This is a genomic window from Paenibacillus sp. RU5M (assembly GCF_900221055.1).
Classification (GTDB): Bacteria; Bacillota; Bacilli; order Paenibacillales; family Paenibacillaceae; genus Paenibacillus; species Paenibacillus marchantiae.
The window spans coordinates 634,385-865,070 of the sequence record NZ_OBQM01000002.1; the positions used below are offsets into that span (position 1 = coordinate 634,385).

Annotated in this window: 241 protein-coding genes (2 of these 241 cut by a window edge); 23 read left to right on the forward strand and 218 right to left on the reverse strand. The window is 46.2% G+C overall.

Annotated elements, in window-relative coordinates; all coding sequences use genetic code 11:
• The 64 genes from CRO25_RS08640 to CRO25_RS08955 all read right to left on the reverse strand — a co-directional run.
• On the reverse strand, positions 1 to 880 hold the 5' portion of the coding sequence (locus CRO25_RS08640) for a bifunctional riboflavin kinase/FAD synthetase (RefSeq protein WP_079694929.1). It extends 59 nt beyond the left edge of the window; 880 of the gene's 939 nt are visible here — the first part of the coding sequence; it begins with the start codon at positions 878 to 880; the stop codon falls past the left edge of the window.
• A 66-nt stretch (positions 881 to 946) separates the two neighbouring features.
• The gene (gene truB, locus CRO25_RS08645; protein ID WP_063566374.1) at positions 947 to 1,870 is read right to left on the reverse strand and encodes a tRNA pseudouridine(55) synthase TruB; all 924 of its coding nucleotides are present in this window, start codon (positions 1,868 to 1,870) and stop codon (positions 947 to 949) included.
• Positions 1,864 to 2,841 (reverse strand): bifunctional oligoribonuclease/PAP phosphatase NrnA, encoded by a 978-nt coding sequence (locus CRO25_RS08650; protein ID WP_079694671.1) that lies wholly within the window; start codon positions 2,839 to 2,841, stop codon positions 1,864 to 1,866. The genes truB and CRO25_RS08650 overlap by 7 nt, the downstream gene beginning before the upstream one ends.
• Positions 2,842 to 2,860: 19 nt before the next feature.
• Positions 2,861 to 3,220 (reverse strand): 30S ribosome-binding factor RbfA, encoded by a 360-nt coding sequence (gene rbfA, locus CRO25_RS08655; protein WP_063566376.1) that lies wholly within the window; start codon positions 3,218 to 3,220, stop codon positions 2,861 to 2,863.
• 25 nt (positions 3,221 to 3,245) lie between these two features.
• Positions 3,246 to 5,828, reverse strand: coding sequence for a translation initiation factor IF-2 (gene infB, locus CRO25_RS08660; protein ID WP_079694672.1), 2,583 nt, complete (start codon positions 5,826 to 5,828; stop codon positions 3,246 to 3,248).
• Positions 5,821 to 6,150, reverse strand: coding sequence for a YlxQ family RNA-binding protein (locus CRO25_RS08665; protein ID WP_029880929.1), 330 nt, complete (start codon positions 6,148 to 6,150; stop codon positions 5,821 to 5,823). Before CRO25_RS08665 ends, infB begins: the two co-directional genes overlap by 8 nt.
• Positions 6,140 to 6,448 (reverse strand): RNase P modulator RnpM, encoded by a 309-nt coding sequence (gene rnpM, locus CRO25_RS08670; protein WP_053783828.1) that lies wholly within the window; start codon positions 6,446 to 6,448, stop codon positions 6,140 to 6,142. The genes CRO25_RS08665 and rnpM overlap by 11 nt, the downstream gene beginning before the upstream one ends.
• Positions 6,449 to 6,473: 25 nt before the next feature.
• Positions 6,474 to 7,571 (reverse strand): transcription termination factor NusA, encoded by a 1,098-nt coding sequence (nusA, locus tag CRO25_RS08675; RefSeq protein ID WP_063566378.1) that lies wholly within the window; start codon positions 7,569 to 7,571, stop codon positions 6,474 to 6,476.
• A 123-nt stretch (positions 7,572 to 7,694) separates the two neighbouring features.
• Positions 7,695 to 8,156, reverse strand: a complete 462-nt coding sequence (gene rimP / locus CRO25_RS08680) for a ribosome maturation factor RimP (protein WP_079694673.1) — start codon at positions 8,154 to 8,156, stop codon at positions 7,695 to 7,697.
• Between the two features lie 259 nt (positions 8,157 to 8,415).
• Positions 8,416 to 12,735 (reverse strand): PolC-type DNA polymerase III, encoded by a 4,320-nt coding sequence (locus CRO25_RS08685; protein ID WP_079694674.1) that lies wholly within the window; start codon positions 12,733 to 12,735, stop codon positions 8,416 to 8,418.
• Between the two features lie 382 nt (positions 12,736 to 13,117).
• Entirely contained in the window at positions 13,118 to 14,572 is a 1,455-nt protein-coding gene (proS, locus tag CRO25_RS08690; RefSeq protein ID WP_063566380.1) for a proline--tRNA ligase, read from the reverse strand.
• 62 nt (positions 14,573 to 14,634) lie between these two features.
• Entirely contained in the window at positions 14,635 to 15,906 is a 1,272-nt protein-coding gene (rseP, locus tag CRO25_RS08695) for an RIP metalloprotease RseP (RefSeq protein WP_063566381.1), read from the reverse strand.
• A gap of 113 nt (positions 15,907 to 16,019) precedes the next feature.
• Positions 16,020 to 17,159 carry a 1-deoxy-D-xylulose-5-phosphate reductoisomerase gene (locus CRO25_RS08700; RefSeq protein WP_079694675.1) on the reverse strand — a complete coding sequence of 380 codons (1,140 nt, stop codon included), beginning with the start codon at positions 17,157 to 17,159 and terminating at the stop codon, positions 16,020 to 16,022.
• A gap of 67 nt (positions 17,160 to 17,226) precedes the next feature.
• Complete coding sequence (locus tag CRO25_RS08705) at positions 17,227 to 18,021, reverse strand: phosphatidate cytidylyltransferase (RefSeq protein WP_063566383.1); 795 nt, start codon at positions 18,019 to 18,021, stop codon at positions 17,227 to 17,229.
• 16 nt (positions 18,022 to 18,037) lie between these two features.
• Positions 18,038 to 18,805, reverse strand: a complete 768-nt coding sequence (locus CRO25_RS08710; protein ID WP_063566384.1) for an isoprenyl transferase — start codon at positions 18,803 to 18,805, stop codon at positions 18,038 to 18,040.
• An 89-nt stretch (positions 18,806 to 18,894) separates the two neighbouring features.
• On the reverse strand, positions 18,895 to 19,449 hold the full coding sequence (gene frr / locus CRO25_RS08715; protein ID WP_063566385.1) for a ribosome recycling factor: 555 nt from the start codon (positions 19,447 to 19,449) through the stop codon (positions 18,895 to 18,897).
• Positions 19,449 to 20,177: a UMP kinase gene (gene pyrH / locus CRO25_RS08720; RefSeq protein WP_024630245.1), complete on the reverse strand. Its 729-nt coding sequence runs from the start codon at positions 20,175 to 20,177 to the stop codon at positions 19,449 to 19,451. The genes frr and pyrH overlap by 1 nt, the downstream gene beginning before the upstream one ends.
• A 232-nt stretch (positions 20,178 to 20,409) precedes the next feature.
• Positions 20,410 to 21,060, reverse strand: coding sequence for a translation elongation factor Ts (gene tsf, locus CRO25_RS08725; protein ID WP_017689154.1), 651 nt, complete (start codon positions 21,058 to 21,060; stop codon positions 20,410 to 20,412).
• Positions 21,061 to 21,175: 115 nt separating this feature from the next.
• A complete protein-coding gene (gene rpsB, locus CRO25_RS08730; RefSeq protein WP_017689155.1) occupies positions 21,176 to 21,874 on the reverse strand; it encodes a 30S ribosomal protein S2 in 699 nt (232 codons plus the stop codon).
• A gap of 241 nt (positions 21,875 to 22,115) precedes the next feature.
• Positions 22,116 to 22,748, reverse strand: a complete 633-nt coding sequence (locus CRO25_RS08735) for an endolytic transglycosylase MltG (protein ID WP_079694676.1) — start codon at positions 22,746 to 22,748, stop codon at positions 22,116 to 22,118.
• A gap of 3 nt (positions 22,749 to 22,751) precedes the next feature.
• Positions 22,752 to 23,324: a DUF6115 domain-containing protein gene (locus tag CRO25_RS08740; RefSeq protein ID WP_063566387.1), complete on the reverse strand. Its 573-nt coding sequence runs from the start codon at positions 23,322 to 23,324 to the stop codon at positions 22,752 to 22,754.
• Between the two features lie 66 nt (positions 23,325 to 23,390).
• Positions 23,391 to 23,705 (reverse strand): hypothetical protein, encoded by a 315-nt coding sequence (locus CRO25_RS08745; RefSeq protein WP_063566388.1) that lies wholly within the window; start codon positions 23,703 to 23,705, stop codon positions 23,391 to 23,393.
• A 52-nt stretch (positions 23,706 to 23,757) separates the two neighbouring features.
• Positions 23,758 to 25,167, reverse strand: a complete 1,410-nt coding sequence (locus tag CRO25_RS08750) for a DUF342 domain-containing protein (protein WP_079694677.1) — start codon at positions 25,165 to 25,167, stop codon at positions 23,758 to 23,760.
• 74 nt (positions 25,168 to 25,241) lie between these two features.
• A complete protein-coding gene (locus CRO25_RS08755) occupies positions 25,242 to 26,030 on the reverse strand; it encodes a FliA/WhiG family RNA polymerase sigma factor (protein ID WP_072732409.1) in 789 nt (262 codons plus the stop codon).
• A 15-nt stretch (positions 26,031 to 26,045) separates the two neighbouring features.
• Positions 26,046 to 26,489 carry a hypothetical protein gene (locus CRO25_RS08760; protein ID WP_079694678.1) on the reverse strand — a complete coding sequence of 148 codons (444 nt, stop codon included), beginning with the start codon at positions 26,487 to 26,489 and terminating at the stop codon, positions 26,046 to 26,048.
• Between the two features lie 3 nt (positions 26,490 to 26,492).
• Entirely contained in the window at positions 26,493 to 26,990 is a 498-nt protein-coding gene (locus CRO25_RS08765) for a chemotaxis protein CheD (protein ID WP_063566391.1), read from the reverse strand.
• Complete coding sequence (locus CRO25_RS08770) at positions 26,983 to 27,576, reverse strand: chemotaxis protein CheC (protein ID WP_090807429.1); 594 nt, start codon at positions 27,574 to 27,576, stop codon at positions 26,983 to 26,985. The genes CRO25_RS08765 and CRO25_RS08770 overlap by 8 nt, the downstream gene beginning before the upstream one ends.
• Positions 27,577 to 27,613: 37 nt before the next feature.
• Positions 27,614 to 28,075, reverse strand: a complete 462-nt coding sequence (locus CRO25_RS08775; protein ID WP_063566392.1) for a chemotaxis protein CheW — start codon at positions 28,073 to 28,075, stop codon at positions 27,614 to 27,616.
• Positions 28,076 to 28,117: 42 nt separating this feature from the next.
• Positions 28,118 to 30,193 carry a chemotaxis protein CheA gene (locus tag CRO25_RS08780; protein WP_079694679.1) on the reverse strand — a complete coding sequence of 692 codons (2,076 nt, stop codon included), beginning with the start codon at positions 30,191 to 30,193 and terminating at the stop codon, positions 28,118 to 28,120.
• 32 nt (positions 30,194 to 30,225) lie between these two features.
• Entirely contained in the window at positions 30,226 to 31,662 is a 1,437-nt protein-coding gene (locus CRO25_RS08785) for a chemotaxis response regulator protein-glutamate methylesterase (RefSeq protein WP_063566394.1), read from the reverse strand.
• Between the two features lie 33 nt (positions 31,663 to 31,695).
• Positions 31,696 to 32,583 carry a MinD/ParA family protein gene (locus CRO25_RS08790; protein WP_063566395.1) on the reverse strand — a complete coding sequence of 296 codons (888 nt, stop codon included), beginning with the start codon at positions 32,581 to 32,583 and terminating at the stop codon, positions 31,696 to 31,698.
• Entirely contained in the window at positions 32,580 to 33,935 is a 1,356-nt protein-coding gene (flhF, locus tag CRO25_RS08795) for a flagellar biosynthesis protein FlhF (RefSeq protein ID WP_079694680.1), read from the reverse strand. Before flhF ends, CRO25_RS08790 begins: the two co-directional genes overlap by 4 nt.
• Positions 33,932 to 35,965 carry a flagellar biosynthesis protein FlhA gene (gene flhA, locus CRO25_RS08800; RefSeq protein ID WP_079694681.1) on the reverse strand — a complete coding sequence of 678 codons (2,034 nt, stop codon included), beginning with the start codon at positions 35,963 to 35,965 and terminating at the stop codon, positions 33,932 to 33,934. Before flhA ends, flhF begins: the two co-directional genes overlap by 4 nt.
• Positions 35,966 to 35,990: 25 nt before the next feature.
• Positions 35,991 to 37,073: a flagellar biosynthesis protein FlhB gene (gene flhB / locus CRO25_RS08805; protein ID WP_179132114.1), complete on the reverse strand. Its 1,083-nt coding sequence runs from the start codon at positions 37,071 to 37,073 to the stop codon at positions 35,991 to 35,993.
• A 23-nt stretch (positions 37,074 to 37,096) separates the two neighbouring features.
• On the reverse strand, positions 37,097 to 37,885 hold the full coding sequence (gene fliR, locus CRO25_RS08810; protein WP_079694683.1) for a flagellar biosynthetic protein FliR: 789 nt from the start codon (positions 37,883 to 37,885) through the stop codon (positions 37,097 to 37,099).
• Positions 37,886 to 37,895: 10 nt separating this feature from the next.
• Positions 37,896 to 38,165, reverse strand: a complete 270-nt coding sequence (gene fliQ, locus CRO25_RS08815) for a flagellar biosynthesis protein FliQ (RefSeq protein WP_024630226.1) — start codon at positions 38,163 to 38,165, stop codon at positions 37,896 to 37,898.
• A gap of 25 nt (positions 38,166 to 38,190) precedes the next feature.
• Entirely contained in the window at positions 38,191 to 38,946 is a 756-nt protein-coding gene (fliP, locus tag CRO25_RS08820; protein WP_079694684.1) for a flagellar type III secretion system pore protein FliP, read from the reverse strand.
• Positions 38,943 to 39,482: a flagellar biosynthetic protein FliO gene (locus CRO25_RS08825; protein WP_372828764.1), complete on the reverse strand. Its 540-nt coding sequence runs from the start codon at positions 39,480 to 39,482 to the stop codon at positions 38,943 to 38,945. The genes fliP and CRO25_RS08825 overlap by 4 nt, the downstream gene beginning before the upstream one ends.
• A gap of 8 nt (positions 39,483 to 39,490) precedes the next feature.
• Positions 39,491 to 39,856 carry a response regulator gene (locus CRO25_RS08830; RefSeq protein ID WP_017689175.1) on the reverse strand — a complete coding sequence of 122 codons (366 nt, stop codon included), beginning with the start codon at positions 39,854 to 39,856 and terminating at the stop codon, positions 39,491 to 39,493.
• Between the two features lie 28 nt (positions 39,857 to 39,884).
• Positions 39,885 to 41,147, reverse strand: coding sequence for a flagellar motor switch phosphatase FliY (gene fliY / locus CRO25_RS08835; RefSeq protein ID WP_079694686.1), 1,263 nt, complete (start codon positions 41,145 to 41,147; stop codon positions 39,885 to 39,887).
• Positions 41,137 to 42,135 (reverse strand): flagellar motor switch protein FliM, encoded by a 999-nt coding sequence (fliM, locus tag CRO25_RS08840; RefSeq protein ID WP_024630222.1) that lies wholly within the window; start codon positions 42,133 to 42,135, stop codon positions 41,137 to 41,139. The genes fliY and fliM overlap by 11 nt, the downstream gene beginning before the upstream one ends.
• A 39-nt stretch (positions 42,136 to 42,174) precedes the next feature.
• Complete coding sequence (locus CRO25_RS08845) at positions 42,175 to 42,636, reverse strand: flagellar basal body-associated FliL family protein (RefSeq protein ID WP_079694687.1); 462 nt, start codon at positions 42,634 to 42,636, stop codon at positions 42,175 to 42,177.
• Positions 42,636 to 42,857, reverse strand: coding sequence for a flagellar FlbD family protein (locus tag CRO25_RS08850; RefSeq protein ID WP_024630220.1), 222 nt, complete (start codon positions 42,855 to 42,857; stop codon positions 42,636 to 42,638). The genes CRO25_RS08845 and CRO25_RS08850 overlap by 1 nt, the downstream gene beginning before the upstream one ends.
• A gap of 66 nt (positions 42,858 to 42,923) precedes the next feature.
• Entirely contained in the window at positions 42,924 to 43,739 is an 816-nt protein-coding gene (gene flgG, locus CRO25_RS08855) for a flagellar basal body rod protein FlgG (RefSeq protein ID WP_072732401.1), read from the reverse strand.
• Positions 43,740 to 43,820: 81 nt separating this feature from the next.
• The gene (locus tag CRO25_RS08860; RefSeq protein WP_063566405.1) at positions 43,821 to 44,204 is read right to left on the reverse strand and encodes a TIGR02530 family flagellar biosynthesis protein; all 384 of its coding nucleotides are present in this window, start codon (positions 44,202 to 44,204) and stop codon (positions 43,821 to 43,823) included.
• Positions 44,201 to 44,746: a flagellar hook capping FlgD N-terminal domain-containing protein gene (locus CRO25_RS08865; protein WP_079694688.1), complete on the reverse strand. Its 546-nt coding sequence runs from the start codon at positions 44,744 to 44,746 to the stop codon at positions 44,201 to 44,203. The genes CRO25_RS08860 and CRO25_RS08865 overlap by 4 nt, the downstream gene beginning before the upstream one ends.
• Before the next feature lie 19 nt (positions 44,747 to 44,765).
• Positions 44,766 to 46,145, reverse strand: a complete 1,380-nt coding sequence (locus CRO25_RS08870) for a flagellar hook-length control protein FliK (RefSeq protein WP_079694689.1) — start codon at positions 46,143 to 46,145, stop codon at positions 44,766 to 44,768.
• A 43-nt stretch (positions 46,146 to 46,188) separates the two neighbouring features.
• Positions 46,189 to 47,124 carry a MotE family protein gene (locus CRO25_RS08875; protein WP_079694690.1) on the reverse strand — a complete coding sequence of 312 codons (936 nt, stop codon included), beginning with the start codon at positions 47,122 to 47,124 and terminating at the stop codon, positions 46,189 to 46,191.
• Between the two features lie 42 nt (positions 47,125 to 47,166).
• On the reverse strand, positions 47,167 to 47,619 hold the full coding sequence (gene fliJ, locus CRO25_RS08880; protein WP_072732398.1) for a flagellar export protein FliJ: 453 nt from the start codon (positions 47,617 to 47,619) through the stop codon (positions 47,167 to 47,169).
• 11 nt (positions 47,620 to 47,630) lie between these two features.
• Positions 47,631 to 48,950, reverse strand: coding sequence for a flagellar protein export ATPase FliI (fliI, locus tag CRO25_RS08885; protein ID WP_072732397.1), 1,320 nt, complete (start codon positions 48,948 to 48,950; stop codon positions 47,631 to 47,633).
• On the reverse strand, positions 48,937 to 49,797 hold the full coding sequence (locus CRO25_RS08890; RefSeq protein ID WP_064639069.1) for a FliH/SctL family protein: 861 nt from the start codon (positions 49,795 to 49,797) through the stop codon (positions 48,937 to 48,939). The genes fliI and CRO25_RS08890 overlap by 14 nt, the downstream gene beginning before the upstream one ends.
• On the reverse strand, positions 49,790 to 50,815 hold the full coding sequence (gene fliG, locus CRO25_RS08895) for a flagellar motor switch protein FliG (protein ID WP_373560307.1): 1,026 nt from the start codon (positions 50,813 to 50,815) through the stop codon (positions 49,790 to 49,792). The genes CRO25_RS08890 and fliG overlap by 8 nt, the downstream gene beginning before the upstream one ends.
• Before the next feature lie 2 nt (positions 50,816 to 50,817).
• Positions 50,818 to 52,401, reverse strand: a complete 1,584-nt coding sequence (fliF, locus tag CRO25_RS08900; protein WP_064639070.1) for a flagellar basal-body MS-ring/collar protein FliF — start codon at positions 52,399 to 52,401, stop codon at positions 50,818 to 50,820.
• 137 nt (positions 52,402 to 52,538) lie between these two features.
• Positions 52,539 to 52,850, reverse strand: a complete 312-nt coding sequence (gene fliE / locus CRO25_RS08905) for a flagellar hook-basal body complex protein FliE (RefSeq protein WP_079694691.1) — start codon at positions 52,848 to 52,850, stop codon at positions 52,539 to 52,541.
• 64 nt (positions 52,851 to 52,914) lie between these two features.
• Positions 52,915 to 53,367, reverse strand: a complete 453-nt coding sequence (gene flgC / locus CRO25_RS08910) for a flagellar basal body rod protein FlgC (RefSeq protein ID WP_072732395.1) — start codon at positions 53,365 to 53,367, stop codon at positions 52,915 to 52,917.
• A 5-nt stretch (positions 53,368 to 53,372) separates the two neighbouring features.
• Positions 53,373 to 53,780 (reverse strand): flagellar basal body rod protein FlgB, encoded by a 408-nt coding sequence (flgB, locus tag CRO25_RS08915; RefSeq protein ID WP_053783790.1) that lies wholly within the window; start codon positions 53,778 to 53,780, stop codon positions 53,373 to 53,375.
• Positions 53,781 to 54,769: 989 nt separating this feature from the next.
• Entirely contained in the window at positions 54,770 to 56,170 is a 1,401-nt protein-coding gene (gene hslU, locus CRO25_RS08920; protein WP_063566415.1) for an ATP-dependent protease ATPase subunit HslU, read from the reverse strand.
• Positions 56,171 to 56,307: 137 nt separating this feature from the next.
• Complete coding sequence (gene hslV / locus CRO25_RS08925; protein WP_024630205.1) at positions 56,308 to 56,850, reverse strand: ATP-dependent protease subunit HslV; 543 nt, start codon at positions 56,848 to 56,850, stop codon at positions 56,308 to 56,310.
• 26 nt (positions 56,851 to 56,876) lie between these two features.
• The gene (gene trmFO, locus CRO25_RS08930) at positions 56,877 to 58,214 is read right to left on the reverse strand and encodes an FADH(2)-oxidizing methylenetetrahydrofolate--tRNA-(uracil(54)-C(5))-methyltransferase TrmFO (protein WP_079694692.1); all 1,338 of its coding nucleotides are present in this window, start codon (positions 58,212 to 58,214) and stop codon (positions 56,877 to 56,879) included.
• A 29-nt stretch (positions 58,215 to 58,243) separates the two neighbouring features.
• Entirely contained in the window at positions 58,244 to 60,334 is a 2,091-nt protein-coding gene (gene topA, locus CRO25_RS08935; RefSeq protein ID WP_064639074.1) for a type I DNA topoisomerase, read from the reverse strand.
• Positions 60,335 to 60,454: 120 nt separating this feature from the next.
• Positions 60,455 to 61,585 carry a DNA-processing protein DprA gene (dprA, locus tag CRO25_RS08940; RefSeq protein ID WP_079694693.1) on the reverse strand — a complete coding sequence of 377 codons (1,131 nt, stop codon included), beginning with the start codon at positions 61,583 to 61,585 and terminating at the stop codon, positions 60,455 to 60,457.
• 247 nt (positions 61,586 to 61,832) lie between these two features.
• Positions 61,833 to 62,762 (reverse strand): succinate--CoA ligase subunit alpha, encoded by a 930-nt coding sequence (gene sucD, locus CRO25_RS08945; RefSeq protein WP_063566419.1) that lies wholly within the window; start codon positions 62,760 to 62,762, stop codon positions 61,833 to 61,835.
• Between the two features lie 79 nt (positions 62,763 to 62,841).
• A complete protein-coding gene (gene sucC / locus CRO25_RS08950; protein ID WP_053783785.1) occupies positions 62,842 to 64,002 on the reverse strand; it encodes an ADP-forming succinate--CoA ligase subunit beta in 1,161 nt (386 codons plus the stop codon).
• 251 nt (positions 64,003 to 64,253) lie between these two features.
• On the reverse strand, positions 64,254 to 64,709 hold the full coding sequence (locus tag CRO25_RS08955; RefSeq protein WP_063566420.1) for a MarR family winged helix-turn-helix transcriptional regulator: 456 nt from the start codon (positions 64,707 to 64,709) through the stop codon (positions 64,254 to 64,256).
• A gap of 526 nt (positions 64,710 to 65,235) precedes the next feature.
• On the opposite strand from CRO25_RS08955, the gene CRO25_RS08960 reads away from it, so the two are divergent.
• Entirely contained in the window at positions 65,236 to 66,840 is a 1,605-nt protein-coding gene (locus CRO25_RS08960) for a YifB family Mg chelatase-like AAA ATPase (protein ID WP_063566421.1), read from the forward strand.
• Between the two features lie 225 nt (positions 66,841 to 67,065).
• Here CRO25_RS08960 and CRO25_RS08965 read toward each other — a convergent pair whose 3' ends face one another.
• The 10 genes from CRO25_RS08965 to rplS all read right to left on the reverse strand — a co-directional run bounded on the left by CRO25_RS08965 (position 67,066) and on the right by rplS (position 75,976).
• A complete protein-coding gene (locus CRO25_RS08965) occupies positions 67,066 to 67,617 on the reverse strand; it encodes a nitroreductase (protein ID WP_079694694.1) in 552 nt (183 codons plus the stop codon).
• Positions 67,618 to 67,886: 269 nt separating this feature from the next.
• Entirely contained in the window at positions 67,887 to 69,107 is a 1,221-nt protein-coding gene (locus tag CRO25_RS08970; RefSeq protein WP_079694695.1) for a carboxypeptidase-like regulatory domain-containing protein, read from the reverse strand.
• Positions 69,108 to 69,172: 65 nt separating this feature from the next.
• Positions 69,173 to 69,334, reverse strand: a complete 162-nt coding sequence (locus CRO25_RS33010; RefSeq protein ID WP_143806522.1) for a paeninodin family lasso peptide — start codon at positions 69,332 to 69,334, stop codon at positions 69,173 to 69,175.
• 495 nt (positions 69,335 to 69,829) lie between these two features.
• Entirely contained in the window at positions 69,830 to 70,228 is a 399-nt protein-coding gene (locus CRO25_RS08975) for a YraN family protein (protein ID WP_079694696.1), read from the reverse strand.
• Positions 70,222 to 70,530 (reverse strand): EscU/YscU/HrcU family type III secretion system export apparatus switch protein, encoded by a 309-nt coding sequence (locus CRO25_RS08980; RefSeq protein WP_063566425.1) that lies wholly within the window; start codon positions 70,528 to 70,530, stop codon positions 70,222 to 70,224. The genes CRO25_RS08975 and CRO25_RS08980 overlap by 7 nt, the downstream gene beginning before the upstream one ends.
• Positions 70,527 to 72,569 carry a hypothetical protein gene (locus tag CRO25_RS08985; RefSeq protein ID WP_079694697.1) on the reverse strand — a complete coding sequence of 681 codons (2,043 nt, stop codon included), beginning with the start codon at positions 72,567 to 72,569 and terminating at the stop codon, positions 70,527 to 70,529. The genes CRO25_RS08980 and CRO25_RS08985 overlap by 4 nt, the downstream gene beginning before the upstream one ends.
• Before the next feature lie 31 nt (positions 72,570 to 72,600).
• Positions 72,601 to 73,305, reverse strand: coding sequence for a ribonuclease HII (locus CRO25_RS08990; RefSeq protein ID WP_079694698.1), 705 nt, complete (start codon positions 73,303 to 73,305; stop codon positions 72,601 to 72,603).
• A 422-nt stretch (positions 73,306 to 73,727) separates the two neighbouring features.
• Positions 73,728 to 74,591, reverse strand: a complete 864-nt coding sequence (gene ylqF, locus CRO25_RS08995; RefSeq protein WP_063564655.1) for a ribosome biogenesis GTPase YlqF — start codon at positions 74,589 to 74,591, stop codon at positions 73,728 to 73,730.
• Positions 74,592 to 74,757: 166 nt separating this feature from the next.
• Entirely contained in the window at positions 74,758 to 75,378 is a 621-nt protein-coding gene (lepB, locus tag CRO25_RS09000) for a signal peptidase I (protein WP_063564656.1), read from the reverse strand.
• Positions 75,379 to 75,634: 256 nt separating this feature from the next.
• Entirely contained in the window at positions 75,635 to 75,976 is a 342-nt protein-coding gene (gene rplS, locus CRO25_RS09005) for a 50S ribosomal protein L19 (RefSeq protein ID WP_024630190.1), read from the reverse strand.
• A gap of 515 nt (positions 75,977 to 76,491) precedes the next feature.
• Here rplS and CRO25_RS09010 point away from each other — a divergent pair.
• Positions 76,492 to 77,457 carry a polysaccharide deacetylase family protein gene (locus CRO25_RS09010; RefSeq protein WP_079694699.1) on the forward strand — a complete coding sequence of 322 codons (966 nt, stop codon included), beginning with the start codon at positions 76,492 to 76,494 and terminating at the stop codon, positions 77,455 to 77,457.
• A gap of 1 nt (position 77,458) precedes the next feature.
• On the opposite strand, the gene CRO25_RS09015 is transcribed toward CRO25_RS09010, so the two are convergent.
• The 20 genes from CRO25_RS09015 to CRO25_RS09110 all read right to left on the reverse strand — a co-directional run bounded on the left by CRO25_RS09015 (position 77,459) and on the right by CRO25_RS09110 (position 96,724).
• Positions 77,459 to 78,715, reverse strand: coding sequence for a hypothetical protein (locus tag CRO25_RS09015; protein ID WP_079694700.1), 1,257 nt, complete (start codon positions 78,713 to 78,715; stop codon positions 77,459 to 77,461).
• A gap of 215 nt (positions 78,716 to 78,930) precedes the next feature.
• A complete protein-coding gene (trmD, locus tag CRO25_RS09020) occupies positions 78,931 to 79,698 on the reverse strand; it encodes a tRNA (guanosine(37)-N1)-methyltransferase TrmD (protein WP_072732389.1) in 768 nt (255 codons plus the stop codon).
• 1 nt (position 79,699) lies between these two features.
• On the reverse strand, positions 79,700 to 80,212 hold the full coding sequence (gene rimM, locus CRO25_RS09025) for a ribosome maturation factor RimM (RefSeq protein WP_063564660.1): 513 nt from the start codon (positions 80,210 to 80,212) through the stop codon (positions 79,700 to 79,702).
• 239 nt (positions 80,213 to 80,451) lie between these two features.
• Positions 80,452 to 80,682: a KH domain-containing protein gene (locus CRO25_RS09030; protein ID WP_024630185.1), complete on the reverse strand. Its 231-nt coding sequence runs from the start codon at positions 80,680 to 80,682 to the stop codon at positions 80,452 to 80,454.
• Between the two features lie 23 nt (positions 80,683 to 80,705).
• Positions 80,706 to 80,978, reverse strand: coding sequence for a 30S ribosomal protein S16 (rpsP, locus tag CRO25_RS09035; RefSeq protein ID WP_024630184.1), 273 nt, complete (start codon positions 80,976 to 80,978; stop codon positions 80,706 to 80,708).
• Between the two features lie 54 nt (positions 80,979 to 81,032).
• Complete coding sequence (gene ffh, locus CRO25_RS09040; protein ID WP_063564662.1) at positions 81,033 to 82,409, reverse strand: signal recognition particle protein; 1,377 nt, start codon at positions 82,407 to 82,409, stop codon at positions 81,033 to 81,035.
• 65 nt (positions 82,410 to 82,474) lie between these two features.
• On the reverse strand, positions 82,475 to 82,825 hold the full coding sequence (locus CRO25_RS09045; RefSeq protein WP_072732388.1) for a putative DNA-binding protein: 351 nt from the start codon (positions 82,823 to 82,825) through the stop codon (positions 82,475 to 82,477).
• Positions 82,826 to 83,091: 266 nt separating this feature from the next.
• Positions 83,092 to 83,739, reverse strand: coding sequence for a hemolysin III family protein (locus tag CRO25_RS09050; RefSeq protein ID WP_063564664.1), 648 nt, complete (start codon positions 83,737 to 83,739; stop codon positions 83,092 to 83,094).
• Positions 83,740 to 83,876: 137 nt separating this feature from the next.
• The gene (gene ftsY, locus CRO25_RS09055; protein ID WP_063564665.1) at positions 83,877 to 84,890 is read right to left on the reverse strand and encodes a signal recognition particle-docking protein FtsY; all 1,014 of its coding nucleotides are present in this window, start codon (positions 84,888 to 84,890) and stop codon (positions 83,877 to 83,879) included.
• A 75-nt stretch (positions 84,891 to 84,965) separates the two neighbouring features.
• On the reverse strand, positions 84,966 to 88,535 hold the full coding sequence (smc, locus tag CRO25_RS09060; RefSeq protein ID WP_079694701.1) for a chromosome segregation protein SMC: 3,570 nt from the start codon (positions 88,533 to 88,535) through the stop codon (positions 84,966 to 84,968).
• Between the two features lie 189 nt (positions 88,536 to 88,724).
• On the reverse strand, positions 88,725 to 89,423 hold the full coding sequence (rnc, locus tag CRO25_RS09065) for a ribonuclease III (RefSeq protein WP_024630178.1): 699 nt from the start codon (positions 89,421 to 89,423) through the stop codon (positions 88,725 to 88,727).
• Between the two features lie 13 nt (positions 89,424 to 89,436).
• Positions 89,437 to 90,675 (reverse strand): beta-ketoacyl-ACP synthase II, encoded by a 1,239-nt coding sequence (gene fabF / locus CRO25_RS09070; RefSeq protein WP_024630177.1) that lies wholly within the window; start codon positions 90,673 to 90,675, stop codon positions 89,437 to 89,439.
• A gap of 180 nt (positions 90,676 to 90,855) precedes the next feature.
• Positions 90,856 to 91,089, reverse strand: a complete 234-nt coding sequence (acpP, locus tag CRO25_RS09075; RefSeq protein WP_024630176.1) for an acyl carrier protein — start codon at positions 91,087 to 91,089, stop codon at positions 90,856 to 90,858.
• 151 nt (positions 91,090 to 91,240) lie between these two features.
• Positions 91,241 to 91,990, reverse strand: a complete 750-nt coding sequence (gene fabG, locus CRO25_RS09080; protein ID WP_064639092.1) for a 3-oxoacyl-[acyl-carrier-protein] reductase — start codon at positions 91,988 to 91,990, stop codon at positions 91,241 to 91,243.
• A 37-nt stretch (positions 91,991 to 92,027) separates the two neighbouring features.
• Positions 92,028 to 92,960, reverse strand: coding sequence for an ACP S-malonyltransferase (gene fabD / locus CRO25_RS09085; protein ID WP_079694702.1), 933 nt, complete (start codon positions 92,958 to 92,960; stop codon positions 92,028 to 92,030).
• Positions 92,961 to 92,987: 27 nt separating this feature from the next.
• Positions 92,988 to 93,977 (reverse strand): beta-ketoacyl-ACP synthase III, encoded by a 990-nt coding sequence (locus tag CRO25_RS09090; protein ID WP_063564927.1) that lies wholly within the window; start codon positions 93,975 to 93,977, stop codon positions 92,988 to 92,990.
• An 8-nt stretch (positions 93,978 to 93,985) separates the two neighbouring features.
• On the reverse strand, positions 93,986 to 94,981 hold the full coding sequence (gene plsX / locus CRO25_RS09095; RefSeq protein ID WP_079694703.1) for a phosphate acyltransferase PlsX: 996 nt from the start codon (positions 94,979 to 94,981) through the stop codon (positions 93,986 to 93,988).
• The gene (fapR, locus tag CRO25_RS09100; RefSeq protein WP_063564670.1) at positions 94,978 to 95,526 is read right to left on the reverse strand and encodes a transcription factor FapR; all 549 of its coding nucleotides are present in this window, start codon (positions 95,524 to 95,526) and stop codon (positions 94,978 to 94,980) included. The genes plsX and fapR overlap by 4 nt, the downstream gene beginning before the upstream one ends.
• 449 nt (positions 95,527 to 95,975) lie before the next feature.
• Positions 95,976 to 96,149 (reverse strand): 50S ribosomal protein L32, encoded by a 174-nt coding sequence (gene rpmF / locus CRO25_RS09105; protein WP_017689233.1) that lies wholly within the window; start codon positions 96,147 to 96,149, stop codon positions 95,976 to 95,978.
• Positions 96,150 to 96,217: 68 nt separating this feature from the next.
• Positions 96,218 to 96,724 carry a DUF177 domain-containing protein gene (locus CRO25_RS09110; protein ID WP_063564671.1) on the reverse strand — a complete coding sequence of 169 codons (507 nt, stop codon included), beginning with the start codon at positions 96,722 to 96,724 and terminating at the stop codon, positions 96,218 to 96,220.
• A gap of 484 nt (positions 96,725 to 97,208) precedes the next feature.
• Between CRO25_RS09110 and CRO25_RS09115 the strand changes: the two genes are divergently transcribed.
• Complete coding sequence (locus CRO25_RS09115; RefSeq protein ID WP_079694704.1) at positions 97,209 to 98,441, forward strand: nucleotidyltransferase; 1,233 nt, start codon at positions 97,209 to 97,211, stop codon at positions 98,439 to 98,441.
• Between the two features lie 286 nt (positions 98,442 to 98,727).
• On the opposite strand, the gene CRO25_RS09120 is transcribed toward CRO25_RS09115, so the two are convergent.
• Entirely contained in the window at positions 98,728 to 99,768 is a 1,041-nt protein-coding gene (locus CRO25_RS09120; protein ID WP_064639097.1) for a SepM family pheromone-processing serine protease, read from the reverse strand.
• 203 nt (positions 99,769 to 99,971) lie between these two features.
• On the opposite strand from CRO25_RS09120, the gene CRO25_RS09125 reads away from it, so the two are divergent.
• The gene (locus CRO25_RS09125; RefSeq protein WP_079694705.1) at positions 99,972 to 101,228 is read left to right on the forward strand and encodes a nucleoside recognition domain-containing protein; all 1,257 of its coding nucleotides are present in this window, start codon (positions 99,972 to 99,974) and stop codon (positions 101,226 to 101,228) included.
• Here the strand turns inward: CRO25_RS09125 and coaD are convergent.
• The 4 genes from coaD to CRO25_RS33275 all read right to left on the reverse strand — a co-directional run bounded on the left by coaD (position 101,206) and on the right by CRO25_RS33275 (position 102,849).
• Positions 101,206 to 101,712, reverse strand: a complete 507-nt coding sequence (gene coaD / locus CRO25_RS09130) for a pantetheine-phosphate adenylyltransferase (protein WP_090807427.1) — start codon at positions 101,710 to 101,712, stop codon at positions 101,206 to 101,208. The two genes, CRO25_RS09125 and coaD, sit on opposite strands and share 23 nt — an antisense overlap.
• 1 nt (position 101,713) lies before the next feature.
• Entirely contained in the window at positions 101,714 to 102,325 is a 612-nt protein-coding gene (gene rsmD, locus CRO25_RS09135; protein WP_079694706.1) for a 16S rRNA (guanine(966)-N(2))-methyltransferase RsmD, read from the reverse strand.
• Between the two features lie 42 nt (positions 102,326 to 102,367).
• Positions 102,368 to 102,571: a hypothetical protein gene (locus CRO25_RS09140; protein ID WP_079694707.1), complete on the reverse strand. Its 204-nt coding sequence runs from the start codon at positions 102,569 to 102,571 to the stop codon at positions 102,368 to 102,370.
• Between the two features lie 140 nt (positions 102,572 to 102,711).
• A complete protein-coding gene (locus CRO25_RS33275; protein ID WP_175381370.1) occupies positions 102,712 to 102,849 on the reverse strand; it encodes a hypothetical protein in 138 nt (45 codons plus the stop codon).
• Between the two features lie 105 nt (positions 102,850 to 102,954).
• On the opposite strand from CRO25_RS33275, the gene CRO25_RS09145 reads away from it, so the two are divergent.
• Entirely contained in the window at positions 102,955 to 103,170 is a 216-nt protein-coding gene (locus CRO25_RS09145) for a helix-turn-helix transcriptional regulator (protein WP_217504646.1), read from the forward strand.
• Between the two features lie 247 nt (positions 103,171 to 103,417).
• Here the strand turns inward: CRO25_RS09145 and CRO25_RS34265 are convergent, their stop codons facing one another.
• The 65 genes from CRO25_RS34265 to CRO25_RS09450 all read right to left on the reverse strand — a co-directional run bounded on the left by CRO25_RS34265 (position 103,418) and on the right by CRO25_RS09450 (position 139,684).
• Positions 103,418 to 103,837, reverse strand: coding sequence for a LytTR family transcriptional regulator DNA-binding domain-containing protein (locus CRO25_RS34265; RefSeq protein WP_079694708.1), 420 nt, complete (start codon positions 103,835 to 103,837; stop codon positions 103,418 to 103,420).
• A 21-nt stretch (positions 103,838 to 103,858) separates the two neighbouring features.
• Positions 103,859 to 103,984: an AgrD family cyclic lactone autoinducer peptide gene (locus CRO25_RS09155; protein WP_079694709.1), complete on the reverse strand. Its 126-nt coding sequence runs from the start codon at positions 103,982 to 103,984 to the stop codon at positions 103,859 to 103,861.
• Positions 103,981 to 104,505 (reverse strand): accessory gene regulator ArgB-like protein, encoded by a 525-nt coding sequence (locus tag CRO25_RS09160; protein WP_079694710.1) that lies wholly within the window; start codon positions 104,503 to 104,505, stop codon positions 103,981 to 103,983. The genes CRO25_RS09155 and CRO25_RS09160 overlap by 4 nt, the downstream gene beginning before the upstream one ends.
• Positions 104,502 to 105,125 carry a hypothetical protein gene (locus CRO25_RS09165; protein ID WP_097115751.1) on the reverse strand — a complete coding sequence of 208 codons (624 nt, stop codon included), beginning with the start codon at positions 105,123 to 105,125 and terminating at the stop codon, positions 104,502 to 104,504. Before CRO25_RS09165 ends, CRO25_RS09160 begins: the two co-directional genes overlap by 4 nt.
• 87 nt (positions 105,126 to 105,212) lie before the next feature.
• Positions 105,213 to 105,545: a YolD-like family protein gene (locus CRO25_RS09170; protein ID WP_079694712.1), complete on the reverse strand. Its 333-nt coding sequence runs from the start codon at positions 105,543 to 105,545 to the stop codon at positions 105,213 to 105,215.
• Between the two features lie 94 nt (positions 105,546 to 105,639).
• Positions 105,640 to 106,497 (reverse strand): peptidoglycan recognition family protein, encoded by an 858-nt coding sequence (locus tag CRO25_RS09175; RefSeq protein ID WP_079694713.1) that lies wholly within the window; start codon positions 106,495 to 106,497, stop codon positions 105,640 to 105,642.
• An 18-nt stretch (positions 106,498 to 106,515) separates the two neighbouring features.
• The gene (locus CRO25_RS09180) at positions 106,516 to 106,986 is read right to left on the reverse strand and encodes a holin family protein (RefSeq protein WP_079694714.1); all 471 of its coding nucleotides are present in this window, start codon (positions 106,984 to 106,986) and stop codon (positions 106,516 to 106,518) included.
• Positions 106,987 to 107,008: 22 nt separating this feature from the next.
• Positions 107,009 to 107,197, reverse strand: a complete 189-nt coding sequence (locus CRO25_RS09185) for a hypothetical protein (protein ID WP_079694715.1) — start codon at positions 107,195 to 107,197, stop codon at positions 107,009 to 107,011.
• Between the two features lie 31 nt (positions 107,198 to 107,228).
• Complete coding sequence (locus CRO25_RS33280; RefSeq protein WP_179132116.1) at positions 107,229 to 107,378, reverse strand: hypothetical protein; 150 nt, start codon at positions 107,376 to 107,378, stop codon at positions 107,229 to 107,231.
• Between the two features lie 277 nt (positions 107,379 to 107,655).
• Positions 107,656 to 108,216, reverse strand: a complete 561-nt coding sequence (locus tag CRO25_RS09190) for a stalk domain-containing protein (protein ID WP_079694716.1) — start codon at positions 108,214 to 108,216, stop codon at positions 107,656 to 107,658.
• Positions 108,217 to 108,300: 84 nt separating this feature from the next.
• Positions 108,301 to 110,442, reverse strand: coding sequence for a prophage endopeptidase tail family protein (locus tag CRO25_RS09195; RefSeq protein ID WP_101749455.1), 2,142 nt, complete (start codon positions 110,440 to 110,442; stop codon positions 108,301 to 108,303).
• A 10-nt stretch (positions 110,443 to 110,452) separates the two neighbouring features.
• Complete coding sequence (locus CRO25_RS09200) at positions 110,453 to 110,983, reverse strand: phage tail domain-containing protein (protein ID WP_256863619.1); 531 nt, start codon at positions 110,981 to 110,983, stop codon at positions 110,453 to 110,455.
• Positions 110,984 to 111,078: 95 nt separating this feature from the next.
• Positions 111,079 to 111,219 (reverse strand): hypothetical protein, encoded by a 141-nt coding sequence (locus tag CRO25_RS33285; protein WP_179132117.1) that lies wholly within the window; start codon positions 111,217 to 111,219, stop codon positions 111,079 to 111,081.
• 1 nt (position 111,220) lies between these two features.
• Positions 111,221 to 111,601 carry a hypothetical protein gene (locus tag CRO25_RS09205; RefSeq protein WP_079694718.1) on the reverse strand — a complete coding sequence of 127 codons (381 nt, stop codon included), beginning with the start codon at positions 111,599 to 111,601 and terminating at the stop codon, positions 111,221 to 111,223.
• 11 nt (positions 111,602 to 111,612) lie between these two features.
• The gene (locus tag CRO25_RS09210) at positions 111,613 to 112,758 is read right to left on the reverse strand and encodes a phage tail protein (RefSeq protein ID WP_079694719.1); all 1,146 of its coding nucleotides are present in this window, start codon (positions 112,756 to 112,758) and stop codon (positions 111,613 to 111,615) included.
• A gap of 13 nt (positions 112,759 to 112,771) precedes the next feature.
• Positions 112,772 to 113,209 carry a hypothetical protein gene (locus CRO25_RS09215; protein WP_079694720.1) on the reverse strand — a complete coding sequence of 146 codons (438 nt, stop codon included), beginning with the start codon at positions 113,207 to 113,209 and terminating at the stop codon, positions 112,772 to 112,774.
• 6 nt (positions 113,210 to 113,215) lie between these two features.
• Positions 113,216 to 113,770, reverse strand: a complete 555-nt coding sequence (locus CRO25_RS09220) for a distal tail protein Dit (RefSeq protein ID WP_079694721.1) — start codon at positions 113,768 to 113,770, stop codon at positions 113,216 to 113,218.
• 4 nt (positions 113,771 to 113,774) lie between these two features.
• A complete protein-coding gene (locus CRO25_RS09225; protein WP_079694722.1) occupies positions 113,775 to 118,127 on the reverse strand; it encodes a phage tail tape measure protein in 4,353 nt (1,450 codons plus the stop codon).
• On the reverse strand, positions 118,120 to 118,392 hold the full coding sequence (locus tag CRO25_RS09230; RefSeq protein ID WP_143806523.1) for a hypothetical protein: 273 nt from the start codon (positions 118,390 to 118,392) through the stop codon (positions 118,120 to 118,122). The genes CRO25_RS09225 and CRO25_RS09230 overlap by 8 nt, the downstream gene beginning before the upstream one ends.
• 32 nt (positions 118,393 to 118,424) lie before the next feature.
• The gene (locus CRO25_RS09235; protein WP_079694724.1) at positions 118,425 to 118,826 is read right to left on the reverse strand and encodes a hypothetical protein; all 402 of its coding nucleotides are present in this window, start codon (positions 118,824 to 118,826) and stop codon (positions 118,425 to 118,427) included.
• A 56-nt stretch (positions 118,827 to 118,882) separates the two neighbouring features.
• On the reverse strand, positions 118,883 to 119,416 hold the full coding sequence (locus CRO25_RS09240; protein WP_079694725.1) for a hypothetical protein: 534 nt from the start codon (positions 119,414 to 119,416) through the stop codon (positions 118,883 to 118,885).
• Complete coding sequence (locus tag CRO25_RS09245; protein ID WP_079694726.1) at positions 119,416 to 119,601, reverse strand: hypothetical protein; 186 nt, start codon at positions 119,599 to 119,601, stop codon at positions 119,416 to 119,418. The genes CRO25_RS09240 and CRO25_RS09245 overlap by 1 nt, the downstream gene beginning before the upstream one ends.
• Entirely contained in the window at positions 119,601 to 119,975 is a 375-nt protein-coding gene (locus CRO25_RS09250; RefSeq protein WP_079694727.1) for a minor capsid protein, read from the reverse strand. Before CRO25_RS09250 ends, CRO25_RS09245 begins: the two co-directional genes overlap by 1 nt.
• Positions 119,975 to 120,379 (reverse strand): HK97 gp10 family phage protein, encoded by a 405-nt coding sequence (locus CRO25_RS09255; protein ID WP_079694728.1) that lies wholly within the window; start codon positions 120,377 to 120,379, stop codon positions 119,975 to 119,977. The genes CRO25_RS09250 and CRO25_RS09255 overlap by 1 nt, the downstream gene beginning before the upstream one ends.
• Positions 120,376 to 120,687 carry a hypothetical protein gene (locus CRO25_RS09260; protein ID WP_079694729.1) on the reverse strand — a complete coding sequence of 104 codons (312 nt, stop codon included), beginning with the start codon at positions 120,685 to 120,687 and terminating at the stop codon, positions 120,376 to 120,378. Before CRO25_RS09260 ends, CRO25_RS09255 begins: the two co-directional genes overlap by 4 nt.
• The gene (locus CRO25_RS09265) at positions 120,687 to 121,250 is read right to left on the reverse strand and encodes a hypothetical protein (protein ID WP_079694730.1); all 564 of its coding nucleotides are present in this window, start codon (positions 121,248 to 121,250) and stop codon (positions 120,687 to 120,689) included. The genes CRO25_RS09260 and CRO25_RS09265 overlap by 1 nt, the downstream gene beginning before the upstream one ends.
• Before the next feature lie 2 nt (positions 121,251 to 121,252).
• Positions 121,253 to 121,552: a hypothetical protein gene (locus tag CRO25_RS09270; protein ID WP_079694731.1), complete on the reverse strand. Its 300-nt coding sequence runs from the start codon at positions 121,550 to 121,552 to the stop codon at positions 121,253 to 121,255.
• 11 nt (positions 121,553 to 121,563) lie between these two features.
• A complete protein-coding gene (locus tag CRO25_RS09275; protein WP_256863609.1) occupies positions 121,564 to 122,781 on the reverse strand; it encodes a phage major capsid protein in 1,218 nt (405 codons plus the stop codon).
• Between the two features lie 42 nt (positions 122,782 to 122,823).
• Positions 122,824 to 123,462 carry an HK97 family phage prohead protease gene (locus CRO25_RS09280; protein ID WP_306291802.1) on the reverse strand — a complete coding sequence of 213 codons (639 nt, stop codon included), beginning with the start codon at positions 123,460 to 123,462 and terminating at the stop codon, positions 122,824 to 122,826.
• Positions 123,425 to 124,687, reverse strand: a complete 1,263-nt coding sequence (locus CRO25_RS09285; protein WP_079694732.1) for a phage portal protein — start codon at positions 124,685 to 124,687, stop codon at positions 123,425 to 123,427. Before CRO25_RS09285 ends, CRO25_RS09280 begins: the two co-directional genes overlap by 38 nt.
• 9 nt (positions 124,688 to 124,696) lie before the next feature.
• The gene (locus CRO25_RS09290; protein WP_079694733.1) at positions 124,697 to 124,885 is read right to left on the reverse strand and encodes a hypothetical protein; all 189 of its coding nucleotides are present in this window, start codon (positions 124,883 to 124,885) and stop codon (positions 124,697 to 124,699) included.
• A 2-nt stretch (positions 124,886 to 124,887) separates the two neighbouring features.
• Positions 124,888 to 126,615, reverse strand: coding sequence for a terminase large subunit (locus CRO25_RS09295; protein ID WP_079694734.1), 1,728 nt, complete (start codon positions 126,613 to 126,615; stop codon positions 124,888 to 124,890).
• Positions 126,615 to 127,148, reverse strand: a complete 534-nt coding sequence (locus CRO25_RS09300) for a phage terminase small subunit P27 family (protein WP_079694735.1) — start codon at positions 127,146 to 127,148, stop codon at positions 126,615 to 126,617. Before CRO25_RS09300 ends, CRO25_RS09295 begins: the two co-directional genes overlap by 1 nt.
• 260 nt (positions 127,149 to 127,408) lie before the next feature.
• The gene (locus tag CRO25_RS09305) at positions 127,409 to 127,708 is read right to left on the reverse strand and encodes a hypothetical protein (protein ID WP_143813182.1); all 300 of its coding nucleotides are present in this window, start codon (positions 127,706 to 127,708) and stop codon (positions 127,409 to 127,411) included.
• A gap of 7 nt (positions 127,709 to 127,715) precedes the next feature.
• Positions 127,716 to 128,108 (reverse strand): HNH endonuclease, encoded by a 393-nt coding sequence (locus tag CRO25_RS09310; protein ID WP_257018544.1) that lies wholly within the window; start codon positions 128,106 to 128,108, stop codon positions 127,716 to 127,718.
• Complete coding sequence (locus CRO25_RS09315; protein WP_079694737.1) at positions 128,077 to 128,418, reverse strand: hypothetical protein; 342 nt, start codon at positions 128,416 to 128,418, stop codon at positions 128,077 to 128,079. The genes CRO25_RS09310 and CRO25_RS09315 overlap by 32 nt, the downstream gene beginning before the upstream one ends.
• Before the next feature lie 126 nt (positions 128,419 to 128,544).
• Positions 128,545 to 128,940, reverse strand: coding sequence for a hypothetical protein (locus tag CRO25_RS09320; RefSeq protein WP_079694738.1), 396 nt, complete (start codon positions 128,938 to 128,940; stop codon positions 128,545 to 128,547).
• Positions 128,941 to 129,082: 142 nt separating this feature from the next.
• Positions 129,083 to 129,625: a site-specific integrase gene (locus CRO25_RS09325; RefSeq protein WP_079694739.1), complete on the reverse strand. Its 543-nt coding sequence runs from the start codon at positions 129,623 to 129,625 to the stop codon at positions 129,083 to 129,085.
• Between the two features lie 408 nt (positions 129,626 to 130,033).
• Positions 130,034 to 130,399 carry a hypothetical protein gene (locus CRO25_RS09330; RefSeq protein ID WP_179132118.1) on the reverse strand — a complete coding sequence of 122 codons (366 nt, stop codon included), beginning with the start codon at positions 130,397 to 130,399 and terminating at the stop codon, positions 130,034 to 130,036.
• Between the two features lie 27 nt (positions 130,400 to 130,426).
• Positions 130,427 to 130,633 (reverse strand): hypothetical protein, encoded by a 207-nt coding sequence (locus CRO25_RS09335; RefSeq protein ID WP_079694741.1) that lies wholly within the window; start codon positions 130,631 to 130,633, stop codon positions 130,427 to 130,429.
• On the reverse strand, positions 130,630 to 130,863 hold the full coding sequence (locus CRO25_RS09340) for a hypothetical protein (RefSeq protein ID WP_079694742.1): 234 nt from the start codon (positions 130,861 to 130,863) through the stop codon (positions 130,630 to 130,632). The genes CRO25_RS09335 and CRO25_RS09340 overlap by 4 nt, the downstream gene beginning before the upstream one ends.
• A complete protein-coding gene (locus CRO25_RS09345) occupies positions 130,860 to 131,099 on the reverse strand; it encodes a hypothetical protein (protein ID WP_079694743.1) in 240 nt (79 codons plus the stop codon). The genes CRO25_RS09340 and CRO25_RS09345 overlap by 4 nt, the downstream gene beginning before the upstream one ends.
• Positions 131,096 to 131,407: a hypothetical protein gene (locus CRO25_RS09350; protein ID WP_079694744.1), complete on the reverse strand. Its 312-nt coding sequence runs from the start codon at positions 131,405 to 131,407 to the stop codon at positions 131,096 to 131,098. The genes CRO25_RS09345 and CRO25_RS09350 overlap by 4 nt, the downstream gene beginning before the upstream one ends.
• Positions 131,400 to 131,642, reverse strand: coding sequence for a hypothetical protein (locus tag CRO25_RS09355; protein WP_079694745.1), 243 nt, complete (start codon positions 131,640 to 131,642; stop codon positions 131,400 to 131,402). Before CRO25_RS09355 ends, CRO25_RS09350 begins: the two co-directional genes overlap by 8 nt.
• Positions 131,635 to 131,871 (reverse strand): hypothetical protein, encoded by a 237-nt coding sequence (locus CRO25_RS09360; protein ID WP_079694746.1) that lies wholly within the window; start codon positions 131,869 to 131,871, stop codon positions 131,635 to 131,637. The genes CRO25_RS09355 and CRO25_RS09360 overlap by 8 nt, the downstream gene beginning before the upstream one ends.
• Positions 131,858 to 132,283: a YopX family protein gene (locus tag CRO25_RS09365; protein ID WP_079694747.1), complete on the reverse strand. Its 426-nt coding sequence runs from the start codon at positions 132,281 to 132,283 to the stop codon at positions 131,858 to 131,860. Before CRO25_RS09365 ends, CRO25_RS09360 begins: the two co-directional genes overlap by 14 nt.
• Positions 132,284 to 132,346: 63 nt before the next feature.
• Positions 132,347 to 132,505, reverse strand: a complete 159-nt coding sequence (locus CRO25_RS33290; protein WP_179132119.1) for a hypothetical protein — start codon at positions 132,503 to 132,505, stop codon at positions 132,347 to 132,349.
• A 194-nt stretch (positions 132,506 to 132,699) separates the two neighbouring features.
• Positions 132,700 to 133,050 carry a hypothetical protein gene (locus tag CRO25_RS09375; RefSeq protein WP_079694749.1) on the reverse strand — a complete coding sequence of 117 codons (351 nt, stop codon included), beginning with the start codon at positions 133,048 to 133,050 and terminating at the stop codon, positions 132,700 to 132,702.
• A complete protein-coding gene (locus CRO25_RS09380) occupies positions 133,051 to 133,356 on the reverse strand; it encodes a hypothetical protein (protein ID WP_079694750.1) in 306 nt (101 codons plus the stop codon).
• Between the two features lie 12 nt (positions 133,357 to 133,368).
• Positions 133,369 to 133,518 carry a hypothetical protein gene (locus CRO25_RS33295; RefSeq protein WP_179132120.1) on the reverse strand — a complete coding sequence of 50 codons (150 nt, stop codon included), beginning with the start codon at positions 133,516 to 133,518 and terminating at the stop codon, positions 133,369 to 133,371.
• A gap of 45 nt (positions 133,519 to 133,563) precedes the next feature.
• Positions 133,564 to 133,839, reverse strand: coding sequence for a hypothetical protein (locus tag CRO25_RS09385; protein WP_079694751.1), 276 nt, complete (start codon positions 133,837 to 133,839; stop codon positions 133,564 to 133,566).
• A complete protein-coding gene (locus tag CRO25_RS09390) occupies positions 133,814 to 134,215 on the reverse strand; it encodes a hypothetical protein (RefSeq protein WP_079694752.1) in 402 nt (133 codons plus the stop codon). Before CRO25_RS09390 ends, CRO25_RS09385 begins: the two co-directional genes overlap by 26 nt.
• Positions 134,212 to 134,565: an ASCH domain-containing protein gene (locus tag CRO25_RS09395; protein WP_079694753.1), complete on the reverse strand. Its 354-nt coding sequence runs from the start codon at positions 134,563 to 134,565 to the stop codon at positions 134,212 to 134,214. Before CRO25_RS09395 ends, CRO25_RS09390 begins: the two co-directional genes overlap by 4 nt.
• A 39-nt stretch (positions 134,566 to 134,604) precedes the next feature.
• Entirely contained in the window at positions 134,605 to 134,805 is a 201-nt protein-coding gene (locus tag CRO25_RS09400; protein ID WP_079694754.1) for a hypothetical protein, read from the reverse strand.
• 25 nt (positions 134,806 to 134,830) lie between these two features.
• Positions 134,831 to 135,145, reverse strand: coding sequence for a hypothetical protein (locus CRO25_RS09405; RefSeq protein ID WP_256863610.1), 315 nt, complete (start codon positions 135,143 to 135,145; stop codon positions 134,831 to 134,833).
• A gap of 350 nt (positions 135,146 to 135,495) precedes the next feature.
• On the reverse strand, positions 135,496 to 135,681 hold the full coding sequence (locus CRO25_RS09410; protein ID WP_079694755.1) for a hypothetical protein: 186 nt from the start codon (positions 135,679 to 135,681) through the stop codon (positions 135,496 to 135,498).
• A 24-nt stretch (positions 135,682 to 135,705) separates the two neighbouring features.
• On the reverse strand, positions 135,706 to 136,179 hold the full coding sequence (locus tag CRO25_RS09415) for a hypothetical protein (RefSeq protein ID WP_079694756.1): 474 nt from the start codon (positions 136,177 to 136,179) through the stop codon (positions 135,706 to 135,708).
• Positions 136,176 to 136,592, reverse strand: coding sequence for a zinc-finger domain-containing protein (locus CRO25_RS09420; protein WP_079694757.1), 417 nt, complete (start codon positions 136,590 to 136,592; stop codon positions 136,176 to 136,178). Before CRO25_RS09420 ends, CRO25_RS09415 begins: the two co-directional genes overlap by 4 nt.
• The gene (locus CRO25_RS09425; RefSeq protein ID WP_143813181.1) at positions 136,589 to 136,948 is read right to left on the reverse strand and encodes a hypothetical protein; all 360 of its coding nucleotides are present in this window, start codon (positions 136,946 to 136,948) and stop codon (positions 136,589 to 136,591) included. Before CRO25_RS09425 ends, CRO25_RS09420 begins: the two co-directional genes overlap by 4 nt.
• 29 nt (positions 136,949 to 136,977) lie before the next feature.
• The gene (locus CRO25_RS09430; RefSeq protein ID WP_079694759.1) at positions 136,978 to 137,505 is read right to left on the reverse strand and encodes a Holliday junction resolvase RecU; all 528 of its coding nucleotides are present in this window, start codon (positions 137,503 to 137,505) and stop codon (positions 136,978 to 136,980) included.
• On the reverse strand, positions 137,502 to 138,497 hold the full coding sequence (locus CRO25_RS09435; RefSeq protein ID WP_079694760.1) for a helix-turn-helix domain-containing protein: 996 nt from the start codon (positions 138,495 to 138,497) through the stop codon (positions 137,502 to 137,504). The genes CRO25_RS09430 and CRO25_RS09435 overlap by 4 nt, the downstream gene beginning before the upstream one ends.
• A 24-nt stretch (positions 138,498 to 138,521) precedes the next feature.
• Positions 138,522 to 138,845 carry a hypothetical protein gene (locus CRO25_RS09440; RefSeq protein ID WP_079694761.1) on the reverse strand — a complete coding sequence of 108 codons (324 nt, stop codon included), beginning with the start codon at positions 138,843 to 138,845 and terminating at the stop codon, positions 138,522 to 138,524.
• Positions 138,835 to 139,281: a hypothetical protein gene (locus CRO25_RS09445; protein ID WP_079694762.1), complete on the reverse strand. Its 447-nt coding sequence runs from the start codon at positions 139,279 to 139,281 to the stop codon at positions 138,835 to 138,837. Before CRO25_RS09445 ends, CRO25_RS09440 begins: the two co-directional genes overlap by 11 nt.
• A complete protein-coding gene (locus CRO25_RS33300) occupies positions 139,278 to 139,436 on the reverse strand; it encodes a hypothetical protein (RefSeq protein ID WP_179132121.1) in 159 nt (52 codons plus the stop codon). Before CRO25_RS33300 ends, CRO25_RS09445 begins: the two co-directional genes overlap by 4 nt.
• Positions 139,433 to 139,684 (reverse strand): hypothetical protein, encoded by a 252-nt coding sequence (locus tag CRO25_RS09450; RefSeq protein ID WP_079694763.1) that lies wholly within the window; start codon positions 139,682 to 139,684, stop codon positions 139,433 to 139,435. The genes CRO25_RS33300 and CRO25_RS09450 overlap by 4 nt, the downstream gene beginning before the upstream one ends.
• Positions 139,685 to 139,748: 64 nt before the next feature.
• Here CRO25_RS09450 and CRO25_RS09455 point away from each other — a divergent pair, with 64 nt between their 5' ends.
• On the forward strand, positions 139,749 to 140,108 hold the full coding sequence (locus CRO25_RS09455; protein ID WP_079694764.1) for a hypothetical protein: 360 nt from the start codon (positions 139,749 to 139,751) through the stop codon (positions 140,106 to 140,108).
• Here the strand turns inward: CRO25_RS09455 and CRO25_RS09460 are convergent.
• From CRO25_RS09460 to CRO25_RS09475, 4 genes are read right to left on the reverse strand one after another with little or no spacing between them, the layout of a single operon-like run.
• Positions 140,087 to 140,347, reverse strand: a complete 261-nt coding sequence (locus CRO25_RS09460) for a hypothetical protein (protein ID WP_079694765.1) — start codon at positions 140,345 to 140,347, stop codon at positions 140,087 to 140,089. The two genes, CRO25_RS09455 and CRO25_RS09460, sit on opposite strands and share 22 nt — an antisense overlap.
• Before the next feature lie 14 nt (positions 140,348 to 140,361).
• Positions 140,362 to 141,078, reverse strand: a complete 717-nt coding sequence (locus CRO25_RS09465; protein WP_097115752.1) for an ORF6C domain-containing protein — start codon at positions 141,076 to 141,078, stop codon at positions 140,362 to 140,364.
• Complete coding sequence (locus CRO25_RS09470) at positions 141,071 to 141,388, reverse strand: helix-turn-helix domain-containing protein (RefSeq protein WP_079694767.1); 318 nt, start codon at positions 141,386 to 141,388, stop codon at positions 141,071 to 141,073. Before CRO25_RS09470 ends, CRO25_RS09465 begins: the two co-directional genes overlap by 8 nt.
• Before the next feature lie 16 nt (positions 141,389 to 141,404).
• Complete coding sequence (locus tag CRO25_RS09475) at positions 141,405 to 141,671, reverse strand: helix-turn-helix transcriptional regulator (RefSeq protein ID WP_079694768.1); 267 nt, start codon at positions 141,669 to 141,671, stop codon at positions 141,405 to 141,407.
• Positions 141,672 to 141,878: 207 nt separating this feature from the next.
• Here CRO25_RS09475 and CRO25_RS09480 point away from each other — a divergent pair, with 207 nt between their 5' ends.
• Positions 141,879 to 142,814, forward strand: coding sequence for a LexA family transcriptional regulator (locus CRO25_RS09480; protein ID WP_179132122.1), 936 nt, complete (start codon positions 141,879 to 141,881; stop codon positions 142,812 to 142,814).
• A 14-nt stretch (positions 142,815 to 142,828) separates the two neighbouring features.
• Positions 142,829 to 144,091 carry a site-specific integrase gene (locus CRO25_RS09485; RefSeq protein ID WP_079694770.1) on the forward strand — a complete coding sequence of 421 codons (1,263 nt, stop codon included), beginning with the start codon at positions 142,829 to 142,831 and terminating at the stop codon, positions 144,089 to 144,091.
• A 218-nt stretch (positions 144,092 to 144,309) separates the two neighbouring features.
• Here CRO25_RS09485 and CRO25_RS09490 read toward each other — a convergent pair whose 3' ends face one another.
• The 14 genes from CRO25_RS09490 to CRO25_RS09555 form a co-directional block, all read right to left on the reverse strand.
• The gene (locus CRO25_RS09490) at positions 144,310 to 144,735 is read right to left on the reverse strand and encodes a hypothetical protein (RefSeq protein WP_079694771.1); all 426 of its coding nucleotides are present in this window, start codon (positions 144,733 to 144,735) and stop codon (positions 144,310 to 144,312) included.
• A gap of 69 nt (positions 144,736 to 144,804) precedes the next feature.
• The gene (locus CRO25_RS09495) at positions 144,805 to 145,158 is read right to left on the reverse strand and encodes a hypothetical protein (protein WP_079694772.1); all 354 of its coding nucleotides are present in this window, start codon (positions 145,156 to 145,158) and stop codon (positions 144,805 to 144,807) included.
• Between the two features lie 38 nt (positions 145,159 to 145,196).
• Entirely contained in the window at positions 145,197 to 145,502 is a 306-nt protein-coding gene (locus CRO25_RS09500) for a hypothetical protein (protein WP_063564677.1), read from the reverse strand.
• Between the two features lie 142 nt (positions 145,503 to 145,644).
• Entirely contained in the window at positions 145,645 to 148,692 is a 3,048-nt protein-coding gene (locus tag CRO25_RS09505) for a glycoside hydrolase family 2 TIM barrel-domain containing protein (RefSeq protein ID WP_079694773.1), read from the reverse strand.
• Positions 148,693 to 148,866: 174 nt separating this feature from the next.
• Entirely contained in the window at positions 148,867 to 149,697 is an 831-nt protein-coding gene (locus CRO25_RS09510; protein WP_063564679.1) for a carbohydrate ABC transporter permease, read from the reverse strand.
• Positions 149,690 to 150,577, reverse strand: coding sequence for a carbohydrate ABC transporter permease (locus tag CRO25_RS09515; protein WP_053783937.1), 888 nt, complete (start codon positions 150,575 to 150,577; stop codon positions 149,690 to 149,692). Before CRO25_RS09515 ends, CRO25_RS09510 begins: the two co-directional genes overlap by 8 nt.
• A 152-nt stretch (positions 150,578 to 150,729) precedes the next feature.
• Entirely contained in the window at positions 150,730 to 152,022 is a 1,293-nt protein-coding gene (locus CRO25_RS09520) for an ABC transporter substrate-binding protein (RefSeq protein ID WP_079694937.1), read from the reverse strand.
• A 365-nt stretch (positions 152,023 to 152,387) separates the two neighbouring features.
• Entirely contained in the window at positions 152,388 to 154,154 is a 1,767-nt protein-coding gene (locus CRO25_RS09525) for a sensor histidine kinase (RefSeq protein ID WP_064639102.1), read from the reverse strand.
• A gap of 19 nt (positions 154,155 to 154,173) precedes the next feature.
• Positions 154,174 to 155,721: a response regulator transcription factor gene (locus CRO25_RS09530; RefSeq protein ID WP_079694774.1), complete on the reverse strand. Its 1,548-nt coding sequence runs from the start codon at positions 155,719 to 155,721 to the stop codon at positions 154,174 to 154,176.
• A 407-nt stretch (positions 155,722 to 156,128) separates the two neighbouring features.
• Complete coding sequence (locus tag CRO25_RS09535; protein ID WP_079694775.1) at positions 156,129 to 159,212, reverse strand: X2-like carbohydrate binding domain-containing protein; 3,084 nt, start codon at positions 159,210 to 159,212, stop codon at positions 156,129 to 156,131.
• A 364-nt stretch (positions 159,213 to 159,576) separates the two neighbouring features.
• Positions 159,577 to 160,473, reverse strand: coding sequence for an SMP-30/gluconolactonase/LRE family protein (locus CRO25_RS09540; RefSeq protein ID WP_063564683.1), 897 nt, complete (start codon positions 160,471 to 160,473; stop codon positions 159,577 to 159,579).
• A gap of 15 nt (positions 160,474 to 160,488) precedes the next feature.
• Entirely contained in the window at positions 160,489 to 161,151 is a 663-nt protein-coding gene (locus CRO25_RS09545) for an SGNH/GDSL hydrolase family protein (RefSeq protein WP_064639106.1), read from the reverse strand.
• A 93-nt stretch (positions 161,152 to 161,244) separates the two neighbouring features.
• Positions 161,245 to 162,033: an alpha/beta hydrolase gene (locus tag CRO25_RS09550; RefSeq protein WP_079694776.1), complete on the reverse strand. Its 789-nt coding sequence runs from the start codon at positions 162,031 to 162,033 to the stop codon at positions 161,245 to 161,247.
• Between the two features lie 200 nt (positions 162,034 to 162,233).
• Positions 162,234 to 163,067 carry an AraC family transcriptional regulator gene (locus CRO25_RS09555; RefSeq protein WP_079694777.1) on the reverse strand — a complete coding sequence of 278 codons (834 nt, stop codon included), beginning with the start codon at positions 163,065 to 163,067 and terminating at the stop codon, positions 162,234 to 162,236.
• Positions 163,068 to 163,200: 133 nt separating this feature from the next.
• Between CRO25_RS09555 and CRO25_RS09560 the strand changes: the two genes are divergently transcribed.
• The 3 genes from CRO25_RS09560 (at position 163,201) to CRO25_RS09570 (ending at position 167,319) form a co-directional block, all read left to right on the forward strand.
• Entirely contained in the window at positions 163,201 to 165,228 is a 2,028-nt protein-coding gene (locus tag CRO25_RS09560) for a beta-galactosidase (protein WP_079694778.1), read from the forward strand.
• 413 nt (positions 165,229 to 165,641) lie between these two features.
• Positions 165,642 to 166,613, forward strand: coding sequence for a YafY family protein (locus tag CRO25_RS09565; RefSeq protein ID WP_079694779.1), 972 nt, complete (start codon positions 165,642 to 165,644; stop codon positions 166,611 to 166,613).
• Positions 166,614 to 166,632: 19 nt separating this feature from the next.
• Positions 166,633 to 167,319 (forward strand): hypothetical protein, encoded by a 687-nt coding sequence (locus CRO25_RS09570; protein ID WP_256863611.1) that lies wholly within the window; start codon positions 166,633 to 166,635, stop codon positions 167,317 to 167,319.
• Positions 167,320 to 167,428: 109 nt separating this feature from the next.
• Here the strand turns inward: CRO25_RS09570 and CRO25_RS09575 are convergent, their stop codons facing one another.
• Positions 167,429 to 168,943, reverse strand: coding sequence for a UxaA family hydrolase (locus tag CRO25_RS09575; RefSeq protein ID WP_079694780.1), 1,515 nt, complete (start codon positions 168,941 to 168,943; stop codon positions 167,429 to 167,431).
• Positions 168,943 to 170,457: a tagaturonate reductase gene (locus CRO25_RS09580; RefSeq protein ID WP_079694781.1), complete on the reverse strand. Its 1,515-nt coding sequence runs from the start codon at positions 170,455 to 170,457 to the stop codon at positions 168,943 to 168,945. Before CRO25_RS09580 ends, CRO25_RS09575 begins: the two co-directional genes overlap by 1 nt.
• Before the next feature lie 203 nt (positions 170,458 to 170,660).
• On the opposite strand from CRO25_RS09580, the gene CRO25_RS09585 reads away from it, so the two are divergent.
• The 3 genes from CRO25_RS09585 to CRO25_RS09595 all read left to right on the forward strand — a co-directional run bounded on the left by CRO25_RS09585 (position 170,661) and on the right by CRO25_RS09595 (position 174,359).
• Entirely contained in the window at positions 170,661 to 171,542 is an 882-nt protein-coding gene (locus CRO25_RS09585; RefSeq protein WP_079694782.1) for an AraC family transcriptional regulator, read from the forward strand.
• A 136-nt stretch (positions 171,543 to 171,678) separates the two neighbouring features.
• Positions 171,679 to 173,664, forward strand: a complete 1,986-nt coding sequence (locus tag CRO25_RS09590) for a translation factor GTPase family protein (protein ID WP_079694783.1) — start codon at positions 171,679 to 171,681, stop codon at positions 173,662 to 173,664.
• A 17-nt stretch (positions 173,665 to 173,681) separates the two neighbouring features.
• Positions 173,682 to 174,359 carry a tetratricopeptide repeat protein gene (locus CRO25_RS09595; protein ID WP_063564693.1) on the forward strand — a complete coding sequence of 226 codons (678 nt, stop codon included), beginning with the start codon at positions 173,682 to 173,684 and terminating at the stop codon, positions 174,357 to 174,359.
• A 169-nt stretch (positions 174,360 to 174,528) separates the two neighbouring features.
• On the opposite strand, the gene CRO25_RS09600 is transcribed toward CRO25_RS09595, so the two are convergent.
• The 13 genes from CRO25_RS09600 to rpiA form a co-directional block, all read right to left on the reverse strand.
• Complete coding sequence (locus tag CRO25_RS09600) at positions 174,529 to 175,584, reverse strand: phosphotransferase (RefSeq protein ID WP_079694784.1); 1,056 nt, start codon at positions 175,582 to 175,584, stop codon at positions 174,529 to 174,531.
• Between the two features lie 121 nt (positions 175,585 to 175,705).
• A complete protein-coding gene (locus CRO25_RS09605; RefSeq protein WP_063564694.1) occupies positions 175,706 to 176,332 on the reverse strand; it encodes a GDSL-type esterase/lipase family protein in 627 nt (208 codons plus the stop codon).
• A gap of 194 nt (positions 176,333 to 176,526) precedes the next feature.
• Complete coding sequence (locus tag CRO25_RS09610) at positions 176,527 to 179,694, reverse strand: MMPL family transporter (protein WP_079694785.1); 3,168 nt, start codon at positions 179,692 to 179,694, stop codon at positions 176,527 to 176,529.
• Positions 179,691 to 180,149: a MarR family winged helix-turn-helix transcriptional regulator gene (locus CRO25_RS09615; RefSeq protein ID WP_079694786.1), complete on the reverse strand. Its 459-nt coding sequence runs from the start codon at positions 180,147 to 180,149 to the stop codon at positions 179,691 to 179,693. The genes CRO25_RS09610 and CRO25_RS09615 overlap by 4 nt, the downstream gene beginning before the upstream one ends.
• A 212-nt stretch (positions 180,150 to 180,361) precedes the next feature.
• Entirely contained in the window at positions 180,362 to 180,799 is a 438-nt protein-coding gene (locus CRO25_RS09620) for a GNAT family N-acetyltransferase (protein ID WP_063564697.1), read from the reverse strand.
• A gap of 63 nt (positions 180,800 to 180,862) precedes the next feature.
• Positions 180,863 to 181,849, reverse strand: a complete 987-nt coding sequence (locus CRO25_RS09625; protein WP_079694787.1) for an N-acetylglucosamine kinase — start codon at positions 181,847 to 181,849, stop codon at positions 180,863 to 180,865.
• A gap of 121 nt (positions 181,850 to 181,970) precedes the next feature.
• Complete coding sequence (locus CRO25_RS09630; protein ID WP_079694788.1) at positions 181,971 to 182,684, reverse strand: class I SAM-dependent methyltransferase; 714 nt, start codon at positions 182,682 to 182,684, stop codon at positions 181,971 to 181,973.
• Positions 182,685 to 182,701: 17 nt separating this feature from the next.
• Positions 182,702 to 183,052, reverse strand: a complete 351-nt coding sequence (locus tag CRO25_RS09635; RefSeq protein WP_063564700.1) for a hypothetical protein — start codon at positions 183,050 to 183,052, stop codon at positions 182,702 to 182,704.
• A gap of 46 nt (positions 183,053 to 183,098) precedes the next feature.
• Positions 183,099 to 184,061, reverse strand: coding sequence for an alpha/beta hydrolase (locus tag CRO25_RS09640; protein ID WP_079694789.1), 963 nt, complete (start codon positions 184,059 to 184,061; stop codon positions 183,099 to 183,101).
• 55 nt (positions 184,062 to 184,116) lie between these two features.
• A complete protein-coding gene (locus tag CRO25_RS09645) occupies positions 184,117 to 184,629 on the reverse strand; it encodes a response regulator (RefSeq protein ID WP_079694790.1) in 513 nt (170 codons plus the stop codon).
• A 179-nt stretch (positions 184,630 to 184,808) separates the two neighbouring features.
• Positions 184,809 to 185,267 (reverse strand): MarR family winged helix-turn-helix transcriptional regulator, encoded by a 459-nt coding sequence (locus tag CRO25_RS09650; RefSeq protein ID WP_024630132.1) that lies wholly within the window; start codon positions 185,265 to 185,267, stop codon positions 184,809 to 184,811.
• A gap of 14 nt (positions 185,268 to 185,281) precedes the next feature.
• Entirely contained in the window at positions 185,282 to 185,881 is a 600-nt protein-coding gene (locus tag CRO25_RS09655; protein WP_064639124.1) for a GNAT family N-acetyltransferase, read from the reverse strand.
• Positions 185,882 to 185,905: 24 nt separating this feature from the next.
• Complete coding sequence (gene rpiA / locus CRO25_RS09660) at positions 185,906 to 186,577, reverse strand: ribose-5-phosphate isomerase RpiA (RefSeq protein WP_064639125.1); 672 nt, start codon at positions 186,575 to 186,577, stop codon at positions 185,906 to 185,908.
• A gap of 631 nt (positions 186,578 to 187,208) precedes the next feature.
• Between rpiA and CRO25_RS09665 the strand changes: the two genes are divergently transcribed.
• Both CRO25_RS09665 and CRO25_RS09670 read left to right on the forward strand, forming a co-directional pair.
• Positions 187,209 to 188,951: a methyl-accepting chemotaxis protein gene (locus CRO25_RS09665; protein WP_063564933.1), complete on the forward strand. Its 1,743-nt coding sequence runs from the start codon at positions 187,209 to 187,211 to the stop codon at positions 188,949 to 188,951.
• Positions 188,952 to 188,997: 46 nt separating this feature from the next.
• Entirely contained in the window at positions 188,998 to 192,705 is a 3,708-nt protein-coding gene (locus CRO25_RS09670; protein ID WP_079694791.1) for a non-ribosomal peptide synthetase, read from the forward strand.
• 106 nt (positions 192,706 to 192,811) lie between these two features.
• Here the strand turns inward: CRO25_RS09670 and CRO25_RS09675 are convergent, their stop codons facing one another.
• Positions 192,812 to 193,432, reverse strand: a complete 621-nt coding sequence (locus tag CRO25_RS09675; RefSeq protein ID WP_240321372.1) for a TraX family protein — start codon at positions 193,430 to 193,432, stop codon at positions 192,812 to 192,814.
• A 53-nt stretch (positions 193,433 to 193,485) separates the two neighbouring features.
• Positions 193,486 to 193,983 carry a GNAT family N-acetyltransferase gene (locus tag CRO25_RS09680; RefSeq protein ID WP_079694792.1) on the reverse strand — a complete coding sequence of 166 codons (498 nt, stop codon included), beginning with the start codon at positions 193,981 to 193,983 and terminating at the stop codon, positions 193,486 to 193,488.
• Positions 193,984 to 194,191: 208 nt separating this feature from the next.
• Here CRO25_RS09680 and CRO25_RS09685 point away from each other — a divergent pair, with 208 nt between their 5' ends.
• Genes CRO25_RS09685 through CRO25_RS09700 form a run of 4 tightly spaced genes read left to right on the forward strand, consistent with a single transcriptional unit; the run spans position 194,192 to position 198,168 of the window.
• Entirely contained in the window at positions 194,192 to 195,637 is a 1,446-nt protein-coding gene (locus tag CRO25_RS09685) for a spore germination protein (protein WP_063564706.1), read from the forward strand.
• Positions 195,634 to 196,785 (forward strand): Ger(x)C family spore germination protein, encoded by a 1,152-nt coding sequence (locus CRO25_RS09690; protein ID WP_079694793.1) that lies wholly within the window; start codon positions 195,634 to 195,636, stop codon positions 196,783 to 196,785. Before CRO25_RS09685 ends, CRO25_RS09690 begins: the two co-directional genes overlap by 4 nt.
• 43 nt (positions 196,786 to 196,828) lie before the next feature.
• Positions 196,829 to 197,035, forward strand: coding sequence for a hypothetical protein (locus CRO25_RS09695; RefSeq protein WP_063564708.1), 207 nt, complete (start codon positions 196,829 to 196,831; stop codon positions 197,033 to 197,035).
• A 14-nt stretch (positions 197,036 to 197,049) separates the two neighbouring features.
• Positions 197,050 to 198,168 carry a GerAB/ArcD/ProY family transporter gene (locus CRO25_RS09700; protein WP_079694794.1) on the forward strand — a complete coding sequence of 373 codons (1,119 nt, stop codon included), beginning with the start codon at positions 197,050 to 197,052 and terminating at the stop codon, positions 198,166 to 198,168.
• Between the two features lie 8 nt (positions 198,169 to 198,176).
• On the opposite strand, the gene CRO25_RS09705 is transcribed toward CRO25_RS09700, so the two are convergent.
• Complete coding sequence (locus tag CRO25_RS09705) at positions 198,177 to 198,650, reverse strand: RbsD/FucU family protein (RefSeq protein WP_063564710.1); 474 nt, start codon at positions 198,648 to 198,650, stop codon at positions 198,177 to 198,179.
• A 298-nt stretch (positions 198,651 to 198,948) separates the two neighbouring features.
• Here CRO25_RS09705 and CRO25_RS09710 point away from each other — a divergent pair, with 298 nt between their 5' ends.
• Positions 198,949 to 199,377, forward strand: a complete 429-nt coding sequence (locus CRO25_RS09710) for a MarR family winged helix-turn-helix transcriptional regulator (protein ID WP_079694795.1) — start codon at positions 198,949 to 198,951, stop codon at positions 199,375 to 199,377.
• Positions 199,378 to 199,408: 31 nt separating this feature from the next.
• Positions 199,409 to 200,731, forward strand: coding sequence for an MFS transporter (locus CRO25_RS09715; RefSeq protein WP_079694796.1), 1,323 nt, complete (start codon positions 199,409 to 199,411; stop codon positions 200,729 to 200,731).
• Positions 200,732 to 200,825: 94 nt separating this feature from the next.
• Here the strand turns inward: CRO25_RS09715 and CRO25_RS09720 are convergent, their stop codons facing one another.
• From CRO25_RS09720 to yicI, 4 genes are all read right to left on the reverse strand, one after another.
• A complete protein-coding gene (locus tag CRO25_RS09720) occupies positions 200,826 to 202,127 on the reverse strand; it encodes an MFS transporter (protein ID WP_079694797.1) in 1,302 nt (433 codons plus the stop codon).
• Between the two features lie 177 nt (positions 202,128 to 202,304).
• Positions 202,305 to 205,217, reverse strand: a complete 2,913-nt coding sequence (locus CRO25_RS09725) for a glycoside hydrolase family 3 C-terminal domain-containing protein (protein WP_079694798.1) — start codon at positions 205,215 to 205,217, stop codon at positions 202,305 to 202,307.
• 15 nt (positions 205,218 to 205,232) lie between these two features.
• Positions 205,233 to 206,240: a phosphotransferase family protein gene (locus CRO25_RS09730; protein WP_079694799.1), complete on the reverse strand. Its 1,008-nt coding sequence runs from the start codon at positions 206,238 to 206,240 to the stop codon at positions 205,233 to 205,235.
• 148 nt (positions 206,241 to 206,388) lie between these two features.
• The gene (gene yicI / locus CRO25_RS09735) at positions 206,389 to 208,707 is read right to left on the reverse strand and encodes an alpha-xylosidase (RefSeq protein ID WP_079694800.1); all 2,319 of its coding nucleotides are present in this window, start codon (positions 208,705 to 208,707) and stop codon (positions 206,389 to 206,391) included.
• Between the two features lie 172 nt (positions 208,708 to 208,879).
• Between yicI and CRO25_RS09740 the strand changes: the two genes are divergently transcribed.
• Positions 208,880 to 209,794, forward strand: a complete 915-nt coding sequence (locus CRO25_RS09740) for an AraC family transcriptional regulator (RefSeq protein WP_072732347.1) — start codon at positions 208,880 to 208,882, stop codon at positions 209,792 to 209,794.
• 154 nt (positions 209,795 to 209,948) lie between these two features.
• Here CRO25_RS09740 and CRO25_RS09745 read toward each other — a convergent pair whose 3' ends face one another.
• The 14 genes from CRO25_RS09745 to CRO25_RS09810 form a co-directional block, all read right to left on the reverse strand.
• Positions 209,949 to 210,869, reverse strand: coding sequence for a hypothetical protein (locus CRO25_RS09745; protein ID WP_063564718.1), 921 nt, complete (start codon positions 210,867 to 210,869; stop codon positions 209,949 to 209,951).
• A 390-nt stretch (positions 210,870 to 211,259) separates the two neighbouring features.
• Positions 211,260 to 213,116 (reverse strand): adenine deaminase, encoded by a 1,857-nt coding sequence (locus tag CRO25_RS09750; protein WP_079694801.1) that lies wholly within the window; start codon positions 213,114 to 213,116, stop codon positions 211,260 to 211,262.
• Between the two features lie 332 nt (positions 213,117 to 213,448).
• Positions 213,449 to 215,824, reverse strand: a complete 2,376-nt coding sequence (gene helD, locus CRO25_RS09755; protein WP_079694802.1) for an RNA polymerase recycling motor HelD — start codon at positions 215,822 to 215,824, stop codon at positions 213,449 to 213,451.
• Between the two features lie 240 nt (positions 215,825 to 216,064).
• Entirely contained in the window at positions 216,065 to 216,526 is a 462-nt protein-coding gene (locus CRO25_RS09760) for a hypothetical protein (protein WP_072732343.1), read from the reverse strand.
• A gap of 141 nt (positions 216,527 to 216,667) precedes the next feature.
• Positions 216,668 to 217,735, reverse strand: a complete 1,068-nt coding sequence (locus CRO25_RS09765; protein WP_063564722.1) for an aromatic acid exporter family protein — start codon at positions 217,733 to 217,735, stop codon at positions 216,668 to 216,670.
• Between the two features lie 256 nt (positions 217,736 to 217,991).
• Complete coding sequence (locus CRO25_RS09770) at positions 217,992 to 218,717, reverse strand: HD domain-containing protein (protein ID WP_072732342.1); 726 nt, start codon at positions 218,715 to 218,717, stop codon at positions 217,992 to 217,994.
• A gap of 1 nt (position 218,718) precedes the next feature.
• Entirely contained in the window at positions 218,719 to 220,158 is a 1,440-nt protein-coding gene (locus tag CRO25_RS09775) for an NAD-dependent malic enzyme (RefSeq protein WP_063564724.1), read from the reverse strand.
• A 281-nt stretch (positions 220,159 to 220,439) separates the two neighbouring features.
• Positions 220,440 to 222,512, reverse strand: coding sequence for a beta-galactosidase (locus CRO25_RS09780; protein WP_079694803.1), 2,073 nt, complete (start codon positions 222,510 to 222,512; stop codon positions 220,440 to 220,442).
• Between the two features lie 34 nt (positions 222,513 to 222,546).
• Positions 222,547 to 223,656 (reverse strand): arabinogalactan endo-1,4-beta-galactosidase, encoded by a 1,110-nt coding sequence (locus CRO25_RS09785; RefSeq protein ID WP_079694804.1) that lies wholly within the window; start codon positions 223,654 to 223,656, stop codon positions 222,547 to 222,549.
• Between the two features lie 32 nt (positions 223,657 to 223,688).
• Positions 223,689 to 224,567 carry a carbohydrate ABC transporter permease gene (locus CRO25_RS09790; protein ID WP_064639146.1) on the reverse strand — a complete coding sequence of 293 codons (879 nt, stop codon included), beginning with the start codon at positions 224,565 to 224,567 and terminating at the stop codon, positions 223,689 to 223,691.
• Positions 224,568 to 224,596: 29 nt separating this feature from the next.
• The gene (locus CRO25_RS09795; RefSeq protein ID WP_079694805.1) at positions 224,597 to 225,487 is read right to left on the reverse strand and encodes a sugar ABC transporter permease; all 891 of its coding nucleotides are present in this window, start codon (positions 225,485 to 225,487) and stop codon (positions 224,597 to 224,599) included.
• Positions 225,488 to 225,734: 247 nt separating this feature from the next.
• Positions 225,735 to 227,420, reverse strand: a complete 1,686-nt coding sequence (locus tag CRO25_RS09800) for an extracellular solute-binding protein (protein WP_063564727.1) — start codon at positions 227,418 to 227,420, stop codon at positions 225,735 to 225,737.
• 124 nt (positions 227,421 to 227,544) lie between these two features.
• A complete protein-coding gene (locus CRO25_RS09805) occupies positions 227,545 to 229,167 on the reverse strand; it encodes a response regulator (RefSeq protein WP_072732340.1) in 1,623 nt (540 codons plus the stop codon).
• A gap of 89 nt (positions 229,168 to 229,256) precedes the next feature.
• On the reverse strand, positions 229,257 to 230,686 hold the 3' portion of the coding sequence (locus tag CRO25_RS09810; protein WP_072732339.1) for a sensor histidine kinase. 316 nt of this gene lie beyond the right edge of the window; the window shows 1,430 of its 1,746 coding nt (coding positions 317–1,746); its start codon lies off the right edge, out of view; its stop codon occupies positions 229,257 to 229,259.

Here is a 230,686-nt window from a genome sequence, read left to right on the forward strand (position 1 = left end):
CAATCGAGTCAAATTTTCGCTCTGCACGAATGTAGTGAACGAGATCAACCTTTAATTCCTGGTCATATATCTGCCCATCAAAATCAAGCAAGTGCACCTCAAACGTAGGTTTCATCCCGTTTTCGTGAAAGGTAGGTTTCACACCAAGGTTCATGACGCCACGCAGTTCCTGCTCCCCATACTGCACACGAACAGCGTAAACACCTTTCGCTGGCGTAACATAATGATCCGTAAGTTCAAGGTTAGCGGTAGGGAAACCAATGGTCCGCCCACGCTTCTCTCCATGAATTACGATTCCCCTGATGCTGTAAGGTCGTCCGAGCCATTGACTGGCTTCGTCCATTTCTCCACGCTTCAACAGGCCACGAATGAGAGAACTGCTTACCTTCTCACCATTTAACAGGAATGGAGGCACAGTCTCGACTGTCATTTCGCCTTCTCCCAATGTGCGAAGAAGCTGCTCATCCCCTGCTCCCTTGTGACCGAAGCGGAAGTCAAAACCAACTACCGCTGTTCGAGTCTGAAGCGGAAGCAGCAGATTATGTGCGAATTGCTGCGGCGTCAACCTTGAGAACTCCTCATTGAATTCGACCACGTAGAGCACGTCTACACCCATCCCTGCCAGGATGTCTTCTTTATCTCTCAAGGGAGTTAGATAACCCTCGTAATCCCCTTTGCGCATAACTTCCTTCGGATGAGGATGAAAGGTCATCACCGCTGCCTGCATGCCCGTTTCGCGTGCAATGCGGACAGCTGACAAAATGACACTTGCATGTCCGAGATGCAGCCCGTCAAATTGACCGATCGCGAGCACTTGGGGATGTGTGCCCTGAACAGCCGATTGTAACGTCTGCGGATAGGTTAGCATTACGGTTTTCACAATCATTCACCTGCATTTCACTTGATAGGCCAGGCTTGAGTACCACCACTCAAACCAGGAACCTCTTTATTCCGGCAAAAAGACTTTAACAGCTCTCACCGTTGCTTTCAATTCATCCCGCTCAAATATCCCCAGAAACGTCCCATCCTGATCATATAACCGCAGTAGACCAGGTTGTTCTGCAGGCGGTTCGAGCAAACGCGCCGATAATTTCTGGCCCTGAAGTGCTCCCTTGGTCTGATCCGCACCCACCGTATGAGCCGGAATGGAAGAGATGGCTTCATCAACCGGAATCAACACCTCGGCTAACGTTCCATCGATCATGCGTTGTTCCACTTCTTCAAAATGAAGGCAATGATCAGCAGAAATCCCAGCCGATATCGTACGCTCCAGGTGTAGCATGGTGGACGGATATCCCAATTTTTTGCCAATATCCACGCATAACGTTCGAATGTATGTCCCTTTGGAACATAAAGCACGGAACGATATATCCGTAGTGTCGCCTTGATTCTCAATTCCTGTCAATTCCAGCTCATAGATCGTAACTTCCCGACTCTTGCGCTCTACCGTTTTTCCTTCACGAGCTAACTCGTAAAGACGTTTCCCATCCACTTTGACTGCAGAATACATAGGTGGAACCTGTGAGATGGTGCCCAGGAATTGCTCCAGCACCTGCTCAACCTGCTCCTGTGTCACCTTAACAGCCGTCTCCGACCGCTCAATAACTTCACCTGTCATATCCTCCGTGTCAGTAGACAGACCCAGTCGTAGCGTTGCCAGGTATTCCTTGGGAAGCTCCTGCATGTACTCCACCACACGTGTTGCACGTCCTAGGCAAAGCGGTAGTACGCCAGTAACTTGCGGGTCCAATGTGCCTGTATGACCAATACGTTTCATTTTGAGAATGCGACGCATTTTGGCCACAACATCATGAGAAGTAAATCCCGCTGGTTTATACACCGGAAGTACACCTTCAAATGGTTTTACCATTGAGCATTCACCTGCTTCAGCACTAGTTCCACGATATCTTTCAACTTGCCCTCTACGCGACATCCAGCTGCGAGTACATGTCCGCCTCCACCAAAGTTCTGTGCTAGCGAGGCAACATCAACCTTGCCAGCTGACCGGAGAGATACTTTCACCGCATTGTCATTGATCACTTTAAAAAAGATGCCTACTTCCACACCTTGAATGTTACGCGGGTAATTGACTACCCCTTCAAGATCTTCGTTGGCTGCACCACAAGCGATCATGTCTTCTGGTGTAATAACCACCCAAGCAATCTTACCATCGTCAGTCATTTGCAGACTTGAGAGAGCCTGATTCAATATACGGACTTGGGGTAGCGTAACCTGCTCAAGCAAAATCTGTGCGAGATAAGGTCCATCTACACCATGTTCAAGCAATTTGGAGGCGGTCGTCATCACATTAGGACTCGTATTGGCATAGCGGAATCCACCTGTGTCTGTTAGCAATCCTGTATAGACTGCTGTAGCCACATCTTTATTCCAATTCACTGGGAAAAGGTTGAGGAAATCAAACAAAATTTCAGCCGTTGCTGCAGCGTCTGGCTTAATGATGTTTACTGTGCCATAAGCGTCATTGGTCGGATGATGATCAATATTTAAAATGAGAGCATCTTCTTCGAAATAATGACGAGTCAGGCCTACTCTGGAAAAGTCTGCACAATCCACACAGATTATCGCTTTATATTTCCGCGCCGGTGGTTGTTCGGTCATGTTCACGATCTTGCCAGCTTCCCACAGAAAATTCATGCGTTGTGGAATTTCACCTTCATTAATCATCGTGAATGTCTTGCCCAGACATGACAGCAGCCAGCCCACCGTTACCGTCGAGCTGACTGCGTCACCGTCCGGCTGTACATGCGACACGACCAGGTAATCATCATGCTCCAGCAGAAATTGCTTTCCGTCCTGAAGCACCTGTTCATAAGTGTGCATTGCCGTCTCCTTTATTCTGTTACTGGGATTCGTTCTTGTCGGTACCGATATCACCAAGCAGCTTCTCAATTCGGCTGCCATATGCAATAGATTCGTCAATCTTGAATATCAACTCGGGAACATGTCGAAAACGGATACGCTTGCCCAGTTCTGAACGCAAAAATCCATTTGCTTTTGCCAGCGCTTTAAGCGAGTTATCCTTTTGTTCCTGTTCACCGAAGACACTCAGATAAACCTTGGCTTGCGACAAGTCGCCTGTCACTTCGACTCCCGTTACGGTAATAAAGCCGATACGAGGATCTTTCAGTTCAGACTGGATGAGCAGACTTAATTCTTTCTTGATCTGCTCGCCCACTCTACCTGTACGAATCTTAGCCATTGTTGTTCACCTCATGCTTCCTTGCTTATCGTTGTACTGTCTCCATAATGAAGGCTTCGATAATGTCGCCTTCTTTGAGATCATTGTATTTATCCAGCGTGATACCACATTCGTAACCTTGGGCTACTTCTTTGGCATCATCTTTGTAACGTTTCAGGGAATCCAGCTTGCCTTCGTAAAGGACGATGCCATCACGAATCAGACGTGCTTCCGCGGAACGCGTAATTTTACCGGAGGTAACCATACATCCAGCAATGGTACCGACTTTACTAATGGAGAACGTGCTACGAACTTCAGCATGACCGATTACTTTTTCTTTGTAAATCGGATCAAGCATACCTTTCATCGCTTGTTCAATTTCTTCGATAACGCTGTAGATAACGCGATGCAGACGAACGTCTACTTGCTCTTGATCCGCAGTCGCTTTCGCCTGATTATCAGGACGAACGTTGAAACCAATGACGATGGCATTGGATGCTGCAGCCAAAATGATGTCGGACTCTGTGATTGCACCAGCGCCGCTATGAATGATTTTCACGCGTACACCTTCAACTTCGATCTTCGCAAGGGAACCTTTCAATGCTTCAACCGAACCTTGTACGTCACCTTTGATGATTACGTTCAGATCTTTGATTTCACCATCTTTGATGTGTTGGAACAGATCATCCAATGTCACACGTGTGTTTGTACCCAGATCGGATTCACGTTGTGTAATGGCACGTTTGTCGGCGATAGAACGCGCTTTACGCTCGTCTTCAAACACCATGAACGGATCTCCCGCACCTGGAACTTCAGTCAGACCAGTAATTTCTACAGGTGTTGAAGGTCCAGCTTCTTTTAAACGGCGACCTTTGTCATTCACCATCGCACGTACACGACCGAAGCAGTTACCTGCAACAAAAGCATCTCCGACTTTCAATGTACCGTGCTGTACGAGAATACGGGCAACTGGGCCACGTCCTTTATCCAGCTCGGCTTCGATCACTGTACCACGGGCACGTTTGTCCGGGTTCGCTTTGTACTCGTTCACTTCTGCAACGAGCAGAATCATTTCAAGCAGACCTTCTAGACCGATTCTTTGTTTCGCCGAAACGTTAACAAAGATGGTGTCGCCGCCCCACTCTTCCGGAACGAGTTCATAGTTGGTCAATTCTTGTTTTACTTTATCCGCATCTGCACCCGGCTTGTCAATTTTGTTGACAGCTACGATAATTGGAAGCCCAGCAGCTTTGGCATGGTTGATCGCCTCAACGGTTTGTGGCATAACACCGTCATCTGCAGCTACAACAATAATGGTAATATCCGTAACCTGTGCTCCACGTGCACGCATAGCAGTAAACGCTTCGTGACCTGGTGTATCCAGGAACGTAATTTTTTTGTTGTTAATTTCAACTTGATAAGCACCGATATGCTGCGTGATGCCGCCTGCTTCTCCGCCCGTTACATTCGTTGAACGAATCGCATCAAGCAATGTTGTTTTACCATGGTCAACGTGACCCATAATCGTAACTACCGGTGGACGAGACTGCAAGTCAGCAGGATCATCATTCTCTTCCAGTGTTTCGAAACGGTCATCTTCAAGGACAATTTTCACTTCAACCTCAACACCGAACTCTCCAGCAAGCAGCAGAATTGTTTCGATATCAAGCTCTTGGTTAATCGTTGCCATTACACCCATTGCAATGAGTTTTTTGATAACTTCGGAAGCATCTTTATGGAGCAACTTCGCTGTTTCACCAACAGTCATGTCACCACGTACGATGATTTTCTTAGGTGTGTTATCAATTTTCTCACGTTGTTGGTACTGTTGTTGATTTCTGTTGCGATTGTTCTTGCCGCCACGATTACCGCGGAAGTTGCCGCCACGGTTGTCATCATAACGACGTCCACCGCCACCGCTGTTCGAACGGTTGCCGCTATTGTTGTTGTTGCTGGAATTACCTTGGCCGCCTCTGCGTTGGCCTTGTGCTGAGCTCTGTCCTTGGCCACCGGTACGGTTGCCGCCAGTGCCAGTGTTGCCACCGCTGTTCGGTCCAGCAGTTCTTGTTTGCCCGCCACCGGTGTTCGATGGACGTTGACCCGTACTTTGCGGACGGGATGCTGTGCTGCTTTGTCCACCTTGAGCTGGTCTTGGACGGTTAGTTGATTGTCCTCCTTGGCTTGAGCCTTGGGAAGAGTTCGTTCTGTTGCGGCTGTCTTGGCCGCTAGGTCTTTGGGAGCCATTGTTATTGTTGGAGTTTGGTCTATTGTTCATACCTACCTGCTTTTCCTGTTGTATTTTTGTTTGTACGGGACTACCGGATGGGTTGCTGCTGTTCGGCGTGTTCACTCCGCCGGCCGGCTTGTTGCTGTCCACTGTTTTGTCACTGCGCACTGACGAAGTAGCAACGGATTTTGCTTCGCTGCTTTGTTTGGAAGCGGCAGTGGATTTTATGTCTTTAAAAAATTGTTCCACCTTACCGACTGAACCATTCTCCATGACACTCATATGATTGTTTACGGGAATATCCAGCTTTTTAAGAATGGTTATAATTTCTTTACTACTCATATTAAGGGACTTCGCATATTCATAAACTCGCAATTTATCCTTGTTTTCCTGTTTACTCAATATACTCCACCTCCGACATTATACCGACTTGCTTGGAGATCATTTTTGCAAACCCTCGATCCGTTACTGCAAGAACAACCCGCGTTTCTTTACCGATACTTGAACCCAGACTATCCCGGTCAAATCCGATCACCAGTGGAACTTTATATGTCCCGCATTTGTCGCGAAATTTCTTTTGTGTATTGGCCGAGGCGTCACCCGCAACAATAACCATTTTAGCTTCGGAAGAACGGATCGCTTTAAGTACAATTTCTTCACCTGTCACAAGTTTGCCTGCGCGCATGGAGAGTCCCAGATAAGACAATGTTTTATTATTCATCATGTTCACGCTCCTGTGCTGCTATGAATTCGTCTTCTACCGCAACGAAATCAGCTGCCAATTGCTCATAAATTTCCGGTGAGACTTTGCCCTTTAGCGCCCGATCCAAAGACCGGTTTTTGAGTGCAAGCTTAAAACAGGACTCTTTGCCGCATAAATAAGCACCACGTCCGGACTTTTTGCCAGTCAAATCGATCAGCACTTCATCCTCTGGCGTTTTAACGATACGGATCAGCTGCTTTTTGGGCATCATTTCCTGACACGCCACACATTTGCGCAGCGGCACTTTTTTAGTTTTCATACGTTAGCGCCCCCCGTGCTTTACTTTAATCGACGGAGACGGAATCTTGGTGCATTTCCGAAGAAGAATCTTTCTCTCTGCCGAATTCCTGTTCCGCCTGGCTCTCGCTCTTAATGTCGATTTTCCAACCGGTCAGTTTGGCTGCCAATCGGGCATTTTGGCCTTTGATCCCAATGGCGAGGGACAGTTGATAGTCAGGAACAATAACCCGAGCCATCTTTTCTTCCTCGAATACTTGAACTTCCAATACTTTGGAAGGACTAAGTGCATTAGCCACATATTCGTCTACCTGATCGGAGAAACGAACGATGTCAATTTTTTCACCGCGCAGCTCACCCACAATGGTCTGCACGCGGATTCCCTTAGGACCTACACATGATCCAACCGGATCAACTTCCTCATTGCGGGAATGAACAGCAATCTTGGAGCGGAAGCCCGCTTCACGTGCGACGGAGCGAATCTCGACTACACCGTCAAAAATTTCAGGTACTTCCAGTTCAAAGAGACGTTTCAGCAAGCCCGGATGTGTACGGGACAAAATGATTTGCGGCCCTTTGGTCGTATTCTCGACCTTGGTGATGTACGCTTTGATACGGTCACCATGAACAAACTTCTCGTTCGGCATCAATTCGGTCAGCGGCAATGCCGCTTCGATTTTGCCCAGATCGATGTAGATATTGCGCAAATCCTGACGCTGCACCACTCCCGTAACGATATCTTCTTCCTTATCAACGAAAGCGTTGTAGATCAGGCCGCGTTCGGCTTCACGAATCCGCTGGGTCACTACCTGTTTGGCAGTCTGTGCGGCGATACGTCCGAAATCACGCGGCGTAACTTCAATCTCCGCAATATCTTCCAGCTGGAAGTGTGGGTTGATCTCTCGTGCAGCAGGCAATGAAATTTCGGTACGTGAATCCAGGACTTCTTCCACGATCAATTTGCGGGCGTATACCCGGATAACACCCGTATTGCGGTTCATGTCAACACGCACATTCTGGGCGGTGTTGAAATTACGCTTGTAGCTGGAGATGAGTGCTGCCTCAATCGCTTCAAACAGCACATCCTTGCTGATCCCTTTTTCCCGCTCCAATTCATTCATTGCTTCAATAAAATCCATACTCATGAATGTTGATCCCCCTTTCAAACATGGCATCTCATACGTAAAACGGCGAAAGGCTCTAGACTCATGAGCACCTTGCCGTTATCGTGAGATGTGTCTTTTTTCATAAATAAGTGAACAAGGCACTTAAAACAGAATGGCCAGGCGCGCAGTCGCAACCTTGTCATAAAGAATGGCATGCTGTTTCTTGCCTGCTTCGATCACAAGTTCCCCGTTATCAAAGGAAAGCAGCTTGCCTTCAAATTCCTTTATACCATTTACCGGCTCGTAGGTTGTAACAAATACATTTTTGCCTACGGATTTGGCAACGTCCTCCGGTTTCTTCAGTGGACGCTCCGCACCGGGAGAAGACACTTCAAGGAAATAGATGGTCGGAATCGGATCGTTCTCATCCAGCTTGGCGCTTAGCTTTTCGCTGATCAAGACACAATCGTCGATGTCGATGCCACCCTCTTTGTCGACATACACCCGTAAAAACCAGTTGCTGCCTTCTTTGACGTATTCGATGTCAACCAGCTCGAAGCCTTGTTCGTTCAAGTAGGGTTGGATCATTTCTTCCACGGTAGATTTAATGTTCGTTGTGCTCAAAACCGATAACCTCCAACTTAGGTTACACCAGCAAATATGGACTGGCAATTTCTTCATTACCCAAGATTCTTGTATACCAAAGACTAAAGAGTGGGTTTCCCCACTCTTTAGAAATTCGTACTATCTCGTTCACTTCAAAAATTATAACATAGTCTGGTAATAGTGACAAGTAAGCGATCACTCAGCCATTTTAACTACTAATGAAGAAAAATTTACGTCATCACATGACAGACCATAATTAGATACGCAAAATGCCATTTTAGAACAAGGATAATTGATTGCTTTCCGGCAAACCACGGAAGCAACCCATACTCGTCAGCAGCTCAACAATTGTTTTACTTGCTTTGGATTTCTGCTGGAAATCTTCAATCGACAAAAATTCTCCATGCTCTCTTGCCGCAGCGATATTGCGTGCTGCATTATCCCCGATTCCTCCCAGTGCCGAGAACGGAGGAATAAGTGAATTTCCGTCAACGATAAACTTCGTCGCTTCCGAACGATACAGATCAATCGGCTTAAGCGAGAATCCACGTGCTGCCATTTCCAATGCCATCTCAAGGACAGGCAGCATATTTTTTTCTTTTGGCGGCGCCTGGAAACCTAATTGTTCAATCTCTACGATCTTCCGATAGATGGGCTCATAGCCCTGACATACCAGCTCAATGTCAAACTCATCCGCACGAACTGTGAAATATGTCGCGTAGTATTCAATGGGGTGATACAGCTTAAAGAAAGCTGTACGCACTGCCGAAATAACGTAAGCGGCCGCGTGGGCCTTTGGAAACATGTACTGGATTTTAAGACAGGAGTCAATGTACCATTGCGGCACCTTGCATTTTTTCATCTCATCAATCCATTCTTGCGGCAAACCACGTCCCTTACGCACACTCTCTGTAATTTTAAAGGCAAGACTGGCGTCCATGCCCGCCTTATAAATCAGGAACAACATGATATCATCCCGGCAACCAATTACCGTTTTGATGTTACATGTTCCATTTTTGATTAGATCTTGTGCGTTACCGAGCCATACCCCCGTACCATGAGACAATCCGGAGATCTGGAGTAGATCGGCAAAAGAGGAAGGCTGGGATTCGACAAGCATCTGACGTACAAATTTCGTCCCCATCTCCGGTACACCAAAAGTGGCAACTGGTGAACGAATCTGCTCTGGAGTAACACCCAGCGCCTCCGTTGAGTTAAACATGCTCATGACCTTAGGATCATTCATCGGAATGGTCGTTGGATCGATACCCGTCAAATCCTGCAGCATCCGCATCATGGTTGGATCATCGTGCCCCAGGATATCGAGTTTAAGCAAGTTCTCTTCGAAGGCGTGATAGTCAAAATGTGTTGTTTTCCACTCCGCATTAACGTCATCTGCCGGGAATTGAACAGGCGTTACATCTTCCACTTCAATATAATCCGGTACAACGACAATACCACCAGGATGCTGTCCTGTGCTACGTTTAACCCCGGTACAACCGGAAGCCAAACGGTTCAGCTCAGCCCCGCGCCATTTCTTATGATGCTCTTCCTCATATTTCTTGGCAAAACCAAACGCTGTTTTCTCAGCGACTGTACCAATTGTGCCCGCACGGAACACACTCTTTTCGCTGAAAAGCACCTTCGTATAGTTATGGGCATGCGGTTGATAATCACCCGAGAAGTTCAAGTCGATATCGGGAACCTTGTCCCCTTTAAAGCCAAGGAAGGTCTCAAACGGAATATCCTGCCCTTCGCCTTTTAACCGGCCTCCACAATCAGGGCATTCTTTCTCAGGAAGGTCAAATCCACTCGGCACACTGCCGTCGAGGAACCACTCACTGTGCTTACACTCCGGATTCACACAAATATAGTGTGCTGGCAACGGATTAACCTCGGAAATGCCCAGGAAAGTAGCAACTACAGACGAACCAACCGATCCCCGGGAGCCGACTAGGTAGCCGTCCTGATTCGATTTTTTAACCAAACGTTCCGAGATCAGATAGTTGGCAGAGAAACCGTATTTGATGATTGGATTCAATTCTTTCTCCAGTCGTGCCACAATGACTTCCGGTAGCTCCTCACCATAAATCGACTTGGCGGTATTATAACAGGTATTACGGATTTCATCGTCTGCACCTTCCAGAATCGGGGTGAACAGCTTGTCCGGGAACAGCTTGATTTCCTCGAACCGATCCGCCAATTCAACCGTATTCGTAACGACGACTTCGTAGGCTTTATCTTGGCCCAGGTACTGGAACTCTTCCAACATTTCATCCGTCGTTCTTAGGTGAGCATCCGGTTTACGTTGGTCTTTGAGCGGACTGAAGCCGGTAATTCCGTGAATTGTGATATCCCGATATAGCTTGTCACGTGGCTCCAAATAATGCACGTTACCTGTGGCGATTACCGGTTTCCCCAATTTTTGACCAATGTCAACCACTTTACGAACCGCGAGCTTCAATTCCTCTGGTGTAGCCACCAGTCCTTTGTCCACCAAATGCATATACATCGTCAGAGGCTGGATCTCCAGAATGTCATAGAAATGCGCGATCTCTTCCGCCTCTTCAAGCGATTTGTTCAGCACAGCCTCGAAAAACTCACCTTTTTCACAACCGGATAAAATAATGAGACCTTCACGCAAATTGATCAGCTTTGATTTCGGAATACAAGGCACCCGTTTGAAATGCTCCGTATGGGAAAGGGATACCAGTTTATATAGATTCTTTTTGCCGACATCATTCAAAGCATAGATTCCACAATGGAATGGACGCGTATTCGAGAGATCAACTCCGACATAATCGTTAAGCCGGTCAAGCATGGTCAAGCCTTTCATTTGGGCAGCATCATTAAGCAATCCATTCAGTATTCCTGCGAGCGCAATCGTATCATCAATCGCCCGGTGATGACTTTCCAGTGCTACTTTATATTTATCCGCCAGCGTATTCAGACGGTGGTTCTTCATTTTTGGATATAACAACCGTGCCAATTCCAACGTATCGAGGACAGGGTTCAGAAGCTCAGGCATACCAAGCTGTTTCAGCGAAGCCTGAATAAAGCCCATATCGAATCGCGCATTATGCGCAACCAATACGCCATCTCCGGCAAACTTCACAAAATCACGGATAACCGGTTCTAGCTCAGGTGCATCCTTCACCATTTCATCGTTAATGTTAGTCAACTGCTGAATGTTATATGGGATGCGCTCATGCGGATTTACAAACGTAGCAAAGCGGTCAATTTCTTTACCGTCCTCTACCTTCACAGCCGCAATTTCGATAATCTTGTTCTGGGTTACAGACAGACCTGTGGTCTCAATATCAAAGACGATATATGTCGCTGATTTGAGTTCCAATGGCTGTGGTGCCAGTACAACAGCAACTGAATCGTTCACCACATTGGCCTCAAGGCCGTAGATCATTTTAATTCCGTTTTTCTTGGCCGCTTTGGATGCCTCCGGATACACCTGCACACCGCCATGATCACTTACGGCGATAGCCTTGTGTCCCCATTCCGCTGCAGTTTTTACGTATTTGTCGATCGAAGTTACGGCATCCATTGTACTCATTGTGGAGTGCAAATGGAACTCAACCCGTTTCTCAGCTGCATTATCCTTACGGGATGGTGGTGCCTTTACTTCTACCAAGTCTGAAGGAATCATGGCAAGTTCCGGAATTTGCATAAACCGGTCGTATTCTACACGGCCACGCACTTTCACCCATTTTCCATTGGCTAGTAGGCTCAGGATTTTGACATCCTCTTTTGTTTTGGCAAACATCTTCATTTGCATGGAATCTGTGAAATCCGTCAGATAAAAAGTAAACAAGGTATTCCCGTTCCGCAATTCCTTGCGATCCAGACCGAAGACCGTTCCCTGCAACGTAACCTTTTTCTCTTCATCTTGAATTTCCTGCATAGGTACAGGTGGTTCCTTGATCTCATATCCCATCTGTAAGCGAACATCGCCCTGTTCTTCCTCTTCAGGCATTTCGGAGTCCACTTCACTCATCATCTGTTCGATAACTTGAAGCTCTTCTTCCCGCTTCTTGAGCTGGAATTGTTCCATTGCCTCTTTGTTGCTTTCAACCTCACCAACCAGCAATTTGACCCGCAAGGGAAGTTGAAAATACTTATCGTAAAAAGTAGTTATAGCCTGATCGATCTGCTTCTTCTTCGCGAGCTCCATCGACATGGCATCACTCATAGTCAATTGCAGCAGATCCGCTTCACATTCGAACTTGGTACGATTCATCCAACCATTAACAGATGGAATCTCCCGTGTAACCCACTCAAGGAACAAGTTCCAATACTCACTGACAATATCACCAATCTCGACCTGCTCACTATATTTGAAACCAAACGTAATCTTGGAAATATGATTCATTTTCTCCTGAATGTGCAGGCAAAATGTTCGATAGATTGGAGCAGGAACCAAGGTATCCTTTGCAATCACAATAGTCCAGTCGCGGTTGCTACGGCTTGTCTCCACCCGTTCAATCCATCCATCCAAAAAGTAGGGCTCTATTAGGCCAGCTGGAAGCTCCGTCTGTTTCATCAACAACTCAAATCGTTTTCTCTTCTCCTCGAATCCACTCATCGTGTTCCTCCTTGTACCCCCTTAAAACAGGAAAAGCCTCTGCATTCAAAAATGTCCCCGATCCGAACCCGCACCGACTCATTTTATCCGACAGAAGCTCTCCATTCCTTACTCTTACAGTCCGTATGTGCCGTTATATAAATTGAACAAAAAGATATTTACACTTACCACTCCGATAACAGAACAACCTTCCGATCGCTGTTATCCCCAGATTTTTTGATTCCCTTTTACAAAGGGGAAAATCCGGGGATAAAGGCGCAGCGTATGCTTCCGATGTAGCTTTCTTTCAGAAAGCTTTTAGCTCCGCTTCTTCAGGTTATTTCTGTTCTCTACGTTCTCATGTAAATGTTTAGTTCAATCTATATAGTCAGGTTATCCTGACTTAATACGCTCTTGCAAACACTACCGTGTGTTTCGCTTGTTCACCACAAGCCAGACACGTATGCTTTTCTTCCGCAGGCTGGAACGGAATGTTCCGGCTTGTTGCACCTGTTACTTCTCTTACTTTATCTTCGCAAGCTTCTGAACCGCACCATCCAGCCAGTGTGAAACCGCGCTTGTTTTCCATCAATTCCTTCATCTCATCAAGCGTATCTACAGAGTAGAAGTTGTCCGACATAAACGTTCGAGCACGTTGCAGCATATCGGCTTGCACTTGAGTCAGCATAGTCTGGATTTCTTCCACCAGATTTGCTTGTTCAACGACTTTCTTCTCTCCCGTAATCCGGGAAACGAGAACACACACACCGTTCTCCATATCACGTGGACCAATTTCGAGACGAATCGGAACACCACGCATCTCATATTCGTTGAATTTCCAGCCTGGACGAACATCACTGCGATCATCCATTTTCACACGAATTCCCGCTTGTTTCAGTTCAGCGAACAACTCGTCCGCACGGCCTACAACGGCATCACGTGTTTTTGGCGGTCCAATTGGAATCATAACCACTTGTGTTGGTGCAACTTTAGGAGGAAGAACCAGACCACGGTCATCCCCGTGAACCATAATTAACGCACCGATCAGACGTGTGCTTGTTCCCCATGAAGTGGTGTGAGCCAGTTCCAACACATTGTTGCGGCTAAGATACTGGATCTCAAATGCTTTTGCAAAATTCGTACCCATATAATGAGAAGTTCCGGCTTGTACCGCACGTCCATCCTTCATCATCGCTTCGATGGAGAAGGTGTCTACAGCACCTGCAAACTTCTCGGATTTTGTTTTCTGACCTGTAATGACGGGAATCGCCAGATATTCTTCCACAACTTCGCGGTAGATTTCAAGCATTTTCATCGTCTCTTCACGTGCTTCTTCTTCTGTCTCATGCGCCGTATGGCCCTCTTGCCACAAGAACTCGGTTGTGCGAAGGAAAGGCAGTGTTCTCTTCTCCCAGCGAACCACGTTCGCCCATTGGTTGATCAGCACCGGCAAGTCACGATACGACTTAATCCACTTGGAGTACATGTGACCAATGATGGTTTCCGAGGTTGGGCGGATCGCCAGACGCTCTTCCAGCTTTTCTCCGCCGGCTTCCGTTACCCAAGGCAATTCGGGATTGAAGCCTTCAACATGTTCTTTTTCTTTTTGGAAAAAGCTCTCGGGAATGAACATCGGGAAGTAGGCATTACGATGACCCGTTTCACGGAAACGACGGTCCATCTCATCCTTGATATGCTCCCAGATTTCGAAACCGTCTGGTTTGAAAACAATACAACCGCGTACGGGTGAATAGTCCATGAGATCAGCTTTTTTAATAACATCAATGTACCAGCGTGAGAAATCCTCGCCCTGAGGTGTAATTTCAGTCACGAACTGTTTATCATTTTCCTTTGACATAAGACTCCAGCGTCCTCCCATAACGACTATCTCTGAATAGTCAGAGCGTAGTCAAACCATAATTATCCGTTAATTAATCGTAATATATCATTGTATGTTACTGCTAGCATCAGTACAAACAACATCGCGAAGCCGACAAAATGAACCATGCCTTCCCGGTTGGGGTCAACAGGTCTGCCTCGCAGACCTTCAATTCCGAGGAATACAAGACGGCTTCCGTCTAGCGCAGGAATCGGCAACAGGTTGAAAATACCGAGGTACAGACTCAGAATAGCTGCCCATCTCGTCAACTGTTCAATACCCTGCTTCGCAATTTGGCCTGTTACTTCAAAAGTACGCACAGGACCACCAATATCATCCATGTTAAACTGATTGATCAAATGTTTGAAGCCTTCAAAGATTACTCTGGTTGTATCGACCATCGCTATCCCTGACACTTTAAAGGTTTCTACAAATCCAACAGATCGGGTTGGCAGTGTTGGCACAATTCCGACCTTACCGCCTTCTTGACCTTCTACTGCACGAGGTGTGATCGTTATATTAAACGTTTCATTCCCCCGACGCAGTGTCCATTCCATCGGTTTGTCTTTGGAATCGGCAATCATCGTCACCATTTTTTGCGAATCCGTACCAATAGCAGTACCATTGATCGTCTCAATGATATCTCCCTTTTGCAAATTCGCCTGGTAGGCAGCTCCACCTTCAAGCACTTCACCAATTTCCAGATTTTTCGGATTCTCAACTGGAACCCCAGCCATTTGTGCATAGACTGCAAATAAAACAAATGCCAGGATGAAATTCATGAGTGGTCCGGCAAAAATCGCCATTGCCCGCTGACCCACCGTTTTACTGCCAAATTGGCGATCTTTCGGTGCAATCTGGGTTTGTTTTCCACGACTAACCAACATCGCTTGCGGATGTATCCGGTACTGCTGAATTTCACCATCCACATCGAGTTGCAATTTCAATGCATTCTCCATATCAATAGAGATCACTTCACCACGAATTACATTTTTGCGATTATCCAATTGATCGAGGTAGATCATTTTGACTTGGTCATCAGCCGACCTTACTGCAATGGTCTGACCTTCTTGAATTTCTACCAGTTCCGGGTCTTCCCCAGCCATACGTGCATATCCGCCAAAAGGCAACAAACGCAGTGTGAACTGGGTCTCGTTTCTTTTATATGAGAACAATTTGGGACCAAAACCGATCGCAAATTCCCGTACAAGAATACCGGCGCGTTTGGCAAAATAATAATGTCCCCATTCATGAACCGTCACGATGACAAAGAACATGAGCACCGTTAGAAATACCACTTGTATGGTTTCCAATCCCTATCCATCCTCCTTCACGGCACGAACCGCAGTCTGTCCCTTTAGATTATCATTATTCTCTGATGCCGCACAAGAGAATCACTTCTTCCATTTTATCTTGAAAAAAGAGATTACAGACTGAACGCAAGTTGACGGCTCTCCTGATCACATCTTGCGATTTCCTCTAGATCAGGCCCGTCCACATTGCGGTGTGCTTCCAGCACAGAAGCAATAATATCCTCTATTTTAAGGAACGAAATCTCTTTACGCAAGAAACGCGCTACGGCAACCTCGTTGGCTGCATTAAACGCCGTTGTTGCGGTTCCCCCCATTTTACCACACTCGTATGCCATTCTTAAACAAGGGAACCGTTCCATATCCATCTCCCGGAAATGCAGCTTGCCCACTTGCGTTAGGGAGAGACGTTGTGAAGGCGATGGTAAGCGGTCTGGATAGGTCAGTGCATACTGAATGGGAACGCGCATGTCCGGATTGCCAAGCTGCGCAATAATGCTCGTATCATTAAACTCCACGTAGGAATGAATGATGCTCTCCGGGTGAAGCAATACATCAATCTGATCATAACTTAGTCCAAAAAGCCAATGCGCTTCAATAACTTCCAGACCTTTATTCACCATCGTTGCTGAGTCTATCGTGATCTTCGATCCCATGGACCAATTCGGATGTTTGAGTGCATCTTCTACAGTAACTTCCTTTAGCTGTTCACGAGTCAAATCACGGAATGATCCTCCAGAGGCCGTAAGTGTAATTCCCATCACACGTTCACGAGGTTCACCATTCAAGCATTGGAAGATAGCCGAGTGCTCACTATCCACAGGCAGAATCGGTACCCCTTTCGCAGCCGCTCTGGCAGTAACAATATGTCCTGCTGTAATTAGCGTCTCTTTGTTAGCCAGTCCGATCTGTTTGCCTGCATCAATAGCAGCCAGGGTCGACTCAAGCCCAACACTCCCCATTACAGCAGTAACAACCGTATCTGCATCCGTTCCGGCAGCAACTTCAACCAGTCCTTCTTTGCCATAAAAAAGCTGTGTTTCGACAGGTAAGTGCGGTGCCACAGTCTCTGCTAACTCTTTTGAGCCAACTGATACCTTTTGGGGTCGATAACGCTTTGCTTGCTCAATCAGCAGCTCTATATTGCTCCCAGCAGCCAGTCCCTCTACTTGAAAGCGTTCGGGATGCATATCGACTACATCCAGTGTCTGAGTTCCAATGGAACCGGTTGACCCGAGAATCGCAATTTTTTTCATGCTGCACCTCATCTTTATTTATCCAATGCCTATGACGAATAGTTCGTCATATGGCTTGTGCTCATTTTTAATAGGGCAGAAGCATTAGTATATGTACGAATGGAAAAACGACAATCCAGCTGTCGCATCGATCCAGAATACCGCCATGCCCCGGGAGCAAAGTGCCGGAATCTTTGATGTTATACACACGTTTGTAAGCAGACTGAATCAGATCTCCCATTTGTCCTACAACCGCGCATGCAATTCCAATCCATACCGCTCTTTGCCAAGACAACAAGCCGTCTGACACCAATGCAAAAACAACAGAAGTGACTACCGCGATCACTACACCACCCAGTGCACCTTCCACCGTTTTGTTAGGACTGATCGACGGCCAAAGTTTGTTCTTCCCGATAAGTTTCCCTACAAAATATGCACCTGCATCACTTGCCCATATGGAGCCCAGAAGCAGAAACGTCCAGAACAACCCATGATGCAAATGTCTCGATTCCGCGATGTAATAAAAACCGATCCCAATATACATTACTCCAAGAAAGAGCATGGCAACAGTGTTTACAGGAATCTTGTTTTTAGTTACCACAGAGGCCGTCATTAATACAAGCATCACAAGCCATCCGATCTGGAATAACGTTAGTGGTCTGGCTTCCCAAACCATTTCCCAAGGAAACACAATCGCAAAGATACCTGCATAACCGATTAGGGCTACACCTGAAAAAGGCTGTACCCCGGTCATTTTTACAAATTCATAATAACCGATGAGAGCCATAAGCAGTACCAAGCCATGGTACCAGGGTCCGCCCAGCATGCAAAAACCCAAAAACAATACACCTGCTATGATTCCTGTCGTTAATCGCTGTTTCAACGGCTTCATCCTCCATCTATTTCAAACCGCCGTAACGCCTTGTTCTGCGCTGATATTCGGCTACTGCTTCAAGCAAATGCTTTTTGCCAAATTCGGGCCAGTATATATCCGTAAACCATAATTCGCTATATGCAAGCTGCCAAAGCATGAAATTGCTTAATCTCAACTCTCCGCTCGTCCGGATCAGCAAATCCGGATCAGGCATATCTCCAGTGAGCATATGTCTGTCAATGAGTTCAGGCGTAATGTCGTCTGCCGATAGTTCCCCCGACTTTACCTGCAGAGCGATCTGTTTGACACAGTCCGTCATTTCGCGACGACTTCCGTAGTTCATTGCAAAATTCAAAACAAGCCCTGTGTTATGTTCCGTAAGACGAATAGCTTCACGCAAAGCATTAATAGTATGGGAAGGCAAGTGCTCCTCCTGGCCCATCATACGGATGCGTACATTTTTTTCTATAAGCTCATCCAGTTCTATCGCCAAAAATTCTTGCGGAAGCCGCATCAGAAAATCCACTTCTTCTTTTGGACGCGTCCAGTTTTCTGTCGAAAAAGCGTACATCGTCAGATATTTGATGCCCAGTTCATCCGCCGCGATGGTCGCACGTTTGACCGCCTTCATCCCATTCTGGTGGCCAGCTATTCGTGGGAGACCCAAACGTTTCGCCCATCGTCCATTGCCGTCCATAATGATGGCGACGTGCTGCGGGATATTATCCTCGGATATAGTCAGCGTTTCCTGCTTGTCAGCCCCATTCCACCACGACCGAACCCGTTTGATCATTCCTGTTCCTCCAAAATCCCTGAAGTTTCTTCACCTGAAGCTTGGAAAAAGAGACAAAACCCCACCGTATTGGAGGGGCTGCGCTTGTCTTACACTTCCATGATTTCTTTTTCTTTGGCAGCGAGTACCTTATCGACTTCAGCAATAAACTTGTCGGTCGATTTTTGGATATCGTCCTGATGTCTCCGGGATTCATCCTCGGAAATGTCTGACTTCTCCATTTTCTTAATGTCATCATTCGCATCACGGCGAATGTTACGAATCGCTACTTTACCTTCTTCACCGAACTTCTTCGTCAGCTTCACAAGTTCCGCTCTGCGTTCTTCCGTCAATGCCGGAATAGACAAACGGATCATGCTACCATCATTGGCTGGAGTAAGACCCAGATCCGATTTCATGATGGCACGCTCGATATCACCCATGGAAGATTTGTCCCAAGGTTGAATCATCAGTGTACGGGAATCCGGAGTACTGATATTAGCGAGTTGATTCAATGGCGTCATAGCCCCATAATACTCTACCTGAACTCGGTCCAGAAGAGCTGGAGTTGCACGGCCTGCACGCAAAGTAGCCAGGTCACGACGCAATGCTTGAATTGCTTTTTCCATACGCTCTTCGGCATGTTGTTTAACCGCTTGTGGCATTAATCTACACTCCCTTTAACGATTGTTCCGATACGTTCACCCAGAACAACACGCTTGATGTTACCTTGTTCCGTAATGGCAAATACGATCAACGGGATGTTGTTGTCCTTACAAAGCGAGGATGCCGTCGAATCCATTACACCAAGGTCTTTGTTAAGAATATCCATGTAAGTCAACTGATCAAATTTCACAGCTGTACTGTCCTTAAACGGATCTGCTGAGTATACACCATCGACTTTATTTTTGGCCATCAAGATAACTTCTGCTTCAATCTCCGCTGCGCGCAGTGCTGCTGTTGTATCCGTGGAAAAGAACGGGTTACCTGTACCTGCTGCAAAAATAACAACCCGGCCTTTCTCCAGATGACGAATAGCTCTACGACGAATATAAGGCTCTGCAATTTGTTGCATGGCAATCGATGTCTGTACGCGTGTAGGCACTTCAATCTGTTCCAGTGCATCTTGCAGGGCGAGCGAGTTCATAACCGTCGCCAGCATCCCCATATAATCGGCAGTTGCTCTATCGATGCCGTTTTCGCTACCGGCAATTCCGCGCCAGATGTTTCCGCCGCCGCATACGATAGCAACCTGTACACCTAGTTCAACTACTTCTTTTACTTGCTGGGCAATCGACGAGATCGTCTCTGCATCAATACCGTAGCCATTTTGACCGGAAAGAGACTCTCCGCTGACCTTTAAGACAACACGTTTAAATACTGGCTGTTCCAATTATTCACCCTCCACTTTGAATTGAACACCCTCGATGTTCAACCAACAAAACTCCTCGCGCATGGCCTCCTGCTTAAAAAGAAAGGAACACAGTTGTGTTCCGCTCTTTTAGGAAAAACGTTTAACCGGTAAGGCACTGTTTTCCTGAGATATAAGGGAGTTTACGCTTCGAAGTTTCATCATTCTTATATCTTCGAAAATCAATCCTGCTTGCCGGTTTAGTAAAACCGTCTTATTTGTTTACTTGGGACATTACTTCTTCTACGAAGTTGTCTACTTTTTTCTCAAGACCTTCACCCAGTTCGTAACGAACGAAACGACGGATGGAGATATTTTCACCAATTTGGCTGATTTTTTCGTTCAGCAATTGGGAGATCGTTTTGTCTGGATCTTTAACGAAAGTTTGTTCCATCAGGCAGTACTCTTCGTAGTATTTACCGATACGGCCTTCAACCATTTTTTCAATGATTTTCTCTGGTTTGCCTTCATTAAGAGCTTGAGCTTTCAGGATTTCTTTTTCTTTTTCCAGCTCATCTGTAGGAACTTCTTCGCGTTTAACGAATTTAGGATTAGCTGCAGCGATTTGCATAGCTACATCTTTAACGAAATCCTTAAATTGATCCGTTTTACCAACGAAGTCAGTTTCACAGTTAACTTCAACCAAGACACCAATGCGTCCACCAGCGTGGATGTAAGATTCTACAACGCCTTCAGTTGCTGCACGGCCTGCTTTGCTTGCTGCTGCAGAAAGACCTTTCTCACGCAACAATTCAGCTGCTTTTGTTACATCACCGTTTGCTTCTTCCAGTGCTTTTTTACAATCGAGCATACCAGCGCCCGTTCTTTCGCGAAGTTCTTTTACTGCACTCGCATTAACTGCCATTATAAATTCCCTCCAACATTAAGTATTGTACGTACACTCTAAAAAAAGGGCAGTGAGAGGTTATCCACCTGCCAACCACCCTTTTCATTTAGTTTATAACATATGTTCGAATCTATTAAGCGGAAGTTTCTTCGCCTTGGTTAGCTTCGATTACTGCGTCAGCCATTTTACCTGTCAGCAATTTAACAGCGCGGATCGCGTCGTCATTACCTGGGATAACATAATCGATCTCGTCCGGATCGCAGTTAGTATCAACGATACCTACAATTGGGATACCCAATTTGCGAGCTTCCGCAACAGCGATACGCTCTTTGCGTGGATCGATGATGAACAGGGCGCTTGGCAGGCCTTTCATATTTTTAATACCGCCCAAGAATTTCTCCAGACGATCTTTTTCTTTGCGAAGCAAGATTACTTCTTTTTTAGGCAATACAGCGAATGTACCGTCTTCTTCCCAAGCTTCCAACTGTTTCAAACGATCAATACGTTTTTGAATAGTTTGGAAGTTAGTCAGGGTACCGCCGAGCCAGCGTTGGTTAATGTAGAATTGACCAGCACGTTCAGCTTCTTCTTTAACGGAATCTTGAGCTTGTTTCTTAGTACCCACGAAAAGAATTTTACCATTCTCTCCTGCGATTCCTTTAACGAAATTGTAAGCCTCTTCGACTTTTTTCACCGTTTTTTGCAAATCGATGATGTAAATTCCGTTTCTTTCAGTGAAGATATAACGATCCATTTTTGGGTTCCAACGACGAGTTTGGTGACCGAAGTGTACCCCAGCTTCGAGAAGCTGCTTCATGGAGATTACTGCCATCTTCACACACCTCCTAATATGGTTTTTATTGTGTCCTCCGCCGGCATCATTTTTCGCCAAGACTCTCCATCAGGAAAGCACCCTCAACAAAATTAGCACATGCGTGTGTTTTAACACCGTTATCTAATATAGCATAACTGATTGCCTGATGCAACAGTCTTTCAAAGCAAATTTCCGTTCCTTCATGGCGACACAAAACTTGTCATTATTTATACAAAAAAACCGCCCTTCCTGAGCGCACTCAGTTTGACGGTTCTTTTGTAATCTTGGCAATAATAGATTTGAAACTTTCGCCTTTTTCCAAGTCATAGGTCCCGACTTGTATTTTGGTATTAATTCGCTCTGCTCTGCCAGCCTTAATAAAAGCTTGTGCACTATCTACAATACCGGCTTTCTCCAAATTCCCCGCCACAATGGCCAGACTGTTTCCTGAACGTACTTTGAAAGATACGGTAGCCGCAACTTCGGGACTGTTAGGAGTTGACGGCTCGATCGTCTCTGGCTGAGTGACTTCGTTCTGTTTGTCGCTTTCATTGTTGACAGGTTGCTTTGGATTGTCGGGTTGCTCCGGTTTCACAGCAGAATCTGTGGCTTCAGGTGCCGTTGCCGTTTTTCCCTGTAGTTCACTGCTTTCCTGTTTCTTCTTATTTACCCACTCAGCCTCTGTATACAGCTCATCATCAGAAGCTACAAGCTTCATATCCATGCTCTTGGCGGCCGCTTCCAGCTGTTCCTTCGTCAGGTTGGCTGTAGCCAGCTCGGGGTCGAGACTACTCTCAGACAATGCGTTTTGTCCAACCGTTGCCAGCTGCAGCAATACCGCACCAACAATCATACCACTTCCAAGTCCAATCCATAAGGAGCGCTTGTCCATCTGTTAGCTCTCCTCCCGTTCTGCCAGCTGCAAAATCAGCTGTACTTCTCCACGTTGTATGCCCGTCTGCTTGGCAATAGCATCCACTGACTTTCCTTCGGCATATAAATTAAACAACTCTGCATATCGGTCCTTAATGGATTCACGTAGAGGCGTAGATTCTTGTTCAGAGGTCTGCTCTTCTGCTTCTGACACCTGTTGGGCCGAATCTGCTCGCACACTGTCTACAAGCGCTTGAGCTTGCAATCCGCTTGTGCTATGTACCGGAATTATATTGGAGGATGCGTCTGCTTCTGTCGTTTTACTTTCTTCCAGTTGATCCAGCCTCCGCTGTAATTCCTGAAGCTGTGATTGCATACGCTGATCTGCCGCCGTCGCCTCACCCTTCATTTCAGCAACACGCTGAATGAGAGCATCATTGTCGTTTTCTATCTCAGCCATATAATGTTCAAGCGTAGATTCCATCTCTTGCACCAGGTGATGCCCAGGCTCCTGCACTTTGTTTTTCTTGGGCATGATAAGCGCGTATGCAATTGCGCAGGCTCCTAATATGACAATAATGATCCATGGTGACAAATTGGGTTCTCTCCTTTTAATGCAGCCATCGGTGCTCAAGACTACATGTGAGTCACATGTCATCCATTACAACGACAGGTCAATATGTTTTCCTTTGTATGGATGCTCGGCAGGTTTGACAGTTTCCAGCGCTGAAGTAGCTTCAGGTTCGTTGGAGCCGCTCTGCTGCTCTTTGTTTCTAGATTGACCATCGCGTACATCTGTGTGCGCTGTTTCATCCAGCGCCTCGCTTCGTTGCCTTGCTTCATTTGCTTCTTTGGCCGTTTGTTCCGCTAGCAGGGTCTGGTCAATGACCGGTCTCTGCTGGGCTTCATTCTGATAACGCCCCGCCTCACTTGTTCTAGGTACGGCAATCTGCAACTCAACCGCTTTGAAACTCATACGCTCACCTCTCGGTATCGAATGGATTTCTTCATGTGCTTGAATGCTGTACTTAAACGAATGGAACCATTGTTATATCCCCATCATGATAATAAAAAGATATTCGACTTACCGGATCTTTAATAAATTTGGTGTATCTGCCGATAACTATTCTAGAGCCTCCATAAATCATCTTATGAATATCAACGCGAGCCCTGCTTGTATCTTCAAGAACCTTCTCAATTTCAAAGATACGTGTTTTGGTTTCCTCGCTAAGACGAAGGGCAGATTTTTGTGTAGCACTCAGTTTGATTCGCATGGACATTCTATCCGGGCTCAGTTGGCCTGCAGCAGCTAACTGATCCAATAATGTCAAAGCTTTTTTCGTTTTATCCAAAGCATCCATCTGCTCTCTGACTTCCTTACGCAAGTCACTCAACTCATTACGGAGCTTAGGCAATACCCCTACTTCAATGGAAGTCACAGTAGACATACTGTTGCCAACGACGCGTGCTGAGACGTTTTCTCCAGCCTGGATCGACCCGCCAACGATAAGCCCTTTGGTGCCTTCACAGATTACCGCATGACCTGCACGAATCGTGGAATGCATAATACTTTGGGATACCAGGACATTTTCAGCCGCATCGACGTTGCCTTCTTGAATAAAGGTACATTTCACATTATGTCCTGCTTGTATAAGCCCTTTGTTATAACCAATAATACCGCCGGTAATTTCGACAGAGCCACCTGCTTCCAGCTCCGCTCCCTCGACACCTCCGACGACACGTATATCCCCTGCCGCTTTTACTTTAAATCCGGTAAGCACATTGCCGCGAATGACAACTGTACCCACAAAATCGATGTTACCGGTGTTATAATCCACATCGCCATTGACCTCGTATACCGGAAACACATTCAATTTGTTGCCGTCTGTTTTGGTAACCAATCCATCCAGAGCGGCATACATCGCAGATCCATCAGGGTTAACGACAACATTTTTCCCCACTTTGAAGCGTGCTTCTTTCCCTGGACGAAATGGTATTTCTTCACCTGTTACAGCCCTTCCCACCGTGCCGTCCACAGGAGGAATTCGTTCGGCAATGATTTGACCTGTTCGAACATTGTTTAAGCGAGTGACTTCTTTGTAATCGACTGTTCCGTTCTCTGCTTCCAAAGGTCGCCGTTCATTGGAATCGTCCATGCCCACTAGCACTTTAATAAAGCCATTCGTTCCCGGTACTGGTTTAATACCTTCGGCAATCTTGTATCGATCCTTCACATAAGTCTCAGGATGACTCACAAAAACAAGCAGCGCTTCGCGCAGCACACCATACTTAATACCCTGACTCGCTATAAATTTTTCGAGTTCATCCGGTGTACAGGTAAAACCTTCTTCCTGTTTGGAAAATTCAAGGTAGGCCGTACTTTTATCATCTGATAAAACAATGCTCAAACACTGTTCCAAAACAGTCTGCTGTGTCAATGCATTTCTTCCCCCTTTAGACTTTCCACTCCCCAATATCCAATGTTAAAGCTCTCTATTCATATATTACTATATTAATCTTTACGCATAAGCAAGTCTTTTTGTTTATCCAGCGTTCCACGTAACCGTAAGATGGCCTTTGAGTGCAGCTGCGAGATACGTGACGGAGAAAGAGACATAACCTCAGCAATCTCACTAAGAGAAAGATCTTCATAATATAAAAGTGAAACAACCGTTCTCTCTTTGACCGTCAATTTTTCAAGCCCTTGCACTAAAGCTTCTTTTAAGTAGAATTCATTTACTTTATAATCCGGGTTTTTGGCTTTTTCATCGACCATTAATGAAAGTCGAGTCTCAGACTCTTCTTCACGAATCGGGTCTTCCAGAGAGCAAAGCGACATAACAGCCACTTCCTGAAGCATATGTTGAAAGTCTTTCGTAGACACGTCGAGATATTGACTCATTTCTTCGTCACTAACAGAGCGCAAATATGTCTGCTCTAGTTGCTGGTAAGCATCTTCAATCCGCTTCGCTTTCTCCCGCACGGAACGAGGAACCCAATCTCCCTGACGCAAACCATCAAGAATTGCACCGCGCACCCGCCAGGATGCGTACGTCTCAAATTGAAGACCACGTTCATAGTCAAATTTCTCCAACGCATCAATCAATCCCATAACTCCATTGCTCTCCAGATCATCTTTCGGGACATTTTTGGGCAGACCAACAGCCAAACGCCCGGATACGTAGTTTACAATATGAAGATATTTTTCGATCAAACTTTTCTTGGCTTCAAGATCGCCTTGTTCTTTCCACTTTTCCCACAAGTCAGCATGGTTCAAATGTGAAGCTTTACGCTCGTTCAATTGCTTTCACCCTCCTTATTTGTCTGTCAGGTGACGAACGGCCTGCGCCAACTCCTCCGGATCTTTGGTCCGGACAAGTTTAGGCGGATCCAAAGGGGCAAATCCCGTTGGAGCTTTCGTCTCAGATGGTGGAAGGTTCTCCCCAGAGGACGCGTTCTGTCCATGTTTGAGCAATTCGTTCAGCTCTTGTCCATCGTCTTCGAGTTTAATGTCCACCTGTGAACCTCTTAGTTCTTGAGCGCCCGGTGAATCATAACCATACCCATTCCCCTCTGATGAAGGGTTCAGCAGCAATCCCAGTCCCCAGCGTAAACCATAAGCAAGGACAAACCAGGCTACAAAGCCGATTAACCCGCGAATTAAACTGGTCATCAACACATTGCTGCTGTATGCTACAAAAAAAGTCAGAATAAATCCGACTATGCCTGCTCCAAGATTAATGCGGTAGTTTCCTATCATGTCTTATAGTTCCTTTACACCCATTTGGACACTTCGAATAGTCAAAAGTCCAGTTTCACAGTCCATTTCAATCGTTCGTCCGTAATTCCCACCGGTATCTTCGGCAAGAAGTGGAATCCCAAGCTTTTCTAACCATTCCCGACAAGAATCCGCATTCCTCGGTCCGATACGCATTGTATCTCCTGCCCCCGCGAAGGCAAACATCTGAGACCCTCCAGCCATTTTGGACACAATACGTGAACGAGATGCACCGAGTTGTATCATTCTTTGTAACAATTCCGGCAATGCCGTATCCGCATATTTGGCTTTGTTCAACGTTCCTTCACGAGCTATCTCTGAAGTGGGGAGCATGACATGCGCCATTCCGGCAAGCTTCAAATGCGGATCATACATCGTTAATCCCACACAAGAGCCCAAGCCAGTCGTACGGATTACGCCGGGTAGATGAGCAATATTCAAATCCGCCATACCGACTTTAACGACGCTTTTGTCTTCAATCATGATCCAGTGGCACCCCTAGAGATTCAAATATCTTAGCAAATGAAGGCGGATCCGGAATCAGGAAAAATTGACCCTCTACCTGATCTTCACCTTCAAAGAAAGATGTGTCAATCAATAATGCATCGTCGCCCATTTCACCAAACTGCAACAGACCATAACTCAAAATGGCACCTGCCATATCAATAGCAAGTCCAGGAACGGTCGGATACATAGATAGTTTCGTGAAATCTGCCAAAGAAGAAAGGTATGAACCGGCCAATATATTCCCGATTTCGGATAGAGCCGACTGTTCCATTTCCGTGAATGCAAGACCTTCCTTCAAATCAAAACCAGCAAGCCGGTTCAGCAGCATTTTGGCAGCCTCAGGTGCCATCATAAAGAACAGATTGCCTGGTGCTTCGCCTTCAACACGAAGAAATACAGTAACAACTATACGTTCATCTCCGCCCACTTTTTCAGCAACTTCTTCAAAAGGAAGCATCTGTACTGTAGGCACACCCATGTCAATCGGTCTATTGAGAAGCTGAGACAACGCCGTTGCGGCGTTGCCTGCTCCAATGTTACCGACCTCTTTGAGCACATCCATTTGGAATCCCTCAAATCGGTTGAACAGTTCCACGGTGTTAGCCCTCAATACTTTCCAGCTGTACAACCTCGCTTTTATTTAATACTTCGTTTAGGTTAAGCATAATCAACAAGCGCGCATCCTCCAGCTTGGCTACACCGCGCAGGTATCTTGCTTTAACTCCACCAACCACTTCAGGCGGACTATCAATAGCGTCACGCTTGATGTCAATAACATCATTGGCAGAGTCAACGATAAAGCCAACTTGCATATCGTCCACACCTACAATGACAATACGAGTTTGATCGGTGTATTCTGTTTCTGGCAAAGAGAATCGACCACGTAGATCAATGACGGGAATAACAACACCACGTAAGTTAATAACTCCTTTTACAAAAGAGAAGGTCTTAGGTACACGGGTAATAGGCATCATACGCTCAATCGTCTGAACCTTGTCTACTTCAATACCGTACTCTTCGGAACCTAATTTAAAGACAATGACTTTCAACTCTTCTTCCATGGAAAAAACCTCCCTATTAAATGTAAGACTTATCTTGTGTGCTTATTTAATAAATGCATTAGGGTCAAGAATCAGGGCTACTTGTCCATCTCCCAGAATCGTTGCACCAGAGATCCCTTCAATGGAAGGAAGATAAGTACCCATCGATTTAAGAACAATCTCACTCTGCCCAATAAATTCTTCAACGGCTACAGCTGCAAGACGTTCACCTTTGCGAATGACCACGATCTCAGTTTCTTGTTCGTTCGCATCATTGAAATCAGGCACTCCGAAAACTTCGCTCAATGACAGGTACGGAATTAGAGACTCACGGAACGTAATCATTTTATTGCCATGAATATTACGAACCTGTTCGCGTTGTACAATGGCTGTCTCTACAATGGAAGACAAAGGAACGGCGTATTTCTCGGATCCAAGTCGAACAAGCATCGCAGCGATAATGGACAGGGTCAATGGTAACTGAACAGAGAAGTTGGTGCCTTTACCCGGTGTCGAATGAATGGTTACATTACCACCAAGAGAAGTGATTTTGGATTTCACAACATCCAATCCTACTCCACGGCCGGAGATATCCGAGATTTTATCAGCGGTACTGAAGCCTGGTGCAAACAACAGCTGGTTCACTTCATCATCGCTCATCTTGGCACCTTGTTCTTCGGTAACAACCCCACGTTTGACCGCTGTTCTCAAAAGGTTATCGCGGTAAATGCCTTTACCATCATCTTCGATTTCAATAAATACATGATTTCCGCTGTGGAAAGCCCGAAGATTAACTGTTCCCAATTCAGGTTTACCAGCTGCCACACGCTCTGCGATCGATTCAACACCATGGTCAACTGCATTACGCAGCAAATGCACCAGCGGATCGCCGATCTCATCAATTACCGTCCGATCAAGTTCCGTTTCGGCACCCGTAATGACCAGATCAATCTTTTTGTCGAGTGTTTTAGCCAGGTCACGAATCATACGCGGGAAACGGTTGAATACCGTATCCACAGGAACCATCCGCAATTTCAGTACAATATTTTGCAAATCTGTACTGACTCTGCTCAGATGAGCTACCGTATCCGATAAATCATTATTACCCGTCTCGCTGGCCAACTGCTCCAGTCGTGAACGATCGATCAGTAACTCGCTGAACAAGTTCATCAGTACATCCAGACGTTCTATATCCACACGGATGGTACGTGAAGGTGTAGCAGCTTGTTTTGGTGCAACTGTTTTGGTGGCTACTGGTTTCTTTGGTTCTTCTTTCGATGAAGAACTCGGTTCCGATGATGCTTCTACTGGAGCAGGAACAGGTGCAGCTTCCACTTCAGCTGTTGCCGCTGCCTGATTGGTCATCTGCTGAAGAGTCTCTTGATCCAGCTGAATGACTTTGGCACTCTCAATTTCTGAGATGCTCATAATGCCTTTTTCAAGTTCCTGCGCCTCTTTGGTCGTTATGTAATACAACGAGAAACTGCGCTCAAACTTCTCTTGCTCAATATCCTGAACTGTTGGGAACGATTTAACAACCTCACCCGAGCGTTCTAATAGATCAAAGACCATATAAGCACGTACGCCCTTCAGCTGGCTCTGCTCGCTGACAAGAACTTCAACATAGAGCACACGGTGGCCTTCGGCTATGGACTGATCCAATACGGAGTACTGGAATTCGTCCAGTTCAACCGCACTTGGTGTTGCTGTACTTGGTGATCGGTTTACTGCGGCTACGGGAGCAGTACCTCCCGTCCATTCACCACTCTCAATGGCTTGGAGAGAAGCTACGATGGAGGAAACATCCGCTTTACCCTCTCCGCCTTCGGTAATATCCTGAACCATTGTTTCCAAAGCATCCAAACTCTTGAACAGGGTATCAAAAATGAAATCCTGCATTTTCAACTTTTCGTTGCGCACCAGATCCAGCACATTTTCCATTTTGTGCGTCAATGATGCCAAATCCTCAAAACCCATTGTAGCAGCCATACCCTTCAACGTATGAGCAGAGCGGAATATGACCTGAACAATTCCCAGATCCTCCGGACTGCCTTCGAGTTGAAGCATATTTTCGTTAAGGGACTGCAGATGATCATTAGACTCATCAATAAACATAGATAAATATTGATTCATGTCCATTGTGAGGCACCTCCTCCATGAGTTAACTCCGTTTATTTCACAGCTTGAACAAGTTTAGGCGCAATCTCCTGCAATGGCAGAAGATGACGCACGCATTGCAGCTCTACAGCAGAACGCGGCATACCATACACAACACAAGTTTCTTCATTCTCTGCAAAGGTTGAAGTGACACCCGCTTCATACAATTTTTTCATCATACGAGCGCCATCACTGCCCATCCCTGTCAGTAAAACCAGATGTCTTTGCAATGACGTGTACGGCAGCAGCGACTCAAACATTGTATCGACTGAAGGCCTGTGTCCATTGACTGGTTCTTCCTCTGTCAGCTTTATGGTGAACCTTCCATCTGCAGTTTTGTTGACTTTGACATGAAAGCCGCCAGGAGCAATATAGGCCGTTCCTTTTCGTAGAACCATGCCTTCCTCAGCTTCAACCACATGCAGTTCACTGAACGTATTCAATCGCTGGGCAAGGGATCGGGTAAAGTTGGGCGGCATATGCTGAACAATAATGACTGGAGCAGGTAAATCACCTGGCAGTTGTTCCAGCAAAGTTTTGAGGGCTCTCGGTCCCCCAGTTGAACAACCAATAGCCACAAGTTTGTTAAATGATCCTTCCGGTCCTCCTGCTCCCTTATGAGACGGAATTACCTTGGCAATATCTTTGGATGGTTCAGCTGAAGCTGCAGCTGTCTCCTGTTCTGCCAATCGAGAAGACAAACGGTTTTCCTTGGGAGATTGCGTTGGCTTGTTTGCCTTAGCTATTCTGTCAGTACTGGCATTCGAAGCTCGATTTGAATCTCGCAAAGGCTCCAACTTTTTGTCCAGATGTCCCGTATTCTGCTTCGTCAGTGGAACAGTAGGTTGCTTCGGTTTTGCTCGTAAGGAATCAGTTTGTCCACTGCCAAATCGTGCTCCTGGCTGGGCAGGTTCTATTTTTTTCTTCAAAGCACCTTTTCGGTCTTGTAAAGGAGGTGGATCAACCTGAACTCGCTGGGACTGTTGCAGCAGTTTGCTCTGTGCTTCATCCCGTTTCTTCATCGATGCTTCACGATCGGCTTTTCGCTTGATTTCATCCATAGCTGCTCGCATCCGCTCAACCAATGCTTTACCTACTTGGGCAATATCCTGATCATGCACAATCGATGGCTTACGAATGAAGTCAAACGCACCGGCCTCGAGCGCCATGATGGTCTCTTTCATGCCTTGTTCATTGATACCCGAGAGCATAATCACCGGGACGAAAGATTGCTTCATGATCGATTTTAATGCGTCCAATCCATTCATTTCAGGCATCTCAACGTCCATTGTGATGACATCGGGCTTCAAATCTATTGCTTTTTGAATAGCTTCCTTACCATTTGATGCTGTTGCCGTAACCTTAAACTCCGAATCTGTTTCAATTAAATCCGAAACAATTTTACGCATAAAAGCGGAATCATCGACAACCAATACTTGATACACCGCCATGTTGTTTCCACCCCTGTTTCCTTTATTCAGAAATCATGTTGTCCGCTTTAGCCACTTTTTCATAAATCCTCTGATTCCTGTCAAGGTTTCGGATCCCGGAGCAGCAGGTACAGCCAAATAGTGATGTGCGAGTTTCTCTATATCCCTGGAAGCTTTTGCATTCGGATATGCCAGACTGTATGGCACTTGCCTTTTAACTGCCTTTACAACCTGAGCATCTTCGGAAATATATCCAAGCAGCGGGATATCGATCTGTAAAAATCTCTTTGCCACTCCAGCTATTTTATCCGCCACCCGTTCCGCCTCTTGCTGGTCTTCAGCCCGGTTAACGATCATCCGAAAGGGTGTGGCATTTTCCTGGCCATGCATAACTTTAACTAAAGCATAAGCATCGGTTATTGAAGTCGGTTCAGGTGTGGTGATAATCAGGCATTCATCGGCTGCACCGATAAATTTCATATTTTCTCTGGAAAGTCCTGCTCCTGTATCAAAAATGACATAGTCCATCTCCTGTGCAATCTCTTCAACTTGTCCAGCAAAAAACTCCAGATCTCGATCTGACAATGAGAACAATTCTTTCATCCCCGAACCTCCGGCGATATAAGGCAACCCGCTTGCACCAAGCTGTATGATTTCCTGTATGGATTTCTGTCGGTATAACAGATGGTACAGATTATAAGGAGAAGAGGTTCCCATTAGGACATCGATATTAGCCATCCCTATATCTGCATCAAACACCAATACCTTTTGCCCCATAGCCTGTAAGCTCAGTGCAAAGTTAAGTGTGAAGTTAGATTTACCAACGCCTCCCTTTCCACTGGCAACGGTTATGATTTTGGAGGAGCGTGAGTCACGTCCTCTTCCCTCCACTCCGTTAGGCATGGAGACCATACTTCTGAGTGAGGCTGCCTGGTCCTTCATCGTACAAGCTCTCCTAACAATTGTTTGGTCAGCGAATCCGCATCAGGCTTGAGTAAATCATCCGGCACATTTTGTCCGTTAGCCACGTAAGCAAGTTTAAGTGGAAAACGATGCAGCAGGTTAAACATCGGGCCGCAGCTTCCGGTCTCATCCATCTTCGTAAAAATGACCTTATCCAGCCCATATTTGCTGAAATGCTCCGTTATTTGAACCATATCGGCACTTTTGGAAGTCATGCTCAAAACCAAAAAAGTTTCACTATTTTCCACAGGCGCGAGTAGGCTTTGCAGTTCTGAAACAAGCAACTCATTTCTGTAGTTTCTTCCGGCTGTATCCATGAAGATTAGATCACATTCCTCAAGACGGGAGATTGCACGTTGTGTATCACCTGGGGACTGTACGACCTCTAGCGGGACATTTAAAATGGATGCGTACGTTCTAAGTTGTTCTACCGCTGAGATACGATAAGTATCCGAAGTGATGAACCCTACCTTTCGCTGATAGTTGAACATCTGTTCAGCAGCCAGTTTGGCAATGGTCGTTGTTTTACCAACGCCCGTTGGCCCAGCTACATATACAATGCGTGTAGTTGGCAAAATACCCACGTCGATACGTTTCTCCACAAAATGTGATATTTCTAATTGAACTGCTTGAACGGCTTCTGCTTCATCTAATTCTTTTTCAGAGAGCTTCGTCTGAACAACGTCAAACCAAGATTCCCATACTTCTGGCCAAATGTCTTGCTCCATCAACCTTTCTCGAAGAGCGTGGAACTCCTCTGGTAACGGATCTGCCGTTGCTCCTTGCTTAGACAACTTGGTCATCATCAGTTTGAGCTCCTGCAATTCAGACATCAGTTGGCCCTGCTGCGGATCGTTCGCCTGCTCCTGCTGCCCACTGGCAGATGTTAAACCCGAAAAATCCGCCCCTTGCGGTCGCGGTTTATGCTCGATACTCAAAGAAGATCTGCCGTTGCTCATGTCTGAACCGAGTTTACTCGATTCAGACACAGCTGTGGCATCCGTAGTTTTCTCTTGCACATTTTTTTCAGCGATACTCGCAGCCGATTCGTCAGAAGCAACGACAAACGAACGAGCCGTTTGTCGATATGCTTCAGGTACAAATGCGCGAGGTACGGGTGTAAATTGGTTTTGCACTTGCTTTGTTGCCTGTTTTTTTTCTTCCTTATCCACTGCTGCTACAACTTCGATCCTTTTCTTACGGAACATCCCCAGCACACCGCCCACCTTGATTTCCTTGGTGGACAGAATGACGGCATCACTTCCCAGGTCTTTGCGAATTTGAAGCATAGCTTCGGGCATGGTCTCAACGACGTATTGTTTTACTCTCATAAGTTCACCACCCCGACACTTTGGATTTCAACATTCGGCTCCAACTCACTATAGGAAAGAACTGGTATATCCTGCATGGTGCGTTCAATCACCTGACGCAGATACATACGAATGGTTGGAGAAGTTAATACAACAGGCTGCTGGCCCGACTGGATCAATCGATTAACTTGTTCAGTCAACTTTTGATATACACTTTGTGTTGAAGCTGGATCTAATGCAAGGTAACTGCCTTGATCCGATTGCTGTACACTCTCAGCAATTTTCTTCTCTAGACCAGGTCCAACAGTTATTACTCTGAGCGTCTCCCCTTTTTGGGAGAATTGCTGGGTAATCTGACGAGATAGGGATTGTCTCACGTATTCCGTCAGTACATCCGGGTCTTTGGTATACGTTCCGTAGTCCGCCAGTGTCTCGAAGATTGTAACCATATCACGAATGGAAACTTTCTCACGCAACAACTTGGCGAGTACTTTCTGTACATCTCCGATGGACAGGACGGATGGGATGAGTTCATCCACCAGCGCAGCATAATTCTCTCTGAGATTATCCACAAGTGCTTTCGTTTCTTGTCTGCCAAGTAACTCATGCGCATGCTTCTTAATCAATTCAGTCAGATGTGTGGCTACTACTGAAGGAGGATCTACAACTGTATATCCTGCAAGTTCAGCTCTGTCTTTGGTTACTTCATCTATCCATAAGGCTGGAAGGCCAAAAGCTGGCTCTGTCGTTTCGATCCCTGTAACAGATTCTTCTTCATAACCCGGACTCATGGCCAGATAATGATTCAACAACAGTTCTCCGCCGCCAACAACATTACCCTTAATCTTGATGACATATTCATTCGGTCTTAATTGGATATTATCCCGAATCCGGATGACGGGAACGACTAACCCCAGTTCAAGAGCACACTGCCTACGAATCATAATGATCCGATCTAATAAGTCCCCGCCCTGCTGATTGTCAGCCAGAGGGATCAAACCGTAACCAAATTCAAACTCGATAGGGTCCACCTGAAGAAGATTAATTACGCTCTCCGGACTTCTAACTTCTTCAATCTGCTGCTCCTCTTCCATTTGCTCCTCTGCCTCTTGCTTCTGATTCAGATTGTTCTGCATCCTCCATCCGGCAAAAGCCAACAAACCTGCAAGGGGCAACGTTGTAATAATATGAATTGGTGTGAAAAAACCGAGCATTGCTATTACAAAAGCTACAATATAAAGGAGCGTCGGGTATGTAAACAATTGTCCCGTAATGTCATCGGCCAAATTCCCTTCCGATGATGCTCTAGTTACAATAAGACCTGCTGCTGTAGATATCAGGAGTGCAGGAATCTGGCTTACCAGTCCATCCCCGATCGTTAACACAGAGTAGGTGGATAACGCATCAGCAAAAGCGAGACCATGTACCGTCATCCCGATGATAAAACCACCAATAAGATTGATCAGGAGAATAATGATACTTGCAATAGCGTCTCCTTTTACAAATTTACTGGCTCCATCCATGGCTCCGTAGAAATCAGCCTCACGTTCAATTTTGGAACGACGTTCACGTGCTTGCTGCTCGTTGATCAGGCCTGCATTCAAATCTGCGTCGATACTCATCTGTTTACCAGGCATCGCATCGAGGGTGAATCGCGCGGCAACTTCAGCTACTCGCTCCGATCCCTTCGTGATAACGATAAACTGAACAACGACGAGAATCAGAAACACTATAAATCCGATGGCTATCTGTCCGCCAGCTATCCAGCTACCAAAGGTAGCGACTACCGATCCTGCGTTTCCTTGACCCAAAATCAGTTTTGTTGTTGATATATTGAGTGCTAACCGAAACAACGTCGTGATCAGCAGCAATGCAGGAAAGATGGAAAATTGCAGTGCCTCTTTGCTGTTCATCGCAACAAGCAATATCATCAATGCCAGTGAAATATTGATGACAAGCAGTATGTCCAACAACCAGGTTGGGATCGGGAGAATCATCATCAACACGATGCCGATGATACCCGCAAGGACAGCTATATCTTTAATTTTCAATGGATGTACGGCCTCCGATCCCTTTTTATTTCGTTCTGCCCTTTAATTTATATACATAAGCCAGCACTTCGGCTACCGCTTGAAACAAATCAGCCGGTATGGCGTCACCAATCTCGGCTCTCTGGAACAATGCCCGTGCCAGCGGCTTGTTTTCCATTGTAATGACACCGTGCTCTTTGGCTATTTCCTTAATGCGCAAGGCGACGTAATCCTGACCTTTGGCTATTATCTGCGGCGCTTCCATCTCCGAGCCCTCATACTTAAGCGCAACGGCAAAGTGGGTCGGGTTGGTGATAATTACGTCCGCTTTGGGAACTTCTTGCATCATGCGCTGAACAGCCATACGACGTTGACGCTCCCTGATTTTCCCCTTGATCAGTGGGTCACCTTCCATTTTTTTGTATTCGTCCTTGATGTCTTGCTTGGACATCCGAATGTTTTTCTCGTAATCATACTTCTGGTACATATAGTCGAGTACAGCAAGTACTAACAGGGCTACTGCAATCTTGATTCCCAAGTTTAAGGTGATTGAAGCAGCAAAATGCAGAATCGCATCCAATGAAAAATGAGACAGTGAAGCAATATCTGACTGATAACCTGTGATGGTACTGTAAACCAGAAAACCGATAATCGACATTTTCATAATGGATTTAGCAAACTCCACCAATGAACGAAGAGAAAAAATGTTTTTGAATCCTTTAATCGGATTCAACTTTTCCAGTTTCGGCTTTAAACCCTCTCCTACAAGCAGGAAACCTACCTGCATATAATTGACGATTAACGCAACAAGTACCGCACCGAGCAAAACAGGAGCAAGCAATAACATCACCTCGATGCCATAACGCATCATTAAGGCTACGACGTTCTCCCCGGTGACTTCCATACTCAGCCGATTAATGAAGATGTCTGTAAACAGTCGAACCATACGTTCTTTGTAAAAGTTACTGAACATCATCATGATCAAAAAGGTGAATAGAAGAATGGATGCGCCGGACAGCTCCATACTTTTGACAACCTGTCCTTTTTTTCGCGTATCCTGCCTCTTTTTCGGGGTAGCCTTCTCTGTTTTTTCCCCTGCGAACATCTGGAGGTCGAGTTGATATTTCATTCGAATCTTGTCCTCCGTTTCACTCAGCCTGGCCTTTGTCCAATAGTCCCAAGCAAGTTTTCCATGGCTGTGAACATTACTTCGAACAATTGACTAAACACAAAGGCAAAACTGGGAACCAGCAAAAGCAAAATAGCAAGCCCAACGAGTACCTTAAGCGGCATTCCGACGGCAAAAACATTAAATTGAGGAGCCGTCTTGGCCAAGAATCCCAATCCTACATCTGTCAAAAACAGAGCAACTACAATCGGCGCAGACATCTGAAAAGCCAACATAAATGATTGGCCTAATGTACGCACCAAAAATTCAGCAATACTTCCATCTGCCAATCGTAGAAAGAATACATTCGACAACGGAATCCAGCGATAACTGTAAACAATGGCATCGAGCAGATAATGATGTCCGTTCATTGTCAGAAAGAGCAATACCGCAAAAGCATATTTGAAGTTACCTGTAAGTGGTGCAGATGCACCAGTCATTGGATCATATACGTTGGCCATACCAAAACCGATCTGAAGATCAATAAAGGTTCCTGCTGTCTGTACAGCCGTCATTAACAGATAAGCAACAAAGCCTAAGAGCAAGCCAATCAGTATCTCTCGGATAACCAGCAGGATATAACTCAGATCTGTAGGTACAACCTGGTCTATGCCGTATACCATATAAACTGTAAAGGTTACAAATGCCGATAAACCAATTTTAAGAGAATTCGGCACATTCCGAGCCGAGAAGACCGGCGCAGTTACAAAAAATGATGCTATTCGACAAAACATAAGCAGAGCGACAGGAAAACTTTGCAACAATGTCTCCATCTGCAACAGCCTACCCTATGTATCTGTATAAATTATCGAGAATGTTATACGTGAAATCGACCAGTATATTCAATATCCAAGGACCAAACAATAGTACTGCCAGAAGTACAGCAATGATTTTAGGCACAAAGGCCAGGGTTTGCTCCTGAATTTGAGTGGTTGCCTGAAACACACTGATAATGAGTCCTACAACCAGAGCTAGAATAAGCATGGGTGCGCTGGCCAGCAGTGAAGTATAGACCGCTTTCCCGGCCAGACCGATAATAAACTCCGAAGTCATGACCGTCCTCCTTTAATATGCCGGCTCAAGTGTTAAAACTCAGCAACAGTGACTTCACGACCAGATACCAGCCATCGACAAGTACAAATAGCAGTATTTTGAACGGTAATGAGATCATGACAGGTGGAAGCATCATCATCCCCATAGCCATGAGTGTACTCGCAACTACAATGTCTATAACCAAGAATGGAATAAAGATCATGAATCCCATCTGGAATGCTGTCTTCAACTCACTGATTGCATATGCCGGTACCATCACAGTAATCGGAATATCCTGGTATGTGCTTGGCTTTTCCGTTTGATTGTACTTCATAAACAGCAATAGGTCTTTCTCCCTAGTGTGGGAGAACATAAACTTCTTCATGGGGTCCGCAGCTTTTTCCAACGCTTCGGTTTGTGTGATGTCACCCTTGAGATAGGGCTGAAGCGCTACCTGATTGATGGATGACAACGTCGGTGACATGATGAACAGTGTTAGAAAAAGTGCCAAACCGACCAGCACCTGATTGGGTGGCATTTGCTGCGTACCCAAGGATGTCCGCACAAAACCGAGAACGATAACAATCCGGGTAAAACTGGTCATCAGTACCAGCAAGGCTGGTGCGATACTAAGTACCGTGATCAACAGGATAATGGACAGTGAACTCGTACTTGGTGTGCTCCCATCCCCGTTTCCAATTTGAATATCAATATTCGGAATCGGTTCGGCAAAGGCAGCAGTGACGGAGGCCAGACTGATGAGTCCTATGAAAAAACACGCTAACCAAATCTTTTTCTTCATGAATCCCTCGACCGATCTGTAGTATTGTCTTCTTCCAGGACCTTCTCCATCTTCTCTTTACGGTTAGGCATCTGCCGAAGTTTAGATTCAAACAGTTCGTGAAAAGAGGTTGTATCCTCGAGTTCTATCTCTCGCGGCGGTTCATCTTTGCGCAAGCGGGCAACCAGCTTTGCAATAAGAGGCGAAAGGCTCCCCTGTTGTGCTGAAGCATCCCGTTCAAATGAATCAATGATTCGTTTTGCCTCTTCAAGATCCGAAACCTTATCCACCAGCTGTATGTCATCACCCACACCGAGTAGATAAACGCTACCGCCAATTTCTATAATTTGCAGCGACTTGTTTGGTCCCAGTCCGACCCCACCCAAAATACGAATTGTGCCGTTCCGGAACCATCGCTGATTCCGTTTGTTTAGAAAACGAATCAGATAGACAATAAGAACCAGAATGACGGCCAGGACAACAATCACCCATACAAGCTGAAAATAATAATTGACTCCCGTGCCCACATCATCTGGAATCTTATCCTGAGCCATCATCATGTCTCTTAAACGCCCAGCGTTTTGCTGATTGCTTCGATAACCCGGTCAGATTGGAACGGCTTCACGATGAAATCTTTAGCTCCAGCCTGGATTGCATCAATAACCATCGCTTGTTGACCCATAGCAGAGCACATAATCACTTTTGCGTTAGCATCAATTTTTTTGATTTCTTTCAAAGCTGCAATACCATCCATCTCAGGCATGGTAATATCCATTGTGATCAGATCAGGACGAAGCTCCTTAAACTTTTCAATTGCTTGTGATCCATCCTGTGCTTCGCCAACGACCTCATATCCGTTTTTGGACAAAATGTCCCGGATCATCATTCTCATAAATGCAGCGTCGTCCACGACTAAAATTCGGTTTGCCATCTTGATTCAAGTCCTCCCTAAATTGTGCTTATTGTAATTTCTGAATTCGGTCCCATTGGCTTACGATATCTATAACACGAACACCAAAGTTTTCGTCGATTACGACAACCTCACCTTTGGCAATCAACTTGTTATTCACCAAAATATCGACAGGTTCACCGGCCAGCTTGTCCAGCTCGACAATTGAACCTTGTGACAGTTCTAAAATATCCTTAATTTGCTTCTGGGTCCTTCCTAATTCTACGGTGACTTTAAGGGGAATGTCCATCAATAAATTCAAATTGTTTTCGTCTACCTGGCCGAACGCCCCATTTTGCAAATTGGCGAATTGAACCGGTTGTACGTTTACATTCCTATTCGGCACACCGCCGTAATGCTGCGGTACACCATAAGGTTGCTGCGGAGGCATGCCATACGGCTGCTGTGGCGGCATTCCTTGCGGCATCCCCATTGGAGTCTGTCCATAGCCATTATAATCTTGAACAGGCGGCTGTTGTGCCTGTGGCGGTGCCTGTTGCTGAACCGGAGGTTGCTCAGGGGCAACCGGTACTGCTGCCGGTACTGGCTCTGGAGTAGACGCAACTGGTGCACTAGCAGTAGACTCTTGAGCCCCTCCAATCAACATCTCTACCATTTCTTTGGCAAAATGCACTGGAAGCAGCTGCATAAGATTGGAGTCAATCAGGTCACCAATCAACAGACGGAATGATACCTGGATCAACGTCTCATCTTCTGGAAGATTGCTGACTCCCTCACCACTTTCCATATTGAGAATATCAATTCCCGGAGGAGAAATATTCACGAAACGGTTAAAGATTGTGGACATGGAAGTAGCAGACGAACCCATCATCTGATTCATCGCTTCCTGTACTGCACTGATATGGATTTCATTTAGTTCTTCATCAACCGGATTTCCTTCGCCGCCAAGCATCAGATCAGCTATGACTTGAGCATCCCGTTTTTTGATGACTAGCGAGTTGATCCCTTCAAATCCATCCACATAATTCACATGTACTGCAACGTGAGGTTTAGGAAAGGCTTCATCAAACTGTGTCCGACTGATGATGGACACCTTAGGTGTTGTAATATCTACCTTTAGGCCCAATAGCGTGGACAAAGCTGTCGCCGCACTACCAAAAGTAATGTTACCAATTTCCCCCAAGGCATCCTGTTCCAGCTCGGTCAAAAAATCATCAACTGTTTTCTCAGCCGGTTCCGAACTGTTCATCGATTCCGATTGTCTGAGCAAAGCATCGATTTCTTCTTGGGATAAATAATCCTTACTCGTCAAATTCTTCAACTCCTTCGGTGACAATCTTGTCTATTTGCACAGCCACACGATCCTTGATCGTTCCCGGGCTACCCATATACTTCAGCCTGTCTCCAACTTTAATGGACAGTCCCTCATCAACGGGTTTGTTCAACGTTATGACATCGCCAACAGACAGACCCAAAAATTCAGCAATCGAAATCCTGGATTCTCCCAACTCCGCAACGACGGGCAATTTGGCTTTGTTCACACGCTCTTTGAGAGCATCATATTCTTCCGGAGCTCTCGTCTTTTTCTCCGAAACAAACCACTGATGAGTCGACAACCGAGACATAATAGGTTCAAGAACGACATGCGGGATACACAAATTGATCATGCCTGTGGTGTCACCGATTTTGGTACTCAGTGAGATCAAAGCGATGGTTTCATTGGGGGAAACAATCTGCATAAATTGCGGATTGGTCTCCAGTGCTTCCATCCTTGGAGAAATATCCAACACCGTCTTCCATGCTTCCTGCAAACTCTCAAACGCACGGCTGAAAATCCGCTCCATAATCGTCGTCTCAATTTCCGTCATCGATGCGATCTTTGTCGGTGCATTTCCTGTTCCGCCAAGCAGACGATCCAGCATTGCATAACCCACGTTGGGATGAACCTCCATCACCATCCGTCCCTGTAATGGCTCCGCCTCAAATATGTTCAATATCGTCATCTTCGGAATAGAACGGATAAACTCGTCATAAGGCAACTGTTCAACCTGAACGACATTGATCTGAACGAACGTCCGCAGTTGGGCTGAAAAATAAGTGGTGAGAAAGCGTGCAAAATTTTCGTGAATACGGGTCAAGCTTCGAATATGATCTTTGGAAAAACGAACCGCCCGCTTAAAATCGTACGATCTAATTTTCTTTTGAGTTTCTTCCTTTTTCAATTCCTCAGCATCCATCTCACCAGAGGAAAGGGCAGCTAATAGGGCGTCAATCTCATTTTGTGATAATACATCCACCATGTTCTCACCCCCTTACAGATTTACAGCGTGTCCTGTTCATTACATTGGCGCCATCACAAAAGCAGAAAAACTAGTGCTGGCCAGCTTACCTTCTGGCAAAGCTTCATTAATAAGGTCGGTCAATTTTTTATTAAATTGAATGCGACCTTTTGCTGTAGCCAGCTCATCCGACTTGGTATCCGCAAAAGTCTGGATGATGATAGGCTTCACCGTGATTTCCTTGATTTTCTCAAAATCTTCTTTAGCCTTTTTGTCGGACAATTTGAAAGAAAAACTTACAACTACAATATGGTCTATATCAGCCAAATTGGTTTTAATTTCTCCAAGCTCTGAGGAAACTGCAACAATTTCATCCGCAGTCATCTTCTTCTCTGCAGCAGCGGCTGCCGTATGTGTATCATTCTTATTTCCGTTCTGTCCTGTCATAAATACAAACACAACCACCACAATCAGTGTTATAGCTAGCAAGCTTGTTGCAAGCCATGGCAACATCTTTTTCATCAGGACTCCTCCGTTTGCTGCACTTTAATAGTGGCTGCCTGAACCCCGATTTCACGGTTGTAATCTTTAATTTTGGAAATAACCTCATCGGCCTTCTCAAGCACAATAAGTCTCTTTCCGGTTACCAGAGTAATATACGTGTCTGGTGTCTCTTCGACAATTTCAACCATCAGCGCATTTAACCACATGGGAGAACCATTTAACCGCGTAACCGAAATCATGCTAAGCCCCCTCGATCAGAGTGGAGGAGCAAGCTCCCCCACGCATTAAAAATTGCTAATCAGTTATTAACGTTTCAGGTTAACAACTTCCTGAAGTACTTCATCGGACGTTGTAATAATACGTGAGTTCGCCTGGAATCCACGTTGAGCCACGATCATCTCTGTGAATTCACCTGTTAGATCCACGTTGGACATTTCAAGTTGTCCTGCAATAACGGAGCCTGTACCAAATTCAGTACTATTGGCAGTGACAATTTCGAATTCCCCGTCAGCATTGGCATTTGCAGTAATACGATACAAGTTACCACCGATTTTTTCTAGACCTTCTGGATTTGTTACTTTCCCTATGCCCAGTTGTGCTCCAGCTTCAGTTGTTCCATCATCCATCGTCTGGTTGATAATTCCATCTTGACCAATAGTGAAAGAAACTACTGCTTCATCCAAAGTGATAGGTTCTCCACCACTATCAACAACGAACAGACCATCGGATGTCACGAGGTTACGGTTAGCATCCACATGGAAATCTCCTGCACGGGTCAAAAAAGGAACTTCTTGTTCCCCGCCTAGGGTCACGAGGAAGAAACCATCACCATTTAGACGCAGGTCAGTTGGATTATTAGTTGTCATTGGGCTGCCCGCAAGATGCAGCGTATCAATCGATCCTACCGATACACCCAAACCAATCTGCTTTGCATTTACACCACCGTTATCATCTCCAGGCGCTGTTACCCCCGCCGTTGTTTGGCTCATAATATCTTTGAACATGACACGGCTACCTTTAAAACCAACCGTATTCACGTTCGCAATATTATTACCGATAACATCAAGTTTCGTTTGAAAACCCCGCATCCCGGAAACGCCTGAGTACATTGATTTCAACATTTTTAAAAATCCTCCCAGCCTTAATTTGGTTACCGCGTCAGTCGGTCAGCGGCATTCCGGCTCCCGAGAAGGGCCAGCCGGTCAAGAAATGATTACAGCACTGTCAATCTGGGTGAATACATTATCCTTCATGCTTTCACTATCCATGGCTGTAACGACAGTACGATTTTTGACATTAACGATAAAAGCCATATCTTTCATCAAAATCAAGGATTCCTTGGCTCCTTTGGCAGCAGCCTTATCCAGTGCAGTTCCAATCTGCTGCATCTGCTCAGTCTTGAGTTCAATACCGCGCTGTTCCAACCTTTTGGCAGCATGATTACTCAATTTCAGGAGGTTGTCTTCCAATACCTGTGCAAAAGGGCGTTCAGGTACATTAGACGTTTCTCCTGCTTTGGAGCGATTATGCAAATTCGGTGTAATTGGACCTGTATACAGTTGGCCTACGGTTATCCGATCACTCATAACGTGTTTCCGTTATCTTCAGGCTGTGCTGATGGTTCTTGTTCATTGGTTTCGTTCGTTTCAGCTGAATCTTCAACGTTCTGAACAGGATTTTCATTTTCCTCAGCCTGTGTTGGATTGGTTACCTGAATAATTTCATCCAGCTTAATTTCGTCTTTGCCCACTTTTGCGTACTGAACACCATCTCGTACGATAATAGAATCCACAATACCTTTACGGAGGGTTCCGTTATCCTCTTTATTAGAAGAAAGCCAACTGATCTCGCGGCCAATCATGCCAGACACTGTCCCAAGAGACTGATTCAAAGTCTTGAGCTGAGACGAAATATTCACCAGTTGTTCTACCGAACTGAACTGAGCCATCTGAGCGATAAATTCCTTATCTTCCATTGGCTGCATCGGATCCTGATTTTGTAGCTGAGTGATCAATATTTTAAGAAACTGATCCTTTCCCAGCTCTGTTGTTGCAGCGCTTGTTGTAGCTTTATTCGCTGCCGAATAGTTAGGCCAGGTATTATTGGTAGAAATCGCTTCATTAGCCATATTTTCACCTCATTTCTATTTAAGCTTCTGCTGTAAACGTGTCTCTCCGCAGGTCGTTTCCTTCCTCATGCTCACTGCGCCAGTTGCGCAATTCTTCCTGGAGAGTTGCTGTAGTTACAGCATCATCTGACTGTTCTTCACGTTCCCGTGAGCGACGTTGCTGCTGAGAATTGCTTCCTGGCTGCCGTCCACCATCCTGGTACATTTGTGAACCAAGTGAGCTGTTCTGAGTCACCTCAAGTCGTTCCACTTGAATACCTTGTGCTTGAAGCGAGCTACGCAGTTGAACCATTTGCTGTTCCAGCATGTCTTTCGCCATCGTATGCTCGGTCATAAAACGTGCAACCAGTTGTCCGTTTTGCAAAGTAATCTGCACATCCAGCTTACCCAAATGTTCAGGACGTAGTGAGATAGTCGCTTCCGAAAATCCCTTTTGTTGCACAATATCCAACTTATTCACAACAAACTGTGTCATCTCTTTTGCAAACTGGGATGCTTGCATGACAGGTTCAGCCGGTTTACCTGCTGATGTTCCTGATGAACGTAAGGACAACTCTCCTGCCGTAATGATACTTGAATGGTCCACTTCTCCGAATTCATTTGCAGTAGGTGTTGAATCCGTTTCAACTGAAACTTTAGTTCCAGTATTTGAAGCGGCTGCAACAAGAACTTGTGGTACCACTGAGTCTTGCTTGGATGTTTGAACGGGATGCGTTGGAGCCACTTGCACAGCCTGGTCCTTAGTCACCGCTAATGTATCCAGAATGGATTTAAGTTCAGTCCACCCTTTGTTAAGACTGGTGTCACTGCCAGCATCTTGCAACTGATTTTGAAGAGATTGAAGCAGGTGCTTGAATTCGGGAGCGTTTTTGACAACAGTACTATCCGGCTCATTCATGCCCGCAATTAACTGTGTAAGCACATCCTGTAATACAAAGCGCACTGCTGCTGGATGTTCCGCCAGATCAATTGCTGATGCTGGATTTCCCGCTTCACTTGTAGGCTCATCAGAACCTTCGGCTTGAATACCAGGATTAGCATCTAATTGAGCATACATCTGCTGAATCAGACTTTGTAAATCCCCTAGTAGTGACGGATCATTTTCCAAAGCTTCATCTAGCGAATCCAAATCTGCGAATAACGAACTCAAGATATCGGTGATAGATGTTTGTTCTCCATCTTCACTAGCTGCAAAGGTAAACATAAGCGGATTAGCTGTTAAGCTCCCTGCTGCAGCCGAGCTGTTCTCCCCCGTTGCACCACCATTCAATGATTGGGCAAGAGTTTGTAGAAAATCACCGCTACCAGCAGTTGCACCTTTGGAACCAGTTCCAGCTGTCTGAGCTGCCCCTGTTGTCTTGGCGGATGATGTGGATGTCATTTGATATACAATCGACATTTATTTTCACCTCCTCTCCTTAATAAAACAGACGCTACTAATCTTACTTGTTTCCCATTAATTTATTTAATATTTTTGCAGTTTCAACTGAATTTTCAGTCGACATATTTTCAAGCAATTGAGACCGTGTAGCATCATCTACAGAATTCAAAATGGTCAAGGTTTTGTCCGGACTCAGCTTATAAGTTTCGAGTAACAGCTTGGCTCCGCTAGAGGCCGACATGGAAGCAAACGTTTGACTAAGCTGATTTTTATCCAAATTTTTGGAGTTAGTCGTAGATGCCGTAGATGTAGTTGCAGTCTCTTTCTTTAAGCGGGATTGCAGTGCGTCCAGGGCCAGATCACCGGATGGTTTCGCATCCTTCATCATCATCGTGACATCAGCCGCTGTTTTTGGGTCCATCTTTTCCAGCACCTTAGTTCGTGCAGCCGATTGCATCGCACTCAGAAGCAGCACCATCTCTTCGTTCGTCATATTTTGCAAAATCGGTGCGGCCTTACTAGGACTCATGTCCGCATACATCTTAGCCAAATCTTTAATTTGTTTCTGATAATCAGACTCGGTCTCTGGATTCTGCACAGCGGTTTCAGCAGCTTTTTCCGCATCATCCAATTTCTTTTGCAAATCACTTGCTTTTTTCGCCTCTGTGGTCGTGGCATCCTTCGCTGCTTTAAGCTCTGTTTCTTTCTCGCTTACTTGTGCCTTCAGCTTATCTATTGTCGCTTCTGCACTCTCGACCTGCTGCTCGCTCTTCTCCAGTTTCTTTTTCTCCGGATCTAGCACAGGATCAGGCACCCAGTCCTTTACGATAGGAATTTTGTTAGCTACTCCAAGCAGGTTGTTGCGAATATCTACATTAAATAGAGTGAGCAAAACACCCAACAAAACCACAGTGAACACAATTGGGATTGAAATCATCAGAAACTTTTCCCAACCGCCGCTCGACTCTTTTTCCATATCTGTGTCTTTAACAGCCATTGTTCTTTCCTCCTTCACGAGACAACTTCGCGTCCGGCCACATCAATTCGCGCGTCCGGCTTTGGCAGCGAAGCGTACAGTAGCCATCTCGTCCAGATCGTTCTGTTCCCGGAGGAGCATCTCCTGCTGAAATTTGATTTTGGCCTTGTCTCTCGCCCCAAGCCATACTTTTTCGTCCATCATTTTGCCATTCAGAAACGTTTGATTCCGTTGCACATTGACCTCAGCATGTCTGACATCACTACTTTTGCGTGAAATGCACTCGTCAAGGTGATGGACATACCGCTGCATCTCCTGCAAGCTGGATACGGAAGCCGTACTTTCCGTAGCAGATTGAATGACATCAATCAATTCCTTTTTATCATTCAATAGTTGTAAAAGATGCTCTTCCTCAGTCTGAAGTTTCCCGATCGCTGTGGATAACATCCACTCCGCTTGCGTTTTTTCATTGCTTTTCAGGTCAACAACCTTCTGGAAATGATATCGAAATTTCATCGTTTACCCATTCATCTCCTTGCAAATTCAAGAATCAAACGTTCCTGCACTTCACTCAGCGTTACTTTTTCATCGACTTTCTGCCTTGTAAAATTCCAGATGCTATCAATCTGGTCTATCGATTCATCAATGGCAGCATTTGAACCTCTTTGATAAGCCCCAATGTTAATTAAATCCTCTGATTCCTTGTACACAGCCATCAGTCTCTTCATATTATTAACGGCTTCCAGCTGCTCTTCAGGAGCAATATCCTTCATAACCCGACTAATGCTCGCAAGCACATCAATGGCAGGGAAATGACCTTTGTTTGCGATGGACCGATTCAGTACAATATGACCATCCAAAATACCTCTTACCGCATCTGCAATCGGTTCGTTCATATCATCCCCGTCGACAAGGACGGTGTAAAAAGCAGTAATCGAACCTGTGGGTCCAGTCCCCGCTCGCTCAAGCAACTTGGGTAAACTCGCAAAAACAGAAGGAGTGTATCCTCTCATTGCAGGAGGTTCTCCCACGGCAAGTCCCACTTCCCTCTGTGCCATGGCATAACGTGTAACGGAGTCCATCATCAACATGACATTCATGCCTCTGTCTCTGAAATACTCCGCAATCGTAGTTGCGATGACCGCGCCCTTGATTCGAATCAGAGCAGGTTGATCAGAGGTAGCGACAATAACGACAGATCGTTCCAGTCCTTCCGGACCCAGATCCCGTTCAATAAAGTCACGAACCTCACGGCCCCGCTCGCCTACCAAAGCAATTACATTGACGTCTGCTGCTGTATTGCGGGCGATCATACCCATAAGCGTACTTTTACCAACACCTGATCCGGCAAAAATACCGACCCTTTGTCCTTTGCCAACCGTCAACAGACCGTCAATGGCTCTCACACCTACACTCATCGTTTCGAGTACCCGTGGTCGGTCCATCGGATTCACTGGCCTATTGGATGTGGAGTACATCGGCATTCTGGAGGGTAACAAGGAACCGTCCAAAGGTTGTCCCAATCCATCTAACACTTTACCAAGCAATTCTGATCCAACCTGTACCCCAAGTGGTTTACCCGTTCCGACCACATCACACCCAGGACCAATGGATTGAAGTTCACCAAGTGGCATGAGCAAAACTTTGTTATCCCGAAACCCGACAACCTCTGCCTGAAGTGGCTTGGCAGATTTTCCAGGGTAGATGTAACATACATCACCAATGCTGGCATCCGGACCTTCCGACTCAACCATAAGACCAATGACCTGAGTGACCTTACCGTTAATGCGAACGGGATCAAATTGCTTAAGATGTTCCATGTATCGCTGTGAGCTAAGAATCTTCATGTTGATTTTTTCGCCCCTCATCCTCAAGTGCTATGCGGATCAGTTCTTTTTTAATTTCAGCGAGCTGGGTATCAATTCTGGCATCTACGCTTCCAAACGACGACCGTATAACACATCCCTTATCTTTTACCGTAGCATCAGGCAAAATCTGCAATTCTGCCTGAGAGTCAATTGCCATAGCCAACTCTTCACGTGCAGCCTGCACAAAAGCAAATTGATCAGGTGCCACACATAAGGTGATCATCCCCTGTTCACGTTTGCGAGACAAACTCTGACGAATTAGTTCAAGCGTGTGTTCTGGTTCAACCGAAAGTTGTTTGTCAATCACCTTCTCAGCGATACCACAGGCGAGATCCACAAGGAAAGGCTCTGCTTCCTGAATAATCTGATCTTTGGCAACGTAAGCTTCTTCAAGCACCCCGCGTGCTTCCTTCATCATCTCTTCGATCTTCACCTGGAGATCCAGTTCAGCCTGTACTTTGCCTTCTTCAAAACCCTGCTGGAAACCTTGTGAACGAAGAGCTTCAGTCAGATGTTCATCCTGCTGACGCTGCTCCTGCCACCAGCTATCTATCTGTTCACGGGCTTCTTGAAGCAATCGCTCCGCTTCCTCCGAAGCATCACGTACCTGCTTTTCTGCAAACTCCTTGGCATCCTCCAGCATCTCCGCGGTAAGACGTTGTGTTTCTTCGTCCACGCGTGCCTGAAGCATCTCAGCTTCAGAACCTTCAGCTCGTTCACCATCTAACTCCGCATCAGACTCCGGTCCACCATAATGATGATGATTTTCGAGTCGTTTGCGGTCATCAACCGGTACATACTGGAAAGATTTAATCAAATTAGACAATGATATCATCTCCTCCACCGCGAGCGATAATGATCTCACCAGCTTCTTCCAATCTACGGATCGTTCCTACGATACGGGTCTGAGCTTCCTCAACATCACGCAACCGAACGGGTCCCATGAATTCCATTTCTTCCTTGAATGTCTCGGACATCCGTTTCGACATATTTCGGAATATAGCATCCCGTACTTCTTCGCTCGCCACTTTGAGTGCCAACTGCAAATCTGCGTTGTCGATATCCCGGATAATACGCTGGATCGAACGATCGTCCACATTGACGATATCTTCGAATACAAACATGCGTTTTTTGATTTCTTCTGCAAGTTCCGGATCTTGAATTTCCAACGAGTCGAGAATAGTACGCTCCGTACCACGGTCGACGCCGTTCAAGATCTGAACGATGGATTCGATACCACCCGCATTTGTATAATCCTGCGTAACAGTAGAAGATAATTTCTGCTCGAGCACCCGTTCCACTTGAGAAATGACTTCTGGAGACGTACTGTCCATAACAGCAACTCTGCGTGCTACATCGGCCTGCTTCTCTTGTGGTAACGAGGACAAGATTGCTGCTGCCTGCTCAAATTGCAGATACGATAATACCAGAGCAATCGTTTGCGGGCTTTCGTTCTGAATGAAGTTCAATATTTGATTCGGATCCGCCTTACGCGCAAAGTCAAAGGGTCTAACCTGCAGCGTAGCTGTCAAACGGTTAATAACTTCAAGTGCTTTTTGCGACCCGAGTGCTTTCTCCAGAATTTCTCTCGCGTACGTAATACCGCCCTGAGAGATATATTCCTGTGCCAAACAGATCTGGTGAAACTCAGACATAATCATATCTTTTTCAGAAGCATCCACTTTGCGAACATTGGCAATTTCCAACGTCAGTTGTTCGATTTCCTCGTCCCGCAAATGTTTGAAGATTTGAGCGGATACTTCCGGACCTAATGTAATCAACAAAATTGCTGCTTTTTGTCTTCCAGTCAGACCTTGACTGCTTGCCTTCGCCAATGCGTTCACCTCTATTCGTCAGCCAGCCACGTACGCAGCAGATTGACGAATTCGTCTGGCTTTTTCTTGGCCAAACTCTCCAATTGTTTGCGCACTTGACTTTCGTTCGTTACACTGTCCAACGTAATGGACGGAAACTCTGTTGCTACTGGAAGAGGAATGTCCTCTTCTTCTATTTCGTTTTGTTTGCGACGACGGCGCACTAACAAAATAACAACCGTTGCAATCAATGCTGCCACCAGTGCTCCTATGCCCCACATCATTCCGGTGGAAAGCTTGAAGCCTGTATTTGTTGCCGCAGCAGTCTGGAAACCTTGAGACATTACCGAAACTTTTTTGGCCAAGTCTGCGTCACTTATTACAGTGCCTGAGTCCGCCAATGATGCACGAACAATGTTAACCAAAATATTTTCAATTGCATCCTGAACCGGAGCTTGTAATTCTGTTTGTCCTGCCGGTGGTTCAACCGCAACGTTAATGGTTAAATCTTTTACAGTGTATGGACTAGAAACGATATCTTTAACAATTCGGTTGACATCGTAGTTTTTGGTGCTGGATGTTTCCTCCGAGGTTGAGTTGCCTGATGCATCCGATGATGGATAACCCGGAACTTCCTCTTGACCTGTGCCAGCAACACCGCCTGTCGGATTGCTTGCCCCAGTGTAACTCTTTTGAATCTCTTGCACACTAATCTCGATGCCTTTCATATTATCTACATCGACCGGTGTGACCAGGTTTTCTTTCCGCGTTTCCTTGTCAAAATTAAGCTTGGAAGCAACCAGAACATTGACGTTCTCGTCACCCACAATCTGCGAAAGAAATTGTTTCACATTATTGCGAACATCATTTTCGAATTTCTTCTGTAACGCCATGTTTTCTTGGACTTCAGAAGATAATCCCCCGCTACCACCTCGGGCCGTAGGAATCAGTTCCGCTTCATCCGTGTTCGTAATCGTTATGTTTTCAATAGGTAGATTGGGAATGGCTGTTTTGACCAAATTAAAATATCCATCTACCGCAGCCTGATTGGGGTGATAACCCGGTTTAAACTGCAGGGCCACTGATGCTGATGCTTTATCCTGCTCTTCTAGGCCAGCAAAGATATTATCTTTTGGCATATTGACCAGTACTTTAGCATCCTGTATGCCTTGCATCCGTTGAAGCAACTGCTCCACTTCTCCGTTCAATGCGTTGTTATACTTCACATCGAACTCTTTATCCGTCATCCCAATTGGAGATGATGACTCCTCAAAAGACTTATATCCTAATGAACCATTCTGAATAATTCCTTGTGATCCGATATTTACTTTTGCAATAGCAACATCCGTGCTCGGTACAGATATGGTCTTACCGTCTGCACTTAATTTGTATGGAATACTGGAGGAATCAAGATAACTAATGACGCCTGCAGAGTCACTTGCATTCAAATCCGTGAAAGCAACTTCATATTCCGTCTTTGACAATTGCATGGTTAGTACAACTGCAGCCAAAATTAAAAACAGGAATGTGGAAATAAATAATACTTTTTGCTTTTTGCTAAAACTATTCCAATACTGGGATGCCTTATCCCTGTATTGGGCAATTCTCTCATTCACTCTGTCACCCCATCCGAAACTTTGCTTGGTCTGTCCCTCCGCAATCTCTATAGGTTCTAAAGTTTAACGGTCAGGAGCAGCATCGCAGCTGCTTGTTGTAGTAATCAGCGCTGTTGTCGAAGCGCATTTAAGTCAATTTACAATTGCGTACGCATAATCTCCTGATATGCTTCGACTACTTTGTTTCGGACTTGAGTCGTAAGTTGAAGACTCAACAGGGCCTGTTCAGAAGCGATCATCACCTGATCAACGTTCACTTTTCCAACCAGGAATTGGTTTGACATTTCATGTGCTTGGGTCTCCTGTGCAGCTACAGACCCTAGCGCATCCTGTAGGTATGTACCGAAGCTCTGAATGGTTTCGGCTGGTGTAGATGGTTTACTTTGTGCCGTACTTTGCATCTGAAGCGGTTGAATCCCCTGTGTGCTAAAAATGTTGTTCTGAATCATTAATGTCCCTCCCTTTCATTTCTGTTCTTTGGTTTTATGGATATTTCCACCTTTAAGCCGTTAACTAGGCTCTTCCAATCTCCAATGCTTTGGATATCATTGCTTTGGTTGAGTTCAAAGCTGTGACGTTTGCTTCATATGAGCGTGAAGCCGAAATCATGTCCACCATTTCTTTCGCGATATCCACATTAGGCATATACACATACCCCTCAGCGTTGGCATCCGGATGTGTAGGGTCGTAGACCGGTTTCAGAGGGGACTGATCTTCACGAATCTCCGACACTCTAACTCCCTCTCCAGACCCCCCGCTTTTCATCTGATTTTGAAGCAAGCTGTTGAAAGAAGTTTTGTTAGGTTCAAGCACAACCATCTTGCGCTTGTAAGGAACTGCCTCGCCGTTGGTTACACTCGCGCGCGTCGTCTCCGCGTTGGCAATGTTGGAAGATATAACGTCCATCCGCAAACGCTGAGCCGTTAGAGCCGATGCACTAATACTGAAACTGTTACTGATGTTCACCTAAGTTATCTCCCTTCGACTCCAACACGCATCATTTTGATCTGTTCATTCACTTGCTGAATATAAGCGTTGTAACGCAGCTGGTTCTCCGCCAGAAGACTCATTTCTTTGTCTACATCGACGTTGTTCTGGTTGTTATTCATGGATGTTGACTGGTCCATATTAACTACTGGTGTAGGTATGGAAGAGGAAGGACCTATGACAAAATGCCTTGAATCCGTTACTTTTCCTTTAAGAACAGGCATGTCTCCATTCATTTGTTCCTGCAGCATTTCTTCAAAAGCAACGTCCGAACGCTTGAAATACGGGGTGTCCGCATTCGCAATATTGTCAGCAATCGTTCGTTGTCTAATGTTGGAGGCATCGAGTGCACCTTGTAACCTTTGAAAACTAATATCATTCAAAAGATTCATAATCGCCCTCCTCTCTTTAGAAATTATGGAAATAGATTCAATCTTTTTCCGTCAGGATGCTTATGTTTTTTCGACAAAAAATATTCGCTTTTACACGGTTTTCTAGGACTTAAGTAGAATTAACTCTGATGTTGTCGTATAACATAAGTTTCTTCGAGATTGGGATATATTACAATAAGAAAAAAGCCCTATCTTTTCTGAAAGACAGAGCTTTTTGTGTATTTTCTGCAAATTATGAATTTTTTCGTAAATGTTGGGGCCCAAAACAAAAATAAGCTTAAGTGCTCAATATGAGCTCTTAAACATTCTTAAAATTTATACTATGCTTCTATACGATTCAGTACATCATAATAATACAAACAAGGAATCCAACGAAAAGCTTCAAACGATTTCCTGTTAGAAATATTTACCGATATAATAAGCTTTCTTATAATTTTCCTTGGAAACTTTTCTATTCTATGAAAATGCTAATTGACAAAATATCCATTTCGATTTAATTGTTTCAGCTTAATATCTAAAACACTTTTTTAACATTTAAACAGAGCAAGCTTATTTAAATTTCACAAGAATATTTTGTCACATCCGTAATACCATCTCATTCACTTTTTGCGTATTTATGCAAATCTTTCTCAAGCTTCTGATTAAACCGATAACCAGACTTGGAAAAACAAAATCCTTTTATTGGAATTTATAGAATTATCAAATATGAGTTGTCAGCACGTCTTTAGGGTTTAATTACATTATCTCTGCGGCACAAGTCCTAGATTATCTTTCATCTTATACAACTCCATCTCTTTTATCGGTTGCAATACGGCATTATATTAGGCTAAAACAAAAATAAACGGCATACATCTGGATCGAATAAAGTCTTCTACAGTCAGAACCAGGACCAAATATCCTATTTCCGTGTAGTTGTTTGATCTTTATTCATCCATTGTATACCGTCATCCAACCTACAATCACACCATGAACAGAGCTCTACACCTGTGTTACAAGATATATTGACTTAAATCACGATCAAGTGCAATGTCATTCAATTTCTCACGTACATATTCCGGAGTGATTACCATACGCTCCAGCGTAAGTTCTGGCGCTTCAAAAGACAGATCCTCAAGAAGTTTCTCCAGAATAGTATGCAAACGCCGTGCACCGATATTTTCCGTGTTCTGATTCACGTTCTCAGCCAGCTTGGCAATCTCACGAATGGCATCATCCGAGAATTCAATCTCAATATTCTCTGTACGCAGCAAATCCACATACTGCTTGGTTAAAGCATTTTTAGGTTCCGTAAGGATTGATACAAATTCATCAAGCGTCAGGCTGTTCAGTTCCACCCGGATCGGGAAACGCCCCTGGAGCTCTGGAATAAGATCCGAGGGTTTGGCTACGTGAAAAGCACCAGCTGCCATAAACAGGATATAATCCGTTTTGACAGGGCCATACTTCGTCATTACCGTAGATCCTTCCACGATTGGCAGAATGTCACGCTGTACACCTTCACGGGATACATCAGGGCCGCTACCGCGTCCCTGACTGGCAACTTTATCAATTTCGTCAATGAATATGATACCTGTCTGTTCCGCCCGGCGAATGGACTCCTGAGTAACATCATCCATATCAATCAACTTGCCCGCTTCTTCCTGAATCAATACTTTACGAGCTTCCTTAATCGCCAGTTTACGTTTTTTGGTACGACGTGGCAATAAACTACCAAACATCTCCTGCATGTTCATCCCCATCTGATCATTTCCTTGACCAGCGAACATGTCCATCATGTTTGGCGTGGTATCTTCCACATCAATCTCGATAACGTCATCTTCCAGCTTGCCAGATAACAAATCAAATTTGATTTTACGTCGCCGTTCAGCTACTCCCGTATCCGGTTCCTGCTCATCGGTTTCTGGCGTGTTGTTGCCATTATTGCCAAAAATCATTTCGAACGGATTCCGCTGATTTTTGGATTTGGATTGTGAAGGGGCCAAAATATGTACGATCCGCTCATTGGCAGCCTCTTCCGCTTTGTCCTTAACCTTTTCTGTGCGTTCCAGCTTGACCATCCGCAGCGATGTTTCAATCAGATCACGAATCATAGATTCCACATCACGGCCAACATAGCCCACTTCCGTGAACTTCGTAGCTTCCACCTTTACGAATGGAGCTCCTACCAACTTAGCCAGTCGGCGTGCAATCTCTGTTTTACCAACACCAGTAGGTCCAATCATCAGAATATTTTTAGGTACAATATCATCTTGGGTATTTTCGGGCAAAAGGCTACGGCGATAACGATTGCGAAGGGCGACCGCTACCGATTTTTTAGCCTGTTTTTGACCTACAATGTACTTATCAAGCTCTGCAACGATTTGTCTTGGCGTTAACGCTTGAGTATCCATATAGCTTCCCTCCTACCAGTATGTGAACCTTGTTTATGAGATAGAACGTTATAAACTTACCTACAAGAACAAAGAATCTCCACGAAGTAACTGGAGCCGATTTAATCATCATGCCCCATAACGGGAGATTGGTTTTCTTACAACTCTTCAACAATTATATTATTGTTGGTATATACGCATAACTCTGAAGCAATCTGGAGTGATTCACGAGCAATGTCTTTTGCTTCCAGATCCACTGCATGACGTTTTAACGCACGTGCAGCAGATAACGCGAAGTTTCCTCCCGAGCCAATAGCGATAACATCATCATCCGGCTCGATTATTTCGCCACCACCAGAAATCAGCAGCATACCTGTCTTATCCATAACAATAAGGAGTGCTTCCAGTTTGCGCAAAATCCGATCCTGGCGCCAATCCTTGGCAAGTTCTACCGCTGCACGCTGCAGATTACCATGATGTTCCTCCAGCTTGCCTTCGAATTTCTCAAACAAGGTAATGGCATCCGCCACGGAACCGGCAAAACCGGCGACAACCTGTCCACGATACAAACGTCTAACCTTTTTGGCTGTATTTTTCATCACAACACTTTGCCCCATGGTCACCTGACCATCACCGGCAATGGCTGCTTTGCCATTATGACGAACTGCACAGATCGTTGTAGCATGAAATGACATATCCATGATATCAGCCTCCTCCCACGATTAATTTACACGCGTTCCGGAACGGTTAGACCTTCTGCTGCTGCAAAACGGGCAATGCCGTCCAGTGCACGCTGCGCAAGTGCTTCATTCTTTTCCTTTTTGTTGCGTATTTTAGTTTCCAGCTTCGGCAGCAATCCGAAGTTTGCGTTCATTGGCTGGAAGTGTTTGAAATCAGCTGTTGTAATATATTGTGCCATACTGCCCAGCGTGGTCTCCACCGGCAATACCACCAGTTCCTGTCCAAGCGCTGCTTTGGCTGCATTCATACCCGCGATCAAACCGGATGCCGCAGATTCTACATAACCTTCTACTCCCGTCATTTGACCTGCAAAGAACAGGTTCGGACGCTCTTTGAACTGATACGTTGGACGAAGCAGTTTGGGAGAATTGATAAATGTATTACGATGCATAACGCCATAACGGACGAATTCCGCATTTTCAAGTCCAGGGATCAAAGAAAAGACACGCTTTTGTTCTCCCCACTTCAGATGCGTCTGGAATCCGACCAGATTGTACAGCGTTCCTGCTGCATTGTCCTGTCTAAGCTGAACAACAGCATGAGGCAGTTCTCCAGTATGCGGATTGACGAGTCCTACAGGTTTCATCGGACCAAACAAAGCCGTTTGTTTACCACGTTTCATCATGACTTCAATTGGCATACAGCCTTCGAAGTAAATTTCTTTCTCAAACTCTTTCAGTTGAGCAACTTCCGCTGTGATTAACGCTTCATAGAATACATCGAATTCCTCTTCTGTCATCGGACAGTTCAAGTACGCTGCTTCGCCTTTATCATAACGTGAAGCCAGATAAACTTTATTCATATCAATGGAATCTTTTTCGATAATTGGCGCAGCCGCATCATAGAAGTAGAAGTATTCTTCACCCATAAGAGCCTTGATTTGCTCTGACAATGCTGGTGAAGTCAAAGGCCCCGTTGCAACAACAACGATTCCGTCTTCCGGCAAAGAAGTCAGCTCTTCATTAACTACTTCGATGAGTGGATGCTGATGAAGTGTAGATGTGATCTCGCCTGAGAATCCGTCCCGGTCCACAGCAAGTGCTCCACCTGCTGGAACAGCATGACGGTCTGCTGCACCCAATACCAGAGAATTAAGCATTCTCATTTCTTCCTTCAATACACCAACTGCGTTAGTCAACCCATTCGCACGAAGCGAGTTGCTGCATACCAGTTCTGCAAATTTATCTGTATGGTGAGCCGGTGTTTTCACAACCGGTCTCATCTCGTATAGTTTTACGCGCACACCGCGACTTGCGATCTGCCAAGCTGCTTCTGTTCCTGCCAACCCGGCACCGATAACGGTTACTTGTTTTTCATTCGTCAAAATCATTTACCCCCATTATGCTAATCCGCTCAATCTTCTTCAGGTTCCTCTACCGGCTCTTGATGATCACATGAAGTACACTGTAATCGTGTTCCCTGTTTGTTCCGTTTCTCAATCATTAGTGATCCACAACTTGGACATGGTTTCGCTGACGGTCTATCCCATGATACAAAATCACATTCAGGATATTTGTCGCAACCATAAAAAATACGTCCCTTTTTACTGCGGCGTTCAACAACATGCCCTTCCTTACACTTCGGACAGGTTACACCGATATCCTTGATGATTGGTTTGGTATTCCGGCAATCCGGAAATCCGGAACATGCGAGAAACTTGCCGAAACGACCCAGCTTATAAACGAGCGGTTTGCCGCACTTCTCACATATTTCATCCGATACTTCATCTTCAATCTCGATTTCTTTCATTTCTTCTTCTGCAAACTCAAGCCGTTTCTCAAAAGATTCGTAGAATTCTGCGAGTACTTTGACCCAATCCTCCGACCCTTCTTCCACATGGTCAAGATCACCTTCCATGTTGGCGGTAAACTCCACATTCAGGATCTCCGGGAAGAACTCCTCCATCTGTTCGATGACCAGTTCGCCCAGTTCCGTTGGCATGAATTTCTTCTCTTCAATAGCAACATATCCGCGCTTCTGAATGGTCTCCAGCGTTGGCGCATATGTACTCGGACGCCCTATGCCCAGCTCCTCAAGTGTTTTAACCAACCTTGCTTCCGTATAACGTGGTGGCGGCTGTGTAAAGTGCTGTTTCGGCTCGATCTCCCGATTCTCCAGCACATCTCCATTTTTCAGCGGAGGCAGCAGACGATCTTCTTCCGTTGTACCGTCATCGTTACCTTCTACATACACCTTCATGAATCCCTGGAAACGAACTTTCGAACCCGCTGCCCGGAAAATCGTATCTCCTGCAGCAATGTCCACGGAGAGTGTATCCAGAACGGCAGATGACATCTGGCTCGCTATAAAACGTTCCCAAACCAATTTGTACAACCGGAATTGATCACGACTCATAAACGATTTAATGGAATCCGGATCACGCAAAATCGACGTTGGACGAATCGCTTCATGCGCGTCTTGAGCATTGGCTGCTTTTTTGGAATAGTTTCTAGGCGTCTCTGGTGCAAATGGCTCACCGTACTTGCCAATAATGTATTCCTTGGCTTCTTCCTGAGCCGATGCTGCAATTCGGGTAGAGTCCGTACGCATATACGTAATGAGACCGACTGTGCCTTCTTTTCCGAGGTCTACGCCTTCATACAGCTGTTGGGCGACAGACATCGTTTTGGAAGCTCTAAAATTCAATTTACGTGCGGCTTCCTGCTGCAAGGAACTCGTTGTAAACGGAGCAGAAGGGTTACGGCTGCGTTCCTTCTCTTTAACTTCTTTGACTGTAAAAGAAGCGCCCTCGATCTGTTTTAAAATGGCCTGCACTTCTGCCTCACTACCAAGTTCGGTTTTGGTACCGTTCAACTGATGGAACTTGGCTTCAAACGGATTTCCGTCCGCAGTCAGTTTGGCAGTAATGCTCCAGTACTCTTCCGGTTCAAAATCATTGATTTCATTTTCACGATCCAAAATGATTTTGACGGCCACGGACTGAACGCGGCCAGCGGACAATCCTTTTTTGACTTTCTTCCATAATAACGGACTAATTTTATATCCTACAAGCCGATCCAGAATACGTCTGGCCTGCTGCGCGTTAACCAGATCCATATTGATCTTACGCGGCGTTTTGAACGCATCTTTGACAGCCTGTTTCGTAATTTCATTAAATACTACTCGGCAATCCGCAGTTTCATCCAGTTCAAGTGCATGGGCCAAATGCCAAGCAATAGCCTCACCTTCGCGATCCGGGTCAGCTGCGAGATACACTTTTTTCACTTTCTTTCGTGCATCCTTCAGTTCTTTTAAAATTGAACCTTTACCGCGGATCGTAATATATTTCGGATTAAAATCATTCTCTACCTCAACGCCGATCTGACTCTTTGGCAAATCGCGTACATGCCCCATCGAAGCTTTGACGATGAACTTGCTGCCTAAATATTTGCCGATCGTCTTCGCCTTTGAGGGCGACTCCACGATTACGAGTGCATCCGCCATAGGTCCATCCTCCTCTCAGTCATGAAACTGCTGCTTGTTTTTATGATTCATACTTCATTAGCAGCAGGACTAACTTCCGCTAATAATCTATTTTCACATGCTGCCTTGATCGCAGCATCGTCATACCCTCGCGTATTTGGTTCCAGGTAATTGGCTAATCTGCTTTTTTATGATTAAAGATAACAGAACTGAATGCAAATGTCCAAAATCCCAGTTGAGCTGTTCCACAAGTTGATCCAGTGATTGCTCTTCCTGCTCTAGCAGATAAATAACACGTTGTTCATCTGAAGATAGTTTTACGACAGGGAATATTCCTTGATTGGAAGTTTCACTGCTTTCCGCCGAACGTCCTCTATTGTAAGGAAGTTGCTCGGCTTTTGGCAAGTCCAATCGAAACTCTTCCAATAAATCTGTGGCACAGGTCACCAATTTTGCCCCCTGACGAATCAGATTGTGCGAGCCTCGGCTTTTGGGAGATGTAATGGGACCTGGGACTGCAAACACGTCTCTTCCCGCTTCGAGTGCAGCATCTGCTGTAATGAGTGATCCACTTCGGATATCAGCCTCAACGACTAGCGTACCGAGAGTTAACCCTGCAATGATCCGATTACGTTCCGGGAATAATCCCTGACGCGCACGTGTACCCGGAGGATATTCTGATAAAAGCAGCCCTGTTTCTGCAATTCGTTCGGCAAGACTTGTATTTTCCGGTGGATAGATGTTATCAATTCCTGTCCCAAATACCGCAATAGTTTTGCCGTTTGCACGAAGAGTTGCATCGTGGCACACACTATCTATTCCTCTGGCAAGCCCGCTTACAATGGTCAGCCCTGCCTTGCTTAGTTGCTCTGCCAGTTTCTCACCAATTTTACGTCCGTATACAGTAGGCATACGTGTTCCTACCATTGCAATGGATTGAGCGTGCAACAGATTCATATCTCCTCGACCGTACATTACCCAGGGTGGCTGAACGGTTTCCTTCATTAATATGGGGTAGTCCTGATCCAAATAGGTAACGACTTCAATTCCCTGTTTATAAACACTCTCTTGTCTCTGCTCAATCCAGTCGATATTGAATTGCTTGGTTAGACGCACAGCCTGATCCTTGCGTAAACCCGCGGCAATCCAATCCCCTTCTTTATAATCCAGATAATCCGTCATTTGATGTTGTCCTGATAGCAGTTTCGAGATTGTTTTCTTACCAATACCATCCGTTTCATGCAGTCCAACCAAAATCCATCTCTCTTCCATAATCAGAAACCTCCCATAGCGGGAAGAAAATCTTCCCTCATATTGTGTGTTAAGTGACAACGGATTGCAAGCGTTTACTCTTACAGGCAGACAACAGCTCCCTTTTATACCCCGTAAAAAAACGCAAAAAAGCAACCCTTCGCCCTGTTCAGGACAAAAGGTTGCTTACCTTTTCCGCATTATCAATAGTCGGCTCACCAGAAAAATAAATTTCCTTCACCGTTTCTTCTATTATAACGAAAAAGAATTAATGTGTCGTGCACAAATCCAGAATTCCGCGTTCTTCAAGTACGCTCACAAGAGTCGAGCCCATTTCAGCTGGCGTCGGAGCAACTTTGATTCCGCAAGATTCCAGTTTTGCAATTTTTTCTTTGGCTGTACCTTTACCGCCAGAGATAATAGCACCCGCATGACCCATACGTTTGCCTGGAGGCGCCGTAACACCACCGATGAAGCCAACTACCGGTTTTGTCATGTTATCGCGTACCCACTCCGCAGCATCTTCTTCAGCCGTACCACCGATTTCACCAATCATGATAACAGCACGTGTCTGAGGATCTTCATTGAACCGTTTCAGGATATCAATGAACTCGGAGCCTTTAACCGGGTCACCACCGATTCCCACAGCAGAAGATTGTCCAATTCCACGCGCAGACAATTGATGAACGGCTTCATAGGTGAGTGTTCCACTACGGGAAACCACGCCAACGTGACCAGGCATATGAATATAACCTGGCATGATGCCGATTTTGCATTCACCTGGTGTAATAACACCCGGACAGTTTGGTCCGATCAGAACGGTATCTTTTCCTTCCATGAAGCGGTCAACCTTGACCATATCAAGTACCGGGATACCTTCTGTAATACAGATCACGAGATCCAGCTCTGCGTCAACAGCTTCCATGATGGAATCCGCTGCAAATGCCGGAGGAACGTAGATGACGCTCGCTGTTGCGCCAGTAGCTTCCTTCGCTTCCTGTACTGTATTAAACACCGGCAGACTGACTACTTTGCCATCTTCCAGCGTGATATCAACATTGGTTCCGCCTTTACCCGGTGTAACGCCACCTACCATCTGGGTTCCGTAGTCCAATGCGCCCTTCGTGTGGAACATTCCCGTTGAACCCGTAATGCCTTGCGTAATGACTTTTGTATTTTTATCAATCAAAATACTCACGTTGCTTCACATCCTTACGGTTATTTTTCAAGTGCCGGACAGCTCCGGAACTAAGGCAGCAATTTGCCCAGGAATGAACTTATTTTACGAGGGCAACAATTTTCTGTGCACCATCGGCCATGGAATCAGCAGGAACGATATTCAGGCCGGATTCACCCAAAATACGTTTACCAAGCTCCACGTTAGTTCCTTCAAGACGAACAACCAGCGGTTTAGTCAGGCCAAGCTGCTTCGCGGCTTCAACAACACCATTGGCAATGACATCACAACGCATAATGCCGCCAAAAATGTTAACGAAAATACCCGCCACTTTGGCGTCAGACAAAATGATTTTGAAAGCTTCGGTCACTTTCTCTGTTGTAGCACCGCCCCCAACATCGAGGAAGTTAGCCGGGTCGCCGCCATAGTATTTGATGATATCCATCGTCGCCATCGCAAGTCCCGCACCATTGACCATACAGCCGATGTTGCCATCAAGTGCTATGTAGCTCAGGTCGTATTTGGAAGCTTCGATTTCTTTTTCGTCTTCTTCATCCAGGTCACGCAGTTCCAGAATGTCTTTGTGACGGAACAAGGCGTTGGAATCAAAATTCAATTTTGCATCCAGCGCGATAACGTTTCCATCTCCGGTAACAACAAGTGGATTGATCTCAGCGATGGAGCAATCTTTTTCGACAAATGCTTTGTACAACGCAAGCATAAACTTAACTGCTTTGTTCACCAATTCATTCGGAATACGAATGCTGTAGGCCAGTTTACGTGCCTGGAACACTTGCAATCCAATTGCAGGGTCAATAATTTCTTTGAAAATTTTCTCAGGTGTAGCTTCAGCTACTTCTTCGATCTCTGTACCGCCTTCTTCGGAAGCCATCATTACGACGCGGCCTGTGGCACGGTCCACAACAACACCCACATAATACTCTTTGCGGATATCGCATCCTTCTTCAATCAGAAGACGCTTCACTTCTTTACCTTCAGGTCCAGTCTGGTGTGTTACCAATACTTTCCCCAAAATTTCGGATGCGTAAGCACGAACTTCGTCGATACTTTTCGCTACTTTCACACCGCCGGCTTTCCCCCGGCCACCTGCATGAATTTGCGCTTTGACCACAGTCACTGGACTGCCCAGTGCCTCTGCGGCCGCAACCGCTTCATCGACTGTATAAGCAACCTTTCCGTTTGGAACGGTGACTCCATACTGTTTCAGTACTTCTTTTCCTTGATATTCATGGATATTCATTCTCGAATCCTCCTATCAACATGACTGCAACAAGGCGGGTTGGTAGACTAACAAAAGACAAATGTTGACTATTTTCACTTAAACCCAATTCATTGTAACATGTTTTTAAAACGCTTTCCTTAAAAAAGTAATGGTTAATAGACAGTATTTTGATATGGGTATGATCCCATATTGTGAATGCTTGGATATTAATGGAAAAAACCTCAGCTAATAAGCCAAGGTTTTTTTAATAGTATTACTAATGATGCATTTTATTTTCTGGCTACTTTGGTATTGGTCTGATGGACTTTCTCCAGAAGGCCTTTGAACTGTCCCAGTAGAGATTCAAACTCTGAACTGTTCAGACATGCGTCTTCCTGAATCGCTTCAGGTATAGACAAGGCTTTATGGCGAAGTTCCCGCCCAGCGTCTGTAAGGGTAATCAATACTTTCCGTTCGTCCTGAGCTGAACGTTCACGATGAATAAGTCCTGCTGACTGCAAACGTTTCAGAAGAGGCGTCAAAGTCCCTGAATCGAGGTAAAGTGCCTCTCCGATTTCCTTAACCGTACATTCTTCACGTTCCCACAATACCATCAAGACCAAGTATTGAGAATAAGTTACACCAAGCACCTCAAGGTAGGGCTGGTACATCTTCGTAATTTCACGTGAACAAGCGTATATGGCAAAGCATAATTGGTTATCCAGCTTCAAACTTTCATTCTGCATATAACTGTCTCACCTACCTATTGTGCATTCTATATACCTTAATAATAGAGGCTTACAACTGTTATATCCGCTATAATTCGGCGAATTATAAGGAGCCCTTCATCTATCTTATCATAAATTAGAAGAAAAACAGAATAATTGAGCACAAATGATTTTACTTTTCAATTTAATAGTGTTAAATTGAATTGTATAAAATATAATTTGAGGCATATACGATCGAAATCATATGACAACGTAACAAAAAACTCTTGATATGTTGAAACAACTAAACCAGCGTCTACATCCTTTTTTCCTAACAGTGCGACATTGATTCAGAACTGAACATTCTATACTTCTGCTAGAAACTTCATGCGGTAACTGCAAAAAATTTAGGAGTCAGGGATAGATATCAGCAGCTATGACAATGACGGGTTGACGCCCTGATTTCTTTTATATAAAATGCTTGTTAGAAGCTGAGGAAGCACCTTAATTCGTAGACTGGCCTGTATTATGCGCGCCAAGGACGAAGTGAGGTGTTTCTTTTATTATGTACGGAAAACTGCATAGTGCCTGTTTATATGGAATTGACGGCGTTTTAATTGAAGTGGAAACAGATTTGTCGAATGGGCTACCCCAGACGTCTATTATCGGATTGCCGGATTCGGCTATTCGTGAAGCGGTTGAACGTGTTCGTGCCGCTATAAAAAACTGTGGTTACCAGTATCCGTTGCAGCGGATTACGATTAATCTGGCCCCCGCTGATCTGCGCAAGGAAGGATCTTCTTTTGATCTTGCCATTGCTATTGGTTTACTTACGACAAGTGGTCAGCTAGTACTTCCTGCACAGGAACGGACATTGGTGGTGGGTGAGTTGGCATTGGACGGTTCAGTGAGATCTGTGCCTGGCATTTTGTCCATGGTAGATTTGGCGAAACGGCTAGGCTTTACCTCCGTTCTTCTGCCCGCCGATAATCTGGAAGAGGCTTCGCTAATTCGGGGTATCCAGATATATGGTATTCGTCACTTGCAAGATATCGTACCTGAACAGGAAACGAATTCAAAGAACAAGGAAGGACTGCTGCAGAATACCGGGCCTGTTGTTTTAAAAGATTACGCCCATCTGTCTGCTCTGCATCCCAATGTCGGTGATATGGAGCGCCATGAGCGTCCAATGCGATCTCCATCGTTGGACGATGATTATAGTGATGTTCTGGGACAACATCACGTAAAGCGTGCACTCATGATTGCCGCAGCAGGCATGCACAATATTCTGCTCGTCGGACCACCAGGAACAGGGAAAACGATGTTAATTAAACGACTGCCTACGATTCTCCCACCATTGTCCGAAGACGAAGCGCTGGAAGTAACTAAAGTGCTAAGTGCCGCAGGCAAGCTTAAAGATACCTCGAATGGTCTCATCGCAGACAGACCCTTTCGCTCTCCACATCATACGATCTCCACTTCAGGTCTAATTGGAGGCGGCGGCATCCCCAAACCGGGTGAAGTAAGTCTTGCCCACCGGGGTATATTGTTTCTGGATGAGCTGCCTGAGTTTCAGCGGCAAGTCCTAGAAGTGTTAAGACAACCATTGGAGGATCGTAAAGTCACCATTAGTCGGGCGAGAGCTGCTTTCACATTTCCAGCACAATTTATGCTCGCCTGTTCTATGAATCCTTGTCCTTGCGGTTATCTCTCTGCCCAATCGGAGGATCAAAGATGTATATGCAGTCCTGCACGCGTGGCTGCGTACCGTGCCAAAATCTCGGGACCACTACTAGATCGCATCGACCTTCAGGTCGAAGTTCCTCCCCCTGGGGAGTGGCGTAAGGCTGGCGCGTCTCCTTCATCTGCGGAAATGCAGGCCAAAGTCATTCATGCTCATCATATTCAGGCCGCACGATATGCGAATAGTTCTGTTCGCTGGAACAGCCAGCTATCAGGAACCCTTCTGCGTCGAACGATCCGTCTGCCTGAAGAAGCAGACCAACTGCTCCAGCAAACACTGCAAGCACTGAACCTGAGCATGCGTGCACATGATCGAATTATTAAGATGGCCCAGACGATCGCAGACTTGGACCATGAAGGCGTCATTTTGACAGCTCATGTGGCTGAGGCGATACAGTATCGTCAACTGGATTTGAATTTATTTTGAGTGAGGGTCATTCAGGTAATAAATGAAGCTTTAAGGAAAAATATATTGCCCTCATTATCTTGCATCATGATACGTTCAAGCCAGACATCTATAGATTTCAAACTTAAGGTTATATAAATTAACAAGTCAAATACCCCTGCATAAATTTCCTCTGTATAGGAGGGATATGTGCAGGGGTTTTTCATAGAACATCTTCTTTTGAATAAGTAGCGAACAAGATATCAATTATTCAAATATAGTCAGCTTGTCCTTGGCTGGTGTACGTTCTTTGGCAGAAGGAATAACATCTGGGTACCCCATGTAAACCATGCCGATAATTTTTTCCCCAGCCTGAACGCCAAGGGACTTACGGAATTTTGGTCCGTACAAGAAAGGCTTGGTTACCCAGAACGTTCCAATGTCTTCACTCCATGCCGCGAGTAGGAAGTTCTGTACCAATGCACTCACTGCTGCAAAATCTTCATCCCAGATATTCTGGCGCGGATCTTCTTCCATAACGACAAGCATGACGGCAGGGACCTGCTTGATATTGGCAGAGAACTTGTTATCCTCTCCCATCTCGGCATCAATCGCGTCTGCCAGCTTATTCAGTCCATTTCCGCTAAACAATAAAAACCGCCACGGCTCACGCAATTTATGATTGGGTGCCCATACGGCTGTGTCCAACAAATCAATAATTTGCTGTGTGGGAACAGCTTCTTTTTTAAACTTTTTGACTGTACGACGATTTTGAATGGCTTCTCTTACGGCGTTACCCGTTTGGGTAGATTTACTCATGACCATGCCTCCCAGATTATAAAAAATTATCCGTGACCGCAGTTCAAGCCTGCGATATGAATCGACTCATTTATGAAAAATCAAACGGTGCAGCAAAACTGGATTACCCTCTTGATTATACACTGATCTGTTCATTGGATTCAAAGGAATGCGGATAACATTATCTCGTTCTGGTTATTTCGGATGCAAAAGGCGACTTCGACTCTTCCCTCCGCCGAGGGAAACTTTAGAGTCAACGTCGCCTTTCTTCATTATAAATAGCTATTTAATCAATAAGGGTATGATCCTGCTCCTTCATATTTCCCATTCACAAAATCCATTTTGTTTATTTTTTCTTGGTTGCCGGCGATATCCGTGCTGAAATACTCCACTGATTTGACATCAGGAGCATAGATTTTTATTGGTACGGTAAACGTGATCCATTCACCCCCATTGATTCTGTACTGGGTCATTTTCAAGCCAGATCCGTTAACTTCGTCCGTTGCCTTCAACTTAAAATTAAATCCATTAATATATTGTTTTCCGTTGGATACCTCTGTCAGAGGAACTAAATTATATTTGGTTACAGGCGGGGTTTTGTCCACATTACTTTTAAGGAAAAAATCAAATGTATTGTTAGGTCCTTTGACCAAAGTTACCCTAATCGTTTGATTGATATAACCATCCGCTTCAACAGAGATTATGCTTATTCCCGGAGACAGTCGATCCATTGAATACTTGCCTTGTTTGTCTGTTATCATCTTAAGATTATTAATAGATACCGTGGCCCCAGCCACTGGCCTCCCCTGTTCATCTTGCACCAAGCCACTCACCTTGGCGGCCTCTTGAAGTGTTATGTTCAACTTCTCTGTAACACCGGTATATAGAAAAAGATATTTTGTGTAAGGAACATACCCATCTGCATCAACCGAAACCACAATATCAGGGGCGGAATAAGGATTAATACCTGTAATTGCGTAGTTTCCATCCTTGTCCGTCTTCACAGACTGGCTGACAGTTGTTGCTTTAATGACAGCACCCACAACTGGTTTTCCTGATTGATCAGTAACTTTGCCTACAACTGTTGCTGGTTCATAGAGGGAAAAATTAAATGCCCTTGTTTCTCCCGGAATCAAATAATAGCTAATATAATTTTTGTCGGTGTCCAAGTACCCCTTGGCAACCAGACTAATCTTGATGCGTATGCCTTCACTTAACGTTGTTTCAAAATTGTACTCTCCCTTGGAATTGGTTTTAATTGTTTTGGTTGCTATTTCGCTGTTTTCGAATGTGTACATCTTAATATTTACATTTACATCTTTCACTGGAAAACCATCCATATCAGTAATTTTTCCATAAATTTTTGAAGTTTGAGCAAGATTATTAACTTGCCCCTCCGTAGAAGCATTTTTGGATGCAGCATATGTCGTTCCAGAATACAGCAGACCACACACCCCGAAAAATATTAAAAACACACTTAAACGAATCATCCATTTCCATTGAATACTCATGACAATCGTTCACCTCATCCAAATATAGTAGTAAGTCCGGTGCCATATGAACTCGTTTTATCTATCTAACTGACCAACATTTCGAGCTTCCAAAATTCCCCGCCCCATACATATTGCCAAATTCCTTCACCACCGTTCATGGTTTCGCTAATATCCAGCACTTCCAATTGCGGTGTCACCCAATCCAGTTTCATTTTCTTTGCCGCAGCAGATTGAATTTCTTTCATAGTTCACACCTCTTTTTCATATTTGCTTTTCTCATTTTATTATAAATGATACATTTTGTATCTATTTATTTTAAGTGCTCCAGTCTTTTTGTCGACTAGCAACAGTGTTAGAAAACACAGCAAGGCTTCATTGTTTATGGAATAGAAAGAACTTGTAAAAGGGCATACATGATAAGGAGAAAGAGTGCACATTATAACAGGCAACTCATTTTCGTATATTGAATTCAAACATATCGTTTGAGCTCTTATTTAGAGAATTATTAATTAGATGTAGTCCATTAACGATCGGAAAAAGGAAATATTAACTCCAAATATAATTTTAATTACCTGCACTTATAGATACGGATTGTATCATTTTTACTGCATGTGAAGTAGCTATTTCCTTAATTTCTTTCTATCCTATAACCTGCCAAAAAAATAACCCACAAGAGAGTCACTTTTTCAAGTGTCTTTCTTGTGGGTTAACACATCAGAAGAATCGCGTATAGTAGGAACTCAAAATGCATTAATGATATGATCGACCGAAACGGCTTCGCCTGCTTTATCCAACATGACTGCGATCACATCAAAACGGATTTGATGATTTGTCTCTCCCGTCATTTGCAAATATACAGATGCAGTTGCACGTACCTGCTGCATTTTACGAATATCTACCGACTCCTGGGGTGTTCCATACAGTCCAGTTCCACTTCTACTGCGGACTTCAATAAAAATAATCATGCCTTCATGGGAAGCAACGATATCAATCTCTCCGCTTCGGCAGCGCCAATTTCGCTTCAAAATGCGATAATCATGCTCACGAAGCCAGTCGCAAGCAGCTTCTTCACCCAATCGCCCTTTTTGCTGACGTGTCAGTTTTGAAGCTGGACCCTGTTCTGATCTGTGCTCTACCATGATTCCTCTTCCTCTCGTCCAGAAGCCAGACGGTCAGCACGATAAATGTAGGTCAACACTTCGGCCACCAGTTGATACAGTTCCGACGGGATCTGTTCATCCAAATCCAGTTTGGAAAGCACTTCGACAAGTGCAGCATCCTCCTGAACAGGCACACCATTTTCCTTGGCTTTATCCAGAATGGCTTCTGCCACTTTGCCACGGCCTTTGGCTACGACCACTGGTGCTTCGCTCTCACCAGGTACATATTTTAAAGCAACGGCCTTTTTGGACATCAGGTCCGGTTGCGAATCCTCTTTCATACCCGCATGTCCACCCCTTTGTATCGTTCAGGACTGTAGTCCGAGGCAGTCATTTTCCGTTCGGCACCCGGTTCCTGGCCAACAGGCCAGGGTTCCGCCTTGAAAGTCAGCAACTGATAACCCAGCTTGTCCAGCGCCTTATGGATCTCTTCGCGCCCACTTTCCAAGAGCGGTCCCATTCCTTCGCCGTCATTAAGTACACGCAGACTGACGATATTATTAACAACATGCACATCCACCAGCGTTGGACCAAGACTTTTCATGTCCAGATCAAACCAAAGGCGGCAGTTGGATGCATCCAATTCACCGCGTTGCCCACGGCGTGATTGAATCTGAACGGAAGCCGTCTCTTCTCCGTCAGGTCCGGTAATGGGGATAAACCAGTGCATCTGGGCAAAGGTAGCACTGCGATCTGTTGTTAGCAATAACTGCTGACCTGTTAGAAATTGCACAGCCTGTCCTGCGGCATCTTTGAGCGCCGCAGGTGCACCCTCGCTGCTGGCAAGCTGCAGCAGCAAGCCCTTGAGCGTGTCCGCGGTTCCCGGGCTCGCCACTTCCCCCACGCGCGCCTGCGCAGCCGCGCCGTGCACTGCCTGCTGCTCGTGCTCCGCACCGAGCAGCTTCAACACGCGCCCCACCCACGGGTCCCCCTCGTGGGTGACAGGCGCCGCCGCAGCTCCCGCAGGTGCTGCGGCACTACCGCCAGCCGGCAGCGCATCCGCGCCGGCTGGCAAAGGCTGCGGCACGCCTCCGGCAGCCGCAGCCACCGAGCCGCCCTGCGATGCAGGGGCGGCCTGCGTCGCCGCACCCGGCTGTGCCGGTGCGGCTGTGGACGCGCTGCGCAGCGCGTCCAGCAGCGCCAGCAGCTTGGGCGCCAGCTGCGCTGCCGATGGAGCTGCTGGCGCCCAAGCTGCTGCGGAAGCGGTAGGCCCCGCAGCAGCAGGCGTTTCAGCGCGGCCGTCCGTTCGCCCGGCCGCGCCCCCTTCAGGCTGGCCTGCTATCACTAGCCCAGCAGCAACATCTACAGCCGCCCCCGGCATGCCCGGGCGGCTCCCAGCAACGCCCGCGTCAGCTGCACGCGGGCTCTCACCAGGTATTCCAGTTCCTGCCGGAATACCTGTACCCACCATGCCAGCAGTTCCAACATGGCTGGCCCCTGCTTTAAGCCCAGCATTCTCTGCATTTCCTGCACCAGTCTGTCCATTGCCTTTAACCGCGCCACCAGCAGTATCCACAGATCCATCTGCCATTTGAGCATCACCAGCGACTGCACCAGGCACGAGTTGCGCGGACAATCCGGTTGCCCCTCCTACCTGACGGTTACTGCCTGACGCAGCTACCGTTTCTCCCGCCTGCTCTCCGTTTAACGGTACAGGCACTCCAGCCATAATGTTATTCTTAACCGTAGCTGCCTGTTCACCAGTCGGCAGCGTTTTACCCGCGGTTTGTGTCAGCATGGACTCCAGCTGTTCAGCCAAGCCCTTCAACAACTGATGTAGTGGCGGGCCAAAAACAGCTTGATGTAGACCCTTTACCGTTTCCGCTGTAACCGGAAGACCACGCTGAAAAGCAATACCTGTTGCCTGCACCCATTCTTCAACAGGCACCTGTGCAGGTTTGGTTGTCATCATATTTTGAACCATGGCTACATTATCCTTGGTTAAAGGTAATCCGCTTCGCTGCATAGCTAACAGCAGTTCCCGATTCCCCTTGGTATCCGGCAAACCTACCTCCTGAAGCAAATTGTTCAAAGATGCCTGTGGCAGTTCTGCCAATGTACCCGTCAGCGGTTTCATTACCGTTACGCCATTTTCACCTGGAGGCTGGACCTGAAGCAGTGTTGTTTCACCTGGCCGAAGCGGAGTTTCTAATTTTGCACGCACCTGTACACCCTGAATCTGAAGAACCGCATCTGCTCCATCATCGGATACACTAACCACAGAACCCCTTACAACCTGACCTTCCTTTAACTCCAGTGGCTTGGCATTTCCCGGTTTACTATCTCCCAGCAGCCCACGAATCACGGAACTTATATTCATACCCTTACCCCTCCCTCCGTGAATGGTTTAATTAAAATAAAGTGTGCTGTTCTCCGAGCAGATTGCCGAGAAAACTGCGACGATGCATGGGTGTAGCACCACGAGCCATAATTTGTTCACGATGAAATTTCGTTGCATATCCCTTATGTATCGATAAACCATATTCCGGATATAACGTATCCCAATCCTCCTTGCAAAGCCTATCCCGGGTAACCTTCGCAATAATGGATGCTGCCGCAATGGATTGACTGTTTGCATCGCCTTTTATAATGGACAACTGCGGTATATTCACATCTACCTTTTCGGCATCTACCAACAGGTAGTCAGGCACGCCCTCAAGTGCTTCTACCGCACGTTTCATGGCAAGCCTTGCAGCCTGTTTAATATTCAATTGATCAATCGTTTCCGCATCTGCATAACCGATTCCCACTGACAACGCCTTTTCCATTATAATGTCATATAATGCATCGCGCTTTTTCTCCGTTAATTTCTTGGAATCATTAACCCCTTCCAGAATCAGATCACGAGGTAAAATAACGGCTGCCGCTACTACATCTCCAAATAAACAACCGCGTCCCACTTCATCAATTCCGGCAATACGTTCAAATCCACTTTCCCAATATTCACGCTCATAAATCAGCAGATCTTTGGACTCCACCATTTCTTTTTTCTTCTTTTTCGGTTCAACCAGGGCATCCAGTTGCGTCAATTCAATTAACTCATTCATTTCATTCATTACGGTGTCATCTCCTCTGCCCACTCTTGCTTCAACACATCACTTTTATATCATTTTATTATATAGACGTAGATTCCCGATTTTTGTTGTATCAGATCCTATTAAATAAGAAATAAGATTCTGTAAAGCGAAATAAGATTCTGTAAAGCATATATGATAATACGATGATGAGATATTATTTTATCGGTATCTGATCGCTTAAATTGAAGATATTCAGCATTGAGCAGGCTAAATCTTCATCACTCATCATAGCATGATTTAAGAGACCCAGATATACGTTCAATACAATCCCATAAAGTGCAATTTTCTAGAATCACCTTCCAGATCAATCAAAGTTCCTTTATTTTAAATTCCAGTATGGCAAAAAGCGACCGCTCCCGGTAATCCGGTAACGGCCGCTTCTTTCGGCAGTTGTCTCTTATTTAATAAGGAGCTTCCATAGAGAAACGTCCCATTTTGCCCGCACGCAATTCACGCAGAAATGCTCGCGATGCCTTTTCCAAATCGATACGCCCACCACTTACCACACAACCACGTATACGACCAACCTGTTCCATAATCGCAACAACGCTGTCCGAATCATCCGCATCCTTGGAAAACTCCTGAAGTCCATAGCGTTCTTCAAGAGAATCCCAGTAATAACGCATTAGATAACTGATGCCAAAAAAGGCGATGTCTTCTGCATTCAGAATCTCTTCCTTAATTGCACCTGTTACCGCAAGACGATAACCCACGTTTTGATCTTCAAATTTCGGCCAAAGAATACCCGGGGTATCCAGCAGTTCCATTTCTTTACCAACTTTGATCCACTGTTGTCCCTTCGTCACACCAGGACGATCTCCCGTTGCCGCAATGTTCCGTCCAGCTAGTCGGTTAATTAGCGTGGATTTACCCACGTTTGGAATACCAACAATCAGTCCACGAACCGCTCTCGGGTTAATCCCTTTAGCTATTTGACGATCAATTTTTTCTTTAAGGAGAAGCTTCGCTTGCGTTGGGATGTCTTTCACGTTGGTACCTGTTGAAGCATCTACAGGGAAAGCAGTGATTCCCTCTTTTTTGAAATATTCAATCCATTCTTGCGTCACTTTCGCATCCGCCAAGTCGGACTTATTCAACAAAATCATCCGGGGTTTGCCCTGTAAAATCTCGTCAATCATCGGGTTGCGGCTGGAGACAGGCAGACGGGCATCCAGCAGTTCGATGACCACGTCAATCAGCTTTAACTTATCCTGAATCTGGCGTCTGGCTCGGGTCATATGACCTGGAAACCATTGAATCGTCACCTTGTCTTCACCTCATTATTTGTTGATATACAAGCTTTTTCTACGACATGCACACCGCATCATTTCGCTGGCAAAACAATCTTAGATTTCTATTATCCCCAGATTAGTTCTGCCCTCTACGTTTTGGTGTACACTTTATATTTTGCTTATATATCCTGCATTCATATTAATGGTTAATCCATTTGATATCGCCGATCGGCCAGAAAATCACATCTGCACGACCTACAATATCCGTCAGTGACACATAACCGATCATACGGCTATCTGTACTGTTCGGACGGTTGTCCCCCATTACAAAAACATGACCTTCAGGTACTTTCCCATCCGGGAATTGCTCATTAGGGAAGTCCTTCACGTTATAGGTTCCACCGTTCGCTTCAGCAGCATCAATTGCTCCCTGAATGTAAGTCTCATCGACTTTTTTACCATTGACGAGAACTGTATCGTCCTGAACCTCAACGGTATCACCAGCGACAGCAATGACACGTTTAATGAAATCACGGCCTTCGGTTGGAACGTGGAATACGATTACTTCTCCGCGCTGTGGTTCTCTGATATCATATAAAATTTCATTGACGATCACACGTTCACCTGTATGAAAATTCGGCTGCATGGAAGGCCCGTCCACAACAAACGGTTTGAACAGTAACCACCGAATCAAAATGACAAGTACTAGTGCGATCACGATGGCTTTGAGCCATTCGAAAATTTCATTTTTGGCTTTTTTGGATCGACTGCCTTTCTCTTCGGCAGTATTGCCCTGGTCCTGTTGAACTTCCTGTTCCATTAATGATCTTCCTCTCTTCACAGTACATGTTATAGCAGTTTTTACACATCATCAGTTATGTAATCTTACACGCAAGCATTACCAGTACATTTAATCCACAATTCAAATGTCCCTCAATAACTGATTTCACAAGCCTCCCGGACTATTCGCGCGTGTGCCGCCATACCATTTTACTCGGAAGTGCACCTCCGGTTCAACTTTTCCCGGACAAAAACGAAAAGGGCTTGTCTCCAAGCCCTCCCCGGTATCCGTTATATTAACGAATTTCTTTAATTCTCGCTGCTTTACCGCGTAGTTCACGAAGATAATAAAGCTTCGCACGACGCACTTTACCACGGCGAGCCACTTCGATTCTATCGATTTTAGGGGAATGAAGCGGGAAAGCTCTTTCCACACCTACACCGTAAGAAATTTTACGAACTGTAAAAGTCTCACTGATTCCACCACCACGGCGTTTAATCACAACACCTTCGAACAATTGGATACGCTCACGAGTTCCCTCGATTACCTTAACGTGCACTTTCAAAGTGTCACCAGGACGAAAACTCGGAATATCCTTACGAAGTTGTTCTTGTGTAATCGCTTGAACGATATTCATCTATGACTCCCTCCTTCCGTACAGGCGTTCATACTTCTTCCAGAGAACACCTTGTCTCCTTCATTATCCATAGAGGACCGCCGTATTCCACATAACAGACTTATTGTATCACGCACCATAACAAAACACAAGGAAAAATAAACAAATTGCTGACAGAACTCTTTAGTTCTTCAATGCCCTTTAATCCTCATTATTTTCCTTTACTCCAATTAGACGTTATCCGCTATACGTTCATCTTAAATACGTCCTGAATTTTATTATAGTGTCATTACAATTCCATTAAAATACACCTGTCCATGCGCTTTTCTACACAATTCCTTTATGCACATAAAAGCTTCAGCCCCTTGGATTGTCATAATTAGTATTCTTGAATAAGTCAAGCATTAGACGGAAAAAATACTGTAACTTTCTGTCAAGAAAGATCGTCTATGATATAGCTTGTTGGATTACGTGCTGATGCATCTAAATGTAATTCCACGCAGAAATGAAATGGCAAAAGGAGAACCAAACGAATTATGAAATACTTCAAAAAAATTGCTCTTGCTGCACTCGCATTACTCACTTGTACCATTACAATGTATGCGTATGCGGTAACTCATCCTACCAATGCAATGTCTCACAAAGCATGCACGTCCTGGGATATGGTCAAACGTAAGGCATTTCTAATGTCTCACTCCGATTATTCCAGCAAACCTGCACTTGATCTGGCTACCTTTCACATCGCACAAGGTTCAGCTACTGAAGTACCTGTACTGATGTATCATTACATACAGCCCAAAATTAATAATCATGAAACAAACAACAAATCGATCATTAATCTGGAAGACTTCGAAGAAAACATGAAATATTTGCATGAAGAAGGCTACAACACAATTACACTGGAGCAGCTTGAACAATACGTGAATGGACAGATCTCCCTGCCCCAAAAATCTATTGTCATCACCTTTGATGATGGGTATCAGAACAATTATACTTTAGCCTACCCTGTGCTCAAAAAATATAATTTCCATGCTTCCCTGTTTGTAATCGGCAGCAAAATTCAGGATCAGCCTTCGGCTTTTGATCCAGCCAAAAAAACGTTTATCTCCAAACAGGAGATGCAGGCCGCTAAAGACGTCTTTGAGTTCAACAGCCATACCTATAATCTGCATCACAAGGGATATATGCGTTGCGGCGACAACGTGCCCGTCGGACTCGACACAAAACTGCTGAATAATGACGTCAAGCTAATGAAAGAAACTGGTATTGATACGCCGTATCTTGCCTACCCTTTCGGTTATACCAGCACGCAGATGATCTATCAACTGCAGCAAAACGGCTATCGTATGGCCTTTTCCGTACGTTCAGGCTTTGTTCGACCTGGGGATAATCCTATGAAGCTCCCACGATTAACGGTTACGACAGGAACCAATTTGGCTGCATTGCTCCATCCTGAATCAGACCAACAGGAAATCCTTCCTGTCGTAGAGATCAGTCATTAAGCTAGCTTAATACTTCCCCGCCTGGATAAAGAGTCGAGCTATACAGCCTTTTTGGCTGAAGCTGGGCTCTTTTTATGTCCAAAGAGGTTGGAGTGATTACATCCATCACTGAGCTGGAATAGATTACGGCTTCATGTGCATCATAGATGATGACCTGCTCCCTTCCGCTCTGACACAAGTCGGCATGTACGGCATAGCAATCTTTTCCGAACGTTGCAACCGTTTGCATATTACCATTGATCAAAGATGGCAGGACACCCCCACCTCGGCGATAAGCCATGATATAGTCAAGCTCGCTGTCATCCCAGTTGCGTACAGGCTCAATAATGGTTAACCAGCCGCGAGTTTTACGATCTTCTTTCCACAGTTCTTTTCCGTCGCTATCCAGCATAAACATTCCATCCTTGCCATTCTCATCTCCACGAATAATCCGATCCAAGCCTGCAATCTGTAATCCTTGTCTTTCTCTATAAAATTTCCCCAATGCAATATGCTGTGATTCAATCGAATCCTCATAACGCCATTTTTCATTTCCGTACCGATCCATCATCACCGTGACACTGCCACCGATAACAATTTCAACCTCTCCATCCTCGTCCACATCACCAAACCATATACAGTCTGCGTGATCATCAAGATTCTGACAGGACCATAATAATGTTCCATCATGATCCAGCATGTCATACCCGGCCATCACTTCATCCTTGCCATCCCCATCGATATCGTAGACCCACGGAAAATGACCTATATTACCTTCATGCTTCCATAGCAAATTGAAATCGTGATCTAATGCCCATAACGTCTTATACCGATCCTTCAGCAGGATATCCATCGTGTGTTGGTCACCAGTCAGGTTTGCAAGAATAATACAATCATGCGCTTGCTCTCCAGGCAAATCATGACGTTTCTTTATCTCTCCGGTTCTTCCGTCTAGAATAAGCAATTGCTTGTTCATTACACACAGCACTTCATTATTTCCGTCCCCATCCCAATCTACAATCTGAGCGGGATAGTCTGATCCTGGACCACCTGCATCCGGGTCCGGTGTTCCGACCTGCCACATTAATGTTCCATCCAGATCATATGCCGACAGACAGCATACCTGATGCGGAACGTAACGGTCGTCTATGCCCCCATCTGCCTGCACCAACAGCATCTCAAGCCTGCCATCTCCATTTAGATCTCCCAGAAGCATCTTGCAACGCTCTCCAGCTTCGCTAATATCCACTCTGCCAACTTCATAAGGCTGATGATTCATAATCTTCCTCCTCAGCATGTCGTCTTCATACGCTTCTAGCTGAGATCACCATAAAGAAATTTTTCAGTTTATACAACCCTATTTCGGAACATGCAAAAATGTTCAAAGCGGCAAAAGTGTTCAATACAGAAAAAGACCAACCTTCATATCACAAGGTTGGTCTTTCAAGATTTCGAATGAGATTATTTTACGAGCTCAAACGAGATAATATCAAATTACTCTGCATTCTTTTCACGATCGGAACGAAGCTTGTTTAACCAAACTCGTTCTTTGTCCGTCAAGTCCGCCGTCTCCAACATATCCGGTCTGCGTTCCAGCGTACGAAGCAAGGATTGCTCCCTGCGCCATGCCTCAATATTCAGATGATGTCCAGATAACAACATATCGGGCACCTTCATACCTCTAAATTCCGGAGGACGTGTGTAGTGCGGGTATTCGAGCAATCCGGTACTGAATGAATCCGTTACAGCACTTGTCTCATTACCCAGTACACCCGGAATAAGGCGCACAATACTATCAATCGCCACCATCGCAGGCAGCTCGCCACCCGTCAGCACGTAATCACCAATCGACAATTCATCCGTCACGAGAAACTCACGGATACGCTCATCATAGCCTTCATAATGTCCGCAAATAAAAATCAGATGATCTTCTTGTACAAGTTCCTCTGCTTTTTTCTGTGTGAACGTCTCACCTTGCGGACACATCAGAATAATACGTGGCGGTTTCATCGTTGCCGCAGCTTCGCCCCGTTGTTCTAATACATCCTCAACAGCAGCAAAGATCGGATCTGGCTTTAATACCATACCTCCACCACCGCCGTAAGGTGCATCGTCAACTGTATTATGTTTATTGGTCGCAAAATTCCGAAAGTTTGTTGCTCCCAGAGATACAAGCCCTTTGGTTTGGGCTTTGCCCAGAATGCTGGTTCCGAATACACCGTCAAACATTTCCGGGAATAGGGTTAATACATCCACTTTCATGTTATAGCAGCCCTTCCATCAGGTGAACCTTGACTTGCTTCTCTGTAACATCCACATCAAGAACAACATCATCAATAACCGGAAGCAGAATTTCTTTACCTGCAGGCGTTTTGACAACCCATACATCATTCGCTCCAGGAGTCAAAATCTCAGAGATGGTTCCAAGTGTTTCGCCCTCTTCGGTGATGACAGAACACCCAACGATTTGATGGAAGTAGTATTCACCTTCCTCCAGCTCTGCCAGATTCTCTTTTAACACTTTGGCCATGCCGCCTTTAAACTTCTCTACTTCATTAATGTTGCCATACTCTTTCAGACGAAGAATATACATATTCTTATGCAAACGTGCAGATTCCACGTTAACCATAACTGGATGATTATCTGGTGTAAAGAAAAACAACTCTGCATTTTTCGCAAAACGCACTTCCGGAAAATCAGTTAAAGGCATGATTCTCACCTCGCCACGAATTCCATGCGTATTGACGATTTTACCTACATTCATAAACTCTGCCATACTTTCCTCCTACAATCCATTCATATTGGTACGTATATGTGATGATCTCCCGCAGCCGTTCTGGTTACGGATCGTTCTTCGTATCGCTGTTATCCTAACGCTTCTTCAGAATCGATTCCGTACCCTTCACTACTTCCGCAGATAATCATACTTGACGAGCTTTTTCAATCCTATTATTTAAGTTTCAGCATGCACGAAAAGGGGCTAGGACATGCATCCTAACCCCCTTTCGTATATCTTTAAGATATGATATCAACGGTTACCCGTTTATCCATCTTAACTGCTGCTGATGTGACGACTGTACGAAGAGACTTTGCGATTCGCCCCTGTTTACCAATCACTTTCCCAACATCGTCAGGATGAACGGTTAACTCATAAACGACAAGCCGGTCTTTCTCAACCGTCCGAACCGCCACATCTTCCGGATGATCGACCAAAGCCTTAGCAATTATGCTTACTAATTCTTCCATAGAGGACCCTCCGAATCAGCACCTTATTTAGTCAATTTAGACTCGTGGAACTTCTTCATCACGCCCGCTTTGCTCAGCAAGTTGCGGACAGTGTCAGATGCTTGTGCACCGTTTTGAAGCCATTGCAATGCTTTATCTTCATCGATCTTAACAACAGCCGGTTGTTCAACCGGGTTGTAGTAACCGATCTCCTCGATAAAACGACCGTCACGTGGGGAACGGGAATCCGATACCACTACGCGGTAGAAAGGAGCTTTGTGAGCACCCATACGTTTCAGACGAATACGAACTGCCATTTGAAAATTCACCTCCTTCAATGAAATCTGTATATCGTTCAGCTGCTCCCAGAATCAACGGAAAGGAAACTTCATTCCTTTGCCCAAACCTTTGAGCTGCTTCATCGCTTTGTTCTTGCCGCCTTTAGGTCCCATCATATCCGAGAACTGTTTCATCATGCGGCGCATCTCATCAAACTGCTTGATCAGACGGTTTACTTCGGCCAGGGATGTTCCACTACCTGTAGCAATCCGCTTCCGGCGGCTATGGTTGATCATATCAGGGTTACGTTTCTCCTCGGTCGTCATGGAGTACACGATCGCTTCGATCCGGCCCATCTGTTTATCATCAACCTTCAGGTCCTTGGCTTGTTTCATCTTGCCCATACCAGGAATCATATCCATGATCTGATCGATTGGCCCCAGCTTTTTCACTTGATCCATTTGCTCCAGGAAATCTTCAAACGTGAATTCTGCATTACGCATCTTCCGTTCCATTTCCTTGGCTTTATCGGTATCAATGTTGGACTGTGCTTTCTCAATCAGAGAGAGCATATCACCCATACCAAGAATACGTGAAGCCATGCGCTCCGGATGGAAAGGTTCCAGTGCATCAAGTTTCTCACCAAGGGAAGCAAACTTGATTGGGCAACCGGTGACTGCTTTAACGGAAAGCGCGGCACCACCACGAGTATCTCCGTCAAGCTTTGTCAGAACGACACCCGTCAGATTAAGCTGCTGGTTAAAGTGTTCTGCCACATTAACTGCATCCTGACCTGTCATGCTGTCTACGACAAGCAATACTTCATCGGGATTTACTACGCTGTGAATCTGACGAAGCTCTTCCATCAGTTCTTCATCGACATGCAGGCGTCCAGCTGTATCGATAATGACATAGTCATTGCCGTTGTCCTTGGCATGCTGCAGACCCTGACGTGCAATTTCTACAGGGCTTGTCTGATCTCCCAGGGTAAATACTGGCGCTTTGATCTGCTCGCCGAGCACTTGCAACTGCTTGATCGCTGCTGGACGATAAATATCTCCTGCAACAAGCAACGGTCTACTATTCTGCTTTTGCAGCATTTTAGCCAGTTTACCGGATGTGGTCGTTTTACCTGCACCCTGCAAACCAACCATCATCAGTACCGTAGGCGGTTTGTTCGCTTTAGCCAGCTTCGACTGGCTTCCACCCATCAAATCCGTCAGTTCCTTGTTTACGATGTCGATAATGACCATTCCTGGCGTGAAGCTCTCCATCACTTCTTTGCCAACAGCCTTCTCTTTCACCTTGGCGATGAATTCCTTGACCACTTTGAAGTTTACATCCGCTTCGAGCAATGCCAGACGTACCTCGCGCATAGCTTCGGCAACATCTTCATCAGACACCTTGCCTTTGCCACGCAGCTTGCTGAACACATTCTGCAATCGGGTCGTTAATCCTTCAAATGCCATGATCCCACCTCCTTAAGCTGTAATACTGTTTTCAGGACCGATACGTTTCATTCAACTCTTACGAACTACTCTCTGAGTTGATGAATAATATCGTTTATTTGTTTGTTGTTATCAATGGAAACGCCTGCGCGCTCCAATGCATTTTGCAAATCTTCAAGATTACGGTTGCGCCGTTCGTGCTTCTCCAGCAAGCCAAGCTTGCTTTCGTAATTTTCCAGCACTTGTTCGGCACGCTTGATATGCTCGTATACCGCCTGGCGGCTGATCTCGAACTCGGCTGCAATCTCGCCCAGCGAGAAATCATCATGAAAGTAATACTTTAGAAAAGTCTGCTGTTTCTCGGTAAGCAACCGTTCATAGAAAGCAAACAGCAAGTTAATCCGGTTTGTCTTCTCAAGCCGGTTTTCTTGACTCATAACGGGGCACTCCCTTCGTCAAGGAAAAACACTTTACACTCTTGCAACGTTCCTAATAATACCTAAAACAAATCAGGTTGTCAAGCAAAAATACTTGTCACAATAAAAACGTTCATTTTACACTCATTTTTCGTGCCTACAAGGTTGATCTTAGCCATTCATCTACAGTAGAATTCAGCCTGCTGTGTCATTTATATAGAACAAAAAAAACGAATGGGTCTCCACAGATGGAGCCGATTCGTTTTACGCTATCTACCGTGCGTGGCCTACCGAAGTGGTGTCAGGTACAGAAGTACCATAAAGAAATGAAGAATACTGCCTGCGAGCACAAAGAGATGCCAAATCGCATGGTGGTACGGAAATCCACGCCAAACATAAAAAAGCGTCCCCAGTGTATACATCAGACCTCCAGCAACCAGCAGCACAATTCCGCCTGTAGGGATGGCAGTCATAAGCGGTTGCCAGGCAATAACGATGAGCCAGCCCATCGCAATATAGAAAATCGTGGACATGAACAGAAATCTTTTCGTAAAAAACGCCTTAAAGATTACGCCGAATAATGCGACTCCCCAGATTATACCGAACAGGGTCCATCCAAGTGTGCCGCGAACAGCAATAAACAAAAGTGGAGTGTACGATCCCGCAATAAACAAATATATGGAAGAATGGTCGAAAATCTCAAATAAGTCTTTCACTTTTCCATCTTTCCATGCATGCACGAGTGTAGAGCTCGTATATAGCAGCAGCATGGTGATCCCGTAGATCGTGAAACTGACCACATGCCAAGCCGTGCCTTTCATACTTGCAAATACAATCAATATCACCAGTGCAGCTACACTGAGTGCAGCGCCGATTCCATGTGTCACCGCATTGGCGACTTCTTCACGGCGAGAATAGGTATGAGTATTGGCCATTTTCAACCGTCCTTTCTAACCCTTTAGCATTGCCTGCTTTATTCCCATTATACACGTATTGCCAGTGACATTACACGTGACACTTATCACGTATATCACTGGCAATACGGTTAACGCTATCCTATTTATTAATGATTCTAGGAATTAGCTTCCTCTTCTTCAGCACTTTCAGCTGGCTGTTCTTGAATCAATCCGGCAAACAACGCATGTACGAATTGCTCCGAGTCGAATGGCTGCAGATCATCAATTTTCTCACCCAGTCCGACCAGCTTCACAGGCAGATCCAACTCCTGACGAATTGCAACAACAATACCACCTTTGGCGGTACCATCCAGCTTCGTCAGTACAAGTCCAGTTACCCCGCTCTTCTCTCCAAAGAGTTTGGCCTGATTCAGTGCATTCTGACCTGTAGTTGCATCCAGCACCATTAATACTTCATGAGGTGCTTCCGGAATTTCACGTTGAATGACACGATAGATTTTGTTGAGTTCGTCCATCAGATTGGATTTATTTTGCAGACGGCCTGCTGTATCACAGAGCAATACATCAGCACCCCGCTGCTTCGCAGCCTGTACAGCATCATACATTACAGCTGCAGGGTCAGAACCTGATTGTTGCTTGATGACTTCCACACCAGCACGTTGTCCCCATACTTCGAGTTGTTCGATCGCTCCGGCACGGAACGTATCACCTGCTGCCATAATGACCTTTTTACCCTGCTGTTTGAAGCGATGGGCCAGCTTACCAATCGTTGTTGTTTTACCAACACCATTAACACCAACAAACAAAATGACCGTAATGCCATCCGGATTCATTTTCAGTTCATTATTCTGCTCGCCACGAAGCAAACCCGTCAGTTTTTCGGACAATACAGGCTGTAGTTCAGCCGCATCCTCAATTTTACGTTTTTTGACCTCATCACGCAGATCTTCAATCAGTTTCATGACCGTATTGACACCTACGTCGGCTCCAATCAGAATCTCTTCCAATTCTTCATAGAATTCCTCGTCGATTTTTTTGCGACGGATAACGAGATCCGATACTTTCTCTACAAGGCCTTTACGCGTCTTTTCCAACCCGTCCTTGAACTGTTTGGTAACCGACTCCGTTTTGCTTGCAATGCTGTCTCTCAGCTTTTTAAAAAAACTCATAAAGCCCCTCCATCGTGTACATTTCTTAGTTTAAATGATATTAGATGAGTTCATGCGTGACAACCAACTCAAAGATTAGGCAATGACAGCTTCCTCATCTTCCAGTTTAACCGAAACGAGCTTGGATACTCCGCCCTCTTCCATCGTGACACCATACAGCACATCCGCTTCTTCCATTGTGCCTTTGCGATGTGTAACAACGATGAATTGTGTTTGTTCCGAGAACTCACGCAAATACTGGGCAAAACGCACCACGTTGGCTTCATCCAGTGCCGCTTCCACTTCATCCAGTACGCAGAACGGTACCGGCTTAACATGCAGAATAGCGAATAAGAGAGCCATCGCGGTCAACGCTCGTTCCCCACCGGATAATAGCTGCAGGTTTTGCAGCTTTTTGCCTGGTGGCTGTGCGACGATATCAATGCCCGTATCGAGCAAACGCTCAGGGTCCATCAATACAAGATCCGCGCGACCTCCGCCAAACAGCTTGGTGAAGACAGCCCCAAACTCCCGGCGAATCGCATCAAATGTTGCCTTGAATCGTTTGGCCATCTCGTCTTCCATTTCTCGAATAACCTGATACAACGTTGTTTTGGCTTCAACCAGGTCATTCTTCTGCGTGCTGAGGAACTCATACCGTTCGTTAACCCGCTGGAATTCCTCGATGGCTCCCAGATTGACGTCGCCAAGAGCTGCAATGCTGCGCTTCAGTTTCTGAACCTCAGTTTGTGTGCTCTCCACATCTTCTGGTACTGGATAACGCTCTTTGGCGAGTTCATAACCGAGCTCATACTCATCCATCAGTTTGCGCAGAATATTTTCCAACTCAACATCAAGTCTGTTCACGGAAATTTCCGTTTGTCGCATCTGTTCCTCCACAGCTTTCAGCTGTGTGCGCTGTTCCTTCGTTTCACTCTCGGCAAGCTCAAGCTTCTTCGACAGCTCGCTTCGGGCAGCACGCTTGAAGTCCAGCTCCTGTGCAGATTCCGCTTTTTTCAGCTTGTATTGGTTAAGATCTTCAATCTGTTTAACACTCTCAGTCTCTGTTTTCTTCAGATCGGCTTCCATGGAGGCCAGCAACGTACGATTTTGACGAAGATCCTTCACCAGTGAATCCACTTCGCGCTCCAGACGACGCAATTGCTCCTCGTTGGAGAATCGTTCCTGATCCAGTTTCCCCTCTCGGACTTTCAGATCAGTGAGTTGGGTCTGCAATTCCTCCTTCGCCGATTCATTCGCTTTACGCGCAAATTCTGCGGCATGAATGGCCCTATGGGTCGCCTTCTCTTCTTCCTCAAGCTGCTCCAGCTTCTTCACGGCAACATCGCGAGCTGTATCCATCTCTTTGATTTCTTCGGTAAAGCCACTCTTCTCCTGCCCAGCTACGGCAACCTGTTCCAGCACGTGACGCAGCTCATGCTCAACCTGCTTCATTTCCATTGAAGCCTGCTGTTCTGCATTCCGGGTGTCGTCTCCAGACTGACGCAGCTCGTCCAGCTTGTCCTGGCACTGCTCCAGTTGAGTTTTTACATCATCCACACTGCGATGAAGTTTTACGATCTGATTTTCGGTATCCAAAATATCCTGGTCCAGCTGGTCCAGCTGCCGTTTGCGACTGAGCAGACTTACATTTTTCTTGTGCTGGCTACCACCAGTCATCGAACCACCCGCGTTAACCACATCGCCTTCCAGGGTTACGACCCGGAAACGATATTGGCAGCGAGCCGCGATCTTATTGGCATCCTCCAACTTCTCCGCAATAATGACATTTCCGAGTAAGCTTCCAATGATCGCAGCATAACGTTCTTCGTATTGTACGAGATCCGCACCAATTCCCACAAAACCATCCATGCCTTCGATCATCGAACGTTCACCCGCACCAATGGTACGTGCACGAATAACATCCAGCGGGAGGAACGTAGCTCTGCCCAATTGACGTTGTTTCAGAAAAGCGATCGCCTGTCTGGAAACCGATTCATTCTCCATGACGACATGCTGCAGGGAAGCGCCCATCGCTGTCTCTACCGCAAGTTCGATCTTTTCAGGCACTTTAACGAGCTCTGCAACGGCTCCATGAACCCCGTTCAGTGTACCTTTGCGTGATGCCTTAAGAACTTCTTTGACACCCAACATGAAACCGTCAAAATCATCCTGCATCTCTTTCATTGTATCGCGACGGGAGACCTGGGCTTCACGCTTCTGCTCCCATTTACGGACAGTTCCCCGACTTTCTTCGAGCAGCTTCTGCAACGATTGGAGACGTTCACTTTCCGTAATGTAACCACCGCGCAGATCACTGATTTCCTTGCCCAAGCGAACAACTTTTTTCTCAATCTCCGATTTGCGGGCTTCCAGCGTTTCCTTCTGGCCTTCCCACTTGCCGGATTCCTCTGTCGCGCGATTCATTCGCCGTTCCAGCGTTTCTATCTGTTGGTCCGCGTAACGAATTTCATTTCGTGTCTGAGCCATCTGATTCATCAGTTCCAGCAAGTTGCCCTTAAGGCTTTCCTCCTGCTGTTGGCTAATGCCGCCAGTAACACCGACAAGTTTGGCCTCTTCTTCGGATAGGCGGTTTCTTACATCATTCAATTCCAGTTCAAGCTTGGCAAACTTTTCGCGTAATGCAAGTAACTCGGCTTCACGCTCCCGATGTCTCTCTTCACTCGCTGCAAGCGTCACTTTAAGCTGTTCCTGGTTCGTCTGCAGATGACGCGAACGCTCCTTGAGCAGTTCTCCTAGCCCTTCGCTCTTCTCCGTTGCTTCACTGAATTGCAATAAGGCCGATTGCAGCTGTTCCGTCTCCGTCTCCAGCGTACGCAGTGCATTTCGGTCACTTTCCAGCTTGGCATCATGAGTGGAGACGATAGCCGCCAATCCGACTTCTTCCTGTTTCAACGATTCAAGTCGTTGGTTTGCTTTGCTCCAGGAAGCGTGAATTTGTTCAATCTGATACACATACATAGAGATTTCCTGCGATTTCAGCTGTCCACGTAATTCCTTATAATGGATTGCTTTCTCCGATTGTTCCTTTAACGGACCAATCTGGTCTTCCAACTCGGTGACAAGGTCATGAATACGCAATAAATTCTGTTCCGTCTCATCCAGTTTGCGAGTAGCATCCCGTTTGCGAGATTTATATTTAACAATACCTGATGCCTCTTCAAAGATCCCCCTGCGATCCTCTGAACGGGTACTCAGAATCTCTTCGATTCGCCCCTGTCCAATAATCGAGTAAGCTTCCTTTCCGATCCCGGTATCCATAAACAATTCGGTAATATCCTTCAACCGACACGACTGCTTGTTGATAAAATATTCACTGTCTCCGCTGCGATGTACACGACGCGTTACCGTTACTTCACCAAAATCCAAAGCAAGCGCATGATCTTCGTTATCCAGCGTTAACGAAACTTCACCAAAATTAACAGCCTTCCGTGCATCACTGCCGGCAAAAATGATATCTTCCATCTTGCCACCACGCAGTGATTTGGCGCTTTGTTCCCCAAGAACCCAGCGTATGCCGTCTGAAATGTTACTTTTGCCACTTCCGTTCGGGCCCACAACAGCGGTTATGCCACGAACGAATTCCATTTCCGTTTTGTCGGCGAATGACTTGAATCCACCCAGTTCAATCCGTTTCAAAAACATAGGGTTTCCCGTCACCTCCTCTTGCAAATTTCAAATGTTGCATTCAGCGCCTAGTTATCGAACAGGAAAAGAAAATCCTGATCCTCCTTACAAAAAAAAGAGCAAAAAGCAGTCCGGCCGATAAATTCCGCCAGGCGGACCCGCGGGCTGCTCTTTGCTCTTCGTTTGTCTATGCGCTTACGGTAAAGCTCAGGCTTCCGGAAGCTTCAGTCGATCCAGTGCTGCGGATGCAGCCTGTTGTTCGGCTTCCTTTTTGGAACGTCCTGTACCTCTGCCAAGCCGTTCTTGACCCATATGGACCTCGGAGACAAACTCCCGTTCATGGGCAGGGCCCCGTTCCTCAACAATACGGTATTCCAGAGCTCCCATATTGTGATGCTGAGTGAGTTCCTGCAATTCCGTTTTGTAATCGCTCATTTGCAATTTGCTGCCCAGAACGATCAACGGAAATACATGCTGATCCAGAAATGTCCGGACAGGCGCCAATCCCTGATCCAGATATAATGCACCGATGAAAGATTCAAACACATCCGCTAACAAAGCCGGTCTAGTTCGTCCTCCCGTCAGTTCCTCACCTTTACCAAGAAGTACATACTGCCCAAAACCCAACGCTTCAGCAAATTTGACGAGGGAAGGCTCGCAGACAATGGATGCCCGCAGCTTAGTTAATTCACCTTCCGGCCGGTTAGGAAACAAGTGATACAAGTATTCCGACACAGTCAGTTCCAGTACCGCATCGCCCAGAAACTCCAGACGCTCGTTATCCTGATGCTGACTGAACCGGTGTTCGTTTACATAAGAAGCATGGGTAAACGCTTGTTTTAAAAGCTGCCTGTTGTCAAATTTGATTTGAAGTTTGTGTTGTAACTGCTTCAGATCTTCACTCAAACGAACTAGCCCCTTATGCTTCAAATTTTTTGAGAATAATGGTGGCATTGTGACCGCCGAACCCAAATGAATTGGACATGGCAATGTTGACTTTAGTTTGACGTGGAACGTTTGGAACATAATCCAGATCACATTCCGGGTCCTGATTTTCCAGGTTGATTGTTGGAGCAAGCGTCTGATGTGTCAGCGACAATCCGCAGATTACAGCTTCTACGCCACCAGCAGCACCAAGCATATGACCTGTCATCGATTTGGTTGAACTCACAGCAAGCTTGTACGCATGATCGCCAAACGCTTTTTTGATCGCAAGCGTTTCGGATCTGTCACCTACAGGTGTTGATGTACCATGTGCATTGATATAGTCCACTTCTTCTGGTTCGATACCCGCATTACGAAGAGCCATCTTCATGCAACGAGCTGCTCCGTCCGGATCAGGCTCCGTCATGTGATGTGCATCGCCAGTGAGACCGTAACCAATTACTTCGCCATAAATACGAGCACCACGTTTTTGAGCATGTTCAAGGGATTCAAGGATCAGAACTCCCGCGCCCTCACCCATAACAAACCCGTCACGTTCTGTATCAAAAGGACGGCTCGACTTAGCCGGATCATCATTACGTGTAGACATGGCACGCATTGCACAGAACCCAGCCAGACCAGTTGGTCTAATGGTTGCTTCCGCACCGCCACAAATCATTGCATCCGCATCACCGTTTGCAATCAGCTTGAAGGAATCTCCAATGGAGTGTGTTCCTGTAGCACATGCCGTTACCACGTTGATGTTAGGACCTTTCGCCCCGAGAGAAATCGACATCTGGCCAGAAGCCATGTTGGAGATCATCATCGGAATGAAAAATGGGCTTACGCGTTTAGGACCTTTTTGCAGCAATGCATTATGTTGGTCCTCCCAAGTACCCAATCCACCGATACCCGATCCGATCGACACACCAAAACGCTCTGCATCAATGTTCTCGTCAATTTTCAGACCACTGTCTTCAACGGCTTTGAAACCAGCTGCTACAGCGAACTGAACAAAACGGTCCATTTTACGTGCATCTTTGCGATCCATGTATTCTTCCGGGTTGAAATCCTTGATCTCGGCTGCAATTTGAGTGGTATATTCACTTACATCAAACGCCTCAATCTGAGAGATTCCGGACTTACCTGCCATTAAACTGCCCCAGAACGTTTCCAAATCTTTTCCGAGCGATGTCATTACGCCCATTCCGGTAATTACAACTCTTTGTTTCAAACCGACTCACCTCTATATCGACTGCATTACGCAATTATTTTGTGGGAATATCCGCAAGCAGACGTCTAGCCAAGCAGGACCCGGAGATCCGTTTGACCAGCGCCGCTTGCGGAATGAGAAAAACCAATGAATGATGAGAAGTCCCGCCTGTTCGAAAACAGGTGCGGGACTGAATTGACTTTAGGTATGAGATTGTATGTAGTTTACAACTTCACCTACGGTCGTGATTTTTTCTGCATCTTCATCAGAGATTTCCAAATCGAATTCATCTTCCAATTCCATGACCAATTCCACTACATCCAAAGAATCAGCACCCAAATCTTCTTTGAAAGATGCTTCAAGTGTAACTTCAGCTTCGTCTGCGCCCAAGCGGTCGACGACGATGCGTTTTACACGCTCCAATACATCGGACATCCGGTTCACCTCCTCCTTGGTATTATACGAGAATCGCAGGCAAAATGCCATAGAAGACATATGCGGCTCCCGGCCGGGGAACCCGGCCTTTTTCCGGCATTTCGGATCGTCCAGCGCCTGTTCCCCGACTATTGTTCAAGTCCGGGAAGAATTACATGTACATGCCACCATCAACATGCAGTGTCTGCCCTGTCATATAAGATGAAGCTTCTGAAGCCAGGAACGTGACAACACCGGCGATTTCATCCGGTTGGCCCAGACGGGACAACGGAATACCGTTCAACATGTTGTCCACGATCTCCTGGGACAATTCCTTCGTCATATCGGTCTCAATAAATCCTGGTGCAACGCAGTTAACTGTGATGCCGCGGGAGGCAAGCTCACGAGCAGACGCCTTCGTCAAACCGATGACCCCTGCCTTGGCAGCAACATAGTTTGCTTGTCCAGCATTTCCGAGCACACCCACAACAGAGGAGATATTGATAATTCTACCAGACCGTTGCTTCATCATTGGACGTGTAACCGCCTTAAGGCAGTTAAACACCCCTTTGAGGTTGGTTTCGATCACCTGATCAAATTCCTCTTCCTTCATACGCATGATCAGATTATCACGGGTAATTCCAGCATTGTTGACAAGAATATCAACGTTGCCCCATGCCTCAATGGTAGCTTTGACCATTTGTTCGGCTTCGTCCATCTGGCCCACATTCGCTTGAATCGTAATTGCCTGGACACCTTTGGCACGAATCGCTTCCGCTACTTCCTCAGCTGCCGCTTGACTGCCCGCATAATTCACGGCCACGTTGGCGCCAGCCTCGGCCAAAGCGAGTGCAATACTGCGCCCAATACCACGGGATGCACCGGTAACAAGCGCATTTTTGCCGTGTAATGGTTTAGACATAATCATTCCTCCTTTCCCCAAATCTAATCATGGTTAATCAAATTAGTGCAGCTGCAGTTGCTTCAAGCGTCTCAAGACTGTTTACATTGTACAGTTTAACGGTTTTATCTGTTTTTTTAATCAAACCTGTTAACACACTGCCAGAACCAATCTCGATAAAGGTATCTACACCTTGCTCAATAAGCCATGTCACACTGTCTTCCCATAAAACCGGAGAATAGACCTGAGCTGTCAATAAATCCTGAACCTTACCGTCTTCCACAGGTCTTGCAGTCACATTTGCAACTACAGGGATATCCCCAGGTGAGAACGAAACAGTTTTCAGTTTCTCAGCCAGCTTCTCTGCTGCATCCTTCATTAAGGAAGAATGGAACGGACCGCTTACTTCAAGTGTGATGGCACGTTTGCCGCCCGCTTCTTTGACCCGTTCAGCGACAGCAGATACCCCTTCCTTCACACCGGAAATCACGATTTGTCCCGGACAGTTGATGTTGGCAAGTTCAACCGCATGACCACTTTCGGATACGTCCCGGCAAAGCACCCCCAGCGCTTCCCGATCCGCACCCAATACCGCAGCCATTGCACCCTGTCCACCAGGAACAGCCTGTTCCATATATTGACCGCGTGCCCGCACAATGCTTACCGCGTCCGCGAACGAAAGAACGCCCGCCGCGACCAGTGCACTGTATTCACCCAGACTGTGTCCGGCCGTATAATCAGGCTGAATTCCTTTTTCTTTAAAAGCCTCAAGCAATGCAATACTTGCTGTCAACAGAGCCGGTTGTGTATTCGATGTCTGTTTCAACTCGGTCTCTGGTCCCTCAAAAACAAGATTGCTCAGCGCGAAACCTAGCGTTTCATCGGCTGTGCGAAAAATCTCTGTTGCCGCAGGCACAGACTCATACGCGTCCTTGGCCATGCCCACAGCCTGCGATCCCTGTCCGGGAAATACAAATGCTATTTTACCCATCCAATTCATCTCTCCCAGCTGTCTAGTTTACCAAACGAGTACTGATGCGCCCCACGTCAATCCGCCACCGAAACCAACCATAAGCACAGTATCTCCGGCTTTCATGCGGCCTTCTTCAGCAGCTTCTACCAGAGCAAGCGGAATGGAGGCTGCAGATGTGTTGGCGTATTTATCCACGTTGACTACAACTTTCTCTTCAGGAAGCTCAAGTCGCTGCATTGCAGATTGGATAATCCGGATATTGGCTTGGTGAGGAACAAACAGATCCACGTCCGTACGTTCCAGGCCAGCCTTGCGCAGAACTTCAATCGTCGCTGTACCCATCACCCGTACTGCAAATTTAAACACTTCACGGCCATTCATGTAAATATAATGTTTTTTGTTCTCAACCGTTTCTACGGATGCAGGCAGACGGGAACCTCCGCCCTCCATTTGAAGCAGGCTTCCGCCCGCACCTTCAGCTCCGAGATCGAATGATTTAAATCCACGGCCTTCCGGCACTTCACCAACGATAACCGCACCGGCGCCATCGCCAAACAGCACACAGGTATTACGGTCGGTATAGTCAGTAATGCGAGACAAGCAATCTGCACCAATAACAAGTGCATTGTTGTACATGCCGCTTTGGATAAAGCTCGTTGCTGTTGCCAGACCGTATACAAATCCGGAGCAGGCAGCAGACAAGTCAAATGCCGCAGCGCCCTTGGCACCAAGCTTATCTTGCAAAATACAAGCAGTAGAAGGGAATGAAGAATCCGGTGTAATAGTTGCCACAATAATCAGATCAAGATCGCTGCCAGTCATGCCAGCAGACTCAAGTGCTTTGATCGCTGCCTCGTATGCCAGATCTGAAGTCGCCTGATCCGGTGCAGCGATGTGACGCTCCTTGATTCCTGTACGACTGACGATCCACTCATCATTCGTATCTACCATTTTCTCCAAATCGCTGTTTGTCAAAATTTTCTCAGGTACATATTTACCAGTACCGATAACCCCTACCGGGCGCAAATTATTCATGTCTTCACTCACTTCCCGCTAATTTCCTTAGATATGCTCTCCACCAGCTGGTTCTGTACTGCAATCCGTGCTTGGCGCACAGCATTTTTGATGGCATTGCCATCAGCCGATCCATGACTTTTCACCACAAGTCTGCTCAAACCGAGGAGTGGTGCACCACCATGCTCGGTATAATCCAGTTTCCGTTTCAAACTGCGCAGCTCAGGCATGAGCACAGCAGCAGCCAGTTTGCTTTTGAGCGATGATGAGAATTGTTCCTTAAGCAGAGCGAAAATGGCACCTGCTGTGCCTTCGAGCGATTTCAGCAATATATTTCCGGCAAATCCATCACATACAAGCACATCACACGCACCTGTAAGCACATCACGGGCCTCTACGTTACCAACAAAACGAATCGGAAGTTGCTCCAGCAACGGATAGGCATGTTTGGTCAACTCATTCCCCTTACCGGGCTCCGTTCCCACATTGAGCAGGCCCACTCTTGGTGACGCAATTCCCTGCACTTTTTGCCGATACAAGCTTCCCATCAGACCATACTGTGCGAGGTGTTCCGGTTTGGCATCCATATTCGCACCAAGATCAAGTGCAAGTACACCCACATCATCGATCGTTGGAATCATGGGTGCAAGCGCCGGGCGCTCAATACCTTCCATACGACCTACTACAAGCAAGCCGGCTGTCATCAGTGCTCCGGTATTGCCCGCAGAGATCATGGCGTCTGCTTCGCCTTCCTTAAGCATACGACCTGCAACCACCATGGAGGCATCCTTCTTGCGACGGACTGCCTTTACCGGTTCATCATCCGAACCGATCACTTCGGAAGCATGCCGAATAGTCAGATTAGCAGGTTTGGCGCCTGACTGACTCAGAAGAGGTTCCAGCTTGGCTTCATCGCCGACCAGGACGATCTGTGTATCCGCCCATTCCGTAGCCGCGGCGATCGCACCTTCTACTGTTGCCGCAGGTGCGTTATCGCCTCCCATGGCATCAATGACGATTTTCATCCCAAATGACCTCCTTCTACGCTGTCTTCTCCACCTGAATGGTAGATTACAAAGTTGCCTTGAAACACCATTTCTTCACCCACATAAGTGAACACTTCTACTTTGGCTTTGCCCTTTTGACCCGGAATCGATCTCACATAGGCCTTCGCAATACATTTCTCGGCCAAATGAACCGAACGAACAAAACGAATGTCTGCGGACGCCGTCAGTGCAATCTCGTCATTAATAACGGCTACAGCCAACGAGTTGGCCTGTGCAAAAACATAGTGTCCCCGAGCAATGCCCGTTCTCGAAAATACGTGTTCTTCCTTAATCTCAAACAAGGAAATCCCGCTCTTGTCCAGTTGCAAGTCCACAATATCACCGATAATCTCATGCAGGGGCAACGAGCGCACCTGATCATAGGAACGCTCCGCCATCAGTTTCATCCGCTCCCGAAGCTCGGGAATCCCAAGCTCCAGTCTGTCGAGACGAATCGTCTGAATACTCACCTTCAATTGGCGTGTAAGTTCCTGATCCGTCACAAACGGGTTGTCTTCGATCATTTTGGTTAACTGCTGCTGCCTCTGTCTCTTCGGTACACGTTCGATGCCTGACACCCCCCGCTGTATCGTTTAAGGAACCGCCCAATCCGGTCAGTTCAATACTCTTTCACGTTGCTTCTATAGTTGCATCCCTGTTCAGCAGGGTCGTTCTCACACGAATCATGGTTCATGTTTATGTAACGTCAAATCTTAGAACCTGGTACTAAACTATAGTATATCTCATCCCGTGTCAAAAAGAAAGGCTGGGTGAACAAAAACAATCCTGCCTTGCGGAGCCTGGCTTCACAGCCCCGAACACAACCAGTAACGAGCCTTACTAAAATATCAAAAACGTATATTGAACTATATTCACGAAGATAGAATACAGGTAAAGGTAGTTATTTTTGCGATGCTATAGTCTAAAAAAAGTAGCACCTCATCGAAATGAAGTGCTACTTGATGTCTAGCTATTATTGAGAGATGATCTCTCTTGCTTTGTACGTTCCGCACACTTTGCATACGTGGTGACTAAGCTTCAGCTCGCCACATTGTTCACATTTCACCATACCCGGTACTGCCAATTTAAAGTGAGTGCGACGTTTGTCGCGACGCGTCTTGGATGTTCTCCGTTGAGGTACTGCCATTATTCCCACCTCCTTATCAAAATAAACCTTTGCAGGTAGTTGTTACAATGTTCGATTTTCAATCATGCTCATTTAAAAAAATCCTTGAGCCCTGCAAGCCGCGGATCGATAACTTGGTTATCACAACCGCAGTCACCTTCGTTCAGCTCATGGCCACACTTGGGGCATAACCCTTTGCATGTATCGCTACACAGCGGTATAAACGGAAGATTCAGCAGAAAAGCTTCCTCAGCATAACCCTTCAGATCAACGCTATCTCCATCCACATAGAAAGTATCGTCGTCTTCGTGCAATTCCTCTGGCTGCTTTCCCTTCTTGAATTGCTCATGAAAATCAATATGAAAATGTTCATTAATCGGCTTAAGACACCGGGAGCACAACATGTCCACTCCTACTGTCAGCTTGCCATGAACATCCACAACGTCTCCCTCTCTGAACTCTGCAGATAAATCTGCAGTCAGCGGGGTAACGGCTGTGATATCTTGTCGGTTAGAAACCAGTTCCTTGATATCCCACTGTTCATTAAACTGCAGGGGACCATCACTGGTAGCCACTTTGCGAAATGGCATTAACATTTCCCATCACTCCAAACGAAACCAATCTCATAATTAAAGTTAAACGCCTAACGACAGTTATACAGGTCAAACCTGACTCTTGCAACACATCAAATTCCTGACTGTATGTAATCTGACGATTCATCGTTAAAAGTATTATGAAATTGACTTAACAAACAAAAATCATTATACCGATTTTTCAAGACGTTTGTCAACACTTTTAACTTTACACCCTTTTTGAAATTGACGATCCTAATCCGCATTCGATCTCTGATACATTATAGGCTTACTGTAAGTTAAACTACAAGTCATGCATTTTGAAGGCGGGTTCGGGCTATATCGATCTGAAGGATTCTTTTCTTTTTCGTTGTACACACTGCGATATGATTTGAACAAAGGTATATCCATGTCCTATTATGGAACAAGATGAGCTCACATATTATCGGGCTAGGAAGAGAAAGATTGATCCCCATTTGAATATTTACCGAAAGGAGCGCGTTCTCATATGAAAGCCGTTGGCGTCATTGTTGAATATAACCCTTTACATAACGGACATGTCTACCATCTGAGTGAAGCAAGGCGGCTCAGTGGAGCAGACGTTGTTGTGGCTGTGATGAGCGGCCCTTTCCTCCAGCGCGGCGAACCCGCCATCGTGGGCAAAAGGGCACGCACTGAGATGGCGCTGCATGCTGGCGCCGATCTGGTGCTTGAACTGCCGGTTGCCTATGCTGTACAACCGGCCGAGTGGTTCGCCTTTGGTGCGGTGTCACTTCTGCACCGCACAGGCGTGGTGGACTCGCTCTGCTTTGGCAGCGAGTCCGGCGACCTGGACAGCCTGCAGCGCATTGCGCGCGTGCTGGCTGTGGAGCCCGCAGGGCTGCGCGAGGATATCGTGCGCCGCCTGCGGGAAGGCGCCAGCTATCCCGCCGCATACGCAGGTGCGGCGGCGGCACTGGCGCCTGGCGGCGTCGATGCGGAAGACGCCGCTGCACTGCTGGGGCAGCCCAACAATTCGCTTGGGCTGCATTACCTGATCGCGCTGCAGCGGCTGGGCAGCGCGATCAAGCCCTTTACGGCGGCGCGTACCGGTGCCGCGTATCATGAGGCGACGCCCGGACCGGGGGCGATCGCCAGTGCAACTGCCGTCCGCCGCCTGCTGATGACGGACGGGCCCGAAGCCGCCGCGCCATACGTGCCGGCGGCAACCCTAGCCATTCTGCGGCGCGAATGGCAGGAAGGGCGCGCTCCCGTGCACTGGGAGCGCTTTGCACAGCCGCTGCTGCACATCGCGGCCACACGCCGTGCCTCCGAGCTGGAGCAGATCGCCGAGGTCACGGAAGGACTCGAACACAGGCTGAGCCGTTCACTTGCTCAGCTCCCGGAGCCTTCAGTCGAGGCGTTGCTGAACGCACTTAAAACGAAACGGTACACACGCACAAAGCTACAGCGCATGCTGACCCATATCCTGCTGAATCATACCAAGGTCGAATGTTCGCCCGAGAAGCTGGCTGAAGGGCCAGCGTATCTTCGAGTGCTCGGGTTTAATGCACAAGGGCAGGGCCTTTTGAAACAGATGAAAAAGACGGCTTCTCTGCCTGTTCTGCTGAAACCATCAACCTTTGTCCATAACCAGTTGGAACTGGATGTACAAGCTCAGGCAGCATATGCACTCGCCTGTGAACACATCGATACACGCATGATGTACAGCGACTACTATGAACCACCTGTGAGACTTTAACTCTACGTTCAGTCATATCCATAGCTGGTTCAACATAAACGATTTCGAAGCCCCAAGTTCAATGGATCGACTCACAAGTTTTTGCGGGAGCCAACGCTTACGCATAGATTGATGCAATCCTGATCTACGGGTATAAGATTAATCAAACTCTGTTGATGATGCGTTGTTTAATATCGACTACTCAAACAAAATCCCCCTATCGCACACCGATTCGGCATCGTTGCAATAGGGGGATTTCACATCATTCTCATATTGGTTCAAGCATTATTCGTTGCGAATAATTGTTTTAGGATTTGACAGACAAGGTTTTCAGATAAGCCAGCGCATCATCCACTGTGCTAACAGGAATGAGTTTCATTTTGGTGCCAATTTGTTCAGCCTTAGTTTCAGCTTCTTTATAATTATCCTTCGGCACAAAGAAAAACTCCGCTTCTTTCCGGTCTGCCGCAACAATTTTGTGCACAACGCCACCAATTGCGCCAACCACACCCTCTTTGTTAATAGTTCCAGTGCCAGCAATCCGGTGACCTTTCGTCAAATCTCCAGGGGTCAACTGATTGTAAATCTCCAGGGTGAACATCAGTCCGGCAGATGGACCACCTACCTGAGTATCCGTGAAGGAAATCTGTTTATCCGGATCTTCTGCTTTCACTTTCTGAACCGCTCCGATCATGACACCCAGTGCCGGGCGAACTTCACCGGTTTTGCTATCTTTCACTTCAATCAGTTGAACGTCGCGGCTGATGGTCTCTCCGCCTCGCTCTAATTGCATCTCAACCGTTTCTCCGACCTTTTTGTTTTTTAACTGTTCAGACAGCACTGTATTGTCCGGAGTTGCCGTTCCGTTTACACCCAAAATAATATCTCCGGGCTCAATATCTCCCTTAGGTTTTGGATCTTCGGACAGCCCAAATACAAAAATATGCTCAGGAACAATGGAGTATTTCACTCCTGCCTGCTCATAAGCCGCCTCCATTGCCGAGGATTGTGAATCACTCATGAACCAGACCTGTTCGGCAGAATATTCCGCTTCGCTTTTGCCGCGCAGCCGATCTTCTTTTTTATCCACTTGTGCATTTCGGTTAAACAAGGAGGTTCCTAGCAAAAACACATTGGCGTATGTTGCCGACACTGTCGTCATCATAAACACACCACGTTCTTCCTTATCTCCCTCTTTCACGGTAACCATGGGTTTTACTTCGTCGGCACTACCAGGCATATAAATGATATATGGCGTTGGCATATATACCGCAACATAGACGACCAGAGCCACCACGATCACAAAGATCGAAGCTCTGAATCCGCCAGATTTCCGAATCCGATTCATTGCATGAGCCCCCGTTCTTTGCGTATCTTTCAATAATTATAAGTCTAACACTCTCATGCTTTTGCATACAATGGTACAGGCCGGATAGGCCGCTGTTTACAGTAGCTTATCCGGTCAAGGCCGAAGCGTCCACGGACGTCATTCGGCCGTCCACAACTAATCCTGGCCGAGTGTATGCGGCACGATCCATATGAGGTGAAACAATGACAATGCAGAGCGAAGTTACGGGCTCTGGACCGTTACGAACGGTACTTATGAGTACAGGCGCTTTATTGCTGGTAATTGCAGTAGTTGTATCTCCGAAAGATGCATTCGATGCCTCTATTCAAGGTTTAGACATTTGGTGGAAAATCATCTTTCCTGCCATGCTTCCATTTCTGATGTTATCCCAAATGCTGACTGCATTCGGCTTTACCCACGCACTTGGCGTCTTATTAGGGCCATTAATGCAGCGCTGGTTCCGTCTGCCGGGCAAAGCCGGACTGGCCATTGTTGTCGGCATGTGTGGCGGCTTTCCGGCAGGAGCAGATACCGCCTCCCGCCTAGTGCAGGATCAACAAATTACCGCCAAACAGGCGGGTATTGTCGCATCAGCATCTCATTTTGCCAATCCATTGATGATTATACTTGTCATCGGTGCAGCTTTTCTTCATCAGCCTGCTGCTGGATATTTCCTTCTGATCGTTCACTGGGTTAGTGGATGGATTGCAGCCATGATCGGAGTACGACTCCTACCCAAGGAATCAAAAGAGGAAGAATTCCCAACTGCAAACCCTTCTTCGTATAAACGACGGAGCCTATGGTCACAAATGATGCTTGCAGCCCGCGAAGCCCAGAAACGTGACGGACGCGGGTTCGGCAAATTGCTTGGAGACACGGTCTCCCAAGCTGTACAAACTTTAATGATGACCGGAGGATATATGATTGTGTTTGCCGTGTTTGTTCGGCTGCTCACTCTCTATATCACCCCCGGTACTTCAGTTGCTTTTTGGCCCTCACTGCTGGAACTGCATCTCGGAACTTATCACCTGAGTCAGAGCCCACTGACACCCGTTCTGCTAATGTCTTTGCTTGCAGCTGTTCTCGGCTGGGGTGGTCTGTGCTCTCATCTGCAAGTCTCCGCCGTGCTGAAAGCTGCGGGACTTGCCACAACGTCCATGTTGTATTTTGCCGGAATCCGCCTGCTTCATGCATTGGTTGCATTTTTAATCAGCTTGCTGCTGTGGCTGCCATTCAGCCGTTACAGCTCCGAAGTCTGGGCTACGTTTCAGAACAATCCGGGCAATGGTTTGACACCTTTCCTAACCAAGCAGTCCCTGGTAGGCATGAATACCTCCGACATCATCGATGCCGTCTGGATTGGTTTCCCTGCTGCCTGTATCGGTCTGGCATTGCTGCTCACCATCATGATCTGCCTATCCGGGCTGACCTTTTGGTTTAACCGCCGGTTTTCTCGCTAATTTTCTGACGCAACGCAGCTTCCACTTCAGGTGAGACCAGATCGGTGACATCTCCATGGTAGTGGGCAATTTCCTTGACGATGCTGGAGCTCAGATAAGAATATTTCGGATTGGTCATCATAAAAATGGTTTCCGCATCCGGATTTAACTTGCTGTTCGTCGAAGCCAGCTGAAGCTCATATTCAAAATCCGTCACCGAGCGGATACCGCGGACAATGACCTGAGCATCTTTTTGCCGTACATAATTTGCCGTCAGATCACGGAAGCTGTCCACCTCCACATTAGGCAGATGACTCGTGACTTCCGTAATAAGACTCTTGCGTTCTTCCACCGTAAATAATGGATTTTTGCTCATATTATTCAACACAGCCACGATGACGCGATCGAACTGCTTCGACGCCCGGGCAATAATGTCCAGATGCCCCATAGTTACGGGATCAAAACTGCCTGGATATACGGCAATTCGTTCCTGACGATGTATCATTTCACTCATGAGGAGCCTCCTCTTCTGCTGCGCTAGGTTCTCCATCTTCTGTTGTTGCAGCAGGTGCATAATAATAGATGGATACAGCTGTCTCCCCATACAATGCCTTGCGCGTTTGTTCAAACGGGCCGAATTGCTCAGGGTAACTATATTTGGATTCATATTCAAGCACAATGGTCGCTTCCGGTTCAAGCAGATCCAGTTCGTGCATCGTAAGCATTAACTCGTCCCCATTTTTCATACGGTAGGGTGGATCCAGAAATACGAGATCAAATTGTGTGTTTCGCTTGGCGAGCGCCTTCAATGCACGACTGGCATCATTCCGGTATATGGCCGCCTGATCTTCCAGCTTGGTTGCTTTCAGATTTGCACGGATCACTTCAATACTTTTCGATTCCAAGTCAACAAAAACAGCCTTGTCCATGCCGCGGCTCAGCGCCTCAATACCGAGACCTCCACTGCCTGCAAACAGATCCAATGCTGTACCGCCCTCAAAATAAGGGCCAATCATACTAAACAACGCTTCCTTCACCTTGTCGGTGGTCGGCCGCGTCCCTGTGCCAGGAACAGCCTTCAGCGGTCTGCCTTTCGCACTCCCAGATACCACTCTCACTGATGAGTCACCTTTTCTCTCTATGTAAGTTTATTGATAAAGCTATCGTACCACAATCAGGTTCAGTTTGAAAAATAGTGCGTCTGCTTTCTCTCTAGAAAATTGTTGACGCAATTGTTGACGGATATGTATAAAAAGGAAACTTTCCGGCCATCCTGTAATTATCGACATCACAAGTGTCGTAGACAACCGCGGAGAAGACTTACGTTTCCCCATAAGCTCTTCGTCCGGTTTCTCCTCTCCCATGAAAGGGGCTCTCGAAAGAGGGCCCCGAATTTGTTTTCATAATCCCTTATGTACCAAGGGTTTTCCCTTTGTATTAAATTATATCAAACCTTAATTCCACTTAGTTGTTGACGGATTGTTGACGGACTCACGAAATGAGTCTATTTTTTGATTTTTACAGTCAATTTCTTATCACTTAAGTACGTGATCTCTCTATACATTTTATCTGCTTCTTTTCGAGGCAGTGAAGCCTTCAATATATCTACGATGGCTGTGTGATCTTCCGATGTTTTATCCATGCCTTGCATCTCCTCGCTGATTGGTCAGGTGTTTACCTAAATTTTCCGGCATGATATAATGTGCCGAATCTTATTTTTCTCTTGCTTAAGAAGGAGCTCTCTATCATGGAAGCAATCCGTGGGAGATGCTTACTTCAATATTGGCTTGACCACCGCAAAATGACTCAAGCCGAATTCGCACGCCGAACAGGTTGGTCCAAAAGGATGGTCTCGTTTATCGCAACGGGCCGGAGTCCGATGAATGCAGAAGCGATGTATGTGGCTTCTTTGATCTTGGATATACGAATGGAACAACTGTACGAGTGGGAAATTAAGAAGTAAGTCGCGGTTTTGCCGCGCTCCCCCGGGGTATTTGAGTACTATAATAGTACCTAACCTTACATCAAGTCCTCTCACCTTCCTTTCTTTCCTTATCTAACTCCTCCTAGTTTAATTAAATAACATATTCCATAAGTTGTAAAAGGTTTTTCCCCGGGCGAATTTTGGCGTTTCGACAACAAATTTCGACAGACATAAGCATCATTTTATGCTTATATTATAATCGTAAAAAAAATAGCCGCCGTGGCGACTATCTCCCAAATCCAAAAAGTCTCTTTTTACTAGTAATCCGAGAACTACATCTATTTTCAAGCTGCGTAAACTCCTTTAGAATTCGCGCGAACTTATCTTTCCCCAGAGTACACTTCTTCGATTTCTTGGTTGGTTCATCTTCAAAATAAGCCAACATCAGGTCCATGTCCACACACGCGATACTATCTACATTTATTAAACAACCTCTATCCGCCATACGGAATCTGTAGCCACTTGAATTCAAGAAGTCTTCCAAAAACGTTAATGTAGCCACATAAAAGTAAATATTGTCTTCTGTATGGACAACAACTCTGTAGTCGTCATTCTCCAAATGAGTGATCTCCCTGATTGGCACATTAGTTCCGCCAGTCTTACCGTTTCGATCTTTAGAAACCGATAAAGAAACTAACTCATACACAAAATCACCTCATAACATCCACTATTTTTCCAACAATTCTTTAGGTGTGTCGCCTTGATATATAAAAAGCACGCTCGCAGGTGTAACGATAAGCGCAGCGAGTGAAGCTAGTCCAGTAGCAAGTCCGTATAGGTACCCTTTTTTCATCTTTTCACCTCCTTCAACTTAATAAGTGTTATACACTGTACGAAAAATGTTACTGCTAATATAGACGACATGAACAAAAAGTTTGTTGCTATTAATATTATCGACAGGAATTTTAATTTTGGATAGTGTTTCTGGTCTATCTTAGATTGTTTTTCTATCCTGGAAGGTGCAAATAAGTATGCAAGTAATATGCTCAGGGAGTTAAGTGAGAAAACAGCCCAGTCCGACATGTCGATTAACGAAATTGCAGTAAACAATGCCGTTGTTACAACAACACATTTATCGCCTGACTTTAAATGAATACCTCCTGATACAACGCGCAGTAAGGCAAATGAAACAAGAATAACGCATACTTCTTTGAAGCGCCCCGTCCATAGACCAATTGAAATCGTTAGAAGAATAATAGCAACTGTATTTATCAAAACAGCGATTGTGAAACGGAAAACAGCAATTGATGCTGGGTGATCCGGAACACGTTTTTTTAAACCGACGGCCAAACGTTGGGATATATTCTCAATCATTCAAAGCTCCTATCCTTCATAACTGAAAAGTAAAGCAGATATCCGAGCGTCACTGCGAATAACAGGACCAACAACATTAGATTATTTACGTAAAGAACAAATGAAATAATACATAAAAACAAGACCATCAGAATACTTGTGATAATTTCTTCAAGTTTAAATTTCATCTTTTCAAATGGTACAGATATGCCGTACCCGAGCTTATACGGTACTACTCCCACTATAAACACGACAATAGCTGTTGCAGTTTGAAGCGCATAGCCGTTGGATACAGTAGATTGCGCGGCCTCTATAGAACCAAAAAGGATAAAAGTTAGCGCGGCCTGGATTAATCCAAACCCCGCAAAGCCTGCGAGAGTGACGATAAGCGATCCGATCAGCGGAATTTTAACAACGACAGCATAATAGAAGACAAAGATTAGAATATTTATTAAAGGAACGTAGTTGGCTAGTGATAATTCATTCCGCAAAATGAAACTATCAAGGTTCATTAAGAAAATCACGATTAGCGCCGACCCAGCATATTTGAAAGGTTTGTACCTAAAAATATACATACTGAGTAGGAACCAAGAGAACGCTTCTAGTGTAGAAAAAAACATAAATCCAAACGCTTCCTGCATTATTGCTACACCGCCCCAAGAGATAATAACTTATATAGTCATTATATAGGAGCATGTGGCAATTCCATAGCCAAATTCATACAATTTTCAGGTGTTAGCTGAAATTATTTCTGCGATTGAAATTTCCCTTTCATCATCTTCTAACAACAGGTTGACCTTATTCATTCTTTGGTTGATCCCCACAACAACTCCACTAACTGGTTCATCATAAAACGGGTTAAACACAACCAGATCCACTTTCAATTTTTGGTTGTAAGAATCCGCCAACGCGCGAACAATTTCTTCGATGGCCTGTTCGTCCAGAACTGGTTTTCCTCTGCGCTGTTGTTCCCTCTCTTGCTGAAGCATGGCTTCGAGATGTTCAGGCATAATAAACCTCGACCCTTCATAATAGCCATTCTCTCCTAGTCTTTGTACCATAGGTTATTCCTCCAATTGATAAGAACATACGTTTGTTTGTATTATATGCGAACGTACGTTCTTTATCAATAGGATTTACGGAAATAGCACGCACTTATACTTGTTGAACTTTAATACCGTTTTCCTTGCGGTAATCAATTACGAGCTTCCGCCAGAAGTCGTAACTGCCCGTGCTGTCGGAGATGTACGGCTTGTAAAACTCATATGCCGACTTCGCCCAGCTCGGACAAGTCATATTAGCTTTTGCTTTTTCCGCCTCAATCCACTTGCTCTGAGCGTCTACTGTAGCTTTAAGGTCATCCATTTGTTTCTTTTCTGCTGTTGTCATTGCTTCCCCATCTCCATTCTTGATTCGTTGCACTTCTGCCTGAATACCAGGAATAAACCCGCGAGATGCAGCCAAGCGAGTATTCCCGTGTCCGAAAAAGTTTGTACCTGGGCATGTCTTACTGGATCGTCCTTGGATATAGTCACCCAACCAATCGCCAGCAGGCGTATACCAGGCGTGGTAAACGATATGATTTGTGTCTACCGGGATGTTCAGCTTGATTGCCAAGCAAGCGTACAAGTGCAGCACAGCCTGTCTCTGTAAATCAGTCATGGTATCTCCGCCGATATCAAAATTACCGATGATCTCCACACACAAAGCTCCTGTATTTGCTCCTTTGATGCCAGCGGGAATCGTGTTTAGGTTTCGATCCAAACTGATTGCTATTTTCCCATCCTCGAAAATTGTGATATTCTGCCCGGTGCCGTTCCAACCGTTTGCTAGATGAGTGTTGCGAATACCTTCCAAACACTTGAAATGGTCTTGGTTCTTGCGTGTGGCGTAATTAGGTAACCACGTATGATGGACCTGGAGTTTAGTTATAGTCCTGCTGATTTTCTGCTGTTGAAGCCACCCGAAGAATTCGGATGACTCCAACAACAAGAAATTCCCTTTAGTAATCATGATTGATCAGTTCCCTTCTTAAACCGCTGGCTTTTGATTCGTTGTATCATCTTGCGGTGGATCTGATAGGTTTGGATTAGTAGGCACTTCGCTTTTCGATTCAAAGATTTTAACTGCATTACGAAGGACATCAGGCATCGGAACACCCATACGTCCTAAGTTTTCCGTTATAGACAAAAGCTCGTTTGCTAAATAGAAGAAGATAACAGCATCTTGAATGAGCCCTGTTCCTCCGGTCACGATAATATCAACAAAATGTGAAATGGTGATCACCAGAAAAATAGCTGCTTTCCGAGCAATCCCTTCAAAGCCTACTCGGCTACGCAGCTCATGTTTGATCCAGGCCGCTGCCCAACCAGTCACCCAATCTACAACAACAAATATCAGTAGTATATTAATCAAAATTCCCCAGCCTCCAAAGAGGTATCCCGCGCCAGCCCCCATAGCCGCAGATACCATTTTAATGACATTAGACATCCCCTCTTGCATAGCGAACCCCCACTTTCTCTCTCTATTTATCTGAATCTTTATCTGAAACCAATCCCGCTAAAGCATCGCCTACCAACTGATCTACAGCCTGCAAAAGCTCTTCCTGCTTTTCTGCTGGAACCATTCCAAGAAACAATGAAATTATTTCGGCAATCTCTTCAACTGGCCGGGAAATATCAGCCGTTATCACTACTTGATGTGTCGCCTTCAATGTCTCACCTCCTTCCAGGCCTAAAACCTATTTAATCTCTTACAAGGACCCTCAAAGTTAACTCCGCTGGTTCCGTGGAACTTTTTTTCAGCTCATATTCCGTAACGCCTTTTAACTCGATTCCATCAAGCAACAGTTGTCCATTTTTTATTTCTAATTTAGAAAGAATTTCTTTATCCATAATGATTCTCGCCCTCCCATTAATGAAGTCGATAGTCTTTCAATCTGAATCGCCGTGAAGATTGCTGAACAACGGTACCGGTTAATATTTTTCTTCGTTTATCACTGTCGGCCACTTCTATATCCCAAAGTCTGGGCTGGTCAGAAGGCTTTACAAAAACCGTGATGCCTTTTCCAAATATCCACCTAATCAGTATTCTTTTTATCACAATCACACTTCCTTTCATGGCACAAAAAAAGAGCCCGTGGGTAACGGACTCTTTAGTGTGGGTAATATGTTATTTGTTCGCTGCCAAGGCAGCATCAATTTTCGCAAGATCGGACTTCGCTTTCTCTATGTCCTTTTCGTATTGTGCTAACTCTTGTCTCCATTGGGATGCGCCTGCTTCATCCCCTTTTTCTTCGGATTCTTGAAGCCATTTAGTTACGTCTTCCTTGGCTTGCTGAGTGCGATTAAGAATCTTATCTGTTATTATTTGTTTTGTTGACTCAAGATCAGCTTTACTTCGCCCTATAAACTCATTCTCATTTGAATCTGGAACGATTACACTTGCTGCATCCTGTTCATCTGAAGTAATTGTTATCGTTTTACCTGACACTTTTACATCAGCCCCCAATGCTTCAGACAAGGCGCGAGCTGGAACGTTAGCTTTGGAATCAATCACAGCTCCCTTATCCGAAAGTTTCTTTCCATCTACAACGATTGTGTATTCTCCGGTCACCTTTTTCCCGACCATACTCTTAACCGTATCAGCAAACGCCCCTGTGGTTGTCGAAAAAACAATACCTATGATAATCCCGCCAGCAATATACGCAACTCTGTGCGCAAACTTTTTCATGACTGTACCTCCGTAATTGGTTCAATTTACCTAATATGATACATTACGGAGTTCGTATTGGGAAGGTTGCGCTTTGCTCAGCATTTAAGAAATGTTAACGGTGGCTATTGCCGATCCACTTTGATTAAATAATTTGAGATTTTTAGTGGATGGGTCATACGTCATATTAACTGCGTATTGGGTATGAGTGTGGTTGGACGCTGCTTTTCCATTAACCGCTGTCCAAATTGAGTTTAATTCCGCTAACAATCCACTTACATTGGATATTGCTAATCCTGTTATATTCGAGTTCACGAAAGAAACATTGCTTCTGAATTCAGCAGGACCAGCAACGATCGGCGCGCCCTGCAATCTTATTGGGTTACCTGTATTATTCGATCCGATAATAAGATCGTTACTGATGATTGATAAGCCCCCACTGTTTTGATAGGAGTTAATCTCCCCCGCAAAGGCGCCACCTGAACCGTACCATGAGATTGCAGCAATTTCATCGTTAGAACCAGTAGTAATCCGTATCCGATTTCTGTTATTCCCATCGTATGTTCGAAAACCGTTGATGTCCTGTTCAATTCTCCGCCCATTGGCTGCCGTTCGGATTAACGACCCTGTGATTGTGCCTCCCTCAATCTCATTACCTACGATCCGGGACGCCTGTATCAAGGAACTAAGCATGGTAGAGTTGTCGATCTGTCCCGTGAGCTTAATGGACCTGGCTACAACGTTCCCGGCCATGTCTACCCGGAACGGCGCTTGGTTGTAATCGCTGTGCCCTGAGCTGATTCCTTGTGTATTGATTTTGGTAACCAGGTTGCCGCTTCCGATGATCATAGAAACAAAGTCACCAAGCACACCCCGAATAGCTTCCGCCAGAACACCCTGACCTGTGATAGCCACCCTTGGAGTCTTGCCCCCGTCTGTTGTCAGCACAATTCCATCTGATGTCAGAATGACCTGGTTTCGCACATCGATCTTGCTTTGGAGCAAAATGCCACGCTCATCATATATAATCTGCGTTTTGGAGTTATTAATATCTATTACAGCCTGCTTGGCAAATGTCTCAAAGACGTCTGTACGTATCTTACCGCCAGACAACAAGTCATTCATGATCCGTTTGGATCGTTCCAGGTCGGCAATGATATCGTCATAGTCCTGAACCTTGAAGTTGGCCAGAACGACTTGAGTGTGCTTGTCCATCGAAAATGGATACTCCGTCATTTCCATGACCCGCATTTCAATATTAGGCATTTCCATTTCCGGGTCAAATGCATAGACGATATCACCCATATCAGGCGGCGACTCGATCCGGTCTATCTTATGGATGTCCACAGCGTTAATGGATATCTCGATTTCCGGAATCTCTTTCTTGCGTAATTCCTCCCGGGTCGCTTTCAGCAATTTTTCCGGGTCCTCGATATCCTGATCGATCATTTCCCCATCATAGAAAACGTTAGTTGTGTTGGTCCAGTACTGTGCATAAGGCGATACCAGATAGTTCACGGCCAGCTTTCCGTTTTGGATTGCGCCTGGAACACCTTGCAGCAGGCTTAATTCCTCCGCTGTCAGATAGGTTGTGGACATGCCAATAAACGTCCGGCCATCCTTCATCTGCGAATACATCCGGGTAACCAGATTTGAACCCTCGTCTTTGAATTGGTCCTGAATGATATCTTTTCCTATCCGATACTGCTTGCCTTCATCCTTGCCCACTTTCTTGCGTAAATGGATTGTGAAGTTATCCGCCCACACCTCAGCCCCATAGGACTTTACAATGTGGTTGAAGGCTTCCAGTGCTGTAGTGCGACCCCAATCTTTAATATCTTGCAGTTCGAATATGTCATCGACCTTGAATGTATATTTGTTGTTCATGATCGGTGAGAGCCGGGAAATCATTTGGCTGATATGGACCCCGTATGCCTCTTCAAGATACTGATCATATGGAACCTTGAATTCATTCATCTTGAACATAACATGCGTTGCTACGATGCGTGCAGTCAGCTTTTTGCCATCCCGGACCCGTTCCCGCGTCTGGATCACATAATACTGGCCGTTCTCGTCCATCACATGGCCCTTGATCTTGATTTTTTCCCGGTAGTCATCCGATGTCATGGAAACAAAAAAAGACAGCTCATAATCTGAATTGACCCGTCTGCGCCGTTCTACTTCATATGCATGGGTTAAGTAACCTTCTGGTTTTAAATTCTTGTCCAGTACCTTCAGGTATTTCATGGACATCCTCCTAATACAAGAACCGGTCCCGGTGTGTGATTCTCAGCAGCACCTGGCGGTTTGTTTCTGGATCTGTATATGTGATTCGGTTCTCGCCTACATTGAGATTGAAAAAATCGCCTTCCATGAGGCCAGCCGCATTAATGCCGTTTTGAGTAATCCGGTATGTCTTGGCGTCAATTTCGATCTTGTCGCCTGGTTTAAACGGTCCTGTGAATTCAAGGAATTCCACATGGTACCGACTCCCTTTGGCAACTGCTCCAAAACCAACATTCATAATCGCCCGTTTGGTAATCTCTCGAATGAAATCCGCCTTTGTGCCAGCAGCTACATCCATAACAGCCGCAAATGAGATTTCACGGATAAAATCCCCTGCCGCTCCCACATTGACATCCATAACCGCCGAACCCGTCATTTCCATCGTTGCAGCAGCTACAGCAGATCCTGATATATCAGCAACTGCCCGGCCAAAGACGAATACGGATATTTGGCGGTTAAAGGCCATGCGGTTAAAAGCCCCTCTGTTAAACATGGCCTTCACCCCTTTCAAAAGGAAAAGCCCCCTGACCACCCAGAGGGCATAATAAAAGCGCACCACTTGGGTACGCTGGTTAAGCTACTGTTCCGTTGGCGACTTTATTCTGCCTGGATTAGATTCTCATGGCCTTTGAGTGTGAGATAGTCGTCTACTTCTTCCTTACCGTTCGGATAGCGAGTCAACACTGCGTCATACTGCAACGCACCGTCAATGATCCGTTGTGCCAAGTATCGGAACATATTACATGCCTCCCATCAGGAGTGCGTCCAATGCATCCTGCATGATGTCTTGGCGTTCCTTTACCTCTTTAATTTCCTCACTCAACGGTTTCTGTGGGTCAGTTGGAACCTCGGGTTGAGATGGGTCTGGGTACGTAAATAGAGGTTTTAATGTTTCCAAATTGATTCGACTTACAATCCCTCCCTCAGTAAAATCAGAAGAATATTCACCATATTCCAGTTGAATCACGCCTACCGAATCACGAGAACGGTCCAATAAAGCTGTATACGTAGAGAAGTCTTGATCGATCGTCGTCTCAACCACGTTCCCTGAACGTTCTCCTGTATTTAGTAACACCTCTCCAGTTGATTTATCGTAATAAATTCGTCTCCCAATATTCATGACAGACCTCCTTATTCATATGCGTAATAAGAATATTCACCGCTAGCTGATACTGGAAGCAACGCAACAACATCGTTAATGTAACCATCTATTGAACGAGTGCCTGACGCCGACAATTCGTAAATTCTTGGTACGTCACCGTTATTCATTACACCGTATTCCTCAGAATTGCCTATTGGCGCCAATTGTAAGTACGCACCATCGACAACGTTTGAAAGGATACCTAAACGAAGAATAATCGTTTTGGGTCGGAATCCGAGGCCTGATATCTCAACAAACCTACGTGTTGATGTACTGTTATTACGCTGAGTGAATGCCCTGGTAGTTGTACTCGCGGTTATTGTACCGGATGCAAATTTTTTCCCTGTGCTAATGCTTTGAATCTTGCTAGCCAATGACGTCCAACTATCAGATGTGGATGCACTTCCTCCCATAGCGTTAACGGCATCCACAATGCCTTTTTTTGCATCAACGCCAGATTGAAAAACCTCATTTATGGCAGCAACAGCACTTCCTTTAGCAATTGTTTGTAAATCCGCCAGTGTGCCGACCTGTCCGGTTACCGTATCCAACCTTGCTATATCTGCCGCGGCGCTTGGAGTAGCAATTTGAGCTCTGCCAGAAGCGTCTCGAATAATCAGGCGATTAGCTGTCGCTGCACTAACAGCTCCATGAACTGAAGTGCCGGATGTATGTGTGGCAAGAGAGTCATTCACCGTCTTAATTGCTTTCGGTGTAGCCGCTTGGTCCTCGCTATCCAATCCTGTAGCACTGGAGAGCTGCGTAATCCCCTTTTGAGTTAGGGATGCATCCTGTGGCGCAGGGATGTTGTCCAAACGATTATCCAAGTCCTCAATGTTGGACTTAAATGTGTTGAAGTCATGTGCCGTGAAAAATCGGGCAATCTTCGTGCCTGCCACCCATGATTGTGCCACTCCTTCAAACCCTCGGGTTACACCCGTGAGTGTATTGCCCGTCTTGCCTGTGTAAAGTATTGTTTCCGCATTTTCGTTAGCTGGATCAATAACTAGCTCATTCGGTGCATCCGGCAAAATCGATCCGTCCAGCACGGTTATGCTTGTTTGTGTGTCATCTATTGCAGCAGCCAATTCGGTTTGCCTGCTATTGGCCGTAGCTGGGTACATTGTTTCAAGCATCGTTCACGCCTCCTTAGTTCAACCGGATCTCGACTTGGTTTGTCAAGAATTTGAAAATATCATTGGTCAGAATGCTTCGTGGTGATTCCAAGGTTCCGAAGTAATATAAATTCCCTCCGGTTACTGCATCACGTAATCCAAAATGTGTCACCGTGCCCCAATCAGCGGAAGCAACTGCAAAAGCAACGTCAGCAGCTGACTTTATTACCATCTTCTGAACATCACTTAACGCGCCCGTCACTGGATGGTATTCGCGAACCGTAGCTTGTGCAGGCTCGGAAAAGGTCATCGCTTGTCGGGCATACCCTCCGCCTGAAACCTCTTGTCCGGTATCGTTCCATGTTGGATTAGATGTATATAGAGCAATGTAAAGTTTATCGGGAAAGGTGAACTTCTCTCCACGTGCCGATACATTCAATTGTTTGGTCGCTAGAAATTTACTAATATTCAATTTCGATCACCCCTCTAATAAATATTCGTTTGTCAGTCGAAGGCTACGTATCGTTGTAGAACCTACATTAGTCAGTACCATTCGCGGTGGAGCAGGGATATCTCCGGCTGACTTAATGTTTATTGTCTCTGTGGCGTTGCTCAGCGTTATTTCAAAAACGAAGTCCTCGCTCGATTCCGGGAAAGGATCGTACATCTTCAATGGCACATTTACTTGGTGATTAACAGAAGACTGATCATAATCCATAGTCCCGCGATATTGAGCCATGTAACGTCTTTCTGGCCGATCCGAAAATATCAGTTCCAAATCTCCACGCTGTGCATGAAATATGTTCGCCAGGCGATTGATGGTTGGGTGGTAATCAGATAGATCACCCATGACATAGAAACTCAATTCCAGCGGACGGGTGTTGTATGTTGATCCGAAGTCCAATTCTCCATCCCGTCCTGTCAGCTTGACTGTATTTTCTTCAGCTTCAGGCAATGGCGGCAGGGTGCGTCCAACAAGGATTGCACCAACAGTAGACACCCACACCCCGTTAACCTTCACATCATAATCCATCGTTTCACCCCTTTACGCCCTTAGTCTGTAAATTCCGAGCCAGGCGCTCCTTGCGATTGTTGAATAGATCAATATCCGCCCCATCCTCTAAAACTACGGTTCCTGTAGACATGTCAAAGTGTTGCGTGACCTCTTGGACAACCGGAGCCGCTTGTTCAGGTTTTAGATTGAGCTTAGGCACTTCCAGTAAACGGAATAGGTTGTTCAGTTGATGACGATTGAAAATAGCTTCCTCACCGTGAACCACCGCTTCCATCGGAGCGCCAGGAGGACCCGGAACCACACCACCAACATCGAAGCTGCTTATCTTGCCTGTATCCTTATCAATTCCGTACTGGTCCCGAATGGCTTGATTTCGCTGTGACAAGCGTTGCATCTCGTCCTTGTTTCCTGCCGCTTTGGCTGCATTGTAGGCATCCTTGTTGGCGTTGTACTCTTGCAAATCAAGCGCCTGCTGGGATGTCCCACTGAGACTGGACGCGGTATTCATCTTGGATTGGTACTGGTCCAAGAAGGTATCCAAATCTTTCAGAATCTTTTCATTGGCTTCCTTGCTGGCACTGACTCGGAAATCCTGTACTGCACTCTCGATTAGTTTGACGTTATCCCCGTAATCCTCAAAAGCCTGTGCTAATGCATCGTAACGGGCCTCAGTCGCCGTTTTCTCGTCCTCGAATGCCTGTTCCTGTTCTGATTTCTCGTCCTGAAGCTTGTCCTTCTGATCTTCCAAATCCCTCTTGCGCAGTTCGCGCGAATGTTCAAGCTGCATCCGTTCAATCTCGGCAATCAGGTCGTTTCGTTCTTTGATTCCTTCCGGACTGACCGCTGTACTGAGCAGATCCACCCGCGCCCGTTTTTTCGCAAGCTCCGTTTCGTAATCAACGTCCTCGTTTGCCTCTTGTTCCTTCTTGATCAGATCATCAATGGCCTTAATCTTTTCATTCTGAGCATCGACGAACGCCTTTTTACGCGCATCAATGGCCGCTAGTTCTGCCTTTTTGGCATCGTTAACAGCGGTCTTCTGCTTTTTAAGCAATGTTTCTGTATCCTTTTGGGTTTGTTGGAGCAGCGATTTCTTCGCTTGATATACTTGTTCATCAGCTTGCTTGTACAAATCCGAGTCTTTTTTGTATCGATCCCGAAGCTCCGTCCACATCTTCAACTTCATCTGCCCGATTTCAAGCTCTGATTTACCCGACTCCTCCATACGGCGTTCTTCTTTGGTAATGTTCTCGCTGTATGTCTGATATTGCTTCTTCTGTTCCGTTTCAAGCTGCCGCGTCAATTCCTTTTTCGCTTGATATACCTGCTCATCAGCCTTCTTGTATTCATCGGAATCTTTCTTGTAACGATCCCGGACCCGTGTCCAGGCGTTGAGCTTGGCCGTAGCCATTTCCACTTCTGATTTCCCGGACTCTTCCATCCGGCGCTGATCTTTATCGATCCACTCAGAAGAGAAGTCATAACGGGCTTTGACACTATCTTCTTGAAGTCGTTTGATTTGGAGATTCATGGTCCGCTGATCGTCAACCGTTTCTTTCAAATGCTGTTTGTGTTTCGCAGCAACCTTGTTGTACGCCTTGATTTGTTCCTCGGCAGACCAATCATACATATCAGCCTGGTACCGGACCGCGGCAATGTCAGCATCATAGGCTTTTTTCCGAGCTTCTGCAGCAAGTTCCGCAGCAGATTTGCCCGACTTTTCCTTTTTGGATTTAGCTGCCTTAGCTGCTTTGGTCTTCTTCTCTTTTTCCGGTTTGGACAAATCAATCCCGCCGCCTGAAACGGGCTTGAATGCCTCTCCAGAAGTCAGCGAATCTTTCGCCCGTTGAACCTCCAGCAGATTCTGAGCGGCAATATTCTGTTTGTCGTAGAGTGCTGTTAATTGCTTATCTACGCCGCCATTCGCGAAGTTTTCAAACGTCTTATTGACGCTGACTCCGCCCACTGCTGTAACATTCTTCGCCATCATTGGATTGGCAGATCCACTTACTGCGCTCATGGCTTTCGCCAAAGCTTCAAAGTTTTTTATCTGAGCTTCAACGGATGCTTTATTGGCTTTCGCCATCGCTTCCAGGTGAGTAAGATAGGCATTGGCCGCTTTGGCTGACATGTCGATGAAACTACGCTCAGCGCTGATATGGTCATCAATGATTCCGATATTCTTGATCGTGATCCGGCCGGATTCATCCTGGAGTGCATTCAGGTCTGGATACTGTTTCCTCAGCTGATCGGTGACATTAATCAGTTCCTGCTTTTGGGATGCATCCAGATTTTGAGCCGAGGCCAGTTCTTTATATCGCGCAGATAGCTTTGCCATCGCTTCGACCTTTTGGTTTTTTGCCGCCAAGTCGGTTATTTCAGCCTCTCTCATCTTTAACAGCGCCGGAACAGACTCTTCAATGGCATCGTTCATTTGTTCCAGTTTGATTTGTGCCTGCTCTACACCGTCATAGCCCATACCTCGAAGCTTTTCATCCATCTCAGCTAACTGATCATTGATTTCAAACATTTCGTTCAGTAGCTGCGGCGTGCCTAACTGATCAGCTTGCAACGCCTCGATTTCATTCAAGCGCTCTTGAAGTGCCGCCCGTGCCTGTAAAACTGAATTAAGCTGTTCGGTCCGTTCCTGCAAATCCTGGACGTCCTGAACCGTTCGATTCAACGGAGATTTGCCAAGCGCTTGGTTCACTTCTTCCTGAGCTTGAGCAAATTGTTCCGCTGAGGCTGTCGCATCGTCAGCTTTCCCTTTGAAATAAGCAAAACCAGCAGCAATACCACCGATAATCGCAGATATAGCAAGCAATGGTGGGAACGATGCCTGCAATGCAATTAATGCTGTGCGAAGCGCGTACACAGCCAGTGTGATTCCAGTTACAGCAGCAGTGACGGCAACAAAGGTAATGATTGCGTTTTGCGTTCCTGCATCCAAGCTTGTGAATGACAAGATCAATCCAGCAATCATATCCGTGATGGTCCGTACCGTAGGCGCGAATTTGTCGCCAATGGCAATGGCTGCTGCCTCCATGGCTGACTTGAATTCTTCAATGGACCCTTTCAGTGTATCCATCTGCGTACTTGCCAGCTTATCCGCTGCCCCGGCTGAATTCTCCAACTCAGAGGTGAAGCTTTCCAACTGGGATTGACCCGTACTAATCAACGTCAAAAAGCCCGAGGCGGCTTCGGTTCCAGCAATGGACGCAGCTACTTGGGCTTGTTGGGATTGATTCAATTTTTTAAACGCCTGTTCGAACTGTCCGATAATGTTGGCAAATGGAAGGATATTCCCGGCTGCGTCCTTGGTCGTCACACCGAGCTTGTCCATATAGAACTGAGCTTCCTTGGTTGGTGAAGCTAACCGCAGGAGCATGGCCCTGAGCTGTGTACCAGCCATCTCGCCCTGAATACCCGCATTGGATAGTTCACCAACCGATGCCGCAGCCTCTTCGATTGACATACCGAGTGATGCGGCGATAGGTGCCACATATTTCATGGCGTATCCTAATTGCTCAATGTTTGTATTGCTGGATGTCATAGCCTTAGCCAGCACGTCCACAACGCCCGTGGTTTGATCCGCAGACAAGCGGAATCCCGTTAGGATGTTGGAAGCAATGTCGGCCGTGCGGGCAATCTCCATCTGTCCCGCAGCCGCAAGCGACAGCACGCCCGGCATGGCTTCCATGATTTCCTTGGTTTTGAAACCCGCCATAGCCAGAAAGGATTGTGCTTCAGCTGCTTGCGTTGAACTGAATACAGTGGTTGCACCTAAATCAATAGCCTGTTGCCGCAGCTTATCAAACTCTTGCCCGGTTGCTCCGCTGATCGCCTTGACCTTAGCCATGGCCTGTTCAAATTGAGCCGATATGTCTACCGCTTTGGCTAGTGCCGCCGCAACTGCCGCGGCATAAGCAGCATACGCTACCCCAGCCGTTTTAATCTCCTTACTTAAATTGCTTGCTGACTTGGCATTTTCATCGAATTCCGCTTTCATCCGGGTGAGCTTACCGCTTGTTGATTCTAAAGCCGTGCCCTGTTCCTGAATCTGCACTTTCACTTTGCTGATCTGCGAACTGCTTGCCCCGATTGCACGAAGCTGGGATTCCACGTTCTTTAGCTGTTTTTCAAACAACTCCGGCTTAGATGCCAGCATTTCGGTTTTGATCTTTCGAATTTCTTTGGAATCTACACCTACGTCACGCAAAGACTTTGAAACGGTCTTGAAATCCTGGTTGAATTTTTTGGATTCGTCCGTCATTTTCTTCATGTCCTGCTTGGCTTCTTCAATACCCTTTTTAAATCCGTCAGCGTCTAACCCGAGTTTGGCCTCTATGCCACCAATGTTTTCATTCTCAGCCATCCTTCCTCCCTTCTAGCCTAGCGCGTAAGGACCGGAGCCCAACGGCGTCAAACTCTTCTTTTTGCTCCTGCTTTTCGTCCTGCAACGGCCAGCCGAGCATGTCCACTAATCCTTTAAAACTGTCCTCGGTCATGTTCGGACCCATTGCTATGTGAAGCTGTGCCAATCGGTCTTCCGCAATCTTTTGTGTTTGCCGGAACAGCAACATAGGCAAATCCGTAATGTAGTAATCATTACGCAGCACCTGTGGCGTAACCCCGAGCAATAGCGAAGCTTCGAGAACCCAATTGTGTAACGTTAGTTCGGATTCTTCGCGGCTTGCAGCCTTCCCAGCACGGACTGGATTGCGGCGCGGTACTTTTTTGCAGCTTCGTCCAGGTTGTTGCGTTCGATGGTTGATTTCAGGAAGTCGTGCAACTGGATCAGATCCGCTTCTTTTACTTCATCTTCAGACACGTCTGCCAAGACAGAAACGAGTGTGACCACCTCTTCAGATGCCATTAATACGCCCACCACGGCACTAGGCCAAAACATTTCCGTGTCTCTTGCAGCAATGATATTCGCCACGGTCTGTGGTAGGATCTCAATTTTCTCCATCAAAGACATCCATTTGCCTACACTCAGGCGCGGTATATCAACTCGCTTTTCGCCAAACTGCACATGATCAACAGACTGGCTTGATTTTTTAAATGGGAACATGGGTCCTCCTTAATGACAAAAGCGGAGCCAATGGCCCCGCCTCGTCTTATGTGGTATTAGGCTACGTCTGGATCACCAAATTCAATTAGGTCGCCATCTGCATTTGGAAATCCTTTGAATGTTACATTGGTAATCAACTCGTTGTCATAATCGTATGTGTAGTTCAGATTTGCGCGTGGCGCTGCCATAGGCAAAGTAATGTAATCGTCTGGCGTTGTTCCTTCCGCTAAAGGGATCAGGGTCACTGGCTTCGCATATTTCAGCAAGTCAATGACCTTAGTTGCATTGACTACAACCTTTTTCTTTGTTGGGTCTGTTCCATCTACAATCAATCGGGAACCCGGGAGAATTGCTTGTAATTTCTCCAAGTCATATTCACCAAAAGGGACTGCAATACTTACATTGCTTCCTGTTCTGATTTCTTTCTGCGGTGTCGTTCCCGTCTGATCCATCGTCACTTCTCGGGATGTTTCCTCAAGAGTTAGGACAACTCCACCTTTTGTTGTTCCGAATTCGATTGCATCTACCCCGGTTCCGAATACAACCTTGCACGGTCCCAATTTGATTTTCTCCGCATTTACTTGTGCCATTAGGATTGACCTTCTTTCACGTTAGATTTCGTTTCTTTGAATTCCTTGCCATACCCTGCATCAATCATCTTTGCAGCCGATTCGTTTGTCAGTTCGACAACATCGCCAGCACCTTTATAATCCGGGCTTTCTTTCGTGCCCATATTGACCTGGATGTCTCGTTTCGTCAGTTCAACTTTCTTCATCACATCACCACCAATGTAAAATTTAGAGAATATAAAAGCCGACCATTTTCGTCCCTGCCCACAAAGAGCGGATTCGATTGATCGGCTGTGCATTCTCGTATTAAGCTATCGCCTGCGTAAAACTCCCGGCGTTGATGCATGTGGTCGTACAGTTCATAGGCGTGTTGTTCAATTCGCACCGCCTCTTTTTCCGGTCCGCGCACAAGTATCTGCATGGATGGCTGTCTGCGTGGCGACCAATCGGACGGAGGATATCCACCAGTCAGCCGAACCCATGCGGCAGCATCTGGCGCACCAGTTGGAAATTCATTGGCGTAATACCTGAAAGGCTTCTCCGCTTGCAGCATGTCCGCGAGCTGCTTAGGCTTGAGCATTACAAATGCAACTCCTTTTTCACTTCATCAGCAATGGTCTTTATGAAACGCCTGGATTTTGCCTTTAACGGACGTTCCAAGAATTTCGGGCCGGTTCCTGGTGTAGTTGGATCAAAATCAGCGACTTCATGAAGGAACAGGGCATAGTTGAACGGATAACCAGATTTCATGGGACGTACGGCTGAGTAGGACACGGTAGCCGTAATCCTTAATCCGGTTTTAGTTTCTACCTCAACCCGCCGCGATTGCCGCAGCTTCCCCTTTTTCTTTGGCGCCAATTTGTCCGCTTCTTCTCCCAATTCCTCAGCCGCCTTGTTCACGCCACGTTCAGCAGCCGCAACAGCACGTTCACTTAATAAATCCAACTGCTTCAGGAAAGCCCCTGCGCTAATTTCCATACTCATAGATGCACCACCGTCATCATGATCTGTCCTTCCAGGTTGCGTGGCACCTTGTAGGATATGATTTTCTTTGTCTTCTCCGTGCCACTCGGCTCCGTGAAGGTCACTTCATCACCGTACCCCACCGGGACTATTCCGGGCATACGAATATGGACAGAACTGGTTACCTCCTGCCCGTTCTCGCCTATAACACGTTGTGTGGCGAATGTAACCCGCGCCCGGAACACTTCCGGTTGATCTCCTACCGAATTGCCTGCCCACGGGTCGCTATCGTCCGCCTGACGCATGATTTTGACAACATCCCGGTACATCATCCCAACCTCCAGACATGACGGTCACACAGCGCCTGAATAGCTGGAGGTAGGTCTGCCTCCCGCTCCGCCTTATCAAACGTTGCCGTGTATTCACCGTCAATCCGTTCTGACAATTTGCCCCATTGCCCTGTATGCATCATCTTGGCGAGCATCAGACAGGCCATTTCCAGCGTGTTTGGTAGTGTGGATGGGTTAGAGTCTGGATCATCACTTGGAAGCTCGTAGCCGCCAACGTAGGAGGCCAGAAGCTTATATTCACCTCTAGGCCAACCCTCCTGGCGGAACAATATCCCGTCATCCAATTCCATGTAACCCACCACCGGGCCATGTGGACCTGTTATTTCTGTGATTTCATGGATCGGGAAATTCCGCAGGGACAGATATTTGGAATCCGTGCCGCTGCGGCGCTCTGTATATGTGTTTTTCTTGAATTTCCGGTTACAGTGCCCTTCGATGGCATCAGACGCAGCCGCCAGGGCAAATGTTAATTCGTCGTCCTGGCTGTTATCTGCGTCTGGAATGTATAGCATCTTTTTCAGCCTACCAACAGTAGCCAGCATAATTAACCACCAGAGGAAGCAGCAGCAATTTGACGCGCAATCTCGGCATGAATGTCCTTAGCCGTGAAAGTGCGCTGAACGGTGTCTGTTCCAGCTTGTAACTGTGCCGCCGTTCCCGCAGAAGCGGCCGGGCCTGCTGCGCCTGTGTCGCCCTTGTCGCCTTTATCCCCTTTTGGGCCCTGCCCGCCTGCTCCAATCGGTTCGCCATTTTGGAGCAAGCGCCCCCCCTCAAGAATATTCAGGTCACCGCGTATGTTCCAAGTATCTCCGCCGTTTGTTTTATAATTTTTGGTTGTTCTCATGTGGAACCTCCTTATTCAGCGCCTACTTTAACGCCGGATACTACTACTGCTGCCGTCTTGTCCACAACTTTACCGTCAAATCTTTCGATTCCACGGAAGTACATTTGGTCTGTTAGGAACGCGTCTCCGCCGACATCAGTTGACTTGATTTCGAATTTTTTGCGGTCAAACATGAAATAACCTCGTTTGAAGTCGCCGAACAAAATATGTGTTGTTTGGTCCTCTTCTGTTTTGATTTCGTCATACACAAGTACCGGGCGACCGAACAAATTGAAACGATCTTCTTCACGTGGATCAGGTGCGAGAATATCCCGGCCATTACCGTCTTTGATGTTGGCGATTTCTTCAAACGCCTGTGTGTTCATGACCCAAACACCATTACGGCGGTAACCTGCGATGACACTGTTTTTGATCTTACGTAAAAACTTGATATCAATCCCTGTAGCCGGAGCTGTCAGAGCATTAAACTTTTTGCTTGAAATGATACCTTCAACGCCATTTTCTCCCCCGGTCCCATAAAGGATTTCCTCATTTTCGGTAACCAGAGACGATTCGGAAAGCCAATCGATAATCTCTTGTTTGAAATTAATAAACGAATCATCAAGCAACTCATTTGGCGCAGGCATGAATCCGGCAAACTTCTTAACGTTGTAGCTGATCTGTTCAAATTCCATGTTCTTCAGCTCTTTAATTTGCTCTTTTTCGGCTGTATTGTAGAGCTTTCCTGCAACGCCTGTTCTGACAGTGTATTTTCCGCTTGGAGCCGTTTTTGGAACTACGCGGACCAAGTTGCGAATTGTGTTTAATTCCATCAAGGCTTTAAGAATCTCACGTGAAATATCTTCCGGAACGGTATACCCACCGTCTTTATCGCTACCAGAAGAAAGCGAACGGTTTTCAATAATAACCTTTCTCATCATTGAACGCTGTTCATCTTCCAATTCATCTTCGCGCCCAGTAAGGACTTTGAACCAAGCGTCTCGGTATTCTACTGTTCCTGTAATGTCCCGTTTTTCCGGTTTGTCGTCGTTGTTCAAAGGATTACCCTCGCGTTTTTCGTCAAGTTCTTCTTCCTCCAACGCACGTTGCACATCAATTTCCTTCTGCAGTTCCCGAATCTCTTGGGATTTTTCATGTGCCTCATCCATTTTATCGGCGTTCACAAGGGAACGAGTTTCCGTTTTCAATTTATCCATTCGGTCAAGCAAAGCGCGAAGTTCTTTCGTCAATTCAATCACCTCATCATTTTTTTGGAAAGCAAAAAGAGCCGATCAGTATAGATCAAGCTCCAGCAATAATTTTTCTTTTTGGTATTCGACTGAACTACGAAGTTCAGTAGTTTTAAATTCCTCCAGAGACCTCACGGAAACCTCATTCTCTGGATAAGCGGCGAATGGTGTCATTGAAATTTCGGGCAAAGTAGCATTTAAAATTGTTCTTTGGTAGAGCTTCTTTCCATCGCGCTCTATCTTAGACCAACGGTCACCGTTCGTCTGGACGTTGAATCCAAAGGAAACACCGTCTACGTCACCGCGGTCAATACTCTCATGCGCATCGTTCCCCCACGAACTATTAGGCAAATCCAATTCGAACCTCAGTTCAGTTGGTCCATCAAAAATACGAAGTGTGCCCGACTTGGTATTGCCTAAAATCTGGTCAGTGCGATGGCACCAAAGAGATATCGTGTTGTGATCTCGCATGTATTCCGCAAAAGCTCCTGGCGCGATAATCTCAACGAATTCGTCCCCATACCAATCCTGCATGATATGGGATTCCGAATTATACTTTATCGACCCGTTAATTGTACGCGTCTCTTTATCATCACCAGTTTGACGAATTTCATAGGTAATTGGTAACGCTCGTTTTTCTCTTTCATTTTTCGGTTTTTTCTCCTTTTCCAGTTCCTCCACCCCCTTTCTTGTACTGATTTCCTGCTTCCTCAAGCGGAATTACATTGCCGTTGACGTACAACCTATCTCCACCAGGCAAAGGAGCCTTATTTTCGTAAGCTCTACCTTCATTCGGTGTATAAATCCCGCCTTTGACCGCCTTATCCAAAGCGTCCATCCGTGTTTTAAAATCAGCACGCAAGATTGCGTCGGCATTGAACCTGACGAAATATCCATCCTGTAGTTCACGACTCAAGAACAGTTTCCGTGTAAACTCTTGCTCGTAGCTTGTCAAAATCGGCAACATGGTGTCCGTGTAAAACTGTTGTTGTTGTTGCTCATTGTTGCTATGTGTAGCTCGATCAAGATCATTTAGTTGATGCATCTTTATACCGAAGGCTGCGGCCAGCTGACGGATGGTCAGTTCAGTGTTTTCAAGAAATTGAGCATCTGTCATGCTAATACTGATTGGTGTGAACTGATATCCGAACGGCATCATTGAAATTCGATGACTATTCTTTAATCCAGATGACATCTTTTCGAATTGTTCACGGAAAATTTTCTTTTCCGCCTCTTCCATCTTGCCTGTGTACTGGATCAATCCCTTTGTCTGTAATCCGTTTTTGTAGAAGTTATTAATAAAGCTCCCCGCAGAAGCCGCATTTTCTACGGCACTATGCAAGTAGTCCAATGTTGGGACGCCAACAAGTCCATTCAAAGTCACACTGCCTTTAACGTGAAGCATCTCATGCTCAGGTATCTTGACCAACTTCCCGCCTACATTGACCTGATACCAAAGCTTTGTTCTTGTATTCAAAAGGTTGATATCATCGACAATAACAGTTACGCTATCCGAATCAATCGGCCACAAAGCAACCGCCCGTCCGGACCTCTTGTCAAATTCGATGTTGGCGTATGCATTTCCCATGGCTCGGTTTGATTCCAATGCCTTGAAAAAGTCTATAGCAGACATTAACGGGTTGGGCTGCAATTTCAAAAGCGGGTATAAATAATGATTCGTCCCTTTGGTAATGTCATCATCGTCTGACTGGTAAATCTTTAAGGGCAGCTTTGCCACGGTTTCAGACAATATTTTTATGCAGGTATACACCGTTTCTACTTTCAAAGCTCCTCTGCCTCGGACGTTACCTCTTGCTGAATCAATTCCTAACCATTCAAGTAGCCTTCTATCTTGCTGGGTTACGTTTTCTGTACTACGTTGCTCAAACGCACGTTTAAGAAACATTTATCTTTGTCACCTCCCCTTTGGCGGCAACCTTGATACACGCATAACCAAGACAGCTAGAATGATGCTGCTTAATCCAGTGCAATACAATCCTGCCGTAACATTGATTCGATAAGTTGCCAAATTAATAATCAGAACGCCCAGAAACAGCAAATAATCCTCCGCATAGTCGCGCAGGAACTTCAAAAGCCTATTCAATTTCAATCACCCCAAAGCTGGCTTAATAGTTCGTTAGTGGCGAACTCAGACACGTCCATTTTCGGCTCCCCGAAAACAGCCCTCACATGTGCGTCAATTGTCGCCGCAACTGGATCGATCCTATTTGTTGATTTCGTTTTATCCAGAAGAACATTTTCTTTCTGATCAACCTTTAAAACTGCGTTGCCCATTGCCCAAGTCAATAAGTGATCATGCTCATGAACAATCTTCTTCTGCAAAACTAACTCACGGAATCCTTTAATTGGCTCAGACAGAGTTTGAATCCCTTGACGGATCTCCACGATCTCATATCCTCTTTCGGACATTTTAATTGCGAATTGCGTAGCTTGATATGGGTCATAGCAAATTTCCTTAACGATACATCCCCATTCCTCCGACTTTTCCACGATCCAATTCTCAATATACGTCTGATCAACTACAGGACCAGGTATTACCTCAAGCCAACCCTTTTCAACCCATAAATCATATGGCACCTTATCCGTTTTTTTCTTTTGCTCCAATGTATCGGCGGGTATAAATGATCGATGTCTGAGGAAGTATCGCCCATCAGGTAATACAAATTCGAACACCGCTGAGGACAAGTCGGTTTTCATTGACATGTCGACACCTACAAAAGCTTCAACGCCGCGCACATCAGGTGGTGTATCTGTCCCACAGTTATTCCAAGCTTCCATACGCATATATTTCTTCTCACCCCCACTTACCCAGACGTTCATGTTCTTTGTTAAGAAGTCGTCCATTTTTTCTGGAGCATTAAGCGCATTTTTCAATCGTTTGCGAATGCTGTCACGCCCTACTTCGTGTGAAGCAGCTATAGGATTTGGTTTTTCCCAAACTGATTCATCCGTAACATCATCAATTAATTTTCCATCCTCATCTTTGTCCAGCTCGTTAACCATCGCGAAGTACTCGTCGTTCTCTGTACTATCATCATTCGGATCAAGCAGACGCGAAACCATATCATAATCAATGCGATAGCACGGGCTGTTCAGGTTCTTTCCAGCCGTTGTGATAATCATCATGAGTGGCTGTGAGCGTGAAATCATACCCGAATCTATGACGTCGTAAATTTCAGTTGTTTCATGGGCATGCCACTCATCCACAATTCCACACTGTGGGTTGAAACCATCGCCCTTTTTGCCATCCTCTTTACTCAACGCCTGGACAATAGAGTCGCTTTTGATGTGTCTTATAACGCCATAAGAGGTCTTGAACTTCCCTTTCAGTTCAGGACACTGTTCCAGCATAACTTTTGTTTCATTCCAAACAATCTTCGCCTGTTCTTTCTTGGTAGCCGCACAGTAAACTTCTGCCATACCTTCACCCATTGCGGCAGCTTCGTATGAAGCTACACAAGCGAGGCTTTGGGACTTCGCATTTTTCCGCCCGACTTGCCAGTACGCATACCGGAATCGACGGAAACCCGTATCGACATGAACCCAACCGTAAATATTGCCGAATATGAAATACTGAATTTCATGCGGTACAATCCGTTGCCCTTGTAGCGGACCCTTCGTATGGCGGAATAGGTTCATCCACTCAAAAAATCGCATGGCCTTGTCTTCATCGAAAACGAAAGGGAAGTCCGGTGTGTTCTCCCGCCCAATATCCTTCAAGAACCTCATGCATGCCCATATGTGTTTTTGACACGCTACGACATGCCCGTCAATGACATCTCGAGAATAGTCAATCAAATATTGTTTGATCACTACACGCCACTAAACCTTTTTTCAACATCGGAAGGTTCCTTCTCTTCTTGCTTCGGCACGACCAATTTACACCTGGAAGAAATGGTCAATCCCAAGTCACTTGCAGCTTGACGGCACTGCTTAAAAAACTTGTCCTGGTTAAGCGTAAGGTCTGCGTACACACTACTGAATATCTCTACCGTTTTTGTACCTGGTATCAATTCCCCGTCTACACTGTCGTTTTCGGATTGTTCATATTGGACAATTGGACTTCGATTCAGCAATTCATTTGTCACCTGAAGATAGAGCTTACGAGAAATTAGATAACGGCATAGGGCATCCACATCCAAGTTGGACATGATCCCGATCGCTATTAGCTCGTCCGAAATCTTTTTAAAATCCCGGCGCAAATCTTTTGGCAAATATGATGGAGCTCGTATTTTATCGGATGGTGCTTTTATCTCGGCGGCCTTCCGTTCCTCAATTTCTTGCTTGGTCAGATTTTTCTGTCCCTTGTATAGCAATAGGTCAATCGGTTGACGCGGCCTCGCCATGACACCCCCTCCCTTCTCGTTTTCTGGAAGCTAGATCCAGCGACAACCCTAATTCCGAAATTTCATTTAGGGAATTTTTTTTACGCGAGACGCCCCAGCCGGTTTTTCACCCCGTCCTACGAAATTTCTGATACCCCCCTGCCACTTTGGGGATTCGTCCGGTCATTCACCTTCATTTTTATTAAGAGGCTTAGAAGGCCGTTTCTGTCCGTCTGGTGACGTGTGCATGGGCAACAAAAAAAGCCATACATTGATGGCTTTCAGAAGATCATCTTTTTGATTTGGAATCTCAATTCTGCGACTCGTGTTACAAAACGGTCTGTCAAAGGATCTCCACGCAACTTTGTCGTGAATTCATTCCACAGTTGGAATGCGTAAGTAGCGGCCAGATACTCCTTCTTTTTGCTCTTGTCGTTCTTGATCTCGTCCATGTATTCTCTCAACGGACGATTGATCTTTACAGAGAAAAGCATCCATTCATCATAGTTAAGTTGCTTCTGCTGCTTCGCGTACTCATCTTCCAATTCAATCATGTACTGCTTCAGATCCATTCCTCTCACCTCGATCTTATGATCTCACATCATTGCCAAATCCACCATCCATGGTCACGGTCTTAATGTCATGGCATCTCTTACATAGCGCTTGCCAGTTGTTTGAATCCCAGAATAGCGTATCGTCGCCTTTGTGTGGGATGATGTGATCGACCACAGTCGCTGTTGTTCCTTGACCTTCTGCCTCGCACTCTACACAGATAGGATGCTTACGCAGGTATCCTTCTCTGGCTTTGCGCCATTGGCCGTTGTATCCACGCTGTGTTGATGTGCCGCGTCTCCGGTCTACCTCTCTTGCTCGCTCTCGCTTATGAGTTGGACAGTACGCCTCGCTCGATAGCTCAGGGCAACCTGGATGATTGCATGGCCGCTTGAGTTTAATCGGCATCGGCTTTGACACAACTATCATGAAGTTCTTTCATTGCTCCAGCAATCTGTCCTGATGTTTGTGCAGTTTTCAAACCCATCTCACAAAGCTCATCCATAATGACAATACTCGGATTCAATCCATCGGGCAGCTTGACTTCCTGTTTCAAAAGATCGGGTGGGATTCTATAAGCGGCAGCAATCTGTTTCGTTAAAACTGAATCAGGAATGCGGGTACCCATATGGCTATTGCATTTAGGACATTTCCATCCGTCCCTTATCTTATGGCTCGTTTCCTCAAACCCGCACTTCTTGTCTATGCAATAGTGAGTCGTTAGCTTTTGCTTTGTCATTTGCGACCTCCTTCTGACATAGTGGCCTCTTACACATCTGCACCGATCCCGCCCATTCTCCCCACACGCAACCTCTGCATTGCTCAGGCTGTAGCTTGGATACGATCGGTACGGCTGGTATCTTCCTTATTCCTTTGTTGACCATGATTCATCTCTTGTTTCATCCGACCCAATTAAATGCATCAGACCAACAATAAAGTCACGCACGGTAGCGGCTAAGTCAGGCACGCCCTCAACGAGAATGATTTCATTTGCATCGAACTCAAACTTTGAGGTCATTCTACCTGTTCCGAATCCAATTTCGGCAGTCACCCTACAACTGCTAACCTCTTGACGGATAAATCCTTGGTCAGCTCTAATCTCTCTATGGGTGAATTCTGCTGCCAGGATCGCAATGGAACAGCTAGACTTTAGCGGGAAGTACTTACCACCACATCTTCTGCATTTTTCATTCATCGCTTGTTGCCTGTCCCAAAGCCTGCACCCACATCTATCACACTTATAGCTGTAGCTTATGCTCACTCCAATTCCTCCTTATCTTCCTCAATGAGTTATTCATATCTATATATTTTGCATAACTGGAACACCGTTAGATTTCTTAGGTTTATCAAGGGTTTAGTCCACATCCAAGATTTGAGTTATACATTCGATATTTATGAATAACTCATAGTCCGAATCGGTTCATGGCTGCATCCATCATGTCTTGGTCCATGCCGATATAACGGAATGTGATGGCCTCTGACGCGTGGTTAAGCATCTTACGAACCAATGTAATATCCTTGGTCTTCTGATACATGTGGTACCCGAATGTCTTTCTCATGGTGTGGGTTCCGATATCCTTCAGCTTGAACTCCTTGGCTGCTTTGTTCATGATCTTGTATGCCATGTCCCGCTTGATCGGTTTGTTCTTTCCTTGGCGAGATGGGAACAGGTAATCATCATCGTCCAGGTTGGCGGTATACTTCTTTAGCTCCCGTTTCAATACCGGGTTAATTTGAAGCCACCTCTTCTTCCCTGTCTTCATCTCGGTCATGACGATGTGGTCACCCATAACGTCACGCTTCCGAAACTTCAGCATGTCCTGAATCCGGTAACCTGTATTGATTCCGAAGACGAACATCATTCGGTTTCGTTCACTCTCAGCAGCAAAGAATTCCTTTATCTCTTCGATCATGGCCGGGTCACGGATCGGCTGAACGATGTTCACCAGCCATCACCTCCCTGTTAAAAAAAGAAAAGAGCCATCCGGTAACCCTCCGAATGACTCCAAAGACTATCAAGAAAATTTTATCCGGCCTTGCTGGGACTCGAACCCACCGTTTCCTGAAAGGCCATAAAATAATCCGTATTTATATAACCGCCCGGATGGAGCGGCTTGGGGTGATCTTACCCACCTTCCCCGCATCACACCGCCCTTCGCCAGTTATGAAGCTTGACTGGGTCACCTAGCATGATCGAGTCCGGGTGGAATAACGGTACACCAGGCACACCGGAGAGATTAATTCCTCTCTATGTGCCCTAGTGTATAACTGAAATACAGACGCAAAGCGGACATGGAACAGACGTGGTACAGACAGTTAACAGACGTAATGCAGACAGGATACAGACACGTTTTTCATGTGATAGGTCCCATGAGTTTCAGTGTGCTTGCTATGGACTCAATTCCTTCGTCAATCCATCTGTCAACTGATCTGTCGGTAATAAGACGGAACTTCACTACAGCCGCTTTTCGCGGATGCCCTTTAATGAAACGATATTCAATGAGTTCTTTCACTTCTTTATCCATGATCAAATTTACAGCCAGTTCGATTTCTTCCACTTTCGTCTTCCAATCTATATATAAAGCCTGCTGACGCTCGTTTCTTTCCTTACCACTCAACAAATCCACTGTGAGCTTCATTTTCGGATACCTACGCAGCATGGACCTAACAATCAACTTATCCGTCTCTGTTACACTCTCATAAAATTCCATTTGGTACACCGCAGCCCCCATATATGGCCCCTTTCCCTATGAATCAAAATCAAATGCAGCTTGTCCTACTGGCACCACTGGCTTCTGAGCCTGGCGAATCAAACCTTCTTCTACCCAGCGTTCCGGCGCCTTCTTCTTATAATTATCCCAAACTGGTGTTCCCGCCACAATCCTTTGGAACTTATTTTCTTCAACTGCTTTTTCTGTCCATTCCCAATGGTATTTCGCTTCGAGTTGGGTCATTTGATTTCACCACCCGCCTGCTGTCGCCGTTTTTCAGCCATCTGGTATTCAATACATCTTGCTTTATAGTAAGCGGCTTCACGCTGCATTTGATCCCGTTCAAACGTAAGCTGCCAGTTAACTTCAGTAATGGCCTGTAATGCTTGGTCTTTCTCCCCAATTAAATCAATCAGGTCTGAAGTAGCTGCGCCTTCCAATTCGTTCATGTGAAGTGCTATACGGTTGTTCATTCCACCACCAACTTCCCTAACTTTTTCAGACTCCGTCTGCTATGGACCCCGGTGAAGCTATTGAGGTATGCAATCTTTTTCATGGTTCGTGAAGAGTCCAATTGCGCTGCCATCCGATCAGGGAACGTCATTTCATGACAGTGTTCATCATATCTAATCTTCTGAGCCTCAAGACCGATCACCAGGCAGGATTGTATTGCAATGGCATCGTCGTAAGTTAATCCGAACTGTCTCATTCTGTATCCGCTCCTTCCCCACCAAATATTTTTTCAGCCATCAATCTTCCGGGCATCCTTTTGTGATTCTTCTTCACGTATTCATACAATTCCGCACATGAAGGGCAAAAGTCTTTACCACCGCCAGACACAGCGCACTTTTGGCAAATCTGGTTGTCGCAAGTAGCATGCGTGCCGCCGATCATTCTTCCCTTTTCATCTTTTGCCGATGTCCAAAAGTAATCAATGATGAAGTCGCAAAATTGAGTTGACTCATTCTTTTTGCAGAATGGGCAAGGGTGTTTGGGCATCGCCAGAACTTCAGCCATGCTTATCCGCTCCTTCCCCACCAGATCTGGCGTTGTCTCGGACTTCTCTCGCCTTCTCACGGGCTTCTACTCGGGTGTCACACTCCATGATTCCTGATGCTGTTGTTTTGTCTTGTACGAATACGAATCGTCCGTCAACTTGTATTTGAGGGCAAAAGGCAGTTATCACTACGCGGTTTCTGTACCATGATTTCTCTTTGGCGCGTACCTTATCGCCAATCACATGTTTACTCATGCTTATCCGCTCCTTCCTCAACCAACTCGAAGTCCTGCAACACTAAATTTCCGTCCATATCCAAGCAACCCACATATACTTCTCTACCTTGACTGTCTGTCGCAAAGTATTCTTCTGTTTCCTCATACAAATCCGCTGTCAGTTCCTCACCCTCTTTTACCTCGTACAACAAGTTTGTTCCGCTGAACGCTTGGAAGGGATCTGTGCATCTCACCTTAATCTGTTTCAAGTTGTTCCGCTCCTTCCTTGGGAGCCAACCACTCAGGATTGTTGTAGATGTTCCCGATTATTTCATCGTCAGTCACGTCATATCCCGTCCAGCCACCATTTCCGGCGTTAGCTTTGTACAAACTCACTGGTACCGCCTTGAACCGCGATTGTTTGGTGTCATAACAGATAATCCGAACCTCTACGTCATTTTCTTGAATGTCTCCTTCGTATATCGGATACCCGAAACGATCTTCCCGTCCTAAAGGCTGCATGAATTCAAAATCACTCATTCTTAATTTGTGATACCCTCTGCCATCCATCGGCAGATAAACGCCAACTACCTTAGTTTCATAGATAATGCTTTCAATCGTCTCAGGCGGTAACATAACGCCCAAAGGTTTATACCACGCACGCGGTGCTTTTGGTTGCATCTTGTATATCCTCCTATTTGGGGAGACCGACCAACACCTGATACGGCCTCCACTTCGTTAAGTTTATTCGGCCGTTCCGATGGCCTGACGGCCTAGTGCATCAATGAGTCGCAACCTATTGTTGTTGCTGGTATAGCTTAAATTTTCTTTCTCGCTCCAGATAATCATCGTAGTCATACCATGCATACCCAACGCCTTGAATGATTCGATTATTACAGCCACACTCGCAAATTTGATTCAAACACCCTTTGGCTTTCCGAAAATCCTTCTTGTACAATTTAGGCATCATTACGCCGCAGCGCACACATTCAAAAGTCATGCCTCTTTCAGTTATGTTGGCTTTCCTGTTTTGCGATGGAGGAGCAAGGCATTCCTTAAAAGTTATTAATTCCAAAGCTTTCAGGCTCCCTCCTATGTTATAAGTCCAGTACAGCCAATAACGCGGCTTTGCATCGTTGTTCAGGGGTTGCGTGCATCAAATCATACTGGTCACATTCGCCTTTTTCAGCAAGTATGATTCTCAGCAATCGGTTCGTATATCTCGTTCTAACTCTCACGTCCTTGAGTGCCTCTTCTACGTCCCATGCATCTTCAATTTGTCCTGAATATTCAGGAATGAAATAATAGTTCTTGCCCAATCTGATCATTGGAGAACCTATCAACGGATGCACAGGTTGATGCAATACATGTACAGCGACCAATATGTTCAAATCCGTTCCAGGCTCCATCGCCAACACTTGCTCCCGGGTCAACGTTGTTTGTGTCATCTATATATCCTCCCTAACCCACTCGTATTTTTGCATTTCAAGTACGTGCCACACATATCCGTCTATCTGGATGGTCCCTCTGAAATCCGGGAAGTACTCTCTCCCATCTATGGGCCATCCGGTTCCGACCACCATGTAGCGCAGATAATCCGTTTTATCAGGATGAAATGTATCCTCAATCTTCATGATCCACATAACCATCTGCCCGTCCTGCACGCCGCAGGAGACGATTTTACTGCCGTGTGGGACTGTTATCTGCTGAATCTGTTCAGATGGCTGTATGACGTATTTATGAATGACTGGCATGTCATATCCTCCTTACTCTTCAAATAATTTCAGTTCGTGGAATTGACCAGTCTCTTCAATAGCCATTTTCAAATCTTCCAACGCTTCTGTGTATACAGCCTGATCGCCGTCATTTGGATATTCGATCATCAATTGTCCGTGTAAAAAGATTCCTATTTTCATGTGTTATCCTCCTTAGTAGGGAGAGGCCCGCAGGCCCCGACCCATTTATTTAGCCCAATCAGGCGCATTTTCCGGTACATAGTCGATAAATCCCTTACTTTCCTGAAACCACTTCGCCCCTGCCGCAAATCCGATTACCGATATGTCGATTTGTTCACCATCATCTGTTGTCCACTCGTCAATATCCGCATTTGAACATCCGATCTGTTGCAGCACTCTGATTGTTTCAGGCGAGTTGGCAACCATCACATATTCCAGTTCCCCTAATGAACCTTCCGACTCAATCACAGGCAAGCTATTCAGCAGTTTCAGTTTGTCCATGGTTCCCCTCTCCTTCCTGACCCAAAACAATCTCTAGGGCAAGCAGCACCAACTCGATGTCCTCTGTGTCTATCGTGTGGTCTGACTCTCTCAACATCGTAACTCCAAGCCGTTCCAAAAATTTATAATCAATAACCCATCCGCCTTCACCGTCCGACTGTCGTGGGAAGCTGATCTTGCGTGCCTCTTCAAGCTCCTTGCGGAGCCGATCGTTCTCTTCCAGCAAGCCTGGAACAAGAAGTGCAATCCTCTCATCAATACTTTGCAAACGAGTGACCGAGCTGTCCGCTAGGTTGTAACTGTTCGTCGATTCCATTCGTTCGGTAAATTTCGCATGATCGTTCAGCAATTGTTTGATTTCTTCCTGCTTACTCATGACTGTTCTTCCTCCCTCAAATTCACCCAAATTACCGCGCCCTGCGGATGGTTGTATGGCACTGGTTCATCGTATTTAACTGGATTCTCAAGCACCCAAGCCCAAGCCTGGTTGTAATGAAACGCGCCGCTGAGGTCTTCAATCCGATGGTTGTCTCTATTGGTGTTGAATATCCCAACGGGACAGGGGATACAATCTACTAAATCAACCGTTCCCCACACCCTGCTTGTGCCACTGCTGATAATGCCGATCTTTCCGCGCTTATGGGTCCGACTGCCCCGAATCTCCCACGTTTTTTCACCTGAAAGAATCTTATTCGCCCAATACGGTTTAATCACAAGTCCTTGCATGTATATCCCTCCTTGGTTAGAGGCCGGAGCCTCGAACCTCTATGCGTTGTTATTTTCTTTATCAACGGTTTGGTGATAATTTTCCAGAGCTTCATAAACATCTCGTTCATACTTAGTCCCTTTTGCAATAAGCTCCAACATTTCTATCAATCTGTTGGCTTTTTCTTCTGACCGCATCTCCAGTTGAGACCTAACAGAGAGCTTAACTACCTCGGTCAACTTCTGGCACATTCTTGTCATGTGTGTTATCTCTCCTTTGGTGGGCCTAAACCCGTGGTTTTAAATATCCAAGTTCAATCGCATGCTGCTGAATTGATTTCATGTCCTCTTCTGGATATGCCCAATGAGTTCCATACAGTCCGCCGTAACCGTTGTTGTGATTCGTGTCGTTCGCTCCCAATATGTAATCCCGGAAGTCGCACACAAGCCCCCAAAGCGTACCGCCATGACTGAAATACCGATGTTGTCCTTGAACCAAATCATTCATAAGTAGTGGTCGATTCGTGTAATCATCCACGAGCCAAAGATTTCCGTCTGCCCAATGGAAAGCCGCGTACCTGTCGTGTGTTTTGCTGTACAAGAATCTTCTGCCTCTACTCCCGATTACTCGAATGAGCTCATTAATTTTGTCTATTCTATCTTGATTACGAAAAGGAGCTTCGTTCTTTTTGGGGATTGATTGACCTATTTTTCTCACCTTTATTGATTCTAAGAATCCCAAAAATGTAGCATCACAATCATAATCACTGTACGATCTATACTCATCGCTTTTGGCTTTGCTTGCCGTTTTCGCCACTCGAATAGTCGTGTGAGGGGATTCGAACTGATCCCCGCAATAGTAGAATTTATAAACTTTCCACATCTCCACTTTCATCCGCTCCTTTGTGTGGTGGGAAGGGAGGGTATTCCCTTCCTCTGTTAAAAAAAGTGTTACTCCACTAAATCGAACCAGTGCCCGTAATATGTCTCTGCTGCCGGGTCGGTACTAAAGTAATGAATCCCTCTGTTCTCGTTTCTAATACAAACCTCTTCTTCGTCAATCCATATAACCTTGTATGATTTACCAGCAATCGCATCCGGCTTCATGATCAAATCTTTCGTACAGTTGAGTTGCATATGTGTCTTGTCTCCCTTCCTCTGTTATCCCTTAATTGCATATTTGATCTTTCCTGATTCTATATCTCGTTTCATGATCTCCCGGCGACTCAATGGCGGTCTGGTTACCGCCTCTTCTGGCGTTTCGCCTTCGGACAACCTCCGCATAAAAGTGCTGTATGACACGTTGTTACGCGCAGCCTGTTCTTTCACATCTTCCCAAGTCGGCTTTGGCTTCCCGTGTTTATCCACCATCGTCCTGAGTGGAGTTGTAGCCGCTTTTTCAGGTGACCAACCTTGACTGGTCCGTCTGTAATAACTGCCTCGGGTTACTCCGTTCGCTTCCGCCCGGTCCGGCCAATCTCCATGCTTAACATTTTTCCCTGGTCGCTTGCTGACAGCATCTTTCATGGACCATCCAAGTTTTCTGACTCTATCCTCTAAAACTCGGTTTCGGATTCCATTCGCCGCTGCCACTTCATACTGCCTTGGAGTTATAACGCGGTGTTCGTAATTCATGCCCATCCCTCCTTGACCGATTTTCTAGGAGCCACTTGGAGATATTTACTCAGCTCCTGAATCTGATTTCCTACCGGACATTGAACGTTACAAACCTTCTCCAGCCGTGATGAGTTTTGACCGTTACGAAGATTCATTGCAATTCTGATTTCACAAGGATCACATTCGGATCGGATGATATTGTCTATTTGCTGTAATGCTTCTTTCCTGGTTTTAGGAACCGGGACATAATATTCGTATTCCTCCCGTACCGGAGGGATTGATATTGGCTTCTTCGTTAATTCCTTGGTCTGGATTGAAGCAGCTTCTTCAGGTGATTGACCGCTATAAATGCGATACACATAAGTGCTGTAAGATATCCCGTTGATTTTCGCCGTTTCCTTTACTCTCAACCAGCCCGATTCTTTTCTCATGTGGCAACACTCCTCTTGCTATAAGGCGTTTTCTTTTTATCAACTTTTTCCGTTGCAGCTCGTTCATGATCCCAGCCGTTCTTATATCTGGCATAGTAGGTTGCCTTTGGAATACCGTTTGCCAAGGCTATCTCCGGCCATTCCCCATGCTTTTCATGTTTCCGCACCGGATCCGTTACCGCTTCTTCAATCGCCCAGTTATACCGATTCACCCGTTCTATCAGTTGCCACTTGCTTATATCGTTCTTGGCCGCGGCCTTGATATCTTCTTGGGTGATTTCCCGAGACAAGGACATTTGCCTTGCCTCGAATCCACAGAACGGGCAGCGGAACAAATCCGTCCGTATCTCCTTCATATCTGCTGTGCATTGATAACACGTGATAATCATGACCCTGACGCCTTCCAGTGACGTTCTACCGCCCATAGGTAATCTACGGGTACCCTCTTGCTTGGAACCTCGTAGGCGTGAACGTCGAAGTCGGAGATGTGGATACTAGAACCTTGTTTCCGTTTGTATGCGTCCCAGAAGAAGCGAAGGACCGTATACGGCAATAGATATGTCTTATGTTGCTTCCGGAACTCTACCAGCAAGAATGATATACCGTTCATCTTGTGAGCTTTTAACAGGTAATCCACCTGATGGTCTTTCAGGTTCTTGAGCTGGAACCGATCCAGACTCGCAATCGACTTGGCTTCGAACACGATTCCGCGTCCCGTTTTAACAATCCCGTCATAATCCACCGTCGAAGGCTCTTCATAAAATCCCTCAAGTACCTTCGCCCCAGCTGCCTTTGTTACCTTGACCGGAGTAGGCCGCTTGTTTACCACGGCCAGCCCTAATTTGTCATATCGTTCATTGCTAAAAGTTATGATCGCTTCAAATCCCATCCCACGATTACCTTGTAATGTCATGAGACACCTCCAGCGGTTTTCTTTGCCTGTTGCTCAGCAGCAAAGCGCATCATTTTTTCGAATTCGTCTTCCGAAACTTGCTGTCCCGGATCTCCTTTCGGTGATGCAGGAACAACGGCTATAACTGGTTTCGATGGTTTGTTTGCGGATCCAGAACGTTTTTGTTTTTTCTTCTGCTTCATCACCAGTACCAATTGAACGTACTTGGCTCTGAATGTTGCGGCACTTCTAACGTTCACATTCCAGAAATCGTCGTAAACTACCCACTCCATCACTTCGTTAATTTGATTAATATCCGTTTGCTCGTCCGTTTCTACCAATAGACGAAATTGGTCTGCCCATTTTTCCATGTTGGCTTTTGCCGTTCCGTTTTGTATCCCTTCCCTTACACACATATCATCAACATTCTTGCGGAAACGGATTGCCATCTGGTAGTAAATATTGTCTTCGTTGTACTTGGGTGTTTTTGTCCCTCTCTTTCCTTTATTCGATTTAGAAGAATCATCAGATAAAAGAGGGGTGTCATGAATAGCCGAAGGCGATTCGGGACTATTATTTTCTTTATAAGAATAGTTATTTATAGATAGTTCTTTATAGGGTGCATGCTGTGCACCACCCTGGTGCATGTGGTGCACTACCCCTGGTGCATCCTGTGCACTACCGTGGTGCATGTCCTGCACTACACGTGGTGCATGCTGTGCACTAGGTCTTAAAATTTCATACACATTGCTTTCGTTCAGCCCTTCAGTTCTCCGTACTCGTTTGACCAACAACTTCCGTTCAATTAGCCAATCGATGCAATCAATAGCCTTCCGCCGACTCATGGAGCATTTTTCAGCAATAGTAGTGTAGCTTGGAAAGGCAGCTGCGTTGTTAGCGCAGCGGCACAAGTAGAGATAAACCAATTTCTCATGTGTTTTCGTATCTATATCATCAAATATTTCATTGGGTCCCATAAAGAACCCAGTATCGAATTTAAGTTGATTCATCATAATGTTGTAAATCCTTTCCCGCGTCTATTTCAAAGCCGCGCTTATGATCGTTGCCGCTAGACGCCGGAAGCGGATGCCCGCCTCCGTTTCGTCCAACATGTCATGGCATTCGTCACATAGGTGTGCTAAATCATATACTTCAGTTCGATGGTCAATTTGCTTCCGACCTGTAAGGTGGGCACGCTGTGTGGCCCTAGCCTTTTCACAAGCTTCACAAATCCCTTGAGAACGTTCTTTAAGTTGTTTATCCACCGAGTCCCTAATGTCGCCCATTTGCCGCTGTGTCGGCTTTATCCGCTTGCTTTTAGTCTGTTGTGACTTTGGATAAGGATTGAAATCAAGCTCCATACACGGCCTCCTGACCGCCTTGCTTGCCCAGTGGCTGATAATTTGGTATGATTACAGCAAATGTGTTATAAAAATGGCTTGATTGGCGGTTGCGTTCGCGAGACGCAGCCGCTTTTCTATGTCCGCATGACTCATCGTAATGAACACGGCATCCTTCACAGCAAAACATTGATCCGTTGTCCTCCACCTTCAGAATGTTGTACCTCGATATTGAAATCTCGCAGTTCATGCAATGCCCCACTGTCATACCTTGAGTTGTGTACTCCCGATTATCTACCGGATTATCTACTCGCTTTAACAGTTTCTCGAGCCGAAGTATTTTCAATCGGAAATCTGCCTGTTTGTATACATCCTCCGCATCAGCTAACTGGTGATACGTTTGAAGAAGCTGTGCACGCAACGCGCGGCGCTGGCGATCCTTTGTATTCTGGTTCATGCTTGTCCCTCCCGGAGTTGTAATTTATAGTTCAAAAACTCAATGTCTTCGTCAAACCAATCGCCTGTACCCGGCTGAGCCTTTGCCTTTAACTTTTCCAGTTCAACGATCCGCTTGCGAATCTCCATCCGTTCATACAATCTCTCGAGTGTCATAAGCGTCCCGCCTTGTCTGCCAGTTCGGTGAAAACATCATCAAGCACCTGTAGGTACTGGAATTTGTTTTCATTCGGCCAATCTACGCTCATAATGGCGCGTGCCTGCATGCCGTACACTTGTAGGTAATCCTCGTCAGCGTTGATAAAGTTGTCTACCAGTGTTTCGCGGTAGTGTTGAAGCTGCTGGAGCGATACCGCCCCGGGGAATATCCACGAAACGGCGTTTTGTTCAATCACTTCATTCATTCTGTTCATCCTTTCAAGTAGGTATTTTTTTCTTCTTTGTCGAATAACCGAAGTTATTGAGGAGGTGAAAGAAATAGACAAATATAAAGTTGCTTCGTTACTTGGATACGTAACTGATCTGTTTGATAAAACAAATAGATTAGTTAACACAACTTTCGAAAAACCTGAGAACCCATCACCACTTGTTGCAACATCACTTTCAGAAATTTTTGCTTTGTGCGAAAAAGCAAAACTGTATGTTGATTTGAATGAAGAGATAGCCCACTATGAAATCAGTTCCCTCTTCACGTTTTTCGATCGTGCATACTTCCAGTTGAAAGAGGTTATTGAAAAGAAGGACAGAAACACCTCTTGGCTTCACTCAACATTTGAAAGCTACAAATCTCAACATGAATTAGTTGTTCAAATGCTTAAAGGCATTTGAGTTGATTCCCTAATAATCTCTCTCGCTTTTTTTGCAAATCCGTTGTATATCAGTTGGTGCAGCATCTTCTCGATGTCTGTGCCTTCTTTCTTCGGTCTTCCTAAATCCCACATTGCAGAATGTAAATCATCGACACACTTTGCTGACTCCATCACAGATTGAAATAATTTTTCCGCTTCTGACTCAACGTAAGACTTAACAGCTCGAATGATTTCGTCATGAGTTAGTTGTTGGCTCATTTCATTCACCCTTCCTATAGCGCCATCTGGCGATTCATATTTTCGATTTCCCGAAGCAGGAGGCCTTGTGGATACCAAGCTGATACCCGGTCTAATGCCTTATCGAAATCTTTGACTAACGTGTCTCTCATGCTGTTTATCTGGAAGTAGTCTTTATGGTCACGCCAAAGTGCTGAATATGTTTTGGCCCGCAGGCTATTGTTCCGGTACGCCGATGAGTCCGCGCCGCCAAGTGTAGTTAAAACCACTTCGTTTCCTATCTGAGCTAACCGCCTTTGCTGCCCGTAATTGATTGTTGTGTTATTTTCAACGCGCTCCAGGCGACTTTGTATCTGCGGCAACTGTTCCATAACATCGGCCGTCTTACGAAGAGCGATAGCCAGAGCGGCGTCCTTATCTAAGGCTTGAACAGAATATTGACCAGTCTTGCGAATCTCAGGCAGTATTTCATCAGCAACTTTAATTTGAAATATCTCAGCAACAGCATTTTTAGCCTTCATTGCCAATCTGTAGAAAGTGTTTTCTGGTATGAACCCCTCTTTCCCAGGTTGTTGGGAAAACCCCATTTCTTCCAAGTATCCATGCACCCTTGACCACCTAACAACTTCGTTGCCACTTGTGGCTACGGTGGTAAAACCAAGTCCGCGAGCAACATCCTCTAAATTAAGTTGAGCTGTTCCTCTTTCGTCGATGTATACCCGAACGTCTTGGATATTGATCAAGTTACTCATCATCGGGTTCCTCCCTCGAGTTCATTTTTTCTTGTTTAACAATCCATTCATCGAGTTTCTCAATACGAAATCTAATTGCTGGTTTAGTGGAAGTTTGTGTTCCGATTTTATAGTGCGGCAATGATCCTTCTTTGCACATTGCATAAATTGCCGGTTCGGAGACATTTAAATATTTAGCAGCTTCACTTACAGTCAACCTTTTCCGATCCAGCATCTTCGGAATGTCCTGTTCGATTTCGGCTCTTAATTCAGAAAGTAGCTGCTCTCTTACTTCCGCAAAGAATCGTCCTGCCATATCTTCTACATTCATTCGCAAGACCTCCTCATTAGCCCACTTCCCTAATCAAGTTGTAGAGAGGTCCCGGGATTGTTTCCTTTGCTGCGGCAATCCTCAATTCTTTTGGTTCTAACCCGAGTACCTCAGCCAAAGCAATGTTCAGTGCATCCTTACCTGGTGGCATTTTTCCGTTCTTCATCTTGGATAGGACAGATGTGTGCATGGAAAAACCCTTTTTATGAAGTCTTCTGCAAATCTGGGCCAATTTTAGATCGGCTTTAGCAATACCTTCGCTGAGTATTGCGGCATAGCTCATCTTTCATCACCACCCGGTGTTGATTATTTAATCACGTGTTGAATTTTTAGTCACAGTGACTATGCCTAAATATTATCAAGCTGTTTCGAACAAGTCAATGACTAAATATTCACCACAGGCAAAAAAACGTTGAATAATTCTTCAACACTATGTTAATCTTATAGTCATACATAAGAATTATTTTTGAATGAAGGGATGCTAAATAACATGGATTATTCAAAACTGGTTGATGAATATATAAAAAGTAGTGGACTGAGTTTAGCGACCATTGCTGAACGTATTAAAGGTGAGGAAGGCATCCCTATTGATCGGTCTTATATTTCGAAACTACGGAATAACCCTAAATATCCTGCTTCCGATGAGATAAACAGAGCACTCGCAAAAGTGACAGGTGGAGATCCTGAGAAATTAGTTATGGCTGCATACATCGATAAAGCTCCAGAAGAGGTTAAAAGTTCATTACGAAAAGTCTCTGTTTATGAGAATTTTTTAAGATACATCTTAATTAATAAACCGTTGAATGTTGAGTTTGAAGGCGAAGAGAGCATAAGTGATGAAGAGAGAAAAGAAGCAGAAGATTATGTAAACTCACCAGAATTTTTCGCATCCCTTTCTGAAAGTGAATTAAACAACCTTCTAAATGATGTTGTTGAAGATATGTACAAGAACGATAAGGATGCATATAACAAACTTGTAGTTTCTCTAGGGAAAAACGAGGGGTTAATAGCAGAATCACGCGCTACCTACAACAGTAATACGATGACCAGGATACCTGTACTGGGCCAAGTCGCAGCAGGGCTTCCAATAGACCGTATAGAGTATAACGAAGGTTACACTCTTGTCGATCCAAATCTGCTGAAAGGCAATGAAGGGTTCGCTCTTAAAGTAAAAGGAGATAGCATGACAGGAGACCGTATACATGAAGGCGATCTGGTGATTGTAGCAGTGCAAAACGAAGTCCATCCACACGAAATAGCTGTTGTGTCTGTAAACGGTGAGGAAGCAACCCTCAAAAGAGTTAAACGGCAAAATGACATGGTTATGTTGCTACCATCAAATCCGCAATATGAAGCCCAGTTGGTTCCTGCTAATCAAATTCATATTATCGGCAAGGTGGTTGAAGTTAAATTTTGGCCTGCATAAGGGAGTGAACATAAATGGCTAGTTATCAAAAGCGAGGATTGCGAAGTTGGTTACTTGTCGTCGAGACTGGTGCTGACTCTGATAAGTTCAGGGATAAGGAAACGAAAACAATTAGAGTTCCAGAGGAATTGCTTAAAACGCCAAAAAAACTCGAACAACATTTAGATGAAGAGCTACTTAAATTTAAAATCGAAGTGGAGACGGGTGTTTTTTTTAAAGCTGATAATATGAAATTCTCTGATTTTGTACCGGAATGGAAAAAGAAGTTTGCAGAAAAACATCTAGAGGAAACAAGCCAGGGAAACTACCTTTTCCACCTCGAAAAACGAATTTTACCTTACTTTGGTCATATGTTAATGCAAAAAATCAAACCTCTCCACATCGAAACTTATCTAGATGATCTTTCCCAAAGCGAAAAAGAGAAACATCAGAAGTCTACAGGAGAAAAACTGGGCTCTGCTACCCTTGTCTATAACTACCGCGTTCTCAGAAGTGTTTTTACCAAAGCAAAGGAATGGAAAATAATCAAAGAAAATCCTTTGGATGGAGTTAAAAAACCCAAAGAAGAACAAAAGGAAGTTGAGGTTTACGGTGAAGAAGAAGTCTCTTTGATTCTCAGACTATTAGAACCGGAACCTGTACTTTTCAAGTCTTTGATTATTTTAGCGATTACAACAGCCATGCGGCGAGGAGAGTTATTAGGCTTAGAGTGGAAGCATGTGGATTTCGAGAATGGCATAATTAATATTAATCAAAGTATTCCTAAGTATAAAAATGGACAACCAGTAATCAAAGGTCCAAAAAACAAAGGCTCAAGAAGAAAGGTTGCAATCCCGCAAATAGCATTAGAGACTTTGCGTGAATTTGAAAGACAGTGGAAGAAGGATCATTTCAACAGCGAAGATACATGGTTAGGAGGCTCTTATAGATTTTTGTTCTCTAATGAAAATGGCATGCCGTTTTATCCAAAAACCATCGGAGATAAATGGAGATCGTTCCACAAGCGTAATAGTGAACACGGTTTGAAATACATTAGATTCCACGACCTCAGACACACCTCCGCAACCCTTCTAATCAATGAAGGTGTCCACCCTAAAATCATCTCAAACCGGCTTGGTCACTCTAAGATCGGTACAACAATGAATGTGTATGGTCATGTAATTGACTCTGCCGATAAAACAGCTGCAGAAAAGTTCCAAGGTCTTTTTACGGACAAAACAAAAACCGACGTAAGTACGCACTCGAAAGTTGTTGACGAGTTGTTGACGGATTGTTGACGGAATTCATTGTGATTCATAACATTACAAATAATACACATAGGACCAATATCGAAAAACCCTTGATAATAAACGGATTACACAAATTCATATGAAGTGGATTAGTTCTAAACTCTCCTCTCCCATGAAAAAGAAGCTCTCGAAAGAGAGCTTCTTTTTGTTATCTTTATTATGTACCATAACCCCATTGACTAATTATAAAACCGCCATCAGACAACCTATTGCCCATATTCATCCATACTGGCCTCGAATTGCGATTGTAACCATCCAATATCTTTCAGCCATTCCTCCATGTCATTCATAAATTCCGTATGATCCAAGTGTTCGATCTTATATTTCTTCAGTTTGTCGCTCAGAAAAGCATAGAAATAATGACTCAGCTCATATCGCTGTCTGCTTTTGCTAGACGTTTTATACTGATCCTCACTGACTGTCATATCAAAGTAAATCGTATTGTCCTTCTTAGCGTATCTGACCGTCGATTTTCTCTCATATTCTTCAGGCAGACATCTGAAAACAAAGAACAGCTCAATGCCACACGCTTGATACTTACTTTCTGCTTTATCAAACACAGGCTGCAATTCATCCGAAAGTGCGGCAACCTGTGTTAACCCTGAGGTGTCTGTCGACTTATCCAGTATCATGGTACATGCCCTCCCTTCTAGCTAATTCCGATGCACACAACGTCAGGCAGTAGAGACATGTTTCTTCCCTCAATCCACCTTATTGGATTCTCTTCTCCTGCGCATGGATACATTCAAACTCAACAGCGGCATCAATAATCCCAGGGCTGGCAAGGCCATATTCCAGGACTGATATCTCACAGATTGAATGATCATCAAACCAATCGCCATCAGCATGATGATCTGTGTAATCTGGTATCTGTCCAAATTTCTTTTGAATGCCTTTTTGGAAATCACCCGAATCAGGAAATAGGCAACCATACTATAGAAAACAGCCATTCCGAGAATGGCAAAGAATATGATTAAAGCAGCATTGCCCAAGATTTCCCCTCCTTCACTCCACTTCATTTCCTTAATTTTACCATATGAGCGAAAGAGTGTCATCGGAATGCTCCTGCATGAACTCTTGCACCGCCCCTCATTTACTTCTCTTCACTAATCACTGTCGCGTTATAAATCACAATCCGTTTGCCATCCAGATCAAAAAGCACCTTATTTCCATACTCCGTATCTTGCAAATCAATCTTACCCTCATACGTATGAATCAATTCTCCCGAATTACTGTATACGTTAACCACACGTTCCAGACCCCCGGAGTTGTTGGATCGCATCGTTTTCAGCGCACGTTCACCTGAAGCCGTATTAAAATACCAGATGAAGCATCCCACAATGATGCCTAGTATAACGAGTACCGTTACCCATACACCCGTCTTTGCTTTTCTGCTCAAAATAAACCCCTCCTTTATCCATGTCCAGTACAGTACGAGACAGGTACGGTAGCGGTTTCATAGCTCATCATCTGATAACAGCAAACAGAGGCCCCCAGTTTTGGAGACCTCTGTCCTTTAGCTACATCTTTATATAGCGCTATTACAGCGCACGAATGACAAATTCAAATTGCAGTTCGCCGTCCGAGGCGATGCGGTACTCCGGATGAACCGGTGCGCCCCAGCTATCGTCACCACCTACGCCCATTTGTTTGCCGGCTACCGTTACAACCGTATAATGCACCGGAGGCAGCTCATATGCATGTTGTGCATTCTCCAGCTCAAATGCCGTATATGGAGATACATTCAGCTCGACCGGAACTCCAGCCGATTCAATTTTGAAGCCACGTCCCGCGTTGTCGGTCAATTTGGCCCAACGTACACCCGTACGGTTGCCCGACTCTTGCGGTACAAGATATGGAGCAACGGTATCTGCTACCTTGCTGTCATGGATACCCAGACGAGCGCCAAATGCACGGTCCGCATAATTTTCTTCAGGTCCCATCGCCAGCCATTCCACATTTTCAAACTCCGGAGATGTCTTGAAGGAGAGCGCATGAATCGGAAGATCTGGCAGACCTGCCGTTCCTTTATACGTATTATGCACATGCACACTACCATCTGCACGGACGGTATAAGCCACTTTCACTTGTACATCTGCCGAAATATTAAGTTTGTACGTGAATTCGATCCGATATTGATCCGTGTTTTGTTCCGCTTTCCAGTTCACACATCTAGGCAGCAGACTTGCAGCATACCAAGCCCCAAGCTCGAAGCCCATAGCAGTACCCTTGTCATTATCGGTGGTCGCACGCCAGAACAATGGCATTGGAGGCTGTGCAATCGTCTCTTGACCTGACAGCTTCAGGGATACCAATGTTCCGAAAGCCTTGGAGAACAGGACATGGGTCTGACCTACCCTTACCCCGATATTAACGTCCCCTTCAACGACCTGAATTTCATTTGTCAGGTTCAGATCGGACTCCACAATTTCCGACTTGTCCTGAGCAAATACAAACTGTCCAAAGGCAACTTCCTCGCCTTTTTCTGCCCACAACGTTGCTGCTTTTAATACAATCGCGGTATTCACTGCATATTCCCCATCAGCAAGAGATTCCACATCAAGTGGAAGTTTCACAACGGTCTCGCTTTGTGGGCCCACGTTTACCTCCAACGTTCCACGCAGCACTTCATGACCTTCACGATCCAGACTGTATACCAGTTCGAATTCAGATGTGTCCGCAAACAAATTATCGTTAACGATTTTCACACCATCGCGATCCGGGAACAGCTTGATGTTTTGGTACAGGAATTTGACTTCCTGCATCTTGGCAGACACTCTGCGGTCTGCGTGCACAATGCCGTCTCCACAGAACGAATAGTCCGAAGGACGATCACCGAAATCTCCGCCATAAGCAAGGAACTCTTTGCCGTAACGATCTTTTTTGTAAATCGCTTGATCAATGTAATCCCAAATGAATCCGCCCTGATACATCGGATATTTGTCTTCCAGTTCCGTATACTTATGCATACCGCCAATGGAGTTACCCATAGCATGCATGTACTCACAGCTGATATATGGTTTTTCCGGATTCGCGTTCAAGAATTCCTCAATGTCCGCAGGTTTGGCATACATACGTGATTCCATATCGCTCGTATCGTTGAAGCGACGATCGTGGAACACACCTTCATAATGAACAAGACGTGTAGGATCAGCCGATTTGAAATATTGCGAAACTTTATAGATCACTTCACCACCATGAGACTCGTTACCACAAGACCAGATCAGAATGGACGGATGGTTTTTATCCCGCTCTACCATCGACACCGCACGATCCATAACGATATCATGCCACTCTGGACGGTCGCCAGGAATAACCCACGAAGGCTCAACTGCACCCAGTTTTTGCCATGATCCGTGTGTCTCCAGGTTCATTTCATCAATCACATACAATCCATATTCATCACACAGTTCATACCATAGGCTTTGGTTTGGATAGTGAGATGTACGAACAGCGTTCATATTGTTTTGTTTGATCGTCTGAACATCCCACAGCATATCTTCCTTGGTTACAGCGCGTCCGCGACGCGGATTGAATTCGTGACGGTTTACCCCTTTGAAGACAATACGTTTACCATTGATGTGCATCACTTTATCGATCATTTCAAATGTACGGAAGCCAACCGCCTGAGGTACAACCTCCAACAGCTCGCCCGCTGCATCATATACTTGAATGTACAGCCGATACAGGTAAGGAATCTCCGCGCTCCACAGGTTTACTTGGCCAATCTCCTCCCGAAGACTCACCAGACCATTGGTAACTTCAATCCCGCCAAATGTTTTCACCGTGTTGCCTTCAGCATCCCTTAGTTCAGCGTTCACTTTGGCTCCAGCAGCAGCTTTTCCTTCAAGCTTCAGATCCACGTTTAACGTACCATGGGTATAAGACTTGTCCAAATCCGTTACAACCCGCACATCGCGAATATGCGCAGCCGGCACAGTATACAGATACACATCTCTGAAAATGCCTGAGAACCGCCAGAAATCCTGATCCTCCAACCAACTGCCTGTGCTGCGTTGATACACTTCCACAGCCAGTTTATTCTCTCCGTCCTGGAGGAATGGTGTCAGATCAAAATCGGATGGAGTAAAGCTGTCTTCCCCATACCCGACAAACTGTCCGTTAAGCCATACATAGAATGCAGATTCTACACCCTGAAACGAAATATATACCGGACTGTTCTGCCAGCCTGTTGGCAAATGGAATGTGCGAATATAACTGCCTACCGGGTTTTGGTCCTGCGGTAATGCAGGTGGACGCAATTCGTTTAACCCATCCCAAGGATACTGAGTATTTACGTATTGGATCTGACCGTACCCTTGGAGCTGAATATGCCCCGGTACTTCAATATCATCCCAACCGCCACTGGAGAATTCCTGCTTGTAAAAAGCTTCGGGGCGGCAATCCGGACGGATCGCATAATTAAATTTCCACGTTCCGTTAAGGTTGTAGCGCATAGCCATTGCACCGGATGCTTTCGCTTCTTCCATAGTACGGTAATAGCGATGATCCGAGTAAGCGTTAAGGCGGTTTACTTCAAAAACGCTTACATCGCCCAGCCAGTTAATATCTGCATGTGTTGCTTTCATTCGGCTCTCTCTCCCTCTTGAAACAAATATATTTATTACTTATTCAGTGCAGATTCTTATTTTCCTTTTACGAAACAAACATAAACAAACAGAAAGACAGAGGCACGCCATGTCTGGCGTCCTCTTCTCTCTCTTCTACATTGACGTCCATTCAGACGGTTTAATGATAATGCATTACTTAACGGAACCAACCATACCTGCGACAAAGTGTTTTTGCATAATGAAGAATACAATGGCTGTCGGTAATGTCGCGATGACGATGGCGGTCATGATGACACCATAATCCGGTGAATAGCTGGAACCGAGGTTCGAGATTAACAACGGAATCGTCTGTTGGTCTGGCGTTTGCAGCACCACGAGAGGCCACAGGTAGTTATTCCAGCTGCTCATGAATGTGATGATCGCAGCGGCTGCATATGTTGTTTTCATCGTTGGCATGTAGATCTTCAGGAAGATCCCAATTTCGCTCAAACCATCAATCCGGCCAGCTTCAAGCATCTCTTTCGGGAACATTTTGGTGTTCTGACGGAAGAAGAAGATTAGGAACGCCGTTGTGATGGTCGGCAGAATAACTGCGGCCATGGTGTTGATACCGATGAACGGTGCAAAACCAGAGATCGTAGCAAACATCCGGTATAAAGGAACCATCAGCGCTGCGAAAGGAATCATCATCGACAGCAACAGAATGTTAAATACGATATCACGTGATTTCGTCCGATATACTTCGAATCCATAACCGGCCAAGGAACCAATCAGTAAAGCAAGAATCGTGGAAATAACGGAAACAATCGCAGAATTTCCAAGAGCCTGTACGAGATTGGTCGAATCCAGCAATTTGTTGAAGTTATCAAGGAAAGCCGATCCAGGAAGCAGTCTGCCTTTGGTGACATCTACAGAAGCATTGGTCGAACTGACAAGCATCCAGAAGAATGGGAAGATGGACACAAATGCAACGATGGACAAGAAGACATATGTGAATATACGTTTTGCTTTTGCTTTAGCCATTTCTCTCACCTGCCACTTTGAACTGGATAATGGACAATACGATAATCATCAGCACGATGGAATACGAAACGGTTGCCGCATATCCGAAGTCCGGTGAATATTTGAACGAAAGGTTATAGATGTACTGGGAGATGGACATCGTCGCATTACCCGGACCACCTTTGGTGATGTTCATAATCTCATCGAAAATTTGTAATGTACCAATCGTCGATGTAATGGAGGTGAACAGGATAATCGGTTTGAGCAATGGAACGGTAATTTTGAAAAATTGCGTGAAAGCATTTGCTCCATCAATCCGTGCAGCTTCATAGATCGACTGATCAATGTTCTGAAGAGATGACAGATAGAAAATCATGTTATATCCGGTCCAACGCCAAGTAACGGCGATTATAATCGTAATTTTAGCCCAGAACGGGTCAGTGATCCATTGAATCGGTTCAGCAATCACGTGCAGATTCATCAGGAATTGGTTAACCATTCCGTCAGAAGAGAACAGATATTTGAATACGACAGAGTAGGCAACCAATGAGGTTACGCAAGGCAGGAAGATAGCAGTACGGAAAAAGCTGCGGAAGCGCAACGTACTGTCATTCAATAAAACAGAAATAAACAAACCGAGAATAATCATGACAGGCACTTGAATGATCAAGTACAGAAATGTATTGGATACAGCAGTACGGAACGTTGTATCAATGAATAATCTTTTATAGTTATCCAGGCCCGTAAATTCAAGATTGGCTCCTACACCAGACTTGAACGATAAGAGCAGCGCTTGCAGCATCGGATAGAAGTAAAATGCAACGATCCCGATAACAGCGAGCGATATAAAAGCCCATCCAGTCAAATTATTTTTCTTTTGCAGACTGTCTCCTGTATTCATGGCTTTGGCTTTCACAGTATGGCTCCTCTCTCTCCGTGTAACATGGATAGAACCCAGGGAGCCTCCACCATGTCCGGGTCGGCTATTGCTTGTGCCAGACAGTGGAACGGCTCCGATGCTTCCTTGGGTTCTATAAGTTACCGTGGATCATCTTAGTTTAATTGTGCTTCAGCTTGTTTCTGTGCATCAGCCAGAACGTCATCAATTGCTTTGCCGTTCAGGAAGTTTTGCATTTCAACAACCAGAATGTCCTCGATGGCATATGTGTTGATACCGTAGTTTACGCTAGGGATTTCTTGTGTCCATTTTGCAAAATCAGCAAACACTTTTTGTCCACCGAAGAACTCGTCGGCTTTATCAAATGCTTCACCTTCTGCCGCCGGTTTGTACGTGCCGATTGCACCAATGTTGTTCAGCAAATCTTGATACAATTGTTTATCAGAACCGAATGTTTTACCCATGAAGTCAGCCGCTTGGTCTGCACCAGCAACATTATTCATAACGTACCAAGAGCTGCCACCCAAGTTCGATGCGTGTACAGAATTCGATTGTCCAGCCATTTTAGGAAGTGGTGCTACCGCCCATTTGCCGGATTGCGATGCTTCTTGACGCACGGATGGTGTAATCCAGTTTCCTGTAGGAATGGTAGCAACATCACCATTGTTGAATGCTGCCACGAATTGGCTCCAGTCGGAGTTCAACTTAACGATATTTGCATCCATCATTGCTTTGTACGTTACAAATGCTTCTTTCAGTGCTGCATTGCCAGCCAGATCAGGTGTTTTACCATCTTCTTTGGAATACCATGAACCTGCGGATTGAATCATCATACGGATCAGACCCAAATCGTTAGGATCAAGTGTGATCAGATCTTTGCCAGTTTTGGCTTTCACATCTTTACCGATTTTGATGTAATCATCCCATGTGATGTCCTGAAGGTCAGCTGCTTTGTAGCCTGCTTGCTCCAGCAAATCTGTTCTGTAGTAGAGACCTGTTACACCAGAGTCAAACGGAACACCAAACTGTTTGCCATCAAAAGCGGTTGGTCCCAGTTTGTACTCTGCGAAATCGGAAGCTTTGATTGTAGAGGACATATCTTTAAATGCATCAGGGTAAGCGTTCAGGAAACTTTGTGCACGGTAATCTTCAATCAGAACAATGTTCGGAAGGCCGCTGCTTGTTCCCGAGTTCAAACCTGTATTCAGCTTTTGGATAATGTCAGCTTGAGCATATTCAATGATGTTGATTTTCAGATCAGGATTTTGTTTTTGATAGGCTTCTTTTGCTGTTTCTAATGCAGCGACGTTAAACGCTTTGTCCCAAGCCCAGATCGTAATTTCATTAGAGTTTTTTTCACCCTCACTTGCCTTGTTCCCTCCACCACCGGAAGAACATGCAGACAACAGCAGGACAGTAACGAGCATCAGTACCCACATTTTTTTCAAACGATTCAACTCCCCTTCGACCTCTTTGTGTGTAATTTGTTTGCGTTTTCTGAAAGCGTTTGCTCTCGATGAATTCATCTTATCATTCCCAAATCTTCATTCGTTAGTAATAATTTTGTGTTGATTTGTCATCTTATTGCCACAATGAAAACCTTTACAGAAACCGCTTGCATTAAATTTGTTTTTTTGTAATTTCTTTTGATTTTGTACTTTTTCAATCTGAATATTTTACAAGTCTGGGCTGAATCCTTACGCTCTGAGCACCAAAAAGGCCCTCCCGTGTTGTCATCGACAACCCAGGAAGACCTTCTATAAAGCCACCTTTTCATAAAAATAACGACCTTGTATTCACTCAAAAGCTATTATTAGCTCGTAATCAACGGAAGTGTAACAGTAACCCTTGTTCCCTCTCCCGGTTTGCTCATTATGGTTACACCATAAGGTGCCCCGTACAATAGCTCTATGCGATCATGTACATTCCGGATACCAATACCACTAAACAATTGCCGATTATTCTTCGGATTGGGCAGCGACTCACCCATGGAGAATCCTTCTATCCCGTCCCCGTTATCCATAATCTCGCAAATCAATGACTCTCCGGCTCTGGAGACCATCACATGGATGGTGCCTGTTTCCTTGGAAATGAATCCATGGAAGAAGGCATTCTCGATAAAGGGCTGAATCACCAGTTTGGGTACATGATAATGTGTACAATCCGGAGCTACGTAGAAGGCTGCTTTAATGCGCCCTCCGTATCGGACATGATTAATGAATACATAGTTTTTCAGGTTTTCGACTTCTTGCTCCACCGTTATCGTCTCACTCACGTTACTAATCGTATTCTGCAATAAGGAGATTAGCGCATTAATGGTTTCGGCAGCCCTATCCTTGTTGCCTTGCTGAACCAGGACTTTCACGGAAGCCAGGGTATTGTACAGGAAATGAGGATTAATCTGGCTTTGCAGCGCCGCCAGCTCGGCATTTCGTTGCTCCCGCTGTGTAAGTACCAGCTGATCCACATAGTCATGAAGTTCGTCCAGCATGTAGTTATAGGCGTGACCTAACTGTCGACTCTCATAACTTCCACTGACTGGAATATAGTTGTCCAGATCACTTTTGGTTATATTGGACATCTGCTTCACAAGTCGGCGCAGCGACTTGGTGATCTGATTCGTAATAAGGAACACGAGTATGAGCGCTCCGGCTACAATGGCTGCACAGATCAGAGCAATCGTCTTCATGTCAATCAGCTGCCCCATCGCGAGATCCTTATCGACCACATTTACGATATAAAACCGATAAAATGGTAAGTACTCGGACAATACCACACTGTCCTGATCCATGACCCGCGCATTTACACCTTTTACACTTTCGTTATTCATTTCTCTGGCATAGGTCAGCAATTCGAGTTGAGTGGTGCCGATCCACTCTTCACGATTGGAAGATACAATCTCACCCGCATCATTCAGGATAACCACATCGTTGCCCCTGCTCGTGAAACTGCTATAGAACTGACGAAATGCGTTCTCTCTCATGGTGACATACAACGTACCATAGAGTCGGTTTTCAGCACGATCCGTCAATGCCTTGGTCGCTGAGATCATCTGCTGGGCAGTCTCATCATTCGTCTGATAGTCGTCAAAAATGATCCGGTTCGGACTGGCCGCTGCTTCCAGCGTAATCGGCTGCTCTTTCAATTCATCTGCTGATAAACGAAGATGAGATCGATCGGTAGAATACGTACGCCCATTAATACCGCTAATCGTTATACCAACTTCATAGGACTCCGTAATTGATTGAATCCGGTCCATCGTTTCTCTCATATTATAATAGGATTTTGCCATCGTGAGGGAGTCACCCTCCCCCTCAGACAGATAACCACGAATTGCCCCGCTTTGGCTAACATTATTGGATACAGCAGCAATCGCATCGTTGAAGGATTCAAAGTTCGTTTTGATCTGGCTAAGTACCTTGGAGTTCGTAATACTGAACGTCTCGGTAAACAGCTTGGTCGACATATGAATCGATGTCCATAGAATGAGCACGGAGACAAGAATGATGCTAACGAACATAACGAGGAACAGTTTTGGGAAAAGTCCAAGCCTTGAGAATGCATTCATCCATTTCTTCATTTATTTCTTCCTTCTGACGTTATGCCCAGAATTTTCGCCGGTATCGGCTCGGTGACAGTCCGGTAAATTTTTTGAACACTTTGCAAAAGTAACTGTGGTCGGAATACCCTACCATGCTGCTAATTTCGGAAATGGTAACATCGTCTGAGCGGAGCAGTTCCTCTGCCTTTTCAATCCGAATTTTATTCAAATATTCGTTAAAGCCTTCTTTTTTGTGTGAAGAGAAATAACTGGACAAGTACGATGGATTAAAATGAAAATGCTTGGCTACTTCGGCAAGTCCGAGTGGCTGATCAAAGTGCTGATGCATATATTCCAGCAGCATTTTCATATTCGGATCACTTCGTCTTGCGCCCTCTCCAGTCGTGCACTCCTGTACCTCAGCCATGAACTGATCCAGCACATTCATCGCTTCTGTTAGACTAGAGGCGCCATCCACATGTTTGAAATAGGCATACTTGCTCTCTTCCAGTGCAGCGGACTGCACATCCATATCAGCCAAGGTAATGGTTACGTTAAAGATCAGATTGCCCAGAAAGGACTTAATTTCAAACACATCCGCAATATAATCCCGCCCCAACGTAAGGGCATGCTCCTGCAAATATTCTCTTGCGGCTTCTGTTCGATTTCGCTTCACATGCTGCAAAAACATGTTCACATTGAACTGATATCCTGCAGGGTGAAGAGGCGGAAGTTCGCCATACACCAGAATAGATCGGTCCTCATAATAAAAGCGATACTCCATTAGCTTGATCAGACGTGTTCGATATACGTCCCCCATCTCTTCAAATGAAGAGAAGCTGTCGCTCAGCACCCAGCAAGGTCCGTCCTGCCCATCCTTATTCTCGCTCGCCAACTCCTTAATTCGCTGCACCATCCATTCATCCTTCGCAGGCTCAACATTAAGGAGCACCACTGGCGACGCGCCTTCGGCCGGAACGATTGCGCACTCCACATCAGGGAGCAGATCCCGTAACCTGGACTCCAATTGCTCGTTATCCAGCTTGTGCACATGTACTTGTTTATCCTTCGGCTTATATACGAGTAAGCGGAAACATCGGTGAGGAAAAGTCTCCCTTATCATATGCATCTCGTTTTCCTCATCCAACGTAAAACCGGACAGCATCTTCTCCATCAGTTGTCCGAGCCTCCACCCATCATGTGAAGGCTCAAACTGCAATTCGGGAATTTTGCCAGCCGTACGCTGAAGTACTTGTAATAATTCATTGGTATCCAGTTTGGGTTTCAATATATAGTCTGCTGCTCCATTCTGGAGCGTTGAACGTACATATTCGAACTCACTGAAGCTGCTAAGTACGATAACCTCAATCTGCGGATGGCTAGCTTTTAATGTCCGGACAAATGTTTCCCCATCCATCACAGGCATTACGATGTCCGTAATGACAATATCCGGCTGTAACGACTGCACCTGTGCAAGCCCTTCTTCCCCGTTGGAAGCTTCACCTACAATCTGAAAACCTTCAGCTTCCCAGTTCATATGGTGCTTAATGCCTTGCCTTACAAGAAACTCATCGTCAACAATCAGCACCTTACACAACCGGTTCATGACCCTTGACCCCCTTGTCTAATCTTTCTTCTATGTCTGTGCAAGATATACCATCATATATCGGATAGAATGGCATCCCTGTGTTAGCGGTTACATTAATTTAAAAGTTTTGTACTTCTTTTTATATCTCAAAACGAACGTTTAAGCAATGGTAGGCATTTTGCATAAATCCATAGATCGACTTTCAATCAGCAAGATATAGATCGAAATGCATCTATTCGTCTTTATCTTGTACCCGGGAGTGAGTTGATTCGAATAATGCAAAATGCTAACGGAAACTCACTTTAGTGTACACTATATTTCGACAAAATAAGAAGCCCCGGCCCGCCATGAATCATTTTCGGCGAGCCAGGACTTCTTATCGATATACGTTTAAATTAAGTCATACTTTCATTTCAAGTTCAGGTCTAAGGTTCGATCCCCCATTGAAGACTTCCGGCAATATATCCCGTTACTTTGTTCCAGTCAGTATAGGCTGTTTGACTTGGAGCAAACGAATAATCATCCGTCTGAGTGTAGTTGGTCCAGTCTGTTTTGGAGAACCGTGCCTGAATTTCAGTACTTTGCCCCGCTGCCAATGAACCCGCAGAAGTTTTGAAACCAATCTCCAGCACGGAATCTGCTCCGGTCACGGGGGTCGACAGCGCGCTAAACGCCCCTGTAACATTGTCGTTTCCAGCTGTTGCCCAGTCACAGAAAAAGTTTTGGGCTTGAGCGCCATTGATCGTATAATAGTAACGAATTTTGACGTCGGAAAGATTAATGGCCGAAGTACCTGTATTCGTTAATTTGATCTTAGGATTAATGGAGTTCCCCGTTGCTGAAGTCGTTCCATTAAACATCTCAATTCGAATGGCTCCTGCGGGTACAGCCGTCGTGTCTTTGATCGTCAGATTTAGGATCGCATCATTGCCTGCACTGAAATGAAAGGTTAACGCCGCGCTTCCCTTGGACAAAGAAGCCAGATAGGTTTTACTCAACACGACCTGATTGCCCGATAATGTGTAATCCGTACCTGAAACCAGCGTTGTATTGCCATTACGTATTGCACTAAAAGTGTTTCCGTTCAGTGTCAACGTTACAGGAATATCTACCTGATTGCCTGTATTTTTATCAAATTCCGCATTCACTGGTGTGATGGCCGAACTGTTCACCGGAGTCTCGCCTCCACCTTCTCCACCGCCATTGTTCCCACCAATACGGTCAGCATATAAAATGCCTCGTCCATTCGTACCCAGATACACTCTTCCATACAAACGTGGATCACCTGTAATCGTGGTCACACGTGCATATTGATGCTGATTATCGTTAATCCGTACCCAATTCGCCCCGCCGTCATCGGAACGGAAAAATCCACGTGTTCCATCAATCTTAGCAATCGTGTACAGCGCGACCACGTTCTGCCCAGGTGCCGCTTTACCAAAACCGATGCTGTCCGCTTCCTCCACATTTGCAAGCTTGGTAAAGGTCGCTCCTGAATCGGTGGAATGCCACAGACCATATGGCCCTTCCTCTTCACTGCCGCCTGCAAACCAAAGTTCGCCTTCCGTTCCTGGAACAGCGTCCAGATCCGCGTTACCTTCTACCGGAAGCCCAGTTGCCGCAGATGCAGTGAAGGAGGCACCACCATTGGTGCTCACATAGACTTTACCGGCAGCAAATCCATAGAATTTGTTCGAATTTACCCGGTCGGAGATCACTTTTGCCTGTGCGGGTATACCTGAACTCGCTGTCCATGAGTTGCCGCCAGTGGAATAATGCACACCCTTGTCCGACGTGCTCCATACAAGTCGATTACCATTTGCCGAGATAGCTACGGTTCCTCCTCCGGTTGTACCGGCAGGCTCTGCGTTTGCCTTATACCACGTGGTCCCACCATCGCTGGATAAACCAATGGATTTTGCATTCGGATCAGCAGTATAGTCTGCTTTACCAACGCGAACCATGGTATTCGGACTTAACTCTGCAAAATCCAGACTTTCCGTAGAAGAGTAGTTGGGGCTGGTAAACATCGTAGCTGGTGACTGATCCAGATTGTTATGACGGAATCCCGAGACATCCCCTACCCCACTTAACAAATGTGCACCGCTTGGCGGGCTGATCAGATCCAGAACCGCGATCTCCTCGACCCCTTTGGCCATCACTGAAATATTGATTTTGTTGCCGTCATCCCAGTCTGTCAGATTTTTCGTGCCGTAGATGGTCGCACCTGTTCCATACATCATGCGGTCAGAGTCAAACGGGTCAATCTCCAGATCGCCAATCATCCAGCCCAGCTTTGGAGAAACTTCAGGCGGTGCAGGATTCGTCCCAAAGGTCAACCAAGGAGCGGCCGAAATATCCTGTGTATAGCGCATTTTACGGTTTGGATATCCTTCAAATTCCCAAATGCGGGTCCAAGTAGCTCCACTGTCCGTACTGCGGAACAGATTCGCGTCAGGCCACCAAGAGTTGAGGGTTGCCACCATCAGTGTACCAGGATGCTGAGCATCTACAGCCAGTCCGCCGTATCCAAAATAATTGTCCGAGCTGCTGCTCGGCACTGGACTAATGTTGGTCCATACCCCTGTAGTCGTATTTAGTTTCCACAGGTCTCCCTTTTCCCCATCATAAGGGCCTGCACCATCGCTGTATGAAATATAGAGATTTCCATTGGCATCCAGTTCACCGTGATGAGGTAAATACCCTGTAGGCTGTCCAGCAACAGCAGTCCACGTTGCGCCTCCATTTGTACTGCGGTATATGCTTTGATTTTTGTCGGCTACCCCGACATAGATGGTCTGTGTTGCCTGTCCAGCAGAACCTGTTGATTTGTCAAACGTGATCCAAGAAAGACCCACGATGTCACTGGTATATTCATAAGACGGGTCTTCTACATACGTACCGGGATTCGGGAAGCTCGTTACTTTGTTCCAGGTTACGCCGTAATCCGTACTTTTCCAGAGTCCGTTGCCACTACGTGCACCAAAATACAAAATGCTATTTTTATTCGGATCAACGGTCAGGCGTTCCCCCATGGAACGTCCCGGCATGTTACCGCCGACTTTGAACGGAAGAGTGGTGGTCTGCCAAGTATCACCGCGGTCCGTAGAGCGCAGGATGGAGCCGTTGTTTTTGTCCCATGAATTCGTGTACGTGCCGACAGCCATATACACTCGATTCGGATCAACCGGGTCTGTTGCCAGCGCATCGACACCGTTTTTGTTCCAATCATCCCAGCCAACAAAATCGGTGAGTGGAATCCAACTCTCATTCGCAGGATTCCAGCGATAGGCTCCCCCAATATCCGTCCGGGCATAGATCAAATCCTTCTCTGACTCATTGAAAATAATCCCCGGCACAAAACCCCCACCAGCCCCGGTCACGACATTTTTCCACTGGTATGAATCACTCGGTGCCGCATCTGTTGTTCCAACGAGTACTCCCAACGAAACTGCTGCAACAGCAACCGTCAAACTCATCACCCGCAGCTTTCCCAAAAACGTTTTCATAATTACTTAGCCTCCTCTTCAATATGTTCATCGCATCCGGTAAACCCCGCTGTGTCATCATGTTGATGAGTGCAGTGTCAGACATTTAATGCATTGGAACAGGCAACCAGCCCCACCTCCTCTCTATTTTTATAAAACGCTTTCATAAATCAATTTTGATTACCATTCATTGGATTAAACTTGCAATAAATAACATTCGATGGCAATTAAAAAACCCCTTCTGCCCAAATTCTATTTTTTGTATTTTTTTCTGCATATCGCTTTTGAAAACATAAAAAAAGGATGCTGTTTAAACAGCACCCTTCTCCATTGATAAATATTTTATAGACGAAGAACAAAATTCTAGTAACACTGTGTCCTTCATTTATTCGGTATCCGACTGTGCTCCCCCGCCAAAAGCGTAGGTTTTCTGCCCTTTCACACCCGGTTTAATTACAAATAGAGATCCAGCATTCGGCGTCTCCGTCAGCCGCTCTTCTCGAATACCGATTCGGGCAGTCGTAATATATAAGTCCTCCAACTCCGGCCCTCCGAAACAGCAGGATGTCACCTGATCTGCAGGTACCTCAATCTGTTGCATCAGCTCTGCTGTATGCGGATTCCAGCGAGTAACTCTTCCTCCGCCCCAGTGGGCAACCCACAGCATTCCCTCACTGTCTACAGTCATTCCATCCGGATAGCCAAATTCCTCCGGTATAGCAATTACACTTGTCCGGTTCGTTATCTCTCCAGCAGCCAGATCAAAATCAAAACGGTCAATGGATCGTGTCGGCGTATCAATGTAATACATCTTCTGTTGATCCGGGCTCCAGCCCAAACCATTGGATGTGGATACATCCCTGAACAACGTTCGAACAGGCTGTCCTTCCTCCAGGCAATAAAATGCCCCTGCCTTGCTTTCATTGTTCATGCTCATCGTCCCTGCCCAGAAGCGTCCAAGAGCGTCACACTTCCCGTCATTGAAACGGTTGTTGTCCTTGCCTTTCTCCGGATCTTCAATCGGCTGTAACTCTCCCGTGAGCAAGTTATAGCTGTGGAAGCCACTGCGCAAAGCAACGACAACCTCATCATCATGGTATGGCACAACCGCACCTACATGCTCGCCAACATCATAAGTCCGATCTTCTCCTGTAGCTGGAACGTATACATGGATCTTGTAGCTTTCAATATCCACCCATAATAATCGATTGTGTTCAGCATCCCAGCTAGGACCTTCGCCCAACAGTGCCGGGGTATGTACTGCAATGTTCAAATCGCTCATGCCATCACGTCCTTTTTAAGATTTGACGCCGCCTGACCATTCGAAACCAATGGCATCCAAGAACGCTTTGGAAAGCACCATATGGCCTGTTGCATCGGGATGAACCCGATCGTAAGTCAGCACAGACGTATAGAAATGATCCCAGAATGGAGTAAATGCAGCCTGTGTATCCACGAAAATGGCGTCATATTCAGCGGCTACTCTACGAACAGCCTCACCGTATATATCCATCGTAGCCCGCATCGGATCTTCCGGATTGGCTTCCAAATAATAAGGAGACATCAGAACAAGTCCTTTCAACCCAGGACGAACAGAAGCAACCAGATCTCGTAGTGTGGATTCATACTCTTCCAGAAAAACTTGCGATTCTGTGGATAACGGATTGTCAAATTGACGCCATACATCATTGATCCCGATCATAATCGTTAGCCAATCCGGTTTGAGATCAAGCACATCACGGTCCCAGCGCTGCTTCAAATCCCGGATTGTATTCCCACTATTACCCACATTCTGAATCCGCAGCATCAATTCCGGATAGATGGAACGCAGCAAGGCATACACTTGTGCCACATAGCCGTGCCCCAGTCCAGAACTCCCTTCACCAACAGGATGTTCACGGCCACAATCTGTGATTGAATCTCCGATAAAAAGCAGCTTATCGTTCTTTTGCAATTTCATTGTCGTTTTCTCCTTCGCTCTCATAAGCGTTAAAATATGTGAGATCACTCGTATTCACATTTCAGGAAAGACATAGATCAGCCAGGTGCCGGGTTACCACCCTTGATTCTTAAGCCAGGTCAGGCACAGATCAGACCAAGCCCGAACGGCATGATCATCCTCTGCCAATCCCAGACCATGTGAACCTTTTTCAAATACATGCAAGTCATAAGGAATGCCGTGTGCACCCAGAGCTAGCGCGTAACGCAAACTGTTTTCTACAGGGACCGCCTGATCATCACTCGTATGCCAGATGAATGCTTCAGGAGCGTCGGCTTTCACCTGCTGCTCCGCACTGAAAGCCTTGATCTGTTCAGCAGACACATCTGGCCCAAGCAGATTTTCACGAGAACCGGCATGTCCGTAGGACTCCATCGTAATTACCGGGTAACAAAGAATAACCCGATCCGGGCGTGAACTCTCCCTTTCAATAGGGTCTTCATGATCTGGTTGACCCTCGTCATACAAGGTTCCCAACGTGGCTGTAAGATGACCGCCCGCCGAGAAACCAAGCACGGCAATTTTGGAAGGTTGAATGCCATATTGCTCGGCATGAGCCCGTACATATCGGATCGCACGCTGACCATCTGTCATGGGTGCCGGATGCTGGTGAGGCGCCACACGGTACTTCAGCACAAATGCGCTAATTCCCGCACGGTTCAGCAATTCAGCGATTGGCGCTCCTTCATGATCAGCCAAAAATCCATAGCCCCCACCCGGACATATAATGACAGCGCTCTCGGAACCCGGCTGAATAAATGGAATCAGATGGGGCATTTCATCCTCATGACCCTTGGCCGCATAAGGTGCTGCATGATCCCACAATGGTATAGTTGTTGTCACTTCTATCATCCTCTCTAGGTTGAACGGATACGTTGATCCGTATAGTCATTTTCCAATCTAAGGAATCGATATCATCATAACGGGAAGCACCCTTGCGCATCAATACCTTCCTGGCATCACTTTTTGTTCAATTTGTAACAGGTTACACGGAATCCTCATACTTGAACAGTGTTTTATAGCACATTTAAACCTCAGAATGATTAATATAACGTTCGATACTGCTCAGGAGTTACGCCCTCAATCCGCCGAAATGTAGCCACAAAATGACTCGCATCCCGAAAACCAACCTTCGCTGCCGTTTCCTTGACGGTCAGTTTGCTGTCCCCTGTCATCCATTCTTTCGATTTGCGAATACGAAGGAGAATGAAATAACTGTAGGCGGTCATGCCAAAGGATTGTTTGAAAAGGGTATTCAGATGCCTAGGCGTAATGCCTGGTATGGCGGCCATCTGTTCAAGACCGATTTCGGGATCGGCATAGTGTTCATTCATAAATGAAATTAACGGAGCCAGCCGTTCCACGGCATGGGAGATCGAAGAACGACTGCCCGTCATACCATGTTTTTTGAGCAAAATCAGAAATCGGTACATGTCCGCTGACGCTTCCAAACCGGACAAATCCTGGTCACTGCTGATGGAACCCAGCACTTCCCTGCCATAATGTTCAAGCGGGCTCTCTGAGTCCCACTGGTGAAGGGCTGCCTCCCCCAAACCAAGCGACTCTGTAATGGCCGGGCACTGTGAGCCTCCAAATGTAATGTAGAGGGTCTCCCATTCTCCTTGCGACCGTACATACTCGTGAGGCTCATTCGGCGGCAGCAAAATGCCGGATGTCTCCCCTAGCTGTACAGTTGAACCTGCAAACCTGAACTCTCCAGCCCCCTTCACCGTCTGAAGCCAGTGATAACAAGGATATCCGGCAGGTCTATACACATTCTCCTGATTGCCGTTATACCCTATACTCTCGATGTAGAGCGGAAGCGGCTGATCCCGTGGGGTCATAAAATAGCGCCGATGATCGGGTGTGATGAGCATAGGGATTCTCTCCTTTGAACAAAAAGCAAAATTATAGTTCCATATTCTTATATGTTTCATTACTTTTCTTATATTTTAAAAGTCATATCCATCATATAGTATAGATTTATTCTTATACAAGAGGTGAACACATTTGATTAGCAGCAAGTTACCCAAAATGTTCTACGGCGGCGACTATAACCCTGAACAATGGGATCATGAGACTCATCTTGAAGATCTGCGCATGTTCCAATTGGCAGGTATTGATATTGCGACCATCAACGTATTTTCATGGGCACTGATTCAGCCTGATGAAGTCACTTATAATTTTGAAGGACTCGACCAGTTAATTAACAGTCTCTATGAAAGCGGCGTTTACATTTGCCTAGCGACAAGCACTGCTGCTCATCCAGCATGGATGGCGAAGAAATACCCGGATGTACTGCGTGTGGATGCAGATGGACGTAAACGCAAATTCGGTGGGAGGCATAACTCCTGTCCGAATAGCCCAACCTACCGCAAATACTCCGAGAAAATTGCAGACAAGCTGGCGGAACGTTATAAGGATCACCCTGGTGTGCTTGTATGGCATATCTCCAACGAATATGGCGGCGACTGTTATTGTGATAACTGCGAGAAAGCGTTCCGCGTGTATCTCAAAGAACGTTATCGGACCCTGGAGCAGCTCAACAAAGCATGGAACTCCAATTTCTGGGGGCATACATTCTACGATTGGGATGAGATTGTACTGCCAAGTAACCTGAGCGAGCACTGGGGAAACAACAATTCCACCTTCCAGGGCATCTCACTTGATTACTCCCGCTTCAACTCCGACAGTATGCTCGATTGTTACCGTCTGGAATATGATGCGATCAAAAAACATATCCCGGATTCGGTCGTTACGACCAATCTGATGGGATTCTTCAAACAGCTGGACTATTTCAAATGGGCCAAATATATGGATATCGTCTCCTGGGACAGCTATCCGGGTCTTGCGACTCCGGTAAGTTTCACAGCTATGGCTCATGATCTGATGCGTGGATTGAAGGACGGACAGCCGTTCATGCTCATGGAGCAGACACCAAGCCAGCAGAACTGGCAGCCTTATAACTCATTGAAACGCCCCGGCGTCATGCGTCTGTGGAGCTACCAGTCCGTTGCCCATGGTGCGGATACGATCATGTTCTTCCAGCTCCGCCGCTCTGTGGGCGCCTGCGAGAAATATCACGGTGCAGTCATTGAACATGTAGGACATGAGAATACCCGTGTATTCCGTGAAGTCGCGGAGCTGGGCAAGGAGTTACAGTTGCTGGGAGACAAAACGCTGGATGCTACTGTGGATGCCAAAGTCGCGATTGTGTTTGACTGGGATAACTGGTGGGCAATCGAGAAATCCAGCGGACCTACGGTTGCACTGAACTATGTAGATCAAATTCACAAATACTACGCTGCCTTCTTCCGCCGCAACATTCAGGTGGACATCGTTAGTGTGGATACCGATATCAGCAAATACGACATCGTGCTCGCTCCGGTGCTCTATATGGTTAAACCAGGCTTTGCGGCCAAACTGGAGAAGTTCGTTGAAGCAGGTGGTACATTCCTGACAACCTTCTTCAGTGGTATCGTCAATGAGAGTGATATCGTAACAACCGGGGGTTATCCGGGTGAACTTCGCAAACTGCTCGGTATCTGGGTTGAAGAAATTGATGCACTGCTGCCTGAGCAAAGAAACCGTATGGTCATGAAAGAGGCTTATGGCGATCTTCAAGGAGACTATGGTTGCGGCATGTTGTGTGACTTGCTGCACAGTGAAGGTGCAGAGATCATTGCCGAGTATGGAGACGACTTCTACAAAGGCATGCCTGCGGTAACCCGTAACACATTTGGTCAAGGTGAAGCCTGGTACGTAGCTTCCGACCCGGAAGATCGATTCCTGGACGGCTTGCTGGGACAACTGGCTGCAACCAAAAATATTGCTTCTCTTCTGGATACTCCGGAAGGTGTCGAAGTGACTGCTCGTACCAAGGATGGACAACAGTACCTGTTTGTCATGAATCACAATGCTACCGCTCAATCCTATGATTTGGGTAAAGCAGAGGCTCATGATTTGCTCACAGATCGGTCCCTTTCAGGTACGATCGAGATTGAAGGACGCGGTGTACAACTGCTTGAAATGAAATAATATTCGAAAATCGATGATACAACATGTTACATGGAGATCGCACTGATCGTTATTTGTGGCTTAAAAGCGTGTCAATTGTTAAAATTTAAAGTATTATATGATTGAACTTGTTTCAATCTGCTACTTCCCGTATCCGTTTAGACCGGATACGGGTTTTTGTCATTATTTGTGAGGCTATCGGTTAGAAGGAAATACCGAGAAGCGAAGCGAATTGGACGAGACACACAATTTAACGACGCCCCGCCGGGAAAAGGAAGCGCCCCTTCGAAAGTAGTCGCTGCACTGTATAGAATAAATAATATATTGCTGCGAAATATTGGTGACAATCATGATGTCACTTATACACTGCTACAATGGGAGGAACACTCCAGCATCCTTTCCGGCGGCGCAACCCTCGAAACGGAGTGGCTGACATGAATAGAACAAATCGGCTTGCCGCCATCGTTATGGCATTGCAGCACGGTCACGAAACGGCACATTCACTTGCAGAAAAGTTTGAAGTTTCCCGCCGTACCATCCTGCGGGATATCCAATCTCTCTCAGAGATGAATGTCCCGATCATTGCTATCTCCGGTCCTGGAGGCGGCTTCAGACTTATGGAGGGGTTTGTACTGCCCCCACTGCAATTAGACCCGGTTGAAGCAGCTACTCTCATCTTTGCTCTCGAAGGCCTAAGCCATTATGCAGATACCCCTTTTCAAGAGAAACGCTGGACATTAATGGACAAAATCAAAAGCATTATTCCGGATGATGTCAAAGCAAGGATGGATCCTATGCTCAAACAACTGAAGCATGATGTTCCCGAACGAAACTACATCCTTCATCATCTGGAACCGCTTATGGCTTGTATCCCGGAACAAGGGTGGTTGCGTATGTTGTACCGCTCTGCTTCCCGTCAACGCTGGCTAACGATCTGCCCCATTCGAGTGTATGCTTCAGCCGGTTTCTGGTATTGTGAAGCGTATTCAGAGGAGCACGGTGAACAGCGCCTGTTCAGGGCAGACCGCATTCTGGACATTACACCGGTTGAGCTGCTTGAATCACAACAGCTGGCAGAACAGGCAAAGCGACAGCGCAGCAAACCGAAATCTCCCGAACCTTCTCCGACACGTGTTACCGCACGTCTGAGTTACAGCGGAATGATCGAGGCAGAACAGGACAAGCATATTGGCGAACGGATGACCGAGATTGCTCCGGATGTATGGGAACTGTCCTTTCTCTGCCCTCCCGGTGAGTGGGCTTGGGCCGTACGATTCTTTTATCGACTTGGAAGTGAAGCAGAAGTACTTGAACCCGAGAACCTTCGCTGCGAGATTCGCAAACATGCCGAGGAAGTATACCAGATGTATCTTACCTCCAACAATAATCGTTGTAGCACACGCTAAAAAGGAGCTTGCCAAAATCATGATGAATGAGCATGAATCGATCGTAACTTACGAAGAAGCTGTGCAGCGAATAGAGGCTGTGGGACTGCTCCCACTCGCCCCTTTATTTCCTGAATACCCTTCACTGTCCTCCATAACGCCTCAAGAAAACTGGCACAAAGATAACGCGCTTGATCCCTGGTTGTGGCGTTCACGTCTGGCTGAGGAAGGGATCGCTGCTTATGGCAAATTTCTCAAAAAGAAAGCCATTCTTGTCTCACGCGAATATTTCCCATGGGTACACCGTCTGCTAGCGGACTCCAGAGTCATGGAGGAACAATATGACGCGGGTTTGCTCTCTCGAGAAGCATTCAAACTATATGAGATAATCGAGAAGCATGAGGGGATTGATGGACGGACGCTGCGTTCACAAGCAGGTTTTGGAGCCAAAGAGGACAAAAAAGCATTTGACCAGGGGCTGCTGGACCTTCAAGGCATTAGCGCCATTGTCATCTGCGGCACCAAAGAAAAAGAAGGCCTCGCTGAAGGTATGGTCGCTTGGAACAGCTCTGCTTATGAGACCTCAGGCTGCTGGATGAAGCGTCAAGGTATTGAACCGTTTGAGGGCAGCGTTGCAGATGCGAGCGAACTCCTGGTACAGCAATTGAAGAAACACACTTCTGCTGCCGCACTGACCAAAATCAAAAAATCTTTTGCGATACATTGATTGAAATACTTATAAACGACAAATCCCGGAAGCCGAAGAGGGCCACCGGGATTTGCTGTATATACCTTTACCATACATGCAACAGATATAAAGCAACGAACGAGTACAATTACAGGATAACTCCATCCTTGAATATCGCAATTTCCCGAAATCCATGCTGCTCGCTAAGCGTATGCGCCCGTCCTGAAGCAATATCGATCAGTTGACTGAACAGCTGCACTTTCACGTCTTCCATCGTCTTACCTTCCAGCAGTTGACCTGCGTTAAAATCGATCCAGTGCTTTTTCCGATTTGCGAGGTCAGATTGGGTTGCAATCTTGACAGTAGGTACCGGGCCTCCAAACGGCGTTCCGCGACCTGTCGTGAAAAGAACAATGTGCGCACCCGCAGCTGACAGTGCTGTAACAGACACGAGATCATTCCCCGGAGCCTCCACGATGTTCAGGCCGGTTTGAGTGACACGTTTGCCGTAACGAAGTACATCAACTACGGAAGAACGTCCTCCCTTTTGCGTACATCCCAAAGACTTTTCTTCCAGCGTGGTAATCCCGCCTGCTTTATTCCCTGGTGAAGGATTTTCATATATATTCTGACCGTGGTTCACAAAGTATTGCTTGAAGCCGTTCACCAAGTCTACCAAATCATCAAATACCTGCTCATTGGCCGCCCGATTCATCAGAATGGTCTCTGCACCAAACATCTCGGGAACTTCGGTCAAAATAGCCGTACCTCCGGCAGCAACCAGCATATCCGCAACGGAGCCAACGAGCGGGTTCGCCGTAATCCCGGACAGACCGTCCGAACCGCCGCACTTCAATCCAATTTTGAGCTTGCTCAGAGGTAGCGGCTGACGCTGTTCATGTTCGACGAGCTCCACGAGTTCTTCCATCAGACGCAGTCCTTCCTCAAGTTCGTCATCTGTTTCCTGCGCTTTGAGAAAACGGACTTTCCCCTGATATTCCGGTGCGATACATTCGCGGAACTGGTCTACCTGATTATTTTCGCAACCCAGACCAATGACCAGCACGCCGCCAGCATTCGGGTGTTCCACTAGGGAAGCCAATACCTGCTGCGTATATTTCAGGTCATCTCCAAGCTGCGAGCATCCGAATGGATGTGGGAAATGATATACACCATCCACCCTGCTGCCGAACTGCGACAGGCCCATACGAGCCAATGCCTCACATACTTTATTAATGCAGCCGACCGTATTCACAATCCAGATTTCATTACGGATACCTGCTTCACCGTTAGGACGCAGATACCCATCAAATGAACGTAGATGTTCCGGAGGCATGTCCGTCTGGACAGATGGTCCCGGCTGATACTGGTATTCAAGTAAACCGTGAAGTCCTGTTTTCAGATTGTGACTGTGAATCCAGCTCCCCTGTTCGATCTGTTCCTTGGCTATCCCAATGGAAAAACCATATTTCATAACATCCTCGCCCGGTGCGAGGGTATGCACAGCAATTTTATGACCTTTGGGCACATCTTCCCTTAATGTAAAAGTAGTGCTGTCTGGCAGTATAATACTTTCCCCTTTTACATAATCTCGAAGAGCTATAATGACATCATCCTGCGGTTGAATCGCAATCCAGTCATTGACTGTACGTGTTGTGTTCATTAGCTCTCACCTTCCAGCAAACCAATTTCGTGAACGAGTGCTTCGCGAAGCCCCTCTCGATCATCCAGATTCTCTCCCCAGATCGATACATCAGATAATACAGCAGCGACACTCTGGTCTAATTGCTGCTTATCCCGCTTCAAAGGATCATAACGATCCCAATGCTTGGCGAGTGCAGCCAGTACATCCGCATCATCCCGAAGTAGGACAGACTCACCGTTCAATCGTTGTGCCATATAACCGTCCGGCGTGTTCACTGGACGATACAGACACAATAATCCCGCAAATCCTTTCACGAGCCGAGCCGGCCAGGTTCCCTGATTTTGCTCATAGGCCAAAAGTGTAGGCAGCACACGGACCTTGAACTTTCCTACTGTATTTAATGCAATATCCTGCAGCTTGTGATTAATATACGGATTGAGGAAACGTTCAAACACTTCCCCTGCGTACTGATCCAGATGATGATCCGGCATATCCAGTGCAGGCACGATCTCCTGATGTACCGCTTCTCTGACCCAAGAGCCAAACTCTGGGTCTTCCATCGTTTCTCTCACATGTTCCTTGCCTTGCAGAATGCCGAGCGAAGACATGAGGGTATGAGCACCATTCAAAATACGAACCTTGCGCAGCTGAAAAGGTTTCAAATCCTTCACCCAATGTACGTTGAGTCCCGCCTGTTTCAGGGGGAGTTTCTTATCCAGTGCTTCATCTGCCTGAATGGCCCAGAAATGATATGGCTCTGCCGTATTGACCAGTTGATCCTCGTATCCCCAGCGATTGGTCAGGGAATCGGCTTCTTCCGAAGTCGGTGCACCCGTGACAATCCGGTCAACCAGATTGTTCAGGAACAAGTTATGGTTCTCAATCCATGAACGGAAGCCTTCAGAATAACCGAAATCTTCACTATGCTGCAGCACACAACTGCGCAGTACATCCCCGTTGCCCTCAAGCAACTCACACGGCAGGTGAATCAACCCTCGGGATGGGTCCCCATCAAACCGCAGATAACGTTGATGCAAGAAGACCGTCAGCTTACCCGGAAATGATAGTATCGGTTCACCCTGCGTGTACTCTGAATGCGTATATTTCAATCCCGATTCGGTTGTATTGGAGATGACAAACTCCAGGGAGGGCAATTCCGCTAGTTTCAGAAAATCCTGCCATTCTTCGTACGGATTAATACAATGTGAAAAAATCGAGATCATTTCCGTCCGTTCCACTGCTTTTCCCTGTGACAGCCCCCGAGTAATCATCGTGTACAATCCATCCTGATCACGAATTTGTTCCAGCTTTGCCTTTCCCCCAGGCCGAGGCTGGGTCACAGCAACACTGCCATGGAATTTGCCTTGTCTGGCACTCTCATGAAGCATCCAATCTGCAAACCCACGCAGAAAGTTGCCTTCCCCAATCTGTAGTACCTTTACGGGACGTTCCATCACTTCTTTGCACTTGCGCTGGTTATCACTTCCAAGCAGATTCAGCTTTAGCCTTGGTCTTTTCGTGCTCGCCGACATGAACACTCACCTCATCGTTTTATTTGTCAACATCAGATGTCCCGCTGCACGGCACACAGCCGCTTAACTTCCATTGAAAACGCTTTAAATTCATTGTATCATCAATAAAAGGAAATTTAATTGCTTATATTGCGGTAAATGTACTCTTTCATGATCAGAAATAACCACTTTTTTTTGTAAGCACTGTTTTGAAAGGAGATCGAATGGAACGTTCGCCCGTTCGTACAACCATTCAGGCGGAATCGGGGATTCCCTTTCGTCTGGTGTATGCAGATACCAAGTCCCCCCAGAACGAGTTGCCGGATCATCTTCATGACTGGCATGAAATTATTTATGTATATCGGGGTCAAGGCACCATTTTCATTGATACCGGTCTTGAAGACATGCAGGAGGGTGATTTGTTCATCATTCCTGGCAGCACGGTACATCGCGCATTGCCTGATGCCGGGAATCTGGTGACTTCGTCGGCCTTATTCTTCAGTCCAGGATTACTGGCTTCCACAGCGGGAGGCAATGCGTCAGCCATGCTCTCTCTATTTGAACGCTGCCGCAAACGCAGGGTGTACAAGAGACATCTGGATGCCAAGGAGCAAGCCCAGGTTGCTGTATTAATTGACGACATTCATGCAGAATTCCAGTTAGAACATCACCTGAGTGCCCACGCCGCTCTGCTGCGGTTGCAACTCTTACTTATTTATCTGGAGCGATTGGAGGCAGTTGGTCCTGCAAGTCCTGCCAGAAGTGTTCCTGGACCAAGCTGGCTCTCCTCTACGCTGACTCATATGGATGAAGAGCTGCGCAGTGGCCTTTCTTTGCCGGAACTGGCACGGCAGGCAGCCGTATCCCCGGCGCACTTCAGCCGTGCGTTCAAAAGGTATACTGGTATGACACTAACTGACTATGCGTTGGCCCGCCGGGTCATTATGGCGAAAGAGCACCTGCTTCGAAGTGATGAGACAATGACCGTTGTTGCCGATGCCTGCGGCTTTGAGAGCCTGCCCCATTTTTATCGACAATTCAAGAAACTGACGGGTACCACACCCGCTGCCTACCGTAAAACCATGAAGAATCAGCATCAAACGTGATTGTCACAACATCCTGAAATGTAGAGATTTGTCTGTGTATAACATATTCTTCCATACTATTCGTGTGGTATGTTATAATACTGAATTACAATGTCGGAAACGATGCGTTTCTGCTGCCAGAGGAGCCTTACATCCCATGTTAAACGAATTGAATCGCAGAAATATCGGCATCTTCGCACACGTCGATGCAGGGAAAACAACAACGACAGAACATATGTTATTTCAAAGCGGTGTCGTACGTAGTCCAGGTCGCGTAGATGATGGAACAACAGCCACAGACTCTCTGGATATTGAAAAGGAACGAGGCATTTCCGTACAGGCGGCTATGACCTCTTTGATCTGGAAAGATACGATTATTGATCTGATTGATACGCCGGGTCATATCGATTTCAGCTCTGAGGTAGAGCGATCCCTGCGTGTTATGGACGGAGCCGTACTGATTGTGTCCGCCGTGGAAGGGGTCCAATCCCAAAGCGAGACCATCTGGCATGCTCTCCGCTCGCTTGGAATTCCTACCCTGATTTATATTAACAAAATGGATCGGGTTGGCGCTTCTGCTGAGACGGTTATCGATCAGATCCGCTCCAGTCTCTCTCCCTTCGTATGCGAAATCCAAACCTTTCGGATGAATGAAGAGGTGTTCGAGGGCATTGACTCTTTATGGAATGAGAGCCAAGCGCAAGTGAAGGGTTCTTCTTCTATCCCCGGCCTTTTTGAATTATTGGCCGATCTCGACGAAGATCTGATGGAAGCCTACATTAATGGTGAAACGCTGCCAGCTGACCAGCTAGATGAAGCATTTTGCAAAAAGGTGCATCAGGGCGAAGTGTTCCCCATTTGTTATGGTGCTTCGGGCAAAGGAATCGGCATAACGGAGCTGCTGGATGCCATCATCGAATTTCTTCCTGCACCTGCGCAGCCTCAAGAACCTTCAGTATCCGGGGTTGTATTCAAAATTGAACGGGATAAAACGATGGGCCGTACAGCCTATGTTCGCATGTATGGTGGCAGTGTGTATAATCGGGATACGATCTATAACTCCACTCGGGAGCTGGAAGAGAAAGTGACACAGATTCGCCGAATGGATGGTCGGAAATGGGCGGATACGGGTGCTGTTCATGCTGGACAGATCGCCGCACTGTACGGACTAAGCGAAACCCATGTTGGTGATATTATTGGCAGCCCCGAAGGTGTGCCTCCTGTACCCCAGCTGGCTGTTCCCTTGTTGACCGTGCAGGTACATGGTAAAGACACGGCTCGTTATCCTGACCTTGTAGCGGCACTGCAAGAGCTGACGGATGAAGATCCCCTGCTCGATTTGCAATGGTTGCCTGAAGAACGGGAACTGCATCTTAAAGTCATGGGAACCATTCAGCTTGAAATTCTGTCCAGCCTGCTGATGAGTCGTTTCGGACTGGATGTCGTATTTGACCCGCCGTCCGTCATCTATAAGGAGACTCCTCGTTCTTCAGGGGAAGGATTCATTGCGTATACGATGCCCAAGCCTTGCTGGGCCATTCTTCGATTCAGCATTGAGCCTTTGCCACGTGGTAGCGGTCTGATCTACTCATCCACCGTCCGGACGGATCATCTTCTGCTTCGTTATCAGAATGAAGTGGAGCGCCGCATTCCCGAAGCGCTATCTCAGGGGTTATTGGGGTGGGAGGTTACCGACCTGCGCATTACGCTAATCGAAGGTGAGCATCATGTCTGGCATACCCATCCACTGGATTTTGTGGTAGCCACGCCGATGGGGATTATGGACGGGTTGGCAAGCATAGGCACGACCCTGCTGGAACCCATTCTGAATTTCCGGTTAACGGTCCCCGAGGAGTACGGCGGTAAAGCGCTCAGTGATCTGGTACATATGCGAGCAACCTTTGAAGCGCCGATCATCGGAGGCGGTCGATGCATCGTTGAAGGACGTATGCCTCTGGCAAGCTCCATGGATTATCCGGTGAAGCTCCGCTCAGAGACGAGCGGACGCGGGGTGCTCACGACTTCTTTTGCCGGGTACCAGGATTGTCCTTCGGATCAGACCCATACGCGGAAACGCAGAGGAGTTAACCCGCTGGACCAATCCAAATATATTTTAAGTGTTCGAAATGCGATTACATCATAATTGGAGTTGACTTTGTCGTGCTGATTAAATTTCTAATCTTTGGCCTGCTGTGGCGGATTGTAGGCAATCCGTTCTTGGCGGTTATTATTTTCCTCATCATTCTGTATTTCCTGGATCGTCGCTATGTTGGGGTGATGCCAAGCTTCATGAAGCCACTTAAACGTATGCGTAACATCTCACGGCTCCGGCAGCAGCTTGCCATGAGTCCGAATGAAGTCTCTTCCAAGCTGGATTTGGCGCGTCTGTTGATTGAACGCAAACGTTATAGCGAAGCTCATGCCTTGCTGCTGGAACTGGAACGTCCTTACGAGCAATCAGCCGAATATTGGGAGGCGCTAGGCACAACTGAACTTCATCTGGGCCAAACGGAAGAAGGCGAACGTCATATTTTGCAGGCACTGGATATTAATCCAAGAGTGAAATATGGACGTCCTTATCTAACACTTGCAGGTGCGTTCAAGGATACTCACCGGGACAAAGCGCTGGCATACGTTCAGCAATTCCAGGAGATTCATTCTTCATCCAGTGAAGCATATTATCTGCTCGGCTCGGTGTACCGCTCCCTTGGACGTACTGCAGATGCAAAACAAGCCTACGAGCAATCACTGAACGTGTATCGCTCCCTGCCAAAATATAAGAAGCGCCAGGAACGTCGCTGGGCTGTTCGCAGCTGGTTCCGCAAGCGTGGACTGTAAAGCTGTTTGATTACGTTAGATTGAGCAATGGATTCGACGTCGTGAATTTGAAATGTACGCATCCATTCCATTCATTCGTGATAAAAAATTTCACCAAATAAAAAGTGCACTGATAATTGCCTCAAGGCAGAAATCAGTGCACTTTTGTCATACATCCCATGTTGCAGAGCTAGGTCAGCAGCTCACGCAGTCGTTCCTCATTACCTTTCATCCAGTCTATCCGTTCTCTCAGCTTCCTGATTTGCTGCACAGCCACATCAGGCTCATCTGTACCTTCGAACAATCGACTGATAAAATGCATCACGACATCCAGACTTCGAAGCAAAATAAGCGCTGGAATCACGCTCAGCTCCTCTGGTTCCAGGCTGACCTGTTGCCTGAACCCCTGGATCAGTCCCTCCAAAGCCTCCCACATCCATGCCTGCTCCTTGTCCATCGTCAGAAGGTCAGACATGGGCACAGCAAGCTCCATTACCCGCAGATCCCATGTGGCGAATTCAAAATCCAAAATGGCACATATGATATCCTGTGAGTCTGCCAATACATTGGATGCGTTTAAGTCCCCATGTACCAGTTGATGTGGCAAATCCTCCATACATCGCAGCGTATTGAATAAGTCTGGCAATACAACCTTCAGCTTCTGCAGGTCATCCGCACATGCCATCAGCCTATCCGGGGGTGAGGTGCATAGTTGTAACAATTTCTCCGGTGAACAGAGCGGGTAAGCCTCCTGAATCTGATAATAGGGCGGATAAACGGGAGCCAGGGATATGGGAAGGCGCGCCATAACGGAAGACAGCATGCCACCCGCCCTGCCCAGCCCACTGAGCTGATCGGGTGTATTCCACACGGGATTATGACCCTCACGATAATGGAACAACGTCACGATTTTGCTCCGGCCCGAGGAATGATCCTGCACAGCAAGAAATGTTGCATGCTTCTCATCAGGAAGGTTAACGGGCGCAGGCACATCAAGCTCAAACTCTGAACGTGACAAGGCAGACAGCACCTCGTGTTCAAAAGCAATTTTCATTCGATCATTATGCGTTTCATACTGCCTCAGCACGTAACATTCTTGGCCCATCTCTACCATGAAGGTAGAGTTGTTCATGCCTCCCTTTCCACGCTGAGCTTTCCAGTTGGACGTGAAGCCATATGAGGATAAAACGGTGGATATGAGCTGCTGTTCTGAATCGTTTAGGGAACCTGAATCGATGATGTGCACCAAAAATAACTCCTTTATCTCACGTAATACAACCTCTATATGTCCTCATCTTAACGGAAGTATTTCTTTCGGTCTAGTCAGCTTCGAGGTAATAGTCATTCTAAGCTTCACTGCCAGCTGATCAGGCAAATGGATAGTATCCTGTACGATTCAACTGTTCTGCAATCACGCGATATCCTTTTGCATTTGGATGAACCCTGTCCCAAAATAACAGTTCACGTTCACGCCCTTCAAACCGGTCATAGACCTGAGCACAGGCATAGTTCCCCGATCCTGCACTATTCAGAAAGGAATTATATTGCCGCACCCAATATGCAGCTTCCGCCGCTTGCGGATATGGGTTGTACAACCCAATCGTACGGACCATATATACACTGTTTCCTTTCAACTGCCGGATATGCCTCATAATCTGGGACACGTTACTGCGAGTATCCCCAAGCACCTGTGTCATCTTACTTGCATTCGGGATCCCGCCACTCGCTTTGAATGTACGAATCAGATCGTTCCCACCAATCGACAACGTAATAATATCCGCCTCACGCAGCGATTGCCGCACTCTTGGATTGTTGGATATCATCTGCAGCATTTCCCCTGACGTAAGTCCATTCACGCCCAAATTATCCATGGATACAAACGTACGCACATTCGTTTCTGCCATTCTCCGATATAAAGGAACAAAGCCGGTGCCCAGCAGCGCTCCTGTACCTACCGTTAATGAATCTCCTATAGCCACATATCGATATACCATCCCGCCGCCCCTCTCTGCTGTGTTATAAACTACTCCATATACAATTCCTATATATCGTATGAGAGGAACGGAGACAAGGCGCGGGATGGTGTCCGTAGGCATACACATTTATTTGTCCGTTTCATAAAGGATTGTTCAAAACCATACAGAAAGCCCCGCCGGGAATCCAGTGGGGCTGTTCATATATCATTTAATTACATGCCTATGTTACGATCCGAATCAACGGAATCTGCCTGTTCCTTATTCGGGAATGGCCACCAGTTGGCACGGCCAAACATTTTCACCATTACAGGAACGAAGAATGGCAGGAACAACAGAGAATACAAGATCAGTCCGCTGAGTACAACCGTCGCAATCTGCATCATCGAAAGAACTCCCGATGGATACATTGCGGCAAAGGTACCACTCAGAATGACGGCTGCAGACAGGATAACCGTACCCATGTTTTTCATGGCATACAACATGGCATCCTGTACTCTCATACCTTTGTTCTCATTGAAACGGTCCATCAGGAAGATACTGTAATCCACTCCCAGTGCAATCAGCATGACAAAGCCGAAGAACGGCGTAACCCAACTGATGCCCGCGAACCCAAGTATATTCACAAAGATCGCTTCCGTCAGGGCCATGGATGTGAAATAAGCCAGCAACAACGAGACAATCAGATACAGCGGCATAATAACCGAACGGAGCAGCAGGACCAGAATGATAAACGTTCCTGCAAGCATCAGCATAACTGTGCGTGTGTAGTCATTGTTGGAGACTTCCTGCAGATCTGCAAATGTACTGGTTACCCCGCCAATGGCAATATCTGCTTTTTCAAGCGCACTTCCCTGTACAGCACGATGTACAGCAGCTTCGATATCCGGAACACGATCAATCGCTTCAGTTCCATATGGATTCTCGGCAAAAATAACGTCAATCGTCATCGTTTTCCGATCTTTGGACAGATACGTATCGAATACCTGTGTGAAGTCCTTACTATTCAGTGCTTCTTCAGGAACATACCAGCCTGCCAGATCCGAATCAGGAGAGTTTTGCAATTGTGTCAGGTAGTCCTGTGCTGAATCGAGTCCACCTGAAACCTGTTCGATTCCATCTACACTCTGATTAAGACCATCTGTCAATTGAGTCAGTTGACCACTCAGATCCGAGAAGCCTTGCTGAATTTTCTCCTGACCACCCTGAAGCTGACCAAGTCCGTTCTGGATGGAAGGAATTTCACTAATCACTTTACCTTGACCGTCAGCGGCCTGTTTGAGACCAGATTGTAACTGACTGATTCCCGTCACAATCTGACCCAGACCATCGGCAAGTGCCTTCTGTCCGGAAGCTGCGGAGGCATAGCCTTTGTTAGCCTGATTGATTCCAGCCGCGGCTTCGCCTAGCTTGGTTTGAATTTGACCCAAACCTTGAGCGAGCTGTGCTGTGCCGGTACCTGTTTCACCAAGGGTGCCTTTGACCCGCTGATAATCGGCGTCTTGCAGCAAATCAGGATAGCGCTCTTCAAGCGCTGTGAACGATTCATTCAAGCTGGTCAACGCTGTAGATACACCTTTGAGTTGTTGTTGCAGTTCACCTACACCATCACCCAGCGCTGCGACACCTGCTCCTGCCTGACGATAGGCTTGAAGCAGCTGATTGTTGGCCTGTGCAAGTTGATCTGCACTCGTTTTGGCTTTCTGCAGACCTGCTTTTAGATCACCGGCGCCCGAGGAGCCGTCACGAATTCCTTTTTCAATCTGCTGAAGTCCTTCCGACAACTGTGTAATACCAGACTGCAACTGTGAAGTACCTTTGGTCAGTTCTCCAGCCCCATCCGCTGCTTCTTTAAGTTGGGGTTCATTTTTGCTTAACTGACTGCTGGCTTCGCTCAGACCATCACGGATTTTATCCAGACCCGATTTGCCTTCGCCCAAACCATCAGACAATGTCCCTACTTGTTGTGTCACTTCAAAATCTTTGATCTCATCACCGGTTGGACGTGTCATGCTGCGGACACCAGAGATCCCTGGCACCTTCTCCACTTCCCGGCTAATCTTTTCGGCGAGCGCCATATACTTGGCGTTATCCATAGCTTCATCATTTTGAATAACGACCTGACCCGGCAAGGATTCACCCGGACCGAAGCTGTCGGAAATGATATTGAATGCTTTGACCGAATCATATTTCTCACCAATCTCATCAAGACTGTTAAACGACAGTTTGCCGTCGTAAGTTGCCAGCAATGGCACACATACCGCTGCAACGATGAGCAGAGCTGCCCATGGACGTTTTAAGGAGAAACGACCGGCTGCACCGTAAATCTTGCTCTCGGCATGCTCCAGTGAACCCTTGGAAGGCCAGAACAGCCTTTTGCCCAGCACTGCCATGAAAAATGGAACAATCGTGACTAATGCCAGCATCATCACGGCAATACCGACAGCAACCGCTACCGCGGAACGATACAACATAAACTGTGCAAAACCAATGGCAATAAATCCAACCAGCACGGCGAGTGCGGAGAAGAATACCGTTTTGCCTGCTGTGCGGTACGTAGCAATAATGGCATCCCACGTATTTTCATGATGAGCCAATTCTTCCTTGAACCGGCTAATCAACAGGATGCAATAGTCCGTACCGATCCCGAACATGACTGCCACCATAAAGATCTGCGTAAATGTCGAAATAGGGAAGTCTAGACCGTCCACAAGGAACGCGACAATCTGCTGTGAAACAATGTAGCTGATCCCTACCGTAAGCAGTGGAACAAATGGAGCGACAAAAGAGCGGAATACAAGGAATAGGATGAGCAAAATAAATACTACGGTAATGTACTCCGATTTTTTGAGTCCTTCTTGGGAGCTTTCCACCGTATCCTCATCAATTAAGCCTTTACCGGTTATGTAATGCTCCACATTGACCGATGACAAAGCTTCATTGAGATCTTCGCGCATTTCCTTGACTGTACGGTCTCCCTGATCAATAGAAAGCGACGTCAAGATCGTCTTGCCATCCGCAGAGATCATTTTGTCTGATAATTCAGGCTGAGAGAAAGGTTCCAGTATGGACAGAATGCCAAGCTTCTCCTTTTCTGCCTCCAGTTTCTTAACGGCCTGTTCTGCCTCTTCTTTACCCTCGGCACCCAAACCATCCTGATTATAAAAGACAAGAGCCAACTGGCTGCCCTGCTGCTCACCCTTTTGTGCAGCGGCTTCTTCCAGAATCGCCGCTGCCTGGGTGGAAGAGTGTCCTTCAGGAACCGAAAACTGTCCCTTTTCCCGAATCAATTCACTCATGTTAGGGGCGGTGAACATTAATACGGCGGCCACAACGACCCATAGCCCCATCAACCACCATCGCGCCTTCAAAATCGTTCTCATTCGTTCTCCTGTCCTCCTTCATGCGTTAGCAAAGCTGCGAGCTTCTCAAAAGATTCAATGAAATTCTGAACCTCTTCCGGTTTGAAATGGACCAAATACGGCTCCAGAAGCTGCTGTATTTCCTGTTCCGTTTCCCTGTATACTTCACGTCCATTGTCCGTCAGGGTCAAATAAACAACTCTGCGGTCACGCTCATCCCCGGCCCGATGGACCAGATTCCGATCCACCAGCTTGTTGACCAGAGCAGTGATACTGCTCTTGCCTACACACAAAAGCTCTGCCAGATCAGAAGGCGTACATAACGGTTTCTCCTCAATCATACGAAGTGCACAGAACTGATCTGTGGTAATGGTTTGCCCCAAGCGCTCACGTATCTGGGTATCAAACCGTTTGGTTACTAGGAAAGAAGCATCCAAATAGCGGTTAACCAAACTTCTAGCATCCGGTGTGTTCATTCTTCATTCTCCTTCCCTAAAAATATAGTTCACTCATAGAACTATTCTTCAATGAAACTATTCTATAATGAAACTATATTGCAAAGCAATACGTTTTTCCTATTTTTTCAAACAAACGACAAAAAAACAGGACGTCCGACTCAGCTGCTTCGCCAAATCCAACATCCTGTTATGATTATGCTCTCTTTACGTTACACAGTAGTAGACAGTTACTAGTCTTCGTCTTGCTCCTCGTCCTTCTCTAATACACAGCGGAATCGCTCCACACCCGGATACAGCTCACCCAGGCTGTACACTACGAATCCCGTATTTCGATAAAACTCTACCGCTTCCACATCGGTCTCAGCGATTAGTCTGTCGGGGTTATATTTGGCCAGCACCTGTGAAATCATGCCACGACCATAATTTTTAAAACGGTTCTCAGGCAGGACAGCGATGTGATGAATAGTGATCTCACTCGTTCCTGTACTTTCATATCCAATCAGACCGATCAGCTGGCCTTCGTCTTCATAACCGTCCAAATGCAGCTCGTCCTTATTAACATACTGTTGTAACGCACGATTCAGGTGATCCGGGTCGGGAAAGACCGAGTAGGACAACAGCTCCTGCACTTCCGGCTCCTGTATGCGTGATTTCAATTGAATTAACACCCTGATTCCTCCTATAACTTGCTTGATTCCGTTATCGTATTGTAGTCGTTAGCCTTTAAAAGTTCAAGTCGTATGCCGTTTCAGCTCCGATTGGAGATCAGACGTGATACCTTCAGGCACCTGAATTCCTGCCAAATGATATGCATCCAGCAGCGCACCACCGACTGCCGGCACATGGCTGGTAATGTAATGAATCTGTTGTCGACCCGGTTTATAGGCTGCATCCAGCCCCTTTCGAACGGCCTCCACCATATAAGGTGTACTCAGACAACTTCCTGTAAGCGTCATGCGCACCTGCTGATCTTTAAAACACGATGCAAGCATAAGAATACCCACAACGGCCGTATCCGCTGCTGAATCACATACTCTGACCGCAAGGGGAATATTTTCGGTTGCTGCTTCGGTAACTAAAGGAGCCATTTGACCAAATATCCGATTGATGGCCTGTCTATTTTCAGCAAAACCTGATACGCCCAGTGCAGCAAGCTCCGGAATTGAAGTTACATTCCAATAGGCTAATATCTGTTCGATCCAGGGTTGGTCCTGCGGACCATAACGTCCCGCAAGGATGGAATGCACCGCGTCATAAGCCAAAAAACGAGCTGCTGTTGGTGCATAGTGGCCGAACTGGTCATTGCGGAGCCAGATCCCTTGTTCCGTTTTACCGAGAATCAGAGAGCCTGTGCCCCCAATAGCTACGATGCCTGGCTCACCGCCAAAGGCTGCCGTATGTGCAATATGCGTGTCATTTACTGCGCTGATTCTGCCTAATATCCCGGTTTGAGCGAGTAAAGCTTCAGCCCAGACTGTATCTTCTGGCTGATCCAGGCCTGCCATCCCCGCCTGAATGGAAGCAATCTGATCCACTTCTAGCCCAGCTCTGCGAATAGCTTCAGCGATGCCCTCCAATACGTTCTGCTCTGCATTGGCATCATGATAGCGGTTGCAACCGCCTATTTGCACATAAGACAAAACCTTTCCGTTCTCATCGGCCAATGCCACACGTGTATGACTTCCCCCGCCATCCATGCCAATCACATATGTACTCATTCTGATCCCCCATGTTCAGGTGTGATGATGTCCCCTGTCCCATGATGCTTCTCGTGATGTTCTATTAAGCTGCCGAGTAATACGAACTGCCGGGACCTTGCTGCGCGATCCCGGCAGGCTACTATTGCTTCTGTGCAGCGAAACGAAGCAGTTCACAACGGAACTGTGTCGGTTCATCATATTTTTCCTCTTCGATCGTCTGTGTTACATGTTCCTGAAGCAGAATGTTCCAATTAGCATAAACCTTCTCCAGCAATGCTATAGCCTCAGCTGTGGGCAGATTCAATTCAATCAACGGCTTAATCTCCCGGCCTGTGTTGATTTCCTTTTCCTCTACACTCGTACTCATCGTGATACAATGAATGCCGCCTGTACGAGTTCCCGCTTGCAAACGTTCAATAGCCTCCACTAAGGCTTGTTTATTTGAAACATGTTCCAGGCAAGAGCAAGCAGCAATATAATCAAAATGATCCGGCTTGACAGCGTAATGCTCAACATCCGCCTTCTCTACTTGCACGATATGATCAACCTGATATTCTTTCGCATATTTACGAAGTCCATCTACAGCCTCATCCAGCAAATCCACCCCGATAATTTCACTATTTGTTTGCCCAAGACGCTGCGCAATGGGTATCGTATGTCTGCCTACACCACATCCCAAATCGAGAACACGCAGCTCTGTCTTATGGGTAAGCAAACGCTCAAGCATATCCATAACCATCGGCATGGGTCTCGCCATCCAGGTACCGGACGCGAATAATTCATTATTCTGATAGAAGTTAGAATGGTAACCTGCCTCTGCTTTCCGTGCAGCCTCAAATTGTTCATTTGCCATACAAGCACCTCCATAGCTTAGATGTTAATCGTCAATGTCCCCGAACCTGCAAACAGAATAATGATGAGAATAACCATCACTACAAATGCCCCGGTGACGAGCAATTTACCCGTATCCTGCTTATACGTATTGTCATTAAATAACATCACGCCGCCGATGGTCATGGCTACGGGAGGAAGAAACAGTGTCATCAGAACAAGCAACACAATCGTATATCGATCCAATATAAATTCATCATTTTCAATCATGTACGGTTGTTCAGGCTGAACCGTTTTGGTAGTAACCAGATTGCCGCAAGATTTGCATTTGAACTCATCTTCTGCCATTTTTTCATGACAATACGAACAAACTCTAGGTGTATAGGGCATCTCGCACCTCCCCTTAAGTACATCTTCTACTTAATACCCAGGATGCTTAATTGGAATCAGATGAATGCTGCTGGTTCTTTGTCAAAAAGGATTCAAGTACCTGCTCGTATCGGGTACGATCCACTTGAAATGCTGTTCCATGACCCGCACGGGGAATAGTCAACAGTTCCTTTTCTGTCGGACATGCTTCAAATAGTCTATAGACCATTTCCGTCGGTACAAACGTATCTGCCTCACCATGAATAAAAAGAACCGGAACTTGAACTTTGGCGAGTTGATTTAGTGCCGATGCCTCCCCAAAGAAGTAGCCCGCCTTCCATTTGGAAATGAAACTTGTAACGGGAATAAACGGAAATGCGGGCAGCTTGTATAGCTGCTTGAGCTGGAAGGTCAGCTCCTCCTTCACGGAGGTATAAGCACAATCCGATACGATGGCCTTTACCTGATCAGGGAGAGCTTCACCACCTGTCATCAATACTGTAGCGCCTCCCATCGAAATTCCATGCAAAATGATCTCCGTCTCCGTACCAACCTTGCTCAGAACCCAATGGACCCATTGAACATAATCTTTACGATCCAGCCAGCCGAATCCGATGATATTGCCCTCACTTTGGCCATGACCCCGATCATCCGGCATCAACACATTGTAGCCCCGTTTTTCAGCATAAAAGCGGGCAAAACCCGCCATTTCTCTGCCTTTTCCCGAATAGCCATGGGCCAGGATAACCGTTGGTCGCTGCGATCCGTAGTGGGTAGGAAGCCATGTTCCATGCAGCTTTAATCCATCATGTGATTCAATATATATATCTTCGGTTGGCTGCGTATCAAGCCACGTCAAGTCAGAAGCACTGCTGATTATTTCGTTATCCGGTTCGGGCATCAGATTCGGATTATCAACCAAAAATGATTTTGGAGCACGCCGAATGGCGGTTTTGAAGAAGTAAAGTCCACCTAACCATAGTAAGGCAAGAACGATTAGGACCAGAACGGCAAGGCTGTATAATAACATGAACATTTTCCTCTCTTTCAGTCGATCTTCCACGTGAAACATGTATGTATATTATTTATCGTTTCGTAATTTCTTCAGACATGGATGATGGTTGCCACTTCTGGATCAAGTTGTTTAGAGCTTCAAGGGTGAAGGGCTTACCAATAAAATCATCCATCCCGGCTTCAAAACATTTCTCTTTCTCTCCATCCATCACATTTCCTGTCATCGCAATAATCGGAGTGGGATGCCACTTCTTATCCTGTTCTAAAGCTCTGATATGGCGTGTCGCCTCCAGTCCGTCCATTACAGGCATCATGCTATCCATCAGGATCATACTATATTTATTGCTGAGAAAAGCTTCACTAGCCTCTTCCCCATTGGAGACGGTATGCACTTCGGTCATGCCCAGCTTTTTGAGCTGCATCTGCACAACCTGCCGATTGATGACGTTATCGTCTGCTAGCAAGATTGATATCGGAAGGGATGTACGAATCTGCTTCTGGTTCTCCTTACCGTGAATCATCTGATTGGATAACGATTCAATCGTTCTGTGCGATGATTTCATCTTGCCATGTTCATTAGACATCACATGATCACTCTCCTAATCGCGAATTATGCCATACTGCTTATACGAAGGCTTCACTCATCCAATCGTTTGCAAAAGCTTCAGCAGCTTCGATCTTCCCCGTTCAAATACAATCCCTCTATTCATTATACATGAACGACGAATGGCATACATTCATATAAAAAAACTGACCTGCGTTATTAACGCAAGTCAGTTTTCCCCTCTGCAGCGAGTCCAAGCTTTTTTAACAAACGAATCGCATCTGCCTTTTCCGAAGGTTCCAGTCCATCCACCGCATCAATGATCACCTGGTGGTGCTGAGGAAAGATTTGTGTAAACAAATGTCTTCCTTCCTCCGTCAATTCAGCGTATATGACACGCCGATCTTCCTTGGACGCTCGACGAATCAGCAGATTTTTGTTCTGAAGCTTGTCCACAACATACGTGATATTGCCGCTGGACATTAACACTTTCTCACCGATCTTTTGCAACGCCTGCGGCCCTTTATGGTATAACAAATCAAGCACGCCAAATTCTGTTGTATTCAGTCCATGACTCTGGATATCCCGGTTGGACCTGGATGTAACGGAATTGTATGCGCGAGCGAGAACCACAAATAATTGTAAAGACAGTTCCCGATTGTCCTCGTTGTTCGGCATTTCTTAATCCTCCATCAGTTGTTTACATTTCGACCTGCGCCTGCAGATTTCATCTGCTCCCACTCTTCGCGCAGCATTCCCATACGAATTGAATCATAATGTTTGCCATCCACGATGCGGCATTTGCGCATACGTCCTTCCACCTGCAGTCCCGCCTTCGAAGCTGAACGCATCATTCTTTCATTGCCTGACCAGGTTGTCAATCCAACCCGGGCCACAGGCAATTGCTCGAATAAGTGACTGGACCACATCTGAAGTACTCGCGTGCCGATCCCGCGCCCCCATTGGGCTGATCGATATAAGACTATTCCCATTTCCAGCCACATGGATGGACGATGTTCCCAATAATAGCTGATTGTACCGACGATTCGGCCATTCAGCTCAATAATTCGAATGGAGTCCGGATCAGAATTGTTCTGAGTTGCTCCAAGTCTTCTTAACATGCTCCGTTCGAAGTCTTCGTAGCTCTCATGTTCAAGGGCATAATATGGCGCATCCCATTGTTTCCATTCCGGTACGTCTTCACTGTAGATCAATTCATAGAGTTCAGTCAGATCCTCTTTCTCCACACATCGAAGAACAATCTCACCATCCACTAACGGGTTTTCCCTCATCTATGCAATGACCTCACTTTCCGTTCATGAACGATGACGCTCATCGATGCTGCCATCATCCTTCGCAAGAATGACGGTGTCCGCCATTTTAATAAACAGTCCATTATCGACAACACCTGGGAGCATATTTAACTGAATGTTAAGCTCTGCAGCATGCTCTATGGCTTCCATGCGGCAATCTGCAATGAGGTTGCCATTATCCGTAAGGTAACGTTGATCCCCATCCATACGCCATTCTGGATGACACCCGAGTTTCTCCAGCGCCTGGAAGGTCCACTCTGAAGCAAACGGAACCACTTCAACTGGCAACGGGAATTTTCCCAGCTTTTGTACGGCTTTGCTGCCATCGGCCACAATAATCAGTTTGTCGCTGTTTGCAGCTACAATTTTCTCACGTAAAAGCGCACCGCCGCCACCTTTGATCAGGTTAAACTCAGGATCTACTTCATCTGCACCATCAATGGTCAGATCCAGACGTCCAATTTGATCAAATGGAACGATCGGAATTCCCCACTCTTTGGCAAGCTTGTCCGATGCTTCCGAAGTAGCTACAGCCTGAATGTTCAACCCTTCACGTACTCGCTCACCAATTCGACAAATAGCGTAATACGCCGTTGACCCTGTACCCAATCCAACCTTCATTCCATCTTGAACATACTCTGCCGCGCGCTCAGCTGCTATCTGTTTAAGATTCATCTATAAACCCCCGCCTGCTCATGATTTGAGAAATGCATACTGTAGTTATTATAGATAAAACCGCTTCCGATGTATATCTGTGCATGACGTGTTCAACTGGGAAACTTGGCCTGTTTCTCTGCTTCACATGTATCAATAATGTTGCTTATGTACATTCTTGGTTAGATTCTCCTCCCTGATATCTGATTTGTGTGGCAAAAGAAAGTCCGTTTTCTGTCGTTTTCACTATTTTTTCAATGTTTTAGGATGTTTTTTAACCCACCATGTTATAGAATACAGAATGAAACTAAAAAATGGGAATTATTTTAAATAAACAGTTCTAAATACCTACTTCTTACTTTCATATGTCCATAAGTACGTAAAATATTAAAAAAGTTTTAACAAAACTATTCAATTTGACGACATTTTATACGACATATTAAGTATAGATGTGTTTTAATAATTAGACACCTATGGGTATCTAGGTAAAAATATCTCTACATAGCGACCAGGAACCCAAGACCATGGTCGCACATTATGCCTTTGGAGGGGATACTGGAATGACTTAATTTGCAACATGAAGGCACCAACATATTATCAATTCAAAGAAGATCAGGAGTGGACTTTAGTGAAATCATTAAGTTGGAAAAGCATGTCTTTTTTCTCCAAAAATCTGTTGCTTTCATTTACTAACATTATTATCATCGGCGTGGCACTTATTGCCAGCAGCTATTACTTTCAAAAAACAATCCTCGTAGACCAACTACATGGTCAGGTAGAACAAATTACTAAAAAATGGGCAGAAGGCATTGATTCCACCGAAGTGCAGGCTGCTATTGCAGAAGCCAATTATGATGGAAAAACCCAAACCAAATTGCGTGCCTATTTCGATGAAATGCAGCAATATTATCCTAACATTGCACAAGCCTACATCTTTGGCGTCGAGCTGGGTGGAGATAACCAACGGTTAACTTCCCTTGTTGCCATGCCAACCAATCTGAAGGAAGCCTTCCAGAGTGAAAATGTAAATATCGGCGACATGTATGAACAGCCAGTCGTTGTGGCAAATGCACTGAAAGAAATGGTGAATACCGATCGCCCAACGTTCACCACATTTTATTCCGATGATTTCGGAACCTGGACAACCATTGCTTACCCTATCAAGGATAGCAACGGCAAGATTTATTCTTACTTTGCAGTCGATGCAGACGCATCAGCAGTACCTGCCGGACTGAACAAATTGCTCAAGAACGGAATTATCATCCTGGTAGCGTTCCTGCTGTTGTTCCTGATTATCCAATATCTTGTTGTCAAAAACACGCTTTCCCCTATTCGTCACCTGATCAAAGGGATTGATGACGTAAGCCGGGGTAATTTGAATGTCAAAATTCCGACAGGCAAAGACGATCTGGGCATTGTGAACGAAAAGTTCAATACAATGGTTCGCAAGATCAACGATACCATCGTCAAAGTGCAAATCACTTCGCAAGAAGTTAACGAGTCTGCTAAGGAACTGTATGAAGTCTCGGAGAGAAACAGCGAGAATGCTGATTCTATTAATAGCAACGTTACTCAGATTACATCCAACATTCGTGCACAGGAACAGGCAACCCGGGATAGTGCCCGTGCGATGTCCGAGATGGCTATCGTCATTCAAACTATTGCCAGCAGTTCAGCGAGTGTAGCTGACGAGGCCTATGAGATGGAACGTCGATCCCAACAAGGAAACAGTGTGGTTCGTCAGGTATCCGAACAGATGAATCTGATTACGGAATCTGTTAAAAACACCGCTTCGGCCATTCAGGTTCTGGAGAGCCGCTCTCAGGAAATTGGCGATATTCTGAATATCATCTCAGGCATTTCCAGCCAGACGAACTTGCTTGCACTCAACGCATCTATTGAAGCAGCACGTGTTGGTGAAGAAGGTCGAGGATTCGCAGTTGTAGCAGGTGAAGTACGTAAGCTTGCTGAGCAGTCCGAACAATCCACGAGCCAGGTTGCTGTACTGATCCAAGAGATCCAGGCTGAAATCAGACAAGCCGTTCGTGCGATGGAACAAGGAACGTCTGAAGTGGATACCGGACTCAGCGTAGCTGATCAAACGGGTCAATTGTTCGAAGAGATTCTGGAAGCAGCCAAGAAAGTATCGAATCAGATTCAGGAAGTATCGAGTGCTACAGAAGAAATCTCTGCAGGTACAGAAGAAATGACCGCAACTGCGGATGATTTATCTGCGAGTGTGAGTAAGACAGCTGACAACAGTGAACGAATCTCTTCATCCGTAGATGAACAAAAAGCATCACTGATTACACTTGTTGATTCCTCTACCCGTTTGAACAACATGTCTGAGGAGCTGCAAGAACTGATTTCGCATTTTAATGTAAGTAAACAATAATTCAACCCACAACTTGAACGGTTTGAACCAAGGAGGAACAACTGAAGTGGTCGAAAATCAATCATCATCTCCCCAAACAGTGGAATCTGGCCTGCCGGTTCTTCAGATTCCACTGGATTTTGGGCGCCGTCAACAATTATTCACTTATGAGTCTGCTCATATTTCATTGGAATCGTCCCTGGGTCGGGAACTGAAACAAAAATTCGGTTCAGAGGGCGTATATCCAGCATTATTGTCTGCCTACGCAGCCCTGTTGTTCCGTTTATCAGCTGAGCAGGAACTTGCCATCGGCACGCTGGCTCCCGATCAGGCAGCTTCCCATGTGTTATTGCAGATTCAAGGCAAGTTAACCTTTAACGAACTGATTCATCAGATTTCAGATCAACTCCAGCTTCATTACACGCTCCAAGCGGGAGGTAATCCGGAAACGCTGTTCATGTTTAACAGTGTACAGCTCCCTAAAGCTCCTCAATTGTTAAATTGGAATATTCGTGATGATCAGAATATGCTCACGCTGGATCTGTTCTATGACAGTTCACTTCTAAATGAATCTACGGTCACAAGATATGCAGAGTATTATCAGACTCTTTTACTGGCTATGTTGCGTGACCAAGACAAGGCCATCGGCACAGTGGACATTTTATCTGCTTCAGACCGGTTGCTATACCGAGAAATGAATGATACCGCCGTTCACGAACCAGAACATCAGACGATTCATGGCTGGTTCGAAGCAACAGCAGCCGAATATCCTGAATCTCCAGCAATTACTTCACCAACTGGCAGGTACACCTATAGAGAATTAAATGAACGTGCCAATCAGGTTGCCCGTGTGCTGTTATCCAACGGATTGCAAAAAGGAGAATTCGTCAGCATCTTTATGGAGCGGAGTTTGGAAACAATTATTTCTTTGCTCGGTATTCTCAAAGCTGGCGGAGTATACGTTCCTGTCGATCCTGAGCACCCACAAGAACGCAACAGTTATATTGTCGAAGATACAGCTTCATCCTTTGTCCTGACCAAAGAGTCCTCTTTACCTGAAGCTTCACGGTTATTCTCAGGAATTACTAGCGTTCGCCAAATCCTGGCCGTAGATGGACGCCTTGCCGGATTCGCTGCAAGTAACCCCAATCTCGATATTGAGCCAGACGACCTGGCGTATATCATTTATACCTCGGGATCTACCGGCAAGCCCAAAGGTGCGCTTATTGCCCATCGGGGTGTAGCCAATCTTGGTAGTGTGGTGCAGCGAGATTGCGATATTCAACCAGGTGACGTATTAACCCAGTTTGCTACATACAGCTTCGATGCATCAGTGTGGGATACGATTGGCGCCTTGTTCTACGGAGCAGAACTGTACCTGTTGTCGGCGGAAGAACGTGTATCCGTTGAAGAATTTGCGAGTGCAATTGAGCGCACAGGCACAACAATTATTACGATACTGCCAACCATCTTTTTCAACCAGCTTGCTTCCTTCCTGTCTGATGAAGGCTTCCACAAGCTGGCCAAAGTCAAAATCATTACCGTGGCTGGAGAAGCACTGTATGGAGAGCAGGTTCGTGCCTTCCAGCGCAAATTCGGCAACCAGATTGATATCGTCAATGTATACGGACCTACGGAATGTACAGTAGCGACAGCGACTCACCGAATTAGTGAGCAAGTTCCGGAAAGTGTCGTTAACATTCCAATAGGCAGACCGATTCATAACTATAAAGTGTATATCGTAAATGAAGAACAGCAATTATGCCCGGTAGGCGTTCCCGGCGAGGTATATATAGCAACACCCGCTTTGGCCAAAGGTTATCTGAACCAGCCGGAGCGTACAGCGCAGGCATTCATTGATAATCCATTTGCCATCGATGAGAAAATCTATAAGTCTGGCGATATTGCCAAAATGCTCGATACCGGACTGCTGGAATATGTCGGACGCAGCGACTCCCAGTTAAAAATCCGGGGTCACCGGATTGAGATTGGAGAGATCGAGGATCATTTTGCCCGTCTGGATCAGGTTCAGGATGTGGCCGTGATTCCCAAGAAGGAATCGGATGGTCAAAACATGCTCGTAGGATACTTTACATCCAAGGACGGCAGTACACTTTCCGTTGCGGATATTAAAGCGGAGCTAACGGTGAAGCTTCCTTCCTATTTTGTACCCAAATGGATCTGTCAGCTCGATGAAATGCCAATCGCACCGACAGGGAAAATCAATCGTAAAGCGATGGTAGCCCTGCCTCACGTAGAGCGTCATGAAGATCGACCTGATCGGGTACTGCCGGAGACGGAAACTGAAGCAATTATTCTGGAAGCATGGAAAGAAATTCTTCAGCACGATGACTTTGGTGTGGAGGATAGCTTCTTCGCCATTGGCGGTGATTCACTTCGAGTCATCCATGTGCTGGTTATTCTGAAGCCGCATTATCCGCAGCTGAAAATTGCCGACTTTTTTGCCGAGAAGACGGTTCGTGCCTTGGCACAACGCGTGGAGAAGCTGGCTCAAACTACAGAAGAAACTACCCATTCCTCAGTGAATGAGGGCATGATCACCCAATTGTCAGAACATCCTGTAGAGCTAAGATCCCAGATTGGATATCCTGAAATTCTGAATCCCGAGCATGTACTCCTGACCGGGGCTACCGGATATCTTGGATCCCATGTGCTGCAACAGTTAATTCTAACTTCGAATACACGCATCTATACTCTTGTGCGCCGTCCCGCAGACGGAAGCTCTGCGATGGAACGACTGAGCAGCGTCATGAAAGGTTACTTTGGAACGGAGCTTCTAACTCTCCTCGCATCCCGCGTCGAGATTATTGAAGGCGATCTGGAGCAACCGAATCTTGGTCTTTCAGTCGAGCAGACAACTTACGTGCAAGAACGAATTGACCGTGTGATACACTGCGCCGCGGATGTACGACATTTCGGGGATGCAGTACAATTCGCCAAAACCAATGTGGATGGAACCACTGCATTGCTCAAACTCGTTCGCAGCAAACCAGGTGCCTCCTTCCACCATGTATCCACGATGGGGATACCGGAAGATCTTGCACTCAGTGGACAGTGGGAGTCATCATTGCAATATGATCGCTTCCCAGCGGACCTGCACGTGGACAACCTTTACTCGGACAGCAAGCTTGAAGCCGAGAAAGTGCTTATGATTGCTGCTGAAGAAGGTGTACCTGTTAGCATCTATCGTGCAGGTAACCTGACCTGTCATTCCGAGACGGGACGTTTCCAGTCTAATATTGATAGCAACGCCTTTTATCGCATGATTAAAGCAATGTTATTGCTGGGCAAGGCACCGGCAGCCGACTGGATGGTTGATTTTACACCTATTGATTATGCAAGTCAGGCCATTGTGCATCTGGCATTACGCCAGGACACAGCAGGACGTGTATTCCATATCTGTAATCCGGAACCTATCAGCTACGATGATCTGATTCGCTCTGTGAATCGGGCCGGTTATGAAGTAGAGACTCTGCCTTTTGCAGAATACACCAACTGGTTGTTCGATGGCAGTGTCAGCAAGGACCCTGAGGCACTTCAACTGGCTATCGCCCAGCTTGAAGGAGACGGTGCCAAGGATTCTGCATACGTATATGCTTCTCCTGTAACAACCGCCTATGTAGAACCAGCCGGCATTATGTGCGCCAAAACTGATGATCGTTTCATCTCAAAAATGATGGAACATGCCATCGAGATTGGTTATTTCCCTAAGGCCGTCCGACCGCAGTTTGGTACTTCGCCAACAATGGAATAACTCCAATAAAGTGAATGCCTATATTGCATCCATTAATGAATATAAAGAAGCCACCTCAACGTCAGTGATGACGGATAAGGTGGCTTCTTTTCTTCGTGAAGAATTCTCAAATCAAGCGGATCAAAGCAATGACAGCCAAATGTGCAGGATAAAAATAACGCCAAATCCAACGCGGACCTTTCAGACGGAAGCCTGCGTTATAATACTGGGCCATTGCAATTCCTGCCGTAGCAATCACGCTGTACATCTGAATAGAGCTGCTGTGCAGATAAATATACAGCACATTTAAGAGCAAATGAGCCATTACCAATACTGGGCCCTGGAAGTAACGGAATAGCAATACAAGCAGTAAGCCATACATACCATAATCCATATGGGTCATCTCCATGACCAAACCAGCCACGATCACAATCGGAATTCCCAGCAAACGGACCGGAAGTTTATCGAGCACAAGCAATACAAGCAGGGCAGACCACAATGTCCATACCACATTCAGCGAAAAATGATTAAAAGCCACCATAAACGGCAATTGAGAAATCACTGCAATCCAGAACAAACGCCATATGTATTTTTGTACGTTGCGAGTATGTTTATAACCGATATAAACGGCAAAAGCATAGATTGGAAAAGCAATTCGACCAATGATTCGCAGCTCACCGACCTGTGGATAAAAGACGGCTCCTATATGATCGATCAACATCGTAATCATGGCTATCCATTGCATCATCTTGTGCTAATCCCTCCTGCTTATCCTCAACTTCAGGTTTCTCAAAGTCTTTCTTATATATGAAGTTCATAATACATGAACTTGGTGTCCAGCGTATAGCCTTCCGACTCATATAATGCCTGAGCCTTCTTGTTACTGATCACCGTAGAGAGCACTATTCGTACAGCCCCACTCTCAATTCCCCATAGTCGTGCAGCTTCCAGCAGCTTACGCGCAATTCCTCTCTGGCGATGATCCGCATGTACGTACAGATCATTTAGTACCCAGATTGGCCTCATGGACACTGAACTAAAGCTAGGATAAAGCTGTATAAATCCACCAAACTCACCCGCTAAGGGTTTATTCGTCAGACTGTACTCATCTTCCTTTTCTGTCTCCAATTCCGATTCGGCAACCAAAATAACGGATTCATTCCGTTCCATTCGTTCTTTTATGTATTCATTTGCTCCCTTCAGATCTGTCGGCTGATCGTAAAACATTCTATAGTCATTGAACAACTGTGCCACTCCGTTAACATCGCTAAGCTCAGCAAGTCTGATCCGATACGCCATCTTCCCTCAACTCCTATATAAATCGTCTACTCACTTCATTCCATCCTCTTATTTTAAGGCAGATCTGATGATCTCCCCATTCATCATCTGCATCAAAGTTTGTAATATATTTCGATAATCCAAACTTAAAAGTATATTTCATTGGAAGCGTCGCACACTATAGTCAGATTACAGGCTCGGCATTACAGCATAGGGAGGCGAAACTGAAATGGAAAAAGACAATATCTATGAACAGGTTAGAGCTAATCTGTTGGGTGTTGCCGACATAATCTATCAGCCTTTTCAAATTGGACCTTTCCATTGTGAACTCATCTATATTCAGTCCATTGTAGATACCCCTACTATGCGGGAAGCCATCGTCAAACCACTGCTTGAGGAAGCCTCGAGAAATGAAATAGATCATCAATTCATTACCCGAGTCCTGACCGGATCATTTTTCACCCTTAACAGCCACCACTCGAATTCACCAGAAGCAATTGTGGATGATATCGTGTCAGGTAATGCAGCCTTATATATCGAGGGTATTTCGGGAATGATTCATTTTGCACTTCAAAATTATCAAAGGCGTTCCGTAGCGGAATCAACCAACGAAGTTGTAATTGTTGGCCCTCAGGAAGCCTTCATTGAAGATATTCATGTGAACATGTCTCTGCTTCGGCACAAAATTAAACACCCTGATTTGAAGATGATCAAATTCACCATTGGAAAATACACCAAAACCGAGGTGTTCGTTGTATATATCCAAGGGTTATGCAAGCCAGACATTCTGGAAAACGTGTTGGAAAGTCTTGGTAATATCGATATGGATAGCAGCCTTGGTGTAAGTTATCTATCTGAATTTCTGGAGGACCATCCTCTCTCTCCGTTTCCACAATATCAATATACGGAAAGACCGGATACGGTGGCTGCTGCACTGGTTGAAGGACGGATTGGGGTCATGCAGGATGGAACACCGTTCTCCCTGCTCATTCCGGTTACTTTTTTCTCTTTAATGCAGTCTTCGGAAGACTATTATCAACGATTTTATTCTGCCTCCTTTATTAGACTTATTCGTCTGTTGTTTGCCTTTATAGCCTTCCTGCTTCCATCCTTTTATGTCGCCGTAACTACATTTCACCCGGAAATCATTCCGACCAACCTGCTGATTACGATCGCTTCTGCTAGAGAAAACATTCCTTTCCCTGCCTTGATTGAAGCGCTCATTATGGAAGTGACCTTTGAAGGTTTGCGCGAAGCGGGGATTCGTATTCCGAAGCCACTGGGCCAAACGGTGTCTATTATCGGTGGGATTGTTATTGGTCAGGCGGCTGTACAGGCTGGAATTGTCTCAGCACCACTGGTTATTGTCGTATCTATCACAGGTATTGCCGCCTTTATCATCCCGCACTTCGAGCTCGGACTGGCCTTCCGGCTGCTTCGATTTCCGGTGCTGTTTATGGGTGGAACGCTGGGTTTGTTCGGCATCGTGATCTCGATCTATTTGATCTATTGGTATATGGTTAGTCTGCGTTCATTTGGCGTGCCATACATGCAGCCATTTGCCCCCCTCGTGCTGCGTGATATCAAGGATACTATCGTTCGTGTGCCTTGGTTCCTAATGAAGAAGCGACCAGCAGCTTACGAAGATGCGAATAAGAAAAGGCAAAAAACATGAAAACGTGGATGATTATGCCCAAACTGAGTGTCGTTTTGGTATGCGTGTTACTTTGCAGTGGCTGCTGGTCCAAAGTTGAAATAAATGAACGTACGTTTATTACAACCATGTATGTGGATAAGGGTGAAAAACCAGGTGAAATCGATATTTCATTAAGTATGCCACTTCCCAACCGTCTCTCTCCGGAAGGTACGGGCGGACCCGGAAAAAATCCATATGCTCTCGTTTCGGCTACCGCATCCACCATCGCTGACGCCATAGAGAAAATCCAAACCGATCTCACACGAAAGATTTCCTGGGGGCACACACGGGTAGTGGTATTCGGTGAGGCATACGCCAGAGAGGGCATTCAAGATGCGATGGAATGGATCTCACGTGAACCTTTGTTCCATCTTAGCAGTTACGTCATGGTTGCGAAGGGCAGAGCCAGAGACGTGGCTGATCTGACTCCCGTTTTCGAGGAAACACCCAGTGATGTGTTAAGAGAATTTGCAACCCAAGAAAACATGTTAAAGACGCAAATGCTCAGTGTACTTATGGCTGACAAAATGAATCAGGGCTTTGCCGCCCCCTTTCTGGAATCGAAAGCAACCTCGATGGCAAGTGAGGATAATAAACGAAAGCAATGGACCAGTCAAATAGGTGGTGCTCTTTTCAAACAGATGAAGATGGTCGATTCAATCTCGGCGAATGAAGCAAGGACCATAGCCTGGGCCAATCGCAAATTGGATTCCGTGGCCCTTTCCGTGGAAACCGATAAAGAAAAAGCGAGCATGACGATCTATAATATGAATTCCAAAATTAAGGTCAGGCTTGTCAACGGACAGCCTTTCTTCGACATCACTTTACGGGGGCAGGCAGAACTGAATTCCGTGATTCCGATTCTCAAGGTCAAAGATATTGTGGGCGTGAATCAGATTGAGCAAAAGGCCAATGAAAAAGTGAGTGCCTATCTAACCAACGCAATAAGGAGTGGCCAACGTAAGAACGCCGATATTCTAATGCTCGGTTATCGCCTGGAATGGGCATATCCTCGGATCTGGGAAAAGTTGCGTCCCGTTTGGAATGATTATGTCAAAAACGAATTGCAGTTTAACGTGCATACCCAAATCAACATCCAGTTCGTAGGTTCGGAATCCAGCTACTGATAGGAACAGAGGAAAGCTTCAGGCCACTTTAGGAGGTAAACCAATGATTGCTGTTGTTTTGTTTGCCGTACTGTACATACTGGAGTGGCCCATGATCAAGTCCAGCAAAAAAGGAATGAAACGGGCCTATTTCATTCTGCTGGGGATATTTCTGCTGTGGAATACGTTGGCTGTCTCTGTACCGGGCTGGCCTAATCCCAATGATGTCATCAGGCTGGTCTTTGGCTGGGCAGACCGCTTGTTTGGCTAAGAAAGGAGCACGCCATGATCAAATTGTCTGCCGGACAAGCGTACCGTTTTATGTTTGTCTACCTGTATTCCGAACCCATCGCTTTCCTTCTACAGCGCTTGTTCAAAATGAGCGGTTATCAAGGATGGATATCCATCCTTGGCGGGTTTGCGATCAGTCTGATTCTTCTCTTTTTCACATACAGATTGGGAGCGGTTTACCCGGATCGACCCTGGATTGATTTCGGTGAAGAAATTGTGGGCAAGGCCGTTCACAAGCTGTTCCTCGGTCTGATTGTGTTACTGTGCCTGTATTTGATATCCGTTGACGTAGAGAATTTCATCGTTTTTCTGCAATCCATGTATTTACCCGAGACACCCATATGGCTGACAGCAACCGTAACTATTTTATGTATCAGCCTTTCAGCGCGCTCAGGTTTGATTACCATTGTCTATTTATCAGAAGGGATATTCCTGGTGCAAATCTTCACCTCTACTTTTCTCATGCCTGCTGTAATGGGTGGGGGGAATCCTGATGTACTGCTTGCCATGGTAACGCATCATGATCTGAAAGAAATTTTAACAGGCTCGTTTTCAACCATGCCCTGGTTTTCCGAATGGATGATGTTCCTGTTCCTCGCCCCTGCCATTGCTTTCAGGCGGCCGCTTCTACGAAGTATGTTATTTGCAGGTTCTACGCTTGCATTATTCATTATCGTGTTCTGGATGTTTACGTTAATGAATTTTGGACCTTACGAAGCCAGCAGTCTTCGCTACCCTTTGCTGGAGATGATACGTTTTGCCCGTTACGGCGATTTTCTGGATAACCTGGACCCTTTCCTAATTGCCATCTGGTCTACGACCATGTTTACTCGCAGCTCGTTTCTGTTATACGTCGCCTCCGTTTGTCTTGCTAAACTTACCGGAGTTCGGCAGGAAAAAACGGTAGTTTACTTGCTAGCCGGAACTGCGGCTTCTTATGTGCTTCAATATGCAAAAGACGCGGCTTCCTATGAATTAGCCATTCGTTCTTACGCCATTGCTACATATGCCGTGCTTATCGAGAGTATGCCTATATTATATGTTGTTGTTTACTGGCTGCGATTTGGGAAAAGCAAAAAGGCGAGCGAGGCTTCTGCCGCCCCGTCGCCTTGAGTTTGGATTCAATTCAGTTCAACTTTTTTCGCTTGTGGGTAAGGCTCTGTATCTGGAAAAATGACACCTTTTTTCAAAATCAAATTGGCATACTGCGCACGTTCACCGGTTGCAACAATGACATAGGCGCGAGAAGCCCGCTCATAAAAAGCAAAACGCTCTTCATGATCAAAGGCATCCGTGATGCCCTCATGGTCAAGGATCAGCCTACGATAGTCTTCCCAGATGATGGGCACCACCTGATCTCCCTTGACGACCTGCATAACGGCTGCCGGTCGCTCAGCGTACGTATCGAGTGGATACAAACTTAAAATGGCATCCAGTAACTCCACGGTACCCAGCGCATCACAGCGAATCAACCGCTGGGCATGACTGGCTGCGGGGAAGTTGCCATCAGCCAGTACCAGTTCGTCTCCATGACCCATTTCAGACATGATCTTCAGCAGTTCCGGAGGTATTATTGCGGGAATGTTCTTCAGCATACTCAGCTCTCCTCAGTCAGCTCCAGAATCAGCTGGAGCGGATTCGTCTTCGTAACCTCACCATCATGTGGCCCAATTACCGCGATACAGCGGCACTTCTATTTTATCAGTATTTACCAGCGTTTGCATTTTCAATGTTCACATAAAACATTATTCCACTGCTAATCACATATGAAAAGATCTTATCATGACGCCGATATTCATAAATCCGTTTTGACAAAATTAATTGTTTAGCATATAGTTGTTATAACAAGTAAATGAATTGAGACTATTTTTATTTTAAGAAAGAGAGGATTATATGGGGAACGATTATTCACTCGATCAATCCATTGGATTCATGCTGGGCATGACACATCGCAAGGCGTCGGCTTTACTAGCCATACGATTCAAACCCTATGATATTACGACAGAGCAGTTTTCCGTTCTGTTCAATATCGGCAGAGGCGAAGGCGTGAACCAGAAGGAAGTCGCCAATCGCGTTTATAAGGACCAGCCCACAACTGCCCGCATTATTGATCTGTTGGAAAAGAAAGGCTGGGTCGAACGCCGGACCAGCGAACAGGATCGCAGAGCCTACTTGCTCTACTTGACCGATGAAGGAAAGATATTGCTTGACCAGCTTGTTCCGCTCGAAAGAGAAATGAATAAAAATCTGATTGAAGGTATACCCGAAGACCAGATGGAAGCATTTAGACATACTCTTTCCCTCATGAACAGCAACCTGTAACGAATTTTACACCAGGGGGAATGAACAACTAATGAAATCACAATCATCGCAAGTCAAACTATGGACCACCGATTTTATCCTGCTCATGTTATGTAACTTTCTACTCTTTCTACAACTCCACATGATTGTATCCCCACTGCCTTCTTATGTGCAGGACCGTTTTCACGCCAATGCCTTTGAAGTCAGCCTCTTTACCTGTCTTTTTGCCCTTAGCGCCATTGCTGCCCGGCTCTATTCAGCCAAAGCATTGGAGAAGGGTCTTCGTAATGCCATGATCTATATTGGCCTGACAGTTGCCTTACTCGCTACACTTGGATATTATTTTGCTGCCGGGATTGCGGTCCTGTTATTGCTGCGCATGGTGTTCGGTATCGGATTCGGTATGAGTAGCACGGCTTTCCCGACTATGGCGTCGGATATTGTGCCTGTGAAACGGATGGGTGAAGGTATGGGCTATTTCGGCCTGTCTACAAGTCTGGCCATGTCCATGGGTCCCATTATTGGGGTCACGTTGCTTCAGGGTGCCGGGTTCATGACACTCATGTTATGTACGGCAGGTGTTATTGTGGTCATCTATCCGCTTAGTTATTCACTGACACGCAAGAAAGCTCGTAGGGTCAATGATGAGGTGATACCAACACCACCCGTTGGAACAGCGGCGATATCAGGCACCAAAGTAAAGACGCCTTTCAACCGCAAACTGATTTTGCCAAGTGTACTGAATTGTTTGCTGTCCATCACGTATGGCGGACTGGTCGGATTCATCGTTTTGTACGGAAAGGAAGCCAACCTGGCTAACCCTGCACTGTTCTTTTTGTTTAATGCTCTCGCTGTACTGCTGGTTAGACCGTTTGCAGGTCGGATCTATGACAGTAAAGGTCCAAAAGCGTTACTGATTCCCGGAGCGATATTCATCGCTGCTGGACTGATCACGCTCTCTTACGCTTCGTCGATGTCCATCTTGTTTGTCGCTGCATTTTTATATGGAATTGGATATGGTTCAATTCAGTCTTCCATGCAGACCTGGATGATTCAGATTGTCTCCCCTTCACAGCGCGGTATGGCTAACGGCATGTTTCTGAATACGTTGGATCTGGGGATTGCTCTGGGAGCACTTCTGCTGGGCGCTATTGCTTCCATAACCAGTTATACCGATATGTACCGTTATTCCATTGTGTTCATGATTCTATTTCTCCTGATATACCTGATTCAAGGGAAACGAAATGGAGGGTTTGCGGTGCCTGTGCATCCGTTATTGACGCATACACATATCGCTGCCCAGGATTCCGATCGGCATGAGCATACCGAGACTGCAACCGAGAATAACACAACTACTCAGCAAAAAGATAATTGATGTAACTACACTGTTATCCTTCGATTCATTAAAACGCGTTTACTCTGTGAGGAAAGATACATCCCTCAGAGTAAACGCGTTTTTATATTTTAATTCAGAGTGGACTTTTCTTTCTCCGCCCCGGCAGATAACCACTGGGCTGTTTCACTTCATCATAATCACGTTCACGTTGATTTTGACCACTGCCTGATGTGGGCTGATTTCCCTTATCTGGCTTGACTGCCAATAACGTGAGTAGCCCTCCCACCGCCCCCGACGCGGCGAGAATACCAAACAGAAGGAAATGGTGGGAAGAGATCAACAATGACACGACAGGAGGACCGAGAGACACACCGATAAAACGCATGCTGCTGAATAACGCCGTGATGGTGCCGCGTTGTTCCTTGTCCACCCCTTCAGTAACCATAGCATCCAGACATGGCAGTGTAGCGCCTATTCCCGCTCCACCAAGGGTGAACAAACCAACAACTACATAAATGTTGTCAAAAAGCCCGATTACGCCAAGAGATACAGTTAAAACAGCAAGTCCGATAAAACCAAGCCATTTCATCCGTGTCTTGTTCTTTCCTATCCATTTTCCAGCAAAGAAAGACGCCAGACACAAGGCTGCCAGTGGTATAGCAAGTACAAGTCCTTTAAGTACACCCTTTAATTTGAACTCCGATTCCAACGTCTCCGACAGATAAAAGAGCACACCAAAGAGAACAAACATGCAAATACCGCCAATCGCAAAAATCGCATACAGCCAGCGGCCCTTTTCTTTCAGCACACTGCGGATGGAAGCAACAAATTCGGGAAAGCTCTTTGGTTCTTCCTTCCTCTTGGGTGTTTTCACCAGGAAAATAACCAGAACCAATGAAAGCACACAAAGTACCGGAATAGCCATAAAAGGCAAATACCAAATCCATACAGCCAAAGCTGCACCCAAAATCGGACTTAGTACCTTGCCGAAGGTATTCGAGGTTTCAATAATGCCAAGGCTTTTACTTACCTCGTTTTCATCATCGAACATATCACCCACCAATGGAATGACAATCGGGAAAGCCCCTGCTGCTCCTATCCCTTGCAAAAGTCTGCCACCGAGAATACTCCAGTATGCCGCATTTCCATTCAGCATCCAGGCTGCTCCTCCTGCTACCGCGCCTCCTGCGGCTGCAATGATGAGACTGGGGATAATAACGGCTTTCCTGCCGAATCGATCCGACAGATATCCTGCAAGTGGAATGAGCAGGATTGCGACGACCGCATAAACCGTAATTAACATGCTGACCTTGAATGAGGACACTTTCAATTCACGCTCAATCTGCGGAAGGATGGGGATCAGCATAGAGTTACCCAGTGTCATAATAACCGGGATGGAAGCGAGTGCGACGAGGTCCCACTTTTTATCTTTCATACCTCAACCACCTTTACAGAATCAGAAAACAACAACGTTATTGTGGGTTGTTCTGCAGTTGAATATACGGCCTATGTAAAAAAGGTCACTGGGGATGACAGCGCAAAAAGGCTGTCGCACTAAATCCAGTGCCAGGACAGCCTTTTCGCCATGCATTATGAAGATCAACAAATCAACTTATTTCAACACAAATTGCTGAAGGGCTGCACCGCCCCTGAAAACAATGCAGAGCTGGTCAATCTCACGCTCTCCCTTCAGGGAACAGCGAACTGTGCTCCACTGAAGATTCTTCCCGTTGACTGTTCCAGCGGGACCAGGAACGACACAAGTGCCGAGCAGTGGGCCTTCCGGACCTTCCGTCCGAATCTCCAATTCGCCACCCTCTCCGAAGGCTGCCACCCGACCCTCAAACGCACTAGCTTGCCGGAAAACATTGTCGTGGAATGAAATCCAGGAGAAACGACCTTCATGATACAGCGGTTCGCCTGAAGCAATGGCTCGGACGGCTGAACGCCCTTCCAGACACTCATCCAACAGAACGCCTGCATATGCATCGTAATTTTCCGCAAATGTAGGCAGATTCAGCGCGCGTGCAGGAATAGTTTCACCCTCGATGAGAATTTCTGCGGTCTGACGAATATCTGCTGAGGAACGTCCAGCCATGATCGACCAGGCGGCGGATTCAAGACAATATTTGTCTCGAGTTACATCCCAGAAGGCCAGTTTGTGAACAGGAATTTCGAAAGATAGAGTTTCCACGGCGCCAGAAGCAAGATGAATACGTCGGAAAGCGATCAACTGACGTTGTGGTCGCTTCACCCGTGAAGTTTGGGCGTGCCCGTACAGCTGCACCACTTCATCGCTGGCACGTGCCCCTTTGTTCTCGACCTGCACTTCAATCTTCAGCACATCATCTCCAGAAGATCCCTGTGCCCGCTCCACTCGAATCGCCTTATACTCAAATTCCGAATAGGTTAATCCATGACCAAAGGGATACAGGACTGGACCTTCATGATACATATAGGTTGTACCGTTATGAATAATGTCGTAATCCATGATGTCAGGCAGCTGTGATTCATCCTCATACCATGTCATATTCAGTCTACCAGCAGGAGCATAATTACCGAGCAGAACATCCGTAACCGCATTCCCCAATTCTTGGCCTGCATGCGTCAGGTATACGATTGCTGGAGCCACGTCTTTTAACTCTTGCAGTGCAAATGGATAACTGCCAACAATGACAACGACCGTATTCGGGTTCACTTGGCAGACTTCTCTTACCAATCGGGCCTGCTCAGGCGGAAGCAGCAGACTTGGGCGATCGATCTCCTCTTTGCCGTTAATATATGGACTATTACCTACAACAACGATAGAAACGTCACTGTTCTGAGCAGCTTTTTTCGCCTGCTCTATTCCGTTAGCAACAATGTCCAGCTTGAACACAGGAGGTTTCTGCTTCCCTTCTACGGCATCCGGATTACCAGATGAACTCAAGTCCTCGTCTTTTTGTTCCGGCGTTGGGGACAGCACCAGTTGCCCCTGATTTTCATCCAGCCTCAGTGGCAGTCCGTTCCACGTACGCAACGTGCTGGTTCCATCCGCTTGTGAATCAATCTGTACCACTTCCTTGACGAACCAGCCACCAATCTCCGGCGCATTCGCCTGATAGATGCCCTGTTCGGTTAACGAAACATAGCGATTATTTTTCACACTGCGAAGCGTATGACTTCCCCAGCCCCAGTCCTGATGGATGAACTCAGCGGCCTCCGCACTACCTTCCGGCACGGCTACAAGCTTTCCGTCAGCACCGAGCGTGATCACCTTTCCATCGGCTGTCTTCAGGCTGATGCGATCATTCCCATCTGCAAAAGATATTTCAGCTCCAGCAAGCTGCTTGCGTAGTCCTTCCAAAACGGTAACACGATAAGGCAGTGTGCCGCTATACCAATCGGTATAGACCACATCCGCGAGGGGACCGATTACGCTAACCTTCTGCAATCTTTCCGATTGGAGAGGAAGCAGTCCGTCATTTTTGAGTAAAACGATAGACTCGGCTGCTGCTCTATAACTTAATTTGGCATGTTCAGGCGCACACAATACTGATTCCGATATTGAAGCATACGGGTTAAGTCCCGTCTGATCCAGTTGTCCAAGCCGCATCCGCACGCCAAAAATATTACGAATGGCCCGGTCAAGATCCTCGACCTCCAGCAAGTTACGCTCAAGCGCCTCTTCCAAGGCAGATACCACTAAATCAACCTCGTCCGTCAGACAGTCCACACCTGCCTTTATAGCCCCTGCTGCCGATTCCGCATGCGTGGCATGATAACCGTGATAATTGACCGTCTGGGACAAATCTCCCCCGTCACACACGATAAATCCAGGCATAGCCCACTCACCCTTGACCACATTATTCACGTATGGACTTTCAATAGCGGGTGTGCCGTTGATCGAATTGTAGGCTGTCATCATGGACAAGGCCCCACCTTCTACGAAAGGCGTCTCGAATGCTTTTAAATAATATTCACGCAAGTTACGCGGATCGATGCTGGATGAACAATTCAACCGATCCTTCTCATTGTTGTTGGCAAAAAAGTGCTTTAACGTCGCTACCATTTTTAAATAGAAAGAATGATTACCCTGCATGCCCTTCACAAGAGCAGCTGACATTTCACCTGTCAGTACGGGATCTTCACCATAACCTTCTTCCGTTCTGCCCCAACGCGGATCTCGTTCCAGATCGACGGTTGGCGCCCATAAGGTCAAGCCGTGACGCTCGGGTGCACGATGGTGGTATGCTCTAGCTTCATCTCCGATGACGGAACCAATTTCGCGCATGAGCTTGGTATTCCAGGTGCTCGACAGACCGAGTGGCTGCGGGAAAACGGTAGCTTCACCTATCCAGGCAACCCCGTGAGCCGCTTCGCCTCCCACATTGTAACCGGGTATTCCCAATCGGGGTACTGCGGCTTCGCGTGTAGGAATTAATCGGATTTTCTCCTCCGTTGTCAGACGCGCAATCAAGTCATTCAATCGTTCTTCCAAAGATAATGCTGCGTCCCACATCGGATATTGCATATACTCTTTCATACTAAACCCTCCTACTTATTCGTTAAGTTTGAGTCTCTTCCATTCTTTCAATAGATCCAGTGTACGCTCACGATACTTCTGTCCTGCCTCCGGCTGATCCACCTGATGTTCATGCACATATGCGTTAAAGTAAGAGGAAAGTATGCGATAGGCAAGAAGGCGTGCCTGTCCCTCATCGGACATATCCTGTGGCCGGCCATAACCTTCATGAAAACCAGCTGATGATTCTGTCGATAAAATCGCCTCAAACGCCCTGTCCGCAAACATGGAACGATCCCCATCAATGATGGCGGCTATGTTTAGCTGCCCGTTCTCCTCATGAACAAGCACGTTGGCTTCCCATAGATCGTTATGAACAAGAACCGGAACAATTACCTGATCAAACAAATCCTTGTTTGTTATGAACATATCTGCGATTTCTTCTCCTACACCTGGCATATACCCGGCTTGTGAAGCTTTGAGTGCCGTCTCTTCTGCAAAAGAGTGTAGCACCTCGGACCAATGATCCGAGCCTTTAATCGTCCCATCCCCTTGCGGCCAGCCAAACGATGCACCCTCAATCTGATGCATGACAGCGGTATAAGCGCCGAGCTGATGATATAATTGCTCTTTATCTGACTCCGAAATCGATGGATGATCCAATTGCTTACTGGGTATAAACTCCATAAACATGTAGGTTCTCGGAATGATCAATCCGCTGTCATCACAGGCAATAATGTTTGGAGCAGGAATGCCTGCCTTACGGTAATATTCATAAACGACAGTTTCAGCAGACATCATTGTCCGTTCAAATGAAAATAACGGATCGCCAGAAGATCCCAGCGGCAGCTCTGGAGCCAAACGTAATATCACATCCGTGTACGACGCATGTTCAAGCTGAATTCGATACGTTGTATTAAAAAGTCCACCCTGCAACAGTGCAAAACTCTTCACAATGGTAGCGGTTCCAAAAGTATTCTCAACCAACTGATGCAGCATCTCTGCTGTAATGGTTTGGTGTAAACCTGATTTCGTTGTACTCATTTGATATAATCCCCTATCTTTATCTGTCGCTAGCAACTAAATGATACTACCATTTCTTTGTTAGAACCATACTTCCATGGCACGACAGTAGACAGTAGACAAACAGACGGCACCTTGCGGTACCGTCCTTCTGTTCATCCAATAAACATTACAGTTGAATTGTAAGCGAGCTAGCACCTGCTGCTGCCGTAACGACAACACCATTTGCACCAGACATTTGGGAACCACCCTCTACGCCGGATACACTCTCAATGCCACGCAGCACGAGATTCCATGGTTTGCCTGCACCTTCAGCACGAACTTCCAGAACAGAACCGTTACGTGATACGTTAACAACCAGCTCCTGCTCAGCACTTTGGTTTACAACCACCGCTTGAGCGGAGTTGCTGTCAGCCAGTTCGAACAAGTGAAGGGACACATTGTCCGCAAAGTCATAATCCGGTTTGCTATCCACAGCACCAACAGCAATTAGGCTGTTTGGCTTAACCATCATTGGCAGTGTTTTGAAGTCATGGTTTTCGCTAATCCAACGTCCACCTTCAACTTTGGCACCTGTCAGATAGTTGGTCCATGTACCTTCAGGCAGGTAATAACGAACATCACCCTCCTTGTTGAAGATTGGAGCCACCAGGATCGAATCACCAAACATGTATTGTGTATCCAGGCTGTATGTTGTTGGATCCTCTGGGAAATCAAGCAGCATAGCGCGCATCATCGGAATACCTTTCACAGTCGACTCGACCGCAGAATTGTAAAGATACGGCATCAGGCTGATTTTGAGTTTGGTGAAGTCACGAACAACGTCCACGGATTCCTCGTCAAACAGCCAAGGCACACGATACGAAGTGCTTCCGTGTAGGCGGCTGTGAGAAGATAAAAGTCCGAATTGTACCCAGCGTTTGTATACGTCAGGGGTCGCTGTACTTTCAAAGCCGCTAATATCATGGCTCCAGAACCCGAAACCGGAAAGTCCAAGTGAGAGGCCGCCTCGAAGTGATTCAGCCATGGATTCATAAGTAGAAGAGCAATCTCCGCCCCAGTGAACCGGGAACTGTTGACCACCTGCCGTTGCAGAGCGTGCAAACAGGGCAGCTTCGTTTTTGCCAATCTTATCTTCCAGCAATTCAAATACAGCTTTGTTATAGAGCTGTGTATAATAGTTGTGCATTTTAACCGGATCAGAGCCATCGAAGTACACGACATCTGTCGGAATTCTTTCACCGAAGTCTGTTTTGAATGAATCAACACCTTGATCAAGCAGGACTTCCAGCTTGCTCTTATACCAATTAACAGCATCTGGGTTCGTGAAATCAACCAGTGCCATACCTGCTTGCCACAAATCCCATTGCCATACGCTGCCATCCGCTGTTTTTACCAGATAACCGTTCTCCATACCTTCATCGAACAAGTAGGATTTTTCTGCAATGTATGGATTGATCCACGCGCAGATTTTGAGTCCTTTTTCTTTCAGACGTGCAAGCATACCTTCCGGATCTGGGAACATCGCTTCATCCCATACGAAATCAGACCATTGGTATTCCTTCATCCAGAAGCAGTCAAAATGGAATACAGAAAGCGGAAGATCACGTTCAGCCATGCCATCTACGAAATGGTTAACCGTTGCTTCATCATAATCCGTTGTGAATGATGTTGTCAGCCACAGACCAAACGTCCATGCCGGTGGAAGCGCTGGTTTACCTGTTAATTTCGTATAATTATCAAGTACATCCTTTGGATTGTCCCCACCGATAATGAAGTATTCCAAAGTCTCGCCTTCTACGCTGAACTGCACTTTAGATACATTCTCAGATGCAATCTCATACGATACGCGTTCAGGATGGTTTACAAATACGCCATATCCTTTGTTGGACAAGTAGAAAGGAATATTCTTATATGACTGCTCACTGCTTGTACCGCCGTCCTCATTCCAAGTGTCCACCACTTGGCCATTCTTAACAAACGGCGTAAAGCGCTCACCGAGTCCGTAAACGTATTCACCAATGCCGAGATCAAGCTGCTCGCGGAAGTACGCTTCCTTACTTGGACCAGTAATATAACCAGCCGCTCTTTGACCGCTACCTGTAATCCGTTTTCCTCCATACAGGAAGCTGACGTCCCAACCGTTCGTTTTGTCGATTTGAACTTCCAGATTGCCGCTTTTCAAAACAGCGCCTTGTTCATTTTTCGAGATGTCTACTTTCACATCTTGATGGTTAAGCTCAAATTCAGGCCCTTTTTTCACTCTGCCCTTATGGTGATTCAAGGTTACGCGAATAACGTTAGGCATAGGGGAGCTGTATGTTGCTTTAAGTAATGTACCGTTCAACGTGTCGCCTTTGGTACGAATATATTTAGTAGCCGCATGTACGGTTAAAGAATCCTCTTTTTGCACAATATCACGAATGTCAGTCGGGTTTTGAACGTGGTACCCTTCACGAGTCATCCAGAATCCATCAGTAAATTTCATGTTTTCTTTCCCCCTTCGGTTATACTATAATAATATTGACATTAATAACGAATTTCTTCTCATATTTTGACCAAATATATCACGATTCTGATATTCCTTATCCGATTCTTTATAAACACCACCAATCTATGGGAACGTTTACATTAATAATGATGCAAAAGGAGATTCACATATGGAACGTGAACGATTACGGGAAGACCGGATTCACGGCAATGCCATGTATCCAGTCAGTGTGTACCCGGATATTCAACAATTGAATGGCGACAGCATTCTCGATTGCCATTGGCATGACGAGATGGAGTTCACCATGGTGACTCAGGGCAGTGCTGTTTTTCAAATTGATATGAATACGGTAGAGGTTCAGGCGGGAGAAGCCATCTTTATTAATCGGGGGGAAATTCACGCAGGCTACCTTAAAGGCGATGTCCCCTGTGTTTTTTCATCCATTGTATTTAATCCGGAGCTGTTAGGCAGTCGGACGTTTGATGCCGTACAGGAGAAGTTCATTGGCCCGCTAGTGCACAAAACAGTTCTTCCCCCTTACCATATCCAAACCGATGAAGCGTGGGGGCAAGAAATCATTTTTCATTTGAAACGAATTTTCGCCGATCATGCCACTGGCACACCAACCTGCGAGATGACAACCAAAGCTTACCTCTATTTAATATTTGCACAAATGTTTGAACATATGAGACCTGCTGCACTCAAAGGGACCGTTCCGTCAGGCAGCCACGATAAAGTGGAGCGCCTGAAATCAGTGCTAAGCTATATTCACAATCGTTACCCTGAACCACTCAAGTTAAAAGAACTGGCAGATGAGGCCAACATGAGCGAAGGACATTTTTGCCGCTTTTTCAAACAGATGGTGCAGAAAAGTCCGGTCGACTATATCAACTATTATCGCATCCAGCAGGCCTGTGTTCAGCTTGAGAATACCGATCACAAAATTGTGGATATTGCCATGGACGTTGGGTTCGAGCATTTGAGCTACTTCATTACAACATTCAAGAAACACAAGAATATTACCCCGTCCCAATATCGCAAAATGTTTTATGAGAAAGTGGCGATGGAACCTGCACTGGTCTAAGCTTAAACTCCTATCCGGTGCGGTACTCAGCACATTGAATTGACGATTGTTCAATGCTCTCCACTTATATTTCAGATAGAAGATGCAAAGAAGGTGCTACAACCTGTTCGGTCGTAAGCACCTTCTTTATCATTCTGATGAATGGAATTCCATTTTACTTTTTCAAAGTCTCCCATGAGCTGTACTCATGCACAGAGAATCCGTTAAAGGACGAGTGCACACTTGCCATTTTCTCTACCAGCTTAAGCTGTGCCTCCATATACGCTGTACCCTCTTCATAAAAGGTAATAAAATCGCCTTCCTTGCTTTGCTTGGTCTCCACGGCGATCGATACCGTTTTACCCAAAAGTGACGCTTCCTCAAGCTCATCCTTCGCTACATTATAGATGGCCGCAGCGGTATCCCGGTAAGCCATAATGGTAATCGAGTCAAACTTGCGGATCATCCAGCTGCTTACATTCATCGTGGAACCCGGAATTTTATAACCATCCAGCCAGAAAGGCAGGTCAGCGGCAACAGGCATCTTCATCCGTGCGGCCCGATCGACAATGTATTGAACGTTCCCCTGCCACTGCGTAATCACACTGGCTTGATTGGTTTTCCACTCTGGATGTACATGAGGTTCAATGTCCAAATGGATGCCGGCAAACTTCTCATTGGGCTCTACTTGATTTTGATACGCTTCAACCCAGTCCAGAAAATCTGCAATTTGATCCCGGCTCTCCGTCAGTCCCCAAGCAGGTCTTCCATCCATAACGTCTACGGCAATATTTTTCTCTCTGGCCTTACGAATAAAATCCGTATAGTACGGAAGCTTTACATCCCGATTCATTTGTAGGTAGATCGTATTGATTTTGTTCGTTGTGGCAAACTTCAGCACTAGCTGAGGGTTACTTTGAATCTGCGTCGTGTCCCATACCCAGGTTGCTCTTACGGTTCCCTGTACCGTTCCATGGATGGTTTCATAACTGTCGACTGAGCCAAGTGCAGTGGCCTTGCAAACATAAGTATTCCCTACAAACAGCATGAAACAACTGATTAACAAGATGAATTGGTATCTTCTTTTGCTTTTCATATTTGTACACTCCCTTTGATGTTATGCAGCTCTATCGTGCAAATCTCGATGAAATTCTGTCGTTTTATATTCATTCATTGGATACGATTTCGATGTACGACTATTTACATTGCTTTTATATGCAACATCATCTCTTAGACTCACGACGAAAGAATCATATAACATTATTTCGGGTATTCACACTTCTGTATTTATAGTTCTAAAGTCTCATTTATGAAAAGATTTTTAATTTAAGCCTAATTCCACCCCAACATGGGTCATTTTTTGCATATGTACAACAGACGACTCAAGACCTAGTAGGCGTTTTCCTGTGAAAATAAAAAAAGGCCGCCCAAAGGCGACCTACACTTCTCTTCCCATTTCAAGGAAGAATGGACACGCTATTATTCATTAATTACCAGCTGGAGCAGCCGGTGTATTCTCCACCATCTCATCAAACAGGGATACCAGCTCAATGCCTTCTGCCGAAATGCGTACGAGTCCTTTATCAGACAAGCGCAATTCCGGAATAACAACAAGTGCCAGCAGAGATAGCGTCATAAACGCATTATTTAACGTACAGCCCGCAGACTGTAACGCTTCACTGACAGCCGCAGATTGAGCTGCTACCACTTCAAAAGATTCCGTGGACATCAAGCCTGCAATGCGCAGCGGGAATTCAGTCACACCAGAGGCAGTCACGACAGCTACGCCGCCCTGCATTCCAATGACCCGGTTGCCCGCTTCAGCCATCAATGCGTCATCATTCCCGATAATGAGCAGATTGTGGCTGTCATGCGCAACGGTCATCGCAATGGCCGCAGGACCTGTGAAGCCTATGCCCCCAACAAGAGCAACGGCGCGATTGCCCGTTTGTTTGTGACGCTCCAGCACTGCAATTTTGCAGATTTCACCTGATGTTGAAACGACGACATTGCCATGTTCCACCGTGACATTAACATGCTTCTCCTTGGTATCCACATGATTCTCCGTCACATGAATGACTTTCGCTCCAATCGTACCTTCGGTAATCGGCGCAGACAGCTCCATATCCTTCGGCTGGATGTTGGCTTCCAGTTTCACGGTGTTCAGCGCCTCTTCCGGATATGTGAAGCTGTCCCAGACCGCTGTCATTTTTCCGTTCTCTGCCACGATATGCCCTGCGGCAATCGTCATGCCTACACGGACATCAGCCAAGCGTCCATCCAGCAAAATAATGTCGGCGATATTCCCCGGAATAACCGCACCAATATCGCGTGCTACACCGAAACGTTCAGCCGTATTAATCGTTGCCATCTGGAAAGCGGTAACCGGCTTCACCCCTTGAGAAATGGCCAAACGCACAACAAAGTCCATATGGCCTTCTTTGAGCAGCGATTCTGAACTTCGGTCATCAGTCACCAGCATCATGCGACGTGTATCCAGGCCAAGCTCTGTGCAGGCTTTGATCGTTTCCGCAACGTCATGCCAAGCAGAGCCCTGACGCATTTTGGCGTACATACCAAGCCGCAGGCGTTCCACCACATCTTCCTTCGTAACACATTCATGATCCCCCGTAACGCCGCTTGCTGCGTAGGCTGGCAGACGCCAGTCATCCGCTGCCCAGGTGAAGTGACCATCTGCCACCTTGCCCGCTCGGAGCGTCGCCTGAATCTCACCGATCATCGTCTCGTCCCCGTACACGACCCCAGGGAAGTTCATCACTTCTCCGAGACCAATCATATCCGGACCCCAGGAGAGAGCTTCCGCCACTTCTTCCGGTCCAATATAAGCGCCTGTTGTCTCCAGTCCAGGATGTGTGGAAGGAACACAGGAAGCCACCTGCATATAAGCAGCCATTGGCGTCGTCCGTGCTTCATCCAGCATCAATCGCAGACCTTTGAGTCCAAGCACATTGGAGATCTCATGCGGGTCAAAGAACCCTCCCGTTGTACCGGAAGGTAGAACAGCTCTCGCAAACTCCGTTACTTTCATTTGTGTACTTTCAATGTGACAGTGCCCATCCAGCAATCCGGGAGCAATGTATTTGCCTTCAGCCTCAATGATGCGTGTATTCTCTCCAATGGTATGGCTTACATCTTTACCAACATATGCAATCCGGGCTCCCTGTACCGCTACAGACATGCCCGGCAAAATTTCACCCGAAACCACATTAACCAGCGTTCCGCCCCTAATGACCAAGGTAGCAGGCAAGTCTCCCCGTGCTGTTGCCACCAGATCCGGTACGCAATCCGCCATTAATGGGCGTTCAAAAGATGGTGTGTTCATGTTGCTGCCTCCTTCATTAAATAAACGATCCAAAAAAAATAGATTGTTACGATTATATGAGTCTCGCCGTCATGTGTAAAGAAAATTCACACCTATTGTACATGAACACAAAGGATGGATCATTTTTTATCCATGAAACCTAATCCGCCTGATCTCATATCAGAAGAGATGAAATATACTATGTCCAATTATGTCCAGTGATCTACTCCATACTTCTCACACCAAAGACCATCCCCATGGAGCTTCTTATTCCCCACATCGTATTCCGCAATACACAGAAAGACTCCCGTCCCATCGAACGGAAGCCTTCTTCATGAACCTGAAAGACGAAGTCAATCGGCCTGAGCCGCAGACACCTTGCCCATATCATACAATTCCTCGGACTGGGACGTAATGAATGGGCTCGGTTTACCCATGCAATAGACATGCAGTAAATGCATTGCACGGGTACATGCCGTATAGAACAGCTTACGTTCATGTTCCTGCGCATATTGCGATGCAGATCCGTCATAGATCAGAACGGCATCAAACTCCACACCTTTGGCCAGATACGCCGGGATGACATGCACACCCCGTTCAAAGGCAAGTGTTGTTTTCTTGATCAGCTTCGGTGCCGCAGGCAGTACTTTGCTTAACGCCTCATGAATGTCCTTGCTCTCTTCCGCGGTTTTGCAGATGACCGCAACCGATTCATACCCTTCCTGAATCAGATGCTTGAGATCGGCTGTAATAACATCCAGATGCTCCTGTTCATTGGAAGAAACGATCACTTTCGGCTTCTCCCCGCCTCGGTTAAATGGAACGATCTCTTCTCCACCGGGAACCATGCCGCGTGTAAACTCCACGATCTCCTGTGTTGAACGATAACTTCTCGTCAGCTCGATCACTTCCGTATTTTCCGGTCCATACAGGTTAGTCAGCGGTCCCGTACCACTCAATACCGAAGAGTGTGCATAGATAGCTTGATTAAAATCTCCAAGTGCGGTGATTTTCGATCTCGGGAACAATCTTTTCATAAAGGCCAGCTGGAAGGCAGAGTAATCCTGCGCCTCGTCTATGATCACATGGCGGATATTGGAGTTAATATGGAAACCAAGCAGCAACTCACGCAGATACAAATAAGGTGTGATATCCTCATAGGCCAGCTCCTGTACTTTCAGTCTGCGAAGTGTCATCTCACTAATCTCTTCCCAATGTGAAGGCAGTTCTTCCTCTCCCAACAGGCGAACCATCTGGGCCCGGTCGTTGAATAAGTGCGCGTACAGTTGACGGACATCGACAAAACGTAGCGATTTGATCCATTTGCGTAAAGGCTTGAGCCGATCACTGACCACCATCCGGGCAAGGATCTCCCGTTCCTGCTGGAAATCATCGAACGTGTCCGACTTCCCTTTTTGCTTTCGCTTGAGGCGCTGATAGGCCCGTTGCAGATCTTCCGGCTCCATCAGATCCATTTGTTGATCTACCCAAGGGGCTTCCAATTCACCTTTGCCAAAGGCCGATAACTCTTTCAGCATCCAGTCCCGCAGGATTTCCAATCGATTCACCAGTTTGACGGATGGCTCGAAGCTATAGAATTTCTCCGCCATGGCCTCAGCTGTAACCACAGCCCGTCCCTGGAAACGAACCGGCTTGAACTTCATGCCTTCCGACATCATGCTGTCCTTATAACGTGTTATTACCTTCAGGAAAGATTCGGATGACTTGAATCGAATGCCGGACATGCGTGCTTCATACTGAGGATCTTCTGTTCCGGTCAGTACATATTCAAGCTGAATGAATGGGTCTTCCAGCTGATATTCACGACCCAGACGGCGTTCCAGATACTCCTGGAAGGTCGTTTGCAGCATATTTTCCTCCCCAAGCTCAGGTAGTACGGTAGAAACATAACTGTTGAACATTGGGTTTGGCGAAAAAAGGACCATCTGATCCGCTTGCAGATGCTCGCGGTATTTATAGAGAAGATACGCCACACGCTGGAGTGCAGCGGATGTTTTACCACTGCCAGCAGCTCCCTGAACGATCAGCATGCGAGTCCGGTCATTACGGATAATCCGATTCTGCTCCTTCTGGATGGTCGCCACAATGCTTTTCATCTGTGCATCCGAGGTTCGACTGAGAACGGCCTGTAACAGTTCGTCCCCAATCGTAACTCCGGTGTCGAACATAAAACGGATACGTCCGTCCCGAATAACAAACTGCCGCTTCATCTCAATATCGCCACGGATCTCACCACTCGGTGTATGATACGTGACCGGACCTGGCGCACCATCGTAATACAGGTTCGATATGGGTGCACGCCAGTCATAGACAAGAAAGGATTCCTCCTTCTCATCCAGCAATGATGCGATCCCTAGATAGATTCGCTCTGCATTTGGATAGCCACTTTCCTTAAAATCAATGCGTCCAAAATACGGTGAATGATGCAGCCGTTTCATTTTGTCTAGCGCTGCTGCCGTATTCAGATGACTGCGCTCCCGATCCGATAGAACCTGTGATTGCTGCCTCATACTGGTGGAGGTCTCACCCACGTCATCCGCTTCGCTGAAGTTCATGGTGACTTCGTCCCAGAAATCTTTTCTCATCCCCACAACTTCGTCCCTGAAGGAACCTACCTCTTTTTCTAGGATGTCGATTTTCCGATCGATCTGTTCTGTTACAATGTTGACCCGCTGTTGCTCCTCGCTCCATTGCTGGTCTGTACTCATATATTAATACGCCCCTCTTTCCCCGGATTGTGTCCTCAAAAGCCCATTTGACAAGCCCGAAAAGGCTATGGTATAATTAATTAGAAAGTAAACATTTTTATTTTATGTTAATTAGTTCTAATTTTCTGAAAACCATTTTTTATTGTACCAGTGACAACGTCCCGATGCAAGCGGAGGCGTTTTTTGTTGTCTTCATTCTATTATTACCCTCAAATTGGTTGAATATAGAACGCTCCTATACTATTGTCGTAATTCTTCAATGGTCTCTCTCCAGCGTGTGATGGCCCCAGACTCATCTTTTAACTGAAATGTTATCCCTGAAGTAATCTCCGCATAAGGTGCATGATCTACACGAACGTTTAACACCTTAGCCTCGAAACGATCTCTCGGATGCACAGCTTCCATGAGTTGTGGCAGTGAAGTCACATCTAGACGAATAGATAACAAGCATTTCTGATGAACAGCAATCAAGGTAGCCTTGCCTGTTCGACTCATATTCATACTTGTCTGTGTTCCCGGCCATAAAGCCAGTCTCAGCAGGTTGGGCGTGACGGCAATAACTTCCCCCATACTGATCATCGCCTGATGTGGCCAGCCATCTTCGGACACCGTCAGTAATTGCATCGCTTCGTGCTGCTTCTGCTCCAGATCCTGTCCATTGAACCACTGCGTCCATTTAGGGTCAAGCTGTGTTAAATTCATACGTATCTACCTCGGTTCGATTGAGTTGGTTGCGCAAGGTTTGCGCTATGTATGACAAAACAACCCGGACACGCTGTCCGGGCTGGTTGTGGTTCCATTGTATATGATGAAACCACATCACCGCAAACTGTACTACCATGTTTACGGCCATTTAAGCCAATTCAGAATTTTATCCTGTGACTCCTTGTCTTCACTGGCACTATGCACATGTTCGGCAAGCCGGTTCAATCGTTCTAGCTGATAGCCATAGTCATAGATCGCGGCAGCTACGATGGACAGTCTCAGCATCCCTTCCTGATCAATATCAAACTGGGAAATGGCCTGCTCCATGAAGCGATCATTATCCAAAATGAACTGTGCCGCCTCTTCCCCGTTCGGTTTCAGCTTATCCTCGAATTTGAGCAGCGCATGTTCATGGAATTTGATAACAAGCTCCAGATGTGTATCAAAGAACTGATCCATTTCCGGTGTTCGCGATGCCTGGAAATAATGGCGTTCTACCGAATCCAGCACATCGAATCCTTTTTGCAGACTCAGCAGCATCTGTTTGTATACGACCATCTGCCGGGTCTCGCTGAATGTGGAACGTTTCATCTTCTTCTGTTCTTCTTCAAACAAATTATATTTATCTGACAAAGATTTAATGGAACCGCCCAGATTATTTTTCTCATCCCGGAACACCACTTCCTTAATCTCATCCGAGATCGATGTCCGCAGCAGCAGTGACATGCCACTGAACACACTCTGAATCTGTTTCACGAACTGAATCTTCGGCTTGGGTGGAAATACGGTAATATTAATAAGAAAAGCAGATACAATGCCGACAAGTGTCAGCAGGAAACGGTTCAATGCAAAATGCCAGTCACCCGACGCTTCCATAATTGATACAACGGTTACCAGCGTCAGGCCAACCGTTTCGCCCATATTCAATTTAAGACAAATCATAATAACCAGCACAATAATTAACCCGACGGCGATGGGCTCATTGGACAGCACCATGCCTCCCAGCAGAGCCACAATTGCCCCAAGTGTGGTGGTCTGCAGCTGATCCAGGAAATACTTCCAGGAACGATAAATGGATGGCTGCATCGCAAAGATGGCCGCAATTGCGGCGGGAACGGGAGATTGCGGGTTCAGGAACATGCTGCTAAGGTACAGGGCCAGCGTGACCGCAATCCCTGTCTTAAGTACACGTGCACCAAATGACATGGTGACCCCTCCTCTTTTTCGAAACTGATTTCATTCGTTGGATGATCATTATCATTATTACCCCATATTTCTTTTTTTGCCCGAATCAATTCAGGAGAACGATTTATTGTATCATGGAAGCCTTTGGGTTACCATGCCCTGTATCCTGTTGATGAGTTAAATTCCATTCCCTACTACTTCTATGTACACAAAACAATACCCCACACTCCAATCTCGGAAGTAGGGGGTATTGTATGTTTAACTCAAACGGAGAAAGTTATGAAAACCTTCCTTCCCATTCACGCTTGAACTGCTCCACAAACTGCACCATAAAGTCATGACGCTGCTCTGCCAGTTCCTTGCCATAGGACGTATTCATCAGATCTTTTAGCTTAAACAGCTTTTCGTAAAAGTGATTGATCGTTGTACTGCGTCCATTCCGGTATTCCTCCCGCGTCATCTGCTCTCGTGGCGGAAGGGCGGGATCATACATCTCACGACCTCTCGCGCCGGCAAAAGCAAACGTACGCGCAATACCAATAGCGCCCAGCGCATCCAGGCGATCCGCATCCTGCACCACCTGGGCTTCCAGGGATGAGACGGCAGGTCGCTGCCCTCCTGCATAGGAAATGGAACTAATGATGCGTACCACAGCTTCCCGTGTACCCGCTTCAAGCGGCTGGGTATCCAGCCATGCATTCAGCTTCGCCATTCCGGCTTCAAGACTTTCGTTAAGCTTCTCATCCGGCACATCATGAAGCAATGCAGCGAGTTCACAGATAAAGGGATCGGCACCCATACGGTGTGCAAGCTCGACCGCAAGTGCGGTCACCCGCTCGATATGCGGCCAGTCATGACCATCCGTATGTGCGGCCGCATCTCCCTGTACAAAAGCACGAGCCGCCCGAAGAATAGCCTCTCCTGTTAACGTTCCATCAACCTGATCCCCATGCCCTAATTGTTGCGTGTGTAGGTTCAGATGTTGAGGGGAATTCTCTTGCATCTTACACGTCCCCGCCTTCGCGAGTTTGTTCACGCGGTATACGTCTTGCCACACCCGTTTTGACCGCTGCTTCAATCACGCGATTGCGCATCGATTTGACGATTTTATCGTTAAACACACTCGGAATAATATAATAGCGGGTGCGCTCTTCATCGGAAATGGCTGAAGCAATCGCCTGAGCTGCTGCGAGCTTCATCTCTTCATTAATCTCACTGGCACGGCAATCCAGAACGGCTCTGAACATACCTGGGAAACACAATACGTTATTGATCTGATTCGGATAATCTGAGCGGCCTGTCGCCATGACAGCCACGATGTCTTCCACCACAGACGGCATAATCTCCGGTACCGGATTCGCCATGGCGAAAACAATTGGATCAGCGGCCATGGTTTGCACATCTTCACGGGTTAACAGGTTACCGCGCGACAGACCGATGAAGACATCTGCTCCGCGAATCACGTCACGAAGTGAACCTGTCTCCAGTTCCGGATTGGTACGAGCCGCATAGTCGCTCCATACTTCATTTTCATAGGTATTCGTCCGTACCAGCGCACCATCACGATCCACCCCGACAACCCGACTCGCACCCGCGGACAGCAGAATATTACTGCATGCCACACCTGCTGCACCGATACCACAGACGACAATTTTCACATCCGTGATGGATTTACCAACCAGCTTGAGCGCATTGATCAGACCTGCATACAACACAACTGCTGTACCGTGCTGGTCATCATGAAATACCGGGATGTCCAGTTCCTCATTCAGGCGACGCTCAATTTCGAAGCAACGTGGTGAAGAAATATCCTCCAGGTTAATCCCGCCAAACGCTGGTGAGATCGCTTTCACAGTTCGAATGATTTCCTCGGTATCCTGTGTATCCAGGCAGATCGGGAAAGCGTCCACTCCTGCAAACTGTTTGAACAACATCGCTTTACCTTCCATGACTGGCATCGCGGCACGTGGTCCAATGTTGCCAAGGCCAAGCACGGCACTACCATCGGATACCACGGCAACCGTATTCCGCTTGATTGTCAGCGAAAATGCCTTTCCAGGCTCTTCTGATATAGCCGAACATACCCGGGCCACATCCGGTGTATATACACGTGACAGGTCTTCACGGTTATGAATCGGGACCTTCGGAGTAACTTCGATCTTGCCGCCCAAGTGCAGCAGGAACGTCCGGTCCGATACGTTTATGATGGATGCTCCTTTAAGCTGGCGCACCCCTTCTATAATTTTGCTATTATCTTGTGCATCCGTTACAGCGACAGTTAAGTCGCGCACACTTACATCCTGATTGGTCGAAATTACGTCGATGGCGATAATGTCTCCGCCAGCTTCCGAGATGGCCGAGGCCACTTCACCAAACTTGATGTCTTTTGTTGTCATTTCCAGCCGAATAATAAAGCTGTTACCGTCTAAATTCCTTTGATTCATTCCAATTCCTCCCAGACTGAAAGTCATGAGTTGCAATGTTACCTGTTTGTCTTCGCTGCGCGGACACGTTTATCCTTTATCTTGCCCAGAAAAAGTACTCATTGTGATCTAAATACGACAAAAAGGACTACCCTAACCGTCTGATCGAGACGTTAAGGGTGGCCCTTCTGCACACTATATAAGTTTAACTAAAGAATATTTACACTTGCCACTCCGATGATAGAACAACCTTTCGATCGCTGTTATCCCTACATTTTCCAGCCAAATGAGTAACAAATATATTATTTACGCTCAGCTGCTCTGCGCAGTACTCGGATATCATATGGTTGCAAATCCAGGCTGCCCTCTACAGCATCATCACTCAGCAGATCACGATAGGACTGGTTGTCCAGTTGTACTTGCTTCGTCTCCGGTGTGTAGTTCTGCACAAATACATAATCCGCTGTGCCATCTGTGCGAATGTGTGCCGTAACTCCAGCAGGAAGCTGAGTTTCAAGAGCACGCTCTATACCCAGATCAGCGATTAGACTGCCATAGAAATCATCGTAAAATGGAGCTTTGAAACGTGTAGCTATATAATAGGCTTTACCTGAACCAAGACGATTAACGGTCAAAGCAGGCCGTCCGGCATAGAAGTCGGAGCGATATGTCGCCAGAGCTTCTGCACCTTCCAGATGAATCAGGTCGCATAATTCGAAAGCATCATATTCGGCATTCAGTTGAAGCTCGTTGTCCTTCATAGGCACAATCCCATTCAGATCACGGTCATGCAAGCCGTCGATCTCTTCTGACCAGATCCCCAGCGTCTTGCGAAGCGGTCCAGGGAATCCTCCAAGGAAGCACAGATCATTCTCATTTACGATACCTGACCAATACGTGGCTACAAATGTACCACCATTTTCCACGAATCGCTCAATGCGTTCGCCCACTCCTTCACGTACCAGATAGAGCATAGGTGCGATGAGCAGTTTGTACTTGGAGAGATCAGTATCCATGTCGATGACGTCCACAGGCACACCTTTTTTCCAAAATGCATCATAATGCCATTCTACCGTCTGCTCGTACTTCACTCCGATGTTACGCGGCCCTTGGGAATCCTTTACTGCCCAGCGGTTTTCCCAGTCGAAGATGATGGCAACCTCAGCCGGAACGGACGTTCCAACCACCGCCTGCATTCCTTCTAGTGCTGCTCCTACGTCAGTTACATCCTGGAACACGCGGGTATGTTCATTCCCAACATGATCTACAACCGCTCCATGAAGCTTTTCACTGGAACCCCGACTCTTCCTCCACTGGAAGTACTGTACACTGTCCGAGCCGTGTGCTACTGCTTGCAGAGATGCCAGCAAATGCATACCCGGACGTTTCAATTTGCTGGTCTCTTGCCAGTTAGTTGAGCTTGGTGTGCTCTCCATCAATAGAAACGGCTGCCCGCCCTTGATGGAACGAACGATATCATGCATCATCGCCACTCTGGATGCCAGTGTATCTTCTTCGTCCGCATCATGCCATGTCGGATAACTATCCCATGACAGAAAATCCAGAATGTCAGCGAATTTCCAGTAGTTCAATCCTTCATAAAATTCCATCAGGTTGGTCGTTACCGGCAGATCGGGATTTTTGGCCTTCAGCGGTTTCGTTTCGTGCACGATAAAATCAGCGGTCTGATCGGTGACAAACCTGCGCCAGTCCAGATTCATCGCATGGACCTGTGTCTCTCCATGCGGGGCAGGAGACTCCACTTGACTCCAGTCTGTCACGGTATGGCTCCAGAATGTCGTCCACCAAGAGTGATTCAACTCGTCCAGTGTGCCGTATTTGTTTTTCACCCAGCCGCGAAAAGCATCCTGACAATAATCACAGTGGCAATCCCCGCCAAATTCATTGGAAATGTGCCAGCCAATTACTGCCGGATGATCCGAGTAACGTTCTGCAAGTTTTGTATTGATTGCAGTAACCTTCTCTCGGTATACCGGAGATGTGTAACAATGGTTGTGACGGAAACCATGCAGGTTGCGAACCCGATTGGCCCCAACACGCAACACTTCTGGATACTTGGCCGACATCCAGGCAGGTCTTGCACCGCTTGGGGTAGCCAGAAATGCATAAATTCCATTGGCCGCAAAACGATCCAGCACTTGATCCAGCCATTCAAACGTGTACACGCCTTCCTTCGGTTCAAGGGATACCCATGAGAAGATGCCAATGGACATCACATTACATTTGGCAAGCTTCATCAATCGGATATCTTCCTCAAGGACTTCAGGATAGCGTAGCCATTGCTCCGGGTTATAATCTGCACCATGTAACATATGAGGTGCTTTGGAACTCACAGGTGGATATTTGTATGTCATGCTGACAACTCCTTATTCATTTCATTTTAATTATCTATTTGATCAATGCAGCACTCGGCTGCTCATCCAATGTAGTGTCATTTTCCTCCCCAGCCTTCAGCGCTGAAAACGATTGCAACTTCTGACCCTTGAAGTCAAACATTGTCAGGTTGCCCCAGTTATTCGGATGTCCAACAGACCACTCTTCCTTGCTAGGAATCCAGGCAGGCTCCCAGTAATAGAATCCTGCTCCGAGACCGCCGGGAACCTCACGAATAATCTGCAGCAAATCCTTCAGATAACGTGTCTGTCCTTCCACACTTGCCGGATACCCGGGCAGCAACAGTTCTTCCTGATTCAGAATCCACTCGTGACCTTCAGGCTGCTCCAATGTCCAAGGATAAGCGGTTTCAACAACATTGATTGGTTTGCCGTAGCGTTCAGCCAAGTCATGCAGATTATCCCGCAGTGCATCCAGTGTTCCATGCCACCAAGGGTAATATGAGAGCCCAATGATATCGAACTCCACACCTAGCGCCTCAAACCGATCATAAAACTTGCGACTCTCCGCATTATCACCACCGCGGTCTATATGAATCATAATTTTGATTTCCGAATCAACCGATTTAACAGCAGCGATGCCATACTTCACAAGTCCAGCAAAACGCTCCCACTGTTCATCGGTATCATGCTCTTCCCCACCAACACGTCCTTCATCCCATAACATGCCAGGTGTTATTTCGTTCCCCACCTGCACCATGTCCGGCAATGCATCATGCTCCTTGAGTGTTCTCAGCACATCCGCCGTATAGGTACATACCTCGCGTTGTAGTTCCTCATAGGACAGCTTCTCCCATGCCTTCGGCTTCCATTGATTGGCTGGATCAGCCCAGCGATCCGAATAATGAAAATCCAGCAAAAATTGTAATCCTTGTTCCTTGATCCGTTTGGCTACCGCTACCGTCCGCTCCAGATTACAGAATCCGCCTACCGGATCATTCCAGATTCGCAATCGGATTGCATTGGCATCACCCAGCTTGAGAAGGGTCAGCAAGTCCGCCTGCTGCCCATGCTCATCACGATAGCTCCCACCATGCTGCTCAATTTCATCCATAAATGACACATCCATTCCGAGAACGAATGCCTCTTCCTTTAAATTGCTCACTTCATCAACCTCCGTTTAATTTAGATACAGGTTTAGCCTTTAACTGAACCCAAGGTCATACCTTTGACAAAGAAGCGCTGCAGGAATGGATACACAATGAGGATTGGCGCACTTCCAATAAAAATTTGTGCCGCTCTTACTGTGGTTTGAGAAATGGTTTCCATCTCTTTCGGGTTCATGGCCATCGTACTCATATCACGTTTGATAATTACGGTCTGCATGAAAGTAGCCAGCGGATAATCCTTGGCATTGTTCATGTAGAGCAATCCGTCAAACCATGAGTTCCAGTGAAACACCATGCTGAACAATGCAATCGTTGCGATAGATGGCATGGAAATCGGCAGGAAGATACTGAACAACGTTCTGAAGTGATTGGCTCCATCCATCAGCGCCGCTTCCTCAAGCTCTTTCGGAATACCCCGGAAGAAGTTTAGCATCAGAATAACGAGGAAGGTGTTAACCGCTCCCGGAAGCACCAGCACCCAGAAGGAATCCATTAGGCCGATCTTCTGGATGACCATATAGAAGGGAACGAGTCCCCCATTGAAGATCATACTAAAAACAAAAATCCATGAATAGACGGTTCTTCCTTTAAATTCATTATTTTCTTTCGACAACGGGTACGCTGCCAAAAAGGTGATCAGCAACGTAATTCCCGTACCAATGACTGTCCGCAGCAAGGAAATCCAGAGAGAGTTTAGGAAAATCGGGTTATTCATCGTTTTTTTGTATGCTTCAAGTGAGAACCCTACCGGCCAGAGGTTAACGAGATTGGCATCTGCGGCAGCCTTGTTACTGAAGGATACAGCCAGAACGTGAATCATCGGTACAATACACATAATGGCAACCAAAATGAGAAAACAAATATTGATGACATTGAACACGCGATAAGGCGTTGATTTATGATACATCGTGGTCCCTTCTTTCTCTGTTCATTCGATTAGAATATGCGGTATCCGGCGTATTTTTTGGCTAAGCTGTATGATATAAGGATCAAGACCATGCTGATGACCGATTTAAATAATCCAATTGCGGTCGCGAAGCCCATCTCTCCATTTTCCAGCGCCGAGCGATAAACGAATGTATCAATAATGTCGCCCGTTTGATATACGAGCGGGTTGTACAGATTGAAAATCTGATCGAACCCAGCGTTAAGCACGTTACCCAGTGCCAGTGTTCCAACCACCATCAGCATCGGTACAAGAGACGGGATGGTAATATGCAGTGTCTGCTTCCAGCGACCCGCTCCGTCAATCTCTGCTGCTTCATACAGCGCTGGGTTAATGCCGGCAAGGGCAGCCAAGAAGACAATCATGTTATAGCCGAATTCTTTCCACACATCCGTTAGAATGATCGTCGGTCGGAACCAGCTGTTATCTCCAAGGAAGAAATATGGCCCAAGTCCGAATGTTACGAGTACCCGGTTCACCAGTCCTCCGGTGGATAACAGATCAATCAGAATTCCGCCCAGGATAACCCAAGACAAGAAGTGAGGCAGATACACCAAGGTTTGGATCGTTCGCTGGATCGCCATCTTGCGAACTTCATTCAACAAAATCGCGAACACAAACGGGACAAACAAGTTAAAAATGAGTTTGAGTACAGCAATGATCAGAGTATTCCATATGACTTGCAGGCTGTCTTCGCGTTCAAACAAATATCTAAAATTATCTAGCCCGACCCACTCCGAGCCGCTGATGCCGAGCCATGGTTTGTAGTTCTGAAATGCCATAACGATTCCGCCCATAGGCACATAGCTGAATATGATCAAAAAGATGATGGCTGGCAGCAGCATTACGTGAAATGGCCAAGTTCGTTTTAAAGTTCTCATGATTGCTCCCCCTGTAATTCTTCCTACTCAAGTGCTCCCTGAGCGGCTTATACTGCGATTATATCAACCGTTTGCATAGGTCAAACAGCACATAAAAGCAATATAAATGGCACAAAAGCAACCAGTTTGGACTCGCTGTCATTCCAGTCATTCATCCACTGCTGACCCGCACCTCCCCGAAGCAAATCAGGCTCTCATAACGACAAAAAAGCGCACAGACCTGGTTGGTCTGCACGCTGCTGTATCCTTATTTTTTCACACTGTCATACCATTCGTTGACCTCTTGTGTGATTTGGTCGCCGCCACCCGATTTCCACGTTTGTACAAATGTATCGAACGCATCTACCGGATTTTTGCCATAAATAATTTCGTTGAATGCTTGATTCTCAATTTTGTTCAGGTAGTCCAGCTTGGATTTCATTGTCGCTGTTGTAGGACCTGTGAACATGTTTTTGTAGGAGATTTCTTCCTGACTGAGCAACACTTTCGCTGCGGCAGGGGTCTCTTTACCGTAGTTGACAGCAACATCCTTCTCAAGCTTCGTCTCAGGCTCTTTGCCATCTGCCAGATTGAGCAGGGCTTTCATCTGAGCATCGGGAATACGGGCGCCGTCACGAACGAGCAAATAACGTACAACGTTCACATATCCGCCTTCAATTTGGTCAATCGGCAATTGTTTGCCATTGGCATCCAATTGATAGTCATACTTTGCAAATAGACCGTTATCATACTGGCTACCCGGTGCCGGGTCTGCATAATTGTCAAACAGGTAGTTCTCATACGTGAAGAACGCTTCAGGGTGCTCCATGTCTTTCTTGATCAGAATGACGCCGTTAACAAACTGTGTACCATGACGCATAGCTTTGCCTTCTGGACCGGTCGGGATTTCAATCGGTTTCCAAACGGCACTTGGCACATTTTTCACTGTATCCAGAAGCGGCCATCCACTCATCCAGTATGGACCTGGGATAATACCGGCTGTACCTGCCACTGCTGGCTCGGCTGTTTTGTTTTCATCCCACAATGCTGCTTCCTGCGGGATGTAACCTTTTTTGAGCCATTCGCTCAATTTGGTCAGACCTTGCTTCATGCCAGGATTGATGGAACCATACTCCAGCTTGCCGTCTTCAGCTACATTCCATTGGAACGGCAATGTTCCGTATGCACCAAAGATCCAGGATGGATCTCCCATCCATGTGTTCATGGATGTTTTGAAACCGATGCTGAGCGGAATGACCTTATCTGGAGCTAAGCCATCCGGATTTTGATTTTTGAACGCATCCATGACTTTTTCCAGTTCATCGATTGTTTTTGGTGCCTCCAGATTCAGCTTGTCCAGCCAGTCCTGGCGAATCCACAGCAGGTAATCATTGTTGTACGCATAGTCCAGTACGGGAATACCCATTCTTTTGCCGTCACGGCTATACTGGTTCCATACATTGGGATCCTGCTCCATCGCTTTTTTCCATGTGTCGGAAGCGTATTTGTCGAACAGCGGACCCGCTTCCTGGTACATGCCAGAATCAATCAGATCCTGTGCAAGCAGGTTGTCCCCTACCATTACCACTTCAGGCATCTCCTGACCGGATGACATAGCAAGACGAAGTTTTGTCGCAAATGCGTTGTTCGTATCCGTTACAGACCACAAGGATTTGATGTCGATGCCAAATTGATCTTTGGCCCACTTCGTTGCTACGTTATTTTCCATCGATTCGCCATTTTTGAATTTTAGCTCAGGATCAATTCCCCATGCCGTTGTAATCGTTACTGCAGGATCATATTTTTCTTTGTATTCGTTTTCAATAGCTGGCGTACTTGATGCCTCGCTATCTCCTCCGCTATTTCCTCCTGTACAGCCTGCAAGGACGCCGGTCAGACACACCGCCGTTGCGAGAAGCGACAGTAATCTCTTTTTCGTGGATTTCGCTCTCAATGTTGTTCCCCCTTTAATCATTTTGGTTACCCTTTCATTATAGGCCTGCCGGGTCTTTCAGCCTATGTCACGAAAACAAGATTTCTGCACCTTTGGCAACCTATATATTGGAATGATGTTGAAATTATGCCTGATCCCGATATTCATTCGGTGTCATGCCGTAATGTTTTTTGAACATTTTGCTGAAATATTGCGGATTTTGGTACCCAAGTTCACTGGTAATCTCGTATATCTTTTTGTTGGTGTTTTTGAGCAAATACAATGCACGCTCCATCCGCATGCGAATCATATAATCGCCCAGCCCCTCACCTGTCTCGGCTTTGTAGATCTTGGACAAATAAACGGGATGCAAATACACCTTGTCTGCGATCATCTTCACGGATAGATCCTGTCCTGCGTCTCTGGTTACCATCTCCTGAACCTGCTTGATGACGTGTCTGCGACTCTGCACGCCTTCCTGATCCGACAGCTCCTCCTGCAACTTGGCAAGCATCTCAGTCGCCCAGCGGCGAAGCTTGTCAGGTGATTGAATCAACTGATGTGCCAATAGCAGATCAAATCCCGCATGATCAATCTCATGTACGAGATGCCCCTGCTTGTGCGCAATGTACATAAAAGCATTCGTTACTGACAAATACATCTCATATACATGCTCTCTGGAGAGACATACACGGTCCGCTGCATCAAAGACAGCATTCAGTTTACGTGCCGCAGCCTCCCACTGTTTGGTTTCAAGCAATTGAGGCAGAACGGGTGGCTTATAGAGCTCTTCAAGCGCTTGAGCCGCATCGTTCTCCGGTCGTTTGGACAGCTCTTTATCCATGTAAATGATTGTATTTTCCTCTGGACCCGATAGTACGAGTGATCCCAAACCTTTACGATAAGCGGTTGTCAGATCGGCAAATTGAAACGGTGCAGTAACCACCATGGATAGATCGCCTTGCAGATATCGAATGACATGCTCGCGGAAAGTTCCAACTGGCTGTTTCAGTTCTTCCACATTGGTCTGAGCAGGCTCTGTCCAGTCCTGATTCTGTATCATCATGACCAAACTCTCATGAGGACCTCGTCCAAACCATACGTTGAATTGGGGACCAAACACCTCTTCGGCAATATTGCCAACCGCAAACTCCATCAAATCCAGTGATTGCTGGTCCATTGCCGAGAACCGGCCTGTAAGGCGAATTAGCATCATAACTGCCGGTTGATCCGGCTGAAGCACAATCTCATACTTCTCAAGCTGTTCACCCAGTGCCCGTGCTGTAATCTCGCGGCCCAATAACAAATCGTGCATCAGATTCTCCCGCAAAATTTTATAATCTGACTTCCGGCTATATAACAACCGATGGTATTTATCAAATTCATCCCAATCATCCCGAAGGGACGTGATGGCAGCGGAGACCGAAGCCATGAATTCCTCATCGTTCACTGGCTTGAGAATATAATCGGCAGCTTGCAGCTGAATTGCTTTTTTGGCATATTGAAAATCACTATGCCCGGTCAGCAGAATACAGCGGATATGCGCCCATCGACTGCTTACCTCCTCCACCAGTTCCAGCCCGGACATGCCCGGCATTCGAATATCGGTCACCACAAGGTCCACTGCATTCTCTTCCAAGATCTGCAGCGCCTCCTTGCCAGATGCTGCACGCAAAACCGTCGTAACCCCGAGCTCGCCCCAAGGAATGGTCAATTCTAGACTTTCAGTTACATACGTTTCATCATCCACCAGTAAAATATCAATCAAGACAGTCACTCCCTATCTGCTTCGTTATGCAGTGCATTCTTTCTATAGTTCTAATTCTGTGGTCATATGGCGTCTCTATTTCTATCCTTCTATTCAATAAGATGTTTTTCGTCAGTAGGCCAGGACAAGGTAACACGCAGCCCACCAAGCGGTGATTCCGTGACGCTAATTCCCGCCTGCTCCCCATACCTGAGCTGAAGACGCTGGTTAACGTTCCACAACCCACATCCCATCTCTTGGTCCATACCGCCTGTGAGTTTGTGGAGCAGCATCTGCCGGGCCAAGTCATCCATACCTTGCCCGTCGTCATCTACGGTAAGAATCATCATGCCATTTCTCTGTTCTCCGGACACCCGTATTTCCCCAGCTTCGGCATCGGCTTCAATTCCATGAATGACCGCATTTTCCACCAGTGGCTGTACGATTAGAGGAGGCACCTCTTGCCTTAAGAGGTCTTCCGATAAGTCAATTTTGAAACGTATTCGGTCCATACGCATCTGCTGAATCTCCAGATAACAGGTGACGAACTCAATTTCCTCTGTGAGCGGTACCACATCACGCTCCTGCCTCGTCGTATACCGATAGTATCGGGACAGATTATGCGACATGGCAACGACGGCATCGACACGCTTCAGCTTGGCCATGCTCGTAATGAATGAGAAACAATTATAGAAAAAGTGTGGATTAATCTGCGATTGCAGCTGTTTCAGACGGGCTTCACGCACATGAATCTGTTCCAGGTACACGTGTTCAAACAACTGCTGAATCTGCGCCACCATGGAGTTAAATCGTTCGGACAAAAAGCTGAATTCATTGCGTCCTTTGGGTGTAATTCGGACTGAATAATCCTCCTGCTTCAATCGTTGGAATCCACGAATCAACTGTTTGACAGGAACTTGGACCTGTACATATAACAGATAGGCTACGGCAAAGCTCATCAATAGCAGACAGATCATCGCTGAGTAGAACAGTATATTAGATTGATGAATCGGCTTCAGAATAGCCGATAGTGGCATGTAATCGACCAGATACCAGCCGGTCGTGCTGGACTTTACCGTATTAACCATATAAGGCTCGCCGTTAATGACTACCGTCCGGTTATCCACATCCTTAAGCTTATCAATGGCCAGCTTGTCCATCAGCTGACCTGTCAGGGCACGATCCGAGGTGCGGTTATAGATGACCCCCGTCTCTTCCCGGTAATAAAATGGATCATGGCGACCATCGTCCTTGAATTTGTCCAACATATCTCGAATGTTGTCACTGTCGAATTCTAGCTTAATCACGGTTTGCGCATTGGCTGCGGGATCGCTAATGCCGTACGGAGATACGGTGATCCAGCTGAAGATGAATTTATCATCTTCCCCTTCCTGAGTCTTTCGAACATTCCATCCGGAAGATATGTTGCCTCTCAGCGTCTGCTGATCATAATAGCCAGCATCTCTTTCAGAGATGACTCTGCCCAGCGTCGGCGAATAGAGGTACAGTTTCGTTGTCCAGTTGGATGAACTCTCCTGGA

Excerpts from the sequence above, each read along its gene's own strand:
- CRO25_RS33300 (WP_179132121.1), bottom strand. The coding sequence starts at position 139,436 with ATGACACTCGAGAGATTGTATGAACGGATGGAGATTCGCAAGCGGATC.
- CRO25_RS33275 (WP_175381370.1), bottom strand. The coding sequence starts at position 102,849 with ATGGATAAAACATCGGAAGATCACACAGCCATCGTAGATATATTGAAG.
- hslU (WP_063566415.1), bottom strand. The coding sequence starts at position 56,170 with ATGGATACTCAAGCGTTAACGCCAAGACAAATCGTTGCAGAGCTTGAT.
- CRO25_RS09310 (WP_257018544.1), bottom strand. The coding sequence starts at position 128,108 with ATGATAGTTGTGTCAAAGCCGATGCCGATTAAACTCAAGCGGCCATGC.
- CRO25_RS09495 (WP_079694772.1), bottom strand. The coding sequence starts at position 145,158 with ATGACACTCTTTCGCTCATATGGTAAAATTAAGGAAATGAAGTGGAGT.
- CRO25_RS09710 (WP_079694795.1), top strand. The coding sequence starts at position 198,949 with ATGGGGAACGATTATTCACTCGATCAATCCATTGGATTCATGCTGGGC.
- CRO25_RS09425 (WP_143813181.1), bottom strand. The coding sequence starts at position 136,948 with ATGAAGGAGATACGGACGGATTTGTTCCGCTGCCCGTTCTGTGGATTC.
- fapR (WP_063564670.1), bottom strand. The coding sequence starts at position 95,526 with ATGATCGAAGACAACCCGTTTGTGACGGATCAGGAACTTACACGCCAA.
- CRO25_RS09345 (WP_079694743.1), bottom strand. The coding sequence starts at position 131,099 with ATGAGACAGTTCGGATTAACTTACGACGATGCCATTGCAATACAATCC.
- CRO25_RS33010 (WP_143806522.1), bottom strand. The coding sequence starts at position 69,334 with ATGAAAGAAATTCAATCTGCTGCGGCAAAGAAAATGAAACTGGATTGG.
- CRO25_RS08980 (WP_063566425.1), bottom strand. The coding sequence starts at position 70,530 with ATGAAAGAGGATTCGCAACCGGACCTGATGTCCAAAAAGGCCGTTGCT.
- CRO25_RS09485 (WP_079694770.1), top strand. The coding sequence starts at position 142,829 with ATGGCTAGTTATCAAAAGCGAGGATTGCGAAGTTGGTTACTTGTCGTC.
- flhF (WP_079694680.1), bottom strand. The coding sequence starts at position 33,935 with ATGAGAGTAAAACAATACGTCGTTGAGACCATGCCCGAAGCTATGCTT.
- CRO25_RS09570 (WP_256863611.1), top strand. The coding sequence starts at position 166,633 with ATGATGAATGAGCATGAATCGATCGTAACTTACGAAGAAGCTGTGCAG.
- plsX (WP_079694703.1), bottom strand. The coding sequence starts at position 94,981 with ATGAAAATCGTCATTGATGCCATGGGAGGCGATAACGCACCTGCGGCA.
- CRO25_RS08830 (WP_017689175.1), bottom strand. The coding sequence starts at position 39,856 with ATGGCAAACCGAATTTTAGTCGTGGACGACGCTGCATTTATGAGAATG.
- CRO25_RS09205 (WP_079694718.1), bottom strand. The coding sequence starts at position 111,601 with ATGAATATTGGGAGACGAATTTATTACGATAAATCAACTGGAGAGGTG.
- dprA (WP_079694693.1), bottom strand. The coding sequence starts at position 61,585 with ATGGAAGAGAGATGGATTTTGGTTGGACTGCATGAAACGGATGGTATT.
- proS (WP_063566380.1), bottom strand. The coding sequence starts at position 14,572 with ATGTCAAAGGAAAATGATAAACAGTTCGTGACTGAAATTACACCTCAG.
- rpiA (WP_064639125.1), bottom strand. The coding sequence starts at position 186,577 with ATGAATCTTAAACAGATAGCAGCTGAGCGCGCGGCAGAGTATGTTCAA.
- CRO25_RS09770 (WP_072732342.1), bottom strand. The coding sequence starts at position 218,717 with ATGCAAGAGAATTCCCCTCAACATCTGAACCTACACACGCAACAATTA.
- hslV (WP_024630205.1), bottom strand. The coding sequence starts at position 56,850 with ATGGATATGTCATTTCATGCTACAACGATCTGTGCAGTTCGTCATAAT.
- CRO25_RS08780 (WP_079694679.1), bottom strand. The coding sequence starts at position 30,193 with ATGGACATGAATCAATATTTATCTATGTTTATTGATGAGTCTAATGAT.
- CRO25_RS08985 (WP_079694697.1), bottom strand. The coding sequence starts at position 72,569 with ATGAATATAAGTTCCGTGATTCGTGGGCTGCTGGGAGATAGTAAACCG.
- CRO25_RS08700 (WP_079694675.1), bottom strand. The coding sequence starts at position 17,159 with ATGAAAAAAATTGCGATTCTCGGGTCAACCGGTTCCATTGGAACTCAG.
- CRO25_RS09125 (WP_079694705.1), top strand. The coding sequence starts at position 99,972 with ATGACAATGCAGAGCGAAGTTACGGGCTCTGGACCGTTACGAACGGTA.
- CRO25_RS09580 (WP_079694781.1), bottom strand. The coding sequence starts at position 170,457 with ATGTCGGCGAGCACGAAAAGACCAAGGCTAAAGCTGAATCTGCTTGGA.
- CRO25_RS08960 (WP_063566421.1), top strand. The coding sequence starts at position 65,236 with ATGTACGGAAAACTGCATAGTGCCTGTTTATATGGAATTGACGGCGTT.
- CRO25_RS08710 (WP_063566384.1), bottom strand. The coding sequence starts at position 18,805 with ATGATCAAACGGGTTCGGTCGTGGTGGAATGGGGCTGACAAGCAGGAA.
- CRO25_RS09590 (WP_079694783.1), top strand. The coding sequence starts at position 171,679 with ATGTTAAACGAATTGAATCGCAGAAATATCGGCATCTTCGCACACGTC.
- CRO25_RS09645 (WP_079694790.1), bottom strand. The coding sequence starts at position 184,629 with ATGTCTAATGAACATGGCAAGATGAAATCATCGCACAGAACGATTGAA.
- CRO25_RS08975 (WP_079694696.1), bottom strand. The coding sequence starts at position 70,228 with ATGGTAGAGCACAGATCAGAACAGGGTCCAGCTTCAAAACTGACACGT.
- CRO25_RS09355 (WP_079694745.1), bottom strand. The coding sequence starts at position 131,642 with ATGAGTAAACATGTGATTGGCGATAAGGTACGCGCCAAAGAGAAATCA.
- CRO25_RS08825 (WP_372828764.1), bottom strand. The coding sequence starts at position 39,482 with ATGATGGCTCAGGATAAGATTCCAGATGATGTGGGCACGGGAGTCAAT.
- CRO25_RS09605 (WP_063564694.1), bottom strand. The coding sequence starts at position 176,332 with ATGGTATATCGATATGTGGCTATAGGAGATTCATTAACGGTAGGTACA.
- CRO25_RS08770 (WP_090807429.1), bottom strand. The coding sequence starts at position 27,576 with ATGGATGTGCTCAAAGAGGTCGGTAACATTGGAGCAGGCAACGCCGCA.
- CRO25_RS09545 (WP_064639106.1), bottom strand. The coding sequence starts at position 161,151 with ATGAAATTGCAAAAGAACGATAAGCTGCTTTTTATCGGAGATTCAATC.
- CRO25_RS09635 (WP_063564700.1), bottom strand. The coding sequence starts at position 183,052 with ATGCCCTATACACCTAGAGTTTGTTCGTATTGTCATGAAAAAATGGCA.
- rpsP (WP_024630184.1), bottom strand. The coding sequence starts at position 80,978 with ATGGCAGTTCGTATTCGTCTGAAACGTATGGGTGCTCACAAAGCTCCT.
- CRO25_RS09300 (WP_079694735.1), bottom strand. The coding sequence starts at position 127,148 with ATGGCGAGGCCGCGTCAACCGATTGACCTATTGCTATACAAGGGACAG.
- CRO25_RS09460 (WP_079694765.1), bottom strand. The coding sequence starts at position 140,347 with ATGAGCCAACAACTAACTCATGACGAAATCATTCGAGCTGTTAAGTCT.
- CRO25_RS09530 (WP_079694774.1), bottom strand. The coding sequence starts at position 155,721 with ATGAACCGGTTGTGTAAGGTGCTGATTGTTGACGATGAGTTTCTTGTA.
- CRO25_RS09210 (WP_079694719.1), bottom strand. The coding sequence starts at position 112,758 with ATGCTTGAAACAATGTACCCAGCTACGGCCAATAGCAGGCAAACCGAA.
- fliQ (WP_024630226.1), bottom strand. The coding sequence starts at position 38,165 with ATGACTTCGGAGTTTATTATCGGTCTGGCCGGGAAAGCGGTCTATACT.
- CRO25_RS09270 (WP_079694731.1), bottom strand. The coding sequence starts at position 121,552 with ATGAGAACAACCAAAAATTATAAAACAAACGGCGGAGATACTTGGAAC.
- ffh (WP_063564662.1), bottom strand. The coding sequence starts at position 82,409 with ATGGCATTTGAAGGATTAACGACCCGATTGCAGAATGTGTTCAGCAAG.
- CRO25_RS09430 (WP_079694759.1), bottom strand. The coding sequence starts at position 137,505 with ATGACATTACAAGGTAATCGTGGGATGGGATTTGAAGCGATCATAACT.
- CRO25_RS09680 (WP_079694792.1), bottom strand. The coding sequence starts at position 193,983 with ATGGCGTATCGGATCAGACTTGCTGAGCTTAGCGATGTTAACGGAGTG.
- CRO25_RS09475 (WP_079694768.1), bottom strand. The coding sequence starts at position 141,671 with ATGAGCTATGCCGCAATACTCAGCGAAGGTATTGCTAAAGCCGATCTA.
- CRO25_RS09170 (WP_079694712.1), bottom strand. The coding sequence starts at position 105,545 with ATGGTACAAAGACTAGGAGAGAATGGCTATTATGAAGGGTCGAGGTTT.
- CRO25_RS09740 (WP_072732347.1), top strand. The coding sequence starts at position 208,880 with ATGGAACGTGAACGATTACGGGAAGACCGGATTCACGGCAATGCCATG.
- CRO25_RS09010 (WP_079694699.1), top strand. The coding sequence starts at position 76,492 with ATGAAATACTTCAAAAAAATTGCTCTTGCTGCACTCGCATTACTCACT.
- CRO25_RS09610 (WP_079694785.1), bottom strand. The coding sequence starts at position 179,694 with ATGAGAACGATTTTGAAGGCGCGATGGTGGTTGATGGGGCTATGGGTC.
- rimM (WP_063564660.1), bottom strand. The coding sequence starts at position 80,212 with ATGGCAGAGTTTATGAATGTAGGTAAAATCGTCAATACGCATGGAATT.
- CRO25_RS09725 (WP_079694798.1), bottom strand. The coding sequence starts at position 205,217 with ATGAAAGAGTATATGCAATATCCGATGTGGGACGCAGCATTATCTTTG.
- CRO25_RS08665 (WP_029880929.1), bottom strand. The coding sequence starts at position 6,150 with ATGATGAATAATAAAACATTGTCTTATCTGGGACTCTCCATGCGCGCA.
- CRO25_RS09365 (WP_079694747.1), bottom strand. The coding sequence starts at position 132,283 with ATGCAACCAAAAGCACCGCGTGCGTGGTATAAACCTTTGGGCGTTATG.
- fabD (WP_079694702.1), bottom strand. The coding sequence starts at position 92,960 with ATGGGTAAAATAGCATTTGTATTTCCCGGACAGGGATCGCAGGCTGTG.
- CRO25_RS09730 (WP_079694799.1), bottom strand. The coding sequence starts at position 206,240 with ATGAGTACAACGAAATCAGGTTTACACCAAACCATTACAGCAGAGATG.
- CRO25_RS09655 (WP_064639124.1), bottom strand. The coding sequence starts at position 185,881 with ATGAGGGAAAACCCGTTAGTGGATGGTGAGATTGTTCTTCGATGTGTG.
- yicI (WP_079694800.1), bottom strand. The coding sequence starts at position 208,707 with ATGAAATTTACTGATGGATTCTGGATGACTCGTGAAGGGTACCACGTT.
- CRO25_RS09505 (WP_079694773.1), bottom strand. The coding sequence starts at position 148,692 with ATGAAAGCAACACATGCAGATATTAACTGGCTGGGCGATGTAAGCGTT.
- rpmF (WP_017689233.1), bottom strand. The coding sequence starts at position 96,149 with ATGGCAGTACCTCAACGGAGAACATCCAAGACGCGTCGCGACAAACGT.
- CRO25_RS09615 (WP_079694786.1), bottom strand. The coding sequence starts at position 180,149 with ATGAACACACCGGATGCTAGAAGTTTGGTTAACCGCTATTTGGATGCT.
- CRO25_RS08845 (WP_079694687.1), bottom strand. The coding sequence starts at position 42,636 with ATGAAAAAGATGTTGCCATGGCTTGCAACAAGCTTGCTAGCTATAACA.
- CRO25_RS09395 (WP_079694753.1), bottom strand. The coding sequence starts at position 134,565 with ATGCAAGGACTTGTGATTAAACCGTATTGGGCGAATAAGATTCTTTCA.
- lepB (WP_063564656.1), bottom strand. The coding sequence starts at position 75,378 with ATGGAACAGGAAGTTCAACAGGACCAGGGCAATACTGCCGAAGAGAAA.
- nusA (WP_063566378.1), bottom strand. The coding sequence starts at position 7,571 with ATGAGTATGGATTTTATTGAAGCAATGAATGAATTGGAGCGGGAAAAA.
- CRO25_RS09465 (WP_097115752.1), bottom strand. The coding sequence starts at position 141,078 with ATGAGTAACTTGATCAATATCCAAGACGTTCGGGTATACATCGACGAA.
- CRO25_RS09260 (WP_079694729.1), bottom strand. The coding sequence starts at position 120,687 with ATGTACCGGGATGTTGTCAAAATCATGCGTCAGGCGGACGATAGCGAC.
- CRO25_RS09525 (WP_064639102.1), bottom strand. The coding sequence starts at position 154,154 with ATGAAGAAATGGATGAATGCATTCTCAAGGCTTGGACTTTTCCCAAAA.
- CRO25_RS08850 (WP_024630220.1), bottom strand. The coding sequence starts at position 42,857 with ATGATTTCGGTTACGCGGTTAAATGGTTCTCCCATGTGGTTAAATGCG.
- CRO25_RS09540 (WP_063564683.1), bottom strand. The coding sequence starts at position 160,473 with ATGAGCGATTTGAACATTGCAGTACATACCCCGGCACTGTTGGGCGAA.
- CRO25_RS09115 (WP_079694704.1), top strand. The coding sequence starts at position 97,209 with ATGAAAGCCGTTGGCGTCATTGTTGAATATAACCCTTTACATAACGGA.
- CRO25_RS09015 (WP_079694700.1), bottom strand. The coding sequence starts at position 78,715 with ATGAATCATCAGCCTTATGAAGTTGGCAGAGTGGATATTAGCGAAGCT.
- CRO25_RS09775 (WP_063564724.1), bottom strand. The coding sequence starts at position 220,158 with ATGAATCAAAGGAATTTAGACGGTAACAGCTTTATTATTCGGCTGGAA.
- CRO25_RS09715 (WP_079694796.1), top strand. The coding sequence starts at position 199,409 with ATGAAATCACAATCATCGCAAGTCAAACTATGGACCACCGATTTTATC.
- CRO25_RS08990 (WP_079694698.1), bottom strand. The coding sequence starts at position 73,305 with ATGAATGAAATGAATGAGTTAATTGAATTGACGCAACTGGATGCCCTG.
- fliJ (WP_072732398.1), bottom strand. The coding sequence starts at position 47,619 with ATGAAATTTCGATATCATTTCCAGAAGGTTGTTGACCTGAAAAGCAAT.
- CRO25_RS09510 (WP_063564679.1), bottom strand. The coding sequence starts at position 149,697 with ATGGCTAAAGCAAAAGCAAAACGTATATTCACATATGTCTTCTTGTCC.
- CRO25_RS09795 (WP_079694805.1), bottom strand. The coding sequence starts at position 225,487 with ATGAGAACTTTAAAACGAACTTGGCCATTTCACGTAATGCTGCTGCCA.
- CRO25_RS09450 (WP_079694763.1), bottom strand. The coding sequence starts at position 139,684 with ATGAATGAAGTGATTGAACAAAACGCCGTTTCGTGGATATTCCCCGGG.
- CRO25_RS08735 (WP_079694676.1), bottom strand. The coding sequence starts at position 22,748 with ATGGACAAGCGCTCCTTATGGATTGGACTTGGAAGTGGTATGATTGTT.
- fabG (WP_064639092.1), bottom strand. The coding sequence starts at position 91,990 with ATGTCTAAACCATTACACGGCAAAAATGCGCTTGTTACCGGTGCATCC.
- CRO25_RS09420 (WP_079694757.1), bottom strand. The coding sequence starts at position 136,592 with ATGAGAAAAGAATCGGGCTGGTTGAGAGTAAAGGAAACGGCGAAAATC.
- CRO25_RS08785 (WP_063566394.1), bottom strand. The coding sequence starts at position 31,662 with ATGGCGGTGTATCAAGTATTGGTTGTCGATGATTCCGCTTTTATGCGT.
- CRO25_RS09705 (WP_063564710.1), bottom strand. The coding sequence starts at position 198,650 with ATGCTGAAGAACATTCCCGCAATAATACCTCCGGAACTGCTGAAGATC.
- CRO25_RS09700 (WP_079694794.1), top strand. The coding sequence starts at position 197,050 with ATGATCAAATTGTCTGCCGGACAAGCGTACCGTTTTATGTTTGTCTAC.
- CRO25_RS09175 (WP_079694713.1), bottom strand. The coding sequence starts at position 106,497 with ATGATTACTAAAGGGAATTTCTTGTTGTTGGAGTCATCCGAATTCTTC.
- CRO25_RS09695 (WP_063564708.1), top strand. The coding sequence starts at position 196,829 with ATGATTGCTGTTGTTTTGTTTGCCGTACTGTACATACTGGAGTGGCCC.
- tsf (WP_017689154.1), bottom strand. The coding sequence starts at position 21,060 with ATGGCAGTTAATGCGAGTGCAGTAAAAGAACTTCGCGAAAGAACGGGC.
- CRO25_RS09490 (WP_079694771.1), bottom strand. The coding sequence starts at position 144,735 with ATGATACTGGATAAGTCGACAGACACCTCAGGGTTAACACAGGTTGCC.
- fliE (WP_079694691.1), bottom strand. The coding sequence starts at position 52,850 with ATGATTCAGAACAACATTTTTAGCACACAGGGGATTCAACCGCTTCAG.
- fliI (WP_072732397.1), bottom strand. The coding sequence starts at position 48,950 with ATGAAGATTCTTAGCTCACAGCGATACATGGAACATCTTAAGCAATTT.
- CRO25_RS08955 (WP_063566420.1), bottom strand. The coding sequence starts at position 64,709 with ATGCAGAATGAAAGTTTGAAGCTGGATAACCAATTATGCTTTGCCATA.
- CRO25_RS09435 (WP_079694760.1), bottom strand. The coding sequence starts at position 138,497 with ATGATGAATCAACTTAAATTCGATACTGGGTTCTTTATGGGACCCAAT.
- CRO25_RS09190 (WP_079694716.1), bottom strand. The coding sequence starts at position 108,216 with ATGAAAAAGTTTGCGCACAGAGTTGCGTATATTGCTGGCGGGATTATC.
- CRO25_RS09220 (WP_079694721.1), bottom strand. The coding sequence starts at position 113,770 with ATGGATTATGATGTGAAGGTTAACGGGGTGTGGGTGTCTACTGTTGGT.
- CRO25_RS33295 (WP_179132120.1), bottom strand. The coding sequence starts at position 133,518 with ATGAAAATAGGAATCTTTTTACACGGACAATTGATGATCGAATATCCA.
- CRO25_RS09480 (WP_179132122.1), top strand. The coding sequence starts at position 141,879 with ATGGATTATTCAAAACTGGTTGATGAATATATAAAAAGTAGTGGACTG.
- fliP (WP_079694684.1), bottom strand. The coding sequence starts at position 38,946 with ATGAAGAAAAAGATTTGGTTAGCGTGTTTTTTCATAGGACTCATCAGT.
- fliR (WP_079694683.1), bottom strand. The coding sequence starts at position 37,885 with ATGGAGACATTGTTGCAAAGTTTTCCTGTCGCTCTGCTTATGTTTTGT.
- CRO25_RS09685 (WP_063564706.1), top strand. The coding sequence starts at position 194,192 with ATGGAAAAAGACAATATCTATGAACAGGTTAGAGCTAATCTGTTGGGT.
- trmD (WP_072732389.1), bottom strand. The coding sequence starts at position 79,698 with ATGAAAGTGGATGTATTAACCCTATTCCCGGAAATGTTTGACGGTGTA.
- CRO25_RS09690 (WP_079694793.1), top strand. The coding sequence starts at position 195,634 with ATGAAAACGTGGATGATTATGCCCAAACTGAGTGTCGTTTTGGTATGC.
- CRO25_RS09625 (WP_079694787.1), bottom strand. The coding sequence starts at position 181,849 with ATGAGTACATATGTGATTGGCATGGATGGCGGGGGAAGTCATACACGT.
- CRO25_RS08650 (WP_079694671.1), bottom strand. The coding sequence starts at position 2,841 with ATGCACACTTATGAACAGGTGCTTCAGGACGGAAAGCAATTTCTGCTG.
- sucC (WP_053783785.1), bottom strand. The coding sequence starts at position 64,002 with ATGAATATCCATGAATATCAAGGAAAAGAAGTACTGAAACAGTATGGA.
- rbfA (WP_063566376.1), bottom strand. The coding sequence starts at position 3,220 with ATGGCTAAGATTCGTACAGGTAGAGTGGGCGAGCAGATCAAGAAAGAA.
- CRO25_RS09240 (WP_079694725.1), bottom strand. The coding sequence starts at position 119,416 with ATGGCACAAGTAAATGCGGAGAAAATCAAATTGGGACCGTGCAAGGTT.
- CRO25_RS09155 (WP_079694709.1), bottom strand. The coding sequence starts at position 103,984 with ATGAAAAAAGGGTACCTATACGGACTTGCTACTGGACTAGCTTCACTC.
- CRO25_RS09030 (WP_024630185.1), bottom strand. The coding sequence starts at position 80,682 with ATGGAAGAATTAGTAAGCATAATTGCTAAGGCTTTGGTCGATCATCCG.
- rplS (WP_024630190.1), bottom strand. The coding sequence starts at position 75,976 with ATGAATATCGTTCAAGCGATTACACAAGAACAACTTCGTAAGGATATT.
- CRO25_RS09180 (WP_079694714.1), bottom strand. The coding sequence starts at position 106,986 with ATGCAAGAGGGGATGTCTAATGTCATTAAAATGGTATCTGCGGCTATG.
- CRO25_RS09675 (WP_240321372.1), bottom strand. The coding sequence starts at position 193,432 with ATGATGCAATGGATAGCCATGATTACGATGTTGATCGATCATATAGGA.
- CRO25_RS09650 (WP_024630132.1), bottom strand. The coding sequence starts at position 185,267 with ATGCCGAACAACGAGGACAATCGGGAACTGTCTTTACAATTATTTGTG.
- CRO25_RS08745 (WP_063566388.1), bottom strand. The coding sequence starts at position 23,705 with ATGAGTTTCAAAGCGGTTGAGTTGCAGATTGCCGTACCTAGAACAAGT.
- smc (WP_079694701.1), bottom strand. The coding sequence starts at position 88,535 with ATGTTTTTGAAACGGATTGAACTGGGTGGATTCAAGTCATTCGCCGAC.
- acpP (WP_024630176.1), bottom strand. The coding sequence starts at position 91,089 with ATGTCCGATGTATTGGAGCGTGTAAAACGCATCGTCGTCGACCGCTTG.
- CRO25_RS09385 (WP_079694751.1), bottom strand. The coding sequence starts at position 133,839 with ATGGACAAACTGAAACTGCTGAATAGCTTGCCTGTGATTGAGTCGGAA.
- CRO25_RS08790 (WP_063566395.1), bottom strand. The coding sequence starts at position 32,583 with ATGAAGGACCAGGCAGCCTCACTCAGAAGTATGGTCTCCATGCCTAAC.
- CRO25_RS09255 (WP_079694728.1), bottom strand. The coding sequence starts at position 120,379 with ATGAGTATGGAAATTAGCGCAGGGGCTTTCCTGAAGCAGTTGGATTTA.
- CRO25_RS09375 (WP_079694749.1), bottom strand. The coding sequence starts at position 133,050 with ATGACACAAACAACGTTGACCCGGGAGCAAGTGTTGGCGATGGAGCCT.
- CRO25_RS09565 (WP_079694779.1), top strand. The coding sequence starts at position 165,642 with ATGAATAGAACAAATCGGCTTGCCGCCATCGTTATGGCATTGCAGCAC.
- fliM (WP_024630222.1), bottom strand. The coding sequence starts at position 42,135 with ATGGTGGATGTATTATCACAAAATGAGATTGACGCCCTATTAGCTGCC.
- truB (WP_063566374.1), bottom strand. The coding sequence starts at position 1,870 with ATGGTAAAACCATTTGAAGGTGTACTTCCGGTGTATAAACCAGCGGGA.
- CRO25_RS09245 (WP_079694726.1), bottom strand. The coding sequence starts at position 119,601 with ATGAAGAAAGTTGAACTGACGAAACGAGACATCCAGGTCAATATGGGC.
- CRO25_RS09640 (WP_079694789.1), bottom strand. The coding sequence starts at position 184,061 with ATGTTATTATACAGCCTTGCCGTTCTGGTCCTAATCGTTCTTGCCTTA.
- CRO25_RS09195 (WP_101749455.1), bottom strand. The coding sequence starts at position 110,442 with ATGAAATACCTGAAGGTACTGGACAAGAATTTAAAACCAGAAGGTTAC.
- CRO25_RS09765 (WP_063564722.1), bottom strand. The coding sequence starts at position 217,735 with ATGTCATTTGGTGCACGTGTACTTAAGACAGGGATTGCGGTCACGCTG.
- CRO25_RS09470 (WP_079694767.1), bottom strand. The coding sequence starts at position 141,388 with ATGAATGTAGAAGATATGGCAGGACGATTCTTTGCGGAAGTAAGAGAG.
- CRO25_RS09045 (WP_072732388.1), bottom strand. The coding sequence starts at position 82,825 with ATGAGTCAAGAAAACCGGCTTGAGAAGACAAACCGGATTAACTTGCTG.
- CRO25_RS08765 (WP_063566391.1), bottom strand. The coding sequence starts at position 26,990 with ATGATTGAAGACAAAAGCGTCGTTAAAGTCGGTATGGCGGATTTGAAT.
- CRO25_RS09315 (WP_079694737.1), bottom strand. The coding sequence starts at position 128,418 with ATGACAAAGCAAAAGCTAACGACTCACTATTGCATAGACAAGAAGTGC.
- CRO25_RS09350 (WP_079694744.1), bottom strand. The coding sequence starts at position 131,407 with ATGGCTGAAGTTCTGGCGATGCCCAAACACCCTTGCCCATTCTGCAAA.
- flhB (WP_179132114.1), bottom strand. The coding sequence starts at position 37,073 with ATGAAATATCAACTCGACCTCCAGATGTTCGCAGGGGAAAAAACAGAG.
- frr (WP_063566385.1), bottom strand. The coding sequence starts at position 19,449 with ATGCCACAAGCGGTTAAACAACATGCCGAAGAGCGTATGGAAAAAGCA.
- CRO25_RS09790 (WP_064639146.1), bottom strand. The coding sequence starts at position 224,567 with ATGTATCATAAATCAACGCCTTATCGCGTGTTCAATGTCATCAATATT.
- CRO25_RS09760 (WP_072732343.1), bottom strand. The coding sequence starts at position 216,526 with ATGAATTTAACACAGCTTGACCCTAAATGGACGCAGTGGTTCAATGGA.
- helD (WP_079694802.1), bottom strand. The coding sequence starts at position 215,824 with ATGAGTACAGACCAGCAATGGAGCGAGGAGCAACAGCGGGTCAACATT.
- CRO25_RS09720 (WP_079694797.1), bottom strand. The coding sequence starts at position 202,127 with ATGAAAGATAAAAAGTGGGACCTCGTCGCACTCGCTTCCATCCCGGTT.
- CRO25_RS08870 (WP_079694689.1), bottom strand. The coding sequence starts at position 46,145 with ATGTCGATTGTATATCAAATGACATCCACATCATCCGCCAAGACAACA.
- rnpM (WP_053783828.1), bottom strand. The coding sequence starts at position 6,448 with ATGAAAACTAAAAAAGTGCCGCTGCGCAAATGTGTGGCGTGTCAGGAA.
- CRO25_RS08965 (WP_079694694.1), bottom strand. The coding sequence starts at position 67,617 with ATGAGTAAATCTACCCAAACGGGTAACGCCGTAAGAGAAGCCATTCAA.
- CRO25_RS09110 (WP_063564671.1), bottom strand. The coding sequence starts at position 96,724 with ATGTTAATGCCATTTCGCAAAGTGGCTACCAGTGATGGTCCCCTGCAG.
- CRO25_RS09745 (WP_063564718.1), bottom strand. The coding sequence starts at position 210,869 with ATGAAAAGCAAAAGAAGATACCAATTCATCTTGTTAATCAGTTGTTTC.
- CRO25_RS33280 (WP_179132116.1), bottom strand. The coding sequence starts at position 107,378 with ATGGATAAAGAAATTCTTTCTAAATTAGAAATAAAAAATGGACAACTG.
- CRO25_RS09235 (WP_079694724.1), bottom strand. The coding sequence starts at position 118,826 with ATGTTCCCATTTAAAAAATCAAGCCAGTCTGTTGATCATGTGCAGTTT.
- CRO25_RS08865 (WP_079694688.1), bottom strand. The coding sequence starts at position 44,746 with ATGGCTAATGAAGCGATTTCTACCAATAATACCTGGCCTAACTATTCG.
- CRO25_RS09665 (WP_063564933.1), top strand. The coding sequence starts at position 187,209 with ATGTCTTTTTTCTCCAAAAATCTGTTGCTTTCATTTACTAACATTATT.
- topA (WP_064639074.1), bottom strand. The coding sequence starts at position 60,334 with ATGGCGGATGCACTCGTAATCGTGGAGTCGCCCTCAAAGGCGAAGACG.
- coaD (WP_090807427.1), bottom strand. The coding sequence starts at position 101,712 with ATGATACATCGTCAGGAACGAATTGCCGTATATCCAGGCAGTTTTGAT.
- CRO25_RS09380 (WP_079694750.1), bottom strand. The coding sequence starts at position 133,356 with ATGCCAGTCATTCATAAATACGTCATACAGCCATCTGAACAGATTCAG.
- CRO25_RS09535 (WP_079694775.1), bottom strand. The coding sequence starts at position 159,212 with ATGAAAACGTTTTTGGGAAAGCTGCGGGTGATGAGTTTGACGGTTGCT.
- CRO25_RS09515 (WP_053783937.1), bottom strand. The coding sequence starts at position 150,577 with ATGAATACAGGAGACAGTCTGCAAAAGAAAAATAATTTGACTGGATGG.
- CRO25_RS09225 (WP_079694722.1), bottom strand. The coding sequence starts at position 118,127 with ATGGCTGAGAATGAAAACATTGGTGGCATAGAGGCCAAACTCGGGTTA.
- CRO25_RS09630 (WP_079694788.1), bottom strand. The coding sequence starts at position 182,684 with ATGGCAAATGAACAATTTGAGGCTGCACGGAAAGCAGAGGCAGGTTAC.
- CRO25_RS08760 (WP_079694678.1), bottom strand. The coding sequence starts at position 26,489 with ATGATAGGAAACTACCGCATTAATCTTGGAGCAGGCATAGTCGGATTT.
- CRO25_RS09120 (WP_064639097.1), bottom strand. The coding sequence starts at position 99,768 with ATGAATCGGATTCGGAAATCTGGCGGATTCAGAGCTTCGATCTTTGTG.
- CRO25_RS09285 (WP_079694732.1), bottom strand. The coding sequence starts at position 124,687 with ATGTTTCTTAAACGTGCGTTTGAGCAACGTAGTACAGAAAACGTAACC.
- CRO25_RS09415 (WP_079694756.1), bottom strand. The coding sequence starts at position 136,179 with ATGAATTACGAACACCGCGTTATAACTCCAAGGCAGTATGAAGTGGCA.
- CRO25_RS08970 (WP_079694695.1), bottom strand. The coding sequence starts at position 69,107 with ATGAGTATTCAATGGAAATGGATGATTCGTTTAAGTGTGTTTTTAATA.
- CRO25_RS09250 (WP_079694727.1), bottom strand. The coding sequence starts at position 119,975 with ATGCTCAAGCCTAAGCAGCTCGCGGACATGCTGCAAGCGGAGAAGCCT.
- CRO25_RS09140 (WP_079694707.1), bottom strand. The coding sequence starts at position 102,571 with ATGGGAGAGGAGAAACCGGACGAAGAGCTTATGGGGAAACGTAAGTCT.
- CRO25_RS09050 (WP_063564664.1), bottom strand. The coding sequence starts at position 83,739 with ATGGCCAATACTCATACCTATTCTCGCCGTGAAGAAGTCGCCAATGCG.
- CRO25_RS09340 (WP_079694742.1), bottom strand. The coding sequence starts at position 130,863 with ATGAACAACCGTATAGCACTTCACATGAACGAATTGGAAGGCGCAGCT.
- CRO25_RS08685 (WP_079694674.1), bottom strand. The coding sequence starts at position 12,735 with ATGAGTGGATTCGAGGAGAAGAGAAAACGATTTGAGTTGTTGATGAAA.
- CRO25_RS09160 (WP_079694710.1), bottom strand. The coding sequence starts at position 104,505 with ATGATTGAGAATATATCCCAACGTTTGGCCGTCGGTTTAAAAAAACGT.
- CRO25_RS08860 (WP_063566405.1), bottom strand. The coding sequence starts at position 44,204 with ATGAGTGATCGGATAACCGTAGGCCAACTGTATACAGGTCCAATTACA.
- CRO25_RS09410 (WP_079694755.1), bottom strand. The coding sequence starts at position 135,681 with ATGCAACTCAACTGTACGAAAGATTTGATCATGAAGCCGGATGCGATT.
- CRO25_RS09445 (WP_079694762.1), bottom strand. The coding sequence starts at position 139,281 with ATGAACCAGAATACAAAGGATCGCCAGCGCCGCGCGTTGCGTGCACAG.
- flgB (WP_053783790.1), bottom strand. The coding sequence starts at position 53,780 with ATGAATCTTTTGAATGATATTAGTTTTCAAAGGTTACAAGGTGCACTC.
- CRO25_RS08775 (WP_063566392.1), bottom strand. The coding sequence starts at position 28,075 with ATGGAAGAAGAGTTGAAAGTCATTGTCTTTAAATTAGGTTCCGAAGAG.
- CRO25_RS09165 (WP_097115751.1), bottom strand. The coding sequence starts at position 105,125 with ATGCAGGAAGCGTTTGGATTTATGTTTTTTTCTACACTAGAAGCGTTC.
- CRO25_RS09145 (WP_217504646.1), top strand. The coding sequence starts at position 102,955 with ATGGAAGCAATCCGTGGGAGATGCTTACTTCAATATTGGCTTGACCAC.
- CRO25_RS09585 (WP_079694782.1), top strand. The coding sequence starts at position 170,661 with ATGGAACGTTCGCCCGTTCGTACAACCATTCAGGCGGAATCGGGGATT.
- CRO25_RS09090 (WP_063564927.1), bottom strand. The coding sequence starts at position 93,977 with ATGAATAATTTGCGCCCGGTAGGGGTTATCGGTACTGGTAAATATGTA.
- CRO25_RS09750 (WP_079694801.1), bottom strand. The coding sequence starts at position 213,116 with ATGAACACACCATCTTTTGAACGCCCATTAATGGCGGATTGCGTACCG.
- CRO25_RS09390 (WP_079694752.1), bottom strand. The coding sequence starts at position 134,215 with ATGAGTAAGCAGGAAGAAATCAAACAATTGCTGAACGATCATGCGAAA.
- ftsY (WP_063564665.1), bottom strand. The coding sequence starts at position 84,890 with ATGAGTTTTTTTAAAAAGCTGAGAGACAGCATTGCAAGCAAAACGGAG.
- CRO25_RS09780 (WP_079694803.1), bottom strand. The coding sequence starts at position 222,512 with ATGACATACAAATATCCACCTGTGAGTTCCAAAGCACCTCATATGTTA.
- rpsB (WP_017689155.1), bottom strand. The coding sequence starts at position 21,874 with ATGGCAGTAATCTCCATGAAGCAGCTTCTCGAAGCTGGGGTACACTTC.
- CRO25_RS09440 (WP_079694761.1), bottom strand. The coding sequence starts at position 138,845 with ATGGAGCTTGATTTCAATCCTTATCCAAAGTCACAACAGACTAAAAGC.
- CRO25_RS09335 (WP_079694741.1), bottom strand. The coding sequence starts at position 130,633 with ATGACCCAACTCGAAGCGAAATACCATTGGGAATGGACAGAAAAAGCA.
- CRO25_RS09575 (WP_079694780.1), bottom strand. The coding sequence starts at position 168,943 with ATGAACACAACACGTACAGTCAATGACTGGATTGCGATTCAACCGCAG.
- CRO25_RS08875 (WP_079694690.1), bottom strand. The coding sequence starts at position 47,124 with ATGGCTGTTAAAGACACAGATATGGAAAAAGAGTCGAGCGGCGGTTGG.
- CRO25_RS09555 (WP_079694777.1), bottom strand. The coding sequence starts at position 163,067 with ATGCTCATCACACCCGATCATCGGCGCTATTTTATGACCCCACGGGAT.
- CRO25_RS33285 (WP_179132117.1), bottom strand. The coding sequence starts at position 111,219 with ATGTTCCGATACTTGGCACAACGGATCATTGACGGTGCGTTGCAGTAT.
- CRO25_RS09265 (WP_079694730.1), bottom strand. The coding sequence starts at position 121,250 with ATGCTGGCTACTGTTGGTAGGCTGAAAAAGATGCTATACATTCCAGAC.
- flgG (WP_072732401.1), bottom strand. The coding sequence starts at position 43,739 with ATGTTGAAATCAATGTACTCAGGCGTTTCCGGGATGCGGGGTTTTCAA.
- CRO25_RS09400 (WP_079694754.1), bottom strand. The coding sequence starts at position 134,805 with ATGACAAGAATGTGCCAGAAGTTGACCGAGGTAGTTAAGCTCTCTGTT.